Source organism: Variovorax sp. GW821-FHT09B01 (assembly GCF_059418345.1).
In genome coordinates this window covers 1,400,396-1,608,251 of the sequence record NZ_JBWKPQ010000001.1, presented here as the reverse complement: position 1 = coordinate 1,608,251, position 207,856 = coordinate 1,400,396, and the positions used below count along the sequence as shown (strand labels likewise).

177 protein-coding genes and 2 pseudogenes (1 of these 179 only partly in view) are annotated in these 207,856 nt (G+C 69.5%); 105 read left to right on the top strand and 74 right to left on the bottom strand.

Translation table 11 applies throughout. From position 1 onward, the window contains the following. From AC07RV_RS07100 to AC07RV_RS07090, 3 genes are all read left to right on the top strand, one after another. The coding region (locus AC07RV_RS07100; RefSeq protein ID WP_495338095.1) for a FecR family protein at window positions 1-739 on the top strand (739 nt) is incomplete at its 5' end. Between the two features lie 122 nt (window positions 740-861). Beyond that, window positions 862-3,258 carry a TonB-dependent siderophore receptor gene (locus tag AC07RV_RS07095; protein WP_296786981.1) on the top strand — a complete coding sequence of 799 codons (2,397 nt, stop codon included), beginning with the start codon at window positions 862-864 and terminating at the stop codon, window positions 3,256-3,258. Between the two features lie 10 nt (window positions 3,259-3,268). Next, window positions 3,269-4,429, top strand: coding sequence for a PepSY-associated TM helix domain-containing protein (locus AC07RV_RS07090; protein WP_296786978.1), 1,161 nt, complete (start codon window positions 3,269-3,271; stop codon window positions 4,427-4,429). Window position 4,430: 1 nt separating this feature from the next. Here AC07RV_RS07090 and AC07RV_RS07085 read toward each other — a convergent pair whose 3' ends face one another. The 4 genes from AC07RV_RS07085 to AC07RV_RS07070 all read right to left on the bottom strand — a co-directional run bounded on the left by AC07RV_RS07085 (window position 4,431) and on the right by AC07RV_RS07070 (window position 8,612). Further along, window positions 4,431-5,864 (bottom strand): hypothetical protein, encoded by a 1,434-nt coding sequence (locus AC07RV_RS07085; protein ID WP_296786975.1) that lies wholly within the window; start codon window positions 5,862-5,864, stop codon window positions 4,431-4,433. A 311-nt stretch (window positions 5,865-6,175) separates the two neighbouring features. Next, window positions 6,176-7,162, bottom strand: coding sequence for a Bug family tripartite tricarboxylate transporter substrate binding protein (locus AC07RV_RS07080; RefSeq protein ID WP_296786972.1), 987 nt, complete (start codon window positions 7,160-7,162; stop codon window positions 6,176-6,178). A 44-nt stretch (window positions 7,163-7,206) separates the two neighbouring features. Next, window positions 7,207-8,040, bottom strand: coding sequence for an alpha/beta fold hydrolase (locus AC07RV_RS07075; RefSeq protein ID WP_296786969.1), 834 nt, complete (start codon window positions 8,038-8,040; stop codon window positions 7,207-7,209). Between the two features lie 20 nt (window positions 8,041-8,060). Beyond that, complete coding sequence (locus AC07RV_RS07070; protein ID WP_209542178.1) at window positions 8,061-8,612, bottom strand: cupin domain-containing protein; 552 nt, start codon at window positions 8,610-8,612, stop codon at window positions 8,061-8,063. A gap of 141 nt (window positions 8,613-8,753) precedes the next feature. On the opposite strand from AC07RV_RS07070, the gene AC07RV_RS07065 reads away from it, so the two are divergent. Further along, window positions 8,754-9,662: a LysR family transcriptional regulator gene (locus AC07RV_RS07065; RefSeq protein WP_296786964.1), complete on the top strand. Its 909-nt coding sequence runs from the start codon at window positions 8,754-8,756 to the stop codon at window positions 9,660-9,662. A gap of 19 nt (window positions 9,663-9,681) precedes the next feature. Here the strand turns inward: AC07RV_RS07065 and AC07RV_RS07060 are convergent, their stop codons facing one another. Further along, window positions 9,682-10,257, bottom strand: a complete 576-nt coding sequence (locus tag AC07RV_RS07060) for a peroxiredoxin-like family protein (protein WP_296786960.1) — start codon at window positions 10,255-10,257, stop codon at window positions 9,682-9,684. 96 nt (window positions 10,258-10,353) lie between these two features. Between AC07RV_RS07060 and AC07RV_RS07055 the strand changes: the two genes are divergently transcribed. Further along, window positions 10,354-10,989 (top strand): TetR/AcrR family transcriptional regulator, encoded by a 636-nt coding sequence (locus AC07RV_RS07055; protein WP_208512725.1) that lies wholly within the window; start codon window positions 10,354-10,356, stop codon window positions 10,987-10,989. 16 nt (window positions 10,990-11,005) lie between these two features. Here the strand turns inward: AC07RV_RS07055 and AC07RV_RS07050 are convergent, their stop codons facing one another. Together AC07RV_RS07050 and AC07RV_RS07045 are read right to left on the bottom strand one after the other, a co-directional pair. Then, entirely contained in the window at window positions 11,006-12,232 is a 1,227-nt protein-coding gene (locus AC07RV_RS07050; RefSeq protein ID WP_296786956.1) for a type II toxin-antitoxin system HipA family toxin, read from the bottom strand. After that, complete coding sequence (locus AC07RV_RS07045; RefSeq protein ID WP_296786953.1) at window positions 12,229-12,546, bottom strand: helix-turn-helix domain-containing protein; 318 nt, start codon at window positions 12,544-12,546, stop codon at window positions 12,229-12,231. Before AC07RV_RS07045 ends, AC07RV_RS07050 begins: the two co-directional genes overlap by 4 nt. Window positions 12,547-12,741: 195 nt before the next feature. Here AC07RV_RS07045 and AC07RV_RS07040 point away from each other — a divergent pair, with 195 nt between their 5' ends. Next, window positions 12,742-13,146, top strand: a complete 405-nt coding sequence (locus tag AC07RV_RS07040; RefSeq protein WP_296786950.1) for a hypothetical protein — start codon at window positions 12,742-12,744, stop codon at window positions 13,144-13,146. A gap of 80 nt (window positions 13,147-13,226) precedes the next feature. Here AC07RV_RS07040 and AC07RV_RS07035 read toward each other — a convergent pair whose 3' ends face one another. Next, the gene (locus tag AC07RV_RS07035; RefSeq protein ID WP_296786945.1) at window positions 13,227-14,273 is read right to left on the bottom strand and encodes a helix-turn-helix transcriptional regulator; all 1,047 of its coding nucleotides are present in this window, start codon (window positions 14,271-14,273) and stop codon (window positions 13,227-13,229) included. A 108-nt stretch (window positions 14,274-14,381) separates the two neighbouring features. Between AC07RV_RS07035 and AC07RV_RS07030 the strand changes: the two genes are divergently transcribed. From AC07RV_RS07030 to AC07RV_RS07010, 5 genes are read left to right on the top strand one after another with little or no spacing between them, the layout of a single operon-like run. Beyond that, window positions 14,382-15,371 carry a Bug family tripartite tricarboxylate transporter substrate binding protein gene (locus AC07RV_RS07030; protein WP_296786942.1) on the top strand — a complete coding sequence of 330 codons (990 nt, stop codon included), beginning with the start codon at window positions 14,382-14,384 and terminating at the stop codon, window positions 15,369-15,371. 13 nt (window positions 15,372-15,384) lie between these two features. Next, window positions 15,385-16,086, top strand: coding sequence for an aspartate/glutamate racemase family protein (locus AC07RV_RS07025; RefSeq protein WP_296786939.1), 702 nt, complete (start codon window positions 15,385-15,387; stop codon window positions 16,084-16,086). Window positions 16,087-16,135: 49 nt separating this feature from the next. Then, window positions 16,136-16,528 (top strand): Rid family hydrolase, encoded by a 393-nt coding sequence (locus AC07RV_RS07020; RefSeq protein WP_296786936.1) that lies wholly within the window; start codon window positions 16,136-16,138, stop codon window positions 16,526-16,528. Then, window positions 16,525-18,861, top strand: a complete 2,337-nt coding sequence (locus tag AC07RV_RS07015; RefSeq protein ID WP_296786933.1) for a penicillin acylase family protein — start codon at window positions 16,525-16,527, stop codon at window positions 18,859-18,861. The genes AC07RV_RS07020 and AC07RV_RS07015 overlap by 4 nt, the downstream gene beginning before the upstream one ends. Before the next feature lie 51 nt (window positions 18,862-18,912). Next, window positions 18,913-19,395 carry a MarR family winged helix-turn-helix transcriptional regulator gene (locus tag AC07RV_RS07010; RefSeq protein ID WP_296786930.1) on the top strand — a complete coding sequence of 161 codons (483 nt, stop codon included), beginning with the start codon at window positions 18,913-18,915 and terminating at the stop codon, window positions 19,393-19,395. Here AC07RV_RS07010 and AC07RV_RS07005 read toward each other — a convergent pair. Continuing rightward, complete coding sequence (locus AC07RV_RS07005; protein WP_296786927.1) at window positions 19,392-20,372, bottom strand: LysR family transcriptional regulator; 981 nt, start codon at window positions 20,370-20,372, stop codon at window positions 19,392-19,394. The two genes, AC07RV_RS07010 and AC07RV_RS07005, sit on opposite strands and share 4 nt — an antisense overlap. Window positions 20,373-20,463: 91 nt before the next feature. On the opposite strand from AC07RV_RS07005, the gene AC07RV_RS07000 reads away from it, so the two are divergent. Together AC07RV_RS07000 and AC07RV_RS06995 are read left to right on the top strand one after the other, a co-directional pair. Further along, on the top strand, window positions 20,464-21,960 hold the full coding sequence (locus AC07RV_RS07000) for a M81 family metallopeptidase (RefSeq protein ID WP_296786924.1): 1,497 nt from the start codon (window positions 20,464-20,466) through the stop codon (window positions 21,958-21,960). 12 nt (window positions 21,961-21,972) lie between these two features. Then, window positions 21,973-22,920: a LysR family transcriptional regulator gene (locus AC07RV_RS06995; protein WP_296786922.1), complete on the top strand. Its 948-nt coding sequence runs from the start codon at window positions 21,973-21,975 to the stop codon at window positions 22,918-22,920. On the opposite strand, the gene AC07RV_RS06990 is transcribed toward AC07RV_RS06995, so the two are convergent. Further along, window positions 22,907-23,881, bottom strand: coding sequence for a tripartite tricarboxylate transporter substrate-binding protein (locus AC07RV_RS06990; protein ID WP_296786919.1), 975 nt, complete (start codon window positions 23,879-23,881; stop codon window positions 22,907-22,909). The two genes, AC07RV_RS06995 and AC07RV_RS06990, sit on opposite strands and share 14 nt — an antisense overlap. 169 nt (window positions 23,882-24,050) lie before the next feature. Continuing rightward, window positions 24,051-24,503 carry a PaaI family thioesterase gene (locus tag AC07RV_RS06985; RefSeq protein WP_296786916.1) on the bottom strand — a complete coding sequence of 151 codons (453 nt, stop codon included), beginning with the start codon at window positions 24,501-24,503 and terminating at the stop codon, window positions 24,051-24,053. 55 nt (window positions 24,504-24,558) lie between these two features. Between AC07RV_RS06985 and AC07RV_RS06980 the strand changes: the two genes are divergently transcribed. The 7 genes from AC07RV_RS06980 to AC07RV_RS06950 all read left to right on the top strand — a co-directional run bounded on the left by AC07RV_RS06980 (window position 24,559) and on the right by AC07RV_RS06950 (window position 31,160). Further along, on the top strand, window positions 24,559-24,999 hold the full coding sequence (locus tag AC07RV_RS06980; protein ID WP_296786913.1) for a hypothetical protein: 441 nt from the start codon (window positions 24,559-24,561) through the stop codon (window positions 24,997-24,999). A 428-nt stretch (window positions 25,000-25,427) separates the two neighbouring features. After that, window positions 25,428-26,651 carry a CaiB/BaiF CoA transferase family protein gene (locus tag AC07RV_RS06975; RefSeq protein WP_296786910.1) on the top strand — a complete coding sequence of 408 codons (1,224 nt, stop codon included), beginning with the start codon at window positions 25,428-25,430 and terminating at the stop codon, window positions 26,649-26,651. A 3-nt stretch (window positions 26,652-26,654) separates the two neighbouring features. Next, window positions 26,655-27,821 (top strand): acyl-CoA dehydrogenase family protein, encoded by a 1,167-nt coding sequence (locus AC07RV_RS06970; RefSeq protein ID WP_296786907.1) that lies wholly within the window; start codon window positions 26,655-26,657, stop codon window positions 27,819-27,821. A 30-nt stretch (window positions 27,822-27,851) separates the two neighbouring features. Next, a complete protein-coding gene (locus AC07RV_RS06965; protein WP_296786904.1) occupies window positions 27,852-28,313 on the top strand; it encodes a MaoC family dehydratase in 462 nt (153 codons plus the stop codon). Between the two features lies 1 nt (window position 28,314). Continuing rightward, window positions 28,315-29,142 carry a crotonase/enoyl-CoA hydratase family protein gene (locus AC07RV_RS06960; protein ID WP_296786901.1) on the top strand — a complete coding sequence of 276 codons (828 nt, stop codon included), beginning with the start codon at window positions 28,315-28,317 and terminating at the stop codon, window positions 29,140-29,142. 2 nt (window positions 29,143-29,144) lie between these two features. Continuing rightward, window positions 29,145-30,134, top strand: coding sequence for a Bug family tripartite tricarboxylate transporter substrate binding protein (locus AC07RV_RS06955; RefSeq protein ID WP_208512739.1), 990 nt, complete (start codon window positions 29,145-29,147; stop codon window positions 30,132-30,134). A gap of 54 nt (window positions 30,135-30,188) precedes the next feature. Next, the gene (locus tag AC07RV_RS06950) at window positions 30,189-31,160 is read left to right on the top strand and encodes a Bug family tripartite tricarboxylate transporter substrate binding protein (protein WP_296786897.1); all 972 of its coding nucleotides are present in this window, start codon (window positions 30,189-30,191) and stop codon (window positions 31,158-31,160) included. Here AC07RV_RS06950 and AC07RV_RS06945 read toward each other — a convergent pair. Beyond that, on the bottom strand, window positions 31,148-32,056 hold the full coding sequence (locus AC07RV_RS06945) for a LysR family transcriptional regulator (protein ID WP_093346256.1): 909 nt from the start codon (window positions 32,054-32,056) through the stop codon (window positions 31,148-31,150). The genes AC07RV_RS06950 and AC07RV_RS06945 overlap by 13 nt on opposite strands. 104 nt (window positions 32,057-32,160) lie before the next feature. On the opposite strand from AC07RV_RS06945, the gene AC07RV_RS06940 reads away from it, so the two are divergent. Genes AC07RV_RS06940 through AC07RV_RS06930 form a run of 3 tightly spaced genes read left to right on the top strand, consistent with a single transcriptional unit; the run spans window position 32,161 to window position 35,571 of the window. Then, a complete protein-coding gene (locus AC07RV_RS06940; RefSeq protein WP_296786894.1) occupies window positions 32,161-33,321 on the top strand; it encodes an acyl-CoA dehydrogenase family protein in 1,161 nt (386 codons plus the stop codon). 12 nt (window positions 33,322-33,333) lie between these two features. Continuing rightward, entirely contained in the window at window positions 33,334-34,353 is a 1,020-nt protein-coding gene (locus AC07RV_RS06935; RefSeq protein ID WP_296786892.1) for an acyl-CoA dehydrogenase family protein, read from the top strand. A gap of 24 nt (window positions 34,354-34,377) precedes the next feature. After that, entirely contained in the window at window positions 34,378-35,571 is a 1,194-nt protein-coding gene (locus AC07RV_RS06930) for a CaiB/BaiF CoA transferase family protein (RefSeq protein WP_296786891.1), read from the top strand. Here AC07RV_RS06930 and AC07RV_RS06925 read toward each other — a convergent pair. From AC07RV_RS06925 to AC07RV_RS06915, 3 genes are all read right to left on the bottom strand, one after another. Then, complete coding sequence (locus AC07RV_RS06925; protein WP_296786889.1) at window positions 35,556-36,395, bottom strand: enoyl-CoA hydratase/isomerase family protein; 840 nt, start codon at window positions 36,393-36,395, stop codon at window positions 35,556-35,558. The genes AC07RV_RS06930 and AC07RV_RS06925 overlap by 16 nt on opposite strands. Continuing rightward, window positions 36,382-37,365, bottom strand: a complete 984-nt coding sequence (locus tag AC07RV_RS06920) for a tripartite tricarboxylate transporter substrate binding protein (RefSeq protein ID WP_296786886.1) — start codon at window positions 37,363-37,365, stop codon at window positions 36,382-36,384. The genes AC07RV_RS06925 and AC07RV_RS06920 overlap by 14 nt, the downstream gene beginning before the upstream one ends. Before the next feature lie 118 nt (window positions 37,366-37,483). After that, window positions 37,484-38,458 (bottom strand): LysR family transcriptional regulator, encoded by a 975-nt coding sequence (locus AC07RV_RS06915; RefSeq protein WP_177239409.1) that lies wholly within the window; start codon window positions 38,456-38,458, stop codon window positions 37,484-37,486. Window positions 38,459-38,599: 141 nt separating this feature from the next. On the opposite strand from AC07RV_RS06915, the gene AC07RV_RS06910 reads away from it, so the two are divergent. The 8 genes from AC07RV_RS06910 to AC07RV_RS06875 all read left to right on the top strand — a co-directional run bounded on the left by AC07RV_RS06910 (window position 38,600) and on the right by AC07RV_RS06875 (window position 47,157). Beyond that, the gene (locus AC07RV_RS06910) at window positions 38,600-39,184 is read left to right on the top strand and encodes a DUF2889 domain-containing protein (protein ID WP_296786883.1); all 585 of its coding nucleotides are present in this window, start codon (window positions 38,600-38,602) and stop codon (window positions 39,182-39,184) included. Between the two features lie 100 nt (window positions 39,185-39,284). Further along, the gene (locus AC07RV_RS06905; RefSeq protein WP_296786880.1) at window positions 39,285-40,202 is read left to right on the top strand and encodes an SDR family NAD(P)-dependent oxidoreductase; all 918 of its coding nucleotides are present in this window, start codon (window positions 39,285-39,287) and stop codon (window positions 40,200-40,202) included. 8 nt (window positions 40,203-40,210) lie between these two features. Then, window positions 40,211-41,086, top strand: a complete 876-nt coding sequence (locus AC07RV_RS06900; protein ID WP_296786877.1) for a MaoC/PaaZ C-terminal domain-containing protein — start codon at window positions 40,211-40,213, stop codon at window positions 41,084-41,086. Further along, entirely contained in the window at window positions 41,083-42,555 is a 1,473-nt protein-coding gene (locus AC07RV_RS06895; RefSeq protein WP_296786874.1) for a 3-oxoacyl-[acyl-carrier-protein] synthase III C-terminal domain-containing protein, read from the top strand. Before AC07RV_RS06900 ends, AC07RV_RS06895 begins: the two co-directional genes overlap by 4 nt. Further along, window positions 42,536-43,741, top strand: coding sequence for an acetyl-CoA acetyltransferase (locus AC07RV_RS06890; RefSeq protein WP_093346284.1), 1,206 nt, complete (start codon window positions 42,536-42,538; stop codon window positions 43,739-43,741). Before AC07RV_RS06895 ends, AC07RV_RS06890 begins: the two co-directional genes overlap by 20 nt. 42 nt (window positions 43,742-43,783) lie before the next feature. Beyond that, on the top strand, window positions 43,784-44,935 hold the full coding sequence (locus AC07RV_RS06885) for an acyl-CoA dehydrogenase family protein (protein WP_296787050.1): 1,152 nt from the start codon (window positions 43,784-43,786) through the stop codon (window positions 44,933-44,935). Beyond that, window positions 44,932-46,149, top strand: coding sequence for a CaiB/BaiF CoA transferase family protein (locus tag AC07RV_RS06880; RefSeq protein ID WP_296786872.1), 1,218 nt, complete (start codon window positions 44,932-44,934; stop codon window positions 46,147-46,149). Before AC07RV_RS06885 ends, AC07RV_RS06880 begins: the two co-directional genes overlap by 4 nt. Window positions 46,150-46,179: 30 nt before the next feature. Next, window positions 46,180-47,157, top strand: a complete 978-nt coding sequence (locus tag AC07RV_RS06875) for a Bug family tripartite tricarboxylate transporter substrate binding protein (protein ID WP_296786870.1) — start codon at window positions 46,180-46,182, stop codon at window positions 47,155-47,157. Between the two features lie 18 nt (window positions 47,158-47,175). Here the strand turns inward: AC07RV_RS06875 and AC07RV_RS06870 are convergent, their stop codons facing one another. From AC07RV_RS06870 to AC07RV_RS06855, 4 genes are all read right to left on the bottom strand, one after another. Continuing rightward, window positions 47,176-49,617 carry a TonB-dependent siderophore receptor gene (locus AC07RV_RS06870; RefSeq protein ID WP_296786867.1) on the bottom strand — a complete coding sequence of 814 codons (2,442 nt, stop codon included), beginning with the start codon at window positions 49,615-49,617 and terminating at the stop codon, window positions 47,176-47,178. A gap of 79 nt (window positions 49,618-49,696) precedes the next feature. Continuing rightward, window positions 49,697-50,731: a FecR family protein gene (locus AC07RV_RS06865; RefSeq protein WP_296786864.1), complete on the bottom strand. Its 1,035-nt coding sequence runs from the start codon at window positions 50,729-50,731 to the stop codon at window positions 49,697-49,699. A 2-nt stretch (window positions 50,732-50,733) separates the two neighbouring features. Further along, on the bottom strand, window positions 50,734-51,210 hold the full coding sequence (locus AC07RV_RS06860) for an RNA polymerase sigma factor (protein ID WP_261206277.1): 477 nt from the start codon (window positions 51,208-51,210) through the stop codon (window positions 50,734-50,736). A gap of 109 nt (window positions 51,211-51,319) precedes the next feature. After that, a complete protein-coding gene (locus AC07RV_RS06855) occupies window positions 51,320-52,297 on the bottom strand; it encodes a LysR family transcriptional regulator (RefSeq protein WP_208509359.1) in 978 nt (325 codons plus the stop codon). 69 nt (window positions 52,298-52,366) lie between these two features. On the opposite strand from AC07RV_RS06855, the gene AC07RV_RS06850 reads away from it, so the two are divergent. The 7 genes from AC07RV_RS06850 (at window position 52,367) to AC07RV_RS06820 (ending at window position 58,635) form a co-directional block, all read left to right on the top strand. Next, window positions 52,367-52,957 (top strand): GAF domain-containing protein, encoded by a 591-nt coding sequence (locus AC07RV_RS06850; protein ID WP_296786857.1) that lies wholly within the window; start codon window positions 52,367-52,369, stop codon window positions 52,955-52,957. 2 nt (window positions 52,958-52,959) lie between these two features. After that, a complete protein-coding gene (locus tag AC07RV_RS06845) occupies window positions 52,960-54,561 on the top strand; it encodes an FAD-dependent monooxygenase (protein WP_296786854.1) in 1,602 nt (533 codons plus the stop codon). 4 nt (window positions 54,562-54,565) lie between these two features. Next, window positions 54,566-54,982 carry a VOC family protein gene (locus AC07RV_RS06840; RefSeq protein ID WP_057589999.1) on the top strand — a complete coding sequence of 139 codons (417 nt, stop codon included), beginning with the start codon at window positions 54,566-54,568 and terminating at the stop codon, window positions 54,980-54,982. Beyond that, window positions 54,979-55,770 (top strand): alpha/beta fold hydrolase, encoded by a 792-nt coding sequence (locus AC07RV_RS06835; RefSeq protein ID WP_296786850.1) that lies wholly within the window; start codon window positions 54,979-54,981, stop codon window positions 55,768-55,770. Before AC07RV_RS06840 ends, AC07RV_RS06835 begins: the two co-directional genes overlap by 4 nt. Further along, on the top strand, window positions 55,767-56,585 hold the full coding sequence (locus AC07RV_RS06830; protein WP_296786847.1) for an ABC transporter ATP-binding protein: 819 nt from the start codon (window positions 55,767-55,769) through the stop codon (window positions 56,583-56,585). Before AC07RV_RS06835 ends, AC07RV_RS06830 begins: the two co-directional genes overlap by 4 nt. A 16-nt stretch (window positions 56,586-56,601) precedes the next feature. Then, window positions 56,602-57,468, top strand: coding sequence for an ABC transporter permease (locus AC07RV_RS06825; RefSeq protein WP_296786844.1), 867 nt, complete (start codon window positions 56,602-56,604; stop codon window positions 57,466-57,468). Window positions 57,469-57,537: 69 nt separating this feature from the next. Beyond that, the gene (locus AC07RV_RS06820; RefSeq protein WP_296786839.1) at window positions 57,538-58,635 is read left to right on the top strand and encodes an ABC transporter substrate-binding protein; all 1,098 of its coding nucleotides are present in this window, start codon (window positions 57,538-57,540) and stop codon (window positions 58,633-58,635) included. A gap of 10 nt (window positions 58,636-58,645) precedes the next feature. Here the strand turns inward: AC07RV_RS06820 and AC07RV_RS06815 are convergent, their stop codons facing one another. The 3 genes from AC07RV_RS06815 to AC07RV_RS06805 form a co-directional block, all read right to left on the bottom strand. Continuing rightward, on the bottom strand, window positions 58,646-59,140 hold the full coding sequence (locus AC07RV_RS06815) for an arsenate-mycothiol transferase ArsC (protein ID WP_296786837.1): 495 nt from the start codon (window positions 59,138-59,140) through the stop codon (window positions 58,646-58,648). Between the two features lie 128 nt (window positions 59,141-59,268). Further along, complete coding sequence (gph, locus tag AC07RV_RS06810) at window positions 59,269-59,994, bottom strand: phosphoglycolate phosphatase (protein WP_296786834.1); 726 nt, start codon at window positions 59,992-59,994, stop codon at window positions 59,269-59,271. A gap of 57 nt (window positions 59,995-60,051) precedes the next feature. Then, on the bottom strand, window positions 60,052-60,993 hold the full coding sequence (locus tag AC07RV_RS06805; protein WP_093346325.1) for a LysR family transcriptional regulator: 942 nt from the start codon (window positions 60,991-60,993) through the stop codon (window positions 60,052-60,054). A gap of 307 nt (window positions 60,994-61,300) precedes the next feature. On the opposite strand from AC07RV_RS06805, the gene AC07RV_RS06800 reads away from it, so the two are divergent. After that, window positions 61,301-62,218 (top strand): class I SAM-dependent methyltransferase, encoded by a 918-nt coding sequence (locus AC07RV_RS06800; RefSeq protein WP_296786827.1) that lies wholly within the window; start codon window positions 61,301-61,303, stop codon window positions 62,216-62,218. A gap of 75 nt (window positions 62,219-62,293) precedes the next feature. Here AC07RV_RS06800 and AC07RV_RS06795 read toward each other — a convergent pair. Together AC07RV_RS06795 and AC07RV_RS06790 are read right to left on the bottom strand one after the other, a co-directional pair. Beyond that, window positions 62,294-62,380 (bottom strand): annotated as a pseudogene (locus AC07RV_RS06795) (ester cyclase); the annotation flags it as partial. A gap of 185 nt (window positions 62,381-62,565) precedes the next feature. Next, window positions 62,566-63,762 carry an FAD-dependent monooxygenase gene (locus AC07RV_RS06790; RefSeq protein ID WP_296786823.1) on the bottom strand — a complete coding sequence of 399 codons (1,197 nt, stop codon included), beginning with the start codon at window positions 63,760-63,762 and terminating at the stop codon, window positions 62,566-62,568. Window positions 63,763-63,891: 129 nt separating this feature from the next. On the opposite strand from AC07RV_RS06790, the gene AC07RV_RS06785 reads away from it, so the two are divergent. Beyond that, window positions 63,892-64,728, top strand: coding sequence for an AraC family transcriptional regulator (locus tag AC07RV_RS06785; RefSeq protein WP_296786820.1), 837 nt, complete (start codon window positions 63,892-63,894; stop codon window positions 64,726-64,728). 40 nt (window positions 64,729-64,768) lie between these two features. On the opposite strand, the gene AC07RV_RS06780 is transcribed toward AC07RV_RS06785, so the two are convergent. Further along, window positions 64,769-65,710 (bottom strand): LysR substrate-binding domain-containing protein, encoded by a 942-nt coding sequence (locus AC07RV_RS06780; protein ID WP_296786817.1) that lies wholly within the window; start codon window positions 65,708-65,710, stop codon window positions 64,769-64,771. Between the two features lie 95 nt (window positions 65,711-65,805). On the opposite strand from AC07RV_RS06780, the gene AC07RV_RS06775 reads away from it, so the two are divergent. Both AC07RV_RS06775 and AC07RV_RS06770 read left to right on the top strand, forming a co-directional pair. Then, complete coding sequence (locus AC07RV_RS06775) at window positions 65,806-66,798, top strand: Bug family tripartite tricarboxylate transporter substrate binding protein (protein ID WP_296786814.1); 993 nt, start codon at window positions 65,806-65,808, stop codon at window positions 66,796-66,798. Next, window positions 66,798-68,240: an N-acyl-D-amino-acid deacylase family protein gene (locus tag AC07RV_RS06770; RefSeq protein ID WP_296786811.1), complete on the top strand. Its 1,443-nt coding sequence runs from the start codon at window positions 66,798-66,800 to the stop codon at window positions 68,238-68,240. Before AC07RV_RS06775 ends, AC07RV_RS06770 begins: the two co-directional genes overlap by 1 nt. A 40-nt stretch (window positions 68,241-68,280) precedes the next feature. Here AC07RV_RS06770 and AC07RV_RS06765 read toward each other — a convergent pair whose 3' ends face one another. The 4 genes from AC07RV_RS06765 to AC07RV_RS06750 form a co-directional block, all read right to left on the bottom strand. Continuing rightward, window positions 68,281-71,508, bottom strand: coding sequence for an amidohydrolase family protein (locus tag AC07RV_RS06765; protein WP_296786807.1), 3,228 nt, complete (start codon window positions 71,506-71,508; stop codon window positions 68,281-68,283). A gap of 308 nt (window positions 71,509-71,816) precedes the next feature. Beyond that, window positions 71,817-73,007 (bottom strand): CaiB/BaiF CoA transferase family protein, encoded by a 1,191-nt coding sequence (locus tag AC07RV_RS06760; RefSeq protein WP_296786804.1) that lies wholly within the window; start codon window positions 73,005-73,007, stop codon window positions 71,817-71,819. Then, complete coding sequence (locus AC07RV_RS06755; RefSeq protein ID WP_296786801.1) at window positions 73,004-73,975, bottom strand: Bug family tripartite tricarboxylate transporter substrate binding protein; 972 nt, start codon at window positions 73,973-73,975, stop codon at window positions 73,004-73,006. The genes AC07RV_RS06760 and AC07RV_RS06755 overlap by 4 nt, the downstream gene beginning before the upstream one ends. 40 nt (window positions 73,976-74,015) lie before the next feature. Beyond that, complete coding sequence (locus AC07RV_RS06750; protein WP_296786798.1) at window positions 74,016-74,792, bottom strand: enoyl-CoA hydratase-related protein; 777 nt, start codon at window positions 74,790-74,792, stop codon at window positions 74,016-74,018. A gap of 93 nt (window positions 74,793-74,885) precedes the next feature. On the opposite strand from AC07RV_RS06750, the gene AC07RV_RS06745 reads away from it, so the two are divergent. The 7 genes from AC07RV_RS06745 to AC07RV_RS06715 all read left to right on the top strand — a co-directional run bounded on the left by AC07RV_RS06745 (window position 74,886) and on the right by AC07RV_RS06715 (window position 84,207). Next, window positions 74,886-75,785 carry a LysR family transcriptional regulator gene (locus AC07RV_RS06745; protein WP_177239412.1) on the top strand — a complete coding sequence of 300 codons (900 nt, stop codon included), beginning with the start codon at window positions 74,886-74,888 and terminating at the stop codon, window positions 75,783-75,785. 130 nt (window positions 75,786-75,915) lie between these two features. Then, window positions 75,916-76,401 (top strand): sigma-70 family RNA polymerase sigma factor, encoded by a 486-nt coding sequence (locus AC07RV_RS06740; RefSeq protein ID WP_281078368.1) that lies wholly within the window; start codon window positions 75,916-75,918, stop codon window positions 76,399-76,401. After that, entirely contained in the window at window positions 76,380-77,369 is a 990-nt protein-coding gene (locus tag AC07RV_RS06735) for a FecR domain-containing protein (protein WP_296786792.1), read from the top strand. Before AC07RV_RS06740 ends, AC07RV_RS06735 begins: the two co-directional genes overlap by 22 nt. Before the next feature lie 104 nt (window positions 77,370-77,473). Then, entirely contained in the window at window positions 77,474-79,849 is a 2,376-nt protein-coding gene (locus AC07RV_RS06730; RefSeq protein WP_296786789.1) for a TonB-dependent siderophore receptor, read from the top strand. 74 nt (window positions 79,850-79,923) lie between these two features. Then, window positions 79,924-80,469, top strand: a complete 546-nt coding sequence (locus tag AC07RV_RS06725) for a nucleotidyltransferase family protein (protein ID WP_296786786.1) — start codon at window positions 79,924-79,926, stop codon at window positions 80,467-80,469. A 148-nt stretch (window positions 80,470-80,617) separates the two neighbouring features. After that, on the top strand, window positions 80,618-82,273 hold the full coding sequence (locus tag AC07RV_RS06720) for an ankyrin repeat domain-containing protein (RefSeq protein ID WP_296786783.1): 1,656 nt from the start codon (window positions 80,618-80,620) through the stop codon (window positions 82,271-82,273). 296 nt (window positions 82,274-82,569) lie between these two features. Continuing rightward, entirely contained in the window at window positions 82,570-84,207 is a 1,638-nt protein-coding gene (locus AC07RV_RS06715) for a patatin-like phospholipase family protein (protein WP_492713499.1), read from the top strand. A gap of 21 nt (window positions 84,208-84,228) precedes the next feature. On the opposite strand, the gene AC07RV_RS06710 is transcribed toward AC07RV_RS06715, so the two are convergent. Next, on the bottom strand, window positions 84,229-87,381 hold the full coding sequence (locus AC07RV_RS06710) for a PAS domain-containing protein (RefSeq protein ID WP_296786777.1): 3,153 nt from the start codon (window positions 87,379-87,381) through the stop codon (window positions 84,229-84,231). Window positions 87,382-87,533: 152 nt separating this feature from the next. Continuing rightward, window positions 87,534-88,421: a LysR substrate-binding domain-containing protein gene (locus AC07RV_RS06705; RefSeq protein ID WP_057589983.1), complete on the bottom strand. Its 888-nt coding sequence runs from the start codon at window positions 88,419-88,421 to the stop codon at window positions 87,534-87,536. Window positions 88,422-88,543: 122 nt separating this feature from the next. Here AC07RV_RS06705 and AC07RV_RS06700 point away from each other — a divergent pair, with 122 nt between their 5' ends. Genes AC07RV_RS06700 through AC07RV_RS06670 form a run of 7 tightly spaced genes read left to right on the top strand, consistent with a single transcriptional unit; the run spans window position 88,544 to window position 95,523 of the window. Next, on the top strand, window positions 88,544-89,551 hold the full coding sequence (locus AC07RV_RS06700; protein ID WP_296786775.1) for a Bug family tripartite tricarboxylate transporter substrate binding protein: 1,008 nt from the start codon (window positions 88,544-88,546) through the stop codon (window positions 89,549-89,551). A 10-nt stretch (window positions 89,552-89,561) separates the two neighbouring features. Further along, the gene (locus AC07RV_RS06695) at window positions 89,562-90,389 is read left to right on the top strand and encodes an alpha/beta fold hydrolase (RefSeq protein ID WP_296786772.1); all 828 of its coding nucleotides are present in this window, start codon (window positions 89,562-89,564) and stop codon (window positions 90,387-90,389) included. 14 nt (window positions 90,390-90,403) lie between these two features. Continuing rightward, on the top strand, window positions 90,404-91,846 hold the full coding sequence (locus tag AC07RV_RS06690) for an FAD-dependent oxidoreductase (protein WP_296786769.1): 1,443 nt from the start codon (window positions 90,404-90,406) through the stop codon (window positions 91,844-91,846). Further along, the gene (locus tag AC07RV_RS06685) at window positions 91,843-92,661 is read left to right on the top strand and encodes a sugar phosphate isomerase/epimerase family protein (RefSeq protein WP_296786767.1); all 819 of its coding nucleotides are present in this window, start codon (window positions 91,843-91,845) and stop codon (window positions 92,659-92,661) included. Before AC07RV_RS06690 ends, AC07RV_RS06685 begins: the two co-directional genes overlap by 4 nt. Then, window positions 92,654-93,469: a shikimate dehydrogenase family protein gene (locus AC07RV_RS06680; protein WP_296786764.1), complete on the top strand. Its 816-nt coding sequence runs from the start codon at window positions 92,654-92,656 to the stop codon at window positions 93,467-93,469. Before AC07RV_RS06685 ends, AC07RV_RS06680 begins: the two co-directional genes overlap by 8 nt. Continuing rightward, window positions 93,466-94,356 carry an alpha/beta fold hydrolase gene (locus AC07RV_RS06675; protein ID WP_296786762.1) on the top strand — a complete coding sequence of 297 codons (891 nt, stop codon included), beginning with the start codon at window positions 93,466-93,468 and terminating at the stop codon, window positions 94,354-94,356. Before AC07RV_RS06680 ends, AC07RV_RS06675 begins: the two co-directional genes overlap by 4 nt. Window positions 94,357-94,392: 36 nt before the next feature. After that, window positions 94,393-95,523, top strand: a complete 1,131-nt coding sequence (locus tag AC07RV_RS06670; protein WP_296786759.1) for an SMP-30/gluconolactonase/LRE family protein — start codon at window positions 94,393-94,395, stop codon at window positions 95,521-95,523. A 15-nt stretch (window positions 95,524-95,538) separates the two neighbouring features. Here the strand turns inward: AC07RV_RS06670 and AC07RV_RS06665 are convergent, their stop codons facing one another. The 8 genes from AC07RV_RS06665 to AC07RV_RS06630 form a co-directional block, all read right to left on the bottom strand. Then, on the bottom strand, window positions 95,539-96,489 hold the full coding sequence (locus tag AC07RV_RS06665) for a helix-turn-helix transcriptional regulator (protein ID WP_296786756.1): 951 nt from the start codon (window positions 96,487-96,489) through the stop codon (window positions 95,539-95,541). Window positions 96,490-96,597: 108 nt separating this feature from the next. Continuing rightward, complete coding sequence (locus AC07RV_RS06660; RefSeq protein WP_296786753.1) at window positions 96,598-96,993, bottom strand: DUF4150 domain-containing protein; 396 nt, start codon at window positions 96,991-96,993, stop codon at window positions 96,598-96,600. Window positions 96,994-96,999: 6 nt separating this feature from the next. Beyond that, window positions 97,000-97,683: a DUF3540 domain-containing protein gene (locus AC07RV_RS06655; protein WP_296786750.1), complete on the bottom strand. Its 684-nt coding sequence runs from the start codon at window positions 97,681-97,683 to the stop codon at window positions 97,000-97,002. After that, window positions 97,680-98,750: a pentapeptide repeat-containing protein gene (locus AC07RV_RS06650; protein ID WP_296786747.1), complete on the bottom strand. Its 1,071-nt coding sequence runs from the start codon at window positions 98,748-98,750 to the stop codon at window positions 97,680-97,682. Before AC07RV_RS06650 ends, AC07RV_RS06655 begins: the two co-directional genes overlap by 4 nt. Beyond that, a complete protein-coding gene (locus tag AC07RV_RS06645) occupies window positions 98,747-101,347 on the bottom strand; it encodes a DUF2169 family type VI secretion system accessory protein (protein ID WP_296786745.1) in 2,601 nt (866 codons plus the stop codon). The genes AC07RV_RS06650 and AC07RV_RS06645 overlap by 4 nt, the downstream gene beginning before the upstream one ends. 5 nt (window positions 101,348-101,352) lie before the next feature. Next, a complete protein-coding gene (locus tag AC07RV_RS06640; protein ID WP_296786741.1) occupies window positions 101,353-104,295 on the bottom strand; it encodes a type VI secretion system Vgr family protein in 2,943 nt (980 codons plus the stop codon). Between the two features lie 110 nt (window positions 104,296-104,405). Then, a complete protein-coding gene (locus AC07RV_RS06635) occupies window positions 104,406-105,353 on the bottom strand; it encodes an amidohydrolase family protein (protein WP_296786739.1) in 948 nt (315 codons plus the stop codon). 176 nt (window positions 105,354-105,529) lie between these two features. Then, on the bottom strand, window positions 105,530-108,424 hold the full coding sequence (locus tag AC07RV_RS06630; RefSeq protein ID WP_296786736.1) for an ATP-binding protein: 2,895 nt from the start codon (window positions 108,422-108,424) through the stop codon (window positions 105,530-105,532). A gap of 227 nt (window positions 108,425-108,651) precedes the next feature. Here AC07RV_RS06630 and AC07RV_RS06625 point away from each other — a divergent pair, with 227 nt between their 5' ends. The 3 genes from AC07RV_RS06625 to AC07RV_RS06615 all read left to right on the top strand — a co-directional run bounded on the left by AC07RV_RS06625 (window position 108,652) and on the right by AC07RV_RS06615 (window position 111,401). Then, window positions 108,652-109,638, top strand: a complete 987-nt coding sequence (locus AC07RV_RS06625) for a GlxA family transcriptional regulator (protein WP_296786733.1) — start codon at window positions 108,652-108,654, stop codon at window positions 109,636-109,638. 292 nt (window positions 109,639-109,930) lie between these two features. Further along, entirely contained in the window at window positions 109,931-110,686 is a 756-nt protein-coding gene (locus tag AC07RV_RS06620; RefSeq protein WP_296786729.1) for an SDR family oxidoreductase, read from the top strand. A 34-nt stretch (window positions 110,687-110,720) separates the two neighbouring features. Further along, window positions 110,721-111,401: a class I SAM-dependent methyltransferase gene (locus AC07RV_RS06615; protein WP_296786726.1), complete on the top strand. Its 681-nt coding sequence runs from the start codon at window positions 110,721-110,723 to the stop codon at window positions 111,399-111,401. Between the two features lie 38 nt (window positions 111,402-111,439). Here AC07RV_RS06615 and AC07RV_RS06610 read toward each other — a convergent pair whose 3' ends face one another. The 4 genes from AC07RV_RS06610 to AC07RV_RS06595 all read right to left on the bottom strand — a co-directional run bounded on the left by AC07RV_RS06610 (window position 111,440) and on the right by AC07RV_RS06595 (window position 115,736). Continuing rightward, window positions 111,440-112,339, bottom strand: a complete 900-nt coding sequence (locus tag AC07RV_RS06610) for a dihydrodipicolinate synthase family protein (protein WP_296786724.1) — start codon at window positions 112,337-112,339, stop codon at window positions 111,440-111,442. Between the two features lie 44 nt (window positions 112,340-112,383). Further along, entirely contained in the window at window positions 112,384-113,307 is a 924-nt protein-coding gene (locus tag AC07RV_RS06605; RefSeq protein ID WP_296786722.1) for a LysR family transcriptional regulator, read from the bottom strand. 76 nt (window positions 113,308-113,383) lie between these two features. After that, a complete protein-coding gene (locus AC07RV_RS06600; protein ID WP_296786720.1) occupies window positions 113,384-115,060 on the bottom strand; it encodes an MFS transporter in 1,677 nt (558 codons plus the stop codon). Between the two features lie 58 nt (window positions 115,061-115,118). Then, a complete protein-coding gene (locus tag AC07RV_RS06595) occupies window positions 115,119-115,736 on the bottom strand; it encodes an amino acid synthesis family protein (protein WP_093346426.1) in 618 nt (205 codons plus the stop codon). A gap of 273 nt (window positions 115,737-116,009) precedes the next feature. Here AC07RV_RS06595 and AC07RV_RS06590 point away from each other — a divergent pair, with 273 nt between their 5' ends. Continuing rightward, a complete protein-coding gene (locus AC07RV_RS06590) occupies window positions 116,010-116,681 on the top strand; it encodes an HD domain-containing protein (RefSeq protein ID WP_208508628.1) in 672 nt (223 codons plus the stop codon). A 9-nt stretch (window positions 116,682-116,690) separates the two neighbouring features. Here the strand turns inward: AC07RV_RS06590 and AC07RV_RS06585 are convergent, their stop codons facing one another. Then, entirely contained in the window at window positions 116,691-118,169 is a 1,479-nt protein-coding gene (locus AC07RV_RS06585; protein ID WP_296786717.1) for an amidase, read from the bottom strand. Between the two features lie 242 nt (window positions 118,170-118,411). Here AC07RV_RS06585 and AC07RV_RS06580 point away from each other — a divergent pair, with 242 nt between their 5' ends. Further along, entirely contained in the window at window positions 118,412-119,770 is a 1,359-nt protein-coding gene (locus tag AC07RV_RS06580; protein WP_296786715.1) for an epoxide hydrolase family protein, read from the top strand. Between the two features lie 18 nt (window positions 119,771-119,788). Here AC07RV_RS06580 and AC07RV_RS06575 read toward each other — a convergent pair whose 3' ends face one another. Then, the gene (locus AC07RV_RS06575) at window positions 119,789-121,024 is read right to left on the bottom strand and encodes an amidohydrolase (RefSeq protein ID WP_296786711.1); all 1,236 of its coding nucleotides are present in this window, start codon (window positions 121,022-121,024) and stop codon (window positions 119,789-119,791) included. A gap of 255 nt (window positions 121,025-121,279) precedes the next feature. Here AC07RV_RS06575 and AC07RV_RS06570 point away from each other — a divergent pair, with 255 nt between their 5' ends. The 5 genes from AC07RV_RS06570 to AC07RV_RS06550 all read left to right on the top strand — a co-directional run bounded on the left by AC07RV_RS06570 (window position 121,280) and on the right by AC07RV_RS06550 (window position 127,133). Further along, on the top strand, window positions 121,280-122,035 hold the full coding sequence (locus tag AC07RV_RS06570) for an SDR family oxidoreductase (protein ID WP_296786708.1): 756 nt from the start codon (window positions 121,280-121,282) through the stop codon (window positions 122,033-122,035). A gap of 52 nt (window positions 122,036-122,087) precedes the next feature. After that, a complete protein-coding gene (locus tag AC07RV_RS06565) occupies window positions 122,088-123,752 on the top strand; it encodes an MFS transporter (RefSeq protein ID WP_296786706.1) in 1,665 nt (554 codons plus the stop codon). A 32-nt stretch (window positions 123,753-123,784) separates the two neighbouring features. Then, window positions 123,785-124,753 carry a LysR family transcriptional regulator gene (locus AC07RV_RS06560; protein ID WP_296786704.1) on the top strand — a complete coding sequence of 323 codons (969 nt, stop codon included), beginning with the start codon at window positions 123,785-123,787 and terminating at the stop codon, window positions 124,751-124,753. A 140-nt stretch (window positions 124,754-124,893) separates the two neighbouring features. Further along, the gene (locus tag AC07RV_RS06555) at window positions 124,894-125,805 is read left to right on the top strand and encodes an alpha/beta fold hydrolase (protein WP_296786701.1); all 912 of its coding nucleotides are present in this window, start codon (window positions 124,894-124,896) and stop codon (window positions 125,803-125,805) included. Further along, window positions 125,805-127,133: an aminotransferase class III-fold pyridoxal phosphate-dependent enzyme gene (locus AC07RV_RS06550; RefSeq protein WP_296786698.1), complete on the top strand. Its 1,329-nt coding sequence runs from the start codon at window positions 125,805-125,807 to the stop codon at window positions 127,131-127,133. The genes AC07RV_RS06555 and AC07RV_RS06550 overlap by 1 nt, the downstream gene beginning before the upstream one ends. Window positions 127,134-127,143: 10 nt before the next feature. Here AC07RV_RS06550 and AC07RV_RS06545 read toward each other — a convergent pair whose 3' ends face one another. Further along, window positions 127,144-128,433, bottom strand: coding sequence for a phospholipase D-like domain-containing protein (locus tag AC07RV_RS06545; protein WP_296786696.1), 1,290 nt, complete (start codon window positions 128,431-128,433; stop codon window positions 127,144-127,146). A 116-nt stretch (window positions 128,434-128,549) separates the two neighbouring features. Here AC07RV_RS06545 and AC07RV_RS06540 point away from each other — a divergent pair, with 116 nt between their 5' ends. Together AC07RV_RS06540 and AC07RV_RS06535 are read left to right on the top strand one after the other, a co-directional pair. After that, complete coding sequence (locus AC07RV_RS06540; protein WP_296786693.1) at window positions 128,550-131,078, top strand: excinuclease ABC subunit UvrA; 2,529 nt, start codon at window positions 128,550-128,552, stop codon at window positions 131,076-131,078. A 73-nt stretch (window positions 131,079-131,151) separates the two neighbouring features. After that, window positions 131,152-132,231: an RNA methyltransferase gene (locus tag AC07RV_RS06535; protein WP_296786691.1), complete on the top strand. Its 1,080-nt coding sequence runs from the start codon at window positions 131,152-131,154 to the stop codon at window positions 132,229-132,231. 33 nt (window positions 132,232-132,264) lie between these two features. Here AC07RV_RS06535 and AC07RV_RS06530 read toward each other — a convergent pair whose 3' ends face one another. Continuing rightward, a complete protein-coding gene (locus AC07RV_RS06530) occupies window positions 132,265-133,158 on the bottom strand; it encodes a LysR family transcriptional regulator (RefSeq protein WP_203206660.1) in 894 nt (297 codons plus the stop codon). 185 nt (window positions 133,159-133,343) lie between these two features. On the opposite strand from AC07RV_RS06530, the gene AC07RV_RS06525 reads away from it, so the two are divergent. The 5 genes from AC07RV_RS06525 to AC07RV_RS06505 are packed head-to-tail and all read left to right on the top strand — an operon-like array spanning window position 133,344 to window position 139,153. Then, the gene (locus AC07RV_RS06525; protein ID WP_444814244.1) at window positions 133,344-134,246 is read left to right on the top strand and encodes an ABC transporter substrate-binding protein; all 903 of its coding nucleotides are present in this window, start codon (window positions 133,344-133,346) and stop codon (window positions 134,244-134,246) included. Between the two features lie 29 nt (window positions 134,247-134,275). Beyond that, on the top strand, window positions 134,276-135,340 hold the full coding sequence (locus AC07RV_RS06520) for an ABC transporter ATP-binding protein (RefSeq protein WP_296786685.1): 1,065 nt from the start codon (window positions 134,276-134,278) through the stop codon (window positions 135,338-135,340). Then, window positions 135,340-136,995 (top strand): ABC transporter permease, encoded by a 1,656-nt coding sequence (locus AC07RV_RS06515; protein ID WP_296786681.1) that lies wholly within the window; start codon window positions 135,340-135,342, stop codon window positions 136,993-136,995. Before AC07RV_RS06520 ends, AC07RV_RS06515 begins: the two co-directional genes overlap by 1 nt. Continuing rightward, a complete protein-coding gene (locus AC07RV_RS06510) occupies window positions 136,992-138,236 on the top strand; it encodes a pyridoxal phosphate-dependent aminotransferase (RefSeq protein WP_296786678.1) in 1,245 nt (414 codons plus the stop codon). The genes AC07RV_RS06515 and AC07RV_RS06510 overlap by 4 nt, the downstream gene beginning before the upstream one ends. Before the next feature lie 44 nt (window positions 138,237-138,280). Beyond that, entirely contained in the window at window positions 138,281-139,153 is an 873-nt protein-coding gene (locus AC07RV_RS06505) for a phosphonopyruvate hydrolase (RefSeq protein WP_296786675.1), read from the top strand. A gap of 8 nt (window positions 139,154-139,161) precedes the next feature. Here AC07RV_RS06505 and AC07RV_RS06500 read toward each other — a convergent pair whose 3' ends face one another. Together AC07RV_RS06500 and AC07RV_RS06495 are read right to left on the bottom strand one after the other, a co-directional pair. Then, complete coding sequence (locus AC07RV_RS06500) at window positions 139,162-139,878, bottom strand: alpha/beta hydrolase (protein ID WP_296786672.1); 717 nt, start codon at window positions 139,876-139,878, stop codon at window positions 139,162-139,164. Beyond that, the gene (locus AC07RV_RS06495) at window positions 139,875-141,533 is read right to left on the bottom strand and encodes an ATP-binding protein (RefSeq protein WP_296786671.1); all 1,659 of its coding nucleotides are present in this window, start codon (window positions 141,531-141,533) and stop codon (window positions 139,875-139,877) included. The genes AC07RV_RS06500 and AC07RV_RS06495 overlap by 4 nt, the downstream gene beginning before the upstream one ends. Before the next feature lie 111 nt (window positions 141,534-141,644). On the opposite strand from AC07RV_RS06495, the gene AC07RV_RS06490 reads away from it, so the two are divergent. Continuing rightward, window positions 141,645-142,277: an ankyrin repeat domain-containing protein gene (locus AC07RV_RS06490; protein ID WP_296786670.1), complete on the top strand. Its 633-nt coding sequence runs from the start codon at window positions 141,645-141,647 to the stop codon at window positions 142,275-142,277. 17 nt (window positions 142,278-142,294) lie between these two features. Here AC07RV_RS06490 and AC07RV_RS06485 read toward each other — a convergent pair whose 3' ends face one another. The 4 genes from AC07RV_RS06485 to pdxR all read right to left on the bottom strand — a co-directional run bounded on the left by AC07RV_RS06485 (window position 142,295) and on the right by pdxR (window position 146,289). After that, entirely contained in the window at window positions 142,295-142,804 is a 510-nt protein-coding gene (locus AC07RV_RS06485; protein ID WP_093346471.1) for an endonuclease V, read from the bottom strand. Continuing rightward, window positions 142,801-143,928 carry a hypothetical protein gene (locus AC07RV_RS06480; protein ID WP_296786665.1) on the bottom strand — a complete coding sequence of 376 codons (1,128 nt, stop codon included), beginning with the start codon at window positions 143,926-143,928 and terminating at the stop codon, window positions 142,801-142,803. The genes AC07RV_RS06485 and AC07RV_RS06480 overlap by 4 nt, the downstream gene beginning before the upstream one ends. A 22-nt stretch (window positions 143,929-143,950) precedes the next feature. After that, window positions 143,951-144,700 carry an extensin-like domain-containing protein gene (locus AC07RV_RS06475; RefSeq protein ID WP_296786661.1) on the bottom strand — a complete coding sequence of 250 codons (750 nt, stop codon included), beginning with the start codon at window positions 144,698-144,700 and terminating at the stop codon, window positions 143,951-143,953. Between the two features lie 113 nt (window positions 144,701-144,813). Further along, entirely contained in the window at window positions 144,814-146,289 is a 1,476-nt protein-coding gene (gene pdxR, locus AC07RV_RS06470) for a MocR-like pyridoxine biosynthesis transcription factor PdxR (RefSeq protein ID WP_093346479.1), read from the bottom strand. Window positions 146,290-146,406: 117 nt separating this feature from the next. On the opposite strand from pdxR, the gene AC07RV_RS06465 reads away from it, so the two are divergent. Together AC07RV_RS06465 and AC07RV_RS06460 are read left to right on the top strand one after the other, a co-directional pair. Further along, entirely contained in the window at window positions 146,407-147,675 is a 1,269-nt protein-coding gene (locus tag AC07RV_RS06465; protein ID WP_093346482.1) for a 4-aminobutyrate--2-oxoglutarate transaminase, read from the top strand. Further along, complete coding sequence (locus tag AC07RV_RS06460; RefSeq protein WP_296786657.1) at window positions 147,672-149,138, top strand: NAD-dependent succinate-semialdehyde dehydrogenase; 1,467 nt, start codon at window positions 147,672-147,674, stop codon at window positions 149,136-149,138. Before AC07RV_RS06465 ends, AC07RV_RS06460 begins: the two co-directional genes overlap by 4 nt. A 21-nt stretch (window positions 149,139-149,159) precedes the next feature. On the opposite strand, the gene AC07RV_RS06455 is transcribed toward AC07RV_RS06460, so the two are convergent. From AC07RV_RS06455 to AC07RV_RS06430, 6 genes are read right to left on the bottom strand one after another with little or no spacing between them, the layout of a single operon-like run. After that, window positions 149,160-150,725, bottom strand: a complete 1,566-nt coding sequence (locus AC07RV_RS06455; RefSeq protein ID WP_296786654.1) for an ABC transporter substrate-binding protein — start codon at window positions 150,723-150,725, stop codon at window positions 149,160-149,162. Between the two features lie 26 nt (window positions 150,726-150,751). Further along, window positions 150,752-152,416, bottom strand: a complete 1,665-nt coding sequence (locus tag AC07RV_RS06450) for an ABC transporter ATP-binding protein (RefSeq protein ID WP_296786651.1) — start codon at window positions 152,414-152,416, stop codon at window positions 150,752-150,754. After that, a complete protein-coding gene (locus AC07RV_RS06445; RefSeq protein ID WP_296786649.1) occupies window positions 152,413-153,240 on the bottom strand; it encodes an ABC transporter permease in 828 nt (275 codons plus the stop codon). Before AC07RV_RS06445 ends, AC07RV_RS06450 begins: the two co-directional genes overlap by 4 nt. An 8-nt stretch (window positions 153,241-153,248) precedes the next feature. Continuing rightward, window positions 153,249-154,193, bottom strand: a complete 945-nt coding sequence (locus AC07RV_RS06440) for an ABC transporter permease (protein ID WP_296786646.1) — start codon at window positions 154,191-154,193, stop codon at window positions 153,249-153,251. A gap of 27 nt (window positions 154,194-154,220) precedes the next feature. Next, the gene (locus AC07RV_RS06435; RefSeq protein ID WP_296786644.1) at window positions 154,221-155,099 is read right to left on the bottom strand and encodes an alpha/beta hydrolase family protein; all 879 of its coding nucleotides are present in this window, start codon (window positions 155,097-155,099) and stop codon (window positions 154,221-154,223) included. A gap of 27 nt (window positions 155,100-155,126) precedes the next feature. After that, window positions 155,127-156,260, bottom strand: coding sequence for a C45 family autoproteolytic acyltransferase/hydrolase (locus tag AC07RV_RS06430; RefSeq protein ID WP_296786642.1), 1,134 nt, complete (start codon window positions 156,258-156,260; stop codon window positions 155,127-155,129). A 148-nt stretch (window positions 156,261-156,408) separates the two neighbouring features. Here AC07RV_RS06430 and AC07RV_RS06425 point away from each other — a divergent pair, with 148 nt between their 5' ends. The 3 genes from AC07RV_RS06425 (at window position 156,409) to map (ending at window position 158,452) form a co-directional block, all read left to right on the top strand. Then, entirely contained in the window at window positions 156,409-157,305 is an 897-nt protein-coding gene (locus AC07RV_RS06425) for a LysR substrate-binding domain-containing protein (RefSeq protein WP_296786639.1), read from the top strand. A 77-nt stretch (window positions 157,306-157,382) separates the two neighbouring features. After that, window positions 157,383-157,661: a ParD-like family protein gene (locus tag AC07RV_RS06420; RefSeq protein WP_057589954.1), complete on the top strand. Its 279-nt coding sequence runs from the start codon at window positions 157,383-157,385 to the stop codon at window positions 157,659-157,661. Continuing rightward, window positions 157,658-158,452, top strand: a complete 795-nt coding sequence (gene map, locus AC07RV_RS06415) for a type I methionyl aminopeptidase (RefSeq protein WP_203206673.1) — start codon at window positions 157,658-157,660, stop codon at window positions 158,450-158,452. The genes AC07RV_RS06420 and map overlap by 4 nt, the downstream gene beginning before the upstream one ends. 12 nt (window positions 158,453-158,464) lie before the next feature. Here the strand turns inward: map and AC07RV_RS06410 are convergent, their stop codons facing one another. Continuing rightward, window positions 158,465-159,850: a tryptophanase gene (locus AC07RV_RS06410; RefSeq protein WP_296786633.1), complete on the bottom strand. Its 1,386-nt coding sequence runs from the start codon at window positions 159,848-159,850 to the stop codon at window positions 158,465-158,467. Window positions 159,851-160,120: 270 nt separating this feature from the next. Here AC07RV_RS06410 and AC07RV_RS06405 point away from each other — a divergent pair, with 270 nt between their 5' ends. Next, window positions 160,121-160,579 carry an Lrp/AsnC family transcriptional regulator gene (locus AC07RV_RS06405; protein ID WP_296787047.1) on the top strand — a complete coding sequence of 153 codons (459 nt, stop codon included), beginning with the start codon at window positions 160,121-160,123 and terminating at the stop codon, window positions 160,577-160,579. Between the two features lie 9 nt (window positions 160,580-160,588). Here the strand turns inward: AC07RV_RS06405 and AC07RV_RS06400 are convergent, their stop codons facing one another. Continuing rightward, window positions 160,589-161,491, bottom strand: a complete 903-nt coding sequence (locus tag AC07RV_RS06400; protein ID WP_296786630.1) for a LysR family transcriptional regulator — start codon at window positions 161,489-161,491, stop codon at window positions 160,589-160,591. A gap of 108 nt (window positions 161,492-161,599) precedes the next feature. On the opposite strand from AC07RV_RS06400, the gene AC07RV_RS06395 reads away from it, so the two are divergent. Further along, entirely contained in the window at window positions 161,600-162,478 is an 879-nt protein-coding gene (locus AC07RV_RS06395; RefSeq protein WP_296786628.1) for an aldo/keto reductase family oxidoreductase, read from the top strand. A 704-nt stretch (window positions 162,479-163,182) separates the two neighbouring features. On the opposite strand, the gene AC07RV_RS06390 is transcribed toward AC07RV_RS06395, so the two are convergent. The 5 genes and pseudogenes from AC07RV_RS06390 to AC07RV_RS06370 all read right to left on the bottom strand — a co-directional run bounded on the left by AC07RV_RS06390 (window position 163,183) and on the right by AC07RV_RS06370 (window position 167,228). Next, a complete protein-coding gene (locus AC07RV_RS06390; protein WP_444852487.1) occupies window positions 163,183-163,851 on the bottom strand; it encodes a hypothetical protein in 669 nt (222 codons plus the stop codon). 103 nt (window positions 163,852-163,954) lie between these two features. Further along, window positions 163,955-164,254: a DUF2314 domain-containing protein gene (locus AC07RV_RS06385; protein WP_296786622.1), complete on the bottom strand. Its 300-nt coding sequence runs from the start codon at window positions 164,252-164,254 to the stop codon at window positions 163,955-163,957. Window positions 164,255-165,106: 852 nt separating this feature from the next. Next, window positions 165,107-165,852 (bottom strand): annotated as a pseudogene (locus AC07RV_RS06380) (IS5 family transposase); the annotation flags it as partial. 51 nt (window positions 165,853-165,903) lie between these two features. After that, complete coding sequence (locus AC07RV_RS06375; RefSeq protein WP_296786620.1) at window positions 165,904-166,668, bottom strand: DUF8608 domain-containing protein; 765 nt, start codon at window positions 166,666-166,668, stop codon at window positions 165,904-165,906. Window positions 166,669-166,670: 2 nt separating this feature from the next. Beyond that, a complete protein-coding gene (locus tag AC07RV_RS06370) occupies window positions 166,671-167,228 on the bottom strand; it encodes a hypothetical protein (RefSeq protein ID WP_296786617.1) in 558 nt (185 codons plus the stop codon). 272 nt (window positions 167,229-167,500) lie between these two features. Here AC07RV_RS06370 and AC07RV_RS06365 point away from each other — a divergent pair, with 272 nt between their 5' ends. After that, window positions 167,501-168,454, top strand: coding sequence for a lipase family protein (locus AC07RV_RS06365; protein WP_296786614.1), 954 nt, complete (start codon window positions 167,501-167,503; stop codon window positions 168,452-168,454). Between the two features lie 390 nt (window positions 168,455-168,844). After that, window positions 168,845-169,300: a DUF5990 family protein gene (locus AC07RV_RS06360; RefSeq protein ID WP_296786611.1), complete on the top strand. Its 456-nt coding sequence runs from the start codon at window positions 168,845-168,847 to the stop codon at window positions 169,298-169,300. Window positions 169,301-169,583: 283 nt separating this feature from the next. Here AC07RV_RS06360 and AC07RV_RS06355 read toward each other — a convergent pair whose 3' ends face one another. Together AC07RV_RS06355 and AC07RV_RS06350 are read right to left on the bottom strand one after the other, a co-directional pair. Continuing rightward, on the bottom strand, window positions 169,584-169,871 hold the full coding sequence (locus AC07RV_RS06355; RefSeq protein WP_296786608.1) for a hypothetical protein: 288 nt from the start codon (window positions 169,869-169,871) through the stop codon (window positions 169,584-169,586). A 697-nt stretch (window positions 169,872-170,568) separates the two neighbouring features. Beyond that, entirely contained in the window at window positions 170,569-170,961 is a 393-nt protein-coding gene (locus AC07RV_RS06350) for a hypothetical protein (protein ID WP_296786606.1), read from the bottom strand. A gap of 65 nt (window positions 170,962-171,026) precedes the next feature. Here AC07RV_RS06350 and AC07RV_RS06345 point away from each other — a divergent pair, with 65 nt between their 5' ends. Beyond that, window positions 171,027-171,395, top strand: coding sequence for a hypothetical protein (locus AC07RV_RS06345; RefSeq protein WP_296786603.1), 369 nt, complete (start codon window positions 171,027-171,029; stop codon window positions 171,393-171,395). A gap of 17 nt (window positions 171,396-171,412) precedes the next feature. On the opposite strand, the gene AC07RV_RS06340 is transcribed toward AC07RV_RS06345, so the two are convergent. Both AC07RV_RS06340 and AC07RV_RS06335 read right to left on the bottom strand, forming a co-directional pair. Then, window positions 171,413-172,243 carry a helix-turn-helix transcriptional regulator gene (locus AC07RV_RS06340; RefSeq protein WP_296786600.1) on the bottom strand — a complete coding sequence of 277 codons (831 nt, stop codon included), beginning with the start codon at window positions 172,241-172,243 and terminating at the stop codon, window positions 171,413-171,415. A 75-nt stretch (window positions 172,244-172,318) separates the two neighbouring features. Next, window positions 172,319-174,469 (bottom strand): PQQ-dependent dehydrogenase, methanol/ethanol family, encoded by a 2,151-nt coding sequence (locus AC07RV_RS06335; protein WP_296786596.1) that lies wholly within the window; start codon window positions 174,467-174,469, stop codon window positions 172,319-172,321. A gap of 227 nt (window positions 174,470-174,696) precedes the next feature. On the opposite strand from AC07RV_RS06335, the gene AC07RV_RS06330 reads away from it, so the two are divergent. From AC07RV_RS06330 to AC07RV_RS06310, 5 genes are all read left to right on the top strand, one after another. Further along, window positions 174,697-176,142 carry an aldehyde dehydrogenase family protein gene (locus AC07RV_RS06330; RefSeq protein WP_296786593.1) on the top strand — a complete coding sequence of 482 codons (1,446 nt, stop codon included), beginning with the start codon at window positions 174,697-174,699 and terminating at the stop codon, window positions 176,140-176,142. A 208-nt stretch (window positions 176,143-176,350) separates the two neighbouring features. Beyond that, window positions 176,351-176,641 (top strand): proteophosphoglycan ppg4, encoded by a 291-nt coding sequence (locus tag AC07RV_RS06325; RefSeq protein WP_208507530.1) that lies wholly within the window; start codon window positions 176,351-176,353, stop codon window positions 176,639-176,641. Between the two features lie 17 nt (window positions 176,642-176,658). After that, window positions 176,659-177,333 (top strand): L,D-transpeptidase, encoded by a 675-nt coding sequence (locus AC07RV_RS06320; protein ID WP_296786588.1) that lies wholly within the window; start codon window positions 176,659-176,661, stop codon window positions 177,331-177,333. An 86-nt stretch (window positions 177,334-177,419) separates the two neighbouring features. Then, window positions 177,420-177,920 carry a helix-turn-helix transcriptional regulator gene (locus AC07RV_RS06315; RefSeq protein ID WP_444813667.1) on the top strand — a complete coding sequence of 167 codons (501 nt, stop codon included), beginning with the start codon at window positions 177,420-177,422 and terminating at the stop codon, window positions 177,918-177,920. Next, a complete protein-coding gene (locus tag AC07RV_RS06310; protein WP_057589938.1) occupies window positions 177,917-178,324 on the top strand; it encodes a VOC family protein in 408 nt (135 codons plus the stop codon). The genes AC07RV_RS06315 and AC07RV_RS06310 overlap by 4 nt, the downstream gene beginning before the upstream one ends. A 16-nt stretch (window positions 178,325-178,340) precedes the next feature. On the opposite strand, the gene AC07RV_RS06305 is transcribed toward AC07RV_RS06310, so the two are convergent. Both AC07RV_RS06305 and AC07RV_RS06300 read right to left on the bottom strand, forming a co-directional pair. Continuing rightward, a complete protein-coding gene (locus AC07RV_RS06305) occupies window positions 178,341-178,697 on the bottom strand; it encodes a hypothetical protein (protein ID WP_296786582.1) in 357 nt (118 codons plus the stop codon). A gap of 127 nt (window positions 178,698-178,824) precedes the next feature. Then, window positions 178,825-179,967 carry a type 1 periplasmic-binding domain-containing protein gene (locus AC07RV_RS06300; protein WP_296786579.1) on the bottom strand — a complete coding sequence of 381 codons (1,143 nt, stop codon included), beginning with the start codon at window positions 179,965-179,967 and terminating at the stop codon, window positions 178,825-178,827. Window positions 179,968-180,196: 229 nt separating this feature from the next. On the opposite strand from AC07RV_RS06300, the gene AC07RV_RS06295 reads away from it, so the two are divergent. The 5 genes from AC07RV_RS06295 to AC07RV_RS06275 all read left to right on the top strand — a co-directional run bounded on the left by AC07RV_RS06295 (window position 180,197) and on the right by AC07RV_RS06275 (window position 196,522). Then, on the top strand, window positions 180,197-180,844 hold the full coding sequence (locus AC07RV_RS06295) for a TonB family protein (RefSeq protein WP_296786577.1): 648 nt from the start codon (window positions 180,197-180,199) through the stop codon (window positions 180,842-180,844). Window positions 180,845-180,846: 2 nt separating this feature from the next. Further along, window positions 180,847-181,371, top strand: coding sequence for an RNA polymerase sigma factor (locus AC07RV_RS06290; protein ID WP_296786574.1), 525 nt, complete (start codon window positions 180,847-180,849; stop codon window positions 181,369-181,371). Window positions 181,372-181,476: 105 nt separating this feature from the next. Beyond that, a complete protein-coding gene (locus tag AC07RV_RS06285) occupies window positions 181,477-182,475 on the top strand; it encodes a FecR family protein (protein ID WP_296786572.1) in 999 nt (332 codons plus the stop codon). Between the two features lie 208 nt (window positions 182,476-182,683). Further along, a complete protein-coding gene (locus AC07RV_RS06280; protein ID WP_296786571.1) occupies window positions 182,684-195,766 on the top strand; it encodes a filamentous hemagglutinin family protein in 13,083 nt (4,360 codons plus the stop codon). Window positions 195,767-195,886: 120 nt separating this feature from the next. Next, window positions 195,887-196,522 (top strand): RNA polymerase sigma factor, encoded by a 636-nt coding sequence (locus AC07RV_RS06275; RefSeq protein ID WP_296786568.1) that lies wholly within the window; start codon window positions 195,887-195,889, stop codon window positions 196,520-196,522. On the opposite strand, the gene AC07RV_RS06270 is transcribed toward AC07RV_RS06275, so the two are convergent. Next, complete coding sequence (locus tag AC07RV_RS06270) at window positions 196,519-197,145, bottom strand: flavin reductase family protein (protein WP_296786565.1); 627 nt, start codon at window positions 197,143-197,145, stop codon at window positions 196,519-196,521. The genes AC07RV_RS06275 and AC07RV_RS06270 overlap by 4 nt on opposite strands. 245 nt (window positions 197,146-197,390) lie before the next feature. Between AC07RV_RS06270 and AC07RV_RS06265 the strand changes: the two genes are divergently transcribed. The 6 genes from AC07RV_RS06265 (at window position 197,391) to AC07RV_RS06240 (ending at window position 202,807) form a co-directional block, all read left to right on the top strand. Continuing rightward, window positions 197,391-198,527 carry an ABC transporter substrate-binding protein gene (locus AC07RV_RS06265; protein WP_296786563.1) on the top strand — a complete coding sequence of 379 codons (1,137 nt, stop codon included), beginning with the start codon at window positions 197,391-197,393 and terminating at the stop codon, window positions 198,525-198,527. A gap of 11 nt (window positions 198,528-198,538) precedes the next feature. Continuing rightward, window positions 198,539-199,450: an ABC transporter permease gene (locus AC07RV_RS06260; RefSeq protein WP_296786560.1), complete on the top strand. Its 912-nt coding sequence runs from the start codon at window positions 198,539-198,541 to the stop codon at window positions 199,448-199,450. Beyond that, a complete protein-coding gene (locus AC07RV_RS06255) occupies window positions 199,447-200,277 on the top strand; it encodes an ABC transporter permease (RefSeq protein ID WP_296786557.1) in 831 nt (276 codons plus the stop codon). Before AC07RV_RS06260 ends, AC07RV_RS06255 begins: the two co-directional genes overlap by 4 nt. Window positions 200,278-200,284: 7 nt before the next feature. Next, entirely contained in the window at window positions 200,285-201,385 is a 1,101-nt protein-coding gene (locus AC07RV_RS06250; RefSeq protein ID WP_208510783.1) for an ABC transporter ATP-binding protein, read from the top strand. A 27-nt stretch (window positions 201,386-201,412) separates the two neighbouring features. Next, window positions 201,413-201,919: a nucleoside deaminase gene (locus tag AC07RV_RS06245; protein ID WP_093346614.1), complete on the top strand. Its 507-nt coding sequence runs from the start codon at window positions 201,413-201,415 to the stop codon at window positions 201,917-201,919. 72 nt (window positions 201,920-201,991) lie between these two features. Beyond that, window positions 201,992-202,807, top strand: coding sequence for a GntR family transcriptional regulator (locus AC07RV_RS06240; protein WP_296786547.1), 816 nt, complete (start codon window positions 201,992-201,994; stop codon window positions 202,805-202,807). Between the two features lie 38 nt (window positions 202,808-202,845). Here AC07RV_RS06240 and AC07RV_RS06235 read toward each other — a convergent pair whose 3' ends face one another. Next, window positions 202,846-204,174 carry an alpha/beta hydrolase family protein gene (locus tag AC07RV_RS06235; protein ID WP_296786545.1) on the bottom strand — a complete coding sequence of 443 codons (1,329 nt, stop codon included), beginning with the start codon at window positions 204,172-204,174 and terminating at the stop codon, window positions 202,846-202,848. A 90-nt stretch (window positions 204,175-204,264) separates the two neighbouring features. Here AC07RV_RS06235 and AC07RV_RS06230 point away from each other — a divergent pair, with 90 nt between their 5' ends. The 5 genes from AC07RV_RS06230 to AC07RV_RS06210 form a co-directional block, all read left to right on the top strand. Next, window positions 204,265-204,822, top strand: a complete 558-nt coding sequence (locus AC07RV_RS06230; RefSeq protein WP_296786542.1) for a TetR/AcrR family transcriptional regulator — start codon at window positions 204,265-204,267, stop codon at window positions 204,820-204,822. 186 nt (window positions 204,823-205,008) lie between these two features. Continuing rightward, complete coding sequence (locus AC07RV_RS06225; RefSeq protein ID WP_296786538.1) at window positions 205,009-205,728, top strand: ABC transporter ATP-binding protein; 720 nt, start codon at window positions 205,009-205,011, stop codon at window positions 205,726-205,728. Further along, window positions 205,712-206,452: an ABC transporter ATP-binding protein gene (locus AC07RV_RS06220; protein WP_296786535.1), complete on the top strand. Its 741-nt coding sequence runs from the start codon at window positions 205,712-205,714 to the stop codon at window positions 206,450-206,452. Before AC07RV_RS06225 ends, AC07RV_RS06220 begins: the two co-directional genes overlap by 17 nt. Then, window positions 206,452-207,321 carry a branched-chain amino acid ABC transporter permease gene (locus tag AC07RV_RS06215; protein WP_296786532.1) on the top strand — a complete coding sequence of 290 codons (870 nt, stop codon included), beginning with the start codon at window positions 206,452-206,454 and terminating at the stop codon, window positions 207,319-207,321. The genes AC07RV_RS06220 and AC07RV_RS06215 overlap by 1 nt, the downstream gene beginning before the upstream one ends. 4 nt (window positions 207,322-207,325) lie before the next feature. Continuing rightward, window positions 207,326-207,856 carry the 5' portion of a branched-chain amino acid ABC transporter permease gene (locus tag AC07RV_RS06210; RefSeq protein ID WP_296786529.1) on the top strand. The gene runs 417 nt beyond the window's last position, so 531 of the gene's 948 nt are visible here — the first part of the coding sequence; its start codon is at window positions 207,326-207,328; the stop codon falls past the right edge of the window.

Here is a 207,856-nt window from a genome sequence, read left to right as displayed (position 1 = left end):
CGCCGCCGCGGCGGCGGTGTTCGCGGCCGCGGGCGGCGGCTGGTTCGGCTGGGAGGCCTGGCGCAGCGAGCCGGTGTTCGAGCAGCGCTACCAGACGCAGCGCGGCCAGCAGCTCGACGTGGCGCTGCCCGACGGCAGCCAGATGCGGCTGGACACGGCCACCACGGCCGAGGTCAGTCTGTACCGCGGCCGCCGCGAGGTGCGCCTCGCCGAGGGACAGGCGATGTTCACCGTGCAGTCCGACAAGGTGCGGCCCTTCGACGTGCGCGCGGGTGGCACGCGCGTCACGGTGGTAGGCACGCGCTTCTCGGTGCGCTACACGCCGTCCATCGGGCGTCCCGAGGTTCAGGTCGCGGTGCAGGAAGGCCGTGTGCGGGTGGCGGCGGCCGGCAATGACGCCGTGCAGAACGCGATCGAGCTGGCACCGGGCGAGACCGTGGCGGCCGACGCGCAGGGCCGGCCCGGTCCGGTCGCGCGGATCGCGCCCGAGGGCGTCGCCGCGTGGCGCAGCAACCGCCTGAGCTTCGACAACCTGCCGCTGTCCGCCGTGCTGGCCGAGCTCGGCCGCTACGGCGACGTCGGCATCGCGGTGCACGACCCGGCCGTGGCCGCGCTGCCGGTGACGGCCAGTGTCGACCTGCAGCGCATGGGCGACTTCGTGCGCAGCCTGCCGCAGGTGCTGCCGGTGCGGCTGGAGCGCCGGCAGGGCACGACCGAGATCGTCTCGGCGAAGCGCTGACGAGGCGCCGGCGCGCCGTCCAACTTTTTTCTTCACCCCACGTCAGGATCGCGCGCGGCGATCCGTCTTCATCGGAAAGGCGCCGATTCCGGCCCTGCGTCGTTCCCCTGGAGATCGTTTCGATGTCGTTCCGTGATTCGTCCTTCCCGCTGCGCCCGTTGCCGTTCGCGCTCGCGGCCTGCCTGGCCCTGGCGGCCGCGCTGCCCGCGCACGCGCAGCCCTCGGCCGGCGCGCCCGCGCAGGTGGCCATCGCCGCGCAGCCGCTGTCGCAGGCGCTGACCGAGCTCGCGCGCCAGACCGGCGTGACGCTGCTGGTGTCGCCCGCGCTGGTGGCGGGCCGCACGGCGCCGGCCGTGTCGGGCCGGCTGACGCCGCGCCAGGCGCTCGACCGGCTGCTGGCCGGCAGCGGCCTCGTGGCCGACATCGACGGCGGTGCCGTCACCGTGCGGCGCGAAGGCGAGGCGGGCACCTCGGCGTTGCCCGCGGTGACGGTCACGGCCGGCGCGGAACAGGAATCGCCCTGGGGCCCGGCCACCGGCTTCGTGGCGCGCCGCAGCGCGACCGCGACCAAGACTGACACGCCGATCCTCGAGACCTCGCAGTCGGTGGCGGTGATCACGCGCGAGGAGATGGATGCGCAGCAGGCGCAGACCGTGCGCGCCACCCTGCGCTTCGCGCCCGGCGTGAGCATCAGTGACGACGCCGACAACCGGCTCGACACCATCAGCTCGCGCGGCTTCGCGCTCGACCAGTACCTCGACGGCCTCAAGACCATCGCCGGCACCTGGTCGGTGACCAAGGTCGAGCCCTACCTGCTCGAGCGCGTCGAGGTGCTCAAGGGGCCGTCCTCGGTGCTCTACGGCCAGGCCTCGCCCGGCGGCGTGCTCAACCTCGTGAGCAAGCGCGCGAGCCCGGAGACCGTGCGCGAGGTCCAGCTGCAGTACGGCAGCAACGCCTTCAAGGAAGGCGCCTTCGACATCGGCGGCGCGATCGATGCCGACAAGACGCTGTCGGCGCGCATCGCCGGCGTGGTGCGCGACAGCGAGACCGAGGTCAACGACCTGAAGGAGCGGCGCATCGCGATCGCGCCTTCGCTGACCTGGCAGCCCGATGCACGCACCAAGGTCACGCTGATGGCGGACTACCTGCGCGATCCCTCGGGCGGCTTCTGGAACCTGCTGCCCTACCAGGGCACCCTGCTGCCGAATCCCTATGGCCGCATCGACCGCAGCTTCTACACCGGCCAGTCCTCGTTCGAGCATTTCGCGCGCACGCAGTACTCGCTGGGCTGGGCCGCGGAGCACCAGGTCGACGACCACCTCACCGTGCGCCAGAACCTGCGCTACCGCCACCTCGACATCGACTACCGCTCGGTGCAGGGCCTCGGGCTGCAGGCGGACTACCGCACGATGAACCGCCAGGCCTACACCGCCAACGAGCAGCTCGATACGCTGACGCTCGACACCCAGGCCGAGTGGCGCTTTCGCACCGGCGCGCTCGCGCACAAGCTGCTGACCGGCATCGACTACCAGCACCTCGACTGGGACAACCTCACGCGCTTCGGCAACGCGCCCACGCTCGACATCCTCGCGCCCAACTACAACCAGGCCATCGCGCTGCCGGGCATCTTCCAGAACGCGCACCAGAAGCAGAGCCAGATCGGCTTGTATGCGCAGGACGAGATCGCCTGGGACCGGCTGCGGCTGCAGCTCGGCGTGCGCAAGGACTGGGCGCGCACCGACACCGACAACTACGTGGCGCGCAGCGTCACGCGCCAGCGCGACGATGCCTTCACCGGCCGCGCCGGCCTGCTCTACCTGTTCGACAGCGGCGTCGCGCCCTACGTCAGCTACGCCACCTCGTTCCAGCCGCAGGCCGGCACCGGCTTCGACGGCAACGCCTTCCTGCCGACCAAGGGCAAGCAGACCGAGGTCGGCCTCAAGTACCAGCCGACCAACACCGACATGCTGTTCACCGCCGCGGCCTACGACCTGCGGCAGAGCAACGTCGGCACGCCCGATCCGCTGCATGCCAACTTCACGGTGCAGACCGGCGAGGTGCGCTCGCGCGGCATCGAGCTCTCGGCCGTCGCCAACCTGGGCGAGCAGCTCAAGCTGCGCGCTTCCTACAGCCATCTCGACAACGAGATCAGCCAGACCACCACCACCTCGACCCTGGGCAACCGCCTGGCCGGCACGCCGGCCGAGCAGGCCTCGCTGTGGGCCGACTACGCCTTTCGCGGCGAAGCGCTCAAGGGCCTGAGCATCGGCGGCGGCGTGCGCCGCATCGGCTCGGCCTACACCACCAATGCCAACACGCAGCTCATTCCGGGCGCCACCGTGTTCGACGCGGCGGTCCGCTACGACTTCGGCGTGCTCGACCCCTCGCTGCGCGGGCTGAAGGCCGCGCTCAATGTCTCGAACCTGTTCGACAAGGAGTACATCTCGATCTGCTCGGCCATCGGCTGCCGCTACGGCCTGGGCCGCGCGGTCTACGCCACGCTCAAGTACAACTGGTAGGCACCGGGCCATGAACGCGCGTGACGGCCACCGCACGGCCCTGCAACGCTGGAGTGCCATCCACAAGTGGACCAGCCTGACCTGCACCCTGTTCCTGCTGCTGATCTGCCTCACGGGCCTGCCGCTGATCTTCTCGGAGGAGATCGAGGAGGGGTTCGACGACGGCCTGCCCGCCGCCATCGTGCCCGCGGGCACGCCGGCGCTGAGCATCGACCGCATCGTGGCGACCGCGCGCGAACGGCTGCCGGGCTGGACCACCGACTTCGTCGTGTTCGACGAGGACAAGCCCTACGCCACCGTCTTCATGCGGCCCTCGGACACGGCCGGCATCGATAGCCGGCGGCGCATCCGCTACGACCTGCACACCGGCCGCGAACTCAAGCAGATGCTGCCGATCGCGCAGAGCCGCGGTGTCATGGACGTGGCGCTCTCGCTGCACACCGACCTGTTCGCGGGGCTCGCGGGCGAGCTGTTCCTCGGCGTCGTGGGGCTGTGCTTCGTCGTCGCCACCGTCTCGGGCGTGCTGCTCTACGCGCCCTACATGCGCAAGCTGGCCTTCGGCACCGTGCGCGACACGCGTTCGCCGCGGCTGAAGTGGCTCGACCTGCACAACCTGCTGGGCATCGTCACGCTGGTGTGGGCGCTGGTGGTGGGCGCGACCGGCTTCATCAACGAGCTCTCGAAGCCGCTGTTCGGCCTCTGGCAACTGACCGACGTGCGCACCATGCTCGCGCCGTACGCCGGCAAGCCGCCGCCGAAGTTCGAGGACCTGGCCTCGGCGCAGGCCGCGTTCGACACGGCGCAGGCGGCCGTGCCCACGATGCGCATCACCAGCGTGGTGTTCCCGGGCAATCCCTTCGGCAGCCCCTACCACTTCCTGCTGTGGACGAAGGGCGACACCGCGCTGACCAGCCGGCTCTTCAGCCCCGTGCTGGTCGATGCGCGCACCGGCGCGCTGACCACCGTCGTGCGCATGCCCTGGTACCTGCGCGCGCTCGAGGTATCGCGGCCGCTGCACTTCGGCGACTACGGCGGGCTGCCGTTGAAGCTGATCTGGGCGGCGCTCGATCTGATCACGATCGTGGTGCTGGGGAGCGGGGTTTATCTGTGGGTAACGAGGCGCTCGCGGCGCGCCGAGCGCCTTGCCGCGAAGCCTGCCTCGTACGAGTAGATCAGCGCTCGATCAACCCGATTTCCAGATAACCCGCGGCACCCGGAACGCGCGGTCCGACCCGGGCGAAGAGCTGCGGGCTGTACGCCATGAAGTAGCTCGTGGGCGTGGTCAGCGCGTAGTTGAGGCCCAGCGCGAAAGGAAGCTCCGTTATGGGCAAGAGGGCATAGAACTCTGCGACGAATGCCGTCAGCTCCAACGCTGTACCGTCGAGGCCGATGGCGCTGCGGGTGTAGCCCCGCACCACGTCGCCAGTAGGCAGACCCGGGCCCGCCGAACTCTGGCGCGCGAGCTTGTAATCGACCAGCACCGAGCTCTGCGGCTTCGTCGCCGAACGTCCCCACGAGCCGTCGGTGGCTGCGCCGTACGCGGCCTTCTCGGAACTGGTTGCGCTGCTCCCGATCGTCAGGCCGATGCGGAATCGGAAGGCGTTGGAAGACGGTTTCTCGGCCTCCAGATAGGCCCTGTCGTTGTCGAACTTCACCACGCTGAAGTCATGGGTGTCGCCGGCATCGGCGTTGTTGACGGCGCGCCACGCGCCGTCGGTCGTACCCTTGGATACCGCGTAGGTCTTGAGCGACGCGGGCGGACAGTTGCTCACGTTGTAGATCACGTCATCCGTGCAGACTTCTAGCTTGGTGCCCTGGTTCGAAATCCTGAGACTGTTGAACGAGGAATCGGCGGTCGTCCCGGCCATGCTGGTTCCGAAGCCGTTGAAGCTGCCGTCGAGGTCCGTGGCCGACTTGATGGGCGCGCGCGATGCGACGAAAGGACGCACGGCAGTCGTTCCGCCCGGCATCGCGAGCGGATAGGCGCCCACCACGATGTGGTCGGAGACCAAGGACACCCGGAAGCGCGCATTGTTGGTCGAGCCGCTGGTGCGAGCGTTGGAGAAAACGAAGGTGTCGCTCGAGGTCGCGTCCGCGCCGATCGCGCCTGACTCCGCGACGCCGGCCGCATCGGTCATCTTGTAGGTCTTGCGGTTGAAGTCCAGCTTCAGCGACTGCTGCGCACCGTTGGTCGCAAACACCTGGTAGTCGCCATTGCGGCGGTCCTGCGGAGTGATCCGCAGCTGGAGGTCGATCTTGCTCGACGCCGATGCACCGGCCGCTTTCGCGGTGATCGTGTAGGAGCCCGAGTCGTTGGTGGCGCTGACGATCTGTCCCGACCACTTCCTCGGCGAAGTCTGCAGATCGGCGACAGTCACCGTACCCACCGTCGCGTCGACGGTGGGGCTCGTATTACTGACGCCGCTCCATGTCACGTCCTGGTCCGCGGAGATTTCGACCGCGTCGCCGGCCGTCAAGACGAGGGTCTGGCCCTGAGTCACGGCATTCGGCCCTTGCCCGTTGATCTTGATCTCCAGCTTCAGTGGCGACGTGGGGGTTGGCGTGTCGGTTCCACCGGGCGCCGGCGGTTGCGACGGCGGTGCCACGGACCCAGGTCCTATCGGAAAGCCACCGCCGCCTCCGCCCCCACCACCGCCGCATGCGGTGACGACAACCGCAACTGCGGTGCAGATCGCAGTGCCGCGCAGACGCGACAACCCCTCCCAAACTGGGCCCATGATCTCTCTCCTCCTCGTTAATGAAGAAGTGATCATAAGACCGCGTTCGTTGTTCTTCGCTTCACTGTGTTGCGACCAACTGACGAACTTTTCGAAGAAGTCGCCGGCATGTCCGAAGACTCCTCTGTTGGTGGCTTGACAACACGGACGTACTCGGATTGAGAGCGCCGCAGCGCACGCTAGCCGTCGATGCGTATCCGGTTCGCCTTCGCGATGCGCCCCCACTTCTCGAACTCGCTGCGCGAGATCGCGCCGAACTGCTCGACCGAATTGCCCACCGGCACCAGCCCCAGCTCGGTGAGCTTGCGCTGCACCTCGGGGTTGCGCAGGATCTTCACGAGTTCCTGGTTGTAGCGCGCGACGATGGGTTGGGGCGTGGCGGCCGGCACGTAGAAGCCCTGCCAGCCGTCGCCGTCGTAGCCGGGCAGCAGTTCCGCCACGGCCGGTACCTCGGGCAGCAGCGCGCTGCGCTTCGGGCTCGTCACCGCGAGCGCGCGGAGCTTGCCGCTGCGCACCAGCGGGATCGCCGTGGTCGCGGGCTCGAAGGCGATCGGCATCTGGCCGGCCATCACGTCGGCCAGCGGGCTGCCCTTGTAGGGCACGTGCACCATCTGCACGCCGGCCATGTTGTTCATCATCTCCATCACCACGTGCGGGCCCGAGCCCACGCCGAGCGAGCCGTAGTCGACCGAGCCCGGCTTGGCCTTGGCGCGCGCCAGCAGCTCGCGCAGGCTGGCGTCGGGCTGGCCCGGGCCGGTGATCAGCACATAGGGCACCAGCGCGACTTGCGTCACGGGCGCGAAGTCGCGGAAGGTGTCGTAGGGCAGCTTGGCGTAGACGTTGGGGTTGATCCCCATGATCGAGTTGACGGTCATGAAGAGGGTGTAGCCATCGCCGGGACTGCGCGCCGCGACCTCGGCGCCGATGATGCCGGCCGCGCCGGCGCGGTTGTCGATGACGATCGGCTGCCCGAGCGCCTGGCCCAGCGGTTCGCTGAGGATGCGCGCCACCACGTCGGGCGACACGCCGGCCGAGAACGGCACGACGAGCTTGATCGGCTTGGTGGGCCAGGCGACCTGCGCGAAGGCCGCGCGGCCCGTGGTGGCGGCCAGGGCCGCGAGGCCCAGGCGCTGGAGCGCGAGGCGCCGGGAACGAGAGACGGGCATGGGGAACTCCTCAGCGTGGGTCGATGCAGGTGTGATGGGTGTGGTCATTGCAGCCAGGCGCGCATGCGCTCGACCAGCAATTCGGCCGCGACGATGTGCGGGTAGTGGCCGCCCTGCGCCTGCGCGAGATGGCGAGCACTCGGATAGCGCGCCCGCACGCGGGCACGGGTCGCGGGCGCGATGATCGCGTCGTCCTCGCACTCGAAGACCACGGTATTGGCGATCGCCTGCGGTGCCGGCAGCTCGGCCGCGCCTGCCACCTGGCGCAGCCGCCCATGGAAGTCCGAAGCGGGCAGGCCGGCATGCAGCATGTGCAGCTGCACCGCGCGCAGCAGGTCGTCGGGCCGAGCGCGCAGCGCCTGGTCCCAGCGCGCGATCACGGTGGCGCTGTCGCTGGCCGCGAGCCAGCCCGCGTCGAACAGCGGATGCTGCGCCACGTCGCGTCCGTCGACGAAGGTGTTGCCGAGCCAGAGCGCCGCCACCTGATCAGGGAAACGCAGTGCGAAGGCCTGCGCCCACCAGGCGCCGTACGATGAGGCCCAGAGCGCGACCGCGCCGGTGCGCCGTTCGCGCAGCAGTTCCTCGAGCCCGAGCGCGAGCAGCTCGGGCGCGACGCCGCCCGGGTAGGTGATGCTCAGCACGCGGCGCTCGGTGGCGAAGGCCTGCGCGATGCGCCAGGCACTGTCGCCGTTGCCCAGCGCGCCCGGCAGCAGGACCAGCGGCCGGGGCTCGGCGGTGGCCGTGTCGCCGCGCGCGCCGCTGTCGCGCAGCGACCAGGACAAACCCCGCGTGTCGGTGAAGCGGTGCAGGGGCTGCGCGGCGACGAAGCGGTGCAGGGCCTCGGGCATCGCGGGCAGGTCTTCGGCGATCGTTGTCATGCGGTGGGCCGTCGCGCGCATCAGGCCAGCAGGCCTTCTTCGCGCAGCGTCTTCTTTGCTTCTTCGGTGAAGTCCGCCTCGGGCGCGTTGCCGCCGATCACGAACATCAGGAAGTGCGTCTTGCCCGGCTCCTCGTGCGTGATGTTCTCGAAGCGGCGGTTGACGCCGGCCGGGAACGAGAAGATGTCCCACGGCCCGACGTCGAAGTACTCCTCGCGGCCGTCGAGCTCCCACGAACAGCGCCAGCGGCCCGTGAGCGGCATGAAGGTCTCGTTGGTGTCGTGGTTGTGCATCATCGGGCCCTTGCCGGGCTTGGCCTCGCAGAAGCCGAGGTTGAAGCCCTCGCTGATGCGGATGGCGGCGTTCTCGGCCGCCTGCGCGCCGACCGGCGAGACCACCTCGTCGCCGCCCTTGCCGCGCGGCGGCTGGAAGCCCACCGCGTTGTAGAGCTTGCGCTCGGCGCTCGGATGGCGGCTGTCGGGCAGCCCGCCGTCGAAGCCCTTGAGGTCCTTGAAGTAGGCGACGCGCTGGCGCATCTCTTCGCGGGTGACACGGATCTGGGGAATGGCCATGGCGATCTTTCTGGCGGAGTGAATAATGGCCGCCAGTATTCGAGGCCGCGGCCGCGCGGTCCATCGAAGCCGCCGATGCCCGGCATCGCGTTCGTGATGATCCATGCGGGTTTACCCGCCCGCGCCCCGCTATCGCCCCCGATGAAGCTGCAAGACCTCGACCTGAACCTGCTGCGTGCCTTCGATGCGCTGATGCGCGAGCGGCACGTCACGCGCGCGGGCGAGCGGCTCGAGATGAGCCAGTCGTCGATGAGCGTCTCGCTCGCCAAGCTGCGCGACCTGCTGGGCGACGAGCTGCTGATGCGCGCCGGCACCGGCTGGATGCCGACCGAACTCGCGCTCGTGCTGTGGCCGCGCGTGCAGGAGGCGATCGCCGCGCTCGAGCGCCTGACCGAGCCCGTGCGCTTCGACCCCGCGACCTCGACGCAGGTGTTCCGGCTCATCGTCATCGACTACATCGACCTGCTGATGATGCCCTCGGTGATGCGCCGCATCCGCCACGAGGCGCCCGGCGTGCGGGTGCACATGCTGCAGACCAACCCGCATCACTTCGGCGAGATGATGGCGGCCGGCGAGCTCGACCTGGCGCTGACCTACTTCCCGAACGCGCCGACCTACGTCAAGGGCCGCAAGCTGTTCTCCGACCGCTTCCTGGGCCTGGCCGCGCGCTCGCACCCGGTGCATGGCGCGGCGCTCGACGTGCCTTCGTTCTGCGCGCTGCCGCACGTGACGATCGAGCCCGATGCCTCGCAGATCTACAACGTGCAGATCGATGCCGCGCTCGAGCCGCACGGCCTGCGCCGGCGCGTGCAGATGATCAAGCCAAGCTTCCTCGCGTTGCCCTTCGTGCTCGAGACCTCCGACATGGTGGCCAGCGTGCCTGCGCGGCTCGCGCGCCGCATGTCGCGCATGGCCGAGGTCGAGGCCTTCGACCTGCCGCTGGACCTGCCGCTGTTCGACGTGCGCATGGTCTGGCATCCGCGCACCGACCACTCGCCGGCGCACGAGTGGCTGCGCGAGCTGATGCTGGATTGCGCGCGCGAGGCCTGAGCCGCGCTCCGGGCGATGCTCAGCCGACGGTGCCCGGGCGCGGCGCGCTGTACACCGGCACGGTCGCGGCATCGCCGACCCGCTTCAGCAGATCGTCCACTTCCCAGTGATCGTCCGCGTGCCGGCCGTACTTGCAGGCCACCACGCGGCCCCGAGCGTCGATCAGGAAGTCCGCCGGCAGGCCCAGGATGCCGTTCTCGGCCTTGCGATAGAAGCGGCCGGTGGACAGCACCCAGCGCAGGCCGCTCCAGAACACCCCGGGATGCAGCACCGCGCGCCACGAGGTCTCGACGCCATAGGCGCGGTAGTACCGCTTCGTCGGATCCGCGATGCAGTCGAAGGGAAGCTGGGCCTGGTACTCGAGCATCTCCTCGGGCGACGAATGGAAGAACACGATCTGCCGCACGCCGGCCGCGGCGATCTCCGGCTGGCGCAGGCTCATCGTGCGCAGGTGGAAGTTGCACACCGGGCAGCCGGCGAAGCGGCGGAACTGCAGGTGCAGGTAGGGCGCGCCGTCGCTCGGTATGCGGACGGACTGGCCGAGGATCGTCCGGGCGACGAGTGCCGGCGCGATGGAACCCGGGGTGAGCTTCATGTGATTCCTTGCTGGAAGGCGGTGAAAGATTCAAATACGTACGGTGTACGTAAACGACTATAATCGTCCCGTCCGAAGAAAGTCAATGGAGCAGCGATGGGCCGACCCGCCAGATTCACGCATGCGCAACTGCAGGCTGCCGCCCTGCGCTTGCTCGACAGGGAGGGCCTCGCCGGCCTCTCGATGCGCTCGCTCGCGGCCGAGCTGGGCACGGGCGCGATGACGCTCTACAACTACGTGCCGCAGCGCGAGGCGATCGATCTGCTGGTGATAGAGGCGGTGCTGGCCGAGGTGGCCTGGGATCGCGGGCCGTACGCCGCATGGAGCGACGAGGTGCGCGCCATCGCCACCGCGCTGTGGCGCGCGGTGCGTGCGCATCCCCACGCCATTCCGCTGATCCTGACCCGCCGCAGCCGCGCCCCCGCGACCTTCGAAGTGGCCGAGGCGCTACTGGCCGCGCTGGCGCGCAGCGGCCGTTCGGGCACGCGGTTGCTGGTGGCCTTCCGGGCCATCTCCGCGCTGGTCACGGGCATGGCGCAGGCCGAGCTGGCGGGCCCGCTGTCGCTGCAGGCGGCGGAATCGGCCGAGGACACCATTGCGCGCTTCCGCGCGCTACCGGCCGATCGCTTTCCGCAGCTGATCGGCGTGGCTTCCGCGGCGATGCGGAGCACGGCGGAGGATGAATTCCAGGCGAGTCTTCGGTTGTTGCTGGCGGGGTTGGAGGCGGGTTGATTGCGCGGGTACCGCATCAAGCGCGCACGAGTCGCGCGCGGCACTGGTCGACCGTCGTTTTCATCTGCCGCACCGTCGCTCGGCGGATCGGACAGTCGGTCGCGCGCTGCGCGAAGGTCGCGGCCTGCGCCAGCATCCGGTCGAGGGTTGCCTCGGCCGCAGCCGCCGACACGCCGCCTTCCGAAGCCAGGCGCTTCAGGTGGCCCCGTTCCACGGCACGGGCCTCGCCGCAGATGTCCATGTGGTGCTGCCCCATCGGGCCTTCGCTGAAGCTCAGGTCGAAGGCAGGCGCCAGCCGCCAGCGGCGATCGCGTTCGAGGCGCCACGCGAAGTTCTTCGGGTGGTCGTCGCGGTTGTGGAACAGCACGTTGAAGACGGCTCGCGCATAGGCCTTCTCGACCTCGCGCTCGTCGTGAGTCAGGAAGCGCGTGGCGCGCAGCAAGGCGGTGTAGTCCGTGCTGCCCGGGATGCGGAAGTCCACGTGCAGCAGGCTCGCGAGGCTTTGCACCGGCGCGCGCAATCCCTTTTCGCGATCGAAGCGTGCCACGCCGAAGGCCGCCAGTGTGGGCGACAGATCGAACCATGCACTGGCCGGCATGTCCAGCCCGCAGTCGCGCGCGAGCTGCGCATACAGCTGCTCGATGGCGCAGACCTCCTTGTGCTCGCCCTGGGCAGGAAACTTCACCAGCCAGGGCTCGCCCGGGGCGTCGCTGCGCGTGCTCACGTGCCCCGATGCCGCGTCGTACTGCACGAGGGCCTTGGGTCGCGCGCCTTGCGGGGAACCACCGGTCAGCGCCAGTTCGCGCAAGGCGGCACCTGCTTCCCCGGCCAGGGCGCGTTCGCTTTCCTTCGCCAATGCCAGCAGGTTCCAGTCCGGCTCTTCGGCATCGGGTGGCGTGGCCGGCACGAAGCGCAGAGCGCCCATGGCGCGGTCGCCGATGAAGGCCAGGCGATCCAGCGGTCCGGGATGGCGCAGTCCCTGCTGGCGGAACAGCCGGTCCATCAGCAGCAGCCCCCAGCCGTCGGGCAGGCTGTCGGCGATCAGGCCGGGCAGGCGGTGCAGATGCTGCGGGAAACCGCCATGGGCCGTGGCGCGCAAGGGAAGGTGCAGCGGCGACAATTCCAGCCCTTGTCCCAGCGCTTCGGGCGAGTACTCGAACAGCAGCGTGTGGTCGTCGTCGGCCAGCCGACCCAGCGGCCAGTCCTCGCCCCAGCCGCAGTAGCGGACGGCCAGCTGTTTCATGAACGGCTTCCTCGTCGGCGTGTGGCCCGCTGTCGTTGGCTCACGGCTTCCGCCTGCTCCATCTGGGCGATGGATTGGCGCTTGAGCACGAACAGGTCTTCCAGCTCATTCACCAGGCCAAGCGCCTGTACCGCGCGGACCAGGGTTTCCAGCGAGGTCTGGCCGCTGCTTTCCAGCTTGCGCACCGCACCCAGGGAAAGGCCGGCCAACTGGGCCAGCTCGCGCTGAGGCACCTGCTGGGCCAGTCGCTGCGCGCGCACGCGCTGGCCCAGGGCCTGCAGGACTTCGGTAGCGGGTGCCAGAGCAAATGCCATTCTTATGGTCTTTATGTCACGTTTTCAAAGATAAAAGCCATTTTAGTGGCTCTTGTAATTCAAATGGGTGTCCCTGTCGATGGGCTGGCCGGGCATGCGGCTTTTGCCTACGCGAATGCCGGGCGCTCGCCTTAGGCGACCGCGGCCCGCGTGGGAGAGGCTGGCGTTCAACACATCAGCAAAGCGGAGATTTCAATGACGATCCAGCCGAACACCCCCCGGTCCCTGTCCGAACCGAGCGCAGAAGAGCTGACGCCGCTGGAGATTTCGCGGGCCGTCCTCGAAGGCGAGGAAAACCCCAACACCGCACGCGCCATCACCCCGCTGGAGCGCGCCGCCTCCGGTACGCCCGCGCACCCCGAGCGCCAACGCTCGGCCCTCAGCCGCGCGTTGCACAGCCCCGCCGTTGCATGGGGCGGCGCCGCGCTCACGGGCCTGGGCCTGATCGCGGCGCTGGTCTATGCGCGCCGCTCGCCGCCCTCGCGTTGGCAGGCACTCCAGGCGCTGCCTTCGAAGGTGCTGCCGTTCAAGGCGCGCGCCATGAAGGCCCTGCCGTCGAAGTCGGAGTCCTTGAAGGCGCTGCGTTCGTTCAAGATCTGAGAGCGAACAGGCGCGGGTCGCGTTCGATCGCGCGAGGCCACCACCCGATGTGGGTTTCGCGTCGGCGCGCTTGAAAGCGCTCAGTGCCTGCGCGGCCCCGCGTCGGCCGCTGGCGCATGCCGCAGCCGGTAGTCGCGCGGCGCCATGCCATGCTGGCGCCGGAACGCCGCGCTGAAGCGCCCGTGGCATTCCCACCCAGCCTCGGCCGCCACCGCCTGCACGCCGAGTTGCGTGTCGCGCAGCAGCCGCGCCGCGAGCGCGAGCCGTTCGTCGACCAGCAAGCCATGCACTGACAGCCCCGAAGCCGCGCGCACCTGCGCCTGGAGCCGCGCCGTGCGCAGGCCGACGCGCTGCGCGAGTTCGTCGACCGACCAGGCGCGTGCCGGTGCTTCGCCGACCAGCGCGCGCAGCCGGCGCACCGTGGCCTCGGCGTCGTCGGCGCCTTCCTCGGTGCCCGAGCGCGCGGGGCGCAGCAACTGGTGCAGGTCGAGCAGCACGCAAGTCAGAAGCTCAGTGGCGCGCGCATGGAACAGCGGCACGAAGGCCGGCTGGTCGGCGGGCTCGTCGCGGATGCGCGCGAGGCAGTCGCGTACGCGCGGCGTGAGCGCCGCGTTGCACAGCACGCGGCCGTCGTCGCGGTCCACGAGTTCGGCCATCTGCCGTGCCGGCAGTTGCACGCCCAGCGCCTGCAGCCAGCGCGGCAGCAGCGCGCGGCGCAGCCGGAACTGCACGAAGTTGTTGCGGCAGGCGCCCGGGATGTGGATCAGGTAGCCGCCGTCGCGGTTGGGCGTGCGCAGCAGCGCGCGGTCGACGCGGAAATCGAGCGCGCGGCCCTGCGCGCTGCCGATCTGGCCCGTGACGTGGCCGGCCAGGAAGAAGGTGACCAGCAGCTCGTCGCCGGGCGGCAGCTGCACGTGCAGGTCGTCGTTGAGGCGGAAGTCGAAGTACAGCGCGCTCGCGCCTTCCCAGGGCATGGTGCGCAGCCGCAGGATGCGGCCACCGTCGCGCGGCCAGCGCACCTCGCGACTCGCGCCGTCGTGCAGGCCCGCGAGCGCGAGCGGCCGCTCGACCGGCAGCCGGACCAGGGCCGCGTTGAAGTCGTCCTCGGGCAGCGCACCCGGAGGCATGGCCGGGAGCAGCGACGGGATCGGCACAGTCTGCGAGCGGATCGGCATAGAAAACCCTGCCCTGCGGCGTTAGCGTTGCAACACTTTGATAGAGCGCGGAGTTTAGGTATGAATGTGCGACGTGTCTGCCGGTTTCTGGGGCTTGCGGCGGCCTCCCTGGCGCTGGTGCTGCCGGCGTTGTCGGCGGCCCAGGCCGCCTGGCCCGCGCGGCCGATCCGGCTGGTGGTGCCCTTCGTGGCGGGTGGCGGCGCCGACGTGACGGCACGGCTCATCGCAGCGAAGTTGCAGGAGCGGCTCGGCCAGCAGATCGTGGTCGACAACAAGCCCGGCGGCAACACGCTGATCGGCGCGCAGGAGCTGATGAAGGCCCAGCCCGACGGCTACACGCTGCTGTGGTCCATCGACCAGACCTTCGTGCTCAACCCCTCGCTCTACAACCGCCTGCCCTACGACCCGCGCAAGGACTTCGCGCCGGTGGCACTCGCGATCACCTCGCCCAACGCGGTGATCGTGCGCGCCGGCGCGCCGGGCGCGGTGGCCGACGTGCACGAGCTCGTGAAGCGCGCCCGGGCCGAGCCGGGCAAGGTCAACATCGGCGCGGCGGCGATCCTGTCACAGATGGCGCTCGAGGAGTTCAACCGCAGCGCCGGCATCCAGAGCACGCGCGTGCCCTACAAGGGCAGCGCCGAGGTCGCGCAGGCCACGGTCGCGGGCGACATCGACGCCGCCTTCGACGGCATCGCGCCCTATGTGCAGTTCGCGAAGGCGGGCCGCGCGAAGATCCTGGCCTTCGCGTCGTCGCGGCGCTTCTCGGGCCAGCCCGAGGTGCCCACGCTCGAGGAGCTGGGCTACAAGGGCGTGGACTTCTCGGTCTGGTTCGGCATCGTCGGGCCCAGGGGCCTGCCGCCCGAGATCGTGGCGCGCGTGAGCGAAGGCGTGGACTGGGCGCTGCACCAGCCCGACGTGGTCGAGAAGCTGCTGGTGTTCGGCTTCGAGCCCGCGGCCCAGACCGGGCCGCAGGCGCTCGCGACGCGCATCGACGCCGACCTGGCGCGCTATGCGCCGGTGATCCGCCGGCTCGGCTTCAAGCTCGACTGAGGGCCTGCCCATCATGAAAGTCGCGGGCCTGATCGGAGGCGTCGCGTGGCCCTCCACGCTCGGCTACTACAAGCTGCTCAACGAAGGCGTGCAGCGCGAACTCGGCGGCCTGCACTCGGCGCGCTGCGTGATCGTGAGCCTGGACTTCGCCTGCATCCACGCGGCCATGGCCGCGGGCCGGCCGGCCGATGCGCGCGCGCAGATGGAGACGGCCGCGCGGCAGGCGCGCGCCGCGGGCGCCGAGCTGATCGCCATCCTCGCGAACACCGGCCACTTCGCGGCCGACGAGGTGCAGGCCGCGGCTGGCGTGCCGCTGGTGCACGTGGCGCGCGAGACCGGCGATGCCGTCGCCGCCGAGCAGCCGGGCCTGCGCCGCCTGGGCGTGCTGGCCACCAGCTTCGCGCTCGACGCGCCCTTCTTCGGTCGCCTGCTCGGCGAGGGCGCGGGCTTCGAACTGGTGCTGCCCGACGCGGCCCAGCGCCGCACCCTCGATGCCGCGATCTTCGGGCCGCTGGCGCGCGGCGAGGCCAGTCGCGACGAGGGCCTGATGGTCTCGACCTTGTGCAACGCGCTGGTGGCGCGCGGCGCCGAGGGCGTGGTGCTGGGCTGCTCCGAACTGAGCTACGCCAGGCCGTGGCTGCGCTGTCGCGCGCCGGTCTTCGATGCGACCGAGATCCATGCGCGCGCCATCGTGCGCGAGATGCTGCGCGCCTGATTTTTTTCCTTCCCTCCATTCATTTCATCGCCAGAAAGAGAGACATCGCATGCAGACCGCCGAGTTCCCGCTGCCCTTCGTCAATGCACCGTACAGCCGCGCGCTGTTCGACGACGACTGGATCTTCGTCTCGGGCACCATCGGCATGGACTACGACACGCAGCAGCTCGCCGAGAGCGCCGAGGACCAGACCCGGCTGATGATGCGCAACATCGAGCGCTACCTCGCGGCCTGCGGCGGACGGCTCGACCAGATCGTCAACTACACCTTGATCATCGCGGGCGCCGAACACCTGGGCGCGGTGGTGCGTACGTTGTCCGAGGTGCTGCCGACCAAGCCCACCGGCACCGCGATGCTGGCCGGCATCGCGGTGCCCAAGGCCTGGGTCGAGATGCAGGTGATCGCGCGCAAGAGCCACGGTGCCGGCGGAGGCGCGCGGTGAAGAAGACGCTGCTGCGCGCGCTGGCGTGCGGTGCCGTGGTGGCAGGCGCGATCGCGGCCTGCGGTGGTGACGGGGGCGGCGGCGGTTTTCTGCCCGGCCCCGTCGGCGGCAATCCTCCCGCAACGCCGGACAAGTACAGCGCGGAAGTTCGCTGGACGCAGTACGGCCTGCCGCACGTGAAGGCCGCCGACTACGCGGGTCTTGGCTATGGCTTCGGCTATGCGGTGGCGCGCGACCATCTGTGCCTGCTCGCCGATCGCGTGGTCACCTTGCGTGGCGAGCGTTCCGAACGCTTCGGGCCCGACGGCGCATCGCTGGTCGCGTTCCTGCAGACCTCGAATTTGAACAGCGACCTGTTCTACCGCGTGCAACTGTCCGACGAGGAGGTCGATGCCGCATGGCGCGATCTCTCGGCGGATGCGCGCGGCCTCGCCGAGGGCTATGCGGCCGGTTTCAACCGCCGGCTGCGCGACCTCGGCGCCGAGGCCGCCACCACCGCCTGCCAGGGCGCGGCGCCGCCGCAGATGCGCGCCAGCGACGTGGTGCGCGCCACCATGCAGGTCAACTCGCTGTGGAAGGCGCTGGCCGTCGCGCCCTATGCCGTGGCCTCGACCTGGGACCAGCTGGGCGCGCCCGCCGTCGCCAAGGCCGCCGAAGACCGCCCGCCCGCCCAGCGCATGGCGAGCAATGCCTGGGCTTTCGGCGCCGAGGCCACGGGCACGGGTGCATCGATGATGGTCGCGAACCCGCACACGCTGTGGCAGGGCCATTGGCTGCTGATGCACCAGATGCACCTGAGCATCCCCGGCGAGATCGACGTGATGGGTGCCGACTTCCTCGGCCTGCCGCTGCCGCTCTCGGGCTTCACGCAGCACCTGGCATGGAGCATCGAGGCGCCGTCGACCGTGACCTATCCGTTGCTGATCGCGCTCGACGTGCGCAACGGCGACAAGCCTTCGTACACGGTCGACGGCCAGCGCCGCGAACTGAGCACGAAGCGCGTGGCGCTGCGCGTGCGCCAGGCCGACGGCAGCGTGGCCACGCGGCAGCACGAGCTGCCCGTGTCGCACCTCGGCCCGCTGTACCGGCTGCCGGCCGATGGCGACCGCGCCGCGGGCTGGTATGCGATCACCGACCCCAGCATCGCGAACGCGCGCGCGCTCGACCAGATGCTCGCGGTCGCGAAGGCGCGCGACATCGCGGGCTTCGAGCAGGCGGTGGCCAGCAACCGCGGCATCACCGCCCACCTGATCGCGGGCGACAGCCAGGGCCGCGCGATGTACATCGAGTCGGGTCCGCTGCTGGACATCGACGATACGGCGCTGCGCGGCTGCGCCACCGTGCCGCCGCCCGACGACATGACGGTGCCGGTCGCGCTCGATGGCCGTCGCGGCGCCTGCGCCGTGCGCGACGCGCAGGGCCGGCCGAAGCTTGCACCGGCCAGCCGCATCCCGGCGCTCGCCACGCGCGGCATCGTGCAGAACGCGAACGACAGCTACAGCCTGTCGCTGGTGGGGCAGCAGCTCGACGGCTACTCGCTGCTGCTCGGCAGCCCGAAGGCACCGCCCGGCATGCGCACGCTGATGTCGCAGCGCCAGATCCAGGACGGCCTGCGCGACGGCCGCATCGACAGCGCCGAGGCGCTCGGCATGGTGTTCGACAACCGCAACTACCTGGCGGAAACCACGCTCGATGCGGTGCTCGCGGCCTGCGCGGGCGCGAAGGGCGATGCGCAGGTGCAGGCGGCCTGCGCCATCCTCTCGGCCTGGGACCGGCGCCACGACGTGGACAGCCGCGGCGCGCTGCTGTTCCATGAGCTGGGCCCGCGGCTCGCATCGGTGCCGGGCCTCTACGCCGAGCCCTACGACAGCGCGCGGCCCTACCGCGTGCGGCCGGTCTCCACCGCGCCGGCCGTGAGCGCGGCCATCGTCGCCGCGGTGCGCGACACGGCGCAGGCGCTCGCGGCGCTGGGCCTGCGTGGCGACGAGCGCTGGGGCGACATGCTCGCGCGCCCCACGCCGCAAGGCCGCGTGCCGCTGCACGGCGGTTCGGGCGAGCAGGGCGTGCTCAACGCGCTCGACGGCGCGCCGCTCGGTCGCGAGGGCTTCGGCGACATCATTGCGGGCACCTCCTACGTGCACCTCGTGACCTGGGACCAGGGCCGGCTGGTGGCCAGGCTGATGATGGCGGCCGGCCAGTCCACCGACCCGGCCTCGCCGCACCACGACGACCAGCTGCCACTGTTCTCGCGCAAGCAGCTCGTGACGCCGCCGTTCACCGAGGCGGAGATCGCGGCCGATCCGAAGCTAGAGCGGTTGGTGTTGCGCGAGTGAGGCGTCGTTAGACTGGCGGGCCGTCGTCTCTTCGTTCCGATCGCCCAGCCCATGGCAGCCACCCGCCCCGAGAACATCTTCGATCTGCTGCAGGTGGCGCAAGCCGGCCTCAAGGAAGCACGCGCCGACGACGGCGCGCTGCTGCTGATGCATTTCGCGTTCCGCGGCCTGGTCGCGAAGGCCGACCTGTTCCTGGCCGGCCATGGCCTGTCGCGCGTTCATCACCGCATGCTCTATGCGATCGCGCGCACCGACGGCATCGCGGTCGGCCAGCTGATCGCGCTGCTGGGCGTGTCGAAGCAGGCGATGCATCGGCCGCTCAAACATCTGCAGGAACAGGGGCTGGTGCTGGCCGAGCGCAGCCCGCACGAGCATCGCAGCAAGCTGCTGCGGCTCACGCGCGAGGGTGCGCGCATCGAGCGCCAGGCTTCCGCGCACGAGGCGGCGGCGATGGAGCGCGCGTTGAAGTCGGTCGGCGAAAGCGAGCGCCAGGCCTGGCGCACGGTCATGCTCGAGCTGGCGCGGCAGATCTAGGCCGCCGAGATGCCCGCACTCTCGAAGTAGGCGTCGCGCTGCTGGCGGAAACGCGCCGCCTCGTCGAGCAGCCATGCCAACACGGTCGGCGTGGCGGGATGGGAAGGGCTGCCGATGAAGCGGTACGTCGCGTTGGAAAGCACCCGCTGGCGGAATGCGAGCACCAGCCGTCCCGACGTGAGGTAGTGCAGCACGAGCGCCAGCCGCCCCATGGCGATGCCTTGGCCTCCCAGCGCCGCCTGCACCGCCAACAGCGACAGGTTGAACTGCGTCCCCTGCCGCAGCGCCGAGGGCGCCAGGTCCACGCCCACGGCGCCGAGCCACTGCGCCCACTCCTCCGTCGGCTCGCCGCCTTCCCCCGGGTCCGCGGCATGCAGCAGCTGCGAGCCCTTGAGCTTGCTCGCCTTGCGCAACTCGGGATGGGCCTGCATGAAGCTAGGCGCAGCCACCGGCACCAGCCATTCGTCGAGCAGGTCGACCGCTTTCGCATCCTCGCTGCCCGCGGCACCCAGCCGCACCGCCGCGGCGATGCCTTCGCGCGACATGCGCGAGGGATCGACGCGGTCGGACTCTCCGACCACCCGGAACGCCATGTCCGGATTGGCGCGGTAGAGGCTGCCCAGCCGCAGCGTGAGCCACAGCATGGCGAGCGACGGCGAGCAACTGATGTTGACCGGCTCGCCCACATGCGCGAGCTGCAACCGGTGCACGGTGCTTGCGAGGTTGCGGAACGACTCGCGCGTTGCCGCGTAGAGCTGCTCCCCCTGCGGCGTCAGCGCCAGTCCCGCGGGCGTGCGCAGCAGCAGCACGTGTCCGAGCCGGTCCTCCAGTCGCTTGACCTGCTGGCTCACTGCGCCCTGCGAGACGTGCAGCTGGGCGGCCGCCTTGGTGAAGCTGCCACAGCGCGCGGCTGCGTCGAAGCAGCGCAGCCACGCCAGCAGCGAGGGGGACAGCGAGGGCGTGGTGCTCGGACTCATTAGTTTCATTGAGGCAGAAGCACTATAAATCCATTGCTGGTTGCTGGTTCGACGCAAAGAATCGCCTCAACAAAACTGATGTGGAGTCGATATGCGCGTACTGGTGGCCGGGTTCAAGCACGAGACGAACACCTTTGCCTCGAACCGTGCCGATTGGGCCGCCTTCGAGCGTGGCGAGAGCTTTCCGAAACCCACGCACGGCGACGCGATGCTGGAGATGATCTCGAAGGTGGACGTCTCCGCCAGCGGCTTTGCCAGCGTCGCGAAGCGCCATGGCTGGACGCTGGTTCCGAGCCTGTGGGCTGGCGCCGTTCCCTCGTCATACATCACCGACGATGCCTTCGAGCGCATCTGCGACACCATCTTGCGTGACGTGAAGACGCTCGCGTACGACGCCATCTACCTCGAGCTGCATGGCGCCGCCATGAGCGAGTCGTTCGACGATGCCGAGGGCGAACTGCTCGCGCGCATCCGAAAGGCCGTCGGCAAGAACGTGCCGCTCGTGGCGAGCCTGGACCTGCATGCCAACGTCACCCGCGCGATGCTCGCGCATGCCGATGCGCTGGTGGCGTTCCGCACTTATCCGCACATCGACTATGTGAAGACGGGCGAGCGTGCGGCCGATCTGCTCGATCGATTGACGCGCCATGGCGGGCGCGAGCCCTGGCATTGCGAACGCCTTCCCTTCCTCATCTCGGTGAGCATGCAAAGCACATCGGCCGAACCTGCCCGACGCTGCTATGAACTGCTCGAGGACATCGATCGGCGGCTGGGCACGGTCTCCAGCTTCTGCATGGCTTTCCCGGCCTCGGACTTCGAGGAATGCGGGCCGACCGTCTGGTCTCATGGCGAGCGTGCGCGCGAGGCCGTGGCCCTGCTCCATGCGCATGTCGGCGAGCCCGGCCAGTGGCGGTTGAAGGCGCTGGACGCCAAGGAAGCCGTGGATGCCGCCTTGCAGCGCGCCGACCAGAGCCCGCGCACCGTGGTGGTCGCGGACCTGCAGGACAACCCCGGCGTCGGCGGCACCGCGTCCACCACCGGCATGCTCCACGCGCTGCTCGCGGCCGGCGCGGGGCGCCGCTTTCCGGGCCGGGTGGCGCTGGGCGTGCTCTACGACCCCGCGGCGGCAATGCTGGCGCATCGTGCCGGCATCGGCCAGACGATCGACTGCGCTCTCGGGGAGTCGCTGGCCACGCCCATCGGCCAGAGCGAACCGCCGTTGCAGGGCAGGTTCGAGGTCCGTTCGCTCTCCGATGGCACGGTCACCTTCAAGGGCCCGAAGATGACCGGGTTCCAGGCCGTGCTCGGTCCTACCGCCTGCCTGGAGATCGAGGGCGTGCTCATCGTGGTCTCCAGCGGGCGCATCGGCACGCAGGACCGCGAGCTCTTTCGCATGGTCGACATCGCGCCGGAGGCGATGAAGATCGTCGTCGTCAAGAGTTCTCACCACTTCCGCGCCGACTTCGAGCCGCTGACCGAGCAGCCCGAAACCGATGTCGTGATCGCGCACGCGAAGGGAATGTTCCCCTCCGATCCCGGGGCGCTGACGTGGAAGAAGCTGTCCCCGGCCACGCGCACGCGGCCCTGAGGGAGCGTGGCCATGTTTCGCCTCGGCCTGCACCACCTCGAGACGCTGTTCTGGATCGATCGGCTCGGCTCGTTCGCGGCCGCGGCGGAACGCCTGAACACCACCCAGTCGGGCATCTCGAGCCGCGTGCGCGAGCTGGAAGCGCGGCTGAAGACGCGCGTCTTCCAGAAGGAAGGCCGTCGCATGCTGCTCACGCTGCGAGGCCGGGACCTGGTGCGGCGCTGCGAGCCCTTGCTGCAACAGGTGAATGGCGTGCTGCTGTCGGTGTCCGACGAGGCTTATGCGACCGGCACCGTGCGGCTCGGCCTCGACGAGATCGCCGCGGCGCCGCGTGTGTTCGGCTTCGTGCACGACGTCGGCTCGGACATGCCGCATCTGAACTGGGACCTGATCGTCGATGCCGGCACGGCGCTGCGACAGAAGATCGCCGATGGCGTGCTCGACATAGGCATCGTGAGCGGCCCCCTCGATGCGCAGGAACTGGTCGCCCAGCCGATCGGCCGGACCGGGCTGGCCTGGATGGCGAGCGCCACCTACTTCGCCGCAAGGCAGGACCGGGTGTCGCTGCACGATGGCCCGATCTGGGCCTTGCCGCGTCCCTCGCACCACCATCTGTTGACGGCCGGCATGCTGCGCGAGGCCGGCCTGCCCCCCTCGGGCATCAATGCCTGCAACCACGTGCAGGCGATGATCGACATCGTTCGGGCGGGGGCCGGCATCGGCATGCTGCCCGAACATCTGGTGGGCGAGGACCTGGCACGTGGCGTCTTGCGGCGCCTGGACATCGAGGCCGCGCCTCACGCGCTGGAGCTCCACGCCGTGCGCCGCCGCGACGAGGCCGACCCGATCGTGCTGCGCGTGTTCGAACGCGCGTCCCGAAGGCTGCGCTCCGCCTCGCCGGACGCTGTCGCGGTGGCAGCGAACGCGAGCCCGCGCGTGCACGTCCTCAGTCGACCTTGACGCCCACGCGCTGGATCACCTGCTCGTTGCGGACCACCTCGGCCTTCATGAAATCGACCATCTGCGCAGGCGTCATGCGCCGCAGCTGAATCCCCTGCATCTGCAGCGCCTTCTTCATCTCGGGCTGTGCCAGCGCGGCTTCGATCTCCCGGCGCCGCGCCGCCGCGCTGTCCGCCGGAATGCCTGCGGGGCTGACGATCGCGAGCCAGGCATCGACATCGAACTTCGGAAACCCGCTTTCCGCGAGCGTCGGCACCTGCGGCGCGATCTCCGTGCGCGTGGGCGTGTTCACCGCGATGGCCTTGAGCTTGCCCGCGGCGATGTGCGGCGCCGCGCCCTGCGCGGAGACGAACGCGATGTCCAGGATGCCGGCGAGCAGGTCGTTCGTGATCTGTGCCGAGCCCTTGTAGAAGATGCGGTTGGTGGCGATGCCCGCCTGTTCCTTGAAGACCTCGCTGGCGATCTGGTACACGCTGCCGGTCACCAGCCCCTCCGCCAGGGTCGTGGAGCGGGATTTCGCGAGCTTCACCAGCTCCGCCGCCGTCGATGCTTCGACGTTCCTCGACGCGACCAGCATCATGGGCAGGCTGCCGATCATCGTGATCGGCTCGAAGTCGGCGATCGCATCGAAAGGAGCGTTCTTGAAGATGCCGGGAATGATCGTGTGGTTGGAGCTGACGACCCCGAGCACCAGTCCGTCCTTCGGCGCGCGCGCGAGTTGCTGCGTGCCGACCAGCGAGCCCGCGCCGGCGATGTTCTCGACGACGACGCCACGGCCGCTCTGGTGCCCCAGTGACACCGACAGCGCGCGTGCCAGCGCATCGGCCGCGGAGCCGGGCGGCGTGGGCACGATCAGCTTGAGGGGCGCGGAGGCGTCGGCGGCGAAGCCGTTGCCGGCAGCGCCGGCGAGCAGTGAAGTCAGACCGACCAGGAAGCGGCGGCGGTGGGAGACGGACGGCATGGCACTGGGTTCCTTGACACGCGATGGCGGTTCGAAGCGATGGGATCTCTCCCATCGGCCAGGTCCAGCTTACAGCGGACCTCGCGCGGCGAACGCGCGAGTCTTCGATGCGATTGCATCGTGAATTCCGATGGATCGCGGAGCGTTTCGTGCCGCCTGGCCGTCGCGTTCAGCCCTTCACCATCAGCGTGGCCGAGGCCATCGCATGCAGTTTGCCGTCCGCACCGCGCAGCTCGGCATTGCAGATGCCCAGCGAGCGCGTGCGTTCGACCAGCGTGGCGCTGGCCAGGTACTCGGTGTGCGGTGCCAGCGGCCGCAGGTACTTCACGTTGAGGTCGACGGTGGAATAGGCCGTGCCTGCGTCGAGTGCCGAATACAGCGCGAGCGCCGCGGCGCCGTCGAGGCAGGTGGCCGCGAAGCCGCCGTGCACCATGCCCGCGGGATTGAGATGCCGCTCGTCGGGCGTGACGCGCATGCTGACCTTGCCGGCCTCGATCGCCGAGAGCTGCATCGGCATGGTGTGGGCGATGCCCGAGCGCTCGATGCGCCCGTCCATCATGGCTTGCAGGACGTCGAGGCCCGTGGCGGGCGAGGAGGAGGGCGATGGCTGGGGATTTGTCATGTCAACATTATTGACCTAAAGTCGAAGCTTCACGAACAAGCCCGGAGACGTTGCATTGCAATCCACGGTCTGGACAGGTCTTCTGCTGCTCAATGCCGCCTGGTTCGCGCTGGGCGCGCGCTTCTTCTGCCTCGACTCGCTGCGCGCCGCGCGGCTGCTCGTGGCGAAGACGGACCGTGCTTCGCCGCTGCTGCCCGCGATCGCCGGCGCCGTGCGTTTTCTCGGCGCGATGAACCTGGCCTGGATGGTGTTCTGCCTCGTGCTGCTCGCGGGACACGGCCTGTTCGAGACGCCGGCGCAACGCGCGTCGATGGCCGCGGTGCTCGCGCTGGTGCATGCGGGGCAGTTCGCGGTCAATGCCCACATGGTGGGCCAGCATCGCCGCGGCCAGCCCGGCAGCTGGGTGGTGCTGCGCGGGCCGATGCGGCTGATCTTCTTCGTCGACCTGGCGTTCGCGGTGGCGGATGCGGCGTTCGTGGTCTGGGTGCTCGGTTGAGCGGACTGCGTGCGCGCCGCCGGCCGCACACGTAGAGCCCCTGGCCACACCTATCGCGAGGCCGCTCAGCGCGCTTGGCGCCGCGGTCGTCGATGCCCTGGTGCCACGAGGACGTTGTGTTGGGCGCTCGCTTTCTCGCACAAGCTGTGCGAGAAACTCCGGTGCCGTGCTGGCCTCGTGGAACTGGCGCATGCGCCAGAGGCTGGCGACGGAAGAGCCAGCCGTGCCGGGAAACGTGGCTTCGCATCTCGCGCGAACCGATACACCGAACGTATCGCCCGACACAGACACGGTATTTCACGCCCGCCCTCCATCTCCCTAGCATCGTCCCAACGACGAAAAGGGGATTCCATGGAGACCAGCCCGGCGCCTGCGCGCACCCGCGCTTCCTTGCGCACCGATGAACGAACGGCCCCGGAGGCCGGCCGATGAGCGGCCCGCTCGAGGGGGTGCGCATCGTCGACATGACGTCGGTGCTGATGGGGCCGTACGCGACCCAGATCCTCGGCGACCTCGGCGCGGACGTGATCAAGATCGAGCCGCCCGGCGGCGACACGGTGCGCGGCATCGGTCCCGCGCGCCATGCCGGCATGGGCGGCATCTTCCTGCATGCCAACCGCAGCAAGCGCAGCGTGGTGCTCGACCTCAAGCAGCCCGCCGGGCGCGAGGCGCTGCTGCGGCTCGCGGCCGAGGCCGACGTGCTGATCTACAACGTGCGGCCGCAGGCCATGGCGCGGCTCGGGCTCGGCCATGCCGAGGTCGCGGCGGTCAACCCGCGGATCCTGTACGTGGGCGTGTACGGCTACGGGCAGGACGGGCCCTATGCGGCCAAGCCGGCCTACGACGACCTGATCCAGGGCGCGGTGGCGATCCCCACGCTGGGCGTGCGCGCGGGCGCGCCGGTGCCGCGCTACGTGCCGAGCGCGATGGTCGACCGCATCGTCGGCATGAGCGCCGCCAACGCGGTGTCGGCCGGGCTGTTCCACCGCGAGCGCACGGGCCGCGGGCAGGCCATCGACGTGCCGATGTTCGAGACCATGGCGCAGTTCGTGCTCGGCGACCACATGGGCGGCCAGACCTTCGAGCCGCCGCTGGGCCCGGCCGGCTATGCGCGCCTGCTCAACGAGCAGCGCCGGCCCTACGCCACGCGCGACGGCCACCTGTGCGTGCTGATCTACAACGACAAGCAGTGGAAGACCTTCTTCGGCCTGATCGGTCGCGCGCAGGCGATGGAGGACGACCCGCGCTTCAGCTCGATCGGCGCGCGCACCGAGCACATCGGCGAGCTCTACCAGCTCGTGGGCGAGGCGATGCGCACGCGCACCTCGGCCGAATGGACGGCACTGCTCGAGGCCGCCGACATCCCGGTGATGCCGATGCACACGCTGGAATCGCTGCTGGACGACCCGCACCTGGCGGCCGTGGGTTTCTTCGAGACGGTGGAACACCCGAGCGAGGGGCGCATGCGCTCGATGGCGATCCCGACGCGCTGGTCGGGCTCGCCGCCTTCGGTGTCGCGCCACGCGCCGCGGCTCGGCGAGCACAGCGCCGAGGTGCTGGCCGAGGCCGGCTACAGCGCGGCGCAGATCGCGGCCATGGCGGCGCAGGGCGCGACCCTGCTGCCGACCGAAACCTGCACCGAGGCGGGCTGAGCCATGGCGCTGGAACTCTCCCCCGGGCATCGCGAGATCCGCGAGGCGATCCTCAGGACCTGCGCGCGCTTCGATGCCGACTACTGGCTCGAGAAGGACCGCGTGGGCGGCTTCCCCGTGGAGCTGCACCGCGCGCTCGCGCAGGAAGGCTGGCTGGGCATCTGCATTCCGCAGGCCTACGGCGGCTCGGGCCTGGGCATCGCGGAGGCCGCGGTGATGATGCAGGCGATCGCGGAGTCGGGCGCGGGCATGAGCGGCGCCTCGGCCGTGCACATGAACATCTTCGGGCTGAACCCGGTGGTCGCCTTCGGCACCGAGGCGCAGAAGCAGCGCATGCTGCCGCCGCTGATCGCGGGCGAGGAGCGCGCCTGCTTCGCGGTGACCGAGCCCGACACCGGGCTCAACACCACGCAACTGAAGACGCGCGCGCAGCGCGAGGGCGACCACTACCGCGTGCACGGCACCAAGACCTTCATCTCCACCGCGAGCAGCGTCGAGAAGATGCTGCTGCTGGCGCGCACCACGCCGCTCGAGCAGGTCAGGAGCCGCAGCGAGGGACTGAGCCTGTTCTACACCACCATCGACCGCGCCTGCGTCGAGACCCGCGAGATCGACAAGATGGGCCGCAAGGCGGTGGACACCAACCAGGTCTTCATCGACGGGCTGCGGGTGCCGGTGGAGGACCGCATCGGCGAGGAGGGCCGTGGCTTCCACTACATCCTGCACGGCATGAATGCCGAGCGCATCCTGGTCGGCGCCGAGGCGGTGGGGCTGGGCCGCGCGGCGCTGGCGCGCGCCACGCAGTACGCGCGCCAGCGCATCGTGTTCGACCGGCCCATCGGCCAGAACCAGGCGATCCAGCATCCGCTGGCCGAGTGCTGGATGGCGCTGGAGGCGGCCAACCTCATGGTGTTCCATGCGGCCGAGCGTTTCGACCGCGGCGAGCCCTGCGGCGCCGAGGCCAACGCCGCCAAGTACCTGGCGGCCGAGGCCGGCTACAAGGCCTGCGAGACCGCGGTGATGACGCACGGCGGCTATGGCTACGCGAAGGAATACCACGTCGAACGCTACCTGCGCGAATCGCTGATCCCGCGCATCGCGCCGATCAGCCCGCAGCTGATCCTGTGCTTCATCGCCGAGAAGGTGCTCGGCCTGCCCAAATCGTACTGACCCTCGTACTGATCCGAACGGAGTGACTCCTTGATCCAGCTGAACACCGGCTTTCATTTCGACGACCTGCCCCTCGGCACGCGCTTTCGCTCGCGCGCGCGCACCGTGACCGAGGCCGACCTCGTGAGCTTCATCAACCTGAGCTGGCTCCACGAGGAACTGTTCACCGACACCAGCGACCGCGCGCACATGGCGATCCCGGGCCGGGTGGTGCCGGGCGCGCTGGTCTATGCCTTCGCCGAGGGCCTGATCACGCCGTCGATGCAGGGCACGGGGCTCGCGTTCCTGCATGCCGAGCTCGACATCGCGGCGCCGACCTTCGTGGGCGACACCATTCATGTCGAATGCGAGGTGATCGAGCAGCGGGCCACCTCCAAGCCGGGCCGCGGCCTGGTGCGCACGCGCAACGTCGTGCACAACCAGCACGGCAAGGCCGTGCTGAGCTACACGCCGCTGCGCATGATGCGCATGCGCGACGGCGGGAAGGACTGAGATGCAGGACTTCCTCCAGGTCGAACGCGAGGGCGCGATCGCCATCGTGACCATGAACCGGCCTCAGACCCGCAACGCGCTGTCCGACCCCGATGCCATCGAGGCCCTGCTCGCGCTGTGCGAGGCCGTGAACCGCGACCTGTCAGTGCGCGTGCTGGTGCTGACCGGCGCGGGCCCGGCCTTCTCGTCGGGCGGCAACCTGAAGACCCTGCGCGACAGCGTGGGCAGTGGCCTCGGCGAGCCGGCGCATAGCCGCTACGCCTACCGCGACGGCATCCAGCGCCTGCCGCTGGCGCTGTGCAATCTCGAGGTGCCGACCATCGCCGCCGTCAACGGCCCGGCCCATGGCGCGGGCAACGACCTGGCCTGCATGTGCGACATCCGCATCGCCTCGCGCCATGCCGTGTTCGCCGAGAGTTTCGTCAAGCTCGGCCTGATCCCGGGCGACGGCGGGGCCTGGCTGCTGCCGCGCGCCATCGGCATGTCGCGCGCCTGCGAGATGGCCTTCACCGGCGAGGCCATCGATGCCGCGCAGGCGCTGCAATGGGGGCTGGTGTCCGAGGTGGTCGAGCCCGAGGCGCTGCTGCCCACGGCGCTCGGGCTCGCGCGCCGCATCGCCGCCAACCCGCCGCATGCCTTGCGCATGACCAAGCGGCTGCTGCGCGAGGCACAGCAGTCGCGGCTCGACACCGTGCTCGAGATGTCGGCCGGCTTCCAGGCCCTGGCCCATCACACGGCGGCGCACGAGTCCGCGCTCGACGCCTTCGTCGCGGCGGCCGAGGCCCGTTCCGCCGCGCGCGCATCCGCATCCATCGAACCGGGGAAATGACCATGCCCATGCAACGACGCCACCTGCTGCACGCCGCCGGCGCGCTCGCCATCTCGCCGCTGATGCAGGCCGCGCGCGCGGCCGGCGAGCCCAACGCCTGGCCGCAGAAGCCGATCCGCCTCGTGCTGCCCTATGCGGCCGGTGGGCCCACCGACGTGGTGGCGCGCGCCATCGGCTTTCGGCTGGCGCAGCTGCTCGGGCAGCCGGTGGTGGTCGACAACCGCACCGGCGCCAGCGGCAACATCGCGACCGAGTTCGTCGCGCGCTCGGCACCCGACGGCTACACCGTGCTCTATCACTCCTCCGGCCTGGCGATCAGTCCCGCGCTGCACCGGCGCCTGCCCTACGACACCTTGCGCGACCTCGTCCCGGTGGCGCTGCCGGCGCTGATCCCGACCGTGCTGATGGCCAGCCCCAAGCTGCCGGTCGGCAATGTCGAGGAGTTCGTGCGCTACATGCGCGCCAACCCGGGGCGGCTCAGCTACGGCTCGGGCGGGCAGGGCAATGTCACGCACCTGGGCGTGGCGCTGTTCCTGCAGGCGCTGCAGCTCGACGCGGTGCACGTGCCCTACAAGGGCACGGCGCCGGCCATGGCCGACCTGATGAGCGGGCAGACGCAGTTCCTGCTCGATGCCGTGAACTCGTCGCTGCCCTTCATCCGCGATGGCCGGGTGCGCGCGCTGGCGGTGGCCGGCAAGTCGCGCGTGGCGGTGCTGCCGGGCGTGCCGGCGCTCGGCGAATCGCTGATCCCGGGCTTCGATGCACCGACCTGGCATGGCCTGCTGGTGCCGACGGGCACGCCGCCGGCCGTCGTGCAGGCGCTCAACGAGGCGGTCAACCGCGCGGTGGCCGATCCGGCGCTGCGCGGCCAGTTCGAACCGCAGGGCGTGCTGCTGCAGGCCTCCACGCCGGCCCAGTTCGGCAGCTACCTGCGCGCGGAACTGCAGCGCTGGGCCGGGGCCGTGCAGGCCGCGCGCATCGAGCCCGAGTGAACACGGGCACCATGCCCCTGATACCCGAGACAACAACGACAAGGACTTCGAGACATGACCATTCCCCGCTTCCTCCCGCGCTGGCTGCTGGCGCTGCTGCTCGGCTGCGCCGCCACCCTGGCCGCGGCCGACTATCCCGACAAGCCCGTGAAGCTGATCGTCTCGCTGCCGCCCGGCAGCGGCGCCGACACCACCGCGCGCTTTCTCGCCCGGCACCTGAGCGAGAAGTTCGGCCAGCCCTTCCTGGTCGACAACCGCCCCGGTGCCGACAGCTTCATCGCCGCGCGCGCGGTGGCGGCCTCGCCGCCCGACGGCTACACCCTGTTCGTGGCCAGCAACTCGCCGATGGTGACCAACGTGGCCGTGTTCCGGCAATTGCCCTACGACGCGGTGAAGGACTTCCAGCCGCTCGCGCGCATCGCACGCTTCCCGATGGTGCTGGTGGTGCCGGCCAACTCGCCCTTCAAGACTCTGCAGGACCTGGTGGCCGCTGCGCGCCAGGCACCGGGCAAGCTCAACTTCGGCAGCGGCACCGCCACCTACCGGGTCGCGCTCGAACTGCTGCACGAACGCAACCAGATCAAGGCCACGGCCGTGCCCTACAAGGGCACCTCGGCCGCCATGACCGACCTGGCCGGCGGCAACATCGACTACACGATGGCCGAGGTCAGCGCCGTGATGCCGCTGGTGCGCGGCGGCCGGGTGCGCGCGCTCGCGGTCGCGGCCGGCGAACGCATCAAGGAACTGCCCGAGGTGCCGACCGTGAGCGAGAGCGGCACCGCCGGCTACGAGTCCTATGCCTGGACCGGGGTGTTCTTCCCGGCCAACGTGCCGCCGCCGGTGCTCGCGCGCATGTCGCTGGCGATCAAGGAACTGATGGAGGGCGACGACGCCAAGGCCTTCATCGCGGCGCAGGGCGGCACCGTGTTCTACGGCGCGCCGCAGCCCTTCGCCGAGTTTCAGCGTGCCGAGATCGAACGCGCCCGGCGCGTCGTGCGCAGCGCCAACATCGGCTACGAAGATTGAGCCAGCGGCTGGACGGCAGCATGCGCGACCGCAATGAAATTGCGCGCGGCCGGCGTGAGCGCGTCGGCCAGCGTCGCCATCGCGATGCCCACGGTGTACTTCGAGGGCATGTCGGTCAGCGGCAGCAGGCGCACGCCGTTGCTGGCGTAGCGCTGCACCACGGCCGGCACCAGCGCCACGCCGAGCCCGCTCTCCACCAGGCCGAGGATGGTCTGGACCTGCACCGCCTCCTGCGCGATGCGCGGCCGGACGCCGGCATCCTGGAACACCTGCATCGTCAGCACGTGCATGGCGGGCACGAGGGTGCGCGAGTAGGCGATGAAGGGCTCGGCCGCGAGATCGGCGATGGCGACCTTGCCGCGCTGCGCGAGCGCCGAGTCGGCGCTCACCGCGAGCACCAGGTGATCGAGCTGCAGCACCGTGAGCAGCGCGGTGGTGGGCGACAGCACCGGGTGGCGCACCAGCGCGATGTCGAGCGAATGGTCCTCGATGCGGCGCAGCAGCTCGGTGGTGGTCGACTCCTCGATCACCAGGTCGACGCGCGGGTACTGGCGATGGAAGCCGCGCACGATCTGCGGCATCAGCGAGTAGGTGGCCGAGCCGACGAAGCCGATGCGCAGCAGCCCCTGCTCGCCGGCCATGCCTTCGCGCGCGGCGCGGCGGATCTCGTCGGCATAGAACAGCGCGCGCTTGGCGTTCTGCAGCACGGCCTCGCCCGCGGGCGTGAGCTGCAGCCCGGTCGACAGGCGCTCGAACAGCAGCACGCCGAGTTCTTCCTCGAGCTTCTTGATCGACGTCGACAGCGGCGGTTGCGCCATGTGCAGCCGTTCGGCCGCGCGATGGAAGTTGAGCGTTTCGGACAGGACGAGGACCTGCCGCAGCTGGCGAAGCTCCATGGATGTGAATGTCTCGGTGATGGCGGCAGCCTGCCGATTATGTCGACCGCGCGCGCTCCGCGCAGCGGGGCAAAACCCCATGCCATCTCGAGGAGGGCGTTCCGATGAACCCGTTGCAATCCTTCGCGCTCGCCGCGATCCCCGCGGAGGACGAGGCGCTGCGCGCACCGGTGCGCGACTTCCTGCGCTCGGCGCTGCAGGGCGTGCCCGATGCCGTGCGTGGGCGTTCGTGGATGGGCTTCGATGCCGAGTTCAGCCGTGCCCTCGGCGCGCGCGGCTGGATCGGCCTCACGCTGCCGACGGCCTATGGCGGCGGCGGGCGCAGCAGCTTCGCGCGCTTCGTGCTGCTCGAGGAACTGCTCGCGGCCGGCGCGCCGGTCTCGGCCCACTGGATCGCCGACCGCCAGACCGCGCCGCTGATCCTGCGCTACGGCACGCCCGCGCAGCGCGCCTTCTTCATTCCGCGCATCGTGCGCGGCGAGCTCTTCATCAGCATCGGCATGAGCGAGCCCGACACCGGCTCCGACCTCGCGGGCGTGCGTTCGCGCGCGGTGCCCACGGCCGGCGGCGGCTGGCGCCTGAACGGGCGCAAGATCTGGACGACCAACGCGCACCGCGCCCACTACCTGTGCGCGCTGGTGCGCACCTCGGGCGCGCCCGAGGACCGGCACCGGGGCCTGTCGCAGCTGCTGGTCGACCTCTCGCTGCCGGGCATCACGGTGCGGCCGATCCGCGACCTCAGCGGCGATGGCCATTTCTGCGAGGTGCTGTTCGAGGACGTCGAGCTGCCGGCCGATGCGCTGGTCGGCGAGGAAGGCGCGGGCTGGCAGCAGGTGACGGCCGAGCTGGCCTTCGAACGCAGCGGACCCGAGCGCATCCATTCGAGCCTGGTGCTGGCCGAGGCCTGGCTGGCGGAACTGCGCCGCGCGCCGCGGGTGCCGGACGGCGCGCTGGTCGTGGCTGGGCGCATCGTGGGGCGCATGGCGGTGCTGCGTGCGATGTCGCTGAGCGTGGCGCGGCAGCTGGGGCAGGGCCTCGATCCGGCCTTCGAGGCCGCGCTCGTGAAGGACCTGGGCACCGAGTTCGAGCAGGCCCTGCCGGGCTGGATCGAGGAGGCCTTCGATGCGCCCGGGCATCCCGGGCCCTCCGATGGGTTGCGGCAGACGCTGGCCTACGTGACGCAACTGGCGCCGAGCTTCTCGCTGCGCGGCGGCACGCGCCAGATCATGCGCGGCATCATCGCGCGCGGCCTGGGCGTTCGGTAGGAGGAGAACGAGATGAACGACGACATGCTGCTCGACGACTTCGAGCGTCCGCTGGCCGACCTGTGCACCGACGACACGCTGCGTGCCATCGAGGCGGGGGCTTCCGCCGAGGCGCTGTGGCGGGCCATCGACGGCCTTGGCTTCACCGATGCGCTGCTGCCCGAGGCGCGGGGCGGCGCGGGCCTGTCGCTGCGCGAGCTGTTCGCGCCGGCCTTCGCCGCGGGCCGCGCGGGACTCGCGCTGCCGTTCGCCGAGACCGCCGTGGCGCGCGCCCTGCTGGCCGCGGCCGGCCAGCGCGAAGCGGGCGACGACGGGCCGATCGCGATCGCACCGGCGGCGGCGCACGAAGGCGATGCCATCGTCTGCCGCGACGTGCCCGGTGGCGCGCTGGCGCAATGGGTGCTGGTCGGCTCGCAAGGCCACTGGCTGCTGCTGCCGCGCGAACGCGCCGTGATGCAGCCCGGTGCCTGGCGCCCGCGGGTCTCGGCCAGCCTGCACTGGGACACGCCCGCGCTCGCCGTGGCGCGCTTCGAGAGGGGCGACGCCGATGCCACGGCGCTGTGCAATGCACTGCATGCCGCGGGCATGGCGGGCGCGATGGCGCGCGTGCTGGAACTCACCACGGCCTATGCGCAGGACCGCCGGCAGTTCGGCCGCCCGATCGCGCAGTTCCAGGCCATCCAGCAGGAGCTCGCGGTGCTGGCCGAGCAGGCGCATTCGACCACGCTGGCCGCGCGCCTGGGCTGCAGCGCCGAGGGCTGGCAGCCCGATGCGCTGCTGGCCGCCGTCGCCAAGCTGCGCGCCTGCGAGGCCGCGCGCCGTGTCGCGGCCATGGCGCATGCCGTGTTCGGCGCCATCGGCATCACCGAGGAGCATGTGCTGGGCCTCTACACGCGGCGCCTGCACGAATGGCGCCAGGCACCGGGCACCGAGGCGCAGTGCGCGCGCCTGCTCGGCGAAGCCGTGCTGGCACGGCCCGAGGGGCTGCTCGATGCCGTCCGGCTGCGGCTGGCGGCGGCGGTGCACGGCTGAATCTCCAACGATCCGAAAGCGCGAATGACCGAACCGATTTCTCCCCCGACCCGCCAGGGTCCGCTCGCCGGCGTGAAGGTGATCGAACTCGCGGGCATCGGCCCGGGCCCGATGGGCGCGATGCTGCTGGCCGACATGGGCGCCGAGGTGCTGCGCATCGATCGGCAGACGCCGGCCGACCTTGGCGTGAAGCGGCCGCTGCAATACAACCTGCTGATGCGCAACCGCCGCTCGATCGCGCTCGACCTCAAGGACCCCGAGGCGGTGGCGCTGGTCCTCGAGCTGATCGAAGGCGCCGATGCGTTGATCGAGGGCTTCCGTCCGGGTGTCACCGAACGGCTGGGCCTCGGTCCCGAGGCCTGCCTGGCGCGCAACCCGCGCCTGGTCTACGGCCGCATCACGGGCTGGGGCCAGGACGGGCCGCTGGCGCAGGCCGCGGGCCACGACCTCAACTACATCGCGCTGACCGGCGTGCTGCATGCCATCGGCCGCAAGGACCAGCCGCCGTCGATCCCGCTGGCGGTGGTGGGCGACTTCGGCGGCGGCGCGCTCTATCTGGCGATGGGCGTGCTGGCCGGCATCATCGAGGCGCGGAGTTCTGGTCGCGGCCAGGTGGTCGATGCCGCGGTGGTCGACGGCGTGTCTCACATGGCCACGGCCTTCTTCGGCATGCGCGCGGCCGGCCAGTGGCGCGACGAGCGCGGCAGCAACGTGCTCGATTCGGGCGCGCCCTTCTACGAGGTCTACGAATGCGCCGACGGCCTGTGGATCTCGATCGGCCCGATCGAGGCGCGCTTCCATGCCGAGCTGCTGCAGCGGCTGGGCATCGCGCCCGAGGCGATCGGCACGCAGCTCGATCCGCGCGACTGGCCGCGCGCGCGCGCCGTCTTCGCCGCGGCCTTCCGCACGCGCACGCGCCAGGCCTGGTGCGAGCTGCTCGAGGGCAGCGACGTCTGCTTCGCACCGGTGCTGTCCTTCGGCGAGGCGCCCGCGCATCCGCACCTGCAGGCGCGCGGCAGCTTCGTCGAGATCGAGGGCGTGACGCAACCGGCACCGGCGCCGCGCTTCAGCCGCACGCCCTCGGGCCGGCCGACCGCGCCGCAAGCGCCGAGCGACGACGGCCTCGAAGGCTGGCTCGCGCCGGCGCGCATCGAGGCCTGGCGCCGCGCGGGCGTGATGGGCGTGATGGGTGGCTCGCCAGCTCAGCCCCAGTCGTAGAGCGGCGGCTGGCGGTTCGCGAAGCGCGCCGCGGCCTCCGCATGGAAGGCCGTGGTCAGCGCCACCGCCTGCTGGTGCGCCTCGATCTCGCCCATGGTCTGGTAGTCGACATCGAAGCTGCGGTTGAGCGAGCTCTTGATCATGCCGAGCGCCTCGCGCGGGCCCCGTGCCAGCCGCGCGGCCAGCGCATGCGCCGCGGGCAGCAGGTCTTCCGGCGCGTGCACCGCGTGCACCATGCCCATGGCCCGGGCCTCCTCGGCGCCGAAGCGGCGCGCCGTCATCGCGAGCTCCTTCGCGCGCGCCAGGCCGAGCAGCCGCGGCAGCATGTAGAAGGCGCCGAAGTCGGGCACCGCGCCGATGCGTGCGAAGGCGCAGCAGAAATCGGCACGCGTGGAGGCGAGCACGAAGTCGGCCATCAGCGACAGCGACAGGCCCGCGCCGTAAGCGGCGCCGTCGACCGCCGCGATCACCGGCACGTCGAGCGAGCGCAGCCGGTCGAGCCAGCCGCGGTGCACCGCCAGCAGGCGCTGGCGCGTGGCGGCCGCCACGCCGGGTTCGCTGGCGCGCGACAGCATGGCCTTCACGTCGCCGCCGGCGCAGAAGCTGCCGCCCGAGCCGGTGAGGATCAGCACGCGCACTTCGGGCGTGCGCTCGACCAGCTCGAGCACCTCGATGTAGTCGGCGCGCAGTTCGAGCGACATCACGTTGCGCACCGCGGGCCGCTGGTGCGAGAGCTCGGCGATGCCGTCGCGCACGCGCAGGCACGATTCGCGCAGCGTGCGCTCCAGGGGCGCCGCGCCCTCGGGGGTGTCAGCGGATCTCATCGCCGACCAGCTTCGCGAGTTCGCGGTAGCGCACCGCCTCGTCGGCGATCAGCTGCGTGAATTCCTTGCGGCCGGTGCCCACCACCTCGCCGCCGCTCTGCTGCGCGAGCTGCGCGCGCACGGCCGGGTCGGCCATCACCTTGCGCATCATCTCCTCGAGCTTGCGCGCCACCGGCGCCGGCGTCTTGGCATGGATCGCGAAGCCGATGAAGGTGTAGAGCGTGTAGCCCGGATAGCCGGCCTCCTGCACCGTGGCCACCTCGGGCAGCAGCGGATGGCGCGTGGCGCCCGCCACGGCCAGCGCGCGCACCTTGCCCGCGTTCACCAGCGGCGCGGCGCCCGCGATGTCCATCAGCGCGAGGTCGACCGCGCCGCCGACCACGTCGGTCACCGCCTGCGAGGCGCCCTTGTAGGGCACGTGGTTGAACGCGATGCCGGCGCGCTGGCCGAGGTCGAGTGCGCCCAGGCGGTAGGTGTTGCCGTAGGTGCCGAGGCTGACGCCGCCCTTGTCGCGCCGCGCGGCGGCGACCACGTCGGCCAGGCTCTTGTAGCGCGAGTCGGGCGCGGTGATGAGCACGGCCACGTGGCGCGTCATGTTGAGCATCGGCAGCAGGTCCTCGGGGCGGTAGGGCAGGTTCTTCACGAACAGCGGATTGATCACGGTGGCGCTCGGGCTCACCAGCACCACCGTGTAGCCGTCGGCCGGCGCGCTCAGCGCGGCCTGCGTGCCGAGCGTGAGGTCGGCGCCGGGCTTGTTCTCCACCACCGCGGGCTGGCCCGCGACCTCGCGGAAGTGCTCGGCGAAGGTGCGGGTCATGGTGTCGCCGCTGCTGCCGGGCCCGATGGGCACGATGAAGCGGATCGGCCGCGACGGATAGTCGGCGGCCTGCGCGCGGGCTGGCGGCGTCGCCGTCAGCAGCGAGGCGCAGGCGAAGGCGGCCGCGATCCACGCGATCCTGGCGTTGGGCATGGTCTTGTCTCCTGTGGTTCTTGTCGCGTTCCACGATAGCGACAGGACCCCGCGCAAGCCATGCGGAATGGGGCAATCAGCTATGCGCGATCCGGGCACCGGGCCGCGCCGGACGTACTCAGGCCGGCTGCGTCTCGCGCGCCTGCAGCAGCCGCAGCACGCGCTCGTGGTGGTCGCGCAGCACCGACACCACGCAGCGCTCGACCGCGAGGCTCGCGCGGTTGATGCGGTGCTTGGCGCCGGTGGCGCAGAAGGTGTGCAGCGTCAGCGCGGGGCTCACGATGCGCGCGCTGGCGAGGTCGCGCTCGTCCTTCGACAGGTAGTCGACCACGCGGTGCACCTGGATGATGGCGTAGCGCCCGCTGTGGCGCACCACGTCGCGGATCATCGCGCCCGAGTTGATCTCGAGGTCGGCGCGCAGGTCGAGATCCATGCCCTTGGCCATCTCGCGCACCACGGCCTCGACCGGGTTCGGCGTGGGCGGTATGACGAGCGGAATGCCGCTGAGCGCCGACAGCGGCAGCGTGGGCTGGCGCATCAGCGGCGAGTCGCGGCGGCCCAGCAGCACCAGGTCGGACGAGAACAGCAGCTGGGCCTGCGCGGGCGGCTCGGCATGGCAGCTGTTGAACACGCCCACGTCGAGCTTGCCGGCGGCCAGCCGGTCCATCACGTCGCGGCTGTAGCTCTCGTGGATCACCAGCCGGATCTTCGGGAACTGCTCGGTGATGTGGTTCACCAGCGTCGACACCGGCCCTTCGGCGGCCCAGCGCGGCAGCGCGATCTCGACCGTGCCCGAGGGCTGTTCGTTGGTGGAGGAGGCGAGCTCGAGGAAGCCGGTGGCGCCGTCGAGCAGGCCGTGCGCCACGGGCAGCAGCGAGGAGCCGAGCTCGGTCAGCAGCACGCCGCGGCCGGTGCGGTTGAAGAGCCGGCCGCCCACCAGCTCCTCGAGTTCGAGCACGCGCCGGCTCAGCATGGACTGCGAGCATCCGCGCAGCAGGGCGGCTTGCGAGAAGCTGCCCGATTCGGCCGTGGCGACGAAGGCCGAGACGTTTTCGATCTTCAGATCGTCGGCCGCGCGAACCAGCAACTTCACTTTCTGTCTCCTCCCGGCAGCAGGACTTGCGGCCTGCAATTTTCACATAGCAGGCATGCGCGGAGCAGGGCTGCGAGGCCGCTTCGCGGGTTCTAGAGTCCGGGTATTTACCCTAGAGCGGCGGTTCGCGTCGCATGCGCGATGACGACTCCCGACCCCTCCATCTCCTCGCCCGCGCGGCGCCTGCTCCACACGCGCGAAGTGCTCTGCCAGGGCTACGAGCGCGACGACGGCCTGTGGGACATCGAGGCGCGCATGAGCGACGTCAAGACCCATCCGATGCACCACGACGACGGCCGCGTGCGCCTGCCCGCGGGCCGCTTCATGCACCGCATGGGCCTGTGCCTCACGGTGGACGAGGGCCTGCGCATCGTCGCGGCGCGTGCCTGGACCGAGCATGCGCCCAATGCCGAGTGCATGGACATCGGGGCGTCCTACGAGGCGCTGGTCGGGCTCTCGATCGGGCCCGGCTTCACCTCGCGCGTGAAGGAGCGCTTCGGCGGCGCGGCCGGCTGCACGCACCTGACCGAGCTGCTCGGTCCCGTGGCCACCACCGCGTTCCAGACGCTGTTCCCGGTGTTCGAGCAGCGGCGCCGCGCGCGCCTGCTGAGCGACCCCGAAGGCGCGGCGCGCACGCGGCCGCCGCTGCTCGACAGCTGCTTCGCGCTGCGCGCCGAGGGCGAGGTCGCGCGCGGGCGCTGGCCGGCCTTCGCCAAACCTGCATAGCTGCCATCCGCATCGCGTGGGTACGCCGCGCGGCCTCGCTGCCTACATTGAACGCATCCCGTTCGTTGTTGAACCGGATCGAACATTCACAGGAGACGAAATGGCAGGAGTTCTGGAAGGAAAGGTCGTGCTCGTGACCGGCGCGGGCCGGGGCGTGGGACGCGAGATCGCGCTGCTGGCGGCGCGGCAGGGTGCGAGCGTGGTGGTCAACGACCTCGGCGGCGCGTCCGACGGCGAAGGCGAGGGCACGATCGATCCCGCCTCGGAGGTGGTGAACCTGATCCGCGCCGAGGGTGGCAAGGCGGTGGCCAACGGCGACAGCGTGTCGAATGCCGACGCCGCGGCGCGCATGGTGCAGGCCGCGATCGACAACTTCGGCCGGCTCGACGGCGTGGTCAACAACGCGGGCATCCTGCGCGACCGCATGTTCCACAAGATGAGCACGCTCGACTGGCAGCAGGTGATCGACGTGCACCTGCAGGGCACCTACCACGTGAGTCGCGCGGCCGCGATGCTGTTCCGCGAGCAGCAGTCGGGCGCCTACGTGCACATGACCTCGGCCGCGGGGCTGGTCGGCAACATCGGCCAGACCAACTACTCGGCCGCCAAGCTCGGCATCGTCGGCATCTCGCGCTCGATCGCGCTCGAGATGGCGCGCTGCCACGTGCGCTCCAACTGCGTCTCGCCCTGGGCCTGGAGCCGCCTGATCGGCACCCTGCCCGCGGAGACCGAGGAGCAGAAGCGCCGGCTCGAGCGCTTCAAGCAGATGACGGCCGACAAGATCGCGCCGATGGTCGTGTACCTGCTGTCGGACCTCGCCGCGGCGGTGAGCGGCCAGATCTTCGGCGTGCGCAAGAACGAGATCATGCTGTTCAGCCAGCCGCGGCCGCTGCGCACCGTGCACCGCTCGGAGGGCTGGACCGTCGAGAGCATCGCCGAGCACGCCATGCCCGCGATGCAATCCAGCCTGGTGCCGATGGAGAGCGCGCGCGAGGCTTTCGCATGGACGCCGGTGTGAGTCGCGCGATGGCCTTCGATCCCGACAAGCTGCTGCAGCGCCGCTTCGTGCCGGTGGCGCAGAGCTACACCGCCAAGGACTCGATCCTCTACGCGCTGGGCCTGGGCTTCGGCCGCGACCCGCTCGATGCGCGCGAGCTGCCCTTCGTCTACGAGGAACGGCAGCAGGCCGTGCCGACCCAGGCCGCCGTGCTCGGTTATCCGGGCTTCTGGATGAAGGAGCCCGACACCGGCATCGACTGGCGCAAGGTGCTGCATGCCAGCCAGTCGGTGCAGCTGCACCGGCCGCTCGCGCCGGCCGCCACCGTGATCGGGCGCACGCGCGTCAAGGCGATCCTCGACAAGGGGCCCGAGGTGGGGGCGCTGTTCTTCGTCGAGCGCACGCTCGAGGACAGCGACGGCGAACTGCTGGCCACGGTGGAGCAGGCCGTGATGGCGCGCGGCAACGGTGGCTTCGGCGGCGCGAGCGGCCCGTCGCCCGCCGCCGCCAAGGTGCCCGACACGCCGCCCGACCATGTGTGCGACCTGCCGACCTCGCCCTCGCAGGCGCTGCTGTACCGGCTCTCGGGCGACCTGAATCCGCTGCATGCCGACCCCGAGGTGGCGCGCGTCGGCGGCTTCGAGCGGCCGATCCTGCATGGCCTGTGCACCTACGGCATCGCCTGCCATGCGCTGCTGCGCACGCTGTGCGGCTACGTGCCGCAGCGGCTGCGGCGCATCGACACGCGCTTCACCTCGCCGGTGTATCCGGGCGAGACGATTCGCGTCGAGATCTGGGGCTCGCAGGGCGAGGTGCGCTTTCGCGCGACCGCGCTGGAGCGCCAGGTCATGGTGCTGAACAACGGCCTGGCCGTGATCGACGCGGCCGCGGGAGGCCCGCGATGAACGGCATCGTGGCTTTCGGTGCCTACGTTCCGCGGCTGCGCCTGCAGCGCGAGGCCGTGGTGCGCGCCAACGCCTGGTTCGACGGATCGCTGGCGGCGCACCGCGCGGGCGAACGCGCCATGTGCAACTTCGACGAGGACGCGGTCACGATGGCGGTGGAGGCCGCGCGCGACTGCCTCGGCGCGCTCGACGCGGCGAAGGTCGACGACCTGCAGCTGGCCTCGACCTCGCTGCCCTATGCGAGCCGCCTGAACGCGAGCATCGTCGCGCAGGCGCTGAACCTCGGCGAGGAGGTCGGCGCGATCGACGTCACCGGCTCGCAGCGCGGCGCCACCTCGGCGCTGATGCAGGCCCTGCGCGGCGGCGCGGGCCGCCGCACCCTGGTGGTCGCGAGCGACCGGCGCAAGGCCAAGGTGGCCAGCGCGCAGGAACTGCTGTACGGCGATGCGGCCGCGGCGGTGCTGGTCGGCGACGGCGAGGTCATCGCGCGGCCGCTGGCCCTGGTGAGCCGCACGGTCGACATGGCCGACCACTACCGCGGTGCCGGCGCCGCCACCGACACCTACTGGGAGGAGCGCTGGATCCGCGAGGAGGGCCATCTGCGGCAGGTGCCGCCGGCCATCGCGGATGCGCTCGCGCAGGCCGGGCTGACCGCGGCGCAGGTCGACCTGCTGTGCATCGCGCTGCCGCACAAGGGCGTTCCGCAGCGCCTGGCCAAGCTCGCGGGCATCGCCCCCGAGCGCCTGCACGACACGCTCGCCGCGAGTGTCGGCAATGCCGGCGCGGCCCATCCGCTGCTGATGCTCGCGCATGCGCTGGGCGAGGCGGCACCGGGCCAGGTGCTGGTGCTGGTGGCCTTCGGGCAGGGCGTGGACGTGCTGGTGCTGCGCACCACCGAGGCGCTGCGCGCGCGGCCGCCGCGCACCGGCGCGCAGGGCTGGCTGGCGCGCGGCAGCGCCGAGCACAACTACATGAAGTTCCTGGTGTTCAACGACCTGCTGCCGCTGGAGCGCGGCATGCGCGCGGAGAACGACAAGCTCACGCCGCTGAGCGTGGAGTACCGCCACCGCAAGACGGTGCACGGCTTCGTCGGCGGCCGCTGCGGCGCCTGCGGCACCGCGCAGTGGCCGCGCACCGACATCTGCGTCAACCCGGCCTGCGGCGCCACCGGCACGCAGCAGGACCTGCCGTTCGCCGACACGCCGGCGCGCGTCATGACCTACACCGCCGACCGGCTGGCCTACTCGCCGAGCCCGCCGGCCTGCTACGGCATGGTGCAGTTCGAGGGCGGGGGGCGGCTGATGATGGATTTCACCGACGTGGACGAGCAGCAGCTCGCCGTCGGCCTGCCGATGCGCATGAGCTTCCGCATCAAGGCCGTCGACACCGCCCGCGGCTACGTCCGCTATTTCTGGAAGGCGGCCGTCGCAGGTCCGCAGGAGAACACGCATGGCAACGGGAATTCGTGACAAGGTCGTCATCCTCGGCATGGGCTGCTCGCGCTTCGGCGAGCGCTGGGACTGCAGCGCCGAGAACCTCGCGGTGGAGGCCTTCACCGAATGCCTGGCCGACGCGGGCATCGGCAAGGAGCAGCTGCAGGCCGCCTGGCTCGGCATGGGCATCGAGACGCAGCACCTGGGCAGCGGCGGCGTGCCGCTGGGCGTGACCTTGCGGCTGCCGAACATCCCGGTGTCGCGCGTGGAGAACTTCTGCGCCTCGGGCTCGGAGGCATTGCGCGGCGCGGCCTATGCGGTGGCATCGGGCGCCTGCGACTTCGCGCTGGCCTTCGGCATCGAGAAGCTCAAGGACACCGGCTACGGCGGCCTGCCGCAGCGCCCGCGCGGCCCGTTCAACGACATGGTGTGGCCCAACATCAGCGCGCCGGGCTCGTTCGCGCAGCTGGCCAGCGCCTACCGCGCCAAGCACCGCATCGACGCGAAGGACCTCAAGCGCGCGATCGCCCACGTGTCGGTGAAGAGCCATGCCAACGCGGGCCGCAATCCCAAGGCCCACCTGCGCAACCCGATCACCATGGACGACGTCATCCACTCGCCGATGATCGCCGAGCCGCTGGGCCTGTACGACTGCTGCGGCGTGTCCGACGGCGCGGCCTGCGCCATCCTGACCACGCCCGACATCGCGCGCGGCCTGGGCAAGAAGGACCTGGTGGCGCTGAAGGCGCTGCAGCTCGCGGTCTCCAGCGGCAGCGAGGCCTCGTTCGACGACTGGGACGGCAGCTACTTCCAGACCACGCGCGTGGCCTCGGCGCGCGCCTACGAGGAGGCCGGCATCCGCCGCCCGCGCGAGCAGATCGACCTGCTCGAGGTGCACGACTGCTTCTCCATCACCGAGCTGGTGACCATGGAGGACATGCACATCTCGCCCGAGGGCCGCGCCTCGCACGACGTGCTCGACGGCTTCTACGACGCCGACGGCACCATGCCCTGCCAGATCGACGGCGGCCTCAAGTGCTTCGGCCATCCGATCGGCGCGACGGGCCTGCGCATGGCCTACGAGATGTACCTGCAGATGCAGGGCCGCGCCGGTGCCCGCCAGCGCAGCGACGACCCGTCCCTCGGCGTGATCCACAACCTGGGCGGCTTCCCCTGGCAGAACGTGTGCAGCGTGTCGGTGCTGGGCAAGTACGGCGCCTGACGTGGCGCCGGACGAAAAACACGAAGGAGACATACCGTGCTGATGGACGAATACCGATCGCCCTGGCGAACGCCCGAGGTCGAGCAGTTCCAGGAAACCGCGCGCCGCTTCTGGACGGCCGAGCTGATCCCCCACGTGGAACGCTGGGAAGCCCAGGGCCACATCGACCGCGGCGTGTGGAGGCGCCTGGGCGAGATGGGCTTCCTGCTGGCCGACCTGCCCTCCGGCTACGGTGGCGGCGATGGCGACTACGCGCACCTGGCCGCGCTGGTGGAGACCAGCGCCGCGTGCGGCTTCGGCCCGGGCTTCGGCCCGCACTACATCGTGGGCCACTACCTGCATCACTACGGCAGCGAGGCGCAGAAGCGGCGCTGGCTGCCGGGCATGGCCAGCGGCGACATCGTGGCCTCGATCGGCATGTCCGAGCCCGGCGCGGGCTCCGACCTGCAGGGCATCCGCACGCGGGCGCGGCGCGATGGTGAGCACTACGTGATCGACGGCTCGAAGACCTTCAACACCAACGGCCACCATGCCGACCTGGTGATGCTGGCGGTGAAGACCGACGCGGCGCTCGGCGCGAAGGGCGTGTCGCTGCTGATGGTCGAGACGCGCGATCTCGCGGGCTTTCGCCGCGGCGCGCCGCTCGACAAGATCGGCCTGAAGGCGCAGGACACGGTGGAGCTGTTCTTCGACCAGGTGCGGGTGCCGGTGTCGAGCCTGCTGGGCACGGGCGAGGGGCAGGGCTTCGCGCAGATGATGTCGCAACTGCCCTACGAGCGCATGCTGATCGGCATCCGGGCCGTCTGCAACATGGAGCGCGCGCTCGAGCTCACGCTGGCGCACGTGCACCAGCGCCAGGCCTTCGGGCAGTCGCTGTTCAAGCTGCAGAACACGCGCTTCGAGCTGGCCGAGATGAAGACCGAGGCCACGCTGGCGCGGCTGTTCGTCGACCAGTGCATCGGCTGGCAGCAGGAGGGGCGGCTCGACGCGGCCACCGCCGCGATGGCCAAGTGGTGGGGCACGCAGAAGGAGTGCGAGACCATCGACCGCTGCCTGCAGCTGTTCGGCGGCTACGGCTTCATGCGCGAGTACCCGATCGGGCGCATGTTCGTCGATTCGCGCGGCCAGAAGATCTACGGCGGCGCCAACGAGGTGATGAAAGAGATCATCGCCCGCCAGCTGGTGCCCCGATGAGCGCCGAGAACCACACCGGGAGCGGCCCGCTCGCGGGCCTGCGGGTGCTCGACATCGCGACCGTGCTGGCCGGCCCCTTCGCCGCCACCCTGCTGGCGGACTACGGCGCCGACGTGCTCAAGCTCGAGCTGCCCGGCAAGGGCGACGGCATGCGCGCCTTCCCGCCCTTCAAGGACGGCAAGAGCATCTGGTGGAAGGCGGCGCAGCGCGGCAAGCGCTTCGGCACGCTCGACCTGCGCCGGCCCCAGGGGCTCGCGCTCTTCAAGCAGCTGCTGCCGCAGTTCGACGTGCTGATCGAGAACTTCCGACCCGGCACGCTCGACCGCTGGGGCCTGGGCAAGGAGGTGCTGTGGGCGCTGAAGTCGAACCTCGTGATCCTGCGCGTCACCGGCTTCGGCCAGACCGGGCCCTATTCGGAGCGCCCCGGCTTCGCGCGCATCTTCGAGGCCATGGGCGGGCTGACCACGGTCACCGGCCACGCGGACGGCGAGCCGATGCACGCGGGCGTACCGCTGGGCGACTCGATCGGCGGGCTGTTCGGCGCCCTCGGCATCCTGACCGCGCTGTGGCCGCGCGCGCGCGATCCCTCGCTGCCGGGCGAGGAGATCGACCTCTCGCTGACCGAGTGCATCACGCGGCTGCTGGACTTCATGCCCGGCGTCTACGAACAGCTCGGCACCGTGCCCACGCGCAGCGGCAACCGCAGCCCCTATTCGGCGCCCTCGGCCGTCTATCGCACGCGCGACGACCGCTGGGTGTCGATGGCGGGCTCGATCAACTCGATGTTCGCGAACAACTGCTGCGCCATCGGCCGGCCCGAGCTGATCGACGACCCGCGCTTCGCCGACAACGCGAGCCGCGTGGTGCACGAGCAGGAGCTCAACCGCATCTTCATCGACTGGTGCGCGGCGCGCGATCTCGAGGAGGTGCTGGCCGCCTTCGCGCAGGCCGGCGGCACGCTGGCGCCGATCTACGGCATCGACCAGGTGGTGAGCGATCCGCAGGTGCGCGCGCGGCGCTCGATCGTGCCGGTGCCCGACCGCGACTTCGGCAGCCTCCAGATGCCGGCGGTGGTGCCGCGCTTCGCCGGCAGCCCGAGCGTGCCGCGCCACGCGGGCGCGGCGCTCGGGCAGGACAACGCGCAGGTGTACCGCGAGCTGCTCGGCCTGCCCGACGACACGCTCGCGCAGTTGCGCGCCGACGGCGTGATCTGACCCCCTCACGAGAACGAACGGAGACAGGACATGAAATCACTCGCGCGCCTGCGGGCGCTGCTCGGAGGGCTGCTGGCCGCGCTGTGCGCCGGCACCGCGGCCTGGGCCGCCCCCTACCCGGAACACCCCGTGCGCCTCGTCGTGCCGTACCCGGCGGGCGGCGCCACCGACGGCGCGATCCGGGTGCTGGCCGAGCGGCTCGGCGCCGCCTGGGGCCAGCCCGTCATCGTGGACAACCGGGCCGGCGCCTCGGGCCGGCTGGGCCTCGCGTTGGTGGCCAAGAGTCCGCACAGCTACAACTTCGTGGCCGCCACCAACTCGACCATCAGCGACGAGCTGACGCGCGGCGGCGATGGTTCCTTCCTGCTGGCGCGCGACCTCGTGCCCGTGGTCACCATCTTCACGACGCCGGTCGCGCTGCTGGTGCACACCGGCACGGGCGTCGACAGCATGGCGCAGTACATCGCGCTGGCGCAGCGGCGCTCGGGCGCCGTGAGCTTCGGCTCCAGCGGCGAGGGCACCAGCACCCACTTCTACGGCGAGCTGCTCAAGCGCGAGAGCCGCATCGACATCACGCACATTCCCTTCGCGGGAGAGGGGCCCAACCTCACCGAGCTGCTGGGCGGGCACATCCAGAGCGCCTTCCTCAGCGCCTCGGGCGCGAAGAAGGCGCAGCAGACCGGCAAGACCAGGATCCTCGCGATCACCACGCCCGGCGGCTCGATGCTGTTGCCCGGCGTTCCTAGCTTCACGCAGCTGGGCATCGCGGGGCTCGACCGCGATTCGTGGGTCGGCCTGTTCGCGCCGCTGGGCACGCCGCAGGCGGTGCGCGACGAGGTGGCGCGCGAGGTCCGCAAGGCCTTCGCCGTGCCCGAGGTGCGCGAGCGCTACGTGCAGCTCGGCCTGATCGCCGAGGGCGGAACGCCGCAGGAGCTCGAGCAGCGCGTGCAGGCCGACCGGGCCTACTGGACGCGCGTGGTGCAGGAGACGGGCATCAAGCTCAAGTAGCGCGGCGCCCGCACGGGCCTACCAGCGGTAGGTCGCCGTCGCCAGCACCTTGCGCGGCTCGCCGTAGTAGCAGCTGCCCGAGCTGCAGTTCGCGACGTAGTTGCGGTTGCCCAGGTTGCGCAGGTTCAGCGCGAGGCTCCAGCGCTCGAAGTCGTAGCCCAGCAGCGCGTCGAACACGGTGTACGAGGGCACGGGCACCGGCGTGCTCTGCTGGTAGCCGCGGTTCGAGCCCATGAAGCGCGCGCCCAGGCCGAGCTTCACGCCGTTGGCGAAGCGGTAGTCGGCCCACACCGAGAGCTGGTTGCGCGACACCGCCTGCATCTGCTTGCCGATCTCGCTGGGCGTGCTGCTGGCCGTGACCTCGGCCGTGGGCGTGTAGGTGTAGGCGGCCGTCACGTTCATGCGCGGCAGGGGCTCGAACGAGGCCTCGAGCTCGAGGCCGCGCACCAGGATCTCGCCGGTCTGGCGCGGCGTGTAGTCGGCGTCGTAGGTGATGTAGTTCTGGCGCCGCAGGTCGAACACGGCGGCGCTGTACTTGTCCTTGCGGCCCGCGGGCTGGTAGCGCACGCCCACCTCGTACTGGCGGCCGGTCTCGGGCTTCAGCGGCTGGTTGGTCTGCGGGTCGACCGTGACCGTGGGCGAGAACGACTCCGAGTAGCTGAAGTAGGGCGCCCAGCCGCTCGGATGCAGGTAGACCAGGCCCGCGCGGCTGGTGAACTTGTGGTCGTCGATGCGCGTGGTCGAGCCGTCGATGTGGCTGAAGGACACGGCGCGCGCGCTGTCGTAGCGGCCGCCCAGCGTGGCCACCCAGTCGCCCCACTTGATCTGGTCCTGCAGGTAGAAGCCGGTCTGCGACAGCGTGGTGCGGGCATCGAACCAGGGGTCGGCGGTGGTGGTGAGGCCGGTGCTCACCGGCAGGTAGCCGTCGATGTCGCTCACGGTGCCGCTGTTGGAGGTGCGCTGGTCGTTGCGCGAGCGCTGGTAGTCGAGGCCGACCAGCAGCGTGTGCTGCCAGTCGCCCCAGCGCAGCTTCGCCTGCAGCTGGTTGTCGATCGAGGCGATGCGCGCGGCCTCCTTGCTCGCGAACGGGAAGCGGCTCAGCACGCGGTAGTTGGCGGGGCTGTCCGGGTTGTCGGCATCCACGGTCACGAAGCTGGGCTGGTTGTAGACCTGCCCGTAGTCGACCTTGATCGAGCCGTAGCGCGCGTTCTGGCGAAAGCTCAGCGTGTCGCTCAGGCGATGCTCGAACAGGTAGCCGACCATCCACTGGTCCTGGTTGAAGCGGTCGAAGTTCGGGTCGCCGACGTAGGTCTTGCGCGAGAACTGGCCGTTGGGGTTGGGCAGCAAGGTGCCGACCTCGGGAAAGCTGCCGTACGAGCTGCCGTCGCGGATGCGCAGGTAGTGCGACAGCAGGGTGAGCGAGGTGTCGCCCGAGGGCTTCCAGGTCAGCGAGGGCGCGATGAAGCTGCGGTCGTTCGGCAGGCCGCTGGCCGGCAGGCTGGCATCGCGCAGCAGGCCCGTGAGGCGGTAGAGCAGCTTGCCCTCGGCATCGAGCGGGCCCGAGAAATCGCCCGCGATCTGGCGCCGCGCGTTGTCGCCGAACTGCAGCTGCAGTTCGCGCAGCGGCTGCGCGGTGGGGCGCTTGCTGACCACGTTGATCATGCCGCCCGGGCCGTTCTGCCCGTAGAGCACCGAGCTCGGGCCGCGCAGCACTTCCACGCGCTCGGTGCCGTAGCTCTCGGTCTGCCAGATGGCCCAGCCGTTGTTGTTGCGCAGCTGCAGGCCGTCGAGGTAGTAGCCGGGCGCCTGCGCGTCGAAGCCGCGCAGGATGGTCCAGTCGAAGCGCGAGTCGGCGCCCCAGGGCGAGACGTTGATGCCCGGCGTGTAGGCCAGCGATTCCTTGAGCCGGGTGGCGCCCGTGGCCTCGATGAAGTCGGAGGTGACGACCGAGATCGACTGCGGCGTCTCGATGATCGGCGTGTCGGTCTTGCTGCCGGCCGTGGCGCGCCGCGCGATGTAGCCGGGAACATGGCCGGTGGCGGTCTCCTCGGTGCCGGCCGTGACCACGATCGGCGGCAGCGCGCCGGTGTCGCCGGCCGATGCGCGCACCACGGTGAAGGCCGCGTCGCCGTTGCGCACGTAGCCCAGGCCGCTGCCCGCGAGCACGCGCTCGAGCGCCTGCTGCAGCGTGACGGCGCCGCGCACCGCGGGCGCGGTGCGGCCCTCGAGCAGCGAGCTCTCGCCGCCGATGGCGATGCCGTACTGGCGCGACAGCACGCCCAGGCTCTGGGCCAGCGGCTGGGCCGGCAGCGCGAGCTGCAAGGTGGTCGACGGGGCCGCCGGCGCGCCCTGCGCACGCGCGGGGCCGCCCATCGCGAGCAGCGCCGAGGCGATGGCGCAGGCGAGGGCCGCGGCCTGGAGGGAATCGATGCGGGGGCGCCGCGGGGTCTGCTGGTTCATGTACGAAGGTCCTGGAGCTGGTTTGCTACAGAAGACCAGCGAGACGCCGCGTACCCCCCAAAAATAATCAAAACTTTTTTCAGGGCCGCCGCGCCGTGCCGGCGGCATGGCCCACGATCCGCGTGCCGCCGTCGGCCAGGCGCTGCGTGCGCACCGGCAGCATCACCGGCAGCGCGCCCACGAAGGCCTGCGGATCGCGCAGCCGGTAGCTGCCGGTCACGCGCAGCTCGCGCAGCGCGGGGTCGTCGGCCAGCTGCAGCGGCTGGCGCAGGTAGTCGTTCCAGCGCGCCACGGCCTCGGGCAGGCGCGTGTTGCGGAACACCAGCCAGCCCTGCCGCCAGTCGGCCACCTCGCCGACGTCGACGCTGGTGCGCGGACCCAGCCCGCGCGCGTCGGCCTCGATGGCCTCGCCGGCCTGCAGCACGGTGCTGGGGGCGGCCGCCTCGTCCTGCCCGGCCCCCCAGACCGCGACCCGGCCCTCGGCCACCGCGAGGCGCATGCGGCCCTCGCGCACCGACACCGTGAACACGGTGCCGAGCACGCGCACGCGGCCCCAGTCGGTGCTCACGGTGAAGGGGCGCTCGGCATCGCGCGCGACCGCGAAGCGTGCCTCGCCGCGCGCCAGGTGCACCGTGCGGCGGTCGCGGTAGAGCAGAACACGCAGCGCCGTGTTGGCCGCCAGGTCGAGCGTGCTGCCGTCGGGCAGCGCATGGGCCAGGGTCTGGGCCTGGCCGGTGCTCGGCATCGCCTCGTAGACTGGTTGTTGCCAGTACCAGCGTCCGCCGGCACCGGCCAGCGCGGCCAGGCCGGCCACGCCCAGCAGGCCGATCGTGCGGCGCCGCGCGCGCCGTTCCTGCGCGGCGCTCGGCGGCATCGGCAACTGGCCGCGAAGCGCGCCGTCGTCGACCGCGTTCCAGATCCGGTGCGCGGTCGCCGCGGCATCGGCGTTGGCGGGCGACAGCGCGCGCCAGCGGCCCAGCTCGGCCTGCGCGGCGTCGGCGGCCTCGGGGCTGCCGCGGTGGATGCGGCCGATCAGCGTCAGCGCATGCTCGACCAGCGCGCGCGGCGCGCGTCGTTCGTCGGCGCCGAGCAGGGGTTGTGCGCGCGCGGCCATGGTCAGTCCGTTCCCCCGCCGTAGCCCGCGCAGTCGAGCAGGGCGCGCGTCATGTGGTGCTCGACCGCCTTCTCGCTGATCTCCATGTGGGCCGCGGTCTGCGCATAGCTGAGGCCGTGGATGCGCACGAGGATGAAGGCATGGCGGCGCTTGCGCGGCATGGCCTCGAGCAGCGCGACCAGTCGCTGCAACTGCTGCCGGGCCGCCACGTGGCGTTCCACCGAGGGCGCGCTGTCGGGCGCGACCAGCGCCAGCGTGTCGAGCATGCGCAGCTCGGCGGCGCGGCGCGCGGCCTGGGTGGCGAGCAGGTTGCGGCCGGTCTGGTAGAGCAGCGCGCGCGGTTCGAGCACCAGGCCGCCCGCGTCCTGGTGGCCGAGCACGCGCGCGTAGGCTTCCTGCACGAGGTCGGCGGCGGTGTCGCCATCGCCGGCCTTGCGGGTGAAATAGCGCAGCAATTCTCTGTGGTAGCGCTCGAGCACGGTACACCTCAGCCGGTGTGGAAACAGGGAACTCCCGTCTTGGCTGAGATGTGGCGGCGGCTGATCCGTGGCGCGGGAGAGGGAGCGGAAATTATAGGGAGGGGCCGTGTCAGCCTGTCTTGCGCTGCATCTTGCGCGCCGTCTCCACCACCACCGCGCGCAGCGACTGCACCATCGGCTGCCCCTCCAGTTCCTTCAGCGTGAAGAAGCTCACCGGCGGCAGGTTCCAGCTCAGCCGGTAGGGCAGCGCGGCCCAGTGGCCGGCCTGTTCCATCTCGGCCACCACGTCGCGCGCGAGGATGGCGATGGCGTTGGGCTCGGTGCGCAGCACCGTCTCCATGCTGCGGATGGCGGTGGTCTCGAGCATGGGCACCGGCGGCTGCACGCCGGCGCCGACGAAGATCGCGTTGTAGGTGCGGCGCATCGGCGTGTTCGGCGGCGGCAGGATCCAGTCGAGCTGCGCGAGCCGGGCCCAGTCGAGCGGCCCGCGCGAGAGCCGCTTCGCGCTCTTGGCCGACACCACCAGGCAGGGCTCCTGCTGGTGGATCGCTTCCTGCACCAGGCCGGTGGCGTCGCCGTCGTACGAACGGCCGATCGCACAGTCGAGCTCGCGCGCGAGCAGGCCGGCCACCAGTTCGTCGGTGGTGCCCTCGCGCGTCATCACCGCCATGCGCGGCGTGCGGTCGAGCAGGTGCGCGAGCGCGGCCGACAGCAGCTGCTGCGGCACCTGCTGCGTGAGGCCCAGGCGCAGCCGGCCGCCGCGGCCCGCCTCGAGCGAGGTCAGCACGCGCGTGGTGGCCTCGAGCTCGGCGAGCCAGCGCCGCGCGTAGTGCAGCACCGCCTCGCCGGCCGCGGTCGGTACCAGGCCGCGGCTGCTGCGCTCGAACAGCCGGTTGCCGAAGATGTCCTCGGTTTCGCGCAGCGCCTTGGTGATCGCGGGCTGGCTCAGCCGCATCTCGGCCGCCACGCGGCCCAGCGTGCGGTGCCGGTCGATGGCCTGCAGCAGCGAGAGCTGGCGCAGCTTGAGGCGCGAGAGCAGCGCGTGCTGCAGGTCGGCGGCGGGGTCGCGGGCGGTCGGGGAGGCCATAACCGTCAGGTTATCGCCCGATCAGAATTTAGTCCACTTTGGTGAATCGCGAGGCCTAGACTTTTCTCCATGCCCGCAGCCACCGCCACGACGCTCATGGCCACCTTGGCCGATCTCCTCGACGCGCTCGACGCAGCGCGCGATGCCGACGAGGCGCTGCGCCGGATCGATCGCTGCCGGCGCGAGCTCGTGCCCGGCAGCATCTTCAGCATCCAGCAGAACGTGACGACCGAAGACGACCCGCCCGGCGAGATCCGGCTGCGCCGTTTCTATTCGTCGGAGGCGCACCGCTACCCCGTCAACGGCGCCAAGCGCAAGACGCACACGAGCTGGACCGACCGCCTGTTCCGCCAGGGCCGCGTGTTCGTGGGCGAGGGCACGCAGGTGCTGGCGCGCCACTTCGACGACTTCGAGCAGATGCGGCCCGCGGGCCTGTGCAGCGTGGTCAACGTGCCGCTGCTGCAAGGCGCGCAGTGCTTCGCCACCTTCAACGTGTTCGGCATCCGCGAGCGCTGGCAGCCCGACGAGGTGCTCGGTATCCGCCTGCTGGCGCTGGCCGCCGCGCGCTGGGTGCCGGTCGCGCCCGGTCTCGCCTACCGCTTCGCCGCCGACGCGGTGCCGATCGATCTCCCCGCTCTTTCTCCTGAAGTGAAGGCCTGACCATGCAATCCAAGAACCTCGTCGTGATCGTCGGCGGCGGCCCCGTGGGCCTGTCGATGGCGATCCTGCTGCAGCGCTTCGGCGTCGACTTCGTGCTGCTCGAGCGCAGCCCGACCACCACCGACCATCCCAAGGCGCGCGGCACCTACACGCGCACGATGGAGATCTTTCGCCAGTGGGGCATCGACGGCCTGATGAAGCGCCATGCGCTGCCCGACGGCGCCGACTTCTTCGCCTTCTGCGAATCGATGACCGGCCACGAATGGGGCCGCACCAACCCCGAGCCGAACCTCGGCCATTCGCCGTGCTGGAAGATCATCCAGTCGCAGGACACGGTGGAGCAGGAGCTGCTCGCCCATGCGCGAAAGAGCGAGGTCGGCCGCTTCCTGTTCGGCCACGAGTTCCTGCACTACGCCGAGAGCGCCGACGGCATTGCCGTGACCGGCCGCCGGCTCGACACCGGCGAGACCCTGACCTGGCAGGCCCGGTACCTGATCGCGGCCGACGGCGCCGCGAGCTCGGTGCGGCGCCAGGCCGACATCGAGATGCGCGGGCCGGCCACGCTGGCCGTGATGGCCAACGAGTTCTGGCAGGCCGATCTCTCGCAGGTGCGCGACTCGGCCACCTGTGCCGGCTGGCGCGTCTACGCCAAGGAGTCGCCGTACCCGATCACCACCGTGCTCAACACCAACGGAAAGGACCGCTGGCTCAACCTGCTGCCGGTGGGCCGCGAGACCGACGAGCGCACCGGCACGCGCAGCGACGCCGAGGTGGTGCAGCTCGCGCGCACCGTCTCGGGCGTGCCCAACCTCGAGGTGAAGGTCATCAACCGCTCGGTGTGGCGCATGAGCCGCCAGGTGGCCGCGAACTTCCGGCGCGGCCGCGTGCTGCTGGTCGGCGATTCGGCGCACCGCTTTCCGCCCAATGGCGGCTACGGCATGAACTCCGGCATCCAGGACGCGCACAACCTGGCCTGGAAGCTGGCCTTCGTGCTGAGCGGCCGCGCCAGCGCGCGGCTGCTCGACAGCTACGAGAGCGAGCGCCGGCCGATCGCCGAATCGAACGCCGACTTCAGCCTGCACAACGCGATGCGCTTCAACCACTGCGACGAGGCGCTGCGCTCGGGCAACCGCGAGCGCATCGAGTTCTGGATCCGCGACAGCGACAACCACATCCACAGCATCGGCCAGTCGCTGGGCTTCTGCTACGAGGACGGCGCCGTGATCCCCGACGGCACCGGCCGCCACGTGATGCGCGCGCGCTGGTACGAGCCGGCCGACAAGCCCGGCATGCGCTTTCCGCACCTGTGGCTGGACCTCGCGCGGCGCCACACCACGCTCGACTGGTTCGACCGCGAGTTCGTGCTCGTGGCCGGCCCGCGCGCCGATGCCTGGATGGAGGCGGCGCGCCAGGTGTCGGGCCGCAACGGCCGCGTCGTGCAGGCGCGCCAGCTCGAGGACGCGCACGAGAAGGACGGCCTGCTGCTGGGCCAGCACGGCGCGGTGCTGGTGCGGCCCGACGGCCACGTCGCTTTCCGCATGCCGTGGACGCCGACGGACCCGGCCGCCGAGCTGTCGGCCGTGCTGTCGAAGCTGCTGGACTGACGCCATGCCCGTCACCGCGCTGCACCACTTCACGATCCGCTGCACGCCCGCGGAGCTGCCGCCGCTGCTGGACTTCTACACGCGCGTGCTGCGCCTGGAAGCCGGCGCGCGGCCCGAGATTCCCGCGCCCGGCGCCTGGCTCTATGCCGAGGGCCAGCCCATCGTGCACCTGTTCGCCCATCTCGCGACGGCCGATGCGCCGCCGCAGCCGCCCACGGGCCACGTCGACCACATCTCGTTCCGTGCCCACGGGCTGCGCGAGATGCGAGCGCACCTGCGTGCGCTCGACGTGCCCTTCGCCGAGGCGCCTATTCCGGGCTGGGACATCCACCAGCTCTTTCTGCATGACCCGCGCGGACTGAAGATCGAGATGACCTTCTGGCTGGACCGCGAGGAAGAACCATGGGAGGACGCGGCATGACCGAGTTCGTGCAGGCCGGCGAGGTCCGCATCGCCTTCGACCGCGCGGGCCAGGGGCCGGCGCTGCTGCTGATGCATGGCGCGGAAGCCTCGCGCCAGATGTTCGCCGCGCTGGTGCCGCATCTGGCGAAGCAGTTCACCGTGATCGCCTACGACCAGCGCGACTGTGGCGACACGGAAGCGCCCGAGCGCGCGGCCACGCTGGCGGACCTCGCGAACGACGCGCAGCAGCTCGTGAAGGCGCTGGGCCTCAAGCGCGCGCATGTGTTCGGCTCCTCTTTCGGCGGCCGCGTGGCGCAGGCGCTCGCGCTGCTGCATCCGCGCGCGGTCGACCGGCTCGTGCTCGGCAGCACCTGGCCGCTGCCGCGCCCCTATGAAGAGCTGTGCCCCGATGCGCGCCGCCTGGCCGAGTTGCGCCGCGGCCTGCCCGGCACGGCCGAGGAGCTCGCGACCTGGTTCTTTCCCGAGGCCTTTCTCGCGCAGCACCCCGAGCTGCGCCGCGTGTTCGCCACCGCGCGGCCCGAGACCGCGCGCTCGGCGCGGCGCATGGCGACCGTCGCCACCACCTTGGCGCAGGGCGTGGCCGACATCGTCGCGCCGACCCTGGTGCTCGCCGGCGAGCTCGACCGCGTGGTGCCGCCGACCGTGACGCTCGCGATGGCCGGCCGCATCCGCGGCGCCGATGCCGTGCTGCTGCCCGCCATCGGCCACGTGACCGCGATGCAGGCGCCCGAGGTGCTCGCGCGCCACATGGTCCGTTTCCTGAACCCCGAAGGAGTCCACGCATGAATGCCGTCCTGGAACCCGAGATTGCCGCCGCGGCGCCCGCCGGCAAGGAGGACTACATCCGCGTCGAGGGCCTGTCGAAGACCTTCGGCGGTGGCAGCGAGGGCGTGCTCGCGCTGAAGCAGATCGACTTCGGCATCCGCCAGGGCTCCTTCGTCACCATCGTCGGCCCGAGCGGCTGCGGCAAGAGCACGCTGCTGCGCATCCTGGCCGGCCTGCTCGACTACGAGGTCGGCACCGTGCTGCTCGACGGCCAGCCGATCCGAGGCACGCGGCGCGACGTGGGCGTGGTGTTCCAGAGCTCGATCCTGCTGCCCTGGCGCAGCATCCTCGAGAACGTGATGCTGCCGGCCGAGGTGCTGGGCCTCGACAAGGCGAAGGCGCGCGAGCGCGCGATGCAGCTGCTCGCGATGGTGCGGCTCGAGGGCTTCGAGCACAAGCTGCCGCGCCAGCTCAGCGGCGGCATGCAGCAGCGCGCTTCCATCGCGCGGGCGCTGCTGCACGACCCCAAGATCCTGCTGATGGACGAGCCCTTCGGCGCGCTCGACGCGATGACGCGCGAGCGCATGAACCTCGAGCTGCAGCGCATCTGGATGGAGAGCGGCAAGACCGTGGTGCTGATCACGCACTCCATTCCCGAGGCCGTGTTCCTCGGCGACCGCGTGTTCGTGATGTCGCCGCGCCCCGGCATGCTCGAGCGCGTGCTGCCCATCGACCTGCCGCGCCCGCGCGGCATGGAGGCGATGTCGCATCCGGCCTTCGCGGCCGCGACCGCTTCGATCCGCGAGCGCTTCTCGCATGCCGCTTCCTTCGATTGAGAGAAAGGCCGACGCCATGACCACCGCCCTGTTGAGTTCCGAGGCCGCGCCCCTATCGGCCAAGCCACCGCGCCCGCGCCGCACCAACCCGCTGGCCTCGCCGCGCGTGCAGTCGATCCTGCTGCTGATCACGCTGCTCGGTTCGTGGGAAGGCGCCGTGCGGCTGTTCAAGGTGCCGAGGCACCTGGTGCCGCCGGTCAGCGACATCGCGATCGCGCTGTGGCGCGGCCTCGCCACCGGGCCGTTCGCGAAGGACGGCTTCTGGTACCACGGCGGCATCACGCTGGCCGAGATCCTGCTGGGCTTCTTCGTCGGCGGTGGCATCGGGCTGGCGATCGGCATCGTGGTCTCGCAGATGCCGCGGCTCGAGCGCCTGCTCGAGCCCTACGTGGCCGCGCTGCAGAGCGTGCCCAAGGTGGCGGTGGCGCCGATCATCGTGGTCTGGCTGGGCTTCGGCATCAGCTCCAAGGTGATGATCATCTGCCTGCTGACCTTCTTCCCGGTGCTGGTGACCAGCATCGCGGGCTTCAAGGCCGTGGACCCGGACCGCATCGACCTGCTGCGCTCGCTGTCGGCCACGCCGTGGCAGATCTTCCGCAAGGCCAAGTTCCCGAGCGCGCTGCCCTACATCTTCGCGGGCCTCAACATGGCCGCGGCCTTCAGCGTGGTCGGCGCCGTGGTGGGCGAGTTCGTCGGTGCCCAGGCCGGGCTCGGCGTGCTGATCCTGCAGATGGAAGCCCAGGCCGACAGCGGCGGCAGCTTCGCCGTCTGCGTCGTGCTCTCGGTGATCGGCATCGCGCTGACCAGTGCCCTGCGCCGCGTGCAGCAGCGCGTGCTGCACTGGATGCCCGCCGATGCCTCGCAGCGCACGGTCAACGTCTGATCCCTTCCTTCCTCTTTTTTTCTCTTTCCATCTCGAAACGTCCGGCGCGACGCCGGTGAGGAGCGAACCATGTGGACACGACGCGATTTCGGCCTGGGCCTCGGCGCCCTGGGATTGACGGGCAGCCTGCCGGCCCTGGCGCAGAAGCTGCGCGTGATGAAGGTGGCGAACACCGCCGGCGTCAACGATCCGCAGCAGTGCTTCGTGACCGCGGGCCAGCATCCGCGGCTGAACTTCTACAAGCCCGAGGGCGTGGATGTCGAGTACGTCAACATGTCGAGCATGACGCAGGCGCTGCAGAGCCTGCGCGCCGGCCACGTCGACTACGGGCCCGCCGTGCCCGGCATCCTGCTGCCCGCGATGGCGAAGGACCCGGGGCTCGATCTCGTGAGCGTCTACAAATGGCTGCCGCGCAATGCCAACGTCGTCGTCGTCAAGCCCGGCAGTTCGATCCGCTCGGTGGCCGATCTCGCGGGCAAGCGCATCGGCGTGCGCAGCCAGGGCGACACCGGCATCGTCGTCACCCGCACCATGCTGGCCGAGCTGGGCCTGAAGGACGACCGATGCGAGTACATCGCCATCGGCGACGGCGCGCCGGCCGGCGCGGCGATCGACAACGACCGCGTCGACGCGATGGTGGCCTTCGACACCGCGGCCGCGCGCGTCGAACTCGTCGGCACCAAGCTGCGCTATGTGCCGCTCACGCCGAAGTTCGCGCAGTTCGGCTCGGGCTGGCTGTGCGTGCCGCGCGAGCTGCTGAAGAAGGAGCGCAAGGCCCTGGTGGGCCTGTTCCGCGGCATGGCCAAGTCCACCCTGTTCGCACACCACAACCTCGAGGCCGGCATCGACCTGCACTGGGCCGTGTATCCCGAGAGCCGGCCCAAGGGCCGCAGCGAGGACGAGGCACGCAAGGAGCTGGCCTTCATCCTCAAGGACCGTCGCAACAGCTGGATGCGCCGGCCCGACGATCCCGATCAGCGCATCGGCGCTTCGTCGCTGGCCGAGTGGAAGTCCAACATCGAGATGGCCGTGGACGGCAGCAGGAACCCGAAGCTGGCCGACGAACTCGGCGACCCGAACCGGCTGTTCACCAACGAGCTGATCGACGAGGTCAACGCCTTCGACAGGCAGGCGGTGGTGGAGATGGCGAAGTCGTTCAGGCTGTAGCCGACCCGGCTCAAGCCATGTAGCCGAGGTCGCGGATGTCGGCGCGCACCGACTCGCGGTCGGAGCCATACAGCGGCAGGCTGGCCAGCAGCTCGAGCCGCCGCCGCATCGAATAGAGCGTCTGCAGCGCCTTGTGCGCCGCCTCTTCGGGATCGGCGATGGCTGCCGTGTCGGGATAGGCCCACAGCGCGGTATGCGGCTGGCCGGGCCAGGCCGGCTGCAGGCGATCGATGTCGGCATCGAGCGCGATCACGAACTCGGCCTCGAAGCCGCGCGCGGGCACGAACTCGTTCCAGCCGCGCGGCTTGATCTCGGGTAAGGGAATACCCGCGGTGCGCAGCGCCGACACGGCCGCCGGGTCCACCGCCGCGCCGACGCGCAAGGGCTGGCCGCAGGAGCGGGCATGGAAGCGTTTTTCGGCGATGTGGGTGAGACAGGCCTGCGCCATGATGCTGCGCAGCGTGTTTCGTCGGGAGACGAAGAGCACGTTGATTTTTCTGTGCATGACTGCGGAATGTAGCGCGGGCTTGGCTGGCTTGCTCGGAGCGCGATTCGATGGTCGCTTGTGCGGCGGACCGTGCCGGGTCTTGTCCATCGCGCGGCCTCGGCGCCTCGGTGGGCGCGCCAGCCGAGCTAAGACGTTGCTTTGCAAAGCGGACTGGTAGGACGCAACCCATTGAGCAGGCCAGTGCAGGCGTCCACCAAGTCGTCGAAATGATGCAGCAAGATGTCCGGCGCGAGTTCGACTGCTGGAATTTCGCTGTAACCGAAGTCGACAAGAATCAGCGGTGTCCCGGCCGCCCGCGCGGCGCCGGCGTCGGTGTCCGCGTCGCCGACCATGACGGTGCGCGCGAGATCGCCGCCCACTGCCGCCACAGCTTCGATCAAGTGGGCCGGATCGGGTTTCATCGCGGAGACTGCGTCCATCCCCACCACGCCGTCGAACAATCCCACCATGTCGAGCTTGGTCAACAAGCTGCGCGACAGATCGGTGGGCTTGTTCGTGCAGATGACAAGCTTGGCGCCAGCTGCCTTCAAGGTCTGCAGGGCGTCGATCACGCCCGGAAACGGACGGCTCTCATCTGCAACATGAGCGCCGTAGTGGCTGATGAATCGACCAAACAGTGCAGCTGCGCGGGCAGACGGATCCTCCGCACCGGCCTCGGCAAGACCCCACTGCAGCAGCCAACGGGCGCCGCGACTGATGAAGGGCCGGCCCTGCTCGTAGGCCAAGGGCCTGAAGCCCTCCGCGATCAGGACCGCGTTCACGGCACCGATCAGGTCGGGAGCCGATTCGACAAGGGTTCCGTCGAGGTCGAAAGCGATGGTCGACCCGTGAAGGGCGGCAAGGGCGGTCACTGTCAGGCTCCTCTTCCGGCTAAGTCAACTGGAAACAGAGCTTGGTTGTAAGGTTCTTCAAGTCAGAAGCGCGCGGTGCGCGGCCAGAGAACGACGAGTAAGCGGGCCAAACGTCACCTCATTGGAGACGGAGGCAACGCATTGCCGTAAGCAGCGATGAGCAGGATCCGCATCATCCCTTGGATGCCACGCCTGTACGACCTTTTCCGATGGCACGACGACAGGTAGCTTAAAGATCTCAAGCCCTAGTGCCTTCACTACGGTGCGAGCCAATGGCTCGGGCACGCAAGCAATCATTGTTGATCGCGCCGTGGCCAGTAGCGCACCGTACGCACTCGGTACGGTCAGGATGGGATGACGGGCGAAACCTGCCTCTTCAAGGACGACGTCAATCGATTCTGATACGCGCCCGCGTTGGGCGATGGCTACATGCTTGTGCGATGCGAACTTCTTCGGTGTCATACGCGACGACAGCAAGGGGTGGCCAGCCTTGACGACGCCGACGACGTGCTGTTCGTAGAGCAAGGATGTTTGAATCTCAGGCCCGCGGTCGATGAGCACCCCTACATCTAGATCGATGCGCCCGTCGCGTAGAGCTGATGCATCGCTCTCACTCTCGGGGACAAAACGAAGCCTGATGAGTGGCATGCTCTTGTGCATTGCTTCGAGCAAGGCCGCGCCGTAGACGATTCCCATGCCCTCCGGAGCCCGAATCGTGAACTCTCGCTCGATCTCGGCCAATGGCACACCGCTCCCAGGCCGCATCAGGTCCTTGGCCTCTGCCACAAGCCGCCTTACCGATTCGCGCATCGCGCTGGCACGCGGCGTCGGTACCAGCTTCCGGCCGGCGCGAACGAGGATCGGATCGTCCAGTGCAACCCGAATTCTTGCCAGTGTGTGACTCATCGCCGGCGCGCTCAAATGCATCCTTTCAGCAGCGCCATTGACGCTCTGTGTACTTAGCAATGCGTCCAATGCTGCGAGTAGATTCAAATCCATGAATTCATTTCATGCAGATATGCTGTTCAAACAATGCACTGTACACAGTTATTGGCGTCATCGAAACTCGCGCTGCCTGTGATCGAAGTTGGACCGCAACACTCCTTGACCAACGCTAAAAAATACGGGATTGGAACATGGCCATTCGGGCGTGAACGTCTCTCGTCAGACGATCCCGATGTTCGGCTGCCCTTTCCCACCTGAACCCCGGTTCGGGATAGCGGCCCGATCTCCTTCACAGACACCAGCCCATGAAACGCAAGGGTGCTTGCGTCTATCTGCATGTCTTCCAGCCTTGGAGAATCCGTTGAGTCCATTGATTGCCAGCCGTACTTCGCTTGCCACCTCGCTCATGCGAGCAGTTCATTCGCGCGTCGACCCTGCGCCACTTTTTAACGATACGTGGGGAGACCGCCTTGTTCCGGCGTCGGCAAAAGCAGCCTTGCGACAGCGCGTAATTGATCGCATGGGGATACGTATCTCGGTGGAAGTCGAAGCCGGCAGTGAAGCTCTCGATCTTGGTCTTCGAACTAATGCTGCCTATGCGGACGTGATCCTTCGTTCCCGATACACGGAAGACGTACTCAAGCGCGCGGTTGCGCGCGGCGTTCTTCAATACGTCATCATCGGCGCCGGGTTCGATAGCTTCATCTGCCGTCGTCCGGCATGGGCGGAGGGCATAACCGTCATAGAAGTGGATCATCCCGCGACACAGCGCCTGAAGCGCGCACGTTTGGAAGCATGTGGCGTTACCCTTCCCCGTTCGGTGGAGTTCGTTGAAGCTGACTTGTCCATGGACGCATTGGGGACCGCTCTGGCTCGATCCTCTTTTCAAGCCGACCGCCTCACTTTTTTCTCCTGGTTGGGCGTGACGATGTATCTGACTCGGGAAGCAAACCTCAGCAGCCTTCGGTCGATCGCCACATGTGCGCCTGCGGGAAGCGAATTGGTCTTCACTTATGTTGATGAAGCCATTTTTCGTCCAGATTACCCTGTCGACGAATCGCTTCGCAGGCTTGCAAGTTCGGTGTCCGCTTCGGGAGAGGCGTTTCTATCCGGGTTTGACCCCTGCACCATTGGCGATCTTCTGCTCGATGCGAGGTTATTTCCAATCGAGGATCTCGATGGGAATCAAGTTGCTGCTCGCTACGATGCCGCGGGGCAGAACGCGTTTCGCACAGCCGCCGCAGCGCACATCGTCCACGTACGCGGAATGGGGTCGTGATCCGTCAAGAGCCGGTTGAAGAAATAGGCCGAACCAGTCTTCCATGTGCCAGGTGGTAGTCACGCGACCGTCCTTGATTGCATGGAACTCGTGCAGGTGGAAGCTCACGTGCTCCCCGGTCGCCGCTACTTCGAAGATGGAGCCATGATGCGTCCCGCTCATCTCCGAACGGAACCGATCTCGCCGGGCTCCCGCATCATGTCGTGGAGGCTGATCTTCAATTCCGGGGACGCCTGTGCAAGGCCGCGGATGATGGTCTTGAGGCCTTCTGGTCCCGCGACCTGTCCGCTCGCCCAAAAGATGTCTTTCCATTCCGGGGCGAAGGCTCGAAACTCCGGTGTGACTAGTCAATAGACCGGAAGCGCAAAGTCCTCTTCGACCTTTCGTGCCTGCGCCGCAGCGCTCGGCTTCAACAGCGCCTGGATCCGCGCGCTGCCGAAGAGCCGTTGCAAGATGCGAGCGATGGCGATCCCGAACGGCGTCTTCACGTGCATCAGTCGAATGAGCCGAGGGCTCAACTCCCGCTGTGAACGCTCGGCGTACGGTCGAAGGATGCGTTCATAGGTATGGAAGGCTTCGGCGTGGGTCGAGCGTTGCTTGATCTCCCCAGCCAGGACGTAGGCTCCAACGAGCGCGAGGGCCGTGCCCTTGCCCGTGAACGGCGTTGGGCAATGCGCCGCGTCGCCCAGCAAGACCAGCCGGCCTTTCGACCAGACCGAAGCTTGTACCTGGCTCATCGGCCCAAAGTAGAAGTCCTGTACCGTGTCCAGCTCATCGACGATGCGATCGGCGACGGTGCCTCGGCCTTCCAGCGCTGCGCGAAGCATGTCCCGCCGAGACCGCGACGACGGCCTTTGCGAGTCCGGCGCACTGACCGGAAAGGTGAGCAGCACCGTGGTCTGCGTCGGTCCTCCAGGCCTGAGGTTGATCATTGTTCCGCCGATACCGTTGACGGAGCAGGCCCACAGATCGTCTTCCGGACGCCGGGGAATCTTGAAGAACGCCATGTAGGCGCCGAGATGGCGCAATCGCGTCTCCTGCGCGAGGACCAGATCCCTTGTCGACGAGCTCAGTCCGTCCGCGCAGATCACCAGCTCGAACACTTCCGTCGAGCCATCGATGAAGGTCACCCGCGCGCCATCTCCAATTTCTTCGATAGCGCTGACGGAGGTGCCGAAGCGGTATTCGCAGGCGCCGCGGGTTGCATCGAAAAGCACACGTGCGAAGTCGCCTCGGAGGATTTCGAAATCGCTGGTCAAGCTGCCGAAGCCCCCTTTGGGAAAGACAGCCACCACCTTGCCGGCCTCGTCCAGCCACTTCTGTCCGCACTCCTGCGTGTTGCGAGCCTCGATCTGCGCCGTCAAGCCCATGCGCTCTATGACCTGCTGTCCGGCACCCTTCACGTCCACGTTCTGCCCACCATCCCTGAACCCACCGGCCTTTTCGACGACGACCACGGAGAAACCGTGCTGGCTCAGCCACCAGGCACACGCCGGACCGGCGATCCCGCCGCCACATATCAAGATTTTCTTCCTCGGGTTCATGGTGACTGTTCTCTTGGTTGCGATAACAACCAACACGTTATGTGGACCGCCACCTGGCCACAAGGATCCGACATGCCATGATCTATTGAATTCTTGCCACACGGGTCCAGCGCCCTTCAGAGTTCCCCGATGCCTGTTTTCAACGATGCTTCTTCAGTCGATTGGGAGGATCCTGACCTCGTTCCACGACCGGTGATCACGATCGGCGCCACGGGCGTGGACATGTCGGCGGCAGCAGCCGAGGACGACTCGCATCTGGTCGACAGCCGCAAGGAAGCGAACTTCCACCACCATCGAAAAGGCCAGTTCCTGCTGTGGATGCGCGGCGTGCTCACCTGCGAGGTCGCCGGCGGCTTGTGGCTTGTGCCACCAGGAAGCGCCATCTGGGTACCCGGCGGTGTGGAGCATCGAATGGAGGTGGCCGGCACGGTCGAGTGCTATGTCGTCTACGTCGATCCCGCGGTGGGCGGCGAGTTGCCGCGAGACTGCTGCACCTTGTCGACGACACCGCTGCTGCGTGAGTTGGTGATCCGGTCAGCGGCATTGCCCATGCGTTACGAGGAGGGAGGCATGGCATCGAGGGTGACGACGCTCCTGCTCGACGAAATGGCCTTGGCGCAGCCCGGTCGGGTTCATCTTCCTCTGCCGACGGACAAGCGACTTCGCAAACTCGTCGAGTGGATCATGGCGAATCCGTCCGATCCCGGGAGCATCGATTCCTGGGCGCACCGAATGGATATCGGTCCACGCACCCTCTCACGCCTGGTGTCCCGAGAAACCGGCATGAGTTTCGGACGCTGGCGCAGGCAGCTTCATATTCTGTTGGCCCTGCAATGGATGGCCAAGGGGGCGACGGTCCAGGATGTCGCGGATGGATTGGGCTACCAGAATGCGAGCAACTTCGTGGTCATGTTTCGAAAAGTGCTTGGACAGACACCGGGGCGCTACTTGCAATCGAACGATTGATGCCATGAAGCCGGTTGGTGATCTTTCGTGTCTCCCGATCTCACGTTCGTTCACCCGCATTCGCAAGCCCAGCGTCATTCCTCACCTCCAAAAGCCACTCACTGAACTGCGCAAGCGCCGGCAAGCCCGCGCTGTGCTCCGGATAGCACAGCTGATACGACCGCCCCGTCGCCGACTCGATGTCCGACAGCGCCACCAGCTGCCCCGCATCGAGCGCTGCGCGCACCATGAAGGCCGGCAGCAACGCCACCCCGATGCCCGCGATCGCCGCATGCAGCGACATCGACAGCAGGTCGTAGCTCGGGCCCGCATGCAGCTCGGGCAGGACCTCGTCGGCACCCGCAGCCTGCCGCAGCCACAGCGCCCAGGCGCCGGGCAGCGAGCTGTTGTGGATCAGCGTGAGTTCGGGCGGCGCCTGCCGCAACACGGTGGCGAAATCGTTGCCGCTCCAGCGCGTCGCCAGGGCGGGGCTGGCATAGGGCCGCACAGTCAGGTCGAGCACGGGGATGGCATGCAGGCCCGGCACCGGCGCACCCACCACCATGATGGCCGCGTCGATCCGGCTCGCGGTGAAATCGACCGGACCGAGGTAGGTCGAGAGGTCGAGCGTGATGTGCGGATGCGCGTTCACGAAACCCGACAGCCGCGGCGCGAGCCAGTAGTTGCAGAACGAGGAGGGGGCGGAGAGCTGCAGGCGGCCGCCGCGGCCCTGGTGCAGCGCGATGTCGGTGGTGGCGCGCTCGAGCCGCAGCAGCAGGGGCCGGACCTCGGCCAGGTAGGCCTGCCCCGCGGGCGTGGCCACCAGCGATTCGCGCCGGCGTTCGAGCAGTTGCGCGCCGAGCCGCTGCTCGAGGCCGATGACCTGGCGGCTGATGGCGCCCTGCGTGAGGTTGAGCGCCTTGGCGGCACGCGTGAAGCTGCCCAGCCTTTCACTGGCTTCCAGGCATTGCAGCGCGATGGTGGAGGGGAGGCGAAGCGGCATCAGCTTTTTGCATGCGAGCAGGAGTTATTTTCGATTGTGGCGCTCGCCGGGGGCGTCGATCCTCGGGCATCGTGCTTTCTGGAAGGATGCAAGCCATGTTGGAGACCGGGATCGATCGCGGCCGGCGCCGCGCGCTGCTGTCGGCGGCCGCGCTGGCGGCCGGTTCTTGGCGCAGCGCGCGCGCCGCCGCCTACCCCGATCGGCCGCTGCGCTTCGTGGTGCCCGGTGGGGCCGGCGGCGCGCCCGACCTGCTGTGCCGCGTGATGGGCGCGGCGCTGGCCAAGGGGCTCGGGCAGGCAGTGGTGATCGAGAACCGGCCGGGCGCGGGCGGCATCGTCGGCATCTCCGAGGTGGCGCGCGCGGCGCCCGACGGCTACACGATCGGCTATGCCAACGTGGGCACGCTCGCGATCAACAAGTCGCTCTACGCGAGGCTGCCCTACGACCCCGACCGGCAACTCGCGCCGGTCGCGATGACCGGCTTCGTGCAGAACGCGCTGGTGGTGCGCAACGAGTTGCCGGTGAAGACCGTCGCTGAACTGATCGCCCACCTGCGCGCGCATCCCGGCAAGCTGACCCTGGCCTCGGCCGGCAACGGCACCACCAGCCATCTGGGCGGCGAGCTGTTCAAGAGCATGACGGGCACCTTCATGCTGCACGTGCCCTACCGCGGCAGCCTGGCGGCGATCCAGGACCTGATCGGCGGCGGGGTCGACGTGATGTTCGACAACCTGTCCTCGATCAGCCCCTTCATCGCCTCGGGCCGGGTGCGCGCGCTGGCGGTCACGGGGGCTCATCGCTCGCCGCTCTTTCCGGCGCTGCCGACGGTGCAGGAGGCCGGCGTGCCGGGATACGAGAGCGTGGCCTGGGGCGGCGTGGTGGTGCCGGCGGGCACGCCCGCCGAGGTGGTGGCGCGGCTCAATGTCGAGTTCAACGCGATGATGAACGACGCCGAGGTGCGCGAGCGGCTCGCGCGGCTGTCGCTCGAGACCGCGAGCGGGCCGCCCGAGCGGCTGTTCGAGCTGGCGCGGCGCGAGACGCCGGTGTGGGCCGCGGTGATCCGGCGCGCGAACGCCCGCGTCGACTGATGCCGCCGCTCGACCTGGTCATCGAGGGCGGCGACGTCATCGATGGCAGCGCGGCGCCGCGCGTGCGGCAGGACGTGGGCGTGCGCGGTGGCGTGATCGAGCGCCTGGGCGACCTGCGCGCCGTGTCCGCGCACCGGCGCATCGACGCCCGCGGCCGCATCGTCGCGCCCGGCTTCATCGATGCGCATGCGCACGACGACCGGCTGCTGCTCGAGCCGCCCGCCGACCGCCATCCGAAGCTGATGCAGGGCGTGACCACCGTGGTGGCCGGCAACTGCGGCTGGAGCCTGGCGCCGCTGCGCATTCCCTTCGAGCGAGTGCCGCCGCCGCTGCGCGAATTCATCGGGCGCGACGACCGTCGCTTTGCGCGCTTCGGCGACTACCTCGCGGCGGTGCGCGGGATCGGTCCCGCGACCAACGCGGCCTTCCTGGTCGGCCACACCACGCTGCGCGCGCAGCATGTGCAGGACCTGGATCGCGCCGCCACGCCCGCCGAGACCGCGGCCATGGCGCGCGAGGTCGAGGAGGCGCTCGAGGCGGGCGCGATCGGCCTGTCGACCGGCGTCTTCTATGCCCCGGCGCGCGCCGCCACGGCGCACGAGATGACGGCGGTGGGCGCGCCGCTGCGCGCGCACGGCGGCCTGATCGCGATGCACATCCGCGACGAGTCCGATGCGATCGACGAAGCGCTGCACGAGGCGCTCGGCGTGGGCCGCGCGCTCGGCGTTCCGCTCGTGATCTCGCACCACAAGCTCACGGGCCTGTCGAACCACGGGCGTTCCGCGTCCACGCTGCGCCTGCTCGCGCGGGCCGCAAAGGGGCAGCCGGTGTGCATCGACTGCTATCCCTATGCCGCTTCTTCCACCCTGCTGATCCCGGCGCGCGTGAGCCAGTCGGCGCGCGTGCGCATCACCTGGTCCGAACCGATGCCGCAGCACACCGGGCGCGAGCTCGCGGACATCGCCGCCGAGATGGGCCTGGGCCTCGAGCAGGCCGCGCAGCGCCTCTGCCCGGCCGGCGCGGTCTACTTCTCGATGGACGAGGCCGACGTGCAGCGCATCCTCGCGGCGCCCGGCACCATGGTCGGATCGGACGGGCTGCCGAACGACGTGCAGCCGCACCCGCGGCTGTGGGGCGCCTTTCCGCGCGTGCTGGGCCACTATGCGCGCGACCTCAAGCTGTTCGCGCTCGAGACCGCGGTGCACAAGATGACCGGCCTGCCGGCCGCGCGCTTCGGCCTCGTGGGCCGCGGCCGCATCGCGGCGGGCTGCGCGGCCGACCTCGTGGTCTTCGATGCCGCGCGCATCGCCGACCGCGCGAGCTACGACGATCCGCTGGCCGCGCCCGCCGGCATCGACGCCGTGCTGGTCAACGGCCGCGTGGCCGTCGCGCACGGCGTGCTGATGGACGCACACGCGGGCATGGTGCTGCGCCGCGGCTGAAACGCGGGGCCGCGGCCCCGCCCTCCGGCCGCGTGCCACCTCAGTGGTGGTCATGCCCATAGCCGCTCGCGACCTCGCCGCATTCGTGCGGCGTGGTCCGGCACAGGCGCTGGTAGGCCAGCACCGTCCTGCGCCGCTCGGCCAGCGCGGCCGGGGTGCGGAACGGCGCGAGGATCTCCGCGAGCGAGTAGCTCACGCCGTTCTTCACCACGTAGCGCACGTCGGCCGCGGCCTTCAGGTCCTGCAGCGGGTTGCCGCGCACGATCGACAGGTCGGCCAGCTTGCCCACCTCCACCGTGCCCAGGTCCTTGTCGACCAGGCTCATGCGCGCGGCATTGACCGTCACGTCCTGCAGCACCTGCAGGTTCGAGTTGGTCAGCGCGGCGGCGCGCATGTTGTTGTGCAGCGCGATGCCCGGCGGCACCAGCGGCGAGTCGGTGCCGATGGCGATCATCGCGCCGGCCGTGCGCAGCTTGCTCACCTGGTCCTCCTGCAGTCGCGCGCTGGCCACCGCCGCTTCGGTCGGCGGCTGCGGATTGCTGCGCAGCACATCGAGGAAGTTCGGCGAGGTCAGCAGCTCGAAGCGGTCGCCGCCGGTCAGGTCCGCGCCGACGAAGGGATAGGCGAACAGGGCGGTGTGGATCAGCCGGAAGTCGCCCTTGCCGTGCAGGTCGTAGGCGTCCTGGTAGGTGGTGCCGCCGGCCGAGCGCGACCAGCCGTAGCCCAGGCGCTGCGGTGCCGAGAGGTGCGTGGTCTCGGCCAGGCCCGAGGCCGCGCCCGGCGACAGGTTGTGCGTGCCGCTCGGGATGCCGATGTCGAGCGCCGCCTGCGCGATCTTGTGCATCAGCGGGATCGGGGCGCGCATGTAGGCCTTGAGGTAGTCCACGCCGAGCGTGCGCACCTTCGCGATCTCGAGGTCGGCCGCCTCGGGCGTGCGCACGCTGCGCGCGAAGCTCCAGGTGATGCGGTTGCCGTCCCACAGCGGCGGCGAGACGAACAGGCGCGGGCCCAGCAGGTTGCCGGCCTCGAGTGCCTCGCGCATCTCGATGCTTTGGTGCAACGGCCCGCCGACCGATTGCGTCGAGGTGACGCCGTAGGCCAGCATCGAGGCCGAGCCCTGGCCGTACTGGCCGCCCTGGTAGAGCGTCAGCGGATGCGAGTGGGCATCCCACAGGCCGGGCATCACCGTGAGGCCCGAGGCATCGATGTATTTGTCCGCGGCCTTGGCCACCGCCTCGTCGTGCGGCTGGATCGCGGTGATGCGGTTGCCCTTGATCACGATGTCGACGTCGTTCTGCAACTGGCCGTCCTTGCCGCTCCACAGCTGGCCCGCGCGCACCACGGTCGTGCCCTGGGACGCTGCCTGCTTCCACGTCAGGCTCACGGGCACCTCGGTCGCGCCCGCGCCATCGGCGCCGATGGTCTTGAGCTTGTCCGCGGCCTTGTAGAGCAGCGTGCGCGAGTCGCCGGCCCACGAGGGCAGGTCGGCGGCCTCGGTGGTGATGGCCTTGGCGGGGCCGTCTGGCGAACCGTCGGCCTTCAGCGGCATCACGTGCAGCACCGAGTCCATCACGAAGGCCACCTTGCTGCCGTCGGGCGAGACCACGGCCGCGCCTTCCTCGCGGTCCGAGATCTGGCGCGGCGCGTCGCCCACCGGGTAGAAGGTGCCGCTCTTGGTACCGAGGTCGATCACGCGCAGCTTGTTGTAGCCCTCGAAGGAACGGCTGCTGACCGAGTCGTTGTCGACCACCACGATTCGCTTGCCGTCGGGCGTCCACTGCGGCGTGCTGATCTGCGAGCCCACCGCCTCGACCACCTTCTGCGCGGTCTTCGAGGCGATGTCCCAGACCTCGAGCGTGCCCGAGCCCGTGGTGTAGGCGATGCGGTCGCCCGCGGGCGACATCTTCGGCATCACCATCGACTTGCCGGTCTGCGCGCCGAGCCGTGTGCGCGCGCGGCTCGCGATGTCGATGCGGTCGATCGCGAGCGCGCCGCCGTTGCCCTTCTCGGTCGAGAAGTAGACCGCGCTGCCGTCGGGCGTGAACTGCGGATTGCCGTCGCGGTCCTTGTCGTTGGTCAGGCGCACCGGCGTGCCGCCGATCGGCATCACCCAGATGTCGTTGAGCGCGACGAAGGCGACGCGGCGGCCGTCGGGCGAGATCACCGGGCTGCTGATGCCGCGCACCGGCTGGTCGCCGAGCACGCCGAAGCCGCGCTCGCGCGACTTGGCGAACACCGGACGGCGCACCTCGAGCGTGGCGCTGAACGGCACTTCCGCGAGGCCGTCGCCGCCCGCGTTGCGGATCTTGATCTTGCCGTCGGCCGTGTAGAGGAAGCGCCCGCCGGGCAGCCAGCGCGGCGGGAAGGCGAACATGTCCTCGTTGGGCGCCACCACCTCCTTGCCGGCGACCACGATCGACTTGGTCGTGCCCTGGTAGGCCAGGCCCGAGCCGTCGGGCAGCCACACCGGCAGCACGCCGGGGCCGACGAGTTTCGGTGCCTCGGTGCTGCCCATCGGCTGCGTGAAGATGCGCCGCGCGCTGACGAACGCGAGCTGCGTGCCGTCGGGCGAGACCACTGGGTTGCTCTCGGTGCCCGCGCCCTGCGTGAGTGCCGAGTACTTGCGCGAGCCCAGTTCCACCTGCCAGATCTTGTACTGGCGGTCCTGGCTGCGGTCGGAGGCGAAGACCAGCGTGCGGCCATCGGGCGTCCAGGCCGGCTCGCGGTCGTCGAACGCGCCGCTGGTGATGCGCGTGAGGTCCGCGCCATTGGGCCGCACGGTCCAGATGTGGAAGTTGCCTTCGGCGTCGTAGTTCTGGAACGCGATGCGGCTGCCGTCGGGCGACCACACCGGCGAGGTCGGCTCCATGTCCCAGCCCGTGATGCGCGTGGCCTTGCCGCCGCCGATCGGCACCACCCACAGCACGCCCTGCGCGGTGAAGGCCACGCGCTGGCCATCGGGCGAGGGCGCGGCCGCCATGTTGGTGCCCTCGTGGAACTCGATCGCGACGTCCTTGGTGCTGCCCTGCAGCGTGCTCAGCGACTGGATCGTCACGGGCGGTTCGTTGTTGCCGCCATCGCCACCGCCCGTGCCGCCGCCGCCCGCGATCGGCAGGAAGCCGCTGCCGCCACCTCCGCCGCCGCCGCAGGCCGTGGCCAGCAGCGCGGCCACGGCGACGGCGGCCAGCGCATGGCGCCGCGGTCGTGATGAAGAGGGATGCGAAAACGATGGGCGTGACGAAGCCAACGCTGCCTGGCGCTTGTTCATGGTCTGTCTCCAATGAGGTGTTATTGCGGTCCGCGGATGCGGCCGATCTGCACATCGGCGCGATCGCCAATGTCGAAACCAGTGTTGGAAATCTTCCTTACCGATTACTTACCCTGGCCCTCTGTACAGGCGTGCATCGGCCCTGACGCGGGTCGATTTTTTTGCATGGCGCCATGAGGGTTTGGCATTCGCGAAGCTGCGTTGCCAATTCGGATCGGTGAATTGCGCGCAACCATGCTGCAATGGCGCAATGAATTGACGCAGTAAATTGGCGCGATGACGCGCGCCAATTCAAGGAGAGGGCGGCATCAAAGCGGAGCCGCCACGCCCATCCACTCGCGCAACACCTCGTCGGTGTGCTCGCCCAGGCGCGGCGCCATCGCGCCGGCGGCCAGCGGGGTGCGCGTCCATTGCACGGTCGGCGACAGGCCCCGGTACCAGCGGCCTTCGGCATCCTGGTAACGATGCACGACGCCGCGCTCGGCGCTCTCCAGCGAATCGATCAGTTCGCCGATTTCGGGGCAGGCGGCCACGGGAATGTCCGCGTCCGCCAGCAATTGCAGCCAGGTTGCAGTGCCGCGCGTGGCGAGCCGGCTCTCGACATAGGCATACACGGCATCGATGTGCTTCGTGCGGTTCGCCATGCTGCGAAAGCGCGCATCGCGGTCCCAGAGTTCGCCGTCGCCCACGAGGCGCATGAACGACTCCCAGTGGCGGTCGGTGTAGACGATGGTGCAGATCCAGCCGTCGACCGTCCGGTAGGGCCGGCGGTAGGCCGACAGCAGGCGCGGGTTGCCGGCCTGCGCGGCATCGTTGGCCGCGAAGGTGGCGGCGCCCAGGTGGTCGCCGAGCATGAAGGAGGCCATGGTCTCGTACATCGGCACCTCGATGTACTGGCCTTGCTCGGCCCGGCGCTGCTGCAGCAGCGCGGCGAGCACCGTCTGCACCACGTACAGGCCCACCGTCTTGTCCGCGATGTTGAGTGGCAGGTAGCGCGGGCGTCCGTCCGCCGCGCGGGCCACCAGGCCCGGCAGTCCGACCATGCCCTGGATCAGGTCGTCGTAGGCCGGCTTGCCCGCGTCGGGGCCGTGCTCGGCGAAGCCGGCCAGGAAGACGTAGATCAGCCGCGGGTTGTGGCGGCGCAGGGTGTCCCAGTCCAGTCCCAGTTTGGCCAGCGCCTTCTTGCGCATGTTGGTGACGAACACGTCGCTGGCCTGCGCGGCACGCGCGATCACCTCGCGCGATTCGGGCTGCTTGAGGTCCAGGCAGACGCTGCGCTTGCCGCGGTTGAGGTTCAGGTAGACCGGCCCCATGCCCGGTTCGAGGTGCGGGCCCATCTCGCGCATGATGTCGCCCTCGGGCGGCTCGAGCTTGACCACGTCGGCGCCGTACTCCGCCAGCATCTGGGTCGCGAACGGACCCATGATCACGCTGGTGAGGTCGAGGATCCGGATGCCGGACAGCGGCAGTCCGGCGTTGCGCGTCGCGGCGGTCGTCATTGGGCCTCGATGCCGGCCTTCTTGACGATGTCGCCCCACTTGCGGATCTCGCTCGCCACGTAGCGCCGCGTCGCGGCCACGTCCATGGTGCCCGGCGTGGTCGCCTGCTCGTCGAGCGTCTTGCGGAAGCCGGGCTCGCCCATCGATTGCAGCGCCAGCGCATTGAGCTTCTCGAGGATGGCCGGCGGCGTGCCCGCGGGCGCGTAGAGCCCGATCCAGATCTCGGTCTCGTAGCCGGGCACGCCCTGCTCGGCGATGGTCGGCACCTCGGCCAGCGTGGGATTGCGTTCGCGCGTCGAGACGCCGATGGCGCGCAGGCTGCCGGCCTTCACGTACTTCAGCGCGCTCAGGCCGTCGACGAAGGAAGCCTGGATCTGGCCGCCGAGCAGGTCGTTGACCGCGAGCGCCGTGCCCTTGTAGGGCACGTGGATCAGCGGCGCGCCGGTGCGGCTCGCGAGCAGCTCGCCCGACAGGTGCGTGGTGCCGCCCGTGCCCGAGGAGCCATAGGTGACGCCCTTGTTCTTGCGCGCGTAGTCCAGCAGCTCGGGCACCGTCGCCACCGGCAGCGACGGGTTCACCAGCAGCACGTTGGGCGTGCGCGCCAGCATGGCGATGGGCGCGAAGTCCTTCTCGGTGTCGTAGGGCAGGTTCTTGGTGATCGAGGGGTTCACCACGTGCGCCGTGGTGGTGATCAGCAGCGTGTAGCCGTCGGGCCTGGCGCGCGCGACCCGGGTCGCGCCGATCACGCCGCCGGCACCGGGCTTGTTGTCGACGATGGCGGTCTGCCGCAGCCTCTCCTGCACCGTCTTCGCGAATTGCCGGGCCAGGATGTCGGTCATGCCGCCGGCCGCGAAGGGCACCACCAGCGTGAGCGGTTGCGAGGGATAGTCGTCGGCATGCGCGGCGCCGAGGGCGAAGGGCAGCGCGAACAGGGCGCACAGGGCGCGGCGCAGGGGCTTGAACTTCATGGTGTCTCCTTGGATGTCTCGTGGGCTCGCCGGTGCCGTCTCAGCGGCGTTTCCGGTTCGCGAGGAAGGCTTCCATGTAGCGCTTGGGCTCGTCGCTGTCGTAGGCGCTCACGAGGCCGGCGATGCCGACGTTGATGGCTTCCTGCAGCGGCATGCGCTCCCAGTCGCGGATCAGCTTCTTCTGGATGCGCATCGCGAGCGGGCCGTTGGCCTCGATCTCGGCCTGCCAGTGCGCGAGGGCGGCATCGAGGCCGTCGTCGCCCGCGACGTCGGTGATCAGGCCCCAGTCGAGCGCCAGCGCGGCCGGGATGATGCGGCCGCTGAGCAGCAGGTCGCGCGTGCGCGTGGCGCCGATCATGCCGGGCAGCATCGCGCCGTGGATCACCGAGGGCACGCCGAGCTTGACCTCGGGCATGCCGAACCTGGCGTCGTGCGCGGCCAGCTTGATGTCGCAGACGGCGGCCACCTCCATGCCGGCGCCCAGGCAGTAGCCCGAGATCACCGACATCGTGGCGAAGGGGACGTCGCGGATGGTCTCGCACAGCCGCCACACGCTGCGGATGTAGGCATCGATGTCGCGCCTGGAGGCGTCCTTCAGGAACTTGATGTCGGCGCCGCCGAGGAAGGCGCTGTCGCCGCCGCGGATCACGAGCAGCTTCGTGGTCTCGTCGGCGGCCAGTTCCTGCAGCGTGTCGGCGTAGATGTGGGCGGCGTCCCCGGTCAGCAGGTTCAGCCGGCCGTTGTCGAAACGGACCGTGACGACGCCTTCGGCGGTGCGGGCGACATGGCATTGGGGACAGGTGTCGGAGGGATGCATGGGATGTCTCTGGTCTGTGTGAGCCGGCGCATCTTGCGCGGCGAAGTCCCATGCCACAATGGAATTTTTCTACTGCATTCAGTAGAAGATGGAATGAATATCTCCTTTCGCCAGTTGCAGGTCTTCCTCGCCGTCTACGAGGCCGGCAGCTTCACCGTGGCGGCGAACGGCCTGCACATCTCGCAGTCCGCGGCGAGCAAGATGGTCGCCGAGCTCGAGAACCAGCTCGGCATGACCCTGTTCGAGCGCACCACGCGCACCGTGGTGCCCAACGATGCGGCGCGCGAGTTCTTCGAGTTCGCCCAGGACGTGACGGCCACCATGGCGACCGCCAAGCGCAGCATCACCGAGCTGATCACGCTGGAGCGCGGCAAGGTCAGCGTGGCCGCTTCGCCGCTGATGCACTACGGCCTGCTGGCGGGGCCGATCGCGAGCTACCGCCAGCGCTATCCCGGCATCGACTTCGAGATCCACGAATGCTCGACCGACGAGACGCTGGACCGCGTGCGTTCGGGCGTGGTGGACATCGGCTTCTGCGCCACGGATTCCGAGATCAGCGGCCTCGAGGCCACCGTGGCGATCGAGGACGCGATGTATGCCATCGTCGACGACGCGCATCCGCTCGCGCGCCGGCGTTCCATCCGGGCCGCGGAGCTGCTGCCCTACAACTACATCTCGCTGCGCGATTCCTACAGCATCCGCCGCACGCTCGACCAGATCTTCGCGCGCACGCCGCTGCGCTTCGAGAACCACATCGAGGTCGGTTCGCTCACGGCGGCCCTGGGCTTCGCGCGGCAGGGCGCCGGTTTCCTGATCGTGCCGGGCTATGCCGCCGACATCGCGCAGCAGTGGGGCATGCGGCGGATCGCGATCTCCGACCTCGCGAGCTTCCGCCACCGGATCTCGCTGATCCGCCGCCGCACCACGCGGCTGTCGGTGGCCGCGCGGCATTGGCTCGCGGTGTTGCCGCAGAGCTTTCCGTTGCTGAAGTGAGCGGGCGCTCGCGCGCTTCGATGCCGACGGCGCCGAGCGTCTGTTTATAATAATAGTTCTCATTTGCATCGTAGGGCCCAGCGTCCTCTCTTGTGTAGACAGTCTCGCCATGGGTCCGCGCGCCACGCCAATGCAAGCCGTCGAAGCCTTCTATGCCGACCACCACGGCTGGCTCCAGGCCCTGCTGCGCAGGAAGCTCGGCGACATCCACCATGCGGCCGACCTGGCGCATGACACCTTCCTCACGCTGGTCGCCGCGCCGTCGAAGGCGCAGCAGCTGCACGAGCCGCGCGCCTACCTGCGCACCGTCGCGCACGGGCTGCTGGTCGATCACTTCCGCCGCCGCGCGCTCGAGCAGGCCTATGTCGAGCAACTGGCCGCCATGCCCGAGCCGCTCGCGCCCTCGCCCGAGGACCGCCTGCTCGTGATCGAGGCGCTGCACCGCATCGATGCCATGCTCGACGCGCTGCCCGCGCGCACGCGCACCGTGTTCCTGCTGTCGCAGCTCGAGGGCCTGGGCTACGAGGAGATCGCGCAGCGGCTCGAGGTGTCGGTGCGCACCGTCAAGCGCGACATGCGCACGGGCTTCGCTCAATGCATCGCCTCGATGCTTTGAACCCCACGCGCCCGCGCGGCGACGACCCGGTGGTGCTGCAGGCCGCGGACTGGCTCGTGAAGCTGCATGCCGGCGAGATGGACGAGGCCGGGCACCGCGCCCTGCATGCCTGGCGCGCGCAGGCGCCCGAGCACGAGCGCGCCTGGCAGGCCGCCGACGAACTGGCGCGCACCTTCGGCCGCGTGCCGACGGGGCTCGGCGTGCCCACGCTCGAGAGCGCGCGCCGCCTGCGCCGCCGCGTGCTGCTGCGCTCCACGGTGCTGCTGGCCACCGGCGCGCCGGCCGCCTGGCTGGCCTGGCGCACCTGGGGCGTCGAGCTCGCGGCCGAGTACCGCACGGCCGTCGGCGAGCGGCGCGGCTTCGTGCTGGCCGACGGCACCCGGCTGCTGCTCGACACCGGCAGCGCGGCCGACGTGGTGTTCGACGAGCGCGAGCGGCTGGTGCTGCTGCGCGCGGGCCGGATCCTGGTCGAGACCGGCCATGCCGCCGGCCTGCCCGAGCGGCCGTTCTTCGTGCAGACCGCGCAGGGCCGGGTGCGCGCGCTCGGCACGCGCTTCACGGTGCGTGGCGGCGACGAGCGCACGCGCGTCGCGGTGCTCGAGCACGCGGTCGAGATCGCACCGCGCGCAACCGACGCGACCCGCGTCGTCGTGCGCGCCGGCCAGGAGGTCGACTTCACGCGCGACGCCGCCGGCGCGCCGCGCGCCATCGCGGCCGGCGCCGATGCCTGGTCGCAGGGCGCGCTGGTGGCCGACCGGCAGCGGCTCGAGGATTTCCTCGCCGAGCTCTCGCGCTACCGCCCCGGCGTGCTGCACTGCGCGCCCGAGGTCGCGAACCTGCGCATCTCGGGCGTGTTCCAGGTCGCCGACACCGACCAGGTGCTCGCCACCCTGGCGCAGACGTTGCCGGTGCAGGTCCGTACGCGCACGCGCTACTGGGTCACGGTCGGGGCGCGCGCACCGGAGTAAGAGCGGCCGGCGCGCGCATCGCGGTGCTGCGTGTCCCTTTTTCGGCGCTCGTTCGACAAGTCAGAAAGCAACACCTTTTCACCGACTTGCCGACCGGACCCGCCATGCCTTCCTCCTTCGCTTCGCGCCATCGCTTCACCGCCATCGCCTTCGCCGCGGCGCTCGCCGCCGCGCTGCCGCCCGCCATCGCCCAGGCCGCCGACGCGCCCGCCAGCCAGGCGATCGCGCCCGGGCCATTGAGCCAGGCGCTCTACGGCTTCGCGAGCGCGAACGGCATCACGCTGTCCTTCGATCCCGCGCTGACCGAGGGCCTGCGCTCGCCCGGCCTCGAAGGCGGCCAGGGCATCGAGCAGGGCCTGCGGCGTTTGCTGGCCGGCAGCGGCCTCGAGGCGGTGCCGGTCGCGCCCGGCAACTACCGCCTGCGCAAGGCGGTGGCCGATGGCGCCGCGGCATCGGGCGACGGCGGCCTGGCCCCCGTGGTGGTGACCGCGCGCGGCGAGCGCAGCGCGCTCACCGAAGGCAGCGGCTCCTATGCGGCCCGCGCCGTGACCGTGGCCGGCAAGACGCCCACGCCGTGGAAGGACGTGCCGAACTCGGTCTCGGTCATCACGCGCCAGCAGATGGACGACCAGAACATGACCACGGTCGAGGACGCACTGCGCCAGACCGTCGGCGTCACCGCCATTCCCTACGGCGACGGCACCGCCTATTTCCAGTCGCGCGGCTATGCCTCCGAGGTGCAGTACGACGGCCTGCCGTTCAACAACGGCATCCAGTACCTGCGCCAGTTCGACCTCTCGATGTACGACCGCGTCGAGGTGTTCCGCGGTCCCGCCGGCGTGCTGCAGGGATCGGGCACGCCGGCCGGCACCGTGAACCTGGTGCGCAAGCGGCCGCTGGCCGAGCCCGCGATCTCGGGCCTGCTGTCGGCCGGCTCGTGGAACCAGCACCGCGGCGAGATCGACATCAGCCGCCCGCTCAACGAAGCCGGCACGGTGCGCGGCCGCGCGCTGCTGTCCTCCGAGGGCGGCGACAGCTTCCGCACCCAGGGCACGAGCCGCCACACGCTGGGCTATGCGATCGTCGAGGCCGACCTCGGGCCGCGCTCGACGCTGAGCCTGTCGGGCAGCGTGCAGCCGCAGCACGACCGCGGCATCGACTACGGCCCGGGCACCTACACCAACGGCAGCTTCCTCAACGCGCCGCGCAAGACCTTCTTCGGCACCGACTGGAGCGGCAGCTCCGGCACCGCCAAGGAGGTCTATGCCGAGTTCGTGCACCGCTTCGACGACGACTGGGTCGCGAAGGCCGCCTACATCCGGCGCAGCATCGACGGCGACTCGCGCTACGGCTACATCAACGGCCTGGTGCGCCTCGACAACCGCGCGGCCTACACGCTGCAGGCGCAGAGCGGCGAGACCACCTGGCAGGGCCTGGACCTGAACCTCGCGGGCAGGTTCAGGCTGTGGGGCCGTAAGCACGACCTGCTGATTGGCGCCAACCACTCGAAGCGCGACGAGACCTCGCTCTCGGGCTCGGTCGGCATCCCGCAGGTCGACATCTACAACCTCTACGTTCCCGACCGCCCGATCCCGTTCCGCTTCGGCAGCAACACGCGCAGCGAGCAGAGCGGCCTCTACGGCCAGACGCGGCTGCGGCTCGCCGATCCGCTCACGCTGGTGCTCGGCGGCCGCGTGAGCCACTACCGCAGCGAGAGCCAGACGCTGCTGCCCACGCCCGGCGCATGGAAGAGCGACGCCGGCGGCGTGAATCACAAGTTCTCGCCCTATGGCGGCCTGGTCTACGAGCTGCGGCCCGACATCTCGGTCTACGGCAGCTACAGCGACATCTTCATTCCGCAGACCCAGCTCGCGGTCGGCAACGCCGCCTTGCTGCCGCGCGTGGGCCGGCAGTTCGAGATCGGCACCAAGGGCAGCTTCATGGACGGCCGGCTCAACGCCTCGCTGGCCGCCTTCCGCATCGAGGACCGCAACCGCGCCGTCACCGATCCCGACAACCCCGGCTTCTTCGTCGCCGAGGGCAAGGTCCGCAGCCAGGGCTGGGAGGCCGAGGTCTCGGGCAGCCTCGCGCGCGGCTGGGACCTCTACGCGGGCTACACCCGGCTCGACACGCGCTACGCCGACGACCCGAGCAATGCCGGCAAGCCCTTCTCGAGCGAGGAGCCCAGGCACACCGTCAAGCTCTGGACGCGCTACGAGTTCCAGCAGCCTTCGGTCGCGGGCCTGCATGTGGGTCTGGGCGTGCGCGCCGTCAGCAAGACCGACCGCGGCGCGGCCGTGCAGGGCGGCTATGCCGTGGCCGATGCGCAGGTCGGCTACCGCTTCAACAGGAACCTGTCGCTGACGCTCGACGTGCACAACCTGTTCGATCGCGTCTACTACGCGCGGCTGCCTTCGCGCTTCTACAGCGTGTATGGCGATCCGCGCAATGTGCGGCTGACCTTGCGCGCGAGCTACTGAGGTCGCGCGCGGATCCGGGGCGCGGGGACGGCGCAGAATGCCGGGCTTCCGATCGCAGCCGATTCCCCGTTTCCATGCACGACCGCTTCCTCGACGACATCCGCCGCAACCCGAACAACCGCGCCATCCTCGAGCGCTGGGATGCGTTGGCCTTGCCCGACGGCTGGCTGGTCGCGGGCTGCCTGTTCCAGACCGTCTGGAACCTGCGCTCGGGCGACGCGCCGGCGTCGCGGATCAAGGACTACGACCTGTTCTACTTCGACGCCGAGGACCTGAGCCAGGCCGGCGAGGCGCGCGTGCAGGCGCGCGCCGATGCGCTGCTCGGCGACCTCGGCATCGAGGTCGAGGTGGCGAACCAGGCGCGCGTGCATCTCTGGTACGAGTCGCACTTCGGCGAGCGCTACGAGGCGCTGCACAGCGCGCGCGATGGCATCGACCGCTTCCTCGTGCCCGCCACCTGCGTCGGCGTGCGGCCCGGCGAGCTCTATGCGCCGAACGGGCTGGAACTGCTGTACGAGGGCGTGCTCACGATGAATCCGCTGGTGCCGCACCGCGAACTGTTCGAGCGCAAGGCGGCCTCGTACCGCGCGCGCTGGCCGTGGCTGCGCATCGAAGCCTGAGCGATGCGCTAACATCCGGCCCGCGGTTGCAAGCCGCGCCCGGGCCCGCGGGAAGGGTTGAACCCACTTGCCTTCGCACGCTGAGCAACCAGCAGTCCTTTGTGCAGCCGAATTTGCGGGTCTTCGGCGTCGATGCACGGAGGTTCCTGTGAAGCGCATCCCCCCTCGGCCCGACCTGGGCCATCTCAAGAAGCAAGCCAAGACGCTGCTGTCGTCCTACCGCCAGGGCGACGCGGCGGCCATCGCGCAGTTTCGCGCGCACCTGCCGGCCGCGGCCGCAAGGAGCGACGCGGCCATCGCCGCGATGGACCTGCGATTGCACGACGCGCAGTCGTGCATCGCGCGCGAATACGGCTTCGTCTCCTGGCCCGACCTGCAAGGCTTCGTGCTCGCGCGCCAGGCGGCCGTGGCCGATCCCGCGAAGGCGCTGCGGCATTGGCTCGGCCTGGTCTATGCGGGCGACGTGGCCGGCGGCACCCACCGCGCGCGGCCCGCGGTGGCCGAGCGGCTGCTCGCCGAAACGCCGCAGCTGCTGGGCGACGATCCCTGGCTCGCCTGCGCCATCGGCGACGAGGCCGCGCTGCGCGCCGCGATCGCGCGCGATCCCTCATGGGTGCATCGCGCGGGCGGACCACTGAAGCTGCCGCCGCTGGTGGCCGTCACGCACTCGGCCTTCCTGCAATTGCCGGCGTACCGCGAGCGCATGCGCGCCTGCGTGCGCCTGCTGCTCGCGGCCGGTGCGCAGGCCGACCAGTCCATCGGCAACCGCTGGCCGCCCGCGTCGCTGGCCACACCGAACGAAGACGAGCGGCTGAGCGCGCTGTACGGCGCGGCCGGCCAGCAGCGCGATCCCGAGACCACGCGGCTGCTGCTCGATGCCGGCGCCGATCCCAATGACAACGAGTCGCTCTACCACTCGCTCGAGAACCGCGCCTGCACCGCGCTGCTGCTCGCGGCGGGTGCGCGCGTGACCGGCACCAACGCGCTCTACCGCGTGCTCGACCTCGACGATGTCGAGGCGCTGAAGCTGCTGCTCGCCCATGGCGGCGATGCCAACGAGGGCGCCGGCAGCGCGCCGACCCACGAGTGGGGCACGCCGCTGCTCTGGGCGATCCGCCGCCGCCGTTCGCCGGCCCACATCGAAGCCCTGCTGGCCGCGGGGGCCGATGCGTCGGTGCGCACGCGCGAAGGCATCGATGCGCGCACGCTGGCGCTGCGCTTCGGGCTGGTCGAGGTCGCGCGCCTGCTGGCAGGCATCGGCGTCGACGCGCAGGGCTCGCCGCAGGAGGCCTTCATCGCGGCCTGCGCGCGCGCCGACGAGCCGGCGGCCCGCGCACTGCAGGCCGCGAACCCCGGCCTCGTCGACACGCTGTCCGCGTCGCAGCTTCGCCTGCTGTCCGAACTCGCGGCGCAGGAAGGCTGCGGCGATGCGGTGCGCACCATGGTGCGTTGCGGCTGGCCGATCGCCGCGCGCGGCGGCGACTGGGATGCCTCGGCCCTCAACCAGGCCGTGTTCCGCGGCGACGCCGCGCTCGCGCGCTTCCTGCTCGAACACGGCGCGAGCTGGACCGAGAAGCACGGCTATGGCGACAACGCCATCGGCTCGCTGTCATGGGCCTCGTACAACCAGCCCACCGAAGACGGCGACTGGCTCGGCTGCGCCGAGGCGCTGGTTGCGCACGGCATGCCGACCGCGCAGCCCGATCCGGCGAGTGCCGATACCGTGCTGATCGATGGGCAGCGCAAGGCGTTCTCGGAGGAGGTGACGGAGTTTCTGCTTGGCGCAGCGCCCTCGTCGGCCTGACCATTCGCTGCGCGCGAGCGGCCGGACCGCTTCGCGCGCAGCCACCCGACCGGTGAAAAGGATCGGGAACGAGACGGCTTCGATGGGTGGCGGCTATTAGAAATTTCTTACATCCGGAATTACGGAGAAATAGGCTTCTCGCATGAATTGGAGAGGGCATTGCACGCAATTTCACCGGAATCCGTAGCTATACCTTCGTTCTCATTGGAAGCTCGATTCGGCGGTATTCGAAAGGCGATTGCAAGAAAAAGTAAGGTGCAAATCCGATATCGGAAATCGACACTGCGATTCCCCAATTGGGGTCAACTCAAAGGAGATTCGCGATGTCGACTAAAACTGGCTTCTACACCATCATCTCGTTCGTCGGCGGCGGTATCCGTGGCCTGCTGTCGGCCACCATCCTGCAGCGCTTGTGCGACGCCAATCCGGCGTTGCTGGACCTGACGAAGATGTTCGCGGGCTGCTCGACGGGGGCGATCATCAGCAGCGAATTGCTGGCGGGCAAGCAGCCCGAGAACCTGATCGATCTGTTCAAACACGAGGTGGGGTTCTACAACGCCATGAATCCCGATCCGAGAAAGCCCGCCTACCCGATCGACGAGGTACTGGTCAGCCAGGAGAAGCTCCATGGAACGACACCGATCGCCGATGCGCGGCACGACGTGCTGCTCGTCTCGTTCAACGTCGGCGGCGTCGAACCGGACCAGAACGACGGCAAGATGATGCCCACTCCCTGGAAGCCGATGATGTTCACCAACATGCTCGGCACGGAGCGGGACAAGGCGGATGGCCTCGAGGGAAATGCCGAGACGCCGATCGCGCATGCGGCGACTTCCAGCGGCGCCATGCCGGGACAACTCGGCTCGATGAACGGCAATGTCGATGGCGCCTTCTTCAATCACGACCCCACGGTTGCCGCGATCGCCCTCGCGGTCCGCAACGGCTATTCCCTCGACCAGATCGCCGCGATCACGATCGGAACGGGCTACATGCCCTACTGGCTGCAAAGCGATACCCACGACTGGGGCGCCACGCAGTGGATGAATGGCGACGACAACCCCTTCGACAACATCACGCCGTTCCTCATGAACCAGAAGGGCTCGTCGCCGGTGCTCGACATGAGTCTCAACGGGACTTCGACGGAACTCATGCCGAACATCGCCAAGATGCTGCTGGGCGACCGCTACGTGAACCTCAATCCGAGGCTGCCGTGCTTCATCCCCGAAAACTCGACCAATGAGCAGGCGCTCTCGCTGCTGGAGCGCCACGGGAACAGCGTGGACATCACGGGCGCGCTGGCGCTGATCGATGCCTACTGGAAGCGGGACGTGGTGGCCTCGGGCCCCGCCACGGGCGGATCTTCCTCGGCACCCGCGAAGACGGCGCCGCAGAAGGCCAGCCACATCGATCCGCTGAAGACGGAGTTCTTCATTCGCCACAAGGGCAACATCGTCCGCGTGCTCGACGTCAAGGACGCATCGAGTGCGTCCGGGGCGCAGGTCATCGCCTACAGCCGCAAACCCATGACGGACCCGAGCGTGAAGAACCAGCTCTGGAAGTTCGTGCCCTCCACCGAGAAAGGTTGGTGGTACCTGGAGACGGCGATGGGAACCGGCTTCGTCATGACCTTGTCGGGCGGCGATACCGGCGTCGCTCCGAAGCTGATCATGCAGGCGCGCCAGGACGCCCTGCGGGACAGTCAGCTCTGGAGCCTGGTGTCGACCGAGCAGCTCGGCTACTTCTTCATCCAGAACAAGGCCGCGCCCGTCGATGTTCCGAGCGTGAATCCGGACTCGTACGTGCCCCTGTGCATCGGCGTCGAGATCGATCACACCGAGGACTGCTATGGGGTGCCGCTGAACTACGAGCACGACACGCCCATGGCGTTCTGCTTCCTGCCACCGGGCGATGAGGAGCTGTCGGCAAAGCGCTGACGCAAGCGGAGGGCGGTGGGTTCACCCCTCCAGCACCTCCCTCACCTTCACCGCCAACGCCTCCAGCGTGAACGGCTTCCCGATCAGCTCCACGCCCGCGTCGAGCACCCCGTTGTGCACCACCGCGTTGCGCGTGTAGCCGGTGGTGAACAGGATCTTCACCGCGGGCCAGCGGCGCCGCACTTCCTCGGCGAGCTTGGCGCCGTTGACCTCGGGCATGACGACGTCGGTGAACAGCAGCGCGATCTCGGGATGGGCCTCGAGCTGGCGCAGGGCGGCGGCGGCGCCGTCGGCCTCGAGCACGCGGTAGCCGAGCTCGGTCAGCGCGTCGACGCTGAACTGGCGCACGGCCGGCTCGTCCTCCACCACCAGCACCACCTCCTGCATCTCGCCGAGCGGCACCTCGTCGGCGCGCTCGGCGTCGGGGCCGTCCTCGCCGGCGCCGGCGAAGCGCGGCAGGTAGACCTTGACGGTGGTGCCGTGGCCCACCTCCGAATAGATCTTCACGTGGCCGCCGGTCTGCTTGACGAAGCCGTAGACCTGGCTCAGGCCGAGGCCGGTGCCTTTGCCGACGCCCTTGGTGGTGAAGAAGGGATCGAAGGCCTTGGCGATGACCTCCTCGCTCATGCCCATGCCGGTGTCGGTCACGGCGATCATCACGTACTGCCCCGAGGGCACGCCCAGGTGGGTGCTGGCGTAGTGGCCGTCGAGGTGGGCGTTCTGGGTCTCGATGGTGAGGCGGCCGCCCTCGGGCATGGCGTCGCGCGCATTCACCGCGAGGTTGAGGATGACGTTCTCGAGCTGGTTCGGGTCGGCGTGCGCGCGCCACAGGCCGCCGGCCAGCACGGTCTCGAGCTGCACCTCGGCGCCGAGCGCGCGGCGCAGCAGGTCGGACATGCCGGCCACCAGCTTGTTGGCGTCGATGGCCTCGGGCCGCAGCGGCTGCTGGCGCGAGAAGGCGAGCAGCCGCTGGGTCAGCACGGCGGCGCGGCGCGCGCCGTCCATGGCCGATTCGGTGTAGCGCTGGGCGCGCGGATCGCTGTCGCCCATGCGGCGCTTGAGCAGCTCGAGCGAGCCCATGACCACGGCCAGCATGTTGTTGAAGTCGTGCGCGATGCCGCCGGTGAGCTGGCCCACGGCCTCCATCTTCTGCGACTGGTGCAGCCGCTCGTGCGCGAGCTCGAGCTCGGCGGTGCGCGCCTTCACGCGCTCCTCGAGCTGCGTGTTGGCATGCTGCACGGCATCGAACAGCCGCGCGTTGTCGATCGCGATCGCGGCCTGCGCGGCCAGGCCGACCATCACGCGTTCCGAGCGCTCGCTGAACATGCCGGTCTGCACATGGCCGAAGAACAGCCCGCCGATGACCTCGCCCGAGCGCGAGACCACGGGCACGGCGAGGTAGCTGCGCACCGGCAGGTGGCCCTTGGGCATGCCCTTGTGCGGCGGGTTCTGCGCATAGCGCGGATCCGCGAGGATGTCGTCCGAGCGGATCACGCCCTCGCCGCGGAAGGTGGGCGCGAAGACCGCGGTGGCGCGCGGCATGCCGAAGTTCTCGAAGGCGGCGCGGTCGGCGCCCGAGAGCGAATAGAGCATGTAGCGCTCGCCGGCATCGTCGAGCACGTTGTAGAAGAAGGCGCCAAAGCTCGCGCCCGTGAGTTCCACGCCGGCATCGACCACGTGCTGCACCAGCTTCTGCAGGTCGAGCTCGGCGGCGATCTGCGCGCCGGTGCCGTTGATGATCTCCAGCGTCTGCGTCTCCATCGCGAGCCGGTCGCGGCTGTCGCGCAGCCGCGCCTCGATGCGTGCGCGCTCGGCAGCGTCCCAGGTGCGCTCGGCGGTCAGCTCGGCCAGCTCGATCTCGTGCGGTGTCCACGTCCTGGGCGCGGCCTGGTGCAGGTAGAAGACGGCCCGCAACGCGCCCGCGCGCAGCAGCGGCACCACGACCAGCGCGCGCGTGCCGATGCTCTCCCAGGTGTCGGCATACGCGCCGCCCGCGCGCGCATCGGCGCGGAAGTCCGCGATGACCAGCGTGCGGCCGGCCTTGAGCTCGGCCACCACCTCGGGGCCGAAGCCGTCGAGCACGCGTGATTCGCCCGCGAGGCCGGGCATGGCACCGGCGCTCCAGTCGCGCGCCACGGTCACGTGCTTCTGCGTGGCATCGACCACGCCATAGCCCGCGCGCCCCACCGCGAGATGGCGGCCCAGCAGTTCGGCGGCGGCGCGGGTCACGGCCACCGGATCGGCGAGGTCGCGCACCGTGTCGCTGAGCTTGAGCAGGAAGCGCTCGCGCTCCTCCACCGATTTGCGCTCCGAGATGTCGCGGTAGAAGATCGCGAGCCCGTCGCCCGAGGGATAGGCGCGCATCTCGATCCAGGCGCTGCGGCCGCTGGGCCAGGTGTAGAAGTGCTCGATCTCGACACGCCGGCGCTCGCTCATCGCCTGGCGGTAGAGCCGGCCGAAGGCGCTGTCGAGCGTGCCCGGCCAGGCGTCCCACAGGGTGCGGCCGAGGATCTCCTCGCGCGAGCGCGTCTCCAGCCGCATGCCCTCGGCATTGATGGCCAGCACGCGGTACTCGGCGTCGACCAGCACGAAGCCCTCGGCCATGCCCTCGAGCACGCCGCTGGCGCGCGCCTCGCTCTCGCGCAGCGCGGCCTCGGCATGCACGCGCTCGGTGGTCTCGATGACGATCGCCAGCACGCCGGCGGGGCGGCCGCTCTCGTCGAGCACCGGGGAGTAGTCGAGGTTCATCCACACCGGCTCGGGTTTGCCGTGGCGGTGCAGCACCAGCTCCTGGTCCTTGAAGGCCAGGGTGCCGCCGGCCAGGCCGACCTTCATCACGTGGTCGTTGAAGTCCGCCACCTCGGGCCAGCCCTGGCGCACCTCGGAGCCCAGCAGCTGCGGATGACGGCCGCCCGCGAACACCGAGTAGGCGTCGTTGTAGATCATGAAGCCGGGCTCGCCCCACAGCATCACGATCGGCACCGGCGAGCGCAGCAGCAGGCTGGTCGCGGTCCGCAGGCTCTGCGGCCAGGCGGCGATCGGCCCGAGCGAGGTGCGCTCCCAGGGGAAGTCGCGTACCAGGCGGCCCAGTTCGCCGCCGCCCTCGAGGAAGGCCAGGTGGGTGTGTTCTCCTTCGTCGTCCGTTCGCTGCGTGTTGCCGGAACCGTCCATCATTGCCTGTGCCTTTCGTGGGCGAGCCGCCGCCTCGCCGGGCGGAAATGCCGGCAAATATAGAGGGGCGCGGTGCCGGCGGGAAGTCAGCGGGTTTCAACCCCGGCCGAGGGCGGGCGCTGACAGCGCGGGAGGCTGCCCCGCCGGGGCGCCGTTCAGCGCTGCGACTTGCGCAATCGGTGGATCAGGAACGCCTCGAGCAGCTCGGCCGCCTTGCGCCCCGGCAGCGGCGCCGTGGCCAGCCAGGCCTCGGACTCGGGCAGCGCGGGCAGGCCTTCCTTGGCGCCGAGGATGCGCAGCCGCTTGGAGATCGTGGCCTCGCGGAACACGCCCACCGCGATGCCGGCGCGCACCGCCGCTTCGAGCCCGGTAACGGTGGTGCTGGTGTAGGCGATGCGCCAGGGGATGCCGGCGCGGTCGAGCGCGTGGGTGGCCCAGTCGCGCAGCATCGCGCCCTCGGGGTTGAGCGCCAGCGGCAGCGGCCGTTGCAGGTGCGTCGACGAGCCCGGCGCGGCGGCCCAGACGATGCGCGACTTCGACAGCGGCAGTCCCTCGCCCGAGCCGACCGGGCCGATGCCGATGACCATGTCGTAGCGCGCGCCCAGCTCCGCGTGCATCAGCGACGACACGCCATGCTGCAGCTCGACGTGGATGCGCGGATGCAGCCGGCAGAACTCGGCGATCAGCGCCGGCAGCACGCGCGTGGCGTAGTGCTCGATCGAGCCCAGGCGCACGCTGCCCGAGACCTCCTGCGCATCGACGTCGCGAAACAGCTGGTCGTTGAGCCGCAGCATCTGGCGCGCCAGCGGCAGCAGCTGCAGGCCCTCGGCCGTGGGCACCAGCTTGCGGCTGCCGCGCTCCACCAGCTGCACGCCGAGCTGCTCCTCGAGCCGGCGCATCTGCATGCTGACCGCCGACTGCGTGCGCGACAGCGCCTTGGCCGCGGTGGTGAAGCTGCCGATGCGCACCAGCGTGTCGAACACGCGCAGCAGGTCGATGTCGGCCGTGTGGCTGCGCGGGGCAGGGGTGTTCGGGGTGGGCATGGGACCTCGATTCAATCACGGAACGTGATGGAAGCGATCATCAAACATCACGTTCCGAGCTGGATCACGGATCAAGAATGAAGCCTCACGGGACCCATGAGCCCGAACAGGAGACCGCATCCATGCATCACCCCTCGTCCTTATCGCCGCCGCGGCGGCGCCTGCTGCAGGGCGCGCTCGCGGCCTCGGTCGTGCCCGCCTGGGTGCGGCCGGCGCGGGCTGCGGCACCCTGGCCGCAGAAGCCCGTGCGGCTGGTCGTCGGCTTTCCGCCGGGTTCCTCGCCCGACGCCCTGGCGCGCACCGTCGCCGATCCGCTGGCGCAGGCGCTGGGCCAGGCGGTGATCGTCGAGAACAAGGTCGGCGCCGCGGGCACCATCGGCGTGACCGCGGTGGCCCGGGCCACCGATGGCCACACCATCGGCCTGACCGGCAACGGCCCGCTGACCACCGCCAAGCTGCTCAACCCCGCCGTGCCCTACGACGTGGCGCGCGACCTGCGGCCGATCTCGCTGGTGGGCAGCAGCCCTTTCGTGCTGGCCGGCAGCACCGACATGCCCGCCGCCGACCTGCGCGGCCTGCTGGCCCATGCCCGCTCGCGCGGCGACCGGCTCAGCTACGGCTCGGTCGGACCGGGCTCGGGCTCGCACCTGGCGATGGAGCTGCTCAAGACGCTGAGCGGCATCCAGGCGGTGCACGTGCCGTTTCCGGGCTTCCCGCAGGTGGCGACCGCGCTGATGGGGCAGCAGATCGACCTGTCGTTCATGATCCCGTCGATCGCCGTGCCGCAGGCACGCAACGGGCGGCTGCGGCTCTATGGCGTCAGCACGGCGGCGCCGTTCCCGACCTTCGCGGACCTGCCGCCGCTGCAGTCGGCGCTGGCGGCCGGCCAGTCCTTCGACGTGGCCTCGTGGAACGCGATCTTCGGCCCCGCGAGCCTGCCGGCGCCGGTGGTGCAGCGGCTGTCGGAAGAGATCGCGCGCATCCTCAAGGCGCCCGAGGTGCGGCAGCGGCTGTTCGACCAGGGCTGGCAGGCGCTGGGCACCGCGCCCGAGGCGCTGACGCGCACCATCGCCCGGGACACGGCGATGTGGGGCGGCGTGATCCAGCGCACCGGCGTGCGCAGCGAATGAGGGGCCGCGCATGAAACGCCGACACCTCCTCTCGGGCGCGGCCGGCATCGCCGGTGCCGGGCTCGCATCGGCCGCCCTCGCGCAGCCGGCGCGCGCGGCGCAGCCCTCGACCTTCGTGCTCGTGCACGGCGCCTGGCATGGCGGCTGGTGCTGGTCGCGCGTGGCGGCGCGGCTGCGCGAACGCGGCCATGCGGTGTTCACGCCCACGCTCACCGGCCTCGGCGAGCGGCGCCACCTGATCTCGCCGCAGATCAATCTCGACACGCATGTGGAAGACGTCGTCAACCTGCTGCAGTTCGAGGAGCTCGAGCGCGTGGTGCTGGTGGGCCACAGCTACGCGGGCATCGTGATCTCGGGCGTGGCCGACCGCGTGCCGCAGCGGCTGCGCCAGCTCGTCTACCTCGACGCCTTGCTGCTCGAGCCCGGCAAGAGCCTGTTCTCGGACTTCCCGCCGGCCGTGGTCGAGCAGCGCCTCAAGGCCATCCGCGAGACGGGCGGCGGCGTGGGCGCGGCCGCCGCGCTGCCGCCCGCGGCCTTCGGCGTGAAGGACCCGGCCGATGCGGCCTGGGTCGCGCGCCACCTCACGCCGCAGCCCGTGGGCACCTACCTGCAGCCGCTGCTGCTGAAGGCGCCGCTGGGCAACGGCCTGCCCAAGACCTACATCGAGTGCACGGGCGACCCGATCGCCACGCTCGAACCCACCAAGGCACGCGTGCGCGCCGATGCCGGCTGGCAACTGCGCACGCTGGCCACCGGGCACGACGCCATGGTCACCGCGCCCGCGGCGCTGACCGAACTGCTGACCGATCTCGCGGCCTCGGCCGCTTCTTCTTCCTGAATGAAAGCCTCGCGATGGGAACCCTGACCCCCGAAGAACGCCATTTTTTCCGCTCCGACGTGCATGCGCGCCAGGGCGAGCGCCGCACGCGCCAGCCGCACGGCCACATCACCGAACCGGCGCGACAGGTGCCGGTGCACGAGCGTTGCGACGTGCTGGTGCTCGGCGGCGGCCCGTCGGGCGTGGCGGCCGCCGTGGCGGCGGCGCGCAGCGGCGCGCGCACGGTGCTGCTCGAGCGCTACAACCACCTGGGCGGCCTGTCGACCGGCGGCCTCGTGATCTGGATCGACCGCATGACCGACTGGTCGGGCCGGCACGTGATCCAGGGCCTGGCGGCCGAGTTCATGGACCGCCTGGGCCGCGATGCCGTCGCGGGCCCGCCGCGCGAGGACTGGGGTTCGCGCGACGCGGCCAAGGCCGAGCACTGGTCGCTGCGCACCGCGGCCTTCCATGGCGTGGTCACCCATTCGCCGACCATCGACCCCGAGATGCTCAAGGGCGTGTACCACCAGATGGTGCGCGAGGCCGGCGTCGACCTGATCCTGCATGGCTGGATGGTCGCGCCGATCGTCGAGGCCGGGCGCGTGACCGGCGCCGTGTTCGAGAGCAAGCAGGGCCGGCGCGCCATCCTCGCGCGCGTGGTGGTCGACACCACGGGCGAGGGCGACCTCTACGCCGCCGCGGGCGCGGCCTTCTCGTCCGACATCGACGCGCACGACATCCACCATTGCATCAACACCTCGTGGCTGTTCGCGGGCGTCGACATGCGGCGCTGGCTCGACTTCCGCGCGCACCAGCCGCAGGCCTACTCGGCGCTGCTGGCACAGGGGCGCGAGACGCTGGGCAGCTTCGAGAAGCCCATCGTCTCCTGGCGCGACGACGTCGCCACCTTCCTCGGTCCGCGCAAGTCGGGCTTCAGCGCGCTCGACGTCGACGAGATGACGCAGGTCGAATGGGAGTCGCGCCGCAGCATGGCCGAGCACCTGGCCTTCTACCGCGCGCATGCGCCGGGCTTCGAGCAGGCCTGGCCTATGCTGATGGCGCCGCAGATCGGCACCCGGCATGGCCGGCGGCTCGCGGGCGTCAAGAGCGTGCGGCGCGCGGACTGGGACGCGGGCGCGGTCGAGGCCGACGAGATCGGCATCAGCCCCAGCCCCTCGCCGAAGTTTCCGAACATCTCGGTGCCCTACGGCGCGCTGGTGCCCGAGCGGCTCGATGGCGTGCTCGCCGCGGGCAAGCACATCTCGTGCGACACCAACTCGCACGGTTTCATGCGCGAGATCCCGCAATGCTGGCTCACGGGCCAGGCGGCCGGCACCGCGGCCGCACTCGCCGCCGACGCGGGCGTGCTGCCGCGCGAGGTCGACGTAGGCCGGCTGCAGGCGCTGTTGATCGCGCAGGGCGTGCCGCTGCGCCAGACCGCGCCGGTGGCAGCGGAAGCGCAGGCGACGGCATGAGCTTCCGGCTCGCACTGGCTCATCTCGGCATGCTCGATGCGACGCCGCCGCGGCTGGTCGAGGCCGCGCATGCGGCGGGCTTCACGGGTGTCGGCATCCGCTTGCTGCCCGCGCGCCTCGGCGAGGCGCCATTCCCGATGGCCGTGGGCGGCGCGATGCTGCGCGAAACGCTGGCGCGGCTGGGCGACCTGGGCATGGCGGTGCACGACATCGAGATCGCGCGCATCAAGCCGGACTTCGACGCCGCGGCCCTGGCCGGCGTGCTCGAATCGGCGCAGGCGCTGGGCGCGCGCTGCCTCATGGTCAATGTCGACGACGCCGATCTCGCGCGCGCCGCCGACGGCATCGCCGCGCTGGCCGAACGAGCGCGGCCGCATGGGCTGTCGCTCGGCATCGAGTTCATGGTCTACACCGCCGCGCGCAGCCTGGCCGATGCGCAGCGGCTGGTGGCCGCGGTGCCGGCGTCCGATGCGCGCATCGTGGTCGACGCCTTGCACTTCTGCCGCGCCGGCTGCCAGCTGTCGGACCTGCATGCCGAGCGCATCGACCGCGGCTTCATGCAGATCAACGACGCGCCCGCGCAGCGCCACCCGGGCCTCTCGCCCTCCGAGGAAGGCCGGGCCCATCGGCTGTTTCCGGGCGAGGGCGCGCTGCCGCTGGCCGCGCTGCTCGAGCCCCTGGCTAGCGACGCGCTGCTGTCGGTCGAGGCGCCCAGCGCCATCCGCATGGCCACCATGGAGCCGCATGCACGCGCCGCGGCCGCCTATCGCGCCACCACCTCCTTCCTGCAACGAAACGGCTTCGCCCATGCCTGACACCCCCCTCGACTGGAACGGCCTCAAGCTCGACGGCAGCACCGCCGTGCTCGGCATCATCGGCGACCCGATCGCGCAGGTGAAGGCGCCGCTGCCGCTGACGCAGTGCCTGCAGCGGCGCGGCCTCAACGCCGTGCTGGTGCCGCTGCACGTGCGCGCCGACGACGTGGCACCGCTGCTTCACAGCCTGCATGCAGTGCGCAACCTCGCGGGCATCGTCGTCACCGTGCCGCACAAGCAGCAGGTGGCGGCACTGCCGATCGAACTGATGCGTGCGGCGCGCGAGGCGCGCGCCGTGAACGTGCTGCGCCGCCATGGCCAGGGCTGGCAGGGCGAGCTGCTCGATGGCGCCGGTTTTCTCGCGGGCCTGGTGCGCCATGGCTTCGAGGTGCGGGGCCGCAGCGTCGGCCTCGCGGGCGCCGGTGGCGCGGGCAATGCGATCGCCTTCGCGCTCGCCGCCGCGGGTGCCGCCTCCATCGACATTCGCGATGCCGAGGATGCGAAACGCGCCGATCTCGTCGCGCGGTTGCGCGCATCGGGCTGCAACGCCGGCGCATGGGATGGGGAGAGCCCGCGCGACCTGCTCGTCAACGCCACGCCCGCCGGCATGCGCGCGGACGACCCGCTGCCGATCGCGCCCTCGGCGATCCGCGCGGGCCAGACGGTGGCCGACGTGATCATGGAGCCGCCCACCACCGCGCTGCTCGCGCTCGCCGAATCCATGGGCGCGCGCATCGTGCATGGCCGCCACATGATGGACGAGCAGCTCGAGGCCATGGCCGACTTCTTCGCCGAGGTGCTGCGATGAGCGCGCCTTTCTTCCCCGGTTTCGAGGCGCGCAGCATCGAACTCGGCGATGCGCGGATCCACGTCGAAGTCGGCGGCAGCGGACCGCCTTTGCTGCTTCTGCATGGCTACCCGCAGACGCACGTGGCCTGGCACCGCGTCGCGCCCGTGCTCGCACGGCATTTCACCGTGGTCGCGCCCGACCTGCGCGGCTATGGCGACAGCGCCGGGCCCGCCGGCGATCCGCTGCACCTCAACCACTGCAAGCGCACGCTGGCCGCCGACAAGCTCGCGCTGATGCGCGCGCTGGGCTTCGAGCGCTTCGCCGTCATGGCCCACGACCGCGGCGCGCGCGTGGGCTACCGGCTCGCGCTCGACACGCCCGAGGCCGTGCGCTGCTTCGTCTCGCTCACCGTGATTCCCACCGAGGAGATGTGGAAGCGCGCCGGCATGGCCTTCGGGCTCAAGGCCTTCCACTGGTACCTGTTCGCGCAGCCCTTCGACCTGCCCGAGCGCATGCTGCGCGCCGACCCCGCCTACTACCTCGACTGGACCCTGCGCAACATGGTGCAGAAGGTCGACGCCGTCACGCCCGAGGCGCTGGCCGAGTACCACCGCGCCTTCGCGAAAGAATCGGTGCGCCACGCGATGCTCGAGGACTACCGCGCCGCTGCCTCGATCGACCTGCAGCACGACCACGAGGACCTCGCGGCCGGCCGCCGCCTGGCCTGCCCGGTGCAGGTGCTGTGGAGCGCGTCGAACACCGCGCGGCCCGACCCGGCCGAAGTCTGGAAGACCTGGGCCGACACCGTGGAGGGCGGCACCGTCGACTGCGGCCACCTGATGGCCGAGGAGGCGCCCGACGAGGTGCTGGCACACGTGCTGCCGTTCCTGCGGCGCCATGCCTGAATGGCCGTACCCGGATTCACGAAGGAGAAGAAGACCATGAGAGACAGGACCCTGCGTTCGCGCCTGCTGGCGCCGCTGTGCATCGCGCTGGCGCTGCTGCAGTCCACCCTGACGTACGCGCAATCCCAGCCATCCGTGCGCCTGAGCGGCCTGCAGGATGCGACGCTCGCGCGCCAGCAGGAGTTCTTTCCATCGACCGCGTTCGAGACCGTGCATGCGGGCGGCTGCGGCGTGATGGAGGGCATCGCCACCGCATCGGACGGCAGCGTCTATTTCACCGAGATCACGCGCTCGGTCGGCTGCAGCGATGCCAGGGGCGTGCAGGGCGGCCGCATCTGGGTGATTCCGCCGGGCGGCCGGCCGCGCGTGTTCCGCGAGCCCAGCAACATGGCGGCGGGCCTGGCCATCGATGCGCAGGACCGCCTGGTGGCGGCCGAGGGTGCCGACTTCGGCGGTCGCCGTGTGTCGGTGACCGACCTGCGCAGCGGCGAATACCGCGTGGTCGCCTACTTCCACGACAACCGGCAACTCAATGCGCCCAACGACGTGGCCATCGACCGCACGGGCCGCATCTATTTCTCCGACCTGCGGCTGTTCGGCCCCGAGACCATCGAGCAGCGCATCCATGCCGTCTACCGCCTCGACCCGCCGGTCGCGGGCAGCGGCGCCAAGGGCCTGTGGCCCATCGCCCGCATCCTCGGCGACAACGCCAAGGTCAACGGCGTCGAACTCTCGCCCGACGGGCGCACGCTCTACGCGGGCCTGTGCGACCCCGGCAGCAACGCGCTCGGCGAGCAGGGCCCGGCCCCGCTCGACCGCACCGGCTCGGGCGGCCTGCTGGCCTATGCGCTCGATGCCGCGGGCCAGCCCGGTGCGCCGCGCGTGCTGCTCGATCTCGAGAAGGCCGGCTGCGTCGACGGCATGGCCACCGACACCGAGGGCAATGTCTACCTCGCGCTGCCGTCCTCGCCCGGCGGGCCGGGGCTCTACGTGCTCACGCCCGCGGGCCAGCTCGTGGCGCGGCTCGTGCTGCCGAACCGCGAGAGCCCGGTGAACGTGGGCTTCGGCCGCGGCGCCGAGGCGAACATGCTTTACGTGGCGACCGTGGGCGTGGGCAAGGTGTACCGGCTGCGCGTGGGCAAGAGGGGATCGGTACCCGCGCCCTGAGGTCGAGGGCTCTCCTCAGGGCTGCGCCTGGCCGCGCGGCCGCATGCCGGTGGCGCGCTTGAAGGAACGCGAGAGCGCGAGCCCGTTCGAGTAGCCCACCTGCTGCGCCACCTGGTCGAGCGTGAGCCGCTGCTCCTTCAGCAGGCGCGCGGCGATGCGCATGCGCGTGTGGAAGAGGTAGCGCAGCGGCGGCAGGCCGAACTGCTGGCTGAAGCGCGAAGCGAAGGCGCTGCGGCTCAGGTGGCACAGCGCCGCCAGCGCATCGACGGTCCAGTTGCGCGCGGGATGCTCGTGCATCGCGAGCACGGCTGTCGAGAGCTGGCGATCGCGGCGTCCGGGCGCGGCCTCCAGTCCCACCGCATGGGCCGGGTCGGCGAAGTGGCGCGACAGCAGCATGCGCAGGATGCCGTTGATCGAAGGCCCCATCGCCATCGCATTGCCGGCGTCGAGGTCGGAGATCCAGCGCACCCAGTCGACCACGCGCGCATCCCCGGCGCCCTCGCCGGCCTTGCAGTGCACCACCTCGGGCAGCAGCGCCATCAGCGGGTGTTCCATCAGGGCGCTGGTCTCGAAGAAGCTGCCCGCGACGAGCGCGTCGTGCTCGGAGCCCACTGCATAGACACCGTGGCGGTTGCGAAAGCCCGCGCGCACCAGGTCCTCGATGCCGCGCGGCACGACCTGTTCGTCGCGAAAGACCAGGTGCACGCCGCCACGCGGCAGGAACAGGATGTCGCCCTTGTTCGCGAGATGAACCCCGTCGGCCATCCGCACGCGCCAGCCGTCGTCGCAGAACACGTACAGCGGCGCATGCGAGCGGCTGCGGACCTCGACCGCGTCGTTCGCCGCGCAGCGGTACTGGAAGCTCAGCACCGGCTCGAACCAGAGGCGTGCGATGAGCCGTTCGGTGTCGGGTGCGGTCTCGTGCGGGGCTGCGTGGTGGCGCCCGCGCTTGAAGGTCTTCGACATGCGAGGAAGAAATCGGAAAACAGCGGATGCTAGTGATCGCGCGCCTGCTTGACACTCCGCCGGAGGTCCTAGGGTGTCCTTTGCCGTGTTGGCCATTGGCGATAGGCCTTAGGGTGCGAGGATCAGCACCAGCGTCTGGCTCGGCGCGATGCGCGCGCCCATGGCGTTGGTGCTGTTCTGCATGGTGGTGCTGGTGAGGCGGGTGGCGGGCATGCCGTTGAACAGCACGGTGTTGGCGCCGGTCGTGTGCCGGCTCGGGCCCATCACGGTGCCGGAGGCCACGCCGAGCAGGACGCCGGCGTTGTCGCCGTTGGTCATCGGCGTGGTGGTGCCGAGGTTGTGTGCCGGTCCTCCCATCAGAAGGATCGTCGGACAGTTGGGAATGGCGGTGGGTCCGAGGGCCGTGTTCGGGTACGGCACCGGGATCGGCGATGGCGCGGCCGGCGTCATGCAGACGTCGGGAAAAGCCATGTCGGTTCCCATGAGCTGGCAGTTCGCGAACATGCGTCCTCACCCCAGATGGATCTGTCCGCCGCGCGCCTTCACCAGGCTGCTGCCATCGACCAGCGTATGTTGCGATCTGAGATGCATGACCGTGTCGGCTTCCAGTTCGACGTGGGCAGCGCTCACCCGATCGAGACCCGTCGTCGACCGGGTATAGGTCTCGCTGAAATGCTGCACCCGTGTCATGGCGCTCGATAGCGTGGAGGCTACGAGCTTGATGGTGCCGGCGATGAAGCGCAGTCCTTCGACGACGACGTGGGCGCGATCCGTCGTCAGCTCGAGCGATTGACTCGCCACGTGGACATCGTCGGCATCGATGGAGAACTTCGGAGCCTCGACGGAGAAATCCCCTCCGCGTACCGTCCATCGCACGGGCCCGCTGGACAGTCGCAATGGGGCCGCTTCTCCGTTTGCCGGTGCCGACGCGCGTGAGAGGATCGAGGTGATCCAGACACCCGAGGCTCCGGCATCGAGGCAGGACACCGTATCTCCCGGTTCAGGCAGCACCAGGCAACTGAACGATGCGCGCGCCTTCAGCGAGCGGTGGCCATCGAGCACCTGGAAAGAACCATCCTGGCTGTCGACGACCACGCCGGCATGCCAGTGGCCATTGGCGCGGTGAGACCTTCCTGCCCGGGGCGGGCGAGGCGTGCGGCGGAGCGTTGCGGTGGAGCGATTGAACATGGTCATGCGGTTGAGTGGGCTGTGAACAGTGCTGGTTTCCATTCGTCCGCACGCTGCAGCTCGGCATCGTGGGGCGCGGCTTGCGCACTCTCGACGCCGATTGCACCTCCCCATTGGACTCGGTGCAACGTGGATCGGTGAAGAACGGCTTGTGAGAAATCGGCTTGCATAAGCTGGGCGTGACTTAGGTCCGCGTGGCTCAGATCGGCGCCGACCCAGCGGCTCTGGGGCAGCTGCGCCTGCGCGAAATGCGCTTGCTGGAGATTCGCTCCGTCGAAGATCGCGGCCGGCAGATTTGCCGCGCTGAAGAGGCTTCGGGGAAGCTGGGCCCCGGTGAAGTCGGGATGGCTTCCGTGCGCATTGCAGAAGATGCTCATGGCCGCCTGGACTCGGCGGAAGGATGCGTTCTCGATCCTGGCGTCCTGGAAGTTGCATTGCTTGAGCACCGCATCGGAGAAATCGAAACCCGACAGGTCGGTTCCGGCAAACTGACAGCCTTCGAGGCGCATGCCCGAGAAGCGCAGGCCTGCAAGCCGCGATTTGAAGAACACCGTGTGGCGCAACCGCGCTGCTTCCCAGGAAGGACTGGTCAGTTCGCTCTCCTGAATGCTCGCGTGTTCGAGGTCGGCGCCGTCGAGCGATACGTCGTGCAACCGGCATTCGCCGAACACGGCGGATACGAGCCTGGCGTCGCGCAGGGAGCTTCCGGAGAGGTCGCAGCGCGACAGGGTCGCCATCGACAGCGAGGCCTGGCCCAGTTGGCCGTGTTTCAGGTCGCATGACGAGAAGGTGGCCCCTTGAAGCAAGGCTTGTCGCAGATCCACGTGCGTCATGGCGCATCGATCGAACACTGCGTGTCGCAGTCGCGCTCCCGTGAAAATGGCACCGCTCAGATCGCATCGATCGAACACGGCTTCGCGCAGGTCCGCGCCGCGAAAGTCGACCTGAGCCAGCCTTACCTGCGTGAACACGATCGCGCACAGGGATGCGCCCGCGTAGCTCTTGCCTCGCAGATCGCGTTCCGAGACCGCTTCGCTCATCGCCGCCGCGAGCACGAGCGTCTCCGGGCTCACCGCGAAACCTCCGTTTTGGACGCTTCACGCCGAGGCCACGTCCTGGCGCGCGCCAGCAAGGCGCCTTGCAATTGCACCGAGCCGTCGATCAGGATGTTGGAGAGATCCGCGCCGAAGAGATTGCTGTCCCGGAGGTCGAGGTTGCGCAGATCTGCTTTCTGCATAAGGCATTCGCGCAGATTGGCGCTTTGCCAGTTGCCGCCGCGAAGCGTTGCGCGATTCATCAGTGCGCCGCGTGCGTCCGCGGCGCGGGCGTCGCAACCCGCCAGGATCGCACCGGCGAGATTGGCTCCCTTCAGATCCGCCCTGACCAGGGATGCACCTTCGAGATCCATGCCGCCGAGATTGGCATCGCGCAGGACGGACTGGGCCAGGTTGGCGCCGCGCAACCGCGTGCCTTTCACGAAGGAGGCGTTGGGTGCCTGCACGGCCACCAACTGGGCGCCTTCGAGCTTGCAGTCGACGAACGAGCTCCCGCCGAGTCGGGCGCCGTTCAGCCGTGCGCTCGAGAGATCGCATTCGATGAAGGTACAGCCTCGGAGGTCGGCCTCTTCCAGCCGCAACGAGCGCAGGTCGAGCTTGTAGAAGGTCTGGCCGCTGGCTTCGAGCGCGCGGCCGTCGGCGGCGTTCCATGTCGTGTCCATCCACTGCGCGCCGGCGAGCTTCGCGCCGCGCAGTTGGCAGCGCTCGAAGTGGCAGTGCGCGAGGATGGCGTCCTGCAGGTCGGCGCCGTCGAACACGGCACCCACGAGGCCGGCGCGGCCAAGATTGGCGCCTCGAAACGAGGTGTTGATGGCAATGGCACCGTCCAGCCGGGCATGGGCCAGCACGGCATCAGCGAAATTGGCGCCCGAAAGGTTGCTGTGCGAGAAGTCGGCGCTCTCGAGATGGGCACCGCTGAAGTCGATGCCACTCAAGTCCATGTTGGCGAAGTTCGCGCCCGTAAAGTCCTGCAGCATGAAGCTTCGGAGGCCCAGTGCGTGAGCTCGTGTCATTTCCGAACGCAGCGACTGTGCTTCCTCTGCATTCATCGCCAGCGCCCTCGGCTGGACATGGGCCGACTGCAGATAGCCTTGCCGCTCCGCGTCCTCCTTCTGCAGGAGCTTCGGGAAGATCGCGGCCTCGTCGAAGGGCTTGCCTGTGGCGGCGAACAGCTGCTTGAGTTCGTCGCGGTGCTGTGCGGCGCGATAGCGCGGGGGCCCACGGTGGCCGTCCGAGAACAGTCGAATGCCCTGGGTTTTCTCGAGTTCGAGGGCCTTCTCGACCAAGGAGATCATGTCCTCGATGGCGGCCACTTGCTGCTCGCGGGATTCGAGGAGCTTGCGTTCCACGTAGGCGGTCAGTTCCGGCCCGGCGGGAACCGGATCAGGTTCGGGAACGCGCAGGCCCATGGCATCGGGGTCCTTGCCGAGCTTGCGGACTTCCTCGCGCGCCAGTTCCATGTCGACAGTGGCCCGGCGCCTTTCCGATTCCGCTTGGAGTCCGTCGCTGGCGAGTGCGGCTTTCATCGTCTCGGTCTCGGGATCGGAGCCGTCGAGGCCCTCGGGAAGAAGGTCCGCATCGTTCAAGGCGTGGAGCGCGCCGAGTTCCGGGTCGGCGCGCTTGGCCAATACGTCGAAGTAGTGCGCGTCATCACGGGCGGCGCCGATGCGTTCCACCGCGGCGAGCAACTCCACGACATCCACGGCGTCGTCCTCTCGCACCGGCGTCAATCCTTGAAAGATCAGGATCGCGCGTTCGACGTGCGGGAAGAACCAGACGGTGGTGAGGCGCAGGGGAACCTCGACGAGATCGTGGCCGTTGCCGGCATCGGAGCGCTTGCGCGCGAAGACACGCGCACGCAGGCCCGGGAGTCGGCCTTCGATGCATTCCCTGGTCGGATGCATGCCCTCCAGCCGGAAAATCTCGTCGCCCTCGAGAGGACCCTCCATCCATTGATCCGCCGGTGCCAGGTTGAAATGGCACCAATCGGTGTCTGGCGCGAAGCCCGGAGCATGCTCGCGCAGATAGTCATCGCCATACGTGCCCCGCAGCCGGGCCCGGTCGGGGTGCAGGGGATCGAGTGCGCCGAAGCCGACGGGCGCTGGACGCTGCCTGGGCGAGACGATGCGCTCGTCGGGGCTCTCGATGTTCGGCAGGCGGTGCAAACCCTCGATGGTTTGAGCACCGATGCCGCCCGGATTGGCCGGTACATCCGGTCCACCGAAAGACCGGGACCAAGACAGCGACAGCTTGTCGAAGGCCTCTGGAGCGCTCGGCGTGTTTCCATGCCAGTGCCGATCGCCGAAAACGAGCAGGGTTTTTTCGCGTGCGCCGAGTCGGGCGCGCACGGCTCGGGCGTGGCCGCCACCGGCGGGCGGATAGGCATGTCCGTGTACGAGAAATTCGGGTGTCAGTTTGGCGATGCCCTCGTCGATCAGAGGCGTTTCCATCTCGCGCGCGAGGAAGTCCCACATCGACTGTTCGCCCCAAAGACGTCCCCGCTCCCCCTGGTCAAAAGGTACGTGAAGCATCGCGCCGATCGAAAGCGCATGCGTCTTTCGGAACGTCAAGGGACGCGTGTTCAGGCTGATCTGCCCGGGCTTGACGACTTGCATTGGCATCAGTTCTTGGGCAGATCATCCGGGGTTGGCGGCTCGTCCTGCGGCGCCGCCGATGGAGGAGGTTGATCAGGCTTCGGTTCATGCGTGTGCTTGTCGGCGAACGAGCCGTGATAGGCTGCACCATAGAGATGGCCCGGGGGAGGTGCCTTGCGAGCATCGACATCATTCGGGTTCTCGACCTTGAGCTTGTTGACCCCGCCGTGATCGGAGAACACATCGATGCCGGTGCCCATGCTCAAGCCTGGAGTCAGCAAGAGTTTTCCGCCTCTCAAGCGCTCGTCGACGGCATCGGATAGCCTGTGCAGTCGATCCGCGAGGCCGGGGAGATCGTTCTTCCAGGCTTCTTCCGCAGCGTCGTGCAGTTCTTTCACCGCGTTCTTGTACTGAGTCAAGGTGGCCGCACCGTCTGCGAAGTGGTAGTACAAGCCGCCAATGGCCGTTGTGACCATTCCAAGAAGCGCCGCATGACCACCGTATTTGGGCATGTGGAACGTCTTCTCGTCGGATTCGCCCGCACCTTCGGGTGGCGTGATCGTGAAGAGCGTGCAGCTTTTCTTGAGAACGTTGGCTCTCTCGAGGCTGAGGCCCGCAACGGCGTCTTGTTTGAACCCAGCGGTGTTCTCCAGCCTGAGGCCGAAGAAATTCGAGAAGCTCATCCCCAGCGTGGTTTCTAGACAGAGCCCCCCGAACGATGTTCTGGCGATACCCATGTTTGCCTCGCTGTTGAGGCCCATATAGCCGCTGGAGTTGCTGCCGAGCACAGTTTGATTCGATCCGATCGAGGTCTCGTTAATGTCTCCGACGGCGAAGGTCTCTACATTGGTGTTGCTAACGACCTTTACCTGATTGGCGAGGAGCGTATAGGGCCCCGTTGGGCTGCTGACCACGGTGGAGTTGGATCCAGTCACGACGAAGTCGTAATGCGCCGCCTCGAAGCGAATGTTCCGCGCCTTGAACGAGTAGTCCCCGCCGACGGTGACCGTCTTGTTCCCGAGCACGTCGCGCGTCTCGTCGGCCCGCGTGATGTCCACGCGCTGCCCGCCGACGTCGACCTTCGAATTCTTCTGCACCGTGAGATTGCGGTCGGCGTCCACGAAGGCATCCTGCTTGCCCACCACGTGGTGCAACTGGTCCTTCTTGATCGTCTGCTTCTGCATGCCGTCGATGATCGAACGGTCGTTGTTCGCAACGTGCACCATGCGGTCGTGGCCCACCTGCTGCGTCTGGTCGTGGTCGACGGTCAGGGTCTGGTCGCGGCCGACGTAGGTCGCATCGTCGCGCTCCACCACCCGCCGCATGTCCCGCTCCGCATGCACAGACAACAGCTCCTCCCCCTTGCGATCCTCGAACTGGATCTCGTTGTAGTTGCTCGCATCGCCGCCGGGCGTGGAGCGCGTGCGAAAGCCGCTCTGCGTGGGCGACTTGTAGGGGATGGGCTGGTCGTCGTTGTAGACCCGCCCCACGATCACGGGCCGGTCGGGGTCGCCGTTGAGGAAGTCGACGATCACCTCCTGACCGATGCGCGGCGCGAAGTAGCCGCCCCAGCCCTTGCCGGCCCAGGGTTGCGACACGCGCACCCAGCAGGTCGACTTCTCGTTGCTCTCGTCGTAGCGGTCCCAGTGGAAGTGCACCTTCACGCGGCCGTGCTCGTCCACGTGCAGCTCGTCGCCTTCGGGGCCGACCACGATCGCGGTCTGCGGGCCGGGCATGGTCACGCGCGGCGTGAGGCGCGGCGGGCGAAACGGCAGCTGCATCGGCAGCACGGTGAGGAAGAACACGCAGACGCCGCGCTGCGCATCGTGCAGCGTGCGCTCGGTGCGGATCAGCTCGTCGAGCACGCCGTCCGCGCCGTCGTTGACCGCATCGCCCGCGATCAGGCCGCACAGCCGCTCGGCATGCCACTTGCGCGTGCGCTCGTCGTCGGCGCCTTCATGGCCCGGATGGGTGATGACGAAGCTGCAGGCGCCGATCAGGTGTTCGCCGCGCGCCAGTTCGGGCGCATCGCCCTCGAGCACGAAGCTGCGGCCCACGCCCACGTCGGGCCAGGTCGTCACGGCCCAATGGCGGTCGCGGCGCGCGATCAGTTCCTCGCCGCGGATCCTGGCCGTGGCCTCGGCGTGCTCGACGCTGAAGTAGTCGCCCGGGTATTCGAAGTCCTCGAACTCGGCGAGCTCGTGCTCGTCGGCGGCGTCGATGGTGGCGCCGATGTTCTTGCGGATGGCCTTGAAGTCGCTGTCGCGCGCCGCATGCTTGCCGGTGTCCAGCCGCTGCGTGGAGATCCAGCGCGTGATCTCGTTGAAGCGCGCCTCGCCCGCGACGTCGGTGTAGTGCAGCACCGGCGTGGCCGGCAGGCGCTTGTGCGCGACGAAGCTGGTGTCGGCGAGCTGCAGCCGGCCCGGCTCGTCGTGCGCGTCGAACCAGTAGTAGATGCCCTCGGCCTCGAGCAGCCGCGAGAGGAAATCGTGGTCGCTCTCCTGGAACTGCACGCAGTAGCGGTGCGGTTCGTGCGCGCCGATCACGCCGTCGGCGTTGGTCTTGCGGATGCGCCGCGCCGGGCTGTCCTCGAACACGCCGTTGAGCACGTCGAGCACCGGCTTGTCCTGGAAGATGCGCGAGTTGCGCCGCTTGGTCAGCAGCCAGAACCAGGAGCGCAGCGTGATGCGGTAGCGGTGGTAGCGCCCGGTGCGGCCTTCGCGCAGGAAGCGCACGGCGTGCCCGTGGCAGTGGCGGGTATGGGGGAGCTCATGGGCGTCGATGAAGTCGATGCCGATGTCGAAGGCGCGGCCCAGGATGTCCTTGGGTTGCACATGCCCGTTCTTCGACAGCACCGTGAGTTCGTAGACCGCGGCGCGCGACAGGCCCTCGTGGCCGATGAGGCTCCAGAACATGAGGTCGTTGGCGACGGGGGAGTCGGTGTCGATGTGGATGTCGTGCGTGTGCATGGGTCATCGATTGTTCGAAATCGGCGGGCGCGGCGCGATGGTCGTTCCGCTCGAATGGATGGCCGCGCGTCCTGCAATGGCCGCGAATTCCTCGGCCGCAGCCGTTCGTTTCAAGGTTTCATCCCCACGAGCCGCAGGAGATTGCCGCGCGCCACGAGTTCTCGCGCCTCGGGAGCGAGCTGGCCCAGGAAGTTCTGCACGCTCGCGAACTTCATGGCCTCGGCGTCGGCCGAGCGGTGGCTCGCGTCGGTGCCGATCAGGAAGCGGTGGGGCTGTGCCTCGATCAGCGCGAGCCATTCGGGCCAGACGTTCTGGCCGTCGCGCAGCACGGTGTAGTCGGGCGAGCGCGGATGGCGCGGCCAGGTGCGCGCGCTGAGTTCGTAGTGCAGGTTCGGATGCCGATCGAGCAGCCGCCGCGCGAGGAACAGCGGCGTGTAGCCGCCATGGGCCCAGATGACCGGCACGTCGGGAAAGCGCTCGAGCATCTGTTGCAGCTCGGCCATGCGCGTGGATTCCACGTGCACCATCACCGGCAGCCGGTACTTGCGCGCGAGCGCCATGATGCCGGTCATGGTCGCGCCAGTCGGGCTGTAGTCGGTCTCCGCGAAGCCCGATGCCGGGAAGTGCGCGGCCGAGATCTCGCCGATGCCCTTGTAGAGCCCGGTGGCCAGCAGCGCGTCGAGCTGCGCGAGCAGGGCTGGATCGTCGGCGCTCCAGCCGGGGCGGTAGATGCTGCGTTCGGGCGAGATCGAGGCGAAGGGGATCAGCCGGTCGGGATGGCGCTTTGCGGCCTCGGCCACCGAATCGTTGCTGCTGCGCCCGCCCCAGAACACCACGGCATGCGTGGCGCCCCAGCGGTCCATCAGCGCGAGCTGCATCGCGAGGTCGTTGAGATGCACGTGCGCGTCGGCGAAGGGGATCATCGGCGCGGCGGAGCGCGCATCGGGCAGCGGCGCGTTCTGCGACCAGGCCGGCAGGGCCGCGGCCCACAGCAGGCCCGCGCGCAGGCAGAGCGCGCGCGCCAGGCGGTGCAGTCGTCGTCGATCGGTCCAGTGCATGGCGTGTCCTCGTGCGGCGGGAGGGCCTTCGCCCCGGGGGAGATGCACGTTAAACGCGGGGAGAAGGAAAGACGGTCAGCGATTGGTAAGCGTCTGTCGAAAGAGATAGGGATTGGCCGTGGAGACGTCGCTTGCCCCCACCCCGGCCCTCCCCCAGAGGGGGAGGGAGGAAGGCCTCAGCGCTGCAGCAGGGACCTGGCGCGCTGCACGCGCGCGAGGCTCTCGCCGCCACGAACCTGCGCGAGCGCCCGCGACAGTCCCGCGCGCTCCGCCTCGCCGGCATCGGGCCGTTCGCAGAGTTCGATCCACGCCGCGAGCGCGGCCCAGGCCGATTGCTGCGCCGCACCGTGGTGCAACGCACGCTCGAGCGCGCGCCGCGATTCGGCATCGTCGTGCTGCGCGGCGTGCCAGCGGGCATCGAGCCGGTGGATGTCGCTGAGATGGCCGGCTTCGCCGAACTGCTCGGCACTGTGCAGCCCGGCGTCGATCTCGGCGCGGGCCTCGTCGAGCTGGCCGGCGCGCAGCGCCACCTCGGCCGCATACAGATGGACCTGGCTCGCGCCCGCGAACATGCCGCGCTGGCGGTGCCGCTCGAGCGCCGCGCGGATGCGCTGCGTCGCGCTCTGTGCGGGCCGGCGCGCTCCATGCCCGGCGATCCAGCCGTCGAACCACAGGGCCGGGCCCTCGGCCTGGCCGATGTCGTCGGCACCGGCCGCGGCCTGCAGGGTGGGCAGCATCTCGGCCACCAGCGCGGCTTCGCCGAGCGCGGCGCCCGCGGTCGATGCACCCCAGGCGGCCAGCATGCTGGCCATCGGTGCGCCGAGCCGCAGGGCGCGTTCGCGTGCCCGCGCGAGATGCTGCAAGGCGGTGTCGATCTCGCCGACCATCACCAGCGGCAGCGCGGAATTGGCGAGCATCGACACCACCGGGTCGATCGGGAACGGCGCGCCCGCGATGCGCGACTCGTCGCGCGCGCAGATCGCGAGCCCTTCGCGCATGCAGTTCGCCGCCGCCGCGTAGTCGCCCTGGAACGACAGCGTGGTGCCGCGCAGGTTCAGGGCGCAGACCACCACCGCGGGATCGTCGAAGCGGCGGCCCAGGGCCTCGACACGCTCGGCCATCCGCAGCGCCTGCCGGTAGTCGGCGCGCGCCATGTGGATCCATCCGAGGCCGCCATGGATCCAGCCATGCGCGGCGGCCGCCGGCCGGCGTTCGCAGAGCTCGAGCGCGCGGGCCAGCGAGACCTCGCGCTCGGGCGCCGCGAAGCCCAGGTACTGCGCGAAGGCCACGGCCTGGTGGGCATGCAGCCCGAGTTCGAGCGCATCGCGCTCGGGCCGCGGCAGCGCATCGCTGCGGCCGAGCAGCGCCAGCGCCCGGCGCGCGAGCCGCACCGCTTCCTGCGGCGCGAAGCGCGCGACCGCGAGCCGCGTCGCCTCCGCGCTGTGGCGGATCGCGGCGGTGGCGTCGTGGCTGCGCTCGTGGTGCTCGGCCAGCTCCGCGGCCGCCACCGGCAGGCCGAGCGGCGCCATGGCCTCGAGGCCCTGCGCCGCGCGGCGGTGCAGTTCGGCGCGCCGCGCCGCGCCCAGGCGCTGATAGAGCACGTGGCGATGCAGCGCATGGCGAAAGGCATGGCGGGCGTCGAAGCTGTCGTCGGCCAGCCGCTCGACCGCGAGCGGCACCAGCCACTGGCCCTGCCTGGCGAGCCGGTCGATCTGCGCGCGCACCGACAGCCGCGAGCGTTCGAGCATCGAGGCCAGCGGCTGGCTCCAGAACTCCACGCCGAGCACCGAGGCCGCCTCGAGCAGCGACTGGTCCTCGGGCTCGAGCAGCTCGAGCTGCCGCTCGATCAGGTGCGCGAGCCCTTGCGCCAGTCGTGCCGGCGGCTCGGCGAAGGCGTCGGGCGGGTGCCCGACCGGGCCGTCCGGCGTGTCCGCGTGCTCGCGGTCGGCGGCGTCGAGCCAGGTCGCGAGGTACAGCGGCAGGCCACCGGTCTGCGCATGCAGCCGCTGCGCCAGGTGGGTCGATGGGGGCTGCCGTGCATAGCGGCCCGCGAGGTACTCGGCCACCTCGCCCGCGGAGAACGCGGTCAGTTCGAGGCCACGCGCCAGGCCGCGCAGCCGCAGCCGCGCATGCAGGTCGGCCACGGCGGTCGGCCGGCCCTGCGCATCGGCGGGGCGCAGGCTCGCCACCAGCATCCAGCGCGCGCGTTCGCGCCGGCTGGCCAGGTGCTCGATCAGTTGCAGCGAGGGCAGATCGCTCCACTGCAGGTCCTCGAGGACCAGGAGGATGGGCTGGGGCTCGGCCAGCCGGTCCAGCATCTCGCGGAACTCGCGCAGCACGCGCCCCGGACCCACGCCGTCGATCTCCTGCCGCAGCGCGAGCCGTTCGGCCTCGCTCGCATGCCAGGGCATCTGGGCCAGCCAGGTGGGCGCGATGCGCCGTATCTGCGGCACCGCGCCCGGGTGGCTGCGGCACAGGCCGTTGAGCGCCTCCAGGATCGGCATGTGCGGCTCGTCCTGGCCGCCCTGTTCGACGCACTGGCCGCGTGCCACCAGCGCCGCGCCCGCGTGCCGCGCGAAGTGATCGATCAGCGTGGTCTTGCCGATGCCGGCCTCGCCGATCACGAACACCAGCTGCGCCGTGCCTTCGCGCGCCTGCTGCCAGGCCGCATGGAGCGCATCGAGCGCGGCCTGGCGACCGACCAGCCGGTCGCCGGCCGGCTGCACCCAGGCGGGCGGCGCCGCCGTGGCGCCTTCGATGCCGGCGATGAAGCGGTAGCCGCGACGCGGCACGGTCTCGACGTAGCGCGGCTGCGAGGGATCGTCGCCGAGCGCGATGCGCAGCTGGTTGATCGCGGTCTTCACGACGGCGTCGCTGACCACCTGCGCGGGCCAGACCTGTTGCAACAGCGTGGCCTTGGCGATCAGCCGGCCGGGGTGGCCCGCGAGCGCGCAGAGCAGCGCGAAGACCTTGGGTTGCAGCGCGACGGGCGCGTCGTCGCGCAGCAGGCGGCCGGCGGCCGCGTCGAGCACGAAGGGACCGAAGCGCAGGGGTGGAAGCGGGGCACTCACCATCGGTTCATCGCGGGGCGTCGGTTGCGAGGCGGCGGGGCGATGCGCATCGGGCGATTGTCATGGGGCAGGGGCTCGCTGGGTGGGATGTACCGATGCCGTCGGGGTGAATGCATGCCGCCCGCGGCACTCGAAGTCTTCCAGACGAACGAGGCACGGCGTTTTTCAAGCCACGGATCTCGGGGTGCGCCAGAATCCCGGACCGATCCCGCCCCATCTCCCGCCCCATGCACCGCACCGTCGCCCTGCTCGTTTTCTCCGGCGTCCAGTCGCTCGACGTCAGCGGCCCGATGGACGTGTTCTCGGAAGCCAACCGCTTCCTGCCGGACGAGGACCACTACCGGCTCGAGACCATCGGCGTGGAGCACGGCACCATGCCCTGCTCGAACGGCCTCTCGCTGCAGGCGCATCGCCACTATGCCGAGGTCGACGATGCCTTCGACCTGCTGCTGGTGGCCGGCGGCCCGGCACTGGTGCGACAGCATTTCGATCCGGCGCTGTACCGCTGGCTCGAGGCCGCGAGCGCGCGGGCCGCGAGCTTCGGTTCGATCTGCAGCGGCGCCTTCATCCTCGCGCGTGCCGGCCTGCTGAATGGCCGCACCGTCACCACGCACTGGAACGACGCGGCGGCGCTGGCCAGCCTGTGCCCGAGCGCGCGCGTCGAATCGAACCGGCTCTTCAACCAGGACGGCAGGCTCTACACCTCGGCCGGCGTCACGGCGGGCATCGACCTGTCGCTCTACCTGCTCGCGCAGCACCACGGCAACGAGGTGGCGCTGCACGTGGCCCGGCGGCTCGTGGTGTTCACGCAGCGCGCGGGCGGGCAGTCGCAGTTCAGTCCCTTCCTCACGCCCCGGCTCGAGCCGGCCTCGCCGGTCGCGCAGGTGCAGCAGTACGTGATGGCGCACCTGGGCGACGAGCTCACGGTGGCGGTGCTGGCGCGGGTCGCGCACATGAGCGAGCGCAGCTTCGCGCGCACCTTCGCGCGCGACGCGAAGCTCACGCCGGCCGAGTTCGTCGAGAGCGCGCGGCTCGATGCGGCGCGCGTGATGCTCGAGAACGGCCAGGCGCCGATGAAGACCGTGGCCTTCGCCTGCGGCTTCCACGACGCGCACCGCATGCGCGCGGTGTTCCTGCGCCGCCTGGGCGTCACGCCGCAGCAGTACCGCGCGAACTTCGGCAGCACGCGGCTCGCGTCGTCGCCCGGGGGTTGACGGCGGCGCGCCGGCGCGTCGACAATCCGGCCCGCAGTCGCCCCCGCGGCGCACTGTCGTAGGCGTTACCGTCATCCAACGCGTCCTTTGTCGAGTGGTTCCCAGCAGGGAGATCTCGATGCAAAGACGCCACGGTATGCCCTCCCTCTTCCTTTCGTTCGTCCTGTTCGCCTTCCTGCGCTGCATTGCATCGCGCGGCCGGCACAGGGTCTTTTCGCGCCCGTTCGCGAAGAGCGTCGCGAGGGTTGCCATGGCTTTCTCCATGACCCCAACCCATCGAAAGACAGCCATCATGAAAACCACCGGCAACACCATCCTCGTGACGGGCGGCACCAGCGGCATCGGCCGCGCGCTCGCCGAGGCCCTGCACCGGCGCGGCAACCGCGTCATCGTCACCGGCAGGCGCCAGGCCCTGCTCGACGAGGTCACGGCCGGCCGAGCCGGCCTGTTCGGCCTGCGGCTCGACCTGGCCGATCCCGCCTCGCTGCCAGGCGTCGCGCGGGAGGTGCGCGAACGTTTTCCCGAGCTCAACGTGCTGATCGCCAATGCCGGCATCTCGCGCGCGGAAGACATGCGCGCCGAGGCCTGGAGCGCCACCGATGCCGAAGCGATGGTGCAGACCAACATCCTCGGCGTGCTGCGCACCGCGGCCGCGTTCCTGCCGCAGTTGAAGGGCCAGCCCGACGCGAGCTTCATCGCGACCGGTTCGGCCCTGGCCTTCGTGCCGCGCGCCGACTTCCCGGTCTACTGCGCGAGCAAGGCCTTCCTGCATTCGTGGCTGCAGTCGCTGCGCCACCAGCTTCGCGCGATCCCGGTCGAGGTGCTCGAACTCGCGCCGCCCTATGTGCAGACCGAACTCACGGGCAGCGCGCAGGCCTCGGACCCGCGCGCCATGCCCGTGGGCGCCTACGTGGCGGAGGTGATGCGGCTGCTGGAGCGCGGCGACCATCCGCACGGCGAGCTGATGCTCGAGCGCGACCACGCGCGCCGCTGGGCCGAGCGCGATGGCCGCTACGAGGCCGTCTTCGCGGCGCTGAACCCCTGCTGAAGCGCACCCCCAGGCGCCATGCCATCATCGTTGGATGAACTCTCACAGTGCATTCAACAGTTCCGATGCGGTCGCCAAGTACGCCGAGGGCCCGAAGCGCAACGTGCCCGGCCACAGCGGCCTGCTGCCGATGACGCGCATCCTGCTGGCCGAGCGCGTGCCGGCCGACGGCCGCGTGCTGGTGGTCGGCGCCGGTGGCGGCCTCGAGCTCGAGGACCTCGCGCTCGCCCATCCCGGGTGGCGCATCGATGGTGTCGACCCGAGCGCGCCGATGCTCGATCTCGCGGCCCAGCGGCTCGGCCCGTTGACGTCGCGCGTGGCCCTGCACGAAGGCTATGTGCAGGACGCGCCCGAAGGCCCCTTCGATGGCGCGACCTGCCTGTTGACCTTCCATTTCGTGCCGCCCGACCAGCGCCTGCCCACGGCGCGCGAGATCCATCGCCGCCTGAAGCCGGGCGCGCCCTTCGTGGTGGCGCATCTCAGCGTGGAGGACGGCGAGGGCCAGCGCGAGACCTGGATGAAACGCTACGCGGCCTTCCTCGTGTCATCGGGGTCCGACCCGAAGCAGGCGGCGGCCACGAGCGAGAAGGTGCAGAAGGAACTGGCGATCCTGTCGCCGGCGCAGGACGAGGCGATCCTGCGCGAGGCGGGATTCGGCGGCGTGCAGCTCTTCTACGTGGGGTTCACGTTCAGGGGGTGGGTCGCCTACGCGTGACGGCGACCGGCCGCTCGCTACGGTTTCTTCACACCTTGTCAGGCGATCGTTCGCGAATCCAGTTCCCTGAGCAAACGCTGCAGCTGCGCAACCGATGCCTCGTCGAGCCCTTGCAGCGGCAGCCGCGGCACCCCCGCCTCGAACCCCCGCAGCCGCAGCCCCGCCTTCACGGTCGTCGGCAGCCCGCCCTTGAGGATGAACTGCAGTACGTCGAGCTGCCCGTAGAAGATCGTTCGCGCCGCCTCCATGTCGCCCGACAGGCAGGTGTCGTAAAGCGCGACGGGCCAGCTCGGAATGATGTTGGGCGCCGCCGTGCACCAGCCCACGGCACCGGCGGCGAAGGCCTCGAGCGCCAGCGGATTGCTGCCGTTGAAGAACGGGATCTCGCCGTTCGACAGTTGCCGGATCCGGTGCATGCGCTGGATGTCGCCCGTGCTCTCCTTGACCATGGTGACGTTCGCGATGTCCCGCACGATCCGCACGATCAGCTCGGGCTGCATGTCGACGCCGCTGGTCGCGGGGTTGTTGTAGAGCATGACCGGCAGGCCGATCGCGTCGGCGATGCTCTGGTAGTGGCGGAAGATCTCGGCCTCGCCGAGCTTCCAGTAGGACACGGGCAGCACCATGACCGCGTCGGCGCCCGCTGCTTCAGCGAACCGGGCCTTGCGCACCGCGTTGCGGGTCGTGAGGTCCGAGATGCCGACGATCACCGGCAGGCGCTTCCCCACCTGCGCGATCGACGCCTCGGCCACGGCATCCCATTCCTCGTCGGACAGGTAGGCGCTTTCGCCGGTGCTGCCGAGCGGTGCGATGGCATGCGAGCCCGAGAGCACCAGCCGCTCGACCACGCGGCGGCTGGTCTCGAGGTCGACGGCGCCGCTGCGCTCGTCGAAGGCCGTGATGGGATAGGAAACGATGCCGAGGATTTTCTTGTTCATGAGATTGAATGAGCAAAAGGGTGGATGAAAGAAGGCGATAGGTGTCAGGCCGGCGCCACCGGCTGCTGGGCCGCGAGCTTCTCGGCCATGAGTTGCGCGAGCAGGTCGAAGACGGCGCGGATGTGGGGCAGGTATTGCAGGTCGTACTGCACGCTGATGAACAGCGGCACGCGCGCGGAGCGATCGGGCAGCAGCCGGATCAGTCCGAAGGACTCGGCCTCGGCATACGAAGGCAGCAGCACCACGCCCAGGCCCTCCTGCGCCGCGAACAGCTGCGAGAACATGCTGGTCGCGCGAAAGCCGATGCGCGGCGCGTCGACGAACTCCTCGAGCCAGCGCGCCGAGGGCAGGTAGATCGGGTCGTCGATGTAGCCGATGAAGAAGTCCTGCGCCAGGTCCTCGGGCCGCGCGATCTCGCGGCCTGCGAGATAGGAGGCGCTGGCATAGAGATGGAAATGCACGTCGGCCACCTTCTGCGTGTGCAGCGACTTCGGCGGGGGCTCGAAGAAGCTCACGAAGATGTCGGACTCGCGGCGTGCGATGTCCACGTAGTTGGAAGTGGTGGCGAGCTGGATCTCGATCGCCGCGAAGCGTTCGTGCAGCTTCCTGACCGCGCGCGAGATCAGCATCGCGCCCACGCCTTCCATCGTCGCGATGGAGACGGTGCCGGCGTTCTGCCCGAAGCGGTCGGCGGTCAGTCCCTGGATTTCGTGCAAGGCCGTTTCCATCTTCTCCACCCTCGTGAACACTTCCCGCCCGAACGGGGTCAGGACGATGCCCTTGCGGTCGCGCCGGAACAGCGTGCCGCCCGAGCTGTACTCCACCTGCGCGAGGCGGCGGCTGATGGTCGACTGGTCGACGCCCAGCTTGCGCGCGGCGGGCGCGAGCGCACCGCCGCGCGCGACTTCGAGCAATGCGCGCAGGTGGTCCCATCCGAGTTGATCCAGGGGCAGGTGCTTGGTGGCCATGGCGTTGAAGGCTGAACGAAGGAGCGAAGACATTAGTCCAGCGTGGGCCTCCGCGCCATCGGTGCAAGCTTGCGGTTCAGGCCGCGGCCCGGGTCTCCTTGGTGTCGCGCAGCCAGATCGCGCCGATCACGAAGGTCATGAGCGCACCCGCGACCGGATAGGCGAGGCCGGCATAGATGTTCCCGTGCTCGGCCACGAGCGCGAACGAGATGGTCGGCAGCAGCCCGCCGAACCAGCCGGCGCCGATGTGATAGGGCAGCGACATCGAGGTGTAGCGGATGCGCGCGGGGAACATCTCCACCAGCAGCGCCGCGAGCGGCCCGTAGGTGATGGCCACGAAGCCCATGAAGACCAGCAGGATCAGCACCACCATCGGCGAGTCGATGCCCGCGCGGTCGGCGCTCGTGGGATAGCCCGCGCCCTGGAGCGCGGCGCCGATCCGCGCGCGGAAGCCGTCGATCTCGGCCTTGCTGGCGGGCTCGAAGGCGTTGCCGTTCGCGACCAGCCGTCCCTGCACCGAGGCGATGGCCCGGTCGCCGATGGTCACGGTCGCCAGTTCGCCGGCCGCCGCGTCCTTGACCTCGTAGCTGGCCGCGCTCTGCGCCAGCACGCGCTTGGCGATGTCGCAGGAGGTCCGGAAGTCGACATCGCGCGCGATCGGGTTGCCCTGGAACGAGCATTCGCGCGGGTCGGCCGTCAGCACGATCGAGGCGCTCTGCTGGGCGCGCTCCAGCGCCGGGTTCGCATAGTGCGTGAGCGCCTTGAACAGCGGGCCGTAGGAGAGGGCAGCCACCAGGATCCCGATCATGATCAGCCACTTGCGGCCGATGCGGTCCGACAGCGCGCCGAAGAAGATGAACAGCGGCATGCTCAGCACCAGCGAGGTGGCGAACAGCGTGTTCGCGTAGATCGGATCGACCTTGAGGATCTGCGTGAGGAAGAACAGCGCGTAGAACTGCGAGGTGTACCAGACGATCGACTGCCCGGCGCACAGGCCGAACAGGCAGATCAGCACGATGCGCAGGTTCTTCCATTCGCCGAAGGCCTCGCGCACCGGCGCCTTGCTGATGCCATTGCCGGCCTTGAGCTTGAGGAACACCGGCGACTCCTTCATCGAGACCCGGATGTAGACCGAGAGCACGAGCAGGCCGAGCGAGATGATGAAGGGGATGCGCCAGCCCCAGGCATCGAACTGCTCGGGCGACATGGTGCTGCGCACGCCGAGGATCACGACCAGCGACAGCAGAAAGCCGAGCGTCGCGGTGGTCTGGATCCATGCGGTGCTGGCGCCGCGCTTGTGCGGCGGCGAATGCTCGGCCACGTAGGTGGCGGCACCGCCGTACTCGCCGCCGAGCGCCAGGCCCTGGCACAGCCGCAGCACGATCAGGATGATTGGCGCGGCCACGCCGATGGTGGCGTAGTTGGGCAGGAAGCCGACCGAGAAGGTCGAGATGCCGATCAGCAGCAGCGTGATCATGAAGGTGTACTTGCGCCCGATCATGTCGCCCAGGCGCCCGAACAGCACGGCGCCGAGCGGCCGCACGATGAAGCCCGCCGCGAAGGCGAGCAGCGCGAAGATGAAGGCGGCCGAGGGGTCGAGCGCCGAGAAGAACTGCTTCGCGATGATGGTCGCGAGCGAGCCGTAGAGGAAGAAGTCGTAGTACTCGATGACGGCACCCACGGAAGAGGCCACGATGACCTTCCTGCCTTCCGCGCGATGCGTCGCACCCGTCAGGGTTGCGGGGATGTCCATGCTTGTCTCCTGTCTTGTGGTTCTGGCCGGCCACGTGGCGTGGCCGGTGGTGGGCGCTTCAGGCCTGGCGGCGCGCCCGGATGTCGGCCACCACCTTGGCGACCTGCTCGGCGCTGGCGCCCTTCACGCGCGCATTGATGCGCACGGTGCCGAAGCCGACGAACAGCACGAGCTCGTCGGGGCCGGGCGCGCCCGGAATCGCGAGGGTGATGCCGTCCATGGCGTCGTAGTCCCAGGCGTCGTCGGCGCCGCCGAACAGCAGGTCGACCGAGCCGCCGGCCGTCGACACCTTGGCATTGCCCGGAATCAGCGCGGGGCCCGCGCCCAGGCCGGTGCGCATGGCCAGGCCCAGGCGCGGATGGATCAGCGCCGCGCCGTGTTCCGACTCGCCGGCCGTGCCCACCAGCGCGGCCTTGCCGTAGGCGCGGGGCTTCTCCTCGCCCGCGAAGTGCGAGAGCGCGCGTTCGGTCAGCAGCGTGCCGATCTCGACCGAGCGCTGCGCGAGGTCGGCCAGTTCGGCGTCGGTCGCGGCGCCGCGGCCCGCGCAGGGGTTCTTGAAGATCGCGGCGGCGACCACGTGGCGCGAAGGCGCGGCGGCGGCGCGGCCGCCCTCGGCGAGCGTGTTCCTCTCGAACACGAAGATCTGTCGAATGGTCTCGAGCGTTGATGGGCTCATGGGGTCTCCGTCCTGTGGATGTGGCTGAATCGCCTGGTCCCTGCGTCGCAGGGGCTGAAGTGGCGGACGGAGATTAGGTTCGCGAGGCCCTTCTGTCAGTTTGCAAGAACGCAAGCGGGCTTGCGTTTTTTGGGCCTGGCGGTGGGGACCGATGTGCGTTGGCAGGAAGCGCACCCGATCTGGCAGTCCCTGCCCCCTCGGCCGCGCGCACGGGGCGTCGGCGCGCCGGACACTGGGTTCGCACTTTCGCCAACCCCGATTCCCGGAGAACCCATGAACGAATCCATTGCCGGCATCCGCATCCCCGACAGCCAGATGGCGCGCGAGGCCACCGAGCTGGTGCGCGACACCGAGACCGCGCTGCTGTTCAACCACTCGCGGCGCGTGTTCCTGTTCGGCGCGCTGACCGGCGAGCGCCGCGGCCTGGCCTACGACGCCGAGCTGCTCTACATCGGCGCGATGTTCCACGACATGGGGCTGGTGGCGCCCTACAGCAGCAGGACCGAGCGCTTCGAGGTCGACGGCGCCAATGCCGCGCGCGATTTCCTCGTGCGCCACGGCATCGCCGAGCCCGAGGTCGAGCAGGTGTGGGATGCGATCGCGCTGCACACCACACCGGGCATTCCGCAGCACAAGAAGCCGGTGGTGGCGCTGGTCACCGCGGGCGTCGAGATGGACGTGCTGGGCCTGGCCTACGACGCCTTCCCGACCGAGCAGCGCGAAGCGGTGGTGCGCGCGCATCCGCGCGAGGCCGACTTCAAGGAAGGCATCATCGATGCCTTCGCCAAGGGCACGCGCTTCAAGCCCGAGACCACCTTCGGCAACGTCAAGGCCGACGTGCTGGCGCTCAAGGACCCCACGTACAAGCGGCTCAACTTCTGCGGAATGATCCTCGGCTCGTCGTGGAACGACGGCGCCTGCGGCGTGCCGGGCTGCCGGCACTGAGCAGGTTTTCTAGCGCGCCGTGGTCACGTGCACGCCGGGCCGGCGGCCATCGTTCCAGCGGCCGCCGATCGCGCGCTCGATCTGCGCGCTGAGCTGCAGCAGCAGGCCGTCGTCGGCCTGCTTCGCCTGCAGCTGCATGCCCAGCGGCAGGCCGTGCTCGTTGAAGGCCAGCGGCAGCGAGATGCCCGGGATGCCGCACAGGTTGGCCAGCGGCGTGTAGGCGAAGTTCTGCCAGAGGTTGTCGAACCAGTCGAGCACCGAGGGGTTGTCGCTGAGCGTGAGGTACTCGGTGGTGCCGACGCGCGGCGTGGGCAGCGCGGTGATCGGGGTGAGGATGATGTCCCAATCCTCGAAGAAGGCACCGAAGCCGCGCGCGGTGGTGTTGAACACCGTCTGCATCCTGAAGCGCTCGGCATAGGAGATGTCGCGCCCGGCCTCCCAGATCTTGATGTTGATCGGCTCGATCAGGTCGGCTGGCGGCTGCTCGAGGCCGAAACGCGCGAGGAAGCCCTCGATGGTCTGCGCGAAGTTGCTGATGTAGCAGGTGGTCTGGGCCGCGAAGGCGGCGCGGATGTCGACCGCGGGCAGCGCCCATTCGACGTGGTGGCCCAGGCCCTCGAGAAAGCGTCCCACGCGCTCGAGCTCGGCCACGATGTGCGGCGTGGCGCGGAAGTCGCCCCACTCGTGCGACATCGCGATGCGCAGCGGCTTCGGGTCGCGTTCGATCAGTTGCGTGTAGGGTTCGTCGGCCTTCCAGTAGGGCATGAACTCGCCGGGCGCGCCGCCGCGGCAGTGGTCGACGAAGGCCGCGGTGTCGCGCACCGTGCGGCTGTGGCAGCCCTGGATCGACACCAGGCCCGTGAGGTCCGACAGCGCCGGCGCGATCGAGAACACGCCGCGCGAGGGCTTCAGGCCGATGTTGCCGTTCACGCCCGCGGGAATGCGGATCGAGCCGCCGCCGTCGGTGGCGTGCGACAGCGGCAGCACGCCGGCCGCCACCGCCGCGCCCGTGCCGGCCGAGGAGCCGCAGGTCGTGTAGTCGAGGTTCCAGGGATTGCGCGTGACGTAGACGGCCGGGTTCTCGGCCGAGCTGCAGACGCCGAACTCGGGCGTGGTGGTGCGCCCGATGATGTTGAGCCCGGCCTTGCGGATCTGCTGCGTCAGGTGGGTGTCGGCGGTGGCGCGCTGGCCCTTCATCAGCAGCGAGCCCATCTCCTGCAGCCGGCCCTTCATGGTCGGGCCCAGGTCCTTCATCAGGTAGGGCACGCCCGCGAACGCGCCCGCGGGGTTCATGCCGTCGGCCAGCGGATCGGCCACCACGTCGTCGAAGACCTCGACCACCGCGCTCAGCGCGGGGTTGGTGAGCGCGATGGCGGCGCTGGCCTGGGCCGCGAGCTCGGCCGGCGTGACCTGCCCGCTGCGCACCAGCGCGGCGAGCCCCACGCCGTCCTGTTCGCTCCATGCCTGCCAGCTCATTGCCAAAGTCATCCGTCGCTCCTGTCGAGAAAAGAAAAAGGGGGCGTGGGCCCCGTGTGCGCCCACTCTAGCGAAGACGCGGTGTGCCCGCGCGCCAGTCGTGTATTGGGCCGTGCGTGCAACGTAGTGTGTGGATTTTTCGCGCGGATACACAGGCATACGCGATCCGCCGCGCGACGGCATGGCGCTCGAAGAATGCGCTCCAGCCCCGGGACAGGGGCCACGCGACTTCATTCAATCCAGAGGAACATCCCATGCACAAGACCACCGACCAGACCGCGAGCCGGGCCACCCGCCGCGGCTTCTTCGCCGCCTCCGCCGTGGCCGGCGCCGCGGGCTTCAGCCTGCTCTCGGGCACCGAGCTGGCACAAGCGGCAGGCAGTCCCGAGGCCGATGCGCGAGCGGCCGCGGCCTATCCGCCGAAGCCGCGCGCGCCCACGGGCGACTCGGCCGTGCGCCCGTTCCGCGTCCACGTGCCCGAGGCCGTGCTGGCCGACCTGCGCCGCCGCGTGAATGCCACGCGCTGGCCCGACCGCGAGACCGTGACGGACCTGTCGCAGGGCGTGCGGCTCGAGAAACTGCAGCCGCTGGTGCAGTACTGGGGCAGCGGCTACGACTGGCGCAAGGCCGAGGCGCGGCTCAATGCCCTGCCGCAGTTCATCACCGAGATCGACGGCCTCGACATCCACTTCATCCACGTGAAGTCGCGCCACCCCGATGCGCTGCCGCTGGTCATGACCCATGGCTGGCCCGGCTCGGTGATGGAGCTGCTCAAGACCATCGATCCGCTCGTCAACCCCACCGCCCATGGCGGCCGCGCCGAGGATGCCTTCCACCTCGTGCTGCCCTCGATGCCCGGCTACGGCTTCTCGGCCAAGCCGCGCAGCACCGGCTGGGGCCCCGACCGCATCGGCCGCGCCTGGGACGTGCTGATGAAGCGGCTGGGCTACCCGCGCTACGTGTCGCAGGGCGGCGACTGGGGCTCGGTCATCTCGGACAGCATGGCGCGCCAGAAGCTGCCGGGCCTGCTCGGCATCCACGTCAACATGCCGGCCAGCGTGCCGCCGCAGGTGGCGCGGGCGCTCAACAACGGCGACCCCGCGCCCGCCGGCCTCGACGACAAGGAGAAGGCGGCCTTCGATGCGCTGAACTTTCTCTACAAAAAGGGCGGCGGCTATGCCGCGCTGATGGTGACGCGGCCGCAGACCCTGGGTTATGCGCTCGAGGACTCGCCCGCGGGCCTGGCCGCCTTCTTCTACGACAAGTTCACCGAGTGGACCCACAGCGGCGGCGACGCCGAGAAGGCGCTCACGCGCGACGAGATGCTCGACGACATCACGCTCTATTGGGTCACCAAGACCGCCACCTCGGGCGCGCAGCTCTACTGGGAGAACAACGCCAACAACTTCAACGCGGTCGACATCTCGATCCCGGCCGCGGTGACGGTATTCCCTGGCGAGATCTACCGCGCGCCGCGCCAATGGGTCGAGGCGGCGTACCACAACCTCATCTATTTCAACGAGGTCGACAAGGGCGGGCACTTCGCCGCCTGGGAGCAGCCGGCGTTGTTCAGCGCGGAGTTGCGCGCGGCGTTCAGGTCGCTGCGCGGTTGAAGGAGGCGTCTCGCGGTTTCATGCCGCGAGCGCTTCGCGTGCGATCGTCGCCAGCAGCGCCGCGCCGATCGGCAGCACCGCGTCGTTGAAGTCGTAGCGCGGATGGTGCAGGCCCGGCACGTCCTCGCCGACGCCGAGCCAGAAATAGGCGCCGGGGCGCTCGTTCAGCATGAAGGAGAAATCCTCCGAGGCCATGCTGGGCAGCACGCCCGTGAAAACGCGCGCCGCGCCCAGCAGACCGGTCGCGGCGCGCCGCACGAGCTCGGCGCAGGGCGGCGCGTTCACCGTCGGCGGCAGGAACGGCAGGTAGCGCACGTCCGCCCGGGTGCCTAGCGCGCTGGCGCAGTCCCTCGCGATCTCGGCGACGCGCCGCCGCAGGACCTCGCCCGCGGAGGCATCGAACCATTTCGCGATGCCGGCGATGTCCGCCTGCGGCGGCACCGTCACGCTCTGGGTGGGAACGCCATGCGCGATGGCGCCGCCGGCCTGCAGCGAATGCACGGTGAGCACCGCGCTCAGCGCGGGATCGAGGTTGCGGCTCACCACGGTCTGCAGCGCCGCGACCACGGCGCAGGCGGCCACCACCGGGTCGGCCGTGCGATGCGGCATCGCACCATGTCCGCCGACACCCTCGATGCGGAGCCAGAAGTCGTCGCGCGCCGCCATCATCGCGCCGGGGTTGACGGCCACCGTGCCCGCCGGCAGCGAGGGCCAGTTGTGGAGCGCATAGACCGCATCGCAGGGGAAGCGTTCGAACAGGCCGTCCTCGACCATCACGCGCGCGCCCGCATGCCCCTCTTCGCCGGGCTGGAAGATGAAATGCACGGTGCCGCCGAAATCGCGCGTGTGCGCCAGGTGGCGCGCGGCGCCCAGCAGCATCGTCACGTGCCCGTCGTGGCCGCAGCCGTGCATCCGCCCCGCATGCACGGAGCGGTGCGCGCACGTTCCTTCCTCCTGCACCGGCAAGGCGTCCATGTCGGCGCGCAGGCCGACTGACTTCGAGGAAGAACCGGCCCGCCGGCCGCGCAGCACCCCGACCACGCCGGTGCGGCCGACGCCGGTGTGCACCTCGTCGAGACCGAAGCCTTGCAGCGCCTCGGCCACGCGCGCCGCGGTGCGCCGTTCCTCGAAGCCCAGCTCGGGGTGCGCATGCAGATCGCGGCGGAAGGCCGAGAGGAAGGGGTGGAAGTCCGAGATGGCGCGCAAGGTGCCGTCGTCGGTGTTGCCGCCGGGCGTGGGAAGAACGAGGCTCATCGGGTGGCGCTCCTGGATTGCGATGCGTCCCATCGTAAGAACGGCGGGCACCCGCGTCCAAGACCGCCCACGTCCGCTTCCAGATGCGCAGCCTATGAAGGCGACGGCGCGGGTGCGCGCATGTAGGCGCTGCATATAGTTTCTGACGCCAACGCTATTGGACGCATTTCGGCAAAAGCCTTCTCATTCCGCGGCAGTTCGCAGCAGGCACGACGCCCGCTGTTCTCACCCACGCAACACAGGAATGGAGAAGACATGCCTTCAACCCACAAGGTCGCCATCGTGACCGGCGGCAGCCGCGGCATCGGCGCGGCGATCGCACGACAGCTTGCAAAGGACGGCCACGCGGTCGTCGTCAACTACGCGGGCGATGCCACGAGCGCCCGCGCCGTGGTCGCCGACATCGAGTCGCGCGGCGGCCGCGCCATCGCGCTGCAGGCCGACGTCTCGAAGGAAGAGGACGTGCTGCGGCTGTTCCGCGAGACCGATGCGCAGCTCGGCGCGCCGATGGTGCTCGTCAACAACGGCGGCATCACCGGCGGCTTCTCGCGCGTGGACGAGGCGGACGCGCGCATGCTCGCTCAGGTGTTCGGCGTCAACGTCGTGGGTGCGTTCCTGTGCTGCCGCGAGGCGGTGCGGCGCATGTCGATCCGCCACGGCGGGCGCGGCGGCGCGATCGTCAACGTGTCCTCGCGCGCCGCGGAGATCGGCGGCGGTGGCGAGTGGGTGCACTACGCGGCGACCAAGGGCGCGCTGAACACGCTGACCACCGGCCTCGCGCGCGAAGTCGCGCTCGAGGGCATCCGCGTCAACGCCGTGGCCGCGGGCCTGATCGAGACCGAACTCCATGCGGCCGCCGGCAAGCCCGACCGCGCCGCGCGCATGGCGCCCGGCATTCCGATGGGCCGCGCGGGTCTGCCCGAGGAGGTTGCGCAGAGCGTCGCCTGGCTGGTGTCGCCCTCGGCCGGCTACGTGACCGCCGCCATCGTGGCGGTGGCCGGCGGCCGCTGACCACGGCACCGAATCGATGTCCGCAGAACGAACGAGAACCGGAGACAAAGCAATGCACGCATCCGCACAGAGCGCACCCGCCACAGGCACCACGGCCCCCAGTCCTTCCAAGGCCAGGCACGTGGTGATCGCTTCCACCCTGGGTACCGTCTTCGAGTGGTACGACTTCTATCTCTATGGCGCGCTGGCCGTGATCATCGGCAAGAACTTCTTCGCCAGCGCCACACCGCTGGAGGCCTACATCTTCGGCCTGCTGGCCTTCGGCACCGGCTTCGTGGTGCGGCCTTTCGGCGCGCTGGTGTTCGGGCGGCTCGGCGACATGATCGGGCGCAAATACACCTTCCTCGCGACCATCCTGATCATGGGCCTCGCGACCTTCGCGGTTGGCCTGCTACCCACCTATTCGTCGATCGGCAGCTTCGCGCCGGCGATCCTGATCGGGCTGCGCATGCTGCAGGGGCTGGCGATCGGCGGCGAATACGGTGGCGCGGCGGTCTACATCGCCGAGCACGCGCCGCCGGGACGACGCGGTGCCTACACCTCGTGGCTGCAGACCGCGTTCATCGTCGGCCTGTGCCTGGCGCTCGGCGTCATCCTGGGCTGCCGGCTCGCGATGTCGCCCGAGGCCTTCGAGACCTGGGGCTGGCGCGTTCCCTTCCTGCTCTCGATGGTGCTGCTGGCGATCTCCGTGTGGATCCGCATGAAGCTGCACGAGTCGCCGGTGTTCGCCGAGATGAAGTCGGCCGGTGCGCTGTCGCGTGCGCCGATCCGCGAGAGCTTCGGCAACTGGCGCAACCTCAAGCTGGTGCTCATCGTGCTGTTCGGCTTGCAGGCGGGGCAGGCGGTGGTCACCAATGCCGGGCCGATCTACTCGTCGCTGTTCCTGGTGAACACACTGCGCGTCGATCCCATCACCGCGACCACGCTGTCGACCATCGGCCTGCTGCTGGGCGCGCCCTTCTACGTGATCTTCGGCTACCTGAGCGACCGCATCGGGCGCAAGCCGATCGTGCTCGCGTCGCTGGTGCTCGGGGCCCTGTCGCTGTTCCCGGTCTACCACGGACTCACGCACTTCGCGAATCCGGCGCTCGAGGCCGCGCAGGCGCGCTCGCCCGTGGTGGTGGCGGCCGATCCGGCGCGCTGCTCGTTCCAGTTCAATCCGGTCGGCACCTCGAAGTTCACCTCGAGCTGCGACGTGGCGAAGAGCGCGCTGGTGCGGCGCGGCATTCCCTACGCCAACGAGGCCGCGGCGCCGGGAGCGGCGGCGGTGGTGCGCATCGGCGCGCTGTCGTTGCCGGCCTATGACGGTGCCGCCGCCGACGCGAAGGAGCGCGCGGCCGCATTCGACCAGGCACTGGGCAGCGCGCTGGAGAGCGCGGGCTACCGCGCCAGCGCCGATCCCGCGCAGATCAACCACCTCATGATCGTGCTGATCATCGTCTACCTGCAGCTGCTCACCGGCATGGCCTTCGGCCCCATGGCGGCGATGCTGGTCGAGATGTTCCCGGCGCGCATCCGCTACACCTCGATGTCCTTGCCCTATCACATCGGCAACGGCTGGATCGGCGGCCTGCTGCCCGCGACGGTCGTCGCCATCCAGGCCGCCACGGGCAGCATCTTCGACGGGCTTTGGTACCCTGTGCTGATCGCGGGCGCGGGGTTCGTGCTGTGCTGGCTGTTCGTCCCGGAGACCCGGGACCGGGCGCTCGACAGCTGAACCGCCGAAGGCGCACCGCGCAGGAGAACGGAATGCGCGACCACCCGCTTGGCCCATCGAACGACGACGATTCCCGACCCGCGCATTCGGGCGGGCCGGCCGCGCGCCTGGAGATCCGGCACCTGCGCTACTTCCGGGCGGTGGCCGAGGAGCTGAGCTTCACGCGCGCGGCGGACCGGCTGCACATCGCGCAGCCACCGCTGAGCCAGCAGATCCGCCAGCTCGAGGAGGAGCTGGGCGTGCAGCTCATCGACCGCGACAACCGGCCGGTGCGGCTCACCGAGGCGGGCACGCTGCTGCTGGAGCGCGCGGTCGCGATCATGTCGCAGTTCGATGCCGCCGTGGACGACGTGCGGCGCATCGGCCGCGGCCACAGCGGCAAGCTGGCGATCGGCTTCGCGGGCTCGGCCATGTACAGCGTGCTGCCCGATGTGCTCAACGCGTTTCGCGACCGCTATCCCGAGGTCGAGCTGTCCTTCAGCGAGCTGCTGGCGGCCGAGATCGCCGAGGCACTGTCGCGGCGTTCCATCGACGTCGGCTTCTCGCGCCCGGGACTGCCGCCCGATCCGTCGATCGAGCAGCGGCTGCTGATCACCGAACCGCTGATGGCCGCGGTGCCGACGCGGCATCCGCTGGCCGCGCGCGCCACCATTCCCGTGGAGGAGCTGCATGGCCAGGCCGCCGTGCTCTATCCGCGCCATCCGCGGCCCAGCCTGACCGACCTGATCCTCGATGCGCTCGGCGAGCGTGGCATCGTGCTCGAGCTCAAGGAGGGCGCGCGCAACATGCAGACCGCGCTGGGCCTGGTCGCGGCCGGCGCCGGCATCAGCTTCGTGCCCGCCAGTGTCTGCGGGCACGGACGCAGCGGCGTGCGCTTCGTGGGCATCGAGCCGCAGGTGCTGACTTCGCCGATGACCGTGGTCTGGCGCAAGGACCACGCCTCCGTCGCGCTGAAGAATTTCCTGCAGATCGTCGAGACGGTGGGCCCGGCGCACGGCTGAGCCGGAGTGCGCGGGGCGCGCCAGACGCCGCGCCTCTGCCAGCGTATCGCGTCGGTATTGGACGCTGCGCGGGGCCATTCCTAAAGTTCATCGCACCGCTTCGAAGCGGTGCCTTTTCACAGATGAACCACAGGAACACCATGTCTGCACTAGATGACGCCATGCGCGACGCCGCCGCTTCCGGCATCCGATTCGATCACGTACCGGCCAACGGCCTGAACATGCACTATGCGCGCGTCGGCCAGGGCGCGCCGCTCGTGCTGCTGCACGGCTGGCCCGAGTTCTGGATGGTGTACCGGCCACTCATGGACCTGCTGAAGAACGATTTCGAACTCTTCGTTCCCGATCTGCGCGGCTGCGGCTTCACCGGCAAGCCCACGTCCGGCCCCGATGCCAACGCCAACGCCGCGACGCACGCCGAGGACATCGCCGAATTCACGCGGCGCCTCGGCCTCGACCGCTTCGGCATGGTGGGCGGCGACCTCGGCGCCTATGTGCTGCAGGCCTTCAGCCAGGCGCACGGCGATCGGCTTAAGGGCGCGTTCTATTTCTGCACGCCCTATCCCGGCCTCGGTTCGCGCTACGGGCAGCCCGACCACCTGATCGAGGTCTGGTACCAGTACTTCCAGCAGCTGCCATGGGCCGCGAAGCTGGTCGGCGCATCGCGCGAGAGCTGCAGGCTCTACATGTCGCACTTCCTCGATCACTGGTCGGGCGACAACCCTGAGGTGTTCGCCGACATGATCGAGATCTACGTCGACATGTTCATGCGCAACGACAACATCCAGGGCGGCTTCGACTGGTACCTGAGCTCGGCCGCCAACCGCCGCAAGTGGCTCGAAGGGACCCTGCCGCCACCGCCGCGCATCACGGTGCCCTCGCGCTTCCTCTGGGGCCGCCGCGATCCCCTGATCCGCCCCGAGTGGTCGGACCGTTTGGGCGACTACTTCGCCGACTTCAGCATCGACTTCGCCGATGCCGGGCACTTCGTGCACCGCGAGGCGCCCGCGGTCTGCGCGCGCGAGATCAAGGCCTTCTTCGAGGGCCGGTGATGGCTGTCATGCCGGGCGAGGCGGCCGCGCGCTTCATGACGCCATGGTCGCGCCAGGGGCAGCGGCCCGGTCCCGTTTTCGTCGGAGGGGCCGGCGTCCACCTGCACAGGGCCGACGGCGCGCGCTGCCTGGACCTGTCGAGCGGCCTCATGTGCGCCAACCTGGGGCATGGCCATCCGACGGTGATCGAGGCGATACGGCGCCAGGCCGAGTCGCTGTGCTTCGTGTCGCCCACCTTGCGCAGCGACATCCGCGAGGCCTTCTCCGAGCGCCTGTGTGCGCGAGCGCCCTGGCGCGGCGGCGCGCGCGTGCACTTCACCACCGGTGGCGGCGAGGCCAACGACGACGCGGTGAAGATCGCGCGCCTCGTCACCGGCCGGCTGAAGGTGCTGAGCGCCTACCGTTCCTACCACGGCACCAGCGCCGGCGCGGCCGCGCTCACGGGCGGCAGCCGCCGCTGGGCCAGCGAGCAGACGGCGCCGGGCGGCATCGCGCGCTTCTTCGCGCCGCATCCCTACCGCAGTCCCTTCCACACCGACGACAGGGCCGAGGAGGTGCGGCGCGCGCTGGCGCATCTCGAGCGCGTGATCGAGCAGGAGAACCCCGCCAACATCGCGGCGATCCTGATCGAGCCGGTGCTCGGTTCGGACGGCCTGGTCGCGTACGAGGAGGGCTATCTGGCCGGCGTGCGCGAACTCGCACGGCGCTGCGGCGCGCTGCTGATCCACGACGAGGTCATGTGCGGCTTCGGCCGCGTCGGCGAGATGTTCGCCTCACGCCGCGTCGGCGTCGCGCCCGACATGCTGAGCTTCGCCAAGGGCGTCACGGGCGCCTGCATGCCGCTGGGCGGCGTGCTGATGCGCGAGGAGATCGCCGAAGCCTTCGACCACCGGCCCTTTCCCTTCGGTCATACCTACTCGGGCCATCCGGTCTGCATGGCGGCGGGGCTCGGCGCGCTGCGCGCCTACGAGACCGAAGGCCTCTTCACGCGAGGGCGCGAGATCGAAGGCTGGCTCCGGCAAGGCCTGGACGACATTCGCGAACGCAGCGCCATCGTGGGCGACGTGCGCGGCATCGGCGCCTTCTTCGGCATCGAGCTCGTGCGCGACCGCAAGACGCGCGAGCCGCTGGTCGCATGGCAGGGCGCCGACCAGCGGCTGATGGACGACTTCCAGTCCGACCTGCTGGCGCGCGGCGTGTGGCTGTACGTCAAGTACAACCTGTGCGTGGTCGCGCCGCCGCTGACCATCTCCCAGGCCGATCTGGCGCGCGGGCTCGCCATCGTCTCGGAGGCGTTGCAGGCCCTCGAGGCCAGGGTGTCGGCATAGCGCCGGCCGCTCAGAGCTGCGGCGACAACACCGCAGCCAGGTGCTCCCACGCCTTCTCGAGCAGCGGCCTTTCCTTCCAGCCCTCGTAGCTCAACCGCTTCGACTGCGCGAGGTCGGCCTCGAACTGCACGGTCTGCGCCGTGGCGAAAGCCTCGTCGTAGATGTTGAGGTTGGCCTCGTCGTTGAGCCGGAACGAGCGGTTGTCGAAGTTGGTCGAGCCCACCGACACCAGCAGGCCGTCGACCAGGAAGACCTTGCAGTGGTACATGGTCGGCTGGTACTCGCTGATCTGGGCCCCAGCTTCGAGCAGCGGGCCCCAGGAGGCGCGCGAGGCGCGGCGCACGGTCTGCGAATCGATGATCGGTCCCGGCGTGACGATGCGCACGCGCACGCCGCGGTGCAGCGCCGCGACCAGCGCGCCCACGGTGAGATCGTCGGGCACGAAGTAGGCGCTCGAGAGGTCGATGGTCTTCGTGGCCGCGGCGATCGAGAGCAGGTACATCAGGTGCATGCTCTCGCTGCCGCCCGAGGGCGAGCTGCTGAACATCTGCGCGCGGCCCGTGCCCACCGGCGGCAGCGGCGGGAAGTAGCGCTCGCCGTGGAACACGTCGCCCGAGACCTTGATCCAGTTGTCCATGAAGACCGCCTGCATCTGCGCCACCACCGGGCCCTCGACCTTGTAGTGCGAGTCGCGCCAGTGCGCGGGGTCCTGCGCGTCGCCGGTCCATTCGGGCGCGATGCCGACGCCGCCCGTGAAGCCGATGCGACCGTCGACCACCAGCAGCTTGCGGTGGGTGCGGTTGTTCATGCGCGCGATGTCGTACCAGCTCGGCTTGTGGAACTTGCGGATCTCCACGCCCGCTGTCTCCATCTCGCGGATGAAGTCCGCATCGACCTTCGCGCTGCCGACCCAGTCGAGCAGCACATGCACTTTGACGCCGGCACGCGCGCGTTCCGACAGCGCATCGGCAAAGGCGCGGCCGATGTCGCCCGACCAGTAGATGTAGGTCTCGAAGGTGATGCTGTGCTTCGCGGCGCGGATGGCCGCGAGCATCGGGGGGAAGATCTTGTCGCCGTTCTGGAAGGCCTCGAAGCGGTTGCCGTCGGCGATCGGCGGGCCGAGCATGGCGCCGAGCGCGCGCTGGTACTGGGGATCGTGCAGCGCGTATTCGCGGCGCACCTGTTCGTCGAGCTTCTTCTCGCCGCTCGTGAGGTTGAGCACGAGCAGGGTGGCGGCCAGCGTCAGGACGAAGGTCCAGGCGATGGCTTTCCAGGGCTTGCGGGGGGCAGAGACAGGCATGCCTTATCGTGCCGGCCTTTGCCCGCGCCGAATCGAGGTCGCGCCCTTGTCCTGCAAGGCGCCGCTGCGATGTCTGCCATCAATATCGGCCTGCGGCGCCAGCCCTCGCGAACACCATGCCCCAACAACCCAAAACCTTGCCCGATCCGGCCTCCCACCGCTTCGTCTCCGTGCGCGGCGCGCGCGAGCACAACCTGCGCAACGTCGACGTCGACATCCCGCGCGATGCCCTCGTGGTCTTCAGCGGCATCTCGGGTTCCGGCAAGTCCTCGCTGGCCTTCGGCACGCTGTATGCCGAGGCGCAGCGGCGCTACCTCGAATCGGTGGCGCCCTATGCGCGGCGGTTGATCGACCAGGTCGGCGTGCCGGCGGTCGATGCCATCGACGGGCTGCCGCCGGCCGTGGCCTTGCAGCAGCAGCGCGGCACGCCGGGCGCGCGCTCCTCGGTGGGCAGCGTGACCACGCTGTCGAACCTGCTGCGCATGCTCTATTCGCGCGCGGGCGACTACCCGGCGCGCCAGGCGATGCTGCACGCGGAGGACTTCTCGCCCAACACGCCGCAGGGTGCCTGCCCCGTCTGCCACGGGCTGGGCCGGGTGTTCGAGGTGACCGAGCGCGCGATGGTGCCCGACGACAGCCTCACGATCCGCGAGCGCGCGGTGGCCGCCTGGCCCTCGGCCTGGCAGGGGCAGAACCTGCGCGACATCCTCGTCACGCTGGGCATCGACGTCGACACGCCGTGGCGCGCGCTGCCGAAGAAGACGCGCGACTGGATCCTGTTCACCGAGGAGCAGCCGACGGTGCCGGTCTATGCGGGCTTCACGCCGGCCGAGACGCGCGCCGCGCTGCGCCGCAAGCTCGAGCCCAGCTACCAGGGCACCTTCATGGGCGCGCGCAAGTACGTGCTCCACACCTTCGCCACCACGCAGAGCGCATTGATGAAGAACCGCGTCTCGCGCTTCATGTCGGGCGCCTCGTGCCCGGCCTGCCAGGGCAAGCGGCTCAAGGCCGAGGCATTGTCGGTGCGTTTCGCGGGGCTCGACATCGGGCAGATCTCGCACCTGACGCTGGGCGCGCTGGCGCAGGTGCTGCGGCCGGCGGCGCGCGGCGAGGCGCATGGCAAGGTGGCGCCGTCGGCCGAGAAACGCATCGTGGCGCAGCGCATCGCGCAGGACGCGCTGGCGCGGCTCGACACGCTGCTGGGCCTCGGGCTGGGCTATCTCTCGCTTGATCGCGCAACGCCCACGCTGTCGCCGGGCGAACTGCAGCGGCTGCGGCTCGCGACGCAGATCCGCTCCAAGCTGTTCGGCGTGGTGTACGTGCTCGACGAGCCCTCGGCCGGCCTGCACCCGGCCGACGCCGAGGCACTGGTCGACGCGCTCGATGCACTCAAGCGCGCGGGCAACTCGCTGTTCGTGGTCGAGCACGACCTGGACCTGATGCGCCGCGCCGACTGGCTGGTCGACGTCGGGCCCGGCGCGGGCGAGAACGGCGGCGAGGTGCTCTACAGCGGGCCGCCCGCCGGGTTGCGCGAAGTGGCGGCTTCCCGCACGGCCGCCTACCTGTTCGCACCCGAGGCGGCCGGCGATGCGGGCCGGCCGCCGCGTTCGGCGCAGGGCTGGCTGCGGCTCGAAGGCGTCACGCGCAACAACCTCGAGGCGGTCGACGCGGCATTTCCGATCGGCGCGATGACCGCGGTCACCGGTGTCTCGGGATCGGGCAAGTCCAGCCTCGTGAGCCAGGCGCTGGTGCAGCTGGTGGCGGCCCACCTGGGCCACGAGGCACCGGCCGACGACGAGCCGGGCGAGGGCGAGCCCTCGCTCGCCCAGGAGACGCACGGCCGCATCGTCGAGGGCCTGGACCGGATCCGGCGCCTGGTGCGGGTGGACCAGAAGCCGATCGGCCGCACGCCGCGTTCCAACCTCGCGACCTACACCGGGCTGTTCGACCACGTGCGCAAGCTGTTCGCGCAGACCCGCGCCGCGAAGGCGCGCCGCTTCGATGCCGGCCAGTTCTCGTTCAACGTCGCCAAGGGCCGCTGCCCGACCTGCGAGGGCGAGGGCTTCGTCAGCGTCGAGCTGCTGTTCATGCCGAGCGTCTATGCGCCGTGCCCGACATGCGGCGGCTCGCGCTTCGACGCGGCGACGCTGAAGGTGCGGCTGCGCGACAAGAGCATCGCCGACGTGCTCGCGATGACGGTGGACGAGGCGCATGCCTTCTTCTTGGACGACGCACAGATCGAGCGGCCGCTGCGCCTGCTCGCGGCGATCGGCCTGGGCTACCTGCGCCTGGGGCAGCCGGCCACCGAGCTGTCGGGCGGCGAGGCCCAGCGCATCAAGCTCGCGACCGAGCTGCAGCGCGCGCAGCGCGGCGACGCGCTCTACGTGCTCGACGAGCCGACCACCGGGCTGCATCCGTCGGACGTGGACCGGCTGATGGCGCAGCTCGACGAACTGGTCGACGCCGGCAACACGGTGGTGCTGGTCGAGCACGAGATGCGCGTGGTGGCGCGCTGCGACTGGGTCATCGACATGGGCCCTGGCGCGGGCGGCGAGGGCGGGCGCGTGGTGGCGGCGGGCACGCCGCGCGAGGTCGCGAAGGCCGGCACGCCCACGGCGAAGTACCTCGCGCGCCAGTGGGGCTGAGCCGGGCGTGGCCCGGGTGCACAATCTGGGCCCCCGATCCGCGCCGCCGTGCGTCGCCTTCCGTTTCAACCCCATGCGAATCCACGACATCCGACGCCGACTGCGCGAAGCAGGCGCGGGCCCCAGCCATGAGCAGCGCGTGCTGCGGCTGTGGTCCCATGCGCTGCCGCGCGACAGCGGCCGGCGGCTGCCGCACAGCTTCTTTCCGGCCGGGTTGATGGCCGAGCTGCCGGCCATCGAGGCCGAGCTCGCGGGCCTTGCGCGCGTGGATGCGGTGCATCCGGGCGCCGATGGTTCGGAACGGTTGCTGGTGGCGCTTGCCGACGGCCAGACCGTCGAGAGCGTGCTGCTGCCGCGCGACGGCCTGTGCGTGTCCTCGCAAGTGGGCTGCGCGGTCGGCTGCCAGTTCTGCATGACCGGGCGCGAAGGCCTGCTGCGCCAGGTCGGCAGCGCCGAGATCATTGCCCAGGTGGCGCTCGCGCGCATGCGCCGGCCGGTGCGCAAGGTGGTGTTCATGGGCATGGGCGAGCCGGCCCACAACCTCGACAACGTGATGGAGGCGATCGAGCTGCTCGGCACGGTCGGCAACATCGGCCATAAGAACCTGGTGTTCTCCACCGTCGGCGATCCGCGCGTGTTCGAGCGGCTGCTGCAGGAACGCGTGCGGCCCGCGCTCGCGCTGTCGCTGCACACCACGCGCGACGAACTGCGCCGCAAGCTGCTGCCGCGCGCGCCGCGGCTCACGCCCGAGGAACTGGTCGCGGCCGGCGAACGCTATGCGCGCACCACCGGCTATCCGATCCAGTACCAGTGGACGCTGCTCGAAGGCATCAACGACAGCGAGGAAGAGATCGAGGGGCTGGTGCGGCTGCTGTCGGGCAAGTACGGCGTGCTCAACATGATCCCGTTCAACGCGGTCGACGGCGTGGACTTCCAGCGCCCGGCCTGGGCGCGCTGCCAGCAGATCGCGCGCACCCTGCACGAGCGCGGCATCCTGACCAAGTTGCGCAATTCGGCGGGGCAGGACGTGGATGGGGGGTGTGGGCAGTTGCGCGCACGCGCGACGGGCGCCGGCGTGGCGGGGCAGGCCCGGCCCGTGACCGTGGATGCGGCGTCCATCGTGCGCCGGCCGTCGAGCCGACCTGAAGACTAGGCGCGACGCGCACGAGCCCGGCGCGGTCGGCGCTCACATGCGCTCGCGAAGCATGCCCTTGAGCCAGCGGCAGAAGTCGCCCGCGCTCTGGGCATGCGCGCTGTGCGTGCTGACGTAGGCCAGGTAGCTCGCACCGGAGCCGATGCTCTGGCCGTCGGCCAGCACCAGCGTGCCGTCGCGCAACGGATCCAGCACCAGCAGCTTCGGCACCACCAGGAAGCCGGTGCCGCCGATGGCCGCGGTGATGGCCAGGAAGAGATGGTCGTAGGTGGCGACCACATAGAGGCTCTCGGTCGCGATGCCCGCGGCGATGGCCCAGGTCGCGATGACGTCGGGCCGTGAGCGCGCCGCCACCAGGGGCCAACCGCTCTTCGATCGCGCGCGGTGCTTCTCCAGCAGGGACGGCGACGCGACGCAGACCAGTTCCTCGCGCATCAGCTCCCAGCTCTCCGTTCCCGGCACGCTCAGGTCGCGGGTGATGAGCACGTCGAAGTCGTCGGACGGCTCGGGCGGGGCCAGCGAGGTGATCAGGTCGATCTGCACGCCGTGCTGGGCCGTGTAGGCGCCGAGCGCGGGCACCACCACCGTCATCGCGAAGCTCGGCATCGAGGTGCGCACCTTCAGCCGGTCGTGCTTGCGGCCACGTTGCGCCAGCAACTGCATGGTCATCTCGATGGTCGACATGGCGTCCTTGACCGCCTCGAAGAGCTGCAGGCCGCTGGGCGTGAATTCGACGGTCGAGCCCCGGCGGTGGAACAGCCGTCCGCCCGCGAACGCTTCGAGCGAGGCGATGTGGCGGCTCACCGCGCCCTGGGTGACGCCCAGCGCCGCGCCGGCCCGCGTGAAGTTGCCATGCCGGCCGACCGCCACGAAGGCGCGCAGCGGCGTCAGCGGTACTTCGGCCGCTCTTTCATGATCAAAACTCATTGCGAAACCACGGTGGGGAATACTGTCACAGAACCCTGATTGATGGGAATTTGGCGGTCGATAGCATTCATTCTGTCACCAACAGTGCCTCGAAAGGGCGGGACCACATGCTTCGCTTGCTGCCAAAACTATGTCTTTTCCTCATTTTCGCGGGACGGCTGGCGCAGGCCTGCGCGGGCGAGGTCGTGCTGTATTCCTCCAACAACGTGGAGACGGTGAACCAGGTCGTCGACCAGTTCACCAAGGAGAACCCGGACATCAAGGTGTCCGTGGTGCGCGCCGGCACCGGCGCGCTGATGCAGCGCATCAAGGCCGAGGCCGCCAACCCGCTGGGCGACATCTTCTGGTCGGGCGGCCTGTCGACCATCGGCGAATTCCGCGACCAGTTCCAGCCCCACGAATCCGCGCAGGCCGCCGCCATACCGCCGGCCTACCGCGGGCCGAACGGCCTCTGGCTGGGCACCAACGTCCACGTGACCGTGCTGATGGCGAACCTGCGCCAGACGCCGGGCGGCCAGCCGCCGCGGGGATGGGCCGACCTGGCCGATCCGAAGTGGAAGGGCAAGATCGTCATTCCCGATCCCGAGCGCAGCAGCGCCTCGTTCGTCGCGCTGTACGGGCTGCAAAAGCTGCTGGGCAACGAGGTCCTCGCCAAGGTCGTGCGCAATGCCGTGATCGTCGGCACCACCTCCGCCGCCTACGAAGGCGTGGCCAAGGGCGAGTTCGCGGTGGCGGTGACGATGGAGTACGCCGCCTACGAGTACGTGGCCGGCGGACTCAAGGAGATCAAGCTGGTCTATCCGGCCGAGGGCACCTTCCTCTCGCCCGAAGGCATGGCCCTGATCAAGGGCGCGAAGCATCCGCAGGAGGCCCGCCGGCTCTATGAATTCCTGGCCGCCGGCAAGACGCAGATCGAGGTCTTCAAGAGCGCCTACCGCCGTCCGCTGCGCACCGACATCGACGTGAGCAGGCTGGCGGAATTGCCCGCGCTGTCGAGCATCAAGGTCGTGGCGCTCGACGATGCCCGGATGGGCACTGAGCGCGCGGCGTTCATCGCGCAGTGGCGCCAGAGCGTCAACGCGCGCTGACCGGCACCGCGGGCCGACGAAAGCCACCGATGCAAGTCTCATTCGAAGCCATCGCCCAGAGCTATGGCGGCCAGCCCCTGTTCGACGGGCTCGACCTCGCGATCCCGAGCGGCTCGTTCTTCACGCTGCTGGGGCCTTCGGGCTGTGGCAAGACCACGCTGTTGCGCATGCTGGGCGGGTTCGTGCGGCCGGACGCCGGGCGCATCCGGTTCGGCGAGGAGGACGTGACCCACGTGCCGGTGCATCGCCGCGGGGTCGGCATGGTGTTCCAGGACTACGCGCTGTTCCCCGATCGCTCGGTCCTTGCGAACGTCGTCTACGGACTCGCCGCGCGCGGCGTCGACCGCGCGGCCGCGGAACAACGCGCGCTGGCCATGCTCGCCCGCGTGGGGCTGAAGGCGATGGCCGACCGCTCGCCCGCGGCCCTGTCCGGCGGCCAGCGGCAGCGCGTCGCGATGGCGCGCGCGCTGGTGATCGAGCCCCGGCTGCTGCTGCTGGACGAGCCGCTGTCGGCGCTCGACGTCAAGCTGCGCGTCGAGCTGCGCAGCCTGGTGCGCGACCTGCAGACCGAGGCGGGCATCACGACCGTGTTCGTCACGCACGACCAGGAAGAAGCGCTGGCGCTGTCCGACCTGATCGCCGTGATGGACCGCGGGCGCATCGTCCAGATCGGCCCGCCGCGCGAGATCTACGCCCGGCCCGGCACCGCCTTCGCGGCCGACTTCGTCGGGGGCGCCAACCTCATCGCCATCGACGAGGAACTGCCCGCGGCCGCCAACGGGCTGCGCCGCCTGGGCACGCCGGCCGGCGTCATCCTGACCGACAGCGCGGTGCCGGTGCGCCCCGGCGCCTTGCTGGCGGTGCGCAGCGAGGAACTGGTCTTCGCCGACGCCGATGCGACGGCCGACGGCCATCTGCGCGGCGTGATCGAGCATGTCGAGTTCCGCGGCGGCCTCACGGGCTACCGGGTGCGCACCAGCGCCGGCGTGCTTCGGGTCGAGGTGCGCACGCGCCAGCAGGACCAGAGCCGCGCGCGCGACGACGCCGTCGTGCTGGCACTGCCCGTCGACGCGCACATCGTGCAGGCCGCATGATGTCCCGCGCGCTGCGACGCGATCCCGCCTGGCTGGTGCTGGCGCTGTGCGCCATCGGCGTGCTGGGCGTGTTCCTGGTCCTGCCGCTGGCGGGGATGATCGGCAAGTCCTTCGTGGGCCCCGACGGCCAGCCTAGCTTCGGCGGCTACCTGCGCTTCTTCGCCGAGGCCTCGTACCGCGAGGTCTTCTTCAACACGCTGATCCTCGGGCTGGCGGTCACGGCCACCTCGATGCTCGTGGGCGGCGGCCTGGCCGTGGTCGTCGCGCGCTGCAGGTTCCCGCTGGCCGGCATCGTCACCGCATTGCCGCTCGTGACGCTGGTGGTCCCCGACGTCGTCGTGGCCGCGGCCTGGGTGCTGATCCTGGGAAAGCAAGGCCTCGTCAACATGGCGCTGGCACCCTGGGGCATCGAGTTGCCGTCGCTCTATTCGTGGTGGGGCATGGTCTACGTGATGACCCTCAACAACTACGTGTACGCCTTCGTCGCTGTCCTCGTTGGCCTGAAGTCGATGGACCGCAACCTGGAGGAGGCCGCGCTGAGCCTGGGCCGGCCGATCGGCCGCGTGCTCGGTGGCGTGACCCTGCCGCTGCTGCTGCCCTCGCTGTTCGCCGGCGCGCTCATCGTGTTCACCCACGTGATCGGCAGCTTCGGCGTGCCGGCCATCCTTGGCGCGCGCACGCCGGTGCTGGCGGTGAAGGCCTACAACGAGTTCGTCAGCGAGATGGGCGGCAACCCGCAGATGCAGACGACGATGGCATCGCTGCTGGTACTGCTGGGCGCGGGTCTGCTGCTCGTGCAGAAACTGGTGATCGAGAAGCGCCAGTTCCAAATGGAAGCGGGCCGCAGCCCGGTGGTGCTGGCGATCCACGGCTGGCGCGCGGTGCTGGCCAGCGGCGCCGTGCTCGGCGTGGTGCTGCTGTCGTTGCTGCCGGCCGTGGTGGTGGTCGTCACCGCGTTCACGCCGTCCGTGGGGCCGGTGCTGCGCTACGGCAGCTTCACGCTGGCCCATCTGCAGCATGCGCTGTTCCGCGCGCCGGAGCCCTTGTACAACTCGCTGTTCCTGGCCTCGATCGCCACCGTGGCGGGCGTCGTTTTCTCGGTCGTGTCGGCCTACCTGATCGTCAAGCGGCGCTCGTGGCTCACCCATGTGCTCGACGTGCTGGTGATGCTGCCGCTGACCATCGCCGGCACCGTGCTGGGCATCGCGCTCATCAACGCGTTCAACAGTGGCTGGCTGGTGCTCACCGGCAGCTGGGTGGTGATGGCGCTGGCCTACTTCCTGCGGCGCATGCCCACCAGCGTGCGCGCCGCCGCCGGCCCGCTGCACAACCTGCGCGATTCGATCGAGGAGGCCTCCATGAGCCTGGGCGTGAGCCCGCTGCGCAGCTTCGTGCGCGTGGTGCTTCCGGTGATCGGCCCGTCGGTCGTCGCCGCCGCCGTGCTGATGTGGGTCACGACGCTGTCGGAGCTGTCGGCCACGGTCGTCCTGTACTTCGGCGGCATGAACACCATGCCGATCGAGATCTTCCAGCAGATCGACAGCGGGCGGCTGGCACTGGCCTGTGCCTACAGCCTGGTGCTGCTGCTGACCATCTTCATCCCCCTGGCGCTGGCGCGCTGGATCTTCAAGCTGAGAGTAGGAACCATCGAATGACGACAGCCACGACAACAACAACATCCTCGCGCGAATCCCATCCGTTCCTGGCCGGGCGCGTGCTCGGCGCCAAGCCCTCGGCCACGAAGGAGATGACGCGGCTGGCCAACCAGCTCAAGCGCGAGGGCCGCAACGTCATCGCGCTGAGCCAGGGCGAGCCCGACTTCCCGACGCCCGACCATGTGCGCGAGGCCGGCAAGCAGGCCATCGACCGCGGCGAGTCGCGCTATACCGACGTGGCCGGAACCTTCGCGCTGCGCGAGGCGGTGGTGCGCAAGTTCGAGCGCGACAACGGGCTGCGCTTCGACCCCGAGCAGATCCAGGTCGGCTGCGGTGCCAAGCAGATCCTCTACAACGCGCTGCAGGCCACCATCGATCCGGGCGACGAGGTGGTGGTGCCGACGCCGGCCTGGGTGTCCTACCCCGAGATGGTGCTGCTGGCGGGCGGCACGCCCGTGATCGTCCGCTGCGGTGCCGCGAGCGGCTTCAAGCTCACGCCGCGACAGCTGGAGGAAGCCATCACGCCGCGCACCAAGTGGCTGATGCTCAACTCGCCGTCGAATCCCAGCGGCGCGGTCTATTCGCACGATGAACTGGCCGCGCTGGGCGCGGTGCTGCTGCGCCATCCGCATGTCTGGGTGATGGCGGACGACATCTACGAGAAGATCCGCTACCAGACCGACGCCTTCGCCACGCCGGCCGCCGTGATGCCCGCGCTCGCGTCGCGCACGCTGACCATCAACGGCGTGTCCAAGGCCTATGCCATGACCGGCTGGCGCGTGGGCTTCGGTGCCGGGCCGCTCGAACTGATCAAGGCCATGAACCTGGTCCAGTCGCAGTCCACCTCGCACACCAGTTCGATCAGCCAGGCCGCCGCCGTCGCCGCGCTCGACGGCCCGATGGATTTTCTTCCCCAGTTCGTCGACGCCTTCCGGCGGCGCCGCGACAGCGTGGTCGGCCAGCTCAACCGCATCGAAGGCATCGCCTGCGACCTGCCGCCCGGCGCCTTCTACGCCTTCCCGGGCTGCCAGGGATTGCTGGGGCGGCGCGACCCCGCGGGCCACCTGATCGCGACGGATGCCGACCTCGCGCTGTACCTGCTGCGCGAGGCGGGGGTGGCGATCGTTCCCGGCTCCGCGTTCGAGCTGCCGGGCCATTTCCGCGTCTCCTATGCGGCCTCGGACGCGGAGCTCGACGCGGCCATGGCGCGGATCGCCGCGGCCTGCGCGCGGCTCGGCTGAGCGGCGCTCCACATCACTTCGTTCATCCATCCACAGAAACTTCAATGACCAAGAATCAAGCGCTGCGCGCAGCCCTCGACAGCGGCCGGCTGTTCACCGCCATGGCCGCCCACAATCCCCTGGTGGCGAAGCTGGCCGAACAGGCCGGCTTCGGCGGCATCTGGGGCAGCGGCTTCGAGCTGTCGGCCAGCTATGCCGTGCCCGACGCCAACATCCTGTCGATGTCCACGCACCTGGAGATGATGCGGGCCATCGCCTCCACCGTGTCCATTCCGTTGATCGCCGACATCGACACCGGCTTCGGCAACGCGGTGAACGTCCACTACGTCGTGCCGCAGTATGAAGCGGCCGGCGCGTCGGCCATCGTGATGGAGGACAAGACCTTTCCCAAGGACACCAGCCTGAGGACCGATGGCCGGCAGGAGCTGGTCCGCATCGAGGAGTTCCAGGGCAAGATCGCGGCGGCGACCGCTGCCCGCGCCGACAGGGACTTCGTGGTGATCGCGCGTGTGGAAGCGCTGATCGCCGGCCTGGGCCAGCAGGAAGCCGTGCGGCGCGGCCAGGCCTACGAGGAGGCCGGCGCCGACGCGATACTGATCCATTCCAGGCAGAAGACGCCCGACGAGATCCTGGCCTTCGTGAAGTCCTGGCCCGGCAAGGTGCCGCTGGTGCTGGTGCCCACCGCCTATCCGCAACTGACCGAGGCCGACATCGCCGCGCTCTCGAAGGTCGGCATCGTCATCTACGGCAACCACGCCATCCGCGCGGCGGTCGGCGCCGTGCGCGAGGTGTTCGCCCGGATCCGCAGAGACGGCGGCATCCGCGAGGTGGATGCGGCGCTTCCGTCCGTCAAGGAGATCATCGAGCTGCAGGGCGACGAACGCATGCGCGCCGTCGAGGCCCGCTATCTGAAGTAGCCGCGCGTTCAGGCCGCCTTCGCCGCCTCGTCCCCCAGGAAGAAGGCCACCGCCCGCCCCACCACCCAGGGCACGATCACATGGTCCCCATCGAAGGGCTGCAGCGTGAGGTCGTGCCCGCTCTCGAGCAGCCGCCGGGCATGCGGATGGGCGCTGGTCTCGATCGGCAACTGGCTGTCCGAGCGTCCGTGCGCGAGAAAGAAGCGCGGCGTGCCGGCCTGCGCGAAGCTGTTCATGAAGCCGGCCGACAGGCCGATCACGTGGCTCGCCACGTCGCCGTTGGTGAGGCCCAGCGACAGCGCGTAGCTGCCGCCGTCGGAGAAGCCCGCGAGCGCGAGCCGCGCGGGGTCGAGCCGGAAATGCCGCGACACGGTGGCCAGCGCGTTGTCGAGCCGCTCGAGGTCGGGGCCGTGGCCGCCGACCACGATGTCCCAGGTGGCGTACATCGACTGCGGCGCCAGCAGCAGGAAGCCGCGCGAGCGCGCATGCGCGACGAAGTGCGGCAGCACGCGGTTGGCCTCGCCGCCCGCGCCATGGAACATCACGAGCAGGGGCAGCGGCGCATCCGTGGGCAGGCCTTCGGGCACCACCAGCACCGCATCGCGGCCTTCGTCGAAGCCCAGGTCGTGGCGCCCGGGCGGCAACGGTTCGTACAGCGGCGCGGCACCGGGCCGGAAGGCCATGCGGCCGGTGAGCGCGCCGCCGAACAGGGTGGGGTCGATCATGCGGTGCCTCCGGGCGATGCGGCGGGCGCGATGCCGCGGAACACCGCGCACTGCGCGAAGGACTGCGTCGACAGCGGCAGCTCCTTGCGCCGGCAGTACTTGCTCGTGAGCTTGAGCAGCTCCTTGATGTCGCGGCCGCTGGCGCCCGCGTAGTCGACCACCAGCCGGTCGATCACGGCGGGCGGCAGTTCCACGCCGAGCTGGGCCGACAGCGTGGCCCACAGGCGCCGCGCATCCTCGGGCCCGGGCGGCTGGTAGTCGATCACCGCGATGCAGCGCGAGAGGATGGCCTCGTCGATGTCGCCGACGCGGTTGGTGGTCATGAACAGCAGGCCGCTGAAGTACTCGAGCGTGCGCAGGAACTCGGCCACGATGGCGTTGTGCTGCAGGTCGTTGTCGCGGCGCCGGATGTAGACGTCGGCCTCGTCGAGCAGCAGCACGCAGCCCCAGCGCGCGGCGCGCTGCAGGATGCGCGTGAGGCTGGTCTCCACCGAGCTCGCCGTCACGCCGAGCTGGCCCGAATGCACGCGGTACAGCGGCTTGCCGACCACCTCCGCATAGACCTCGGCGGTCAGCGTCTTGCCCAGGCCGGGCGCGCCCTTGCACAGGATGGTGGTGCCGCCCGACTTGCCGGGCACCACGTCCTCGACCAGGAAGTTGCGGTCGGCCGTGAGGATGTCGATCAGGTCGCGGTGCGCCTGCGGCAGCACCAGCCGCTCGCGCAGGCCGGGCTGGTACCGGTACTCCTGCACATGCTGCGCATGGACCCAGATGTTGCGGTGCCAGTCGAGGTGGAACAGGTGCAGGTAGCAGTGCTGCGGAATGCGATCGAAGCCCTGGGCGATGCCGCTCTCGCGCCAGTGGTGCGGATCGGCCGCCAGGTCGAAGCGGCGGCGCAGCAGCTCCTCGTCGTTCACGCAGCGCACTGCGGCGGCCTCGGGCAGCCGGTGGCACTCGAGCGCCGCGCGCGGGCCCTCGCCCGCGGTCCACACGCTGCCGCCGACGGTGAACTGCGCGCCGTGCTGCGGCTGCAGTTTGCCGAAGCGCTCGAGCTGCATCTCGTACTCGCGCTTGAACTCCGCGCACTCCTTGTGAAAGCCGTGGTCGGCGAACAGGTCGGCCAGCGTGCGCTGCGGCAGCTGCTCCTCGTAGAAGCTCAGGCCCCAGGTCATGCCCGCGAAGCGCAGCCGGGGCTCGGAGGGCGGCTCGCGGCCGGCGGCCTGCAAGGTGTTGGCGAGCAGGCCCACGAGCACGTAGGCATTGCCCTCGGTGGGCTTCACCAGCCGCACCGTGTGGACCAGCCAGGGCAGCAGCACGCCGTCCTTGCCGCGCTGGTAGAGCCAGCCGTCGATCGCGTCGCGCGCCAGCCATTCGGTCAGCGCCGGCACCATTGCTTCGAGGTTCGCGATCGGCTGCAGCTGCGATTCGCCGTTGAGGTTGTCGAGCGCGAGCAGCTGGAACACCAGGTCGCGCGCGCCCTTGCCGAGGCTCAGCTGGTAGAGCAGGTTGAGCGAGCGGCCGTCGAAGTGGCGGCTCGACACGACGCGTATGCCGCTGCAGGCTCCCTGGCCGCCCAGCTGGAGGCCCAGCGGCGACTGCGCGCCGACCTGGCTGCGCAGGACGGCGGCCAGCATCTCCGGTATCTCGAGTTCCACGGCGTCTCCTCGTGTCGCCTGTCCATGCTAGCCCGGCGCGGGCGCTCGGCGATTGACCTGGGTCAAGGCCGTGGGAAGATGGCCCGACGCAGACAAGGAAGGAAAGCGCCCATGCCCCAGCCCTCGAAGACCTCGCTGTTCGCCGCCGCGAAGGCCTGGGACGCGGCCTCGGTGCAGGCCCAGCTGGCCCAGGCGCCGGCGCTGGTCGGCGCCACCGATCCGCGCGGCCGCGCGGCGATCCATCTGGCCTGCACGGTGAAGGCCGAGGGCGCGCAGCTTGCGGAACCCCATGGGATCGAGACCGTGACCGCGCTGCTCGATGCGGGCGCCGACCTCGAGGCCGAGGTGCCCATGGACGAGGACGAGGGCGACTTCCGCGCCACGCCGATCTGGTACGCGGTGGCGCGCGGCGAGAACCTTCCGCTGGTGAAGTTCCTCGCCAAGCGCGGCGCGAACACGAGCTGGTCGTTGTGGGCCGCGGTGTGGCGCGACGACGCGGCGATGTGCCGCGTGCTGCTCGCGAACAAGCCCGCGCTGAACCTGCGCGCGCACGGCGAAACGCCGCTCTTCTATGCAGCCCGGCTGCAGCGGCTCGAGACCCTGGCGCTGCTGATCGCGGCCGGTGCCGATGCGTCCGTGGCCGACGAGCAGGGGCGCGATGCGGTCGACATCGCGCGGGCGCGGCGTCTGCCGAAGGAGCTCATCGCGCGGCTCGAGCAGTCGAAGCGATCGCGTCCCGCGTAGACCCACGCAAGCATCGGCTAGACCTGCGCGCGCTGGCGCGACAGGCCATCGACCCGCCTGAGCATCTCGGGCAGCCGGTAGGCACCGGCCATCGCGCGGATGTGCGCCCTGGCCTGCTCGAGCGGCATGCCCGCGGCCGTCACGAAGAGCGGGCGCGCGCTCTCGCCGCGCAGCAGTTCGGTCTCGGGCGGCGCCCCCGCGAACCTCGTCTTCGCGACGCCGATCACCGGGGTCGCGCGGCCGAGCTTGTCCCAGAGCACCGCGCCGAGGCCGTCGCGCGGCGGCGTGCCCAGCGTCACGTAGCCGTCGATGACGATGCAGGCGAGCGGCTCGGCGACCTGCGCGAGCACGGCCTCGATGCAGGGCAGCTCGCGGCGGTAGAACGCGCCGGGCACATAGTCCTCGACCTGCGGCACCGGCACCAGGATCTCGCGCACGGGCGCGGTGTCATGCCAGTCCGCGAGCAGCAGCCCGGCGGCCATCGCGCCGCCCGACTCGGCGTAGGCGACATCGACGGCGAGGATCACGCGGGCTCGCCGGCCGCGAAGCCGATGCGGGGTGCGGTGATGCGGCCGCTCGCGGCCGCGAGCACGAAGCGCAGGGTGTCGCCCTCGACGACGACCTGCACGCCGAGCTTGGCCGTCACGGCCTCGCCGGCGAGTTGCGCGCCGCCCCAGCTCGCCGTGATTTCGTGCGCGGACAGCGCGGCGATCTCAGCGCCCAGCCCGCGCCCCACCGATTCCGAGCGCAGCACGATGGTGTTGAGGCCCTGCTCGTGCCCGTCCATCGACACCTGCAGGCCGGGCAGCGCGAGCAGTCCGTCCCCGAGCCGCAGTTCACCCGACAGGGCCGTGCGCCCCAGCAGCGTGCGCGCCTGCGCCGTCAGCCCCTGGGCCTGCGTGCCCAGGCCCTGGCGCAGCATCGATTCGGCGAAGGGCCGCAGCCGCAGCTTGCCGCGCTCGGAGATCCACGGGCCGATCAGGCTCTTGCGGCGCTCGAACTCCACGCCCGCGAGCGGCGCCGAGGCGAACTGGTAGAGGTAGCTGCGGCCGTTCGGCGCATCGACGTAGAAGCCGAGCGGGCTCACGCCCATGCGCGAGTCGGGGCCCACGTGCTCGACGGTGGCGTCGTTGAAGTCGACCAGCCCGTGGCGGATCGGCACGGTCACGTCGGCATCGAACAGCAGGTGCGCGTCGGTGATGCGGCCGCGCAGGGTGCCGTCGATCTCGCCGAGCGGGCCGAGCTGCCAGGCATCGGCCGGCGGCGGCAGCGTCGTGCCGTCGGCGGGGTGGGTGGCTTCCCACAGCTGGCGGAACTGCCGTGGCAGCACCAGCGGGCCGTGCAACTTCAGGCCGGCGAATTCCGCGTCGCGGGCCTCGATGGCGCCGACGCGCAGCGACCCGTTCTCGGCCTGCACGCGCGCGACCAGTTCGTGCACGGCGATGCGCTCGATCTCCAGCACCAGCGCGCCTGTGGCGAGCCGCAGGGCCGTCGCTTCGAGCCGCGCGATCCGCAGTTCGCGCGTGCCGTCCTGCCCCGTGGTCCAGCGCACGCCCTCGAGCGCGAAGCGGTTCGGATCGGCATCGCCGCGCGCGCCGAGTTCCAGGCCCAGCACGAGATCGACGAGAGAGGCAGCGAGGGAAGCGCTCATGGTGGCTTTCTAGCAGACGGGCTCAGCGGCACATCGGAAACCCGCCCGTCTCCAGATGGAAGTGATCGCGGTGCGCCGCGTTGTACTCGGGCCCGAGCACGCCGCGAAAGAAACGGCAGGCGCCCAGGTGGGCGTCGTTCAGCAGCGCGGCCGAAGGGCTCGTGGCGTCGATGCGCCAGTCCTTGCGCACGTTGATGCGGCGTCCGTCCGCGAGCACGAAGCCGGCCACGTCGAAAGCATCGGCCGTGGCGTGCCGGCTGCGTGGCGCGCCGGGCACGGCGCCTTCGCCGCGGTTCACGTTGCGGCAGGCATAGCTGCCGAGGTGGTCGACCGCGGCGACCGGCTGTCCGAAGTGCCGCAGGGCCGCGGGCTGCAGCGCATGGCGCTCCCACATGAAGAAGGACAGCGCCATCGGGCAGCTCAGCGTGGGCGCGCTGCCCAGCCGCACGCCGGCCGAGCGCAGGCGCACGGCGTTCTCGAAGCCGCAGCCCGGGCCGGTGACGCGGTCGGGCACGCGCTCGTACTGCATGCCGGTGTCGGCCAGCGCGGCCTGGCAGCGCACCGGGTCGCCACGCGCGCGGGCCAGCTTGTACGAAGTGAGCCAGTTGGGCGGGGCCGTCACGTCGAGCGGTGCCCAGGGATCGTGGCGCTCGGGCACCTCGATGGCACCCGTGAAGACGGCCACCACGCCGGCGGCGATGGCGACGACCAGCGCGAGGGCCAGTCGGCGTCCGAGGCGAGCGGGTCGGTCTTGCGCTGGGGGCAGGGGCACGGGGAACGAAGGCGGTGGATGGCGAAAGCCTCATTGGGACCCGAGGCCGCGCGCGGCGCTGTCGGGATGATCGGCCAGCGCGTGTAGGCCGATGCGAACCGGCCGGGTGCCGCTCAAGGCCGGATGCAGTCGAGCAGCACGCGGAACGCCGGCTCGATGTTCGCCTCCTCCACGCAGGCATAGCCCAGCAGCAGGCCGCGCCGCCCGTCGCCGCGCCGGTAGTAGCGCGACAGCGGCCGCGAGAGCACGCCGCGCGCCTGCGCCGCTTCCATGATCGCCACGTCGTCGCGGTCCTCGGGCAGCCGCAGCACCAGGTGCAGCCCGGCATTGCTGGCCTGCGGATGCAGGTGGTCGGGGCCCAGGTGCTCGGCGATCAGCCCGGCCAGCAGCGCGCGCCGGCGCGCATAGAGCACGCGCATGCGGCGGATGTGGGCGGCGTAGTGGCCCTGGCCGATCAGCTCGGCCAGCGCCACCTGCGTGATGGCGTGGCCCTCGCGGTAGAGGTCGGCATGGGCGGTGCGGAAGTGCGCGGCCAGCGCGCGCGGCAGCACCATGTAGCCCACGCGCAGGCCCGGGAACAGGGTCTTGCTGAAGGTGCCGATGTAGATCACCGGGCTGTCGTCCTCGAGCCCCTGCATCGAGGGGATGGGCCGGCCCGCGAAGCGGAACTCGCTGTCGTAGTCGTCCTCCACGATCCAGCTGCCCGACTGGCGCGCGAAGTCGAGCAGCTCGCGCCGGCGCGCCAGGCTCATCACCGAGCCCAGCGGGTACTGGTGCGAGGGCGTCACGAAGATCAGCCGTGGCGCGCTGCCGCCGCGCGGCCAGCCGGCACCGGGGCCGTCGCCCTCGGCCTCCACGCGCAGCGGCCGCACGCGCCAGGCGCCCATCTGCAGCAGCTTGTGGAAGCCCCAGTAGCCGGGCTCCTCGACCCACACGGTGTCGCTCGGGTCGGCCAGCATGCGCAGCGACAGGTCGATGGCCTGGTGCACGCCCTCGGTGATCAGCACCTGGTCGGCGTCGCAGCGCACCGCGCGCGCCACGCGCAGGTGCTCGGCCACCGCCTCGCGCAGCGCCGGATGGCCGCCGCCGTGCGAATAGGTCAGCAGCTCGGGCGCGGGGTCGCGCCACAGGCGCGCGACGATGCGGCCGAAGGCGCGGTGCGGGAACTGGGTCACGTCGGGCACGCCGGGCATGAAGGCGCCCCACTGGCGCGCCGCGGCCGAAGCATCGTCGACCAGCGCCTGGGCGCGCCGGGCCAGCCGCACCGGCGCGGCGCGGGCCGGCGCGGCGGCCGCGCCGCGGCCGGTGGCCAGCTGGCTCTCGGGCGTGGTCTCGGCCACGAAGGTGCCGCTGCCCACGCGCGAATGCACGTAGCCCTCGGCGCGCAGCTGCTCGTAGGCATGCAGCACGGTGTTGCGCGACATGCCGGTCTCGCGCGCCAGGTCGCGCGAGGCCGGCAGCGCGCTCGAGGGCGGCAGGCTGCCGTCGAGGATGGCGCCGCGCAGGCAGTCGTAGAGCTGGCGGTTGAGCGCGGCGCCGGCGGCGGGAGCGATGCGCTGCAGCACCAGGTCGGCGCAGATGGATTTCATGGCTTTTTGGATTGGCTCCATCCTGATTGCAGGAAGTGGATCTTTTTGATGGAGCCAATTGCGCATTCAATCAGAACTTCCGATCGACCTCCAGCCCTTTCCCGGACGCCTTCAGCCATGACCACCAACTCCGAACTCCAGACCCGCCGCCTCGCGGCCACGCCGCGCGGCGTGGGCGTGATGTGCGGCTTCTATGCCCAGCGCGCCGAGAACGCGACGCTGTGGGACATCGAAGGCCGCGAATACATCGACTTCGCCGCCGGCATCGCGGTGCTCAACACCGGCCACCGCCATCCGCGCCTGGTGGCCGCGATCCAGGAGCAGCTCGGGCGCTTCACGCACACGGCCTACCAGATCGTTCCCTACGAGAGCGTGGTGACGCTGGCCGAGCGGCTCAACGCGCTGGTGCCGATCTCCGGCCCGGTGAAGACGGCCTTCTTCACCACCGGCGCCGAGGCGCTCGAGAACGCGGTGAAGATCGCGCGCGCCCACACCGGCCGCGCCGGCGTGATCGCCTTCGGCGGCGGCTTCCATGGCCGCACGCTGATGGCGCTGGCCATGACCGGCAAGGTCGCGCCCTACAAGACCGGCTTCGGCCCGTTCCCGGCCGACGTGTTCCACGTGCCGTTCCCGAGCGCGCTGCAGGGCGTGAGCGCCGACGACTCGCTGGCCGCGATCGAGAAGCTGTTCAAGGCCGACATCGATCCGAAACGCGTGGCCGCGATCGTGATCGAGCCGGTGCAGGGCGAGGGCGGCTTCAACGTCGCGCCCACCGCGCTGCTGCAGGGCCTGCGCCGCCTCTGCGACGCGCACGGCATCGTGCTGATCGCCGACGAGGTGCAGACCGGCTTCGCGCGCACCGGCCGGCTGTTCTCGATGCAGCACCACGGCGTCGAGCCCGACCTGATCACCATGGCCAAGAGCCTCGCGGGCGGCATGCCGCTGTCGGCCGTGGCCGGCCGCGCCGCCATCATGGACGCGCCGGCGCCCGGCGGCCTCGGCGGCACCTACGCGGGCAATCCGCTGGCGGTGGCCTCGGCGCACGCGGTGCTCGACGTGATCGCCGACGAGAAGCTCTGCGAACGCGCCGCCGCGCTGGGCGAGCGCCTGGTCGGCCGACTGTTGAAGATCAAGGAATCGAACCCGGCGCTGGCCGAAGTGCGCGCGCAGGGCTCGATGGTCGCGGTGGAGCTGCGCGATGCGGCCACGGGCGCGCCCGATGCCGAAGCGGTGGCGCGCGTGCAGGCCAAGGCCCTGGCGCAGGGCCTGGTGCTGCTGAGCTGCGGCATGTACGGCAACGTGATCCGCTTCCTCTACCCGCTGACCATTCCCGATGCGCAGTTCGAACGCGCGCTGGCCATCGTCGAGGAGGCGTTCTCGGCATGAGCACCGCTTCCACCCTGGGCCTGCAGCGCCCCGACCTGCTGCGCGGCGCCGGCCTGATCGACGGCCAGTGGGTCGCGGCCGACGACGGCGCCACCTTCGCCGTGAACGACCCCGCCACCGGCCGACACCTGGCCGACGTGCCGCGGATGGGCCGCGCCGAGACCGAGCGCGCCATCGCCGGCGCCGCCGCCGCGCTGCCCGCCTGGCGTGCGCGCACCGCGCCCGATCGCGCGCGCGTGCTGCGCCGCTGGGCCGAGCTGATGCTCGCGCACCAGGATGACCTGGGCCGGCTGATGACGCTCGAGCAGGGCAAGCCGCTGGCCGAGGCGCGCGGCGAGATCGCCTACGCGGCCTCGTTCATCGAATGGTTCGCCGAGGAGGCCAAGCGCGTGGACGGCGAGGTGCTGCAGCCGCAGCGCGCCGGCCAGCGCATCGTGGTGCTCAAGCAGCCGATCGGCGTGTGCGCCGCGATCACGCCGTGGAACTTCCCGGCCGCGATGATCACGCGCAAGGTCGGTCCCGCGCTGGCCGCGGGCTGCACCATCGTCGTCAAGCCGGCCGAACTCACGCCGCTGAGCGCCTTCGCGCTCGGCGTGCTGGGGCTCGAGGCCGGCCTGCCGCCCGGCGTGCTGCAGATCGTGGCCGGCAACGCGCCCGAGATCGGCGCCGCGCTGTGCGAGAGCCCGACCGTGCGCAAGCTCAGCTTCACCGGCTCCACCGGCGTGGGCCGCGTGCTCGCGCAGCAGTGCGCGCCGACCATCAAGAAGCTCTCGCTCGAGCTCGGCGGCAATGCGCCGCTGATCGTGTTCGACGACGCCGACATCGACCGCGCGATCGAGGGCATCGTGGCCTCCAAATTCCGCAACGCGGGCCAGACCTGCGTCTGCGCCAACCGCATCTACGTGCAGGCCGGCATCTACGACGCCGTGGCCGCGCGGCTGGTCGCCGCGGTCGAGGCGATGCGCGTGGGCAACGGCCTCGAGGCCGGCATCACGCAGGGCCCGCTGATCGACGGCCGCGCGGTCGCCAAGGTGCGCCAGCACATCGACGACGCGCTCACGCAGGGCGCCGAGCTGCGCACCGGCGGCAAGCCGCATGCGCTGGGCGGCAGCTTCTTCGAGCCCACCGTGCTGACCGGCGTGACGCAGGCCATGCGCGTGGCGCGCGAGGAGACCTTCGGGCCGCTGGCGCCGCTGTTCCGTTTCGAGACCGAGGAGGAGGTCGTCGCGATGGCCAACGATTCGGAGTTCGGCCTCGCCGCCTACCTCTTCACCGAGGACCGCCGCCGCCTCTGGCGCGTGGGCGAGCAGCTCGAGACCGGCATGGTCGGCATCAACACCGGCCTGATCTCGAACGAGGTCGCGCCCTTCGGCGGCGTGAAGCAGTCGGGCCTGGGCCGCGAGGGCTCGCGGCACGGGATCGAGGACTACCTCGAGCTCAAGTACCTCTGCCTGCAGGACTGAGCATGGCGGCGCGGCGGCCGCTCACGAGGCCTTCGCGGCCGCCGACACGCCCCACAGCCGGGGCTTGCCTTCCCACACCGAGAAGCCGCTCAGGCGCTTGCGCACGCCCCAGGCGTCGATGCCGTTGAACAGCATGATCATCGGCACCTGCTGGATCATCAGCGCGTGGATCTGGTCGAACAGGGCCTGGCGCTTCTTCGGGTCCGATTCGGCGAAGCTGTCGTCGAGCAGCTTGAGCGCCTGCGGGTCTTCCCAGACCTTGCGCGACTGCTTGTCCTTCGGGCCCGAGAACTGCTCGTAGCTCAGCGCCGGGTCGAGCCGCGACGAATAGGTGAACGAGCTCATCTGGTAGTTGCCGCTGTTGTAGCGGTCGAGCTGCGTGGCCCATTCGAGCACCTCGATCTGCGCGTTGATGCCCACCGACTGCATCATGGCCTGCGCCAGCACCGCCACCGTGTAGCTCGGCACGTGGGCGCGCTTGTTGGTCTGGATGACGATCTTCTCGTTCCTGTAGCCGGCCTCGCGCAGCAGCCTGGCGGCCAGCGCCGGGTCGTAGTGGTAGCCCTTCTTCTGCACCGGGCCGTAGAAGGCCGAGGTCTTGTGGATGGCGGCGTTGTTCACCGTGCCCAGGCCCTCGGAGGCGGCCGCCACGATCTGCTCCATGTCGAGCGAGGCCGCGATGGCCTGGCGCAGTTTCTGGTTCTTGAGCAGCGGATCGCGGGTCTGGATCAGCAGCGCGTTCTTGGTGGCCTCGGTCGGCGCCTGCACGACGAGGTTGCGGTCGGTCTTGAGTTCCTGCGCGTCGCTCGAGGTGATCTGGGCCGCGTCGATGGCGCCCGACTTCAGGCCGGCCGCGGCCGTGGCCGCGTCGGGCACGACCAGGAAGCGCACCGTGTCGACCAGCGGCGCCTTCAGGCCCACGTAGCCGTCGACCTTGGTCGCGCCCGGCGGCGAGGTGTAGCCCTTGAAGGCCGTGACCGTGACGTACTCGCCGCGCTTCCACTCGCCGAACTTGAAGGGGCCGGTGCCCACGGGCTTGTCCCAGCTGCCGTCGGCCTTGACCGAGCTCCTGTGCAGGATCGCCGTCATGCCGCAGTCGGAGCGCGCCAGCGAATCGAGGAACACGGCCGAGGGCCGGTTGATCTTCATCGTGAAGGTGGCGTCGTCGGGCGTCGCGGTCTCGACCACCTTGAGGCCGTTGCGGCCGTCGTATTCGCTGAGGCAGCGCCAGTCGGTCTTCGGGTCCATGTAGCGCTTCCAGCTCCAGGCCACGTCGGCCGAGGTCAGCGGCGCGTCGTTGTGGAACTTCACGCCACGGCGCAACTTGAAGGTGTAGGTCAGGCCGTCGGGCGACACCTCGACCGACTGCGCGAGCAGCGGGCCGACGCTGCCGTCCTGCCGGTAGCCGACCAGGCCCTCGACCATGTTGAGGACGATGCCGTCGGTGGTGTTGTCGCGGTTCACGCCCGGGTTGGTGGAACGGATGTCGGCCGGCTGGGCCACCGTCACCGTGGTCTGGGCCAGCGCCGCGCCGCAGGCGAGGCCGGCGCCGGCGAGGGCCGCGAGTCGGAAGAAGGGACGGGGCATGGAGGACTCCTGCGAAAAAAAGAACTTCAGGCGAGGGCGGTCTCGGCGCCGAAGCGCCAGCGCAGCCGCACGCCGCCGGCCTCGGTGGGCTCGAGCGCCGGAATGGCGGACAGCAGCCGGCGCGTGTAGTCCTGCCGCGGCGCGTCGAACACGGTGTCGCGCGTGCCCTGCTCGACGATGCGGCCGTCCTGCATCACGACCACGCGGTCGGCCACCTGCTCGACCACGCCGAGGTCGTGGCTGATGAACAGGCACGAGAAACCGTGGCGCTTCTGCAGTTCGGCGAACAGCTCGAGCACCTGGGCGCGCACGGTGACGTCGAGCGCCGACACCGGCTCGTCGGCGATCACGAAGGCGGGCCGGCGCACCAGTGCGCGCGCGATCGCCACGCGCTGGCGCTGGCCGCCCGAGAGCTGGTGCGCATAGCGCGGCGCGTAGGCGGTGCCGAGCCCGACCTCGTCGAGCACCTCGGCCACGCGCTTCGCCTTGTCGGCCGTCGACATGCCGGGCACCAGCCGCAGCCCCTCGCCGACCAGCTGGCCGATGGTCATGCGTGGATCGAGCGAGGCATAGGGATCCTGGAACACCATCTGGCACTGCAGACGGTAGTCGGCCCAGCCGGGGTCGGAGCGCGCGATCGAGCGGCCGCGGAACAGGATCTCGCCGCCGCCGGGCTTGAGCAGTCCGGCGATGGCGCGGCCCAGCGTGGTCTTGCCCGAGCCCGAGCCGCCGACCACCGCGACCACCTCGCGCGGACGCACCACGAGGTCGATGCCGTGCAGTGCGCGCCTGGGCGCGGTCTTGGCGAACAGGCGACGGCGTCCTGGATAGTCGATGACGAGGTTGCGCACCTCGACCACCGGCGGCTCGTCGGCCACCGCGCGCGCGGGCAGCCGGCGCGGCATGGCCTGCAGCAGCTCGCGCGTGTAGGGGTGCTTCGGCTGTTCGAGGAGGTCCTCGGTGCGGCCGGTCTCCTTCACCTCGCCATGCCGCATCACGACCATGCGCTGCGTGAAGCGCGCCACCATCGGCAGGTCGTGGCTGATCATCAGCACGGCGGTGCGGTGCTCGCGCGTGAGGCCCACCATCAGCTCGAGCACGTCGCGCTGCACCACCGCGTCGAGCGCGGTGGTCGGCTCGTCGGCGATCAAGAGGGCGGGCTCCAGCAGCATCACCGAGGCCAGCATCATGCGCTGGCGCATGCCGCCCGAGAACTCGTGCGGCCAGGCCGCGAGCGCGCCCTGCGGATCGCGGATGCCGACGCGCGCGAGCATGTCGAGCACGCGCGTGCGCCGCGCGGCGGGCGACAGTTCGCGGCGGTGCAGCGCGAGCGCCTCCTCGAGCTGGCGGCCGATGGTCATCGACGGATTGAGCGAGGTCATCGGCTCCTGGAACACCATGCCCACGCGCGCGCCGCGCAGCTCGCGCAGCCGCGCCGGCCTGGCGAGCGCGAGGTCCTCGCCCTCGAACAGGATGCGGCCCGCGGTGCGCACCAGCGGCGGCGGCGTGAGGCCCATCAGGGCGCGCGCGGCCTGCGTCTTGCCGCTGCCCGATTCGCCGACGATGCCGACCATCTCGCCGGGCGCGATGTCGAAGCTCACGTCGCGCACGATCTCGCGGCCGCCGGGGCCGACGGCGAGCGTGAGGCCTTCGACGCTGACCAGCGCGGCGGTGGTGGAAGTGGAAGTCATTGCACGCCCTTCATGCGCGGATCGAGCCAGTCGCGCACCGCGTCGCCCAGCAGGTTGATGCCCAGCAGCGTCAGCGCGATGCACAGGCCCGGAAGAATCGAGAGGTGGCTGGCCTGCGCCATGAACGGCCGCGCCGAGGCGAGCATGTTGCCCCAGGTGGGCGCGGGCGGCGGCACGCCGAGGCCGAGGAACGAGAGCGCGCTCTCGGCCAGGATCACCCAGCCGAACATCGAGGTGGCCAGCACCGTGAGCGGCGCGGTGCAGTTGGGCAGCACGTGGCGCACCATGGTGTAGAGCTCGGAGTTGCCGAGCACGCGCGAGGATTCGATGAACTCCTTCTCGCGCAGCGACAGCACCGTGCCGCGCACGATGCGCGTCACCGAGGGCGTGTAGGCCAGCCCGAGCGCGAGCACGATGCCGTACTGGTTGGCGCCCACCACCGCGAGCAGGCCCAGCGCCAGCAGCAGGCCCGGGAAGGCCAGCAGCGCGTTGTTGAAGGCCATCACGATGCGGTCGGTCCAGCCGCGCAGGAAGCCCGTGAGCACGCCCACGATGCTGCCCACCACGATCGAGAAGCCCACCGTGAGCACCGCGATCCAGACGCTGGTGGCGGCGCCGGCCATCAGGCGCGAGAGCTCGTCGCGGCCGAACTCGTCGGTGCCCAGCAGGTAGCGCGCGCCGGGCAGCTTGAGCCGCGAGCCGAAGTTGATGCGCAGCGGATCGTGCGGCGTCCACACCAGGCTCAGGAGCGCGGCAGCCACGACCAGGCCGACGATGACGAGGCCGACCATTGCGTTGAGGGGAATGCGTTTGTTGCGGGTCATCTTCGTGCCTATTCGACGGCGACGCGGGGGTCGAACAGGGGATAGCAGAGATCGATCACGAGGTTGACCACCACGTAGATCACCGCCACGAACAGCAGGCAGCCCTGGATCACCGGGTAGTCGCGCGCGAAGATCGCGTCGACCAGCAGCCGGCCCAGGCCCGGAATGGTGAACACGGTCTCGACCACCGCGATGCCGCCGAGCAGGTTGCCCAGCACCAGGCCGATCAGGGTCCAGGTCGGGCCGAAGGCGTTCTTGAAGGCATGGCGCATCAGCACCGCGCGCTCCGACAGGCCCTTGGCGCGCGCATGCGTGATGTAGTCCAGGCGCAGCACCTCGAGCGTGCTGGCGCGCGCCATGCGCATGAGCACGCCGATCTCGTGCAGGAACAGCGTGAGGATCGGCAGCACCAGGTACAGCAGGCCGTTCTTCCAGTCCTCGGCGATGCCCACGTAGCCCACCACCGGCAGCCAGCCCAGCTTGAGGCCGAACAGCAGCAGCAACAGCAGGCCGAGCCAGAAGGTCGGGATCGACACCAGCAAGGTGGCCGAGCCGACCAGCAGCAGGTCGGGCGCGCGGTTCTGCTGCCACGCGGCGACCATGCCGGCCGGCACCGCCACCAGCGCGGCCAGCGCCACCGCCACCAGCACGATGCGGCCGCTGATGAGGAAGCGCTTGGCCACCAGCGAGAGCACGTCCTGCCCGCTGTTGATCGAGGTGCCGAGGTCGCCCTGCAGCACATGGCCGAACCAGATGCCGAACTGCGCCGGCAGCGAGCGGTCGAGGCCGAGCCGCGCGCGCAGGTCGGCCAGGCTCGCGGGCGTGGCGAGGTCGCCGAGCAACAGCTGCGCGGGGTCGCCGGGAATCAGCCGGATCAGGACGAACACCGACACCGCCACGATCAGCAGGGTGGGGATGGCCATCGCGATGCGGGCCGCTGCGAAACGGAACATGGGCCTTCTTCCTCGTGGTGGGTGGGGTCAGGCCGGCGACGACGCGGCGCGCAGTTCTTGCAGGGCCTTGGCGAAGAAGTCCTGCACATGGCCCACGCAGGCCAGCCCGTTGTGCGGCACGTTGTCGAGCAGCTCGAAAGCCACCTTCACGCCGGCCGCCTCGAAGGAGCGGCGCAGCGTCTCGAGCCGCTCGGGCCGCGTGCGGCCGGCATCGTTGGCGCCCGGCATGAAGAACTTGCCGCCGGGCTTGTGCGTGATCTCCCAGGTCTCGATGTCGGCCTTGCCCGCGATCATGTGCACCGGCAGGCGGCGCAGCGCCTCGAGGTCCATGGGCTTGCCGAAGCGGGTCTCGAAGTCTTTGGTGCCGACCCACCAGCCCTGCTCGGGATCGATCAGCGTGACCGAACCCGGCGCGCCGATCGACACCGCCCACAGGCGCTCGGGGTGCAGCATCGCGAAGCGGTTGACGAACTGGCCGCCGCCCGAATAGCCGAACAGCGCGAAGCGGCCGAAGTCGCAGCCGAACTTCTCGCCCACCTCGGCCACCATGTCGAGCAGCACCTGGTCGTAGCGGATGTCGGCCTCGATCAGGTGCTTGAAGCCGTCGCGGTTGCCGTCGCCGCGCACGCCGGCCGGGAACAGCGGGCACAGCACGATGCAGTCGTTCCACTTCGCGAAGCCGCTGAAGGCCTCGCGGTAGTTGACGAAGGCGCGGCCGGTGCCGTGCACCACCACCACCAGCTGCATCGGCCGCGTGCCGGGCTGGCCCACGTGCTCGGGCACGTAGGTGCAGTAGGAGAAGCGCGGGTCGCTGCGCGCGGCGTAGATGGTGCTCGGGCCCAGGTCGTAGAGGGTGCGGGCGCGCCGCTCGGCGAGGGCGGCGGGGGCTTCGGTGGTGTCGGTCATGAGGGAAGGCAGGAGGAAGGGAAGGGACTACAGCGTGTATTCGCGGAAGTGGCGTGCCTCGTAGGGCTTGCGCGCCACCCACATCACTCGGTTGGCCGCGTCCATCAGCGTGGTGGCCACGGTGGCCGAGATGCTGCTGAAGTCCGCGGGCTTGGGCGTGCGCAGCACGCCATCGGGCTTGCCGAACTCGTCGGCCAGCGCGGCCTTGACGTCGCTCCAGTCGATGCGGCCCTCGACGCGGCGCAGCGCGTTCTCCACGCGGTGCTGGCGGTAGATGCTGTCGGGGCGCTGCGGCAGGCCGGGGTCGCGCAGCTTCATGGTGGCCGCGGGCGACATCCAGTGGTTGGCATGCACCAGCAGGTCGTTCTCGGGCAGGGTCCAGAAGATCTCGCCGGGCGAGGTCTCGAGGCTGATGCCCGAGCCGTCGTTGCCGCTGGCCTGCGCGAGGATCATGTTGTTGGCGCAGTAGCGCTTCGAGGCCCAGATCGTCTTCATCGCCTGCGCCAGGTTGGAGGCTTCGAGCACGCGGCGGCGCAGCAGCACCAGCGGCACGCCCGGGCCCTTGCGGAAGTCCTCGTCGCAGGTCAGCGAATTGCCGGTCAGCGACACGCCCTGGCTGTTGAAGCCGTGGCGCGCGAGCGCGCCGGCCTCGGTGAAGCTCAGCATGTCGGGACCGTTCTCGGCGCGGATGCGCAGCACGATGCCGGTGTCGACGCATTCCTGGCGCCAATCCCAGTTGTGGGCATGCATGAGGCGGCCGCTGGCCGAGCGTGCGGGCAGCACCACGAGGCCGGTGCAGTCGCCGTCCTCGCTCGATGCGGCGTCGATGGCGGGCGCCGTGGCCTGCTTCATGTCGGCATAGCCGAACAGCATCTCGGTGCGGCAGTTGATCATCACCACGTCCTCGAGCGCGACGCCCGCGCCTTCGGCGATGCCGCGCATCTCCTCGAGGTAGCTCGCGTCGTAGGCCGCGATCACCGGCAGCATCGACTGCGCGAGCTGGCGGATGGTGGCGTCGTCGAGGCCGCGGCGGCCCAATTGGGCGCGGTAGAGCGCGATGCCGCCGGCCACGCGCTCGGGCACCGCGCGGCCGTGCTGCACGCCGCGCGCATGCGGCGTGCCGGAAACATCGACGAGGGGAAAGTATTCAGGGGTGGTCATGGCGTTGGTTTGTCATCGGCCTGCCGCGCGAAGGCGGTAGTGAACGGCGCGGCGGTGGCGATGGCCCGCATTGTTTGGCAGGCACAGGAAAAAATAAATTTAAAAATCGTTTAGAGTTAATAAAGGATTTCTTTATCGTCCCGGTCCCATGAGCACCATCCGTTTCCTGCGCACCTTCGTCGCCGCGGCCCGCGGCGGCTCGTTCGCGGCCGCGGCCGACCAGGTCGCGCTGACGCAGGCGGCCGTGGGCCAGCAGATGCGCGCGCTCGAGGCCGAGATGAAGAAGTCGCTGTTCGACAAGACCGGCCGCACCATGGCGCTGAGCCCGGCCGGGCACCTGCTGCTGCCGCGCGCCGAGGAGCTGCTCGCGCAGTACGAGTCGATGCGGCGCGACCTGCAGGACCAGCGCCAGATCGCCGGCACCATCAAGCTCGGCTCGCTGATCTCGGCGATGGGGTTGCTGTCGAGCACGCTCGCGGTGTTGAAGTCGCTGCATCCGAACCTCGAGGTGGAGCTGCGCGTGCGCGAGCAGACGCAGCTGATGCAGGACGTGATCAGCGGCGAGCTTGACGCGGCCGTGGTGGTCGAGCGCCAGTGGCCCGAGGCGCCGGGCCTGCTGTGGACGCCCTGCTACGACGAGGCGCTGACCGTCATCGCCAACGCGGGCATCGCCTCGGCCGAGACGCCGATCGCGAGCCTGTTCGCGAACCATCCCTTCATCCGCTTCGACCGCCGCACGCCGACCGGCGCGCGCATCGACAAGATCCTGCGGCGGCTGCAGTACGTGCCGAAGGAGTTCCTCGAACTCAACTCGCTGCTCGCCATCGCGGAGCTGGTGCGCAAGAACGTGGGCTTCACCATGGCGCCGCTGCTGAAGAACTTCGACTGGGAGAGCGACCCCGCGCTGTGCGTGCTGCACCTGCCGGGCCGGCCCGTGGCGCGGCGGCTCGGCATGCTCGAGAACGGCAAGCGCAGCCATGTGACGGGGGTGGTGCGCGAGGAGATGCTGGCGCATCTGCGGCGCATGAAGCCGGCGGCACCCTGAGGGGCGGGCCGGCCTTGCGAGGCGGCCCCACCAAAAAATCTATATGATTCGTATACGTTTCATATAGACCAAGCACCATGGGCATCGTCAAGATCTCCGACCTCATGCACGAGAACCTGCGCGTCGCAGGCACCGCGCTGAGCCGTTCCATCAACGCGCAGGCCGAGCACTGGATGCGCATCGGCATGCTCGCCGAGCTGCATCCCGACCTCGATCATCGCGAGCTGTGCCAGCTGCTGGTGCGCGCCGAGATGGCCGGCGGGCTCGACCTCGCGATGGCCTGCGCGCCGAGCGAGCCGCACGCGCCGCGGCCATCGGGCCGCGCGGCGGGGCGGGCGGCGAAGGTCGTGCAATGAACATGGCCGTGCCCCTGAAGACGCCCGAGCAGATCGCGCTGTCGCGCAAGGCCGGGCACCTCGCGGCCGAGGTGCTGCAGATGATCGGGGCCTACGTGAAGCCCGGCGTCACCACCGATGAGCTCGACCGCCTCTGCCACGACCACATCGTCAACGTGCAGCGCGCGATCCCGGCCAACGTGGGCTACAAGGGCTTTCCGAAGACCGTGTGCACCTCCGTCAACCACGTGGTCTGCCACGGCATTCCCTCGGCGCAGAAGACGCTGAAGAAGGGCGACATCGTCAACATCGACGTGGCCGTGATCAAGGACGGCTGGTTCGGCGACTGCAGCCGCATGTACTTCGTCGACGAGCCGAGCCCGCTCGCGCGCCGGCTGGTCGAGACCACCTACGAGGCCATGCGCGCCGGCATCCTGGCCGTGCGCCCGGGCGCGACGCTGGGCGACGTGGGCCATGCGATCCAGAGCGTGGCGCACCGCGAGCGTTTCAGCGTGGTGCGCGAGTACTGCGGCCACGGCATCGGGCAGATCTACCACGACGATCCGCAGGTGCTGCACTACGGCCGGCCCGGCGAAGGCCTGCGGCTCGCGCCCGGCATGGTCTTCACCATCGAGCCGATGATCAACGCGGGCCGCCGCGAAACCCGCGAGCTGCCCGACGGCTGGACCGTGGTCACGCGCGACCATTCGCTGTCGGCGCAGTGGGAGCACATGGTCGCGGTGACCGAAGAGGGCTTCGAGGTGCTGACGCCCTGGCCCGAGGGAACAGGCAACTATCCCGCCATTGGTTGAGCGCGGGTCGGCTCAGGCCCAGCGAAAACGCGCCGTGAAGTTGCGCAGCAGCGCCGGCTCGTAGGTGAAGACCATGCCTCGGATGCGCGTGGCGCGCCGCGCCACCTCGGCCAGCGCGTCGGCCACGTAGTCCATGTGGTCGTTGGTGTAGACGCGCCGCGGGATCGTGAGCCGCATCGATTCGAGCGGTGCCTTCTCCTGCAACCCGGTGGCGGGATCGCGCCCGAGCAGCAGCGAGCCGATCTCCACCGCGCGCACGCCCGCTTCGAGGTACAGCTCGCAGGCGAGCGCATGCGCCGGAAAGCTGTCGGCCGGCAGGTGCGGCAGCAGTGCGGCCGCGTCGACGAACACCGCATGCCCGCCGGTCGGGTGCTGGATCGGGATGCCCTGCGCGCGCAGCCGCTCGCCGAGGTAGGCGACCTGGCCGACGCGGTAGCGCAGGTAGTCGGCATCCATGGCCTCCTCGAGGCCGACCGCTAGCGCTTCCATGTCGCGGCCCGCGAGGCCGCCATAGGTGATGAAGCCCTCGCTGACCACGCAGCGTTCCTGCACGGCGCGAAACAGGTCCTCGTCGTCGCGGAAGCTGCAGAAGCCGCCGATGTTGACCAGCCCGTCCTTCTTCGACGACATCACCGCGATGTCGGCGCAGGCCATCATGTCGCGCACGATGTCGGGTACCTCGCGCTGCGCCTGTCCGGCCTCGCGCTCGCGGATGAACCAGGCGTTCTCCGCGAAGCGCGTGGCGTCGATCACCACCGGGATGCCGGCTTCGCGCGCGAGTTGCGAGGCCGCGCGCAGGTTGGCCAGCGCGACCGGCTGGCCGCCGCTGGTGTTGCAGGTGACGGTGGCCACCAGCGCCACCACGTTGGCCGCGCCGTGGGTCTCGATCAGCCGCGCGAGTTCGTCGAGGTCGAAGTTGCCTTTCCAGTCGTGGTAGGTGGCGGTGTCCAGTGCCTCCTTCGTCAGTGCGTTGAGCGCGCGCGCGCCGGCCAGCTCGATGTGGAGCTTGGTGGTGTCGAAGTGGAAGTTCGACAGGAACACCGGCTGCTTCGCGCCGCGGCGTTTCACGAGCTCCGGGTAGAGCAGCTGCTCCGCCCCGCGGCCCTGGTGCGCGGGCACCGTGTGGCGATGGCCGAAGACCTTCTCGATGGTGTCGGCGAGCCGGTAGTAGCTGCGGCTGCCGGCATAGGCCTCGTCGGCCGCCATCATCGCGGCCCACTGGCGGTCGCTCATCGCGCCGCTGCCGCTGTCGGTCAGCAGGTCGATGAAGACGTCGTCGCTGCGCAGCAGGAAGGGGTTGAGCCCCGCGTCGAGCAGGGCCTGCTCGCGGTGCGCGCGCGTGGTCAGGGCGATGCGCTCGATGGTCTTGATGCGGAACGGTTCGGGGATGCGCTTCATGGGTTCTCCTGGTCGAAGCTCGGTGCGGATGGATCGGATGGCTGACCCGGGGCGTTCGCGAATGGCGATGCAATGCAGTTGCGCATTCGTTGCCTATCGAGAGAAGATGTATCGCCTGCTCCGGCCCCTGGTCGAGCTCGCAACGATTCTTTCGCCCGGCTCGTGCAATGGGTTTTCATCGCGCCTGGGGATCACCCCTCGAAGAAGAGAAGTCCTTTCGCCATTCCCACCAAACAGGAGAACATCTTGCAACCCGTACCGCTGGACTCGATGGACACCCGCATGCTCGAGGTGCTGCAGGGCCATGGCCGCATCTCCAACCTCGAGCTCGCGGCCGCGGTCGGGCTCTCGCCCGCGCAATGCAGCCGCCGGCATCACCGGCTCGAGGAAGAGGGCGTGATCGCGCGCTACGAGGCGCGGCTGCGGCCCGCGGCCGTGGGCCTGCGCGTGATGGCCTTCGTCCACATCGCGATGGAACGCGGCCACGTGCGCGACTTCAAGCGCTTCCGCCAGGCCGTGACGCAACTGCCCGACGTGCTCGAGTGCCATTCGGTGACGGGCGACGTCGACTACGTGCTCAAGGTGATCGCGCGCGACCTCGAGGCGCTCAGTACCTTCCTCACCGAGAAGCTCTCGGCGCTGCCCGGCGTGAGCATGGTGCGTTCGAGCGTGTGCCTCGAAGAACTGAAGGGCGGCGCGGCGCTGCCGCTGGCGCAGGCCGGCACCTGAAGCGCGACCTCAGCCGCGCCGCGACTGCACGAAATCCACGAAGGCGCGCAGCGGCGCCGGCAGCCGCTCGCGCCCCTGGTAGTAGAGAAAGGGCCCGGTGAAGGGCTGCCACCAGTCCTCGAGCACGGGCACCAGCGCGCCGCTCGCCAGTTGCGGCTGCAGCCATTCCTCGAACAGATGGATCACGCCGATGCCGGCCACCGCCGTTTCGACCGCGAGCTCGACGCCGCCGCCCAGGCGCACGATCAGCGGCCCGTCGACGTCCACCGTCACCACCTCGCCCTCGCGCTCGAATTCCCAGCCCGCCATCGCGCCGCTCGCGAAGCGCCCGCGCAGGCAGGCGTGCCGCAGCAGGTCGCGCGGATGCACGGGGCGGCCGTGCGCCGCGAGGTAGGCCGGCGAGGCCGCGGTCGCCATGCGCTGGCGGCGCGGGCCGATCGGGATCGCGATCACGTCCTGCTCGAGCCGTTCCTCGTAGCGGATGCCGGCATCGCAGCCCGCGGCCAGCACGTCGACGAAGCTCTCCTCGACCACCACCTCGAGCAGGATCTCGGGATAGGCCGCGAGAAAGGGCGGCACGATCGCCGGCAGCACAAGCCGCGACGCGCTCGCCGGCACGTTGAGCCGCAAGGTGCCCGCGGGCTTGTCGCGAAAGCCGTTGACCACGTCGAGCGCGGCCTCGACCTCGCCGAGTGCGGGCCCGAGCCGGTCGAGCAGCCGCGCGCCGGCCTCGGTGGGCACCACGCTGCGGGTGCTGCGATGCAGCAGGCGCACGCCCAGCCGCGTTTCGAGCCGACGCACCGCCGCGCTGAGGCTGGAGGCGCTGACGCTCTGCAGCCGCGCCGCCTCGCGAAAGCCGCCCGCGCGCGCCACCGCCACGAAGACCGCCAGATCGCCGAGCTGTTCCGTCATCGCCTGTCTTTCGATTGTTCGTTTTTCCGCACGACCCGTGCGCATTGAGCCGGCTTATCGTACGCCGCCGCGGTGCCTACATTCAGCTTCAACCTGAAAGGAAAGCCCATGAACCCGCTCGACACCATCTCCACCTTCCGCCTCGGCAGCCGCGACGTGAAGCGCCTCGGCTACGGCGCCATGCAGCTCGCCGGCCCCGGCGTCTACGGCCCGCCGAAGGACCGCGCCGCCGCCGTCGCGGTGCTGCGCGCCGCGATCGAGGCCGGCGTGGACCACATCGACACCAGCGATTTCTACGGCCCGCACGTCACCAACCAGATCATCCGCGAGGCGCTGCACCCGTACCGCGACGGCCTGACCATCGTCACCAAGGTCGGCGCCACGCGCGGGGCCGATGCTTCGTGGAACCTCGCGGCCTCGCCGGCCGACCTGCGCCAGGCGGTGCACGACAACCTGCGCAACCTCGGCCTCGACGTGCTCGATGTCGTCAACATGCGCAGCATGCTGGGCGTGCACGGCCCGGCCGAAGGCTCGCTCGAGGCGCCGCTGACCGCGCTCGCCGAGCTGCGCCAGCAGGGCCTGATCCGCCACATCGGCCTGAGCAACGTGACCGCGAAGCAGGTCGACGACGGCCAGCGCATCGTGCCGATCGTCGGCGTGCAGAACATGTACAACCTCGCGAACCGCGCCGACGATGCGCTGGTCGAGAAGCTGGCGCGCGAGGGCATCGCCTATGTGCCCTTCTTCCCGCTCGGGGGCTTCACGCCGCTGCAGTCGGGGGTGCTGTCGGAGGTGGCCAGCGAACTCGGCGCGACGCCGATGCAGGTGGCGCTGGCCTGGCTGCTGCAGCGCTCGCCGAACCTGCTGCTGATTCCGGGGACTTCGTCGCTCGGGCATCTGCGGGAGAACCTCGCGGCGGCTGGGCTGGAGTTGCCGGCTGGGGCGGTGGCGCGGCTCGACACGATCGGTGTCGGGGCGGGGCACTGACGGACTTAGTCGGGAAGCAGGCATCCTCGCGCGCCGGCCGATCCACCTGAACAGCCGCATCGATGAACTGCTTCCTCGCGATTGGCGTGGCACGCTAAAGGCGGTGCAGGGCTGAAGCAGAGGCTGGGGAGCCCGGTATAGGCCCTTCAGTCAGTCCTCGTTCGGAGTTCATGCCCCGCGACGAGAATCCTGTCCACCACCGACCCCGCTCGCCTCGTGAGTTGGAATACTGAGGGTGAATAAAAAGCGGGCACGGTACGCCGTAGCTCGCTCCATGTGACCCAGCGCCTCGGCCGCTCGTTCCATGTCTCGCCAGAAGCCGCCTCGGGGGCGCTCCTGAACCCCGCACGCAGCCAGGAGATCCATGCACGAGACCAGTGCTTCCTCGGAAAGTCTTTGCTCAACCTCCGCGAGAGCGACATGACTATCCGGTATATCCGATGGCACGCGCAGGGAAACGTACTGCTTTGCAGAAAGAAGATGCGCGTGAGTCGATAAAAGCCGTTTGATCCGAGCTGGGTTGTTCATGGCGTTCCTCGGCTGATGCGACGTAGCCAGATTCATGAGCGTATTGTGCCGGCACGACGAACGATTGGTGGTGTCCGAAAAGGGCATCGTAGCGAGGATAGCTACGGCCCAAGCGGAATTGGATCGTGCTTCATACCGATGATTGATTGACGCGGCAGCTTGCTTTCCACGGGGGGTTAGCTGAAGGGGCAAGCACTATGTTGAATCTGCTCGAAGTGATGGATCCGGCAAAGCACGCTGTCCTTAATTCGCAGCCTCGTGCAGGCAGCGCTGCGGCAGCGTTCAGGTCCAATTTCCTCGCCAAGCATTTTCCAGAACGCCAATGCCGCTTCGTCACGTTTGCGATCTAGCTGAAGCTGGAACATGTTCGCGTTCTTCGTGATGCGCAGTTCAACAAATTCGCGTGCCTGATCGACGTCTTCGAAAATCCAGTCCAAAGAACTCGCATCCCAGTCAAGGTCGTCGACCAGAAGGCTTCGCAATGCGCCCTTGCAGTCGGCGCCTTCGACAATTGCGAATGGCGGCTCCTCAAGCGCTCTCCATCGGTCTGGGACGTTCAAGACTTTTCCGAGCATGTCTCCCCATTGATATGCCATTGCTGAGAAATCCAGAATGACTCCTTCGGGATGCAGTACCTCGTCGGCTGCCCGGAACATTGCATCCATGTACGTCGCATCGCGGTTTCCGGCTGAGCCGTATCCGTAGTTGCCGCTGAAACAGACTCGAAGCAGCTTGCCTTGTTCTGCTGACCTTACAGGAGCGGCCTGGAAGCCAACATCAACGGAGCTATGGTCTTCCCACTTCACCGCTGTGAATGCACCATGGTCTCTAATTTCGTTCGCCATACGTATGAGGTGAGATTCTGCTTGATCGAGCGACGTTCTGGTCGCGGCCGAATTTTGCCCAACCGCACGACCGGCTGGTTATGGCTGAAAGCAGCAGCATTCATCAGTCGTCGTCGTAGATCTGAATGATGTGCTGAGGACCAAATGTCACCAAAGCGCCGATCTGAAGCTCGTTCGTGGACACCGGTTGATTGTTGAGCGAACCGATGTAGCCGGTAGCGGTGACTTCCTCCACGATTACCCACATCCGTTCAACGTCAACAGTCTCACCATGCTCGATGCGAAACACCAGCTTGACGAGTTGGCCATGCTGCAGGTTGGCCCGCTGCTCCTGAGGAGGGATATAGAACGTCTCCGGAGCTTCTTCGTGCAGAGCCTCCCCATCATCGAGTTCGAAATGCATAACTGTCCTCCTTGCTTGAGAGAGTGACCGGCTCCCGGCGAACTCGGTCTGACTCGTCAGCGATCGGTCCTAGCCGAATTCTGCCTCGGTATCCACGCCGGAAATGCCCGTACGAACATCCCGGCAGCCACGTGGCTGTCCTGCTAGTGCGGGCTCGGGATGTGGATGAAATTTCGGCGTTCCGCGAAGTCATATTGACGTCTCGCGCAGAGGGTGGAGCAAACGTCAGTCGGCGTCTTGACCTGGCCAGCCGGGGCCATCACGGAGTGAGTCGTCGTGCTCTGGAAAGCTTGCCAGGTTAGGCCAGGAGATCGGAGCTTCTCCTCGTGCCGTCCGTTTCGCCTGGTCTGCCAAGCTGGCGAAGAGGTCGGAGTAGCCGGGCCAGAACGTGGGATGTCGCCAGCCCGTTGGTCCATTGGCTTCGCTGCGCCCTTGTGCCATCACAAGTGCGGACAGGAAGGCCTCCTAGTTGGCAGGCGTGAACGTTCGAGCGTCAAGGAAGCCATAGAGATGGATGCCGGCGTTTTCATCCGAGAGCCATGTTGCGAGTGCATCGTGACCGCGTTCTGTGAGCACCTGCGAAATCTCTCTCACGATCGCGCGACAGATCCAACCAGCACACCCTATTCCTACGTTTTCAGCGGCGATCAATATAGCCATGGGGTTTCCGTGATGATGAGACTTGCGAGAGCGTTGACTCGAAGGCTGGTCTGCAGAACGCGATTTTCGATCGCGGCTAAATGAATCGCGTGATGGCGAGCCATTCAGACGACCAGCCCCGGCATCGATCTTCTGCGCCTACACCCATCACGCGGGCTTGGGGGGGCGATTCGAGTGCTGCGGACGCACTCATCCCCTGGAACCCATCAACTGCCTGCGCGCCATCCACGGGTTCGACAGCGCAAACAGCGAGACGACCCGCGCTGTGTTCTTCGCCTTGGTAGCGAGCCGTGTTCCTCGCCCTGCAGGAGCGCACTAGCGACGTTGATGTCGCTGACGTTCGCCGCTATGCCCACTACGGTGTGCACCAGGCCTGATGCTGCATCGACGCCAATGTGCGCTTTCATGCCGAAGTACCACTGGTTGCCCTTCTTGGCCTGATGCATCTGCGGGTCACGTTCACCTTCAACATTCTTGGTCGAACTGGGCGCCGCGATCAGAGTTGCATCCACGGCCGTTCCCGTGCGCAACATCAAACCCTTGGCCTTGACCACGCGCAGCATGTCTACGGCCAAGTCATGAGCTTCCAGCAGGTGACGGAATCGAAAGATGGTGGTCTCGTCGGGCAGACGGCTCGCGCCGTCACTCAGACCAGCAAACTCCCGGTGCAAGGGCACATCGTGCAGCGCCTCTTCCATGGCCGGATCACTCAGTCCGAACCATTACTGCAGATAGTGAATGAGCAGCATCGTCTCGATGGCGAAAGACGGGTAACCGGTCTTCGCCCGTGGGTCTTGTGGCTCGACGATCTGCACCAGCGCGCTCCATGGAACTACCCGATCCACTTTATCGAGGAACTCGCGCTTGCGCGTCTTCTTCGTAGACGGGTTCAGACCCAAGCCGAGTTGACTCGGCGGCGTTACGCGTTGGGCAATCATGGGTTCAGATCATGCAAGGCTTGGACTGGTTTTGCAGACGATCCCTAGCGGCTATGGGGCGGGGCGCCTTTGCATGCCCTGGTCGTTGTTGATCCGAACGACGAGCTGAGCGATCTTTTGATCTTTCTCGTCGAACATTTTTCCAAGCGCGTGCTCAAAGATGTCATACAGCTCGACGACATCCTGAGACTCGGGTTTCTGACCTTTGTGGCTGCCTGCATTCCCAAGCCATTTCACAGCGAGAAAATTCTTTCTCAGGGGTGCATATTGTTGGGGTAGTTTGTTCACTCGAGCGTGCAGGGACAGACGTTCTCCATTGACGTCTTTCCTCGGCACACGGAAGTGATCCATCAAGGCTTCCAACGCAATACGCGCCGAGTTCATTGCCGCGGCGGGATTCGAGAAAAACATCGCGAATGAGGACTCGAGATGTTCAGAAACTTCCTCTGGACACTTCTCGGGCAGGTCCATCAGCTTGAGCGGCGGTTCAAAGTACTTCGGGTCAAAATTGTCCTGGTGCTCCTCGTGGTCATCGCCATATTGGTCGTACCACCGGAACGTGTCGACCCTGCCCACTCCAGTGCAGCTGATTGGCTCCTTGCACTTGCCATTGCTGCAATAGAACATGCATGCGAACCGATATCGAATCCAATCAAACTCGGAGAAGTCTTCCTGCTGTTCGAGACGGCTGACTACGGTTTGGTCCTTTGCAAAGTTCTCCTTTGCCAAGGTGAGGTGTCCCTCTTCACACAACGGGCACCGCCAAGCCGGAACGTTGTCGGGATTGAACGAACGGGTGTAGAGGGCGCGGTCCATTCTCAGATTGTGCACGACACGGTCACCGGACGAACTGCAGCGTGATGTACCTGCACGACACCAACGAATTCGCGCCCAACAAACGCATGGACGCGCAGCACCGGTTGATGGTGAAGGGGGAAGTGCTCTGTCGCTAGAGTCTGCCAACAGACAGCTGCTTCGATGGCATGCCGTCCGCGCGAGCCGGTGCGATCTTCATGCTCCAGAACAATCTCAGCTTTGGCTGCCAGCCGGTAGGCCACCGTTACTCGGGAGATGCACCGGCACGTAGTCTTGTGGACACGAACTACACGCTGCAGAGCGGCGATGGCATCCAGGCCTCTCCAGGCAGTCTGACGAATGCGGTTGACGCTGAAGAAACCGATCACCACGACGCCGACGAGAAGATGGAAGTGTTCGACTTTGGTCGACCCGGTCCCGGCCGACGGTGCAATCGATCTTTCAGCGATCAGAAGCGCGGATGCGCCAAGCGACCGCTCTTGGAACTCGTTGCCGGCCGATCTGGCGCCACCTAACCCGAGCGAATCTCGCAGCGGTGCTGTGCGAATCCCGATCTTCAAGTTATCAGAGGTCGGGAAGTGCCTTGCGAAACTGGGTGTTCGATCCTGAGGGACGGCCGGCGGTAGGTACGCGTCGCTGTCCCTTGACTCGGTGCAAGATTGAGGGGCTAATTCATCAAGGAGAACTTACACAACGCGCTGAACTGTTAGGTTCAGCGTGGTTGCCACCGCTATCGGTGGATCGAAGCAGAGCACCTCAAGTGCCAGGTTCGCTGGAGACTTGTTGTTGCCTTGAGCGCAACAGGATTGAGCGCCTTTTGGAGGAGAAAAACATGGACTCGAGAATCGGTTGGATGGCCTCTAGAGGCGCTCTGATCTTGCTGAGCTTTCTAGTGACAGGATGCTCGTTCTTAATTCCTCGCGACAAGGTCTACGTGAGCGATCCGGGTGCTAGATGGGTTAGCGCCGAGGTGGATCTCAAATCTCGAGCGTCTTCGGATGTTCTGTTTGCTTGGCTCAGCGAGGTTGCATATCCGGAGGAAAAAACCCTCGAAGCCAATTGCAGTCCGCCGCGAGTGATGCTCGACAAGCACGGATGGTCGCCGATAACGGAGCAATTATTCAGGCCGGATGAGATCAAATCGTACAATGAGATCGGCCTGTACTTCGAGATTTGGTATCGAGCTTCCAGTCCCTCCGGAGTAGTGGTCAGCTTTGGAGGTACAAATCTTAGTTCTCTCGAACACCTTAAAGCGAATCTGAGATGGTTCCTTCAGGATGACGCAGACACCTATTCGCAAGTCGCCAAACGCTTTGTTCCGGAGTTTAGAGAAAGATACCGAAAAGAATTGGTGAGCGGGCGCATTTCGGAAGGGGCTCGGCTGTATGCGACCGGTCATTCGCTCGGAGGTGGGCTGGCTCAGTTGTTTGCGTATTCTTTGCCCTCAGAAGCGCCGGAGCTTAGGTTAAAGCGGGTAGTGGTGTTTAATACAAGTCCGGTGACGGCCAAGAATACGCTTTTTAAAAGCGAGGTGAAGAAAAACATGAAAGGAGTATCGATCGATCGGGTGTATCAAGTTTCGGATCCTCTGGACTTCATCCGAACGGTGTCGGCGGCCGTGTTTCCAGCTTCGAAATCGGATCCGGCAACGAGAATGGTGCGCTATAACGTTGTTAAAACGTTTTCTCCGATTACTTTTCACAAAATTGGAGTTTTTGCCTGTGGCTTGGAATTGAGCGCGGATCAAGGCTTGATAGATCAGTCGTACGCGAGAGATCGAGAATAAAGGTTGTTTGAAATTTCCGAGTCGTCTATCTAGCCAGTCGATCAGGTACGGGGTGTCGAGTTGGGAACTCGCGGCGTCCGACACGTGGTCGTGCTACTGGCCCTTGACCTCGACGGGCAGTTGCATGACCGGCCCCATCGCGAATGCCAGGTTGGCGCGTTTGTCCCTCGGCATGTCGGCTTCGGTCATGCGTCGGACCCAATAGGTGTCGGCCAAGCGTGTCTCAACCATGGCTGCGAGGTGATCGCGGCAGCGATTCTTGTCATGGGGAATGTCATTATCTCCCCAGAAGATGCGAACCGGGTCCAGCTCGCCGCCCAGTAGCTTGCGCTGGGCTTATTCGAATTCTTCCAGTATCAACGTCCGCAGATCGTCCCTAAACTGCAGTCCATGCAGAACGACCAAGCACAGAGCCTTCAACTCATTCTCACTCTGCAGTCGCCGCCGCCAGGCGTCGACTTTGCCGTGCAGCGCGGGCGCGATGAGTTGGTGAGGCCATTCCTCGCGACGACAGGCTTGGTGTCGTTCGCCATCACGCTGACTCTTGGACCTTTGCTTGCCGATGGATCGCCCAACTTCCGGGGCCCTTTCGCGCAAGGCACGCCCGCGGATCGATTCGTGTACGTGAACTCCGGTTTCTACGCAGGCCAGATGGGCACGCCGTGGGAACGAAGGGCGAAGATCAAGCTGGTTGATATTCCGATCGCGCTGGTGGAAAGCGCGGTGGGCAACCCGAATGCCGCGATCGAGGCGCGCATCGAAGGAACGATGAAGGATGGGGGGCCGGTGTGTGCGAGTGTTCGGGCGCCGCAGATTGCGTGGCAGATGGTGATGCGGTCGGATTGAGCTGATGAGCCGCCTTTCGGATTTGCCACCGTGCTCATGAAGCGGTCCGCAGGGCAGGCGATTGAACTGTCGAAGTGAGGCTTTGCCGAGGAGGAACTCACTCTCCAATAGCAAAAAATCCTCAGATCTCGGCAGCACGCGCCACAGGGCTCGTGGCGGAGGTTGGAGGTGTGGGGCTGTTTCCTACCGATGGCGAGTGCAGTAGCAAGGATTGCGACGGGCCCGTTGCTGGCATTGAAAACGCTCGAATCCTTGCCGCTAAGCCACCGTTCGCAGTTGCTTGTTATCGGGACGCTTCTATGGCTGAAGCAAGTGCGGACCCTACTAGTCGACGGTCCTTGTACTCGTCGGCAAAATAGTTGATTCGATTGGCAAGGTGCTGAATGGCGAGCCAGCCCAGACCGTGGTAGTCGCGAAGTTCGTAGTCGTTTAGCTTGATGAGGCACTGGTAGCTAACAAAGGACGCTTCGCAGTCGACGATGACGTAGAGCGCATCATCTTCATCTTGCAGCAGCCGCCACCAGCTATCGTCGATGTGATAGGTCGCCTTCGCAGGTACAACAAGTTTCATGTTCACTAGCCTTCTGAAGGCGGTCGTTCCTCATCGGCTGCAACTGGTCGAACTAGGATCTTCTCCGTGGATACGTAGGCCACCGATATTCAAGCTCCTCGGGTCCCATGGAAGTTTGAAGAGTCGATTCGACTAGAGGAGGCGGTCCGCCTTTGAAGACGTGCACGTAGTCACGTTCGATCTCCCAAGTTATGCTGCGGGCAGGACTCAAGCCAAACTCAATGTGAAGCTGAACCCTATCCTAGTAGAGACGAGAAAGCAGGTTCTCGAACTTGTCGAGCCATTTTCCGATGTCTGAGTCAATTTCTTTCAAACCTGCAGCAAAGTGGATGGGCCTGCCCCAGTAAGCGATCATGGGCTCCCCTGAGGGGGCTAGCCCGAACATTCTTCGGCTGAGGGGTGGCCAATCATCTTGGGCGGGCAGGCTATCAATGACCATTTCGTTGTATTTTTTTGAAGCGCCAGAACTTCCTCCTCAAACGGTACACCAGCGTCAGAAGGGTTTTGATTCGCTTCAGCGATATAGCCGTAGACATAACTTGAAAATCCCATCCTCCCACTCCCAAAAAATAGCACGACTACTGATGATGCTTGATCTTGGTCGCCGCAAAATCAAGAACATGGACCAGGCGAACTTTCTGCGACGCCGTCGAAGGTCTGCTTCTGGCGGTGGTGGCAGGTGGAAGAGCGACGATGCTCATTTTTCGGGCGTGTGGATCTTTGGAAGCTGCTCGGCCCATTGGATGTACGAACGGAGTTCAGGCTCTGCGGCGGCGGGATAGAAACCTTCCAGCGAGCGGTGAGCGGACATGGCTGTCACACCGGCTCGCAGAATCCAACTTGCCCGAAAGCACTCCAGGTCATTGGTTTTATAGCATCGCTCTTCGGCCTTGATCGACACCGAGTTGACGACGGCGTTGACTGCAAGCGCACGACTCGCCCCTGCCAAGAACGAAAAATATGCGGTGATACCGAGTGCAACCACGAACAGAGCAAGAACGGACCAAAGACGTCGGGACATGAATAGCGCATTGAAATTTTTTTGGGATTCTGCCTCGTCCCAGAAGATGCGATGTTGACCGGCAGCCATCACGACGGCAGGAGCCAATCAGGATGCGAAGAACGTATGCTGTGCACTCTTAGCAATCAACTTCCATGAGTGCCTCTTTTTTCACAAGCAGCGGCTCAGTCGTGGTGTCGAACAAGCGATCCGCGGCCTTGGCGGAGTTCGCTCTCGTCTGCGCACGGAGATGCATCAAGGAACACGAACACACCCTGTTCGTGAGCAAGTTCGAGTCGGAATCCTCATCGATTTTCCCTGGCTACGACTTCGACTTGGAGGAGCTATTCAGCACCAGGGAAGAGAGGCAGTTCTGGTCCGATGTCTTCGCAACTCTGGCGTTCGACCTCGATGCTGGAACGCTGGGCAACCAGGAGGACAGGACATGGGCACCCAGCGCAGCGTCGGACGCCCGAAGAATCAGCGGGTTGTTGGCCGCGGCAGCACTGCGGCCGTGCGGCTGAGCGCGAGATCGCCTCGCTCAATGCGATCGCGTCCCCGACATCAAATTCACCAACCGCGCCGTAGAACTCACCCCCAACTTGCTCCGCGCACTGCGCAACTGATGATCCACGGTGGAGAACGACCGATTGAGCCTTCGCGCAATCTCCTTGTAGCTCAACCCATCGACCGCCAGCCGAGCCACGGTGCGTTCAGCCGGCGTCAGGCTCTCGAGCAGATCGATCGCATCGCCACCATGCACCGGCCGACCCACGTCCCGCTGCACGCCACTGGCCATGCGCTGCGCCGTGCTCATCACCGGCCCGAGCACCACCGCCGCGATCTCCTCGAAGCGCGCCCAGCGTTCGTCGCGCGCAGGTTCGCACGCATCCATCCAGTCGACGCACATCAGCCCCAGCGGCCGCGTGCGATCCATGATCGGCGCGGCCATCTTCACGCGCGTGCCCATGCGCAGCAGTTCGGCGCGCGTACTCTGGCCGAGCCGGCGTTCCTGCTCGACGTCGCGCAGCACCACCACGCCGTGCGCATGCCAGACGGTCTGAACGCCGCAGTCGGCGGCGTCGATGGCGAGGCCGATGACCGAGGGCACGTCGCGGTCGCGGCGCAGGGCCTCGGCCTGGGGGCGGTAGCAGGCTTCGTCGGGGCGGCCGAAGCCGCAGTCGACGCGGTCGGCGTCGAAGGCCTCGCGCAGCCAGCCGGCGGCGAAGCGCCAGCAGTCATCGGGTTCGTCGAGATGCAGCAGCAGGTGCGCGGCCAGGTCGCGCGCGGGCCGCCAGCGGAGGGCGCCGTGGCCATCCAGCAGGCTGCGGCGCAACTGGCGTTGCGCGGCCATCAGCTCTTCGTCGTTCATGCGCCCATCTCCGACTGCACATCCAGGTCGGCCGGATGATAGCCAGTCCGGGCGGGGCGTCGGCATGGGGTTTGCCTATTTGGCGGCCGGCCGGGCGGCCGCGATCTCCGCACTGAGGTCGTGCGTGCGCTTGATGACGTACTGGTGCAGCAGTTGCATGTCCTCGGGCTTGAGCACGCCCGCGAAGCCCGGCATGCCGCGGTTGATGCGCGCGCCGCTCACGGTGGCCGCGAACAGCTCGTGCTGCTCGGGCTTCATGTAGCGCAGGTCGGGCACGACGCCGCCGCTGACGGCATTGAGGCCGTGGCAGGAGCCGCACAGGCCGTTGAACATGAGGCGCGCCTGCTTGATCTGCTCGGCCGAGGCGGTGAGCGGCGGCACGTCGGCGGCGCGCGGCAGCGCGGGCGCGAGTTTGGCGGGCGGCAGCTTCTGGCTGGCGCCGAGCTTGAAGGTCACGACGCGCGCCTCGGGCCGCACACGGGCGCTCAGCGAGATCGGGCCGGTGATGTGCGGGAAGGCGCCGCCCCAGCCGACCATGAAGCTCACGTACTGCTCGCCGTCGACCTCGTAGCTGATCGGGCCGGCCATGGCGCCGCTGTTGACGGGGCTCTGCCAGAGCTGCTTGCCGTTGTCGGCCGCATAGGCCACCGCGCGGCCGTCGGCCGTGCCCTGGAACACGAGGTTGCCCGCGGTGCTCAGGGTGCCGCCGTTCCAGGCGCTGGCGTAGTCGTGCGACCACGCGGCCTTCTGGCGCACCGGGTCCCAGGCCAGCAGGCGGCCCTTCCAGGCGCCGCGGATCTGGGCCTCGATCTTGGGGTCCTCGGGCAGTTCGGGCACCTCCAGGCCGAGGTTGACCACCGACTTGGTCGGCAGGAACAGCGGTTCCTTCTGCGCCTCGAGCTCGGCCATGGTCTCCTGCGCGGGCAGGTAGACGAGACCGGTCTTCGGGTTGAAGGACATCGGGTGCCAGTTGTGGCCGCCGAGGAAGGCCGGGATCACCAGCTTCTTCTGGTCGCCGGGTCCGTAGTTGCCGGCGCCGGTCTCCACCGGCCGGCCGGTCTTCAGGTCGATGTGCGAGGCCCAGTTGACCGGCACGTAGTTCTTCGCCGAGATCAGCTTGCCGTCGGTGCGGTCGAGCACGTAGAAGAAGCCGTTCTTCGGCGCCTGCATCAGCACCTTGCGCAGCTTGCCGTCGATGCGCAGGTCGGCCAGCACGATGTGCTGGGTGGCGGTGTAGTCCCAGCGATCTGCGGGCGTGGTCTGGTAGTGCCAGACGTAGTCGCCGGTGTCGGGGTCGAGCGCGACGATCGAGGACAGGAACAGGTTGTCGCCCTTGCCCTCGCTGCGGAACTGGTAGTTCCACGGCGAGCCATTGCCGGTGCCGATGTACAGCAGGTTGAGCTCGGGGTCGTAGGCCATCGAGTCCCAGGCCGTGCCGCCGCCGCCCCACTTGACCCAGCCGTTGCCCGACCAGGTCTTCATCGCCATGGCCATGGCCTTGTTCTCGGGCGGCTGGGCCGGGTCGCCGGGCACGGTGAAGAAGCGCCAGGCCTGCTGGCCGGTGTCGGCGTCGTAGGCGGTGACGTAGCCGCGCACGCCGAACTCGGCGCCGCCGTTGCCGATCAGCACCTTGCCCTTCACGATGCGCGGCGCGCCGGTGATGGTGTAGCTCTTGGTCTTGTCGAGCACGGTGTCGACCGACCAGACCTGCTCGCCGGTGCGCGCGTCGAGCGCGATCAGCCGGCCGTCGAAGGCGCCGACGTAGACCCGGCCCTTCCACACGGCCACGCCGCGGTTGACCACGTCGCAGCAGCCCTGGCTCAGCGATTCGGCATTGACCTTGGGGTCGTGGCGCCACAGCAGCTTGCCGCTGCGCGCGTCGAGCGCGTAGACGATGCTCTCGGCGCCGGTGGTGTACATCACGCCGTCGACCACGATCGGCGTGGCCTCCACGCCGCGGTCGACGTCGAGCTTGTAGGTCCAGGCCATGCCGAGCTTGCCGACGTTGCGGTCGTTGATCTTCGCGAGCGGGCTGAAGCGCTGCTCGTCGTAGGTGCGGCCGTGGCTCATCCAGTTGCCCGGCTCGCGATCGGCCGCCGCGATGCGCGCGCCGTCCACGGCCTGGGCCGCGGCCGCGCCGGCGAGGGCGCAGCCGGCCAGCAGCAGCGCGAGGCGCGCGCGAAGGCCGAGGCGGCCGGGCGGGGCGGGCGGAAGGCGGTGGGGCATCGTGACTCCTGGTTTCTTGTCGGTTGTTGTGAGGGGGCCGGGGCCGGCGAGGGCAGGGCAGCGGCCCTCGGGATTCTGGAAAGCGCCCGCGCGCCTGGCTATCGCGAGCTTTCGCGATAGGGTTTGCCGCAGGGGGATGCGCGTTGGGCGCTGGGGACGGCCCCGGGAATACCCCGTCGCGAATGTTCGCGATGCCATGAAGGCGGCGGGCTCGCAGACTGCGTCCCATGAGCCTTCAAACCTACCCCAATACCGTCGACAACCGTCCGGTCACGTCGGAGCGCAGCTTCGAATCGAAGAACCCCGCCACCGGCGAAGCCATCGGCCTCGTGCCGCATTCCACGGCCGAGCAGGTCGAGCAGGCCGTGCGCGCGGCGCGCAAGGCGCAGCCGGCCTGGGCCGCGCGGCCGGACGCCGAGCGCCGCGCGCTGCTGATGAAGGTGGCCGAGGTGCTGCACGGCAATGCCGAGTACCTGGCCGGCTGGGTCACGCGCGAGCAGGGCAAGCCGCTGGGCGGCGTCGGCCCGACCGAGGTGCCGGGCGCGCGCTTCGAGCTGTTCGGTTGCGAGGCCTGGACCCAGGTGCCGGCCAGCCTCGAGATGCCGGTGGACGTGGTGTTCGAGGACGCCACGCGGCGCGACGAGATGCACCGCAAGCCCTTCGGCGTGATCGCGGCGATCGCGCCGTGGAACTGGCCGCTGTTGATCGCCATCTGGCAGATCGTGCCCTCGCTGCGCGCGGGCAACACGGTGGTCATCAAGCCCTCGGAGTACACCAGCATCGGCACGCTCGAGATGGTGCGGCTGATCGCCGAGGTGCTGCCGCCGGGCGTGCTCAACACCATCAGCGGCACCGGCGAGGTCGGCGGCTGGCTGGTTGAGAACCCCGACGTCGACAAGATCATGTTCACCGGCTCGAGCGCCACCGGCGCGAAGATCGCGGCCGCCGCGGCGCGCAACCTCACGCCCACCACCATCGAGCTCGGCGGCAACGACGCGGCCATCGTGCTGCCCGACGCCGACCCGAAGGCCATCGCCATGGACCTGTTCTGGGGCGCCTTCCTCAACATGGGCCAGACCTGCGCCTGCGCCAAGCGGCTGTACGTGCCCGATGCGCTGCACGACGCGGTGGTGGCCGAGCTCAAGGCGATCGCCGAGGCGATGCCGATGGGCGACGGCGCGCAGCCCGGCATCGCGATGGGCCCGATCCAGAACCGCATGCAGTTCGACAAGGTGCGCCGGCTGGTCGACGAGGCGCGCGCCGGCGGCGCGACCATCGTCTGCGGCGGCGAGCCGCGCGCGGGTGCCGGCAACTTCTATCCGCTCACGCTGGTCACCGACATCGCGGACGGCGCGAGCCTGGTCGACGAGGAGCAGTTCGGCCCGGTGCTGCCGGTGATCCGCTACCGCGACATCGACGACGCGATCGCTCAGGCCAACCGCGTCGACGTGGGCCTGGGCGCCTCGGTCTGGGGCACCGACATCGAGCAGGCGCGCGCGGTCGCGTCGCGCATCGAGGCCGGCACCGTGTGGATCAACCAGCACGGCGCGATCCACCCGATGGTGCCCTTCGGCGGCGTCAAGGGCTCGGGCTGGGGCCTGGAGTTCGGCATCGACGGGCTCAAGGCAGTGACGCAGCCGCAGGTCATCAGCCTGAAGAAGAAGCCGCAGTAGCCAACGCCACCGGATGGCATTTGCCGGCACGGGCCGGGCGTCGCGCACGCTCGGCCCGTGCCGTTTTGGGGTGTCGCGCTCCTACAGGAGGCCGCGCCGCGAACTGACCTGGCGATTTTTCGTGGGGCCTAAGTTGATCCATGTCGGGCATCCGGTCCGGCGGATCTCAACCTTCCGGCCTTGCCGGATTTCCCCAAGGAGCATTTCCATGAATCGCACGTCTCACCTGATCGCAGCCCTCGCACTCACCGCCGCCGGCGCCGCCTTCGCGCAGGGCAACCCGCCCACCACCGCGCCGCCGAACCCGGCCACCGCCGCCGGCCAGCAGAGCCCCGCGGGCGGCCCGATGGGCACGACCGGCACCACACCGCAGAACAACACCATGGCCGCCACCCCGGCACCGGCTCCGATGCGCGGCTCCGCGATGTCGCAGGACTCGGGCAGCAGCAACATGGCCGCCGCACAGCCGATGCGTCCGGCGCGCGCCGACCGCAACTGAGGCCGCGGGCTTCAGTGATGCACACAGGCATTCCGTACCCGCGGGCGGCGGCGGCAGCGCTGCTGCTCGCGAGCGCGGCGGCGTTCGCCGCCCCGCCCGCGATGCCCGCGGCCCCGCTGACGGCCGATGCCCAGCGCATCGCCCAGGCCGCGGTCGCGGCGCGCGACAACGCGGGCGGCGCCTTCGCGGTGGTCGACAAGAAAGCCGCGAGCGTGTTCGTCTTCGACGCGAAGGGCACGCTGCTCGGCTCATCGCCCGTGCTGCTGGGTCTCGCGCGCGGCGACGATTCGGTGCCGGGCATCGGCGAGCGCCCCATGGCCAAGATCCGTCCGCATGAACGCACCACGCCGGCCGGACGCTTCGCTTCCGAACCGGGGCGCAACACGGGCGGCGAGGACATCGTCTGGGTCGACTACGACGCCGCGATCTCCATGCACCGCGTGCGCACCACCAACAAGGCCGACCGCCGGCTCGAGCGGCTCGCGTCGCCCACCATCGCCGACAACCGCATCTCCTACGGCTGCATCAACGTGCCCGCCGCCTTCTACGACGCTTACGTGAAGCCCGCACTGGGTCAACGGCGCGGCGTGGTCTACGTAGTGCCCGAGTCTTCGCCCGTGGCTGCCCATTTCGATTTCCTGAATCCGGCGAAGGATGCGCGCGCGCCATCCGCTGCGCGGCCGGCGCTGTAGGCATCCGCGAAGATCCTTCGCACGCTCCTGCGACACAATGCCGCATGCCGACGCATGGCGGCATGTTCATCGAAGGAGACACACCCATGGCAAGTGCGGAAGCCGCGCCGCCCGTTCAGGACCCCGCGCTGCTGCGCCGCCTGCTGCGCGCCAAGGACCGCATGGACGCCGCCTCGCACGAGGAATGGCCGGTCGAGCGGCTGGCGCAGGTCAGTGGCGTTTCCGAGGCCCACTTCGCGCGCTCGTTCAAGCAGGCCTTCGGCACCCCGCCGCACCGCTACCTGCTCACGCGCCGCATCGAACGCGCGAGCGCGCTGCTGCGCGAAACCGAACTCTCGATCACCGACATCGCCTTCGCCACCGGCTGGTCCAGCCTCGGCACCTTCGGGCGCACCTTCCGCGACATCACGGGTGGCAGCCCGGGCGAGGTGCGCACGCGCGGCAAGGGCGAGGCACAGGCCTTCGGACCCGTGCCGGCCTGCATCGTCAGCGCCTCGCAGCGGCCCCATCTCGAAACAGCAGTTTCGGAGAAGCGCCGCCAGGCCGCGGCCGGTACAAACGAGGCCGAACCACAGGAGATTCCATGAGCCAAGGTATTGAAACGGTCGGTCTGTATGTGCGCGATCAGGAGGAGGCCCTCGCCTTCTACGCGGGCAAGCTCGGCTTTCGCGTCCACACCGATGTCGGCAACGGCGATTACCGCTGGTTGACCGTGCAGCATCCCGAGCAGCCGGCGTTCCAGCTCGGCCTGTTCAAGCCCGGCCCGCCGGTGCACGACGCGGCCACGGCCCAGGCGCTGCAGGCGATCGTCGCCAAGGGCGCGATGCCGCCGCTGGTGCTGAGCGTCGACGACTGCCGCGCGAGCTACGAGCGGCTGCGCGCCCAGGGCGTGGAGTTCACGCAGGAGCCGGTGGAGCGCTACGGCACCGTGGATGCCGGCTTCCGGGACCCGTCGGGGAACGGGTGGAAGATGATCCAGCGCGCGGGCTGAGATCTGAGACCGCGACTCAGCGCTTGACGAAATAGTCCTTGGCACCCGTCGCGTCGAGCACGGCATTGAGGGCGAAGGCCACCGCGAGCCCGCGGCCATCCACGGCCTGGGCGGGTGGCGGCAGGCCATCCGTGGTCAGGAAGCTGCGTGTGCGCGTCTCCCAGCGGGCCGAGGGGTAGATCCCCTGGTTCGGGTCCGACGCCATCAGCGGCTTGGCCCCGACCCAGCTTCTCTTGATGTAGGACGACGAAGCGGCCTGCGACGCAGCGGCTTCGAGGAGCGGGTCGCTCGCGGACTGCGCGAGCGATTCCGCGAAGGCATGGCCGTGCGACAGCAAGACGGCGAGCACGCCGGTGGACAGCAGCAATTTCATTTTTTCTCTCCCTGTTCGATCGTGTCGGCGCGGGGCCGACGGGCATGCGGCCCGGCGTCGCCGTGCCGCGCGCGCATCTTAGCGTCACGATCGGCGGGCCCCCGCGTGCCCGCGTGCCCCGCGGTCTTCAGCCCACGAAGTTGCCGCTGCTGTTCAACAGGATCTGGCTGACCTGGCTGCTGGCGCGCGAGCCGCCCGCGTAGTCGAAGCGCCAGCCGTCGAGGTCCACCGCGGCGCGGCGCTTGAACTGGGTCAGCAGCTTCGCGCGCCCAGGCTCGGTGCCCGCGCCGGCGATGACGGCGCCCGCATAACGGCCGCCGAGGTAGCCGGCAAAGCTGGTCGGCGAGGGGTCCTCGTCGAAGTAGCGCTGCAGCGCGTTGCGGTAGCTGCGCACGATCGCCACCTTGCTGGTGCGCGGATCCGGCACCACGCGCGTGAAGATGATCGGCACGCCCTTGCCGGGGCTCAGCTGCAGGAAGGTGTTGGTGTCGACGTCGGACAGGCACACCACGGTGCGCTGCACGCCCCGTTTGGCGAGCCCGCGCGTGAACAGGGCCAGCTCGATGGCATCGCCCGTGAACAGCAGGAAGTACGGCGTGCTGGCGGGCAGCTGGCCGCCGAAGGCTTCGAGGTCGCGGCCCTGGGGCGCCGTCAGCACCTGCGCCTCGAGCTTGAGGCGCTCGGCGATCTGCGCCATGCCCGGCTGCAGCGCCGTGGCATGAGCGGCGGTCGGGTACACGATGCCGATCTTGGCCACGCCCATGGTCGCGAGGTTCTTGAGCACGTGCCGGATCTGGTCCTCGCGCGAGGCGAACAGGGCGAACAGGTTCGGGTTCGCATCGAAGCGCGAATCGGCGAGCCAGGGCGCGACATGCGCGATCTCGAGGCGGCCGCTTTCCGCATGCGCGAGGCTCGCGAGCGCGAGGCGCTCTCCCACGGTGCCCACCAGCGCGACCTGCGCGCTGTCCTCGCCGATGGCCTTGAGCGCGGCCTGCGCGTCGGCGTCCGAGTCGCCGACCTCCACGGCCTTGAGCTGCACGTTGAGCCCCGTCGTGGCCTTGAGCTCGGCGAACGCGAGCCGGAAGCCGGTCGCGTAGTCGCGCGACAGCGCCTGCTGGCTCGGCGACGTGTTCATGAGCTGCGTGACCCGCACGGCCGGCTGTTCGGCGGCGCGGGAACCCTGGGCGAAGCTGGCGCCGACGGACGACGCGAAGGCCATGGCCGTCGCACCACGAAGGACTTGGCGGCGGCTGGGGCGATGCAGGCTCATGCGGCCATGCTAGGTGGAATTTATGACATGGGTTCTCGCCGCCGCGCTTGCATCGGCGGGCTCGCAGGCTGTCACGAAAGTGTCGTCTTGAGTCCTTAAGTTTCAGGCCCCGGGCGATTCGCGTCGCTCCTCCCTTCTGGAATCGACGGCTGCGCGACAGGAAATGGCAGGCTCCCCGCTATTGGGTCATGTGGTCGCGCTGGCACGAAGACTGATCTCGCTGTCTCTCATGGCCGGAGCGGGCGCCGCGCATGCGCAACCGATCGAGTCCGTGACCATCGCGCCGGGATCGAGCGAGTCGCAGATCGAATTCAACATCCCGGCCCAGCCATTGCCCATCGCACTCGACCAGTTCGCCAACGCGGCGCGGCAGTCGGTGCTGTTCGACGACGAACTGGTGGATGGCCGCAGCTCGGCGGCCGTGCAAGGGCGCTACACGCCGCTGGCGGCTTTGCATGCGCTGCTCGCCGGAACCGGCCTGACGGCGGAGAACGTCGGGGGCCACCGGGACCGGATCGCGGCCTTCGTGCTGAAGACAGCTCCGGAGGTCGCGACCCGCGATGTTCCCGCCGAGCTGCATCGCCGCTACGACGGCTCGGTGCAGGCCGGGGTGTGGAAGGCCCTGTGCGCCGACCCGCGCACCGCCCCCAGCGACTACCGCGCGATGCTGCGCTTCCAGGTGGATGCCGCCGGCCTGGTGCGCCAGGCGCGCCTGTTCGCGTCGACCGGCAACCGGCAGCGCGACGCGGCCGTGATTTCGACGCTCTCGGCGCTGCGCGTCGAGCCGCCGCCGCCCGACCTCAGGCAGCCTCTGACGCTGATCGTGCTGCCGCTCGATGCCGTCGCGCAGGCGCGCGTCTGCCAGCCGGTGCCCTGACCATGGCCGAAGACGTCCTGCCGCTGTTGCGCAGCTTCCTGGTCCAGCGCTATGGCGACCTGAAGCGCCGGCTGCGCCGCACGGTGGGCAACGACGAGCTCGCCGACGATGCGCTGCACGACACCTGGTTGCGTTTGCAGCGCGGCGAGATCCAGGGGCCGATCGCCAATCCGCAGGCCTACGTGATGCGGATGGCGGTGAACTTCGCGCTCGAGGCGCGGCGCGGCCAGCAGCAGCTGCTGTCCGCCGAAGACGCGCAGGTGCTGCTCGACCTGGTGCCCGACGGCGCGGCCGGACCGGACCGGGTGGCCGAGGACCGCTCGCAGCTGCAGGCGCTCCACGAGATCCTCGAGAAGATGCCGGCGCGGCGGCGCGACATCCTGCTGCTGGTGCGCTGGGAGGGCTGGTCGCAGCAGGACGTCGCCAAGCACCTGGGGGTGTCGCTGCGCACCGTCGAATACGAACTGAAAGCGGGCCAGGACTACTGCGCGACCCGCCTCGCGCAGCGAAACGGCAGGCCGGGATGAAGATGTCGAGAAGAAATAGTTCGGGGATTCGCCGCGCGAAATCCATCTTGAGAGAAGGCAGGCGTGCGACGGACCGCACGGGCAGCGCGAGGCGAAGGAGCTGAGATGCGCGACCTCTCCGATTCATCCGACAAGACCGATTTCCCCGAGCTGCTGCGCCAGGACGCGCATGCCTGGCTGGTGCTGCTGACCTCGGGCAAGGCGACGCAGGAGGATGCGCAGGCGTTCCAGCGCTGGCGTGCGCTCGGCCCGCGCCATCAGAAGGCCTTCGAGGAGGCGCGCGACCAGTGGCGCCTGCTGAAGCCCGCCTTCGGCAAGCTGCTGGGCACGCGCGCGGAACTCGCGCGCCACCACCAGCGCCTGCTGCAGCGGTCGTCGCTCGGTCGTCGCGTCTTCCTGGGCGCGGCCGTGAGCGCCGCGGCGGTCGCGGGCGTGGCCGTGGTGCATCCGCCGCTGGGGCTGTGGACGCCGCTGGACGAATGGAACGCGGACTACCGCACCGCGGCCGGCGAGCAGCGCTCGGTGGCGCTGACGAGCCAGGTCGACGTGACGATGAACACCCGCACCAGCGTGCGCCAGGTCGCCGCGGAGGGCCGGACCGTCGGCCTGATCCTGCTGGCCGGCGAAGCGGCGGTCGACGTGCGCGCCGCCGAGCGCGCCTTCGGCGTGGTCGCGGGCAAGGGGCGCAGCCTCTGCGGGGGCGGGAAGTTCGAGGTGCGCTTTCTCGATGGCAAGGCCTGCGTGACCTGCATCGAGGGCGCGGTGCGCGTCGAGCATCCGGCGGGCAGCCTGTCGTTGCGTGTGGGGCAGCAGGCGAGCTACGACGACGCATCGATCGGCGCGCCGGTCGCGGTCGATCCGGCCGATGCGGCCGCCTGGCGCCGGGGCGAGCTGGTGTTCAAGCGCAGCCCGCTGTCCGCGGTGATCGACGAGATCAACCGCTACCGGCCCGGGCGCGTCGTGCTGATGGCGCCGTCGCTGCGCCACAAGACCCTCAGCGCCCGCCTGCAGTTCAAGGCGCTCGATGCGGCGCTGCTGCAGATCCAGCGCTCGTTCGACCTGAGCGCGCGGTCGTTGCCGGGCGGTGTGCTGATCCTGAGCTGAGGGTGGATTCGATGACCGCGTCATGACAGCGGTCGTCGGCCCGGGAGAAAAAAATTCTTCGGGGTTTCGCGCGGTGCCAGCCATCTAGAAGGGACGGGCCTTGCATCGGCGGCTTCCAGCCGCAGCGGTGTCGGGTTCTCTCCAGAAATGGCGGGCCGCGCGAGGGGCCGGCCGTGGCAACGACTCAACCAGCGGGCGGGAACATCACATGAGCACAGGCGGACGCAACGGCGCGGCCAGGCAGGCGACACAGGCGAAGCACCATCCACGGGCGAGGCACGATCTGCGGAGGGCGCCGATCGCGCGGGCCATCGCGATGGCGCTGGCGGCCGGCGGCCTGCTCGGCACGGCGCATGCGCAGCGCGCGTTCAGCGCGGGCTGGATGGCGCAGAAGAACATGGCGCAGAACACCGCCATCGCCACGGGCCGGCTGCCCAACGGCATGCCGGCGTCGAGCCTGACGAGCACGCAGGCGCAACAGCAGCAGGCCAATGCGCAACTGCAGCGTTCCATCGGCAACCTCAACCTGGCGGCGCAGGCGATCGCGGCGCAGCAGGGCGCGCAGGCCGCGGCACGGCAGGCGGCCGCGAACGATCCGGCGTCCGTTCCCGACGGCCTGGCCGACGGCGGCCTCAAAGTCGACACCGATTCGCTGACCGCCGGCTGGCTCAACGCCAACGCGCCCGTGCAGACCGTGTCGAACGGCCGCACCAACGTCGCGATCCGGCAGACCGCCGACCGCGCGATCCTGAACTGGGAGACCTTCAACGTCGGCAAGCAGACGACGGTGGAGTTCCAGCAGCAGTCGGCCTGGAGCGTGCTGAACAAGGTCAACGATCCGCAGGCGCGGCCCTCGCAGATCCAGGGGCAGATCAAGGCCGACGGCACGGTGATGATCGCCAACCGCAACGGCATCGTGTTCTCGGGCTCGAGCCAGGTCGACGTGCGCAACCTGGTGGCGGCTGCGGCCAGGATCACCGACAACCAGTTCACGAGCGGCGGCCTGTACGGCGCCAGCGTGGCGACCCCCACCTTCACCGACGCGCTCGGCAAGGTCGAGGTGCAGGCCGGCGCGAAGATCACGACCACCGAGCCGCGCTCGGTCACCGACGGCGGCGGCTACGTGATGCTGCTGGGCACCGAGGTCTCCAACGCCGGCGAGATCGCCACGCGCAAGGGCCAGGCACTGCTGGCCGCGGGCGACAGCTTCCTGATCCGCAAGGGCGTGGGCACCGACGGCAACACCTTCTCCACCACGCGCGGCAGCGAGGTCGCGCCGCAGTTCATTGCCGACAGCACCGCGGGCAAGGTCGTCAACAGCGGCCTGCTGCTGGCGCGCGAGGGCGACATCACGCTCACGGGCCGCGACCTGCGGCAGAACGGCGTGGCCGTGGCCACCACCACGGTCAACACGCGCGGCACGGTCCATCTGCTGACCTCGGCCAACGATGCCAAGGGCACCGTGCGCATGGGCGAAGGCGCGGTCACGGCCATCGTGACCGAGGACGACGGCAAGACCACCGCGCTCGACTCCCAGCGCGATGCGCTGATCAAGGACTCGGCGGCACTCGACCAGCTGCGCGCCCTGGCGGCCGCCACCTCCGGCAGGAACTTCGACAACCTGTCCACGCTGACCGACCGGCGCGACCTGTCGCGCATCGAGATCGTCGGCGGCAGTGCGGTCGACTTCGAGGGCGGCTCGCTGACCCTGGCCACCGGCGGCCAGCTCGCCGTGTCGGCCGGCAACGCGGCGGCCGGCACGCGGGAGGACGTCGCCACCACCACGCCGGCCACCTTCGGCGCGATCCGCGTGCGTTCGGGCGCGCAGCTCGACGTGTCGGGCAGCGTGGGCGTGCGGGTGGCGATGGAGAGCAACGACGTCAAGGTCAACGTGCAGGGCAACGAGCTGCGCGATGCGCCGCTGAACCGCGACGCGGGCAAGCTGTTCAATCGCGACCTCTGGGTCGACCGCCGGCGCCTCGTGCGCGTGCCCGCGGCCGCGGGCGTGTACGACAGCGACCGCTGGTACACGGCCGGCGGGCTGCTCGAGGTCAGCGGCTACCTGGGCAACCAGGGCCACGGCATCGGCGAATGGACGGCGCAGGGCGGCATCGTCAACCTGGCCGGCGACAGCACCGTCACCGCGGCGGGCTCGAACATCAACCTGTCGGGCGGCACGCTCGACGTGCAGACCGGCTCCATCCACAACACCTGGCTCAAGGGCAGCGACGGGCGGCTCTACACGGCGAACAACGCGCCGGCGGACCTGGTCTACAGCGGCGTGTACGTGGGCTACGAGGACAAGCACGCGCGCTGGGGCGTGACCGACTCCTTCTACAACCCGCTGATCGCGCCGCAGCGGCAGATGGAGAACGGCTACACCGTGGGCCGCGACGCGGGCTCGCTGGTCATCGCCTCGGCCAACGCGCTGCTCGATGGCGACATCGAGGCGCGGGTCTACAACGGGCCGCGGCAGACCGACGCGCGACCGCTGACGGTGAGCGATGCCTACAAGCTGAGCCAGACGCAGGCGGCGCTGCCGGCGCGGCTGGTGATCCAGACCTACGACCCGACGCTCAAGACCGACGGGTCGAGTCCGCGCCTGCAGAGCATCTCCGACGTGCGCATCGACAACGAGCGCCCGTCGGACGAGCAGCTGCCGAGCGCGATCGCCAAGACGGGCAACCTCGTGTGGATGAACCGCGACCGCCTCAACGACGCGGGGCTCGGCGGCCTGAAGACGGTGGCCTTCGGCGACCTGACGATCGGCGGCGACCTCGCGCTGGCGCCGGGCGGCGCGATGGACTTCACCACCTCGGGCAACGTCACGCTCGACGGCAGCCTGAGCGCGCGCGGCGGCTCCGTGAGCCTGGTGGGCGGCACCGGCCTGTTCGGCGACCTCCACGGCCTGACGGTTCAGCGCGGCGTCGTGATTGACACGCGCGGCCTGTGGACCAACGCGGCGCTCGACCCCGCGAGCGCCTGGGGCGCGGCCTTCCGCAACGGCGGCACGGTGACGCTGGTCACCAATGGCGCGCTGCAGCTCGAGTCGGGTTCGCGCATCGACGCCTCGGCTGGCGCGGCGCTGCTGTCGAACGGCAGCGTGCTCGGCGGCGCGGGCGGCGACGTCAGCCTCAGCGCGGGCGGCCTGGTGATCGATGGCGGCGGCACCATCGCCTCCTACGGCTTCACCCGCGGCGGCAAGCTCAGCATCGTCACGCCGGCGGCGATCTCCATCGGCGGCACGCTGCTGGCGACCCGCGGCCTGCTCGCGCCCGGCGAGGCGGCGCCCTTCGATCTCACGGTCGGCGCGGACTTCGTGCTGCCGGCCGGCACCACGCTGCCCTTCGAGCTGAAGGTGTCCTCGGGCGACTTCATCCGGCTGGGCGCGGTGGTGCCGCCCAACGCCATCGTGAACATCCCCTTCAACAAGCCGGTCACCGTTGGCCCCAACGGCTGGACCACGCCGATCGACGGCGTGTACGCAAGGGATCCGGTGACGGGCGTGCAGACGGCCTATGCGGCCGGCAGCCTCGTCCCGGCCGGCTACCTCGTGGTGACGATCCAGAATTCCTTTCCGGCCGGCTACGTCATGCCGGCCGATGCCTTCACGGCACCGCTGCCGATCTACCGACGCACCACCACCTATGCCGCCGGCACCGTGCTGGCGATGGACCTCGACGTCATCGCCGGCACCGCCTTGCAGCGCGGTGCCGTGCTGCCGGTGGCGGCGTCGGTCATGCCGGTGTTCGAGGTCACCGATGCCCAGGCCTTCTTCCAGCAGGGCTTCTCGGCCTACAACCTGAGCGGCGCGGCCGGGGCGGTCGTGAAGCCGGGCACCAAGGTCGACGTGGCGATGCCGATCTACCGCCTCACCGGCGCCAGCCTCGGCAGCGGCGCGCCGCAGCAGTCGCTGGCCGGCGATGCGCTGGCCGAGGCCGCGCAGCTCTACCTCCCGCCGCTGTTCACCGAGAACGCGCTCAAGGGCACGCTCAAGCAGCGCGCCGGCGCCGACCTGTCGCTGACCGGCGGCATTCCCAATCCGGTCGCGGGCGCGGTGGCGAATCCGCTGGTCAGCGGCGGCATCGTGATCGGCGAGGGGGCGGTGGTCAGCGTCGATCCGGGCCGGCGCATCGACCTCACCAGCAAGGGCCAGATCACCGTCGACGGCAGCTTCGTAGCGCCGGGCGGCGCGATCTCCATCGTCAACACGCGCAACCTGGACGACGTGGCCGCGGCCTGGCGCATCGCCCATCCCAACGAATGGAACTACGAGGACAACGATCCCGCCGACGCGATGTCGGTGTGGATCGGCGAACACGCGGTGCTCGATGTCGCGGGCCGCGCCTACACCGCGCTCGACGCGCAGGGCCGGCCCTACGGCACCGTGCTCGACGGCGGTGCCATCGTGCTCGGCAGCCTGGGCGGCAAGAACCCGCTCGCGAGCGGCGTCATGTCCAGCAGTTCCTACGTGGTCGTGCGCCCGGGCGCGCGCATCGATGCCTCGGGCGCGAGCGCCGTGCTCGACGTCGCGGCCGGCAGCGTCGGTGCCGCCGGTCCCGCGCGCGCGCCGCGGACGGTGGCCAGCGACGGCGGATCGATCACGATCAGTTCCTACCAGAGCTTCTTCCTCGACGGCGAGCTGCGCGCCGCGGCCGGCGGCGCGGGCGCCAGCGGCGGCAGCCTGTCGCTGGTGCTCGAGTCGCCGGTCTACGGCGGCCCCTTCGGCATCGATCCGCTGACCCGGCCGGGCCGCGTGATCATGGTGGCGCAGGACGACCGGCCCGGCAGCCTCGCGGCCGACCTGGCGCCCGGCGCGCTCGACGACGGCTTCGTCGTCGGCACGGCGCGCGTGAGCGCCGCGCAGGTCGCGCGCGGCGGCTTCGACAGCCTGTCGCTGTGGGCGCGTTCCGGCCTCTTCTTCGACGGCGACGTCGACCTGCGCCTGGGCCGCAGCCTCGCGTTGCAGCAGGGCCTGATCTACCAGACCACGGCCGGCGCCAATGTGCGGCTCGCCGCGCCCTACCTGCTGTTCGACGGCGGCGTCCAGATGGTGGGACGCTCGCCGTCCTCGCAGGTGCCGCTGGTGGGCGGCGCCAAGCTGCCCGACCACGAGACCGGCGGCAGCTTCACGGCCGAGTCCGACCTGATCGACCTGCGCAACGCGGTGCGCATGCAGTTCGACCGCACGCTGCTGCAGAGCAGCGGCGACCTGCGCTTCCTCGCCGGCACCGCCTCGGCGCCCGAGGCGCAGCTCAACGATTCGTCGGGGCGCACGACCGAACTGCGCGCCTGGGGCGATCTCGAGCTGGCGGCCGCGCAGGTCTACCCGGTCAGCGGCGCGGTGGCCGTGGCCCGCGTCGGCGCGGGCAAGGCGCCCGATGCCACGACCTCGTCCGTGCTGTCGATCCGCTCGACAGGCGACGTGCCCGCGCAGCCCTATTCGGTGCTGGGCAGCCTCACGCTGAACGCCGATGTCATCCGCCAGGGCGGCGTCGTGCGCGCGCCCTTCGGTTCGCTGACGCTCAACGCGACGCGCGAGGTCGAGCTGCTCGACGGCAGCGTCACCTCGGTCGGCACCAGCGGCCTCGCGATGCCCTTCGGCGGCACGGTGGACGGCGTCAACTACACCGTCAACGGCGTGGACGTTCTCAAGCCGGCCCTGGGCTCGGGCCAGTTCGGCGGGGTCTTCACCAAGGACGAACTCGGCATCAACGGCCAGGTCGGCATCCGGATCAACGCGGCCTCGCTGGTTGGCGATGCCGGCTCGCTGCTGGACCTGTCGGGCGGCGGACAGCTGCTGGGCGCGGCCTTCGTCACCGGCCGCGGCGGCTCGGTCGACACGCTGCTCAGTCCGCTCAAGGCGGGCGGCAAGGTCTACGCCATCGTGCCCGGCGCGAAGACGGCGCCGGTGCCCGGCGGCTACAACGCGGCCTGGACCGGCGCGGCGCCCGGCATCGGCCAGCAGATCACCCTTCCCGACGGCGTGCCCGGCCTGGCCGCCGGCACCTACACCCTGATGCCGGCCAACTACGCCCTGCTGCCCGGCGCCTTCCGCGTCGAGCTCGGCGGTGCGGTGCAGGAGTTCGCGGGTGCGCTGCCGCTGCGCAACGGCTCCTACGCGCTGACCGGCGTGCAGGGCATCGCCAACACCGCCATCCGCGATTCGCTCGGCACCATGGTCACGGTCACGCCGGGCACCACGCTGCGCACCTACTCGAGCTACAACGAGCAGGGCTACGACCAGTTCCAGTTCGCGCGGGCGAACACCTTCGGCACCCTGCGCCCGCAGCTGGAGATCGACGGCAAGCAGCTGATCTTCAATGCCCGCGTCGCGCCCGACAACGCCAACGCCAGCGCGCTGGTGTTCAACGGCCGCGCCGACTTCTCGGCCGCCCGGGGCGGCTATCCGGGCGCCTTCTCGCTGCTCGGCGGCGTCTACACCGATCCCGCCGGCACCAACCTCGTCATCACCGCCGACGGCAGCGCCACGCGCAACGACGCCACCACGATCGCCGTGGCGGCCTCGGAGATCGGCAAGCTGCAGGCGCCCAACCTCTACATCGGCGGCATGCCGAACGTCACCACGCCGAACATCGCCCTGCAGGGCGTGATCGGCAACGAAGGCCTGATGGCGAAGAACCTGGTGCTCGAGCGCGGCGTGACGCTGACCGGCGGACAGGTGGTGCTCGGCGCCGCCAGCAAGATCACGCTCGAGGAGGGCGCCAGCATCAGCACGCTCGGCCAGGGCACGAGCTGGCTCGATTCGCGCAACGGCCTTCTTTTCGGCCCCAAGGCCTCGCCCTTCGGCAGCACGGCCATCCTGCTGGTGTCCAACGGCACCTTCACGCTCGATGCGCCCTCGGGCCTGTACGGCAGCAACATCGAGCTCAAGGACGGCGTGGCGCTGTACTCCGAAGGCACGGTGGGCTTCTATTCCGACCTCGGCGTGTCGCTGGTCGGCACGCCGAAGATCGGCACGCGCAACCTGTCGCTCGCCGTGCCCTCGTTCAACATCGGCACCGCGGCCGCGCTGGCGGCGGTGGCGCAATTGCCCGCGGGCATGAGCCTGGACCAGGGCATCCTCGACACGCTGTTCGCCGGCAATCGCGCCGCGGGCGTGCCCGCGATCGAGAACCTGGTGCTGAGCGCGGGCAAATCGATCAACTTCTTCGGCACGGTCGACCTCGACACCATCGACCCGGCCACCGGCAAGTCGCACCTGAAGCAGCTGGTGTTCAACAGCCCCGCGATCTACGGCTATGGCGCGGCCGGCGACACGGTGCGCCTGAGCACCGACACGCTGGTGTGGAACGACACCTTCACGAAGGTCATCAACGACAACGCCAGCCGGCCGCTGTACGGCAGCGCCGCGCCGGGTGCCGTGATGGCGGGCGGCCCGGGCAGCGGCCGCTTCGAGGTCAACGCGAACAGCATCGTGTTCGGCTACCCGACACCGGCGCAGCCCAACAGCTCGGTGCGCTTCGACCGGCTGATGCTGGGCTTCTCGGATGTGGCGCTGAACGCCAGCGAGCGCATCGTCGGCAATGCCAACGGCACGGTCTCGATCTACCAGAACGGCGCCGATCCGAGCACCGCCTTCGATCCCGCCACCTACGCCGGCACCGGCGCGACGGTGCGGCTGAACACGCCACTGTTCACGGCCGAGCCCGGCGCTGTGCTGGGGCTGTACGCCGGCGGCGCGCTGAGCATCGCCTCGCCCGAAGGCGCGGCGGCCGGCACCACCGACAAGGTCGGCGGCCAGATCGACCTGCACGCGGGCCGCATCGACATCGCCTCGGCGATCGTGCTGCCCACCGGCAAGCTGACGCTGACGGCCGAGGGCGACATCACGCTGGCCGCGGGCTCGCGGCTCGACGTGTCGGGCCGCAGCCTCTCGTTCTTCGATCAGGTGCGCAACACCTGGGGCGGCGACATCGTCATCGAGAGCCGGCACGGCAACGTGCTGCAGGCGCAGGGTTCGACGATCGACGTGTCGGCCGCGCACGAGGACGCGGGCACGCTGCGCGTCTCGGCGCTGAACGACGGCGCCGATGCCAGGCCCGATGCCGGCGTCGTTCGCCTCGACGGCACGCTGCGCGGCAGCGGCGCGCAAGGCCATGCGGGCGGCAGCATCGACCTGCGCGCGCAGCGCATCGGCGACAGCGCCGCCACGCTCACGAGCGACTTCGCGGCCCTGAACACCCGGCTCACCGACGCCGGCTTCCTCGGCAGCCGCGGCTTCGCGTTCAAGCAGGGCAACCTGGAGATCGGCGACGAGCTCAAGGCGCGCGACGTCACGGTCTCGGTCGATGGCGGCAGCCTCACGGTGAAGGGCCGCATCGACGCCTCGGGCGAGCGCCCCGGCAGCATCCGCCTGGCCGCGCGCGACGACCTGCGCCTCGCGGGCGGCGCGGTGCTCGATGCGCACGGCACGCTGCTGCAGGTGGACAGCTACGGCCAGCCCATCGAGGCCTTGAACCGCGGCGCGATCGAGCTGACGTCGGCCCAGGGTTGGCTGCGGCTGGAGGACGGCACCACGCTGGACGTGTCGGCGCCGGGCGTGAACTTCGGGCGCGTGGTGCTCAATGCGCGGCGCGCCACCGAGACGAGCGGCGACATCCTGGTCGATGCCTCGGGCCAGGTGAACGTGCGCGGCGCGGCCAGCATCGCGGTGAACGGCTTCTGGACCTACGCGCCCACCGATGCCGCGGGCACCATCGTGCGCGACACCGGCGCCGACAACGTGCCGGCCGGCGCCGTCGGCCTGAACCAGATCGATGCGAAGAGCCAGGTCTTCTACGCCAACGCGCTCGCCAACGGCGCGCTGCAGGGCCGCCTGGCGGGCCTGAAGGCCTATGGCGATGCCTACCACCTGCGCCCGGGCGTGGAGATCGTCAGCAGCGAGGCCTCGGGCGGCAAGCTGACGATCGCCAGCGACATCGACCTCGCGGACTACCGCTACGGCCACGGCGAGCCGATGGCACTGACGGTGCGCGCCGCGGGCGACCTCGACATCAAGGGCAGCATCACCGACGGCTTCGGCAAGCCCAAGGGCTCGCCCGACGACTTCACGGTGCTGTTGCTCGCGGGCGCCAAGCTGAACGCCGACTACGTGCTGCCGGAGAACGCGACGCTGGCGGTCGGCACCACGCTGGGCGTGGGCGTGACCCTGCCCTTCAACATCGAGCTGCACGACGGCGAGGTGCTGCGCGCGGGCGAGGCCACGCCGCGCCAGATCGTGCTGCATCCGGCCTACGACCCGAACGTGGGCGCGAACGTCTACTACTTCGGCGGCGCGAACTCCTGGGGCGAGATGCTGGAGCCGGTCCAGGTGGTCTCGGGACGCGTGGACGACTGGAACTGGAACGGCACCAGCTTCGGCCCCGGAAGCTACATCGCCTACGGCCTGGGCGACGGCGCGGTCATCTACCCCGGCACGGTGTTCCGTTCGGCCACGGCCGGCTATGCCGACGTGGTGCTGGCACCCCCGCCCCAGGTGGCGGCGGGCAAGTCGCTGCCGCAGGCGGTGACGCTGGCCGCGGGCTACACGCTGTCGGCGGCGCTGACCGCGACGGGCACCATCGCCACGCCGACGCGCACCTGGACCGCGGGCATGACCATTCCCGCCGGCACCGTGCTGCCGAGCGGCACGACGCTGGGCACCGGCGCCTCGCTGCCCTTCGACTTCGACATCGCCGCCACCACCTGGCAGGCGGGCAATCCCCTGGTGCTCGTCGGCGGCTACACCCTGACCGTGTCGATGGACCTGCCGGCCGGCACCGTGCTGCCCACGGGCACGGTGGTGTCGACCACGGCGGACGTGCTGTCGATGCGTTCGCGGCCGCTGTGGGCGCTGGCGCCGATGCTCGCGGCCGGCAGCCCGTCGGCCTCGATCCGCCTGGTCGGCGGCGCCGACCTCGCCGCCGCCGACACGCGCGCGTTGCGATCGGCCAGTGCGCTGCGCGGCGCCGGCAACATCACGCTGGACGACTCGCGCATCAGCGGCCTGACGCAGAAGCCGATCTTCAGCGTGATCCGAACCGGCACCGGCGATCTCGACATCCTGGCCGGCGGCGACTTCAGCCAGGCCACGCCCTTCGGCGTCTACACCGCCGGCACCCAGAGCGAGCTGCCCGGAGGCAACGCGGCCTTCGAACTGCCGCGCGCCAAGCTCACCGGCGTGGCCGCCTACGACGCGGCGCTGAACGATCGCAGCACCTGGTTCCCCGACCACGGCGGCGACCTCTATGTCGCCGCGCAGGGCAACCTGACCGACTGGGGACCGTTGAGGGACGACAAGACCACCTCCATCGCGAGCTGGCTGTGGACGCAGGGCGGCGACGGCATGGGACAGCAGCCGGCCTGGTCGATCAACTTCGGCACCTACGTGCAGACCGGCACGCGCTACAACCCCGCCACGGGCCGCAGCGACGCGCTGATCGGCGTCTCGGGCTTCGACGGCTTCGGCGCGCTGGGCGGCGGCAACGTCACGCTGCGCGTGGACGGCCATGCCGGCGTGCTCGAAGCCTACGACCCGAACGCCCTCGATGTCGGCACCCGGCCCGCGGGCGGCCTCACGGTGGCGGTCGGCGCCACCGGCCGCGTGACCTCGGTGACCAGCCGCGACGGCGTCGTGACTGGGGGCACGCTGGTGCAGACCGGCGGCGGCGACCTGCGGCTGAAGATCGGCGGAGCGCTCAATCCGGCGCCGGCCGCGGACCGCCGGGCCCTCGCCGACGAGATGAACGGCACCTTCGCCGACCTGCGCGGCGACATCGCGATCGACGCGGGGTCGATCGGCAGCCTCCAGCTCGCCTACGGCGTCAAGGGCTCGCAGGATCCGCGCGGCGTGGACCTCTACACCGCCAGCCTCGCGGGCAGCGCCGGCGGTCCGGCCATCGTGCCCGGCGACGGCACGGCCAGCTTCCGCACCCGCGGCGACCTGGTGCTGGGTGGCTACGGCGATGCCACCATGCTCGATCCGGGCACCGTCGGGAACTACCAGTTCAACTACACCGTGCTCGGCGCGCTGGCCTCGGACCCGACCAAGGTCGGCGTGGGCCGCAGCTGGTTCTCGCTGTGGACGCCGCGCACGGCCGTCTCTCTGTTCGCCGCCGGCGGCAACCTGGCGCCGTTCTGGGGCCAGGGCACCAGTGTCAACGAACAAGGCTATGGCGGCATCTACGGCATCGCCCTGATGCCCGCGCAGTTCAGGGCCGTGGCCGGCAGCGGCAGCATCTATTACGGATCGCAGCAGAGCAATGCGCCCACCACCTACGAGCTGACACCATCGGCCGGCGGCCAGCTCGAGCTGCTGGCTTCGGATTCGATCTATGCCAGCGGCGCGGGCGAGGCGACGGCGCTGGTCGGCATGTCGGGCGCCCGGGCCGGCATCGACGCGCTGCCCAATCCGTTCAAGCCCGCCTGGCTGCTGGTCGCACCGAACTTCACGTCCAACATCGTCACGCTGACCATCGACGGGATCAACGGCTACGGCACCAACACGCTGGTGCGCATCGCGCCGCCGCCCTTCGTCGGCGGGCCGACGACCTACTCGCCCACGCTGGGGTACTTCGCCTTTCAGCCCGCGGACACGCCGGCCGGCGTGCTGCATGCCGGCGACACCGAGCCGATCCGGCTGTATGCCGTCGACGGCGACATCGTCGGCGCGACGCTGGGCGCCAGCCAGCCGGCCAGCACCTTCGGCGCGCCGCGGCCCGCCACCTACCTCGCGGCCAAGGCCGCGCAGGTGCGCGCGGGGCGCGACATCGTGGGCTTCGGGCTCGGGAATGCCAACGACCCGCTGGGCGCGCCGAGCGTGATCATGAATGCCAACGACACCGACGTCTCGTCGATAGAGGCCGGGCGCGACATCTTCTATGCCAATGCCCGCATCGCCGGCCCCGGCACGCTCGAGGTCGCGGCCGGGCGCAACATCTACCAGGGCGACAAGGGCACGATCGTGAGCATCGGCCAGGTGGTGCCGGGCGACAACCGCGCGGGCGCGGACGTCGTGCTGCAGGCCGGCACCGGTGCCGGCGGCCCGGCCTACGCGGGCCTGATGAAGTACCTGGATCCCGCCAACCTGCTGCCCGAGGGCACCGCGCTCGCGGGTTCGGGCAAGGTGGTCAAGACCTACGAGCAGGAACTGGCCGAGTGGCTGAAGAAGACCCATGGCTTCGGCGGCAGCCCCGCCGAGGCGCTGGCCTACTTCGGCACGCTGGCACCCGAGCAGCAGCACATCTTCCTGCGCACGGTGTACTTCGCCGAGCTGCGCGCGGGCGGACGCGAATACAACGACGAGGCCAGCAAACGCTACGGCTCCTACCTGCGCGGGCGCGATGCGATCGCCGCGCTGTTCCCGAAGCTCGATGCCGAGGGCAAGGCCATCGAGCGCGATGGCGACATCACCCTGTTCGGCGGCTCGGGCGTGCGCACGCTGTTCGGCGGCAGCATCGAGCTGCTGGCGCCCGGCGGGCAGGTGGTGGTGGGCGTGCAGGGCCAGGTGCCGCCCTCGACCGCGGGCATCGTCACGCAGGGCGCGGGCGACATCGGGATCTTCAGCCAGGGCAGCATCCTGCTGGGCCTGTCGCGCATCATGACCACCTTCGGCGGCGGCATCCTCGCGTGGTCGGAAGAGGGCGACATCAACGCCGGGCGCGGCTCGAAGACCACGCTGGTCTACACGCCGCCCAAGCGCGAGTACGACACGCTGGGCAATGTGAAGTTGTCGCCGAATGTGCCGAGCACGGGCGCGGGCATCGCGACGCTCGATCCGATTCCCGAAGTACCGCCAGGCGACGTGGACCTGATCGCGCCGCTGGGCACCATCGACGCGGGCGAGGCCGGTATCCGCGTCTCGGGCAACGTCAACCTCGCGGCCTTGCAGGTGGTGAACGCCGCCAATATCCAGGTCAAGGGCGAGTCGAAGGGCCTGCCGGTGGTGGCTTCGGTCAACGTGGGTGCGCTCACCAATGCGAGCGCGGCGGCTTCTCAAGCCGCGATGGCCGCGCAGGACACGGTGCAGCGCGAACGTGCCACCGCGCGCCAGGCGCTGCCCTCGGTGTTCACCGTGCGCGTGCTGGGCTTCGGCAACGAGCCGGCGGGCACGAGCCCGGGCGACGAGAAGAAGCCGACGCCGCAGACCGGCTCGCTCTCTTCCTCGGCCCCGACGGGCCCCGACGCGCGGATTCCGGTCCAGGTGCTCGGCCATGGCGGCGGCTTCGATGCCTCGGTGCTGTCGATGCTGAGCAACGAAGAGCGGCGCCTGCTGCGGCAAGGCCGCTAGGCCTTCTTCCACGCCTGCCTGCCTGCCTCCTCCGCTCCCGCTTGCCGCGGGGCGGAGGGCGGCCCCCTGCGCGCGGCAGCGGCGGAGTTTGCAACCCCTGAATGCGGAGATCGAACGGCCATGGACCTGAGCGTTATGCAGTATCTGGACGTTGCCGCGCCCGCCGACGCGGACGCGGCGCCCCCCGGCGGCATCGACGACGGCCTCGCGCTGCGTGAGGTGCTGGTCATGCACTACGAGAGCCTGAAGCGCCGCCTGGTGCGCAAGCTCGGCTGCCCGGACCTGGCGAGCGACTGCCTGCACGACGCCTGGCTGCGCCTGGGCGAGTTCACGGCCCCGGTGCCCACGCGCAGTCCGCAGGCCTATGTGTACCGCGTCGCCTGCAACGTGGCCATCGACGGGCTGCGCCGCAACCGGTTCTGGCAGCCGGCGGGCGAGGAGGCGGTGGCACCGGAGGCGATGGCCGATCCCGCTCCGGGGCCCGACGTCATCGTCGAGAAGCGTTCCGACATGCGTGCGATGGACCGCGCGCTGCAGCGCCTGCCGGGCCGGCATCGCGCCGTGCTGGTGGCGCTGCGCATCGAGGAGCGCACGCGCGAGGAAGTGGCCGACTGGCTGCAGATGTCGCTGCGCAGCGTGGACACGACCCTGCGCCAGGCGCTCGACCACTGCGCCGAGGTCTCGGGCCAGAAGGTGTGCGTGGGCGTCAGCGGGCCGCGCCGGCACTGGCGCGCCGATGCTGAGGTGAGACGCTAGAGCTGGTCGATGGCGCTGCCCGCCGAGGCGGCGGCGCCGAGCGCGAAGCGCTGCTGCGTGCCCACGTAGAAGCTCGCGCCGAAGCGCCCCACGGGCCGGTAGTCCTGCAGCTGCACGCGCCAGCGCTCCGCGTCCACGAGCCCGTCGCGCACCGCGAGCCATTTCACGCGGCCGAAGAACACGTAGCGGCTCTCGGTTTCCATCGTCTCGTGCAACACGCATTCGAAGGCCACGGGCGCCTCGGCAATGCGCGGCGGCGCGACGCTGTTCGACGGGATCGCATGCAATCCGGCATGCGCGAGTTCGCTGGTTCCGCGCGGCAGCGAATCGCCACAGGCATGCATCTGCTCGGCCATCGCCTCGTCGGTCAGGTGCACGACGAACTCGCCGGTGCGCAGGATGTTGGCGGCCGTGTCCTTGATGCGCCCGTCGTGCAGGCGGTTGATGCTCACGAACACCAGCGGCGGGTCTTCGCCCACCATGTTGAACATGCTGAAGGGCGCGGCGTTGACCGTGCCCTCGGGCTCGAGCGTGGTGATCAGCGCGATCGGCCGCGGGACGATGAGGCTCGCCATCAGCTTGTAGCGGGCGTAGGGGTCGAGGGTCTGGAAGTCGATTTCCATGGAGGTTGGGCGTCGGTTATTTAAGAAATCGCATGCAATTTGTTTTTAATTCTGCATGCGAATGGTGCGTTCATGTGCGCTAGAGGCTTCATTGTTGTGCAGTGTATGGCTCGGTGAATGCGGGAGGATCAGTCGATTTCGTTGGGGAATTCAAGAATTTTCGCGGCCGGTGGCCCTTGGCATGAAGGATGCATGCGGCAAATATCGTATGCAATCCGTGTTCCACCCTTTCTGAAGGAGTCGTCATGTCCGCTGCCCCGCTTCCGCCCCCGCGCGATCTCAGCCGTCGCACCTTCCTGCAAGCCGGCCTTGCCGCCGGCGCCGCGGCCGCCGGCGCGGCCTGGACTCCGGCCGATGCGGCGTCGCCCCAGGTGCTGAACTATCTCTCCTGGCCCGGCAATGCCGATCCCTATCTGATCGAGGCCTTCGAGAAGGCCCATGGCGTGAAGGTGCGCATCAAGGAATACGTGGGCGGCGACCAGATGATGGCCGTCATCAACCAGTCGCCGCCCGGCAGCTTCGATGTCGTGCTCGCGGACGCCGAGTACATGCACCTGCTGCACGAGGCCGACTTCATCGAGGCGCTCGACCCCGCCGACTATCCGCTCAAGGACTACTGGCCCGAGTTCCAGAAATTCCCGCTGCACTGGTTCGACGGCAAGCTCTACGGCGTCATGACGGACTTCGGCTACCTGGGCCTGTCGTACAACACCAAGGCCTTCACGCCCAAGGAGGTGGCCTCCTATGCGGCGCTGTGGAGCGAGAAGGCCAAGGGCAAGGTCGGTCTGTTCGACTGGTACCTGCCGTCGATGGGCTCGATCAGCCTGGCCAACGGCAACCGCCCGCCCTTCGACATCGACAAGGCGCGCTTCGAGGCCGTGAAGAAGAAGCTCTTCAGCCTCAAGCCGCAGGCCTCGGGCTTCTACACCATCGCCGACATCTTCTCGTCGATGACCAATGGCCGCGCCCAGCTCGTGCCCGGCATCGGCGAATGGATCACGCTCGGGCTGCGCCAGAACGGCGTGCCGGTCGACACCATCATCCCGGAGGAGGGCGGGCTGCAGTGGACCGAGTCGCTGTCGATCGTCAAGGGCACGCCCAAGCGCGACCTCGCGCGCAAGTTCATCCAGTACACGACCTCGCCCGAAGGCCAGGTGCGCATGGCCACCAAGGCCGACAACAAGAAGAGCATTCCCTCGATGGCGGGCTGGAAGCTGCTCAACGAGACCAAGCCGAAGGAGGCCGAGATCCTGCGCATGACGCTCAAGGGGCCGAACGTGATGGACGAGTACAAGGCCAAGAAGATCCAGTTCCGCCAGCTGCCCTCGAAGCAGTCGATCGAGGACTGGAACGACGCGTGGAGCCAGTTCAAGAGTCTCTGAGCGCGCGCACCATGAACGCCTCCTCCACGCCATCGATGGCGATCGCTCCCGTGCCCGCCAGAGGCCGCGGGAGCGCGCGCCGCGGTCCCTCGCCCAGGACGGTGCCGGTGCTGCTCGGCCTGCCCGTGCTGCTGTGGCAGCTCGTCTTCTTCGCGGCGCCGCTGCTGTTTCTCGTGGTCGTCACCTTCTGGCAGGTGCGCTCCTTCAAGCTGCAGCCGGCGCTGTCGCTCGACAACTGGACGCGCATCCTCGGCGCATCGAGCTTCCACCAGGCCGCGCTGCACAGCCTCGCGGTCTCGGCCACGGCCACGGTGCTCGCGCTGGCGATCGCGTTCCCGGCTGCCTACACCATCGCGTTCCGGCTGCCCGCGCGCTGGCGCGACGCCGCGATCGCGGCGCTGCTGGTGCCGGTGTTCTCGAGCTACATCCTGCGCATCTATGCGTGGCAGATCGTGCTGAGCCCCGAGGGGCTCGCGAACACGCTGCTGGGCGCATTCGGCGTGCCGGCGCTGCCCTTGCTGGGCGGCGCGCTGTCGCTGCAGATCGGCCTGCTCACGTTGAGCCTGCCGGTCGCGGTGCTGATCCTGGTGTTCGCGCTCGGCGGTGTCGATGCCTCGCTGGTCGAGGCGGCCGAGAACCTCGGCTGCAGGCGGCTGCGCGTGGTGAGCCACGTGCTGCTGCCGGCCATCCGCCCGGCGCTGGTGCTCGCGGGCTCGACCACCTTCCTGCTGGCCTTCGGCGACTACGTGAGCCCGGTGTTCATGACGGGCAGCAATCCGCCGACCCTGTCGATCCTGATCGTCGACACCGTCAAGTCGGGTTCGCAATGGCCGCGGGCCTCGGTGATCGGCGTCTGCATGCTGGCGCTGCTCGGCCTCGTGCTGGGGCTGGCCCGGCGCCTGGGTGCGAGGAGCGCCGGATGACCGGCATCGACCACGCGCGCGCCAGGAAGATCTCGCGCGCCGTGCAGTACGCCTGGCTGGCCCTGCTGTTCGCCTTCATCGCGGCGCCGATGCTGGTCATCGTCGTGTTCTCGTTCGACGCGAACCGCTACCCCACGATCCCGTGGGGCGGCTTCAGCCTGCAGTGGCAGCGCGCGATCCTCGACGACGAGATGGTGCGCGACGCCTTCGTCAACACGCTGGTGGTCGCGCTCGGCACCGCGGTGCTCTCGACCGTGCTCGGCTTCGCGGCCGCCTACCTCGACCACCGCTATCGCTACCGCGGCAAGTCGGCCTTCGCGATGCTGGTGGCCATTCCGCCGGCCGTGCCGGCCACCATCCTCGGCATGGCGATGCTGGCCTTCCTGTCGCGCATCGGCCTGTTCGGCCGGCTCGAGGCCATCGTCGCCTGCCACGTGGCGATCGCGACCTCGTTCTCGATGGCGATCATCCGCCTGCGCCTCGGCGAACTCGGGCCCGACATGGAGCAGGCGGCCTGGAACATGGGCGCATCGCCGGCCACGGGGCTGGTGCGCGTCGTGATCCCGTTCTGCCGGTCGTCGCTGATCGCTTCCTTCTTCCTCGCGGCGGCGGTCTCGTTCGACGAATTCATGATCGCCTGGTTCGTCGGCGGCGTGCACGAGACGCTGCCGGTGCGCATCCTCAACCTGCTGCAGGGCCAGGTGAGTCCGAAGATCAACGCCATCGGCACCGTGGTGCTGGCGGTCAGCGTGGCGCTGGTGCTGCTCGCGCAGCGCTTCATGGGCGTGCGGGCCGGACGACCGGCCGCGCGCACCGCAACCGAGTGAGGACTGGATGAACAACGACGCTTACGTTTCGCTGCGCGCGCTCGACAAGCGCTTCGCGGGCCACCACGCCGTGCGCGGCATCGACCTGGACATCGCGGCCGGCGAGTTCGTCGCCATCATGGGGCCCTCGGGCTGCGGCAAGTCCACCACCTTGCGGCTGCTGGCCGGGCTGGACCAGCCCAGCTCCGGCGACATCCTGATCGGCGGGCGCAGCATGCGCGACGTGCCGGCCTACCAGCGCGACACGCCGATGGTGTGGCAGAGCCTGGCGCTGTTCCCCTTTCTCACGGTGGCCCAGAACGTGGAGTTTCCGCTGCGCATGAAGGGCCTGGGCGCCGAGGCGCGGCGCAAGCGCGCGCTCGACTGGCTCGGCCGCATGGGGCTCGCCGGCATGGGCGACCGGCAGATCGCGCAGCTCTCGGGCGGCCAGCGCCAGCGCGTGGCCATCGCGCGGGCGCTGGTCACCGAGCCCTCGATCCTGCTGCTCGACGAACCGCTGAGCGCCCTCGACGCGCACCTGCGCGTGCGCATGCAGACCGAGCTCGCGCGGCTGCACCGCGAGCTGCGCATCACCTTCGTCTACGTGACGCATGCGCAGTCGGAGGCCTTCGCGCTGGCCGACCGGATCGTGATCATGAACGAGGGTCGCATCCAGCAGGTAGGCGCGCCGCAGGACGTCTACCGCGCGCCGGTGAACCCCTTCGTGGCCGACTTCATCGGCACCAACAACCTGCTGACCGGCACGGTGGGCGCGCTCGATGCCGAAGGTTGGGCGCGCGTCGACGGCGCGCTCGGCAGCTTCGCGGTACCGGCGCGGCGCGCGCTGGACCGCGGCGCCGACGTGAGCTTCGTGGTGGCGGCCGATCGCGTGTCGCTCAGGCCGTCGGAGGCCGAGGCGCCCGCGGGGGCCTCGCGCCTCGAGGGCGCCGTGCTGGGCCTGGAGTTCGTCGGCTCCACGCAGACGGTCTTCATCGAACTGCCGGGCGGGCACGAGTTCCGGGTCCAGAAGCAGCAGCACGAGATCGAGTCGCTCGAGCTCGCGCCGGGCCGGCGCGTGGGCCTGCATTGGGACCCCAGGCATGCGTGGCTGCTGCCGCGCAACGCCTGACGACCTATCAACCTTGGAGCAGCACACATGTACGAAGAGAGATTCATGCGCCAGGCGCTGGCCTTGTCCGCGCAGGCACTCGCGAAACCCGGCACCGAACCCTTCGGTGCGGTGATCGTGAAGGACGGCCAGGTGGTCGGCGAGGGCTTCAACCATTCGGTCGCGCACTTCGATCCGACCTCGCATGGCGAGGTCGAGGCCATCCGCGATGCCTGCCGGCGGCTGCGGCGCGTCGACCTGTCGGACTGCGAGCTGTATTCGTCGTGCGAGCCATGCGCGATGTGCGTGGCCGCGATGCGCGTGGCGGGCATCCGCCGGCTGTTCCATGCCGCCACGCTCGCGCAATCGGGCGCGGCCTTCGAGGGCCTGCCCGTGGCGGCACGCCATCCCATCGACGTGGACGAGCTGCGCCGCGTGGCCGGTGCCACGCTCGCCGAAGGCCTGACGCCCGCCGAGCAGCACCTGCCCTGGGATGCGATCGAGATCCTCGAGGCCTGGGCGGCCCCGCGCAAGCTGCCGCAACCTTCCCGTTGAGCGGGGCACCGGCACGGCCGCGGGCGCAATAATCGCGTTTCCCGATCCTTTCGCCACGCGACACCGAGCCCCGTGCCACCCTCCAGACGCCCGCCGAGCAACGCCACCGCCCCCGACGACAAGCTCGGCCGCACGCGGACCGAGACCGTGCACGAGGCCCTGCGGCTGGCCATCATCGAGCAGAGCCTCCAGCCCGGCGCGCGCCTGCCCGAGGACGCGATCGGCGAGAGCTTCGGCGCCAGCCGCACCATCGCGCGCGAGGCGCTGGGCCGGCTCGCGGTCGAAGGCCTGGTCGAGCTCAAGCCCAACCGCGGCGCCTTCGTGGCCAACCCCAGCCTCGAGGAGGGCCGCGAGATCTTCCAGGTGCGCAACGGGCTCGAGCGCACGGTGGTGCAGACGCTGTCGGGCAAGCTCTCGGCGGCGCACGAGTCCACGCTGCGCTCGCACGTCGTCAAGGAGCAGCAGGCCTCGGGGCGCGACGCCGTGCGTTCGATGCGCCTGGCCGGCGAGTTCCATCTGCAGCTCGCCGCGATGACGGGCAACCAGCTGCTCGAACGCTATGTGCGCGAGGTGGTCTCGCGCTGCTCGCTGATCCTCGCGACCTATGGCCGGCCGCATTCCAGCGAATGCGCCGTGACCGAGCACGCGGAGATCGTCGATGCCCTGGCCAAGGGCGATTTCGCAACGGCCGCCGACGTGATGCAGCGGCACCTCGAAGCGGTGGCCGACCGCGCGCTGCCGCCGATCCGCGCGGGCGTGGACATCCGGGACGTGCTGGCGCGCTATGCGTCGGCGTCGGCGGGCACCGGCCTGGAAGCCGAGGCCGCGGCGGTTCCGGTGCCCAAGGCGAAGAGCGGCGGGCGCGGGCGGCCGCGGAAGAAGGGATAGGGGCTGCGGCGAGCCGACGGCCACGTCCCGCAGGAAGCTCAGGCCAGCGTCTCATCCAGCCAGTCGAAGATGCGCGCATTCGACAAGCGGTAGTTGCCGACCTGGCAGTGCGCACCCGCACCTTCGGCGCGGGTGAATCGGATCAGCGTCTTGGGGCAGGTCAGGTGGTCATAGAGCATCTGCGGCTGGCCCTTGAAGAACATGTCGTCCTCGGCCTCGCACACCAGCGTCGGGCAACTGATCTTCTCGGCGATCCCGTTCGCGACGTTGTAGTCGAGCACCTTGGCGTAGTACTCGCGCGGCGTCTTTGCGCCGGTCGCGAACATGCCGTGATGGATGGCCCAGCGTGCGGTGGGAGACTGCTTCATCGCGGCCTCCAGGCGCTGGTCGATCTCGGGCGCGTGTTCGGACCTGAGCTCGTCCCGGATCGTGGCTTGCCGATCCGCCGGGAAGCGCGCGAGATGCGGCGCGGCGTAGTCGTAGAGGCCATCATTGGCGATGACGGCCACCAGGCGCTTCTCGAAGGCGGCGGCGCGCGGCGCCAGCAGCCCGCCGAGGCTCTCGCCCATGAGCGCGATCTTCCTGGGATCGACGCCGGGCTGCTTGAGCAGGAAGTCGACCACCGGCGTGATGACCTTTTCCCAGTCCGGCCGGAACACCAGGCCGCGGCGCAACGCTTCGTACTGCCCGGGGCCATCGAAGGCCAGGACGTTGTAGCCGCGTTCGACGCCCGCGCGGGCGCTGGTGTGGTGCATCTCCCTCGCCGAGCCGTCGAAGCCGGTGTGCAGGATCAGCGTGGGGCGACGCTTGCTCGAGCGGTCGACGCGATGGAAGTAGCCAGGCAGCGTCGTGTTCTCGTACGGAATCTCGACCGGCGTGATCGGTTGCTCGAAGAGCGAGGCGGCCGTGCGGTAGCACTCGACGCCCAGCTTGAAGGCGCGCTTCACGCGCGGGTCCTCGGGGTTCTCGTGGAGAAAGAACTCGGCATAGGAGTGGTAGTTGCCCGCGCGCAGGTAGCCGTCGCGGGCGCTCACGCGGTGGCCGCGCGCGAGCTGGCTGGCCGCTTCCTTGGCGATGCGGTCGGCCGTGGCGTTCCACTGCGTGTACCAGCTGTCGTAGTTGCCCGATTCGATGGCCTGCGAAGTCACGAGGACCTCGCCGAACTGGGCCACGCCATAGGAACTGCTCCCGAAGATCCGTTCGGTCTCGAACCAGAACTGGGCGTTGTCCGCGAAAAGCGGTGGCGCTGCCGCTTCGGATGCGCCCTGTGCCGCCGGGGCGGCGGCGCTCGCGCCGGTCGCCGGCAACGCGCCTGCGAGCGCCGCTGCCGCGAATGGAAGCCCGGCCAGGATGGAACGTCGATGCATGGGTATGTCTCTCGTAAAGTTGTTGACGCTGTAAACGATAGCAGGGCAACTTTCTTAACGCAATAATAGTTTCATTAACAAGGGCAAAAAATGACTGTCAGATCCCGTCCGGGCGGGCGCACCGCCCGCACTAAGGAGGCGGCCCTGGAGGCCGCGACGGCCTTGATGGCCGAGCGCAAGGGGGAGGCCATCACCATGGCGGAGGTGGCCGAGCGCGCGGGCGTGGCGCCCACCAGCCTCTACCGTCGCTGGCCCGATGTCCGGGCACTCATCGCGGAAGCGGCGGTCGGGCAACTCATGCGCGAGCAGCCGATGCCCGACACCGGGTCGTTGCGCGGCGACCTGTGCGCCTGGGCCCGCGCGGCCGCGCAGCAGATCGCGAGCGGCGAGTCCGTCCTGTTTCAGGCCCTGGCCGCGAATGCGGCTTCGGCTGGCGCCGGCAGGAAGGCTTCCGGGGCCGAGCCGCTGCAGCCGCGGGGCAGGCAGATCGCGGCGATGCTGGAGCGCGCCCGGGAGCGCGCGGAGGCGGCGCCGCCGGTGGCCGATGTGCTCGATCACGTGCTCGCCCCTCTCTACATGCGGGCGCTGTTCGGTGCTCCTGCCGACGCGGACTACGCCGAGAAACTGGTCGACCGGCTGTTGGGCTGAGGCGCGTGTGTCGGGGCCTGGGCCATGCCGGCCCGGGGTAAACCCCAGGGCATTTTTGCTTACGCCATAAACTATGTTGTTTACACTATACGCAACCCGACGCGATCGAACCGCGGCGGGACGCTCCGCCGCCGATCCCCGCATCGAGCAGCGGACTCGAACAATGAAGAGACAGGCGGTAAACAAGTGCTCGAGATCCAACAACTTGGCATGTCGTTCGGCGGCGTGCATGCGCTGTCGGGGGTGTCGATGGCCATCGAACCGGGCCGCATCTACGGCCTGATCGGCCCGAACGGCGCCGGCAAGTCCACGGCCATCAATGCGATCACCGGAACCATCGTTCCCTCCGCCGGCCGCATCCTCTGGCACGGCAAGGACGTCTCGCGCTGGCCCCAGCACCGGCGCGCGCGCTCGGGACTGGCGCGCACCTTCCAGAACCTGGCGCTGTTCCACAAGCTGTCGGTGCGGGAGAACGTCGCTTGCGGTGCCATCCACGCCCACGACGACGCGGGCCTGCGGGGCGCGGTCGACGCCGCCCTCGATGCCTTCGGCCTCGCACAGGTGGCCGACGAGCCGGTCGACGTGCTCTCGCTGGGAACCCGCAAGCGCGTCGAGATGGCGCGCGCCACCGTCGCGAAGCCCAGGCTGCTCCTGCTGGACGAGCCCGCCGCGGGCCTGACCGGCAGCGAGATCGCCGAGTTCTCCACGCGCATGCGTGCGTTCCGGGACGGCGGTGGCGCCGTGCTGCTGGTGGAGCACGACATGAGCCTGGTGATGAGCCTGTGCGAGCACCTCTTCGTGCTCGACTTCGGCCGGCTGATCGCCGCCGGCACGCCCGGCGAGGTGCGCGCCAACCCGGCCGTGCAGGCCGCCTACTTCGGAGCCGGCGATGACCAACTTCACTGAAGCGCCCGCGCCCGCCTTGCTCGAGGTGGACCGCGTGACGGCGGGATATGGCGGGCCGGCCGTCGTGCGCGACGTGTCGCTGGCCATCAAGGAAGGCCGCATCACCGCGCTGCTCGGTGCCAACGGCGCCGGCAAGACCACGCTGATGCGCGCCATCTGCGGCATGGTCAGGTTCACGGGGTCGATCGTGCTGGGCCACGAGCTCCTGTCGGGCCAGCGCACCGAACGGATCGCCCGCCTCGGTATCGCGCATGTGCCCGAAGGCCGCGGCACCTTCATCGACCTGAGCGTCGAGGAGAACCTGCGCGTGGGTTGTTTCGCCAGGTCGACGAAGGAGGGTGCGGCCGAGGCCATGGAGCGCATCTATGGCTGGCTGCCGCGGCTGGCCGAACGGCGCACGCAGCGCGCCGGCAGCCTCTCGGGTGGCGAGCAGCAGATGCTGGCCATCGGCCGTGCCCTGATGGCCAAGCCCCAGGTGCTGTTGCTGGACGAGCCTTCGTTCGGGCTGGCGCCGCGCGTGGCGGCAGAGATCATGCGGCTGCTGCGCCGGCTGCAGTCGGAGACGAGCATGGGCATCCTGCTGGTCGAGCAGAACATCGAAATCGCGCTGGGGCTGGCCGACGATGCCTATGTCCTGCGAACCGGCGCCGTGGTCGCGAGCGGCCCCGCGGCGCAACTGCGCGGGAGCCATGCGCTGCGCGATGCCTACCTGGGAGCGCATTGATGGAGGCACTCGTCAACCAGATCGTCGCGGGCCTCACCACCGGCTGCGCCTATGCGCTGATCGGCCTGGCGCTGGTCATCGTCTACCGCACCACCAGCCACGTCAATTTCGCGCAGGGCGAGATGGCGACCTTGACGACCTACGTCGCGTGGTCGCTGCTGCAAGCCGGCGTGCCCTACTGGGGCGCCTTCGCGCTCGCGATCGTGGTGGCATTCATCTTCGCCGCGAGCCTCGAACGCTGGGTGATCGGACGCCTCGGTGCCTCCTCGCCGATGGCGACCGTGGCGGCATTCATCGGCCTGTTCATGATCCTCCACAGCCTCACCGGATACATCTGGGGCCATGACGTGCGCGAGTTCCCGAGCCCGTTCCCGGGCGGTGCGCTGGCGGGTGGCCTGGTGTCCGGCCATCAGGTCGGCGTGGCCGCGGTCACGACCGTGCTGCTCGTTCTGTTGTGGGCCTTCTTCCGCTTCACCTCGGTCGGGCTGGCCATCCGTGCCGCGGCGCAGAACCCGGGCTCCGCGCGATTGAGCGGCATCTCGACCAAGGCAATGGCCGCATTCGGCTGGGGCCTGGCCTCGGCCATGGGTGCGGTGGCCGGGATGATGATCGCGCCGCAGCTCTACCTCGATCCCAACATGATGAGCGGCGTGCTCATCTACGGATTCGCCGCCGCCCTGATGGGAGGCATCCAGAGCGTGCCCGGCGCGGTCATCGGCGGCCTGGCCCTCGGCGTGCTCGAGAACCTGCTGGGCGCCTACGTGGTCGGCACGCAGCTCAAGCTCACGGTGGCAATGGTGCTGATCGTGGGCATGCTGGTCTGGCGCCCCGACGGCCTGATGGGCCGGCCCAGTGCCAAGAGAGTCTGAGGACATGAACACTTCCAATCGATCGATCCTCGCCGTGGCACTGGTGGCCGCACTGCTGCCGCTGTTCGTGCCGGACTTCCTGACCTTCCAGCTGACCCAGGCCATCGGGTTGGGCATCGCGCTGGTGGGACTCAACGTGCTCACGGGCATGGCGGGCCAGCCTTCGCTCGGCCACGGCGCCTTCTTCGCCATCGGCGCCTACGGCACCGCGATGCTCGTCGAAGCGGGGCTGCCCTGGTGGAGCGCGCTGCCGCTGGCCTGCGTCGCGGGAGCCCTGGTGGCGTTCGTGATCGGCAAGCCCATCCTGCGCCTGGAGCACACCTACCTGGCGCTGGCCACCTTCGCCATCGCGCTGGCGCTGCCGCAGCTGGTGCGCAATGCGGCGGTCGAACGCTGGACCGGTGGCGCGCAAGGCCTGCAGCTCGATCGCCCGTCGCCGCCCGCCTGGCTCGAGCCCTGGGTCAACCAGGACATGTGGATGTACTGGGTCGCGCTGGCGCTGGCGATCGCCGTGGTGCTCGCCGTCCGCCGCCTG

Bases quoted from the DNA above. Each gene is read 5' to 3' on its own strand.
- AC07RV_RS07095 (WP_296786981.1), top strand. From the start codon at position 862: ATGTCGTTCCGTGATTCGTCCTTCCCGCTGCGCCCGTTGCCGTTCGCG.
- AC07RV_RS07090 (WP_296786978.1), top strand. From the start codon at position 3,269: ATGAACGCGCGTGACGGCCACCGCACGGCCCTGCAACGCTGGAGTGCC.
- AC07RV_RS07080 (WP_296786972.1), bottom strand. From the start codon at position 7,162: ATGCCCGTCTCTCGTTCCCGGCGCCTCGCGCTCCAGCGCCTGGGCCTC.
- AC07RV_RS07075 (WP_296786969.1), bottom strand. From the start codon at position 8,040: ATGACAACGATCGCCGAAGACCTGCCCGCGATGCCCGAGGCCCTGCAC.
- AC07RV_RS07070 (WP_209542178.1), bottom strand. From the start codon at position 8,612: ATGGCCATTCCCCAGATCCGTGTCACCCGCGAAGAGATGCGCCAGCGC.
- AC07RV_RS07065 (WP_296786964.1), top strand. From the start codon at position 8,754: ATGAAGCTGCAAGACCTCGACCTGAACCTGCTGCGTGCCTTCGATGCG.
- AC07RV_RS07060 (WP_296786960.1), bottom strand. From the start codon at position 10,257: ATGAAGCTCACCCCGGGTTCCATCGCGCCGGCACTCGTCGCCCGGACG.
- AC07RV_RS07055 (WP_208512725.1), top strand. From the start codon at position 10,354: ATGGGCCGACCCGCCAGATTCACGCATGCGCAACTGCAGGCTGCCGCC.
- AC07RV_RS07050 (WP_296786956.1), bottom strand. From the start codon at position 12,232: ATGAAACAGCTGGCCGTCCGCTACTGCGGCTGGGGCGAGGACTGGCCG.
- AC07RV_RS07045 (WP_296786953.1), bottom strand. From the start codon at position 12,546: ATGGCATTTGCTCTGGCACCCGCTACCGAAGTCCTGCAGGCCCTGGGC.
- AC07RV_RS07040 (WP_296786950.1), top strand. From the start codon at position 12,742: ATGACGATCCAGCCGAACACCCCCCGGTCCCTGTCCGAACCGAGCGCA.
- AC07RV_RS07035 (WP_296786945.1), bottom strand. From the start codon at position 14,273: ATGCCTCCGGGTGCGCTGCCCGAGGACGACTTCAACGCGGCCCTGGTC.
- AC07RV_RS07030 (WP_296786942.1), top strand. From the start codon at position 14,382: ATGAATGTGCGACGTGTCTGCCGGTTTCTGGGGCTTGCGGCGGCCTCC.
- AC07RV_RS07025 (WP_296786939.1), top strand. From the start codon at position 15,385: ATGAAAGTCGCGGGCCTGATCGGAGGCGTCGCGTGGCCCTCCACGCTC.
- AC07RV_RS07020 (WP_296786936.1), top strand. From the start codon at position 16,136: ATGCAGACCGCCGAGTTCCCGCTGCCCTTCGTCAATGCACCGTACAGC.
- AC07RV_RS07010 (WP_296786930.1), top strand. From the start codon at position 18,913: ATGGCAGCCACCCGCCCCGAGAACATCTTCGATCTGCTGCAGGTGGCG.
- AC07RV_RS07005 (WP_296786927.1), bottom strand. From the start codon at position 20,372: ATGAGTCCGAGCACCACGCCCTCGCTGTCCCCCTCGCTGCTGGCGTGG.
- AC07RV_RS07000 (WP_296786924.1), top strand. From the start codon at position 20,464: ATGCGCGTACTGGTGGCCGGGTTCAAGCACGAGACGAACACCTTTGCC.
- AC07RV_RS06995 (WP_296786922.1), top strand. From the start codon at position 21,973: ATGTTTCGCCTCGGCCTGCACCACCTCGAGACGCTGTTCTGGATCGAT.
- AC07RV_RS06990 (WP_296786919.1), bottom strand. From the start codon at position 23,881: ATGCCGTCCGTCTCCCACCGCCGCCGCTTCCTGGTCGGTCTGACTTCA.
- AC07RV_RS06985 (WP_296786916.1), bottom strand. From the start codon at position 24,503: ATGACAAATCCCCAGCCATCGCCCTCCTCCTCGCCCGCCACGGGCCTC.
- AC07RV_RS06975 (WP_296786910.1), top strand. From the start codon at position 25,428: ATGAGCGGCCCGCTCGAGGGGGTGCGCATCGTCGACATGACGTCGGTG.
- AC07RV_RS06970 (WP_296786907.1), top strand. From the start codon at position 26,655: ATGGCGCTGGAACTCTCCCCCGGGCATCGCGAGATCCGCGAGGCGATC.
- AC07RV_RS06960 (WP_296786901.1), top strand. From the start codon at position 28,315: ATGCAGGACTTCCTCCAGGTCGAACGCGAGGGCGCGATCGCCATCGTG.
- AC07RV_RS06955 (WP_208512739.1), top strand. From the start codon at position 29,145: ATGCCCATGCAACGACGCCACCTGCTGCACGCCGCCGGCGCGCTCGCC.
- AC07RV_RS06950 (WP_296786897.1), top strand. From the start codon at position 30,189: ATGACCATTCCCCGCTTCCTCCCGCGCTGGCTGCTGGCGCTGCTGCTC.
- AC07RV_RS06945 (WP_093346256.1), bottom strand. From the start codon at position 32,056: ATGGAGCTTCGCCAGCTGCGGCAGGTCCTCGTCCTGTCCGAAACGCTC.
- AC07RV_RS06940 (WP_296786894.1), top strand. From the start codon at position 32,161: ATGAACCCGTTGCAATCCTTCGCGCTCGCCGCGATCCCCGCGGAGGAC.
- AC07RV_RS06935 (WP_296786892.1), top strand. From the start codon at position 33,334: ATGAACGACGACATGCTGCTCGACGACTTCGAGCGTCCGCTGGCCGAC.
- AC07RV_RS06930 (WP_296786891.1), top strand. From the start codon at position 34,378: ATGACCGAACCGATTTCTCCCCCGACCCGCCAGGGTCCGCTCGCCGGC.
- AC07RV_RS06925 (WP_296786889.1), bottom strand. From the start codon at position 36,395: ATGAGATCCGCTGACACCCCCGAGGGCGCGGCGCCCCTGGAGCGCACG.
- AC07RV_RS06920 (WP_296786886.1), bottom strand. From the start codon at position 37,365: ATGCCCAACGCCAGGATCGCGTGGATCGCGGCCGCCTTCGCCTGCGCC.
- AC07RV_RS06910 (WP_296786883.1), top strand. From the start codon at position 38,600: ATGACGACTCCCGACCCCTCCATCTCCTCGCCCGCGCGGCGCCTGCTC.
- AC07RV_RS06905 (WP_296786880.1), top strand. From the start codon at position 39,285: ATGGCAGGAGTTCTGGAAGGAAAGGTCGTGCTCGTGACCGGCGCGGGC.
- AC07RV_RS06900 (WP_296786877.1), top strand. From the start codon at position 40,211: ATGGCCTTCGATCCCGACAAGCTGCTGCAGCGCCGCTTCGTGCCGGTG.
- AC07RV_RS06895 (WP_296786874.1), top strand. From the start codon at position 41,083: ATGAACGGCATCGTGGCTTTCGGTGCCTACGTTCCGCGGCTGCGCCTG.
- AC07RV_RS06890 (WP_093346284.1), top strand. From the start codon at position 42,536: ATGGCAACGGGAATTCGTGACAAGGTCGTCATCCTCGGCATGGGCTGC.
- AC07RV_RS06885 (WP_296787050.1), top strand. From the start codon at position 43,784: ATGGACGAATACCGATCGCCCTGGCGAACGCCCGAGGTCGAGCAGTTC.
- AC07RV_RS06880 (WP_296786872.1), top strand. From the start codon at position 44,932: ATGAGCGCCGAGAACCACACCGGGAGCGGCCCGCTCGCGGGCCTGCGG.
- AC07RV_RS06875 (WP_296786870.1), top strand. From the start codon at position 46,180: ATGAAATCACTCGCGCGCCTGCGGGCGCTGCTCGGAGGGCTGCTGGCC.
- AC07RV_RS06870 (WP_296786867.1), bottom strand. From the start codon at position 49,617: ATGAACCAGCAGACCCCGCGGCGCCCCCGCATCGATTCCCTCCAGGCC.
- AC07RV_RS06865 (WP_296786864.1), bottom strand. From the start codon at position 50,731: ATGGCCGCGCGCGCACAACCCCTGCTCGGCGCCGACGAACGACGCGCG.
- AC07RV_RS06855 (WP_208509359.1), bottom strand. From the start codon at position 52,297: ATGGCCTCCCCGACCGCCCGCGACCCCGCCGCCGACCTGCAGCACGCG.
- AC07RV_RS06850 (WP_296786857.1), top strand. From the start codon at position 52,367: ATGCCCGCAGCCACCGCCACGACGCTCATGGCCACCTTGGCCGATCTC.
- AC07RV_RS06845 (WP_296786854.1), top strand. From the start codon at position 52,960: ATGCAATCCAAGAACCTCGTCGTGATCGTCGGCGGCGGCCCCGTGGGC.
- AC07RV_RS06840 (WP_057589999.1), top strand. From the start codon at position 54,566: ATGCCCGTCACCGCGCTGCACCACTTCACGATCCGCTGCACGCCCGCG.
- AC07RV_RS06835 (WP_296786850.1), top strand. From the start codon at position 54,979: ATGACCGAGTTCGTGCAGGCCGGCGAGGTCCGCATCGCCTTCGACCGC.
- AC07RV_RS06830 (WP_296786847.1), top strand. From the start codon at position 55,767: ATGAATGCCGTCCTGGAACCCGAGATTGCCGCCGCGGCGCCCGCCGGC.
- AC07RV_RS06825 (WP_296786844.1), top strand. From the start codon at position 56,602: ATGACCACCGCCCTGTTGAGTTCCGAGGCCGCGCCCCTATCGGCCAAG.
- AC07RV_RS06820 (WP_296786839.1), top strand. From the start codon at position 57,538: ATGTGGACACGACGCGATTTCGGCCTGGGCCTCGGCGCCCTGGGATTG.
- AC07RV_RS06815 (WP_296786837.1), bottom strand. From the start codon at position 59,140: ATGCACAGAAAAATCAACGTGCTCTTCGTCTCCCGACGAAACACGCTG.
- AC07RV_RS06805 (WP_093346325.1), bottom strand. From the start codon at position 60,993: ATGGATTTGAATCTACTCGCAGCATTGGACGCATTGCTAAGTACACAG.
- AC07RV_RS06790 (WP_296786823.1), bottom strand. From the start codon at position 63,762: ATGAACCCGAGGAAGAAAATCTTGATATGTGGCGGCGGGATCGCCGGT.
- AC07RV_RS06785 (WP_296786820.1), top strand. From the start codon at position 63,892: ATGCCTGTTTTCAACGATGCTTCTTCAGTCGATTGGGAGGATCCTGAC.
- AC07RV_RS06780 (WP_296786817.1), bottom strand. From the start codon at position 65,710: ATGCCGCTTCGCCTCCCCTCCACCATCGCGCTGCAATGCCTGGAAGCC.
- AC07RV_RS06775 (WP_296786814.1), top strand. From the start codon at position 65,806: ATGTTGGAGACCGGGATCGATCGCGGCCGGCGCCGCGCGCTGCTGTCG.
- AC07RV_RS06770 (WP_296786811.1), top strand. From the start codon at position 66,798: ATGCCGCCGCTCGACCTGGTCATCGAGGGCGGCGACGTCATCGATGGC.
- AC07RV_RS06765 (WP_296786807.1), bottom strand. From the start codon at position 71,508: ATGAACAAGCGCCAGGCAGCGTTGGCTTCGTCACGCCCATCGTTTTCG.
- AC07RV_RS06760 (WP_296786804.1), bottom strand. From the start codon at position 73,007: ATGACGACCGCCGCGACGCGCAACGCCGGACTGCCGCTGTCCGGCATC.
- AC07RV_RS06755 (WP_296786801.1), bottom strand. From the start codon at position 73,975: ATGAAGTTCAAGCCCCTGCGCCGCGCCCTGTGCGCCCTGTTCGCGCTG.
- AC07RV_RS06750 (WP_296786798.1), bottom strand. From the start codon at position 74,792: ATGCATCCCTCCGACACCTGTCCCCAATGCCATGTCGCCCGCACCGCC.
- AC07RV_RS06745 (WP_177239412.1), top strand. From the start codon at position 74,886: ATGAATATCTCCTTTCGCCAGTTGCAGGTCTTCCTCGCCGTCTACGAG.
- AC07RV_RS06740 (WP_281078368.1), top strand. From the start codon at position 75,916: ATGCAAGCCGTCGAAGCCTTCTATGCCGACCACCACGGCTGGCTCCAG.
- AC07RV_RS06735 (WP_296786792.1), top strand. From the start codon at position 76,380: ATGCATCGCCTCGATGCTTTGAACCCCACGCGCCCGCGCGGCGACGAC.
- AC07RV_RS06730 (WP_296786789.1), top strand. From the start codon at position 77,474: ATGCCTTCCTCCTTCGCTTCGCGCCATCGCTTCACCGCCATCGCCTTC.
- AC07RV_RS06725 (WP_296786786.1), top strand. From the start codon at position 79,924: ATGCACGACCGCTTCCTCGACGACATCCGCCGCAACCCGAACAACCGC.
- AC07RV_RS06710 (WP_296786777.1), bottom strand. From the start codon at position 87,381: ATGATGGACGGTTCCGGCAACACGCAGCGAACGGACGACGAAGGAGAA.
- AC07RV_RS06705 (WP_057589983.1), bottom strand. From the start codon at position 88,421: ATGCCCACCCCGAACACCCCTGCCCCGCGCAGCCACACGGCCGACATC.
- AC07RV_RS06700 (WP_296786775.1), top strand. From the start codon at position 88,544: ATGCATCACCCCTCGTCCTTATCGCCGCCGCGGCGGCGCCTGCTGCAG.
- AC07RV_RS06695 (WP_296786772.1), top strand. From the start codon at position 89,562: ATGAAACGCCGACACCTCCTCTCGGGCGCGGCCGGCATCGCCGGTGCC.
- AC07RV_RS06690 (WP_296786769.1), top strand. From the start codon at position 90,404: ATGGGAACCCTGACCCCCGAAGAACGCCATTTTTTCCGCTCCGACGTG.
- AC07RV_RS06685 (WP_296786767.1), top strand. From the start codon at position 91,843: ATGAGCTTCCGGCTCGCACTGGCTCATCTCGGCATGCTCGATGCGACG.
- AC07RV_RS06680 (WP_296786764.1), top strand. From the start codon at position 92,654: ATGCCTGACACCCCCCTCGACTGGAACGGCCTCAAGCTCGACGGCAGC.
- AC07RV_RS06675 (WP_296786762.1), top strand. From the start codon at position 93,466: ATGAGCGCGCCTTTCTTCCCCGGTTTCGAGGCGCGCAGCATCGAACTC.
- AC07RV_RS06670 (WP_296786759.1), top strand. From the start codon at position 94,393: ATGAGAGACAGGACCCTGCGTTCGCGCCTGCTGGCGCCGCTGTGCATC.
- AC07RV_RS06665 (WP_296786756.1), bottom strand. From the start codon at position 96,489: ATGTCGAAGACCTTCAAGCGCGGGCGCCACCACGCAGCCCCGCACGAG.
- AC07RV_RS06660 (WP_296786753.1), bottom strand. From the start codon at position 96,993: ATGTTCGCGAACTGCCAGCTCATGGGAACCGACATGGCTTTTCCCGAC.
- AC07RV_RS06655 (WP_296786750.1), bottom strand. From the start codon at position 97,683: ATGACCATGTTCAATCGCTCCACCGCAACGCTCCGCCGCACGCCTCGC.
- AC07RV_RS06645 (WP_296786745.1), bottom strand. From the start codon at position 101,347: ATGCAAGTCGTCAAGCCCGGGCAGATCAGCCTGAACACGCGTCCCTTG.
- AC07RV_RS06640 (WP_296786741.1), bottom strand. From the start codon at position 104,295: ATGCACACGCACGACATCCACATCGACACCGACTCCCCCGTCGCCAAC.
- AC07RV_RS06635 (WP_296786739.1), bottom strand. From the start codon at position 105,353: ATGCACTGGACCGATCGACGACGACTGCACCGCCTGGCGCGCGCGCTC.
- AC07RV_RS06625 (WP_296786733.1), top strand. From the start codon at position 108,652: ATGCACCGCACCGTCGCCCTGCTCGTTTTCTCCGGCGTCCAGTCGCTC.
- AC07RV_RS06620 (WP_296786729.1), top strand. From the start codon at position 109,931: ATGAAAACCACCGGCAACACCATCCTCGTGACGGGCGGCACCAGCGGC.
- AC07RV_RS06615 (WP_296786726.1), top strand. From the start codon at position 110,721: ATGAACTCTCACAGTGCATTCAACAGTTCCGATGCGGTCGCCAAGTAC.
- AC07RV_RS06610 (WP_296786724.1), bottom strand. From the start codon at position 112,339: ATGAACAAGAAAATCCTCGGCATCGTTTCCTATCCCATCACGGCCTTC.
- AC07RV_RS06605 (WP_296786722.1), bottom strand. From the start codon at position 113,307: ATGGCCACCAAGCACCTGCCCCTGGATCAACTCGGATGGGACCACCTG.
- AC07RV_RS06600 (WP_296786720.1), bottom strand. From the start codon at position 115,060: ATGGACATCCCCGCAACCCTGACGGGTGCGACGCATCGCGCGGAAGGC.
- AC07RV_RS06595 (WP_093346426.1), bottom strand. From the start codon at position 115,736: ATGAGCCCATCAACGCTCGAGACCATTCGACAGATCTTCGTGTTCGAG.
- AC07RV_RS06590 (WP_208508628.1), top strand. From the start codon at position 116,010: ATGAACGAATCCATTGCCGGCATCCGCATCCCCGACAGCCAGATGGCG.
- AC07RV_RS06585 (WP_296786717.1), bottom strand. From the start codon at position 118,169: ATGACTTTGGCAATGAGCTGGCAGGCATGGAGCGAACAGGACGGCGTG.
- AC07RV_RS06580 (WP_296786715.1), top strand. From the start codon at position 118,412: ATGCACAAGACCACCGACCAGACCGCGAGCCGGGCCACCCGCCGCGGC.
- AC07RV_RS06575 (WP_296786711.1), bottom strand. From the start codon at position 121,024: ATGAGCCTCGTTCTTCCCACGCCCGGCGGCAACACCGACGACGGCACC.
- AC07RV_RS06570 (WP_296786708.1), top strand. From the start codon at position 121,280: ATGCCTTCAACCCACAAGGTCGCCATCGTGACCGGCGGCAGCCGCGGC.
- AC07RV_RS06565 (WP_296786706.1), top strand. From the start codon at position 122,088: ATGCACGCATCCGCACAGAGCGCACCCGCCACAGGCACCACGGCCCCC.
- AC07RV_RS06560 (WP_296786704.1), top strand. From the start codon at position 123,785: ATGCGCGACCACCCGCTTGGCCCATCGAACGACGACGATTCCCGACCC.
- AC07RV_RS06555 (WP_296786701.1), top strand. From the start codon at position 124,894: ATGTCTGCACTAGATGACGCCATGCGCGACGCCGCCGCTTCCGGCATC.
- AC07RV_RS06550 (WP_296786698.1), top strand. From the start codon at position 125,805: ATGGCTGTCATGCCGGGCGAGGCGGCCGCGCGCTTCATGACGCCATGG.
- AC07RV_RS06545 (WP_296786696.1), bottom strand. From the start codon at position 128,433: ATGCCTGTCTCTGCCCCCCGCAAGCCCTGGAAAGCCATCGCCTGGACC.
- AC07RV_RS06540 (WP_296786693.1), top strand. From the start codon at position 128,550: ATGCCCCAACAACCCAAAACCTTGCCCGATCCGGCCTCCCACCGCTTC.
- AC07RV_RS06535 (WP_296786691.1), top strand. From the start codon at position 131,152: ATGCGAATCCACGACATCCGACGCCGACTGCGCGAAGCAGGCGCGGGC.
- AC07RV_RS06530 (WP_203206660.1), bottom strand. From the start codon at position 133,158: ATGAGTTTTGATCATGAAAGAGCGGCCGAAGTACCGCTGACGCCGCTG.
- AC07RV_RS06520 (WP_296786685.1), top strand. From the start codon at position 134,276: ATGCAAGTCTCATTCGAAGCCATCGCCCAGAGCTATGGCGGCCAGCCC.
- AC07RV_RS06515 (WP_296786681.1), top strand. From the start codon at position 135,340: ATGTCCCGCGCGCTGCGACGCGATCCCGCCTGGCTGGTGCTGGCGCTG.
- AC07RV_RS06510 (WP_296786678.1), top strand. From the start codon at position 136,992: ATGACGACAGCCACGACAACAACAACATCCTCGCGCGAATCCCATCCG.
- AC07RV_RS06505 (WP_296786675.1), top strand. From the start codon at position 138,281: ATGACCAAGAATCAAGCGCTGCGCGCAGCCCTCGACAGCGGCCGGCTG.
- AC07RV_RS06500 (WP_296786672.1), bottom strand. From the start codon at position 139,878: ATGATCGACCCCACCCTGTTCGGCGGCGCGCTCACCGGCCGCATGGCC.
- AC07RV_RS06490 (WP_296786670.1), top strand. From the start codon at position 141,645: ATGCCCCAGCCCTCGAAGACCTCGCTGTTCGCCGCCGCGAAGGCCTGG.
- AC07RV_RS06480 (WP_296786665.1), bottom strand. From the start codon at position 143,928: ATGAGCGCTTCCCTCGCTGCCTCTCTCGTCGATCTCGTGCTGGGCCTG.
- pdxR (WP_093346479.1), bottom strand. From the start codon at position 146,289: ATGAAATCCATCTGCGCCGACCTGGTGCTGCAGCGCATCGCTCCCGCC.
- AC07RV_RS06465 (WP_093346482.1), top strand. From the start codon at position 146,407: ATGACCACCAACTCCGAACTCCAGACCCGCCGCCTCGCGGCCACGCCG.
- AC07RV_RS06460 (WP_296786657.1), top strand. From the start codon at position 147,672: ATGAGCACCGCTTCCACCCTGGGCCTGCAGCGCCCCGACCTGCTGCGC.
- AC07RV_RS06455 (WP_296786654.1), bottom strand. From the start codon at position 150,725: ATGCCCCGTCCCTTCTTCCGACTCGCGGCCCTCGCCGGCGCCGGCCTC.
- AC07RV_RS06450 (WP_296786651.1), bottom strand. From the start codon at position 152,416: ATGACTTCCACTTCCACCACCGCCGCGCTGGTCAGCGTCGAAGGCCTC.
- AC07RV_RS06445 (WP_296786649.1), bottom strand. From the start codon at position 153,240: ATGACCCGCAACAAACGCATTCCCCTCAACGCAATGGTCGGCCTCGTC.
- AC07RV_RS06440 (WP_296786646.1), bottom strand. From the start codon at position 154,193: ATGTTCCGTTTCGCAGCGGCCCGCATCGCGATGGCCATCCCCACCCTG.
- AC07RV_RS06435 (WP_296786644.1), bottom strand. From the start codon at position 155,099: ATGACCGACACCACCGAAGCCCCCGCCGCCCTCGCCGAGCGGCGCGCC.
- AC07RV_RS06430 (WP_296786642.1), bottom strand. From the start codon at position 156,260: ATGACCACCCCTGAATACTTTCCCCTCGTCGATGTTTCCGGCACGCCG.
- AC07RV_RS06425 (WP_296786639.1), top strand. From the start codon at position 156,409: ATGAGCACCATCCGTTTCCTGCGCACCTTCGTCGCCGCGGCCCGCGGC.
- AC07RV_RS06420 (WP_057589954.1), top strand. From the start codon at position 157,383: ATGGGCATCGTCAAGATCTCCGACCTCATGCACGAGAACCTGCGCGTC.
- map (WP_203206673.1), top strand. From the start codon at position 157,658: ATGAACATGGCCGTGCCCCTGAAGACGCCCGAGCAGATCGCGCTGTCG.
- AC07RV_RS06410 (WP_296786633.1), bottom strand. From the start codon at position 159,850: ATGAAGCGCATCCCCGAACCGTTCCGCATCAAGACCATCGAGCGCATC.
- AC07RV_RS06405 (WP_296787047.1), top strand. From the start codon at position 160,121: ATGGACACCCGCATGCTCGAGGTGCTGCAGGGCCATGGCCGCATCTCC.
- AC07RV_RS06400 (WP_296786630.1), bottom strand. From the start codon at position 161,491: ATGACGGAACAGCTCGGCGATCTGGCGGTCTTCGTGGCGGTGGCGCGC.
- AC07RV_RS06395 (WP_296786628.1), top strand. From the start codon at position 161,600: ATGAACCCGCTCGACACCATCTCCACCTTCCGCCTCGGCAGCCGCGAC.
- AC07RV_RS06390 (WP_444852487.1), bottom strand. From the start codon at position 163,851: ATGGCGAACGAAATTAGAGACCATGGTGCATTCACAGCGGTGAAGTGG.
- AC07RV_RS06385 (WP_296786622.1), bottom strand. From the start codon at position 164,254: ATGCATTTCGAACTCGATGATGGGGAGGCTCTGCACGAAGAAGCTCCG.
- AC07RV_RS06375 (WP_296786620.1), bottom strand. From the start codon at position 166,668: ATGGACCGCGCCCTCTACACCCGTTCGTTCAATCCCGACAACGTTCCG.
- AC07RV_RS06365 (WP_296786614.1), top strand. From the start codon at position 167,501: ATGGACTCGAGAATCGGTTGGATGGCCTCTAGAGGCGCTCTGATCTTG.
- AC07RV_RS06360 (WP_296786611.1), top strand. From the start codon at position 168,845: ATGCAGAACGACCAAGCACAGAGCCTTCAACTCATTCTCACTCTGCAG.
- AC07RV_RS06355 (WP_296786608.1), bottom strand. From the start codon at position 169,871: ATGAAACTTGTTGTACCTGCGAAGGCGACCTATCACATCGACGATAGC.
- AC07RV_RS06350 (WP_296786606.1), bottom strand. From the start codon at position 170,961: ATGGCTGCCGGTCAACATCGCATCTTCTGGGACGAGGCAGAATCCCAA.
- AC07RV_RS06345 (WP_296786603.1), top strand. From the start codon at position 171,027: ATGAGTGCCTCTTTTTTCACAAGCAGCGGCTCAGTCGTGGTGTCGAAC.
- AC07RV_RS06340 (WP_296786600.1), bottom strand. From the start codon at position 172,243: ATGAACGACGAAGAGCTGATGGCCGCGCAACGCCAGTTGCGCCGCAGC.
- AC07RV_RS06335 (WP_296786596.1), bottom strand. From the start codon at position 174,469: ATGCCCCACCGCCTTCCGCCCGCCCCGCCCGGCCGCCTCGGCCTTCGC.
- AC07RV_RS06330 (WP_296786593.1), top strand. From the start codon at position 174,697: ATGAGCCTTCAAACCTACCCCAATACCGTCGACAACCGTCCGGTCACG.
- AC07RV_RS06325 (WP_208507530.1), top strand. From the start codon at position 176,351: ATGAATCGCACGTCTCACCTGATCGCAGCCCTCGCACTCACCGCCGCC.
- AC07RV_RS06320 (WP_296786588.1), top strand. From the start codon at position 176,659: ATGCACACAGGCATTCCGTACCCGCGGGCGGCGGCGGCAGCGCTGCTG.
- AC07RV_RS06315 (WP_444813667.1), top strand. From the start codon at position 177,420: ATGGCAAGTGCGGAAGCCGCGCCGCCCGTTCAGGACCCCGCGCTGCTG.
- AC07RV_RS06310 (WP_057589938.1), top strand. From the start codon at position 177,917: ATGAGCCAAGGTATTGAAACGGTCGGTCTGTATGTGCGCGATCAGGAG.
- AC07RV_RS06305 (WP_296786582.1), bottom strand. From the start codon at position 178,697: ATGAAATTGCTGCTGTCCACCGGCGTGCTCGCCGTCTTGCTGTCGCAC.
- AC07RV_RS06300 (WP_296786579.1), bottom strand. From the start codon at position 179,967: ATGAGCCTGCATCGCCCCAGCCGCCGCCAAGTCCTTCGTGGTGCGACG.
- AC07RV_RS06295 (WP_296786577.1), top strand. From the start codon at position 180,197: ATGGCCGGAGCGGGCGCCGCGCATGCGCAACCGATCGAGTCCGTGACC.
- AC07RV_RS06290 (WP_296786574.1), top strand. From the start codon at position 180,847: ATGGCCGAAGACGTCCTGCCGCTGTTGCGCAGCTTCCTGGTCCAGCGC.
- AC07RV_RS06285 (WP_296786572.1), top strand. From the start codon at position 181,477: ATGCGCGACCTCTCCGATTCATCCGACAAGACCGATTTCCCCGAGCTG.
- AC07RV_RS06280 (WP_296786571.1), top strand. From the start codon at position 182,684: ATGAGCACAGGCGGACGCAACGGCGCGGCCAGGCAGGCGACACAGGCG.
- AC07RV_RS06275 (WP_296786568.1), top strand. From the start codon at position 195,887: ATGGACCTGAGCGTTATGCAGTATCTGGACGTTGCCGCGCCCGCCGAC.
- AC07RV_RS06270 (WP_296786565.1), bottom strand. From the start codon at position 197,145: ATGGAAATCGACTTCCAGACCCTCGACCCCTACGCCCGCTACAAGCTG.
- AC07RV_RS06265 (WP_296786563.1), top strand. From the start codon at position 197,391: ATGTCCGCTGCCCCGCTTCCGCCCCCGCGCGATCTCAGCCGTCGCACC.
- AC07RV_RS06260 (WP_296786560.1), top strand. From the start codon at position 198,539: ATGAACGCCTCCTCCACGCCATCGATGGCGATCGCTCCCGTGCCCGCC.
- AC07RV_RS06255 (WP_296786557.1), top strand. From the start codon at position 199,447: ATGACCGGCATCGACCACGCGCGCGCCAGGAAGATCTCGCGCGCCGTG.
- AC07RV_RS06250 (WP_208510783.1), top strand. From the start codon at position 200,285: ATGAACAACGACGCTTACGTTTCGCTGCGCGCGCTCGACAAGCGCTTC.
- AC07RV_RS06245 (WP_093346614.1), top strand. From the start codon at position 201,413: ATGTACGAAGAGAGATTCATGCGCCAGGCGCTGGCCTTGTCCGCGCAG.
- AC07RV_RS06235 (WP_296786545.1), bottom strand. From the start codon at position 204,174: ATGCATCGACGTTCCATCCTGGCCGGGCTTCCATTCGCGGCAGCGGCG.
- AC07RV_RS06230 (WP_296786542.1), top strand. From the start codon at position 204,265: ATGACTGTCAGATCCCGTCCGGGCGGGCGCACCGCCCGCACTAAGGAG.
- AC07RV_RS06220 (WP_296786535.1), top strand. From the start codon at position 205,712: ATGACCAACTTCACTGAAGCGCCCGCGCCCGCCTTGCTCGAGGTGGAC.
- AC07RV_RS06215 (WP_296786532.1), top strand. From the start codon at position 206,452: ATGGAGGCACTCGTCAACCAGATCGTCGCGGGCCTCACCACCGGCTGC.